We start from the raw sequence: 222,999 nt of genomic DNA, 5'->3' as shown, positions 1-222,999 counted from the left end.
CGAACGGCATCAGCACAGGTCACCGGCGCAGGTCCGACGGGAGTACTTGGCCGCCAGCACCAAACTGGCCGCCTGAGAGAAACGAATTACCTGCAACCGTGTGTCCAAGAAATCCTTGACCGCTTCACGGGTGCGCTGATCAGCGCTGGAGGAGCGCTACAGAGGCTGTTGCTTCTCCGCAAGTGAGTAGCATGTGTGGTCGAGGGGTGGCTGCCTATAGCGAGGGACTGCCGGTCCTCGGATGGTTGCGCAGCGTTTTGGGCGACTTTCGGTTCGCTCGATTCTTGATTGCGGATCGGTCGAGAACGTTCAAAGACTTGTCATGGTTCGCCCGGGCGAGCCGACGTCCGTGACGCCAAATTTGTCAGCTCGCCAAAGCTTGCCTATAAAGGACTTGTCCGGCAGGTGACTCCCAAAGGACCGAAAGACGGTTTCGTTTGCCGTAGGGGTAGTCACAACATGCGCCTGTCAAGAAAGATAAAATTCAAGGTAGATTTGGGGCAACTGCTGACAATCATTGCTTCGATCCTGTCAATCGTCGGGTCGATAGCTACTCTCGTAGCGCTGTTCTCGACCTAGGGGGAGGACCAGAGTGGACGTTTGTGGCTACCGCTTGAATCTGATTCCGATGAGGGCGTTTGAACCTGCCATTCCACAAGCGGGTCAACTTGTGGTGGAGGGCTCCTCCAATTTATGTCGGAAGACCACGGGGATCGCGCGCAGCCCAGGCCACTGAAGCTCGTCCCCATAGTGGGTTCCTGCGGCATCTTCGCCCCCTGAATGCAGAGATCAAGCGGCGCACTGACGTGGTCGGCATCTTCCCTAACGATGCATCGATCGCACGACTGGTCGGTGCGCTCTTGTCGAGCAGAACGATAAGTGGTCACTGCAGCGACGCTACATGCAGCTTGAAGGCTTGCAGGGCCTGAGTGAGAATCAAGCCGCCAGCCTGTCGGCAGTCGTCAGCTGAGCACGAGTCCAAACGAACCAGAACTCACGACTCGCGCACCACAATTGGGACGCGATATTAAGCAACTCGCGAAACTGGATCTGCTGTACATCGATGACTTCGGAATTGCGGCGCTGGCGTACCTGTCGAAGCGTGATCTGCTGGAGCCATCCTCACGATCGGCCGGAATACGCGATTGCTTCTACATTCGCCATCGCCAGGTATGTGGGCCGTAACCATGTCTGATCAACTCGGGATCGAGCTCCGCGAGAGTTCGAGGAGGAGGCGTGACCTCGTTGTCTCGAGACCGCCCGAGTTCTGGTTCGGTCGGGGATGACCCGAAGACGTGATCATTCGCCGGGAGCTTCGTTGCATGCGACCGGCCCGTGAACATCGCCCGGATCCGCATCCTCGGAACCTTGCCCGTGAGGGCGACTCCTGCAGGTCGGAAAAGCAGGATGACTCTGCGTATCCTGGATCTATAACAATACGACTGAGGCATGTCGTCGTACCTACTGGGCCGTAACTCGCGTATCACACGGCATGTGCGGCTCATTCAAACGTATCTTGCTCTCTCAGGCAAACTTGCTGGCGCGGTATCAAGTCGATGTCATTGAATCGAAAACGTCTTTTCGACGATTCCGATCGGGTGTCAGATCAGTCGCGTTTTGAATGGAGGATGCGCACGCGTCCTGCCTTTGGAGATCGAAGCGGTGTCAAGAAGAGACAGAGTGATGCGTATCTGAGAGGCCCTGTCCGCTGCGGCTCACATGGGTCCGGCGCAACAAAGAATCAGGCTTACGATGGGCGTGTGTACAGTGTATTCCGCACGTTCGGGAACAGCCGAGCGAGGCTCCTGGAAGCTGTTCACGGCAACAGCGTTACGATGCGTGAAAGGGCCTTCCGTGGTCTTGGAGATCGATCGAGAAGCGACCGCGTAATCTTGCGCGATTTCCCCGCGCAGCTGCAGTCGGGCGCCGAACGAGAGGATCGCCACGTCGAGGCTGAAGCAGCGAAGCAGCCGATGGGCCATGGCGCGGTCAACATGGGCGCTCTACTCTCTGGATTGCGGGTGGTTCAATCGGTGGCCGTTGTGAATCGGATTCCGCAGAACATGAGGCAATGGCTGCACGGTATGGAGTGGCTGGGCCTGCATGCCCATGCGGGTGCCTTCTACGAAAAATGGGGGATTCGAGTGCGCTGATCAGTGACGGATCTCGTGACCTCGCGCTAGCGCTCAGGCGGCGTGCCCTCGCTACCGATCAATGGTCGGATGCGGCCCAGATGTTCCATGGTCTTCGCCATCAGATACTCCGGCGCTATGCCGAGCCCCTCCGCGAGCGAGATCAGGGTGCCGATCGTCGCGTGTCGCTCTGCCTTGAGCAGATATTGCAGATAGGAGCGGCTGACGTTGCCGGACGCGGCGGCCTCGTCGCGCGCAAATCGATGTCGACGTATCTCCGCGAGCAATGCGTCGGCGAATGCACGCTTCACCGCACGCACAAAGGGGGTTTCCGCTGTTCGCCCCACATAAGCCTCCAGGCGGACGAGACGGCGGCTGCCATCTCGTCGCACGGCATGGTGGGGAGGGATTAGCGCGCGTGGCGCCAGAGGATTTCGGCCGGATTGGCCCCGTTTAACCGCGCGGCGGCGCGCCGGGGTAACTCTCCAGAGCAGGCGAGGGGATCCCACGTGGGCGTGGCCGCTGGCCGCGCCACATCGGGCGCGAACCCGGTAAACTTGCACTTAGCCATACATTCCTCTAGTTCAGGGTGTGTGGTCAGGCGTGTACCGGTGCTGGTAACACTGGTGCGCGCCGGTGAGTGGGAGCGGCTTGCCGCTCCTGCTCTCTTTGCAGACTCGTCGCGAGGATCTCCTCGATCCTTTGAGCATACTGTATGCTTGAACAGCCGTCTACGCGGTGGTCAAGGCACCTGCCTACGACACGGTTCTACCGTTCTGTTGCATGGCGTCCTCGTAATTTTAGCAGTGAGATCTTTCCGACCCGTCGCGGCTGACGAGGACGATCGCCTCGAGGCCTGCTCGCGTTGGATGCGTTTGAAAATCTCCTCGCGATGAATGGGAACCGTTGAAGGGGCGGCGAGGCCGAGTCGCACCTGCGTTCCCTTCACTCCGAGCACGGTGACCGTGATGTCGTCGGCGATCATCACCGCTTCGCCAATACGTCTGTTCAAGACCAACATCATTTGCTCCGTGCCTGTGCTGCACCATCATGCCTTGTGCGGGCGACGCCGGCAGCCTTGCAGGCTGGTGATCGATCAACGATCGCTGTCGATGCCGGACAGAAAAGATGTTACTAGACACGCCCGTCCCTTCAACGCATTCATCGCAGAATCCTTTGCGAAAGTCCTTTGTAGTTGGCCTTCCCGCAACATACGAAAAAGGCAGGCGCATTCCGTGACAAGCGATCCTTGGCAGACCTGTGCGAAATCGTCACGCTTTGCATGATCATTACCGCTGTGCCTGTCGTCGGTGCAGCGAGTGCGCCACGTTCATCACGAAGTACGAGGCGCGCGGGCAAATGGCGCGTCTTCCGGAACCAATGACATTGATGTCACGATCGGGAGAGCACTGGCCAAATCACGACCTTACTCACAAGTGGAATTCAATCGTGGAGCGGCGCTCTCCAGGATGGATCCCTCGACCATTGCGTATGCCCGCCAGTGCTCGTGGGAAGGACGGCGGCAGGTGGATGGCCCGGGAGGTGGGGGTGATTAGACAAAGGGTCAGCGCCGTCATCAAGCAGATGCGGGTCGATATCGCTCAGGCGAACCATCCCGCCTGGCTGGAAGGCCGACACCGTCGTGTTGCCTCTTGGCGACTGGCCTCGCGTGCGTGAGATGGAGAAGGCGGCTTGAGGCGTTTGGCATGCGGAGAGTATCGCAACAACAAAAAACAGAAGCGTCGACGGTGAACTGATTCTGCATTCGATCCGGTAATGCCTTCCGCCTGTGACAGTCGAGCGCAGGCATCTCATGTCGACGCGACCGTATGGCGATCACCGTGGCCGTGATGGGTTCTTCAGCTGCGGCCTGCACGATTCGGTGGAACATCGACGAATGCAACCTGCGGGTGTGACGCGGATCGGTAGGACACCGCCCGGCGGATCCCGGGTGGTCCTCTCTTTCGCATTTCGTTCCACCGCCAGGTGCAACTGGCGGATGTTCTGATCGCGTTGATAGGCGAACGCCCATGCCCGGATCGAGTCCGCTTGGCATGGACCTTCAAAGCACATCTCCGCGCGGACGGATGCGCTGGCACTCCTCTCGCGATATCAGCACGACCCGTGACTGGCGCACGGTGCTGGAGCGCGCCGCCTTCCTCGTTGACGCACCTCCAGCAGAGAGCGACCACTGCACGATATCGTCCTGTTTTCATTTGCACGCCGGATTCGCGTCGCCGAATGCCTCAACGGTCTTTTCCGCACTGCCGCACGACGCCTGCCCCGGTAACCTGCGCGCAGGCGGCGTCACCTGCGATCGCGTTCAGCGGACTGCGTCGCAGACGCCAGGGATGGGATTGCGTAGAAAACTGGTCAACACCAGGAAGCGCCCCCTTTTTTCGACCCGGATCAGGCTATGGATGCCGCCGTTCGCGAGCGCACCGAGAACTACATCAACGCTCGATACCACCATCCGGCGTGGCAGCTGTTGGCTGCACGGCGTGGCCCGCTCATCCTGAGTTGTCTGCAAACACTGTTCGAGCAAGCCCAAGACGGCATCGCGGTGGAGGACGCTCTGAAGTCCCTGGCCGATATGCTGGGTCAGCATGCCGCCAATAGCGATTTTGAGATCTCAGGCGATGACTACGCCGCTCAGGCTCGCAAGGAGCTACACCGCTGGATCAAACTTGCGCTTATCGTCGAGCGCGAAGGCAGGCTCCATGCGACCGATGCATTGGAGGAAGCCTTCCGCTTCGTGACCGCGCTCAGTGGCCGGGTCATGACCTCGACCGCATCAAGGCTCTCGGTGGTCCAGCGTGAGATCGAGAGCTTAGAAACCCACCTCAATCCCGACCCCAAAAGCCGCACGGCGCATTTGAAGCGCCGGATTTCGGAGCTCGAGCACGAACTGGAGGCGGTCGCGCGAGGTGAATTCAAGGTGCTGGACGGCCCCGAGGCCGCCGAGCGCATCCGCGAGGTGTATGCCCTTGCCATCAGTCTGCGGGCGGATTTCCGCCGAGTCGAAGACTCCTGGCGGCAGGCCGACCGGGAGCTGCGCCAATCGATCGTGAGCGAACAAAATCACCGGGGCGAAATCGTCGATAAGCTCCTTGATGGACATGAGAACCTGCTGGAGAGCGCCGAAGGCCGCGTGTTCCACGCCTTCCATCAACAGCTCGGACGCTCGATCGAGCTCGAGCACATGAAGCTCCGCTTGCGCACGATCCTCAAACATCCCGTGGCGCAGTCCGCATTGAGTCCTCAGCAGCAGATCGAACTGCGCTGGCTCATCATGCGCCTGGTCAAGGAGTCAGCCGCGGTCATACAAGCTCGGGCGCGCAGCGAGCGGGACGTGAAAGGCTTTCTGAAGACAGGCCTCGCCGCCGAACACCACCGCGTGGGGGCGCTGCTCAATGAAATCTTCCAAGCGGCGCTCGAGATGGACTGGGGCAGCCAGGCGCTACGACGACGCGCAAGCCCGCTGCCGCCCGTCGCGCCCGCCAATGGCGCGCTTGCGCTGATCGAACGCCTGCGGTTCAAAGCCGTCGACCACGACGAACAGCGGGATCTCAAGCTCAATCGCGAGTGTGCAGACTTGACCGAGATGGAAGAGGACTTCTGGTCGGCCTTCGATGGCCTCGACCGGCAGCAGTTGCTCGATCAGACGCTCGCGGTGATCAAACAGAGCACGGTCGCCTTGAGCGTCGCTGATTTGGCCCGGGTCCTACCGCCCACGCATGATCTTGAAACGATTGCGCTATGGCTGAGCCTTGCGCGTGAGACGAACGTGGCGATCGGGCCTGAGCGCGAGCGGGTGGACGTGGTGGGCAGCAATGGGGCGGGGCTGTGCTTCGATGTGCCGAAGATTGCGCTCGATGCGGCGGCCGTTGCTGACCTCGAATGGGAGCCCTGAGACCCATGACCAGCATCTTCGATCAGTTGACCGCAAGATCCGGAACCGCGGCGTCGGATTCGGGCGATGCGCAGACAGAGAAGAAAAGCCTGGATAGCGCAAGCGGCGAAGAGGCGGGCCGCGCCTCGGGGCAGGCTGGCGGCTATACCCCGCGTCGGGTCAAAGACGGGGTTCTCGAGTTGCTGAAATACGGGCTGCTGGAGGAGCAGCGCAAACCCAATCTCTATCGCGATCTCTTGGCGCAACGCGAGGCGATCGGCGCCATCCTCGAACCGCTCGATCTGTCTATGCGCGTCGATGAGATCCGCGGGATCGCCTTCCTCGTCGTGGCGGATCAGGCGTTTGAACGCGATGAGGATGAATGGCTGCACCCGCTGGTGCGCCGGCAGCGGCTCAATCTGGAGCAGTCGCTACTGATCGCGATCCTTCGTCAGCAGTTTGTCGCCCACGAGCAGCAGGCGGGGGTGGGTTCAAGCGAAGCGGTCGTGTCCATTGACGATTTGTTGCCGCAACTGCAGCTGTATCTGGGTGAGCTTGGAAGCGACGCCCAGGAGCAGAAGCGGCTGCGCAATCTGCTGGAGCACCTCAAAGCTCACGGTATCGTCTCGGACGTCGATGAGCACGACCGGATCCGCATCCGTCCCATCATCGCGCACGTCGCGAACCCTGAGAACCTGCAGAATCTGCTGCGGGCCTTCCGCGACGAGGCGGGACGGGGAAGACAGGCGCAGGCGCCCTCCACAGAGGAGGGCGAGCGCTGATGGACATGCCGATCAGTCAGCCGGTCTTGGCGGAATCGCTGTCGCGATCCACCTTTGTCTTGACGCAGATTGATCTGTTCAACTGGGGCGCCTTCGCCGGGCGGCATTCGGCCGCCATTGAACTTGAGGGCACGGCCATCATCGGGCCCACGGGCAGCGGCAAGACCACTTTGGTGGATGCGCTAATGACCCTGATCACGGTCAATCCGCGCTACAACCTCGCCTCCACCGGAGGACACGAGAGCGATCGTGATCTCGTTTCCTATATCCGCGGCGTGTCGGGCGCCGGCAATAACAGTGGGGACAACGAGCACATCGCAAGGCCCGGAAAAACGGTCACCGGCATTTCCGCCACGTTCAGTAACGGCGATAAATCGCTCGTCATCGCTGCCCTCTTCTGGCTCGATGACACGAGCTTCGCAGCTGCCGATCTGAAACGGCTGTGGATCTATTCGGAAGACGGGCAACAGACGCTTGATCTTTGGCTCGAGACACATCACGCGGGCGGCGCGCGCGCTTTAAAGCAACTGGGACGCGAAACGCCGGGGCTGCATGTCACGCCCAACAAGCAGGAGCATCTCGCGTACGTGCGGCGATTCTTCGAAGTCGGAGAGAATGCATTCACGTTGCTCAACCGAGCCGCGGGGTTAAAGCAGCTCAACAGCATCGATGAGGTTTTCCGGGAACTGGTGCTGGAGGATGCGTCCCGGTTCGAGCGAGCGGGCGAAGTTGCGAAGGAATTCGATGACTTGGCGGCGATCCACGGGGAGCTTGAGATCGCCCGACAGCAGCAACAGACACTGCTGCCGATCGCCGAGAGCTGGCAGGCACGACTGCGTCTTCACGAAGCGTTGGGCCTGCAGCGCGAGCTGCAGAGACTGCTGCCCACGTGGTATGCCGAGCTTGCTTACCGGCTCGGCGGGGAACGGCTCGCCGAGCTCGATGCGCTGATCGAGGCGCGAACCCTTGCGGGCGAGACCATCGCGGCGCAGATCGATGCGCTTGAGAAGCAGGCGCAGGCATTGCGCGAGGTCTATCTCCAATCCGGCGGGGCGACCATCGAGCAGCTGCGCGAGCAGATCGATCAGCAACAGGACATTGTGAAAGAGCGCAGGCGCGCCGCCGATGACTACGTTCGGCTCACGCGGCGGCTCGGGATTGCGGACGCCTTGACGAGCGATGCGCTCGCGGCCAATCAAGAAGTCGCCCAGCGGCTAAAGGCCGAGCAACAAGATGCACTACGCGATCAGAAGCAGGAAGCGTGGAATCTCGGGGTCGTGCAGCAGCGCGATCAGCAGGCGCTCGCTGCCTTGAACGAGGAACTGCAGCAGATTCAGGCGCGGCCGGACTCCAACATCCCAGGTCCGTATCAGATATTCAGAAGCGATCTGGCTGCCCATTTGGGTCTTCAAGAAGAGGCGCTGCCGTTCGTGGCCGAGCTGGTCGAGGTCAAAGCCGACGAAAGTCACTGGCGCGGGGCCATTGAACGCGCGATTGGCGGCCATCGGATGCGCGTCATGGCGCCTGCCGACGTCATGGGGCGGGCGCTCAGCTGGATCAATCATCGCGACAACCGGCTTCATGTCCGTCTGCTCGAGGTGGAGACGGACGCCCATGCGGCGGAGTTTCTCGCTGACGGATTCACGCGGAAGCTCAAGTTCAAGCGTCACGCGTACGACAGAGCTTTGAAACGTCTGCTGTCCGGGATCGACCGGCACTGCGTAGCCTCAGAGGAGGCGTTGCGCCACACGCCTCACGGAATGACCCAGCAGGGAATGATGTCCGACAAGCGAGGCCTCTTTGAGAAGCAAGACAAGCGGCGGCTCGATCAGGACTGGATGACCGGCTTCGATAACAAAGATCGCCTCGCCAGCCTTCAGCGGCAGATCAAAGAGGTGGAAGCGACGTTGCAGCACAGCCGGCGGCAATACGAACTTGCGCAGGCGAGGGCGGAGCAGACCGAAGGCACGCTGCGCCTTCTGGAGGCGCTGCTGGGCTTGGAATTCAGCGCCATCGATCTGCCCGGCGCCGAGCGCATGCTCGACTCCTTCCAGGCGCGCCTCGAGGCGTTGAGCCATCCCGATTCAGACCTCGCACGGGCCCGCGCCGACTGTGAGCAGGCGGAGAGCGAGCTCAAGCGACGGCGTACGGAAGAGCGTGACAACGCTGTGGAACACGCGATGCTTGCGGACCGCCGGAAGCTCACGCATGAAAACCGCGAGCGCGCGTTCCGCAAGATCGGCGCCGGGCTCACCGACGCGCAACGACGTCTCGCCGACCAGCATTTTTCGGCACCATCCGGGGATGTGCTGGACAGTCTTCCCGATCTCGAGCTCGATGCCTCAAAGCGGACGCAGGCGACCATCGACTCGCTGGGCGGCAAACTGCGCGACTGCGACCAGGCGCTGGTGCGACAGATGGCGAGCGCTCAGCGGGTGGATACCGGCGCGCTGTCGGAGGCCGGCGCCGAGATCCAGGACGTGCCCGTCTATCTGGAGCGCCTTCGGCAGCTCACTGAAGAGGCCCTGCCTCAGAAACTGCAGCGCTTCCTCGACTATCTGAATCAATCCTCCGGCCAGGGCGTCACTCAGTTGTTGAGCGACATCGAGAATGAGGTCTCGATGATCGAAGAGCGCATCGAGGATTTGAACCGCACGTTGCGGCGAGTGGACTTTCAGCCCGGCTGTTATCTACGCCTGGATCCGCAGCGTGTCGTCCACGAAAGCCTACGCACCCTGCAGCAGGCCCAGCGCCACCTTCGTTCCGCTGCGCTGAAGAATGATCTGGGCGAAAGTCACTTTCGCGCGCTTAAGCACATGGTGAGCCTGTTGCGTGATGCGAGCGAGCGGAAAAAGACCTTGGGTGCCCGCGCGCTGCTGGACCCTCGTTACCGCCTGCAGTTCTCCGTCGCAGTGATCGAGCGGGCCACCGGCGCCGTGATCGAGGTGCGCACCGGCTCTCAGGGCGGTAGCGGCGGGGAGAAGGAGATCATCGCAAGCTACGTCCTCACCGCCTCATTGAGCTATGCGCTCTGCCCGGAAGGCGGAAATCAGCCGCTCTTCGGTACCGTGGTGCTGGATGAGGCGTTCTCGAAGAGCTCGCAGGCGGTGGCAGGTCGCATCATTTCGGCCTTGCATGAATTTGGCCTGCATCCGCTCTTCGTCACGCCCAACAAGGAGCTGAGATTGCTTCGCGCCCATACGCGCTCGGCGATCCTCATTCATCGCAAGGGCCAGCGCGCTACGATAACCTCGCTCAGCTGGGAAGAGCTCGAGGAGCACGCAAGACAACGTAACGCCGGCCGACATGAAGTCTCCAGCTGATCTCGCGCGCCGCTGGGCGAAGCAGTGGGGTGTCGCCGACACCCGGGAGGAGCGCCTACTCGCGCCCGATGCATGGCCGGTGGCGCTCTCCATCGGCAAACCCACACCGACGCAGTTCACGCACCACACGCAGGAGGTGCGCAATCATTTGCAGCGCTGGCGCGCAGTCTCCATCGGCCACGTGCGGTGGGAGCCGGTCTCTTTTCGTAGCGGCAGCGATCCGGTGGAGGTGCCCGTGACATGGGAGTTGCGCATGCCCTCGGAGTGGATTGCCGCGTGCGCGGATTCAGGCATTCAACAGGAGTACGAACGACTGGGTCGGTTGGTGTCAGCTTCGGATTCGGCATTCCATCGGTTGCTGGTGCGACGACGACACCTGCTGCTGGATACGCCCGAAGCAGAAATCATCAAAGCCATGCAAGTCGCGATGCATTTGTTTCCTAGCTGTGCGGAGGGCAGACCGCTTCGTGCCTTGTCGATCTGCGGGAGCGACAGCAAGTTCTTCGAACGCAACCGCAGCCTGCTCATCCATCTGCTCGATGTCCGGTTCGAGGGGCAAGTGAGCGATCTTGGGCTTGAGGTATTCTTAGATGCCTTGGATGAAGGGGAGCATTGGGTGCTCGTCGCGCCGCTTGAGCCCGATCTGCTGCCCTTTGCTCAGCAACGCGTTCGCGCACGAGAACTCACCGCAAGAGCGCTTCCTGGCACCCATGTGTTGCTTGTTGAAAACGATCGCTGCCTGCATCAGCTGCCGGCGCTCTCGGGCACCGTTGCCGTGCTGGGAGCAGGGCTGAACCTCAACTGGTTGGGTGCTCCATGGCTTACGAACAAGCGCATCGGATACTGGGGCGACATCGACACGTGGGGGTTGGTGATGCTGGCCAAGGCACGCGAGCAGCAATCACATCTGGAAGCGCTGCTCATGGACCGGAAGCTTTTTGACGCGCTGGAAGTCACGCTTGCAGTCGTTGAACGCCGTCCAGCCGGCGCGCAGCCGTCACAAGGATTGACAGATGCTGAGATCGAGCTCTACAGATACCTGCAAGGACGCGAGCGAGGGCGGCTGGAACAGGAATTCGTGCCTCGTGAGCGAGTGATAGCTGCCATTGAACAGTGGCGGGCTCGCTAAGTCGCTGAGAAAGTATGTATGACCAAGGGTTAAGCTCATCCGTGACTTACGTCCGAGAATCCAGATCGCTTTGGACGGATGCTCGCGGCCATTCGGAATGAAGGATCCGTGGCAGAGGGACTGCTCGAGCACGGCGGCGGAAGCTGCTGGGGAGGGCGGCAATAAGATAACAACGAGGCAGTCGTGTCTGAGCAGATATCGGTGGCGCTGATTGGTCTTGGAGGGGTCGTCGTCGGTGCGTTCTTGACCCCGATCATCGAGGCGGTGAAGGCTTGGTATGCGTCCAGGAAGCATGCGAGGTACCTTGCCATTCGCGTCGTATGCATTCTCGATCAGTTCATCGATGCATGTGCTGATGTTGTGGCTGACCACGGAGAGGAGGACGAAGCGGGAATCTACACCTACGATCCTTTGCCTGATCCACCTTCGTTTCCAGACGATGTGGACTGGCGGTCGATTGATAGCAAGCTTATGTATGAGATCCTGAGCCTTCCAAACAAGGCAGAGTCTGCAAGGCGAGCCATCTGGAACTGTGCGAGGGTGACCGGACCACCTTACGATGAAGTGGGTACCGAAAGGTAATATGAGTTCGCCAGATTGGGGCTCGCTGCGAACGATCTGAAGAACAGGCTCAGCGAAGCGTACAGCATCTCGCCGGACTCGGCTCTGCGAGGCTGGGATGTTGTCGCGTACATCTCTGAGCAGAAGGCCAGAATCGACGAACTGAGAGAGGCACAAGCACAGCAGCATCGGCAGCTGATGGCAGATGCGCCGCTGCCGGCGTCAGGTTGACCACTGTCGACGGTGCACGATCCAAGCCGCAGCTGACTCATGACAAGCTCGGGCATTGCGCTTGCGGGCCAGCAACGAAGATGTTGCTGCAGTTGTGGCTGACGCGTTTTGATCGGGGCGAACTGCACATCGAGTATCCAATCGGCATGACCCATACGAAACCGCTGTACATCACAGAGTCTCATCACCACGTGCTCACCGGGTGGGCGCGGCTGCGACGCGATCTTGTGCAAGCGCCGCGCCTGCTGACGCTCGACTATCACACCGATACCAAGCCGGCGTACTTCGGTTACGCAACCGACAATCAAAAACCAGATCGCCCCTGGCGCGACATCGCCGATGAGCACGTGGCCGCGCTTGACTTTCGCAACGAGTGTGCCGTCACGACCGCCATTAGCAAGCTGAGATACGATGAGCATATCGATGCCGCCATCCGCGCGGGCATTCTCGATCTTGCGTTCGTCGCGGCCCACCAGGACGGCGGACATATCCAAAGCAATGAGCAGATCGCGCTGGATGCGAAGCGGGAGAAGACCTTCGTCACCCCCCAGGGTGAAGAGATCACGGTTCTCCTCCCGAGGAGGGAGATTGCGCCTCCGCCATTTACGTACTCGCTGCCGCAAAGCCGGATCGTGATCCTGCCTAAGACAGCGCTGGATTCAGCGCTCAAGGGAGATGAGCGGGACCGTGCCTACAGGGACTCGGCGATCGAGACGGACAGCCTCGATCAGCGACTGGCGCTTATCGATGAGATCGTGACCTCGGTCGCAGCGCCCGGTCTTTTTGACCAGCCGTTCATACTCGATATCGATCTCGACTATTTCAATACGCGCAAGTCGATTGCGCCGCGTGACACGAGCACGTTCTACCGGCTGATCCGGCAGGCCGCGATCATCACCATCGCGCGCGAGAGTACCTGCGTTGCGACCTGCCAGATCGAGGAAGGCGAAGGACTGGACAGTGATTTCCTTGAGAGCGCATTGCTCGAGCACATCTCGCGCGCCCTGTCATCGGCGGGTCAGTCGCCCGATGTGGTCCGGTTGGCGTGAGCCGGAGCCTGGACCGGATCATTCCAGCGCCTATAGCGATCATGGCGCGTGCGCGGCACTTCCGATAGATCATCGGCGGCCTTGCGATAAAGCCTGAGGCTCGGCCTGCGAGCGATTGATCCGCCATCTCAGGACTCATGCAGTTCCAGTCACCGGTTGCAGCCACAACGATCACTGCAACCGGTGCGCTCGCCGTCTTTGCGCTGGTGTATCTGCTGAACCCGGCCAGCGGGCGGAAGGATCTGCCCTGCCTTTAATCCTGTTAGTGCTGCTCGGTGTGCAGAATCTGTGCCGTTCCATCTGCTTCAGTATCAAGCGCGGACTAACCGAGCGGCTGGGAATGGAATGGCTCGGACACTTCTTCACCGTCACCTGTATTCAGCTGCGCAGGGCAGGCCCGGATTCTCTCGATTCGGCAGCGCGCCGAGCGGAACAGCAGGCTCAGCGAGCTCCTCGCTGAGTGCCGTGCATGCCGATGGGTCGGTGGTGCCGACCGTCCACTCCCGTCATGTTTGAGGCGATCGCCGGCGCGTGAGCTTCACCGCAGCTTGAAAAGTTAAAGACCGGTTGGCTCCCAACGATGGCCCGCCCGGCGGGGAAAACCGGACAGCGTACGCCTGTGTGCCGGTCACAGGCGGCAAGCCGGTTACCCTCAAGTCCAAGGGACCATTTCGTGGTCACATTCAGTCTCCGATATGTGATGGGTCGAGGTGGTGGATGCTGCGGCGGCGTCCAACCCCGCCACACTCGTCACGCAATCAAGCCACTTTGCGTGGGATGAGTGAAGTGCGTGTGCGATGCACCTGAGCCTGCGAATCATCAGAATGAGGGCGCGAACGTCATTGGATCAGAGGGGTGGTCCCAATAAGTGATCGAGTTTGATCACGCGGCATCGAGGCCAGAGGCAGTGCGCCATATCGCCGCCTCGCGATGCGATGGACCGGCCCGCGCAGCGGAGGATTGGCAGCAAGAGCGCATGGCTTGTGGCGCGCAATGCAAACGAAGCAAAGCTCCGCGGCACAGACTCCGGACGATGCAGACTGAGTGCGGGACCGGCTCGTTGAGGCGGCGGTCCTGCCGTGGAGCGTAGGAGTTGACTAGTGACTGGACAGCACGGCTCTGTGACCCCCAATGAACCTTACGGAATTCTGACCCTCGAGGTACTCGATGCCCATGGCATCGTGCATCTTCCGCGATACCTTCGTGATGAGTCATGGGCCAACAGCATGGGCGCGATCCAAGAAGCGATCGCCCCACAGAAGTTGGGGGGCACCGCATCTTTGAATCAGCTCACGTTCGATTTCGTCCCGTGCCGCTGGATCGACCCACTGCCGTTGATGTCCATACTCATCGAGATCAAGCACGCGGTGGCATCGGGACTGCGAGTGCGGATTGTGCTGCCCAAGGCGGATGATGGTCCCGATCCGCTCGAGGTGGGTCCATACCAAACATCGCCGAACCGATTGTTATGGTTTTTGGATCAAGAAGGCTTTCTGGATCACATCGAGCAGCTCTCCAAATCTCACGCCCTTGAGTACCCGCAGGTCGATGAACGCAACGACTATCGCGAATTGCGGATCACACCCTCATACGAGGATAGTCGTTGCATTCCGATGAGACTGTTCACGGTCCCGCGCGAGAGCGACGGTCCGGCCTTCGCGCAGCAGACAGTGGAAGATCTGCTCGTCGGCATCGACACGAGGCTCGAGGCCCGAACATCGCCGCAAACCCGAGAAAGACTCACCTACAAGCTGCGGGTGGCGCTGCAAGAGGCGATGCATAACGTCCAGGAGCATGCGTACGACGGCTTGGAGTCGCCCCGGCTTCTGGCAGTCTATGTGCGCTGTCGGACGGGCGGGCTTAGATTGGACGCCGCCAGTCGATCCACGTTCGAGGCGCACGGCAGGGAGGAGCGTGCACATTGTCCCGGTGTCGATAGCGATTGGCTCGCTGCACGGCCAGGGTGCCTCGAGATATTCATATTGGATCGGGGCATGGGCATGGTGCGCCGATTCGAGCAATCGAAGGGCCCGCTGCCTGGAAAGTACAAGTTCAATGAGGTGATGGCGGCCACCTTCGTGGATGGTCAGAGCAGTAAGCCCGAGCGCCAGACGCGCTTCGGCGGATTACATCTGCTGCACAACCTGCTCTCGGACACCGGTGATTATATCCGTGCTCTTGAGGAGGGGACCTGGTTCGCCGCCGCGGCGCCGCTCGTGCGCCGTGAAAAGCAAACGCATCGCTTGACCCAAGGCCAAGCCACCTTGAGGGGTTTGGCGATGCATCTTCGGCTGGGATGGAAGACCGAAGCCGATGACGATGAGCGATGGGCGCAGTTCGAGCAGGGCGAGCACAGCGAGGTGTGGCCCGAGCTGTGTCTGGATGAGCAGGCCTGCGCCTCCTCGATGCGTTGGTTTGGCGAGCAGGCCGTCGTTGACGAGCGATTCGGGCGGTCCGTCGAGCAAGGCGGACAAGCCGACTGGGTGCTTTGGCTGGTTCGGCCTCACCGGATGAAGTGGGACATTCTGTCGTTCCTGAAGCGTCGCTTGACATCGCATGCGCGGGAGGGTGCGACGCTCGTGATCGCAGATATCCCAAGCTATGAGGCCGAAACCTATGCCGCGGCGCTCGCCGATTTGAAGCTTGCTTGCGATGAGCAGTGGCCGAGTCGATTTTCCAGAATCATCCTTTGCACCAATCGCTGGCGATTCGCAGCAGTGGAGTACGAGCGCCGCGGCTCACGTCATGGCTACTCCGATCTGCGCCGCAATCTCGCCGAGATGCGCATCGGGGCGCCGCCGCTTGAGCCCCGGCCTGCAAACTTCAGGCTTGCCGTGGTTCGCTGGCTCAAGTGGCACGATTCACAGATCCTATGGACCGAGGTCAGCCAGCAACGCTCGATGTTCATTCCCGAGCCAATTCTGTGGGGACAGGATGCGTATGGACAGCCGCGTGTAATCTCCGGCTATCTTGATTTCAGTCAGAGCGCGCGAGACACCTTGTGCGGGGCCTTGTATCGGGCGGCGCTCGCGCGGGTGCTCGGGGTGATGCCATCGCAGATGGTGCAGATGCGTCCGCTGGATCAGCTTACGAGGACCGTGCTGCGCGATATTCATTCCATGGAGATCTACGAGCCGGCAAAGCGCGCGCCCTCAACTCAACTGACATTGGGATCGGTTTTGGTATCCGGCTCAACCCTGGATGCATCGGTCACGCAATGCCTGGATCTGCATTTCTTTGTTCATCGAAGCAGTCCATTGCGCAGCAAGAAGCCGAGCTTGCTCTTCTGGATGCCCCTTCGTGAGGTCGAGGATCGCCCGCCGAGACTCATGAGGATTGGCAAGACTGCCTCCATTGGACCTGAGGGTTGGAAGAGCTTTGAGGTGCCGCGCTTCGACGCCGAGGGCATGTGTGTTGGAGCGAGGAACCCTCAACAGACCTACCGAGATTGGCAAAGTCCCAGTCCCGTCATCGTCAAGCCGGGACATTGGTCCTACGAGGGCCATCACGATTTTCTGGCAGTGAATACCGCAGGGGCGGTGGAGGCAGCGTTTCTGGAGAAAAACGACCTCGCGAAGTTTCTTCTGAACCGAATCCTGCCGTTTCTCGGTTTGGGCGAGGTCCACGTTCAGAAGGCGTGGCATCGACTGCTGCGCCCAAGGCAAGAGCGCGATGAGCACCGAACCTGCGAGGACGGGGATTATGGGCTCTTGGTGTATCGATCTCATCCGAGCAGCGAGTTGATCATCGGTAAGGTACTCGAGGTGCTCACCGCGGAGGGGCGGGCCATCGCGCGCAAGCGGATGTTTCCCATCGTTCCCGTCCGTGTACATTGGGGCGGCTCGGCGTTGTTGATCCCTCCGCTGGATCGAAACGACATCCGCGCCGCGCTCTGCGCGGAAGATCGCACCCGCGCTGTGCTGATTTTCGATGACGCGGCCGTATCGGGGCGCACCCTCAATGACCTAAGAGCGGCGCTGAGCGCGATCGGCGCGACCGAGATCTCGAGCCTGGTCATTACGAATCGTCTACGCCAACCTGCCGATGCCGGCGGGGCGGGTGCCGTTGAATATTTCTGGCGCCTCGATCTGCCGGTGATGGGCCGGGAGGGCACTTGTCCGCTGTGTCACGCGCTCAATCTCGTACACGAGTTCTCGGCCCGACTCGCATCGGAGAATGCCAAGAACGAAATCAAGGAGTGGCTGCTGCGATGGGCTGCGGTGTCGCCGCTTGATGATTGGAGTCGGGGGTTAAGACCCCTGCCATTGAGCAACCCCCAGAGAAATAAAAGCTATTGCCATCGGCAGGATCGCTCCGGGCAGGGTCGATATCTTGCGCAGATCGACGTAGTGCGATCGACGGGGCTTGCGATCCATATCTCCGAGCTGCATGCGATGACCGGACGAGACGACTATTGTCTTAAGAAAATCGCCGAACATCGTGACCCGGAAGTGCGAATCGAAATTGGGGCGAGTCAATTATTACTATTCGGCAATGAGTTCGATGTCGACACGCGCGTCAAGCTGACGCAGGTGCTATTGCAGGAGTTGGCGCACCTGGAGAATGGCTCTGCGCATACGCAGCTTGGCTGTCTCGTGGCGATGGAGTCCTTAAGACAACTCACACCAGGGGCGAAGCGGCAAGTGGTGGCCGCCGTCGATCCTGAGACATGGGCGGCGAATCGAAACTATGCGATCAAGATCTTGCTAGCCTATCTCGTGCAGTGCGGATTGCTCGACCAAAAAACCGATGCGCACACCATGGGTGAAAGGTTGTTGTCGACGGCACCCTTGACCCATTCGGAGAAGTTCCGCGCGTTGTTCTTAGAAACCCTATCGCCAGAGGGGAATCCTCACTCAGAGGCGCTGCCGATTCTGCTTGAGGAGCTGCGAGCCAAGGGCGAGGTCAAAGAGAAGGGATTGATTCGCAATGCGTTAGACAGCCTCGATCGAATGGAAGAATTGATCAACGGCTTGGAGAAACTGCTGGTGCGCAAGGACGCAAGATTCGGATACGCCGCAAGACTTACGGATTGGAAGGAGACCTCTAGCGCGGTGAGCGGGATGCTTAGGGAGTATTCAAATGAGAAGGCGGATCGTATCGTCCGGGAGTTGGACAAGTATCTGAGGGAGACGCGATCGCTCGCGAGCGCCTATTTCCACTGCATCGCTCCGGCACAGAAGTATTGCGATCGGCGAACGTTCGAAACAGAGGTTCTATCCAAGATTATCAATGAGATCAACTGGGAACGGGCGAGCGCGGGCAAGTGGACGCAAGTCGGAAGTCCCGTCGGCAGTCAAAAGCGTGAGGTTCGCATCAGCCCGACCGGTCGGATCAAGTTCGGTCCGAAGGCCTTCGAGGTGTGGATCGCCTGGTATCAGGGCATTCCGGGCATCGTCCTCGATTTGATTCGTAACGCAGTGTATGCATCTGAAACCATCATTGACCCGTGGAACCCCACGGGCGGACAGGTCGCCGACATGTGGATCCGTGTCGATTACGAGCCACGGGAAGTGTCACTGACGTTGATCAATAAATCCGATATCAGCGAGACCGGCATGGGGTTGCACTCAAACGCCGAACGATGGTTAGTTTTGAAAGGCATCGGTGGCGCGGTCGAGCCGGTCGAGGTCGAGCGCGGCATGATTGGCATGCGAGTGCGCATCCCCTACGCGGCATATTTGAAATAGACCCAGGGGGGAACCCGAAGTGACCTACAAGCTGATGGTGATCGATGATGACATGGATCGCAAGGCGCTGTACCAGGCGGTGCTTTCGGGGGCCGACTTCGAGCCCATTTATGTCTGGACTCGTCGGGAGCTTCAGAAGCAGCGGGATATGCCGGTGGATGGCTATCTCCTCGATGTGTTCTTACAGCGCGGTGACTGGCGGGGCGCCACGGCCGCCGACTTGCTGGAGGAGGTCGTCCAGTTGGCGCCGCGCCCGGCGCCGGTGTTTTTCATCAGTCAGCGCTGGGACGATCCGCACGTGCTCAGCGTGCTGAAGCAGGCCGGCAAGTCCTCTGCGAAGGTCATCCAGTATCTTGCATGGAGCGAATTCGAGCAGGCCGTGCAGCCTGACGCCGCCGCTGCAAGCAGACTATCCGCCTTGAGAACGAAGCTGCTCTCCGAGCTCATGCTCTGGCATGGAAGAAGCAGCTTTCGTCCTGAGCCCGATGAGACGATTCGGATCCTACTGCTCGCAGACCCACAATTCGGCGACGAGCACACGAGCCAAAACGCGCTGTTCACCGAAAATTGGATCGCAAAGAAGCTCAGGCTCGATGCTCAGAACGGCACGCCTGTGCCAGATCTGATCGTGATCGCCGGGGACGTGACCCACAGTGGGCGACCGGATCAGTTTGGTCTCGCCGAGGAGCGGCTGACGCATGACTTGATGGCCCCTCTGTGGGGCGAGGACAGCATCGAGCTTCGGCGCGATCGCATCGTCGTCGTGCCTGGCAATCATGATGTGAACTTGAGGTTCTCTGCCGCCGACGGCCGTATCTTCAGCCCGAAGGAGAAGGAGTTTCGGCCGGATTCACCGATCATGAAGTCAGATGACCATGCGCCGTACCTGAGTCATCAGCCGTATGCGTTGGAGCCCTTCCGGCGATTTGCTCACCGAATCACCCGACAGCGCGAATGGCAGGATCGCTCGTCCATGTCTTGGGTCGACCGGCGCTTCATCCATTGTGGCATTCGCTTCTTCGTGCTCAATACCGTGGAGGACCTGGACGCGAACCGGCCGACGCAGGCGTGCTTCAACGAGCGCACCATGCGGCTGATCAACCGCAGCCTCGCCGATGACAACCCGGACTCCATTTTCAGCATCGCGGTCTCTCACCACGGGCTGCGTCCGGAGGGCTCGATGCAGGAGACGGAAGTCGAGAACTGGGTCGGGGTCGGGCGTCATTTCTTCTCGCAGCACAAAATCCGGCTCTGGCTGTATGGGCACTATCACGCTTTCCATCGACGAAACATCACTGGTAGCCCGTTCGAGGACACACCGCTATGGATGGTGCAAGCGCCCACGACGAGGATCTATCCGTCGACGCGCGGCTTTTGTGTTATCGAACTGAAGCGCAAGGCGGGCCACGTGATCGATGCCTACGTGCACAACTATGTGCTCGATGAGAATGGCACCACGACCAGGCGGCCTGCGCTACGCATCTATGGCGGTGGTGATGCGCCGAGTTTGCGCTGAACCGACTGAGCAAGAACTGCGGATCGGGTCAGCCGTCTCGATCATCGCTTGGAACGAAGTAAAGATTGTCGCCCCGAGGGCGCCGCCAATCTGAAAGAGCTCTGGGCCATTCGTTCTGGCCACAGCTTGGCAGCACGAGTGCGGGATCTCGCGATATCCGGTCCAAGCGTCGACAGAAAATTCTCGAGGTTGCGATCCGATGCAGCCCGTGTGCAGCTGGTCCGCCATTGCGATCGGATCGGATTGCCTCGCGCGACTGTCATGCAGCAGAAGACCAAGGGCGTACGACACCAAGTGACGGATGAACGAGAGATGCAGATGCGTCATCCGAGTTCGCACCGACCGAAAAGATCTGCCACTCGTCTTACGTGCTCGTTTCAGAGGATCAGCCCTGTGTGGTCACGAAAGCCACCATGGTCGCGGAGCGGCCCGCGCGGGGAGCCGGCGCGGGCGCTGGGAACGGCCCTGACCATCGTCTCAGACCGCACCTGTGTCTCCAGGATAGGGCGACAAACGTTGCCTATCACAGCACATGATCCTCTTGCGCAAACGAGGCTCAACTTCCTTTGCGCAAGGATGACCGGCACCTGCAATTCGGGAGCACGAGCTGGCCTGACCGTCGGTCGGATGGCCGCTTCGGCCAGTTCGCACGAGCTTGATCCCGCTCAGCAGGTTTTCCAAATCGGATGGTGTGTGAGATAGCCCGTGATCTGATCACAGACACCAAGGGTGAAAATCACCGCTGTCGAGGGAGGCGGCCAGAGGTTCTTGCGTAATGCTCATTGCACGATCGTGGCCGGTCAGGGGGCGCATGAACGTATGCCGCTGATCTATCTCATGGCTGTTGAGCGGAACCTATCGCGACGTCGCCCACGGCAGTGGAGCCGTGCACGTTCACGCTGATCCTACGTTTCGCGCTGTATTCGTCTCCCGAACCAATGGAGCGTACGCATGAGAGGCAAGCTCGATCGCGCATCGAGTCGGGGGCTGGCATTGACGAAGTCTCAAGAACGTTTGCTGGCGTTTGCCTTCGGTGTCACTTTCGTCGCGGTGATGTTGATACTCGCGGTGGTTGTCAAGAATCCAACATCTTATCAGTACACCGTGTTTCGGATCGTGCTTGCGCTCGCAACTGCTGGCGTGGCAGCCATGATCCCTGGTTTCATGGTCGCGAAAACATCGACGATCATCAGGGCTGGCGGCGCACTGGCCGTGTTCGCCATCGTCTACTTCTTCAGCCCTGCCGGGATCGTTAAATCACAGCAGGAGGTCGAGCTCGACGAGCCACTCGTGATCTCGAGGCCGGATCTCGACACTTCGCGCGAGTGGGCGGGGATGCTCCCGCAGGCGCGAGCATCCGCTCCGGATCGTGTTGAGGTGCTCAACATCACTCACGCGGATGCGCTCATCGAACCGGGCGTACTACACAGGCGCTACAACAAAGTCATCATCCACAATGTTCGTGCGGTCGTTCCCATCGGGGCTGTGCTCGTCGCCAACGACATCGAAGGCATGGGTGCCGCGGGCTTGGTGGGCACGAAGTTTTCGATTGTCGCAAGACGCCTATCCAATCTCACGGTGGACGCAAGCGGTGAACCTGCCGGCCGTGTGGATCTCTTGGTGAAGCAGGTCACCAACAGTCGGCTCTTGGCGCGCGGCAACCCTGGCGCGCCTGGGGCGAACGGTGCGGCTGGAGCGAATGGCGCTGATGGCGCTGCCGGGCAAGCAGGAAAGTGCGGTGGATTCGGGCGCTGGCGAAAGGCTCAGCCGGGTGGCGACGGTGGGAACGCAGCAAATGGGGGCGATGGTGAGTCGGGCGGGGACGGCCGCCCGGGCGGTATCATCGTTCTTACGGCGGTGGTCAGCCCCATCTCGACCGCCGTGGATGTCAGTGGCGGCATGCCCGGTCGTGGCGGCAAGGGGGGCAGTGCAGGCATGCCAGGGCGCGGCGGACCCGGTGGCGCCGGCTGCACGGGACTGGGTGGGAGCCAGAGCAGCCGTTCGAGCGGCCGAGATGGATTGCCCGGCTTACCCGGGCGGGACGGAACGGACGGGCAGCCGGGAACACCGGGTGAGTACCGACTACATCTGATCAAATCGTTCGAACCCATCAAGAAACTGCTCGCGGATACCACGAATGAGGCGTTGCCAGCAAAGCTGGCCGCTGTAAGCAAGTAGCAGTTCGGATGGACGGGCCGCGAGAGCAACTGATGTGTCCGCTACGATGCGAGCCTTGCGCAGCCACCTCGCGCCAAGCGCTCGCGGCAGATCGAGGACGAAGAATCCACGTTGATCGCCGCGGCGCCAGCATCCGTGGGCGCTCATTCGGTAAAGTCGAGGCGTGGCCGCGGTGTCACCCTCAAGCGAACGAGAGTCAAAGGATCGTGTCTTCCCCTGATCGTTCGGTGCGCATGTTTTGTACTCATCGCAAGAGCGTACGCAACCTCGTTGCATCGCTAGGGGGAAAAGCGTTCGGCAGCGCGATGAATTCAACGTGCGTGGTGGGGGGCGCTGGTCGATCTTGTTTCAAGACTCGCCCGACAGCGACCCTGCCAGCATCCGGCGATGTGCACAACGTGCCCTGTGTTCTTCATCGGCAACCCGCTCGATAACAGCATCGACAACGAAGGGAGCTTCCGAATGGCATACGCAGACATTCCACCTCCGGTGAGGCAGCGACTGGCATCCGAGCGCGTCCGGATGTATCACGCGCTGTGGCATTTTGTGCGCAATCGCCAAAGCTGGGAGGCGCTCAGCGTTGAGCAGCGGGCCGAGTTGCGGGACTGGGCGCCGCCGCGATTTGAGGGGGAAGCGCAGGGCGGAATCGATTTTCTTTTCATGCATCGCCAGATGATCCAGATGGTCAATGCGTGGGCCGCCGAAGCGGTGCCGGGCGGGCATGCCGGCCATGCACATCATCATTCGTCCTCACCGTTCGTGTCCGGATGGCTGGACATACCCTGGGATCACGCCGATCCCGTCTGGCCCATGCCCGCCGTGGATCTTTCCACGGCGGACAACCGTGCCATCTTCGGCAATTCCAAGGATCCGGCCTTAACCGCCGAGTATCGGCGTCGTTGCAGCGAACGTTTCCAGAACCGCGACTGGTTGCGAACCGTGACGCTCGATGCGTTCGGCACCGAGCTGGAGTTCAGCATTCATGGCTGGTTCCACATGCACTGGAGCGCCGAGCCGCCGCCGAACCCGAACAGCCTCGATGTGACCAACGAGTGGCTGGGCTCGCCGCTGTCCAGTCACGTGAACAAACATTTCTGGAAGCTGCACGGTTGGATCGACGATCGAATCAGAGGGTGGGAGGATGCCAATGGCGTGGAGGCGGACCTGACGAACGGCTGGGACGGCCCGCCGGACTATGTGAGCGGGGCGCCGCACAGCGCAGATCCCCGGTTATTTCGCGTGCTGGATCTCGAGCACCGGCCGCCTCTACTGATGCCATGGAAGGATCTGTTGTTGGAAGGATAGCGGCCGAAAACGCAAAGGGCGGATCGATGGTCACGCGCGAAGAGCCGCAGGTATTGGCGACCTTCTTTTCAATGTCCTGCCCATCAATGTGACCGGCGGAGTCGTGAGCGCTTTGCGCTTGGATGGCCGCTTCAGTTCCTCAATTCCTCCAACTCCTTGCGGATTTTGATCAGTTCGATTTCGCTCTTGAGATGGGCGAGCTCCGCAAGGAGGGTAGCAGTCTGCGCGGTAGTGGGTTGATTGCTCAGTGCGGACTGGGACAGGAGCAGTTGTTGTTGCGCGTTGACCAGGGTGCGCTCGAGTTCGATGATCTGCGCCTGCACCATCGCGGCATAGCCACCTTGATTGGCTTCGAGTGATGCCTGCGCCTTGATGAGGTTCAGCTGAGCGCTGGCTTGGGCAAGCTGCGCATTGATTGGCTGGAGCGTCAATGCCGATTGCGCGTTGCCAAGGGCGAGTTGCTGCTGAAGCGGAAGCAGTTGCAACTGATTCTGCGTCGTTGTCAGTGCTAGCTGCTGCTGGTAGGGCATGAGTTCGAGGGCATTGTCGGTCTCGCGGATGGATTTGACCGTGCCCAGGCTGCTTTGATATTGGCTCAGTCCTGCCGACAGGCTCTGCTGGAGAGCACCGCTCGCATCCTCAGCGGCGGAGCCATAATCTCGGCGCAGGGAAACAAGTCGGCCCTGGGGTGTGAATTGCACGGCAAAGTCGCGCTTGGTCCATGCGCTGCTGTGCAGATCGATCGCCTGCACGATCGAGCGACTGTCGATCACGTCAACCACGCGTGAGCTGATCGGCTTGAGCACATGCAGGTCGATGTCCTTGCCAGAGTCGTCTTTCGCCTTCTCGGTGCCAACGGTCCAGCCTGTAAGTCGCATGGGGCGTGCTACGCGATGGTAGATGCAAGCATCAGATTGGCTCACCTTCGTCAGCCCGCATCTGGATGGCCGCAGGGGATTGTAGGTGGCGCCCCCGCTTGGCAACTGAACATCATCCAGTGAAAGCACCACGAACGCGCGTTGAAACGCAAGATCCGCTTCATTCTCCTGGATCAGTTCCAGGACCGCCTTCTTTAAAGTGTCGAGGTCGTAGCCTTTGAGGCTCTTGAGTGCCGTGGAGCTCGGAAATCGGGACAGCTCCATCGTGTACTTCTTCGTTTCTATCGAAGCGGCGCCGCCGTACCCACGCTGCTTTGCGAGTGCCTCGGCTTCGGTACGCAACTCGCTGGCGGCCGCGTTCGCTGATGCGAGGTCCGCTTGGTACTCACTTCGCAGCAACGACACCTTGCGAGTGGCGACGTAGATCTGATCGCGTGTCGATGCTCGGGCAAGATCGGCCTGTGCTGCGCGCAGCCGGTCTTCAGATTTCCTCAACGCATCAAGACTGTTGCACACATTGGTTCGCAATCGACGGGCGACTTCCTGCGGAAGCTCTTGAAATCCGAATCGCAATACCTTCGAGTCAGTCACGTAATGCGCCATGAACTCATCATCCGCAGCTCCATCCTTCAAGTGACAGCGCGAGTCGGTCTGTGTGATCGCGGAAGGATCAAGAAGGGCGAGGGCGCGCAGCTCACGGCTCATCGTAAGCTCGGCGATCGTCGGGTCGATCGCATTCGCCGCGGCATTGATCGAGATATAGGCTTCGGGTGCAGGCTCATCGGTCGCAGGCGTCTGCCGTAGCGGTAGCTGCTTCAAGGCTGCCTCGACGCCTTCTGCCGTCTTGAGCTCCGATGTGGATGGTGTGAACGACACCGGCAGCGTCGAGGCTCCGAGGGAGGGAAGCGCAGCTGCGGTGGCCACGAACTTCATCAGATTCTGGACCACGGTACCGCTCGTGCCCTGCGTTCTGGCATTGATGCCCTGGAGCAGGCCGTGCTCGGAGACGGTAACCGTGGAGTCTGACTTGCCGAACGCTACACCATTGGTGTCAAAGAGCATCACGTGGCTCGTGTCTGCCACCGTCATGAGTTCGACACTCACATCGAGGGGCTCTACGACAGGTGGTTTCTTCTTAAGTTCCCAATCGACCTTGTAACAAGGTTCGAAGTGGCATGGGGGCTTTCGGACAATCTCGCTTTGCGGGCGTGTCTGGACCTGCACTGTCACCTGGATCAGATCCTGTGGCAGGTAGTAGCGGACGCCCGTTTTGCGATGCTTGCCGTCAAGATCGTCCATGACCGCGGCGGTGTACGTTGTGCCGCAAGCCGACAGGATTGAGGTCACTGCCAGCACCAGCAAGCGGGGAAAAAGAGCAATGCCCGTCCGGTCGAAATCACTTTCCATCTGAGATTCCCTGTGCAGTTCTGATTGTTTGCATTGTGTCTGCGACGGAGTCGCAATGCTGCGCGGATGGGGCAGGACTTGCAGATGCGTCAGCGACGCGAAGGCCAGCTGCAGACCGCCATCAATTTTTCAACCCCGATGCAGTCATCATAACACCGGATTTTCGAGCATCACCAGCTGGTGGGGGCTGTAAGAACGATCGACACTCACGCGGCGCCGGCGTGCTGATGGTCGCACGTCTCCCTGTTCACGCCTTGTCCTCGAGGAGGCAATGCCAGGCGCCTGGGTCGGGCAAGGGGTGCAGAGCCCTCAATGAACCGCCGGGTGACGAAGGACAGGTTGGCGCCCGGTATTTCGGTCACTTCTTCGGAGAGCTTCTTTGCGTGAGGCGGTGGCTGTGCTCTCAACGACTGTGGCCTCGTCGTAGATTGACTCTACGTATTCGCGCCGAAGTAAAACTGACTCACGCCTGGGCAAATTCGATCGGCGTTGACATCTACGCCGACGTTCTGTGATCTGAAGTGGCAGACGCGCTCAGGGATTGATCGCGCGAATAGTCGGCGCGACCAGGGATGACGGCGCGCACGCCGCCGCGAGGGTTCGGGCAGTCACCGCGTCGTCTCGGAATGAGGTGAATATGTGCATGGAGGATGGTTTGACCTGCAACCGTGCCGCTGTTGATCCCGACGTTGAAGCCTTCGATCAACGGATCGCTAGCCATCAGTAGCTCACGTCCCTGTTCGATCAGTTGTTGGCACGCCCGAACTTCGGCACTGCCGAGCTCAAAATAGTCCGACACGTGACGTTTTGGGATCGCAAGCAAGTGTCCGGGCACCACGGGAAAGCCATCCTTCACCAGGCGCGCGAGGCGGTTCTCCAAGACGGGCTCAGGCAACCCTGCGCAGAAGGGGCAAGTCGGCTCGCGCTGTGCGTACGCCGAGCGCACGTCGCGAAAATCCGTGTTGTCGCGATCTCGCTTCATGGCATTGCAGATGTAGCACAGGGCTTGAAGGTTCGCGATGTCATCGCCGCCGCCCTTTGCCCGTGGAACAATGTGGTCGACTTGCAATGCACGCACCTCATCGGCAATTCCACACAATTCGCATCGAGCCTTGGCGCGCTTGAGCACCTCGTAGCGCAGCGTTCCGCTGATGTAGCCGCGGCCGCCCCGGCGGTGCTGCCATATCGCCTCTCCGCGTCGGGCGATGAAATGGTCAAGCTTCTTGTCGCATGCCTCTTTTAAGCGCTCAATCTGAGAGGGTCCCAAGGCGTCGTAACCGATCAACTCGTAATACGCATCGGACTTGGCCACCACGCGACGCTCGGTCAGGACGCGGCCGACCATATTGCGGACGATCTCGGTGTAGTACTCCAATTGGCTGCGGTCCTGATTCAGCAAGGCGCGAGCGATCTGCTCTCGGCTGGCGCGCCCGCCATGATCCAACAGCATCCGGATCATGACTGGCTGATATATGTGTGCCATGCGCATGTCGCGCTCGATGAAGGTGAGGAGCTCGTCGAAATGCATGGTCGGTGCCCTGGATCGGTCAGTGCATCTTAAGCGGAAGGTGACAGCGCACTAGCGAGTCGTCTTCGAGGGATTGACGCGCGCGCGGGCACGACCTCGTTTGCGTGGGCCGTGAGCGAAGACATGTTGGCGATGATAGTGGAGGTAAGCTTGTTGTTCGGGCCGAAACGGGCCCACATTGAGCGCGCGCGGAATACCTAGCGCGGCTAGAATTTCGTCCGGACAGCGCATTGAGACGATGAACTCGCCTTCGTCTGTGAAGCTGATGAAGCCTGCGTCAAATAGGTGGTCGATGTGCGCAGCGAGGAGTAATCCGTTATTGCCATCCAGGCGCTGGCGGTTGTTCGAATCGCGCCAGGGGCGAATATGACTTGCGCGTAAGAAGCGAGGGTCGGTGATACCCGTGACTCGGCACGCGGGCTCAATCGCCTCGACGTTCTCCCGAAATCGACCTTGCCCAATCCTCGCAGCAATCAAATAGCGCTTTGTTGTGCGAGTGAGATGCTTGTCGTCTTGAATGCGCTCGAGGGCTGCCAGTTCCTTGCGTTCGCGCTGGGTCTCTTTCGCGGGCAGGGCGCCGGGCGCGTGCGGCACTTCGCGCATAAGTCGCTTAAGAGCGTCCGCCAGCGCAGGTGGTATCTCCGCCAGATAGACGCCTTGATTGCCCTTGCCATTCGCGCGAATGGGTGAGTGCTTCTCGGGAAGCAACGGCGCAAGCTCGCGCATATGCAAGGCGGGCCTCAGCGGTTTTGCGAGCACGGTAAATCGAACCGGGACTTTCCAGCCCTCATGCTTCGACCACGCTTTCCCGGCCCGCCCAAATTCGCCCGGCTGCTTGGCTGAGCGAGCCGCAGCGGCGGCGTGTCCGATGGCTCGAATGGCTCCGGAGGCATAGGAGAAGACGATTTCACCGGGCCGTACCCGGGTCATGTTGTCGTAGGTGCGATTTTGAGCGCCGTTGCGGTTTCGCTTCGGCGACCACAGATATCCGCCGTCCACCTCATGACGGAACGTTTGCTTGTGATTGACCCACCAGTATCGAGTGGCGCTCGCGTCTTGCGAACTCCGTTGTGAATCCATCTTGTGATTGATTTTGCGATCGGACACGGCGTAGATATATATAGTGGCCGAGGAGCGCTGTCACGTAGCGTACGTGGAGAGCAGTGGTGGGACGAGGAGGGCAATCGAACTCCACGCCATGCTTTGCACTCCCGTGTCCACCGGTGATCTGAGATTGGGCGGAACGAACTTACCCTCAACTGGTACGGCGCTCACGCCTGCCATTCACCGGCGCAGCGCCGATCATTATCCGCAGCGTTGACAGCACGTAAGCAGTGGCGTCTGCCTCCGCCACGCAAGCCCACGATTCGGAGTGACCTTCTATTCTTTCCGTTGAGGACGTTCTTGACGCCACCGAGCGTCGTCTCGCGGAAATCGAGGTATCTTGGAAGGCGCGAGGAGAAGCCTCGCGCGCAGAGTCGCTGCACTGGTTCCGATCACAGCCGATCCATGCGGTGCGCCGATCGGATCAACGCCCTCGTTGAGCGGGCGACGCGTATCCACGGGAGGCGGGTCTCTACACCAGAATTGTCGCAGCGAATTTCTTCGCCTCATGCCTCGTGACCCAGCGTTCCGCCGGAGCCGATGGGAAACACATGTGCGCTTTGCCGTTCAAGCTCGAGGACCGAGCGGGGGGTGGAGGCTCGTTCGAGCAGGTTTGCTCAACGGATTGAAGCTAGCAGTACATGGGTGATCCATCCGACGGATGGAGTGGCTCGTTCAACTGATCGTGACGCACCAGGGATCATCCAGTCTTGTGAGGCGATCATTATTTGAATGCGCAAGAGAATTGCGCTGCTTCCGCCGGAGCAGTGGATTAGCGGCTGCACGCTGCGCATCAGTAAGTCATCTGGTACGTTTGCTTCGCCTCGTGAGTTGAATCCAATCGCTGTGGGCGCGGACTTGATGCGACAGTCCATCGCCTTCTCGAACAAATATATGTTCTCTGTAGTGCGCGTGTTTTCATATTTCAGGGAAATCCCGATCCCCATCACCGAAAACATCCCATTACAGTCATTCAAGCAGCAGATGGACGTACCGGGTGTAGCTCAACAGGACAGAGCGCCGTGTGTCGCGAGGTTCCCTTCTTAGGTTTGCGGCCGGGAGGGAGTGCCGACACGGAGGTGCGGGTTCGAATCCCGCGACAACGGGCGTCCATCTGTCTGCCGTACGTTGATGAGTATGCACGCGTGGGCGGATGAAAAACAGTCACCCGGATCGACTCGCCTTACGCGACGCGTCTGCAACGATGGTTACCCTATCGAGGGTCGCAGTACGAGGCCAGTCGGCTGTTACTCGTTAAGGCGAGGCGTGGAAGCAATCTCCTCAGAATCTGCAGGCGGCAGCCAGGATAGGATGGTAAGTGTGGGAAACTCAAAGGAGGAAGCGGGTTGTGTCATTGGCGAATCTCACCTCGCGCGATGCCGTGCTGGCCGCCCTGGCAGAATGTGATGCGCTGGGTCGAGACGTCTTTCTAAAGCGGTACGGCTTTAAGTATTCCCGTTTGTATCCCTTGAGGTACAACGAACGGGTCTACGACTCGAAGGCGATCGCGGGTGTCGCGTACGGCAAACAGCACGGCACACCGCTGCGCGCCGGTGAATTCTCCGGCGGGCTTGCAACTGTGATCCCAGCGCTAAAGCGCCTTGGCTTTGATGCCGATGTGGCGCCCCATCCCTTATCGCGGCTAGGGATCGGTGCGACCTATGAGCGCAAGCACCTGATCGAGATGTTCGGCGGTCAGCTCCAGAGCGGGATTTGGACGCCCCGAGAGTTTCCCGTGGTGCTGCTGTTTTCAGGCAAGAGCGGAGAGCAGTACGGCTATAAGGATCAGTGGACGAGTGACGGGGTCTTTCGCTACACCGGTGAAGGACAAAGTGGCGATATGACCTTCGATAAGGGAAATAGAGCCATCAGAGATCATCGTTCGGATAAGAAGGACCTGCTCTTATTCGAAGATCTTGGCAAGGGTAAGGGGGTTCGGTTCGCGGGTGTGTTCGAGTGCATGTCCTGGAGCATTGTTGAAGGCAAGAGTAAACGCGAGACATCCCGGAAGCTCATCGTGTTTGATCTGGTCCCGGTTGCGACCGCGGCCACGGCGACTCCAAAACCGCTGCCCATCCCTGAGAGGGCGGTTTCACTGTCCGAGCTGCGGCAGAGGGCCTACGATGCGGCGACGATCCCGGCGGCGAACGGCAGTGCCCGGGCCACCCGGCAGACTTGGTATGCGCGCAGTGAGCAAGTGCGCCAATACGTGCTCGGCCGAGCGAACGGTACGTGTGAGGCGTGCGATCAGGTCGCGCCGTTCAAACGTCGGGATGGTACGCCGTACTTGGAGCCGCACCACACGACGCGGCTCGCCGATGAAGGGCTTGATCATCCAGCGAGCGTGGGCGCCATTTGTCCCACCTGTCACCGGCGCATTCATTCGGGCGAGGATGGCGTGGCTTGGAATGAGCGCTTGGTGAAGCGTATCACGGCAAAGGAGCAAAGATTCGGACCCTCAACTTCTGAGTTCTCGAATCCAGAGGCAGCCTCGCCGATGCATCGCCGCGAGTGATAACGACGTGGTCGCGGTGGATCTCATCGAGTCGAGCGCCATTGGCGAGTAACGCGCCGCGACATAGGTCTGCGGATTATCTGAAGGCAAGCTCGGCGTTGCTAGTTCCGCCGCCGTCCAAATGCGATGAGCAGGGACGCGATTAAAAATCCCGTGCCAAGACCTAAGAGAACCATGTCCATGGTCTGCAGCGTTTCACGAGACAGCTGTCCTAAGCCAAGGGGCGGCCCGAGAAAGACAATTGCGACGTAGACCGCAGTCAGAACGAGCGCCAACCCCAGTGGCACGAAGCGCAGTAGCCGGTTCGCGAATCCTGGGACAAAGCCATACAGAGCGCGCGTGAGGTTACTCGCGCCAAGCAGCAACAACGCAGGTGGGATGGCTTGGTTCAGCAGGTCCATTTGCGGGCACCTCAAGATTCCGATCTCCGACTCCAATCCGAGCGATTCTCCGTCCCTGCCACTGAAGCGCTCGATCCTTGTGGTCGGCAGGTGCGAGGCGCCAGCCCTTAGCAGTGACCGCCTGAACGGGAGACGAAATCTGCTAGGGTCGTTCCACACAGCTTCGGTGGTTCGCTCCCATCAAATCAGATCAACGATGTCGCCTATGAGATGCGAAAGTCAAGATAGAGTTCCGCCGAATAAAACGCGAATCGATCTGTCTGCGGCCGCTTTTGTTTAACACTGCAGTCAATGGGCACCTCACCTTTCATCGCTGCTCGCGTCTCGCCAGAGACAAGCGAAGTTCCGCAGCTTCGCGGAAGCTGCAGCAAATGACGGAGTCGGCGCCGCTGTTGCTCACGTCCTTCGCAGCGACTCGCTTTTCTCTCGTTAGTGCGTTCATTCTCTGCGCCGCGCTCTTCCGCGAAGCGGTTTGGCTCGCCGGCTTGATGCGCGTCCGGCTGCGGCACGCTCGGTGTGTTGGCAGGTCTCACGCTGGATCAGATGAGATAACCCGATACGCCCGAGCGCATCGGTTGAGGCTGGCGCTTGACACCTCGAGTGTTTTGATCTGCGCAAGCCTTCACTCGAGAGATCCACAGAAGCTGTGCGCAACTCTGTGGATAACCAGATGCTCCTGACATCCTGCCGCTGAAAACTCCCCCGAATCTCGCCTGGTCAAACTTTGGCCAATTCCACGGGCGGCGAGCACAGACCGCGCATTTTGAGGCCTTGCGATGGAATGCAGGGATCAGGGCTTGCGCCTTTGGTTCGACGCAGTCATGCGTCTGGCCCACGCACTCGCGATCGGCGCGTGCGATGATGGCTTCGGCTCATGCGGCCTGATCCTCGGGGTCGTCGGATCGACCAGCATCAGTTCGGGCAAGGGCGGCCACGCGTCACACCATCAAGATCGACGTGCGATCAGCCTCGCACGGCGGATGCGTATGACGCTCGGGCGGCGACCTTCATCTTCAGAACCGAGCGCGCCCTGTTTGTCGGCGGCTCAATAACTGGCCACTTCGCGAGCGCCCCGCTTCGTCTCACGCCCGGAACTTGTCGGAGCTGTCACGGCGTCTCGGATTTCTTGGACCGCAAGCGCTCGATCATCTCTCGGATGACGACGATATGGATTGTTCGTAGTACGCGAAGTTGACCTGCTCGCTGATTCTGCGGGACTGGCAGGGCCTCATATGCCTGACAGAGTTGGCTGGCGGCGCCGTCGATCGTGCGAGTGAAACGCTCGAGCAGCCTCGTACTGGCGCGTCGATTCACTCTGAGTTGTTCGGCGAATGCGAGGAAGTTCTCGGCATTGACCTCGGAAAAAGTTGAAGCGTCGCCTATGCGCATGGTGAGTTCGTGATGGGGCCAGCGTGGATCGTTATCGGCGCAGGCGTGATAGCTCTCGGTGGAGACGAGATCATAGAACGGCGCCAGCTCGATCCCGGACGGCCTGACGAGAAAGGACAGATTCTTCAGGTGCGCATCGGCATTCCCGATGAGCAGGTTGAAGAGCGTCCACTGCAAGATACTCATGCGGCTACGGGCAGGATTCGCGCACTGCTCGATGCAAGCAATGAGCGCATCGACGCCCGCCTGCTGATACTTGAACTGTCGGTTGAGACCTAGCAGCTGACACGCATCGATGGCGTGGAGGCGCTGTACCGGCTCTGCGTCATGAACGCGATCGAATCGTCGGATCAAATACACGGGATCGGGAACAAAGCGGATTGCCACTTCTGGCACGGACAGCCCGAGGTGCGCGGCAAGTCGCATCGTGAAGTATTCATTGGCCGCAGAGCTGGGCCAGTTCTCTTTGTCCTCATGATCGGGTTTCAGAAGCCAGGTCGAGGGCGTGTTGCCGACCGGGTGGTACAGCTGACCTTCGCGTATGCATACTGCAAGTTTGTGTTGGCCGCCGGCGTTCGACATGTGCTTCGGAGCGCCGACAGATAGGGACTGCTTCGGAAGCTTGGCAATGCGCTCGTGCAGTTCCTCATCGCTCAAGAACACGTAGCCAGACTGCGCCTCCGGTTCTTCTTGTGTTTGCAGGGTGATTGCGCCGGCGGATTCCCGGCCGTAGTAAGCGAGCATTCCGAAGGCGTCGCTGCCGTCAACTTTCGCCTCGCGTGCGAGCACGTCACGTGTTTTTTCCTCCGGCAGCAGGTTGTCGAAGAACCATTGCACCGGACGTTTCGAGGCGCCATCGACGATCCTGCCGGCGCTTCGCGGCAGGTGAGGGGACAGGTCGAAGGCGTGCTCGGAAGTGATCCACTGGGGTTCATATTGGAACGTCCAGAGATCGTTTTCCTCGCGCAGTCGACCCACGCGTGTTGTATTGATCAGCGCGATCAGCTCGCGGGCTGCCATCAACGGCCGCTCCGCTGCTCCACGACGGAGGGCGGACTCATGCCCGGGGGCAATTCCAGTTGCACCTTGATTCCCAACTCCCGCAGAGCCTCGAGCACTTTGCCGAGTTGCGCCGTGGGCTTGCCTCCCTCCAGCTCACCGATAAATGTGTGCGAGAAACCGCCGACCTCATCCTGGCGGAGCTTTTGCCACTTGCGAGTTGCTCGCACCACGGCGCCGAGGTCTTCCGCAGACGCGATTTGTACTTTGTGGGCCATAACGGAGCAAAAAAGTAGCCGATTAGCTATTCTTTTGCTGTTGAGCGGGCGCTGTCAAGAGCAAAGTAGCCGAATGGCTATTGTGGCGTTATTGGGCATTGGGAGGGCCCTCAAACTAGCCGACCGGCTAGTTCGAACGTAGCTCACCCGGAGCCGCTCCGACGCATTTAGCGGGCACGCGAACGATAGCCGCAGCTACACGGCCAACGGCCTGAACCACTACTCGACGGTTGGCGAAGCGCGTTGAGCCACGATAGTCGAGGCAACCTCACCTCATTCGCGGGGGCAACCTACCCTTATAGCAAGCTCAATGAATTGAAAACTGCGCCCGGTGCCGTGATGACGTATGACGGTACCGGTCGCCTGATCCCCTGATCCCTGATCCAGTACGGGGCCGCGAGCACGGCGCGGCTATATCACGCGGGCGCGAGCCTGGTCGCGGAAGTGATGCGTCGCATAAGCAATGGAACAAGAGGATAAAGAGGGGACGGCGACTCACAAATTGAAAGGTGCGAAGAATCGGACAAGGGAATGGTCTTCGAGAGGCCGCAGTAGTGAACCAAATATAATCCAGAGAGCTTTCATGTGTGCAGCCGTGTTGCTGTGACCAGCCTCACCAGCAGATGCGGACCGTCACGTTTTGCTAACAAGATTCGCCGCATGGTGTGGACTGTCCCCATCTTCAGGCGGCCAAAGAAATCAACTATGGGACCTGGCTTGCGATTGTTCTGTTGACGATACCCATTGGGTGACCGCTGACGATCGATGAGCCCAAGCGAAGGTGGCTCGAGGAGCTTGGGCGATACATCGCTGGTGACGCACATCGCGCTATCGCTGTCGATCGCACCTTTAACGAGACCGCGGCGATGAGTCCGCGGGCATAGCCAGTCTGTAACCCCGCAACGCGGCTGGCGTTTGCGACGTACCTGCGAGCGCCGCGCTCGTGGCGAGGCTTCTGAACGAATGATGTCATCGAAAGATAGGTATGCCTTGCCTTTCGAAGTTACGGCGATCAGGCGCGTGGAGTTCAGCCTCAACGCCGGTGCATCGGCTCAGATTCGCGGGTGCTGTGTTTACTGCAGCGTGCCAGGCCGGCTGCTCCAAATATCCTAATCGCGTGTCAGCGTGTAGCCTCCTAGTGATTTCCGATGGTCGCCTCGATAGTTACAGTCAGGCTATCCTTGGACATCGGATATTGAACGAAGCGGTTGAAGATAACTCACAAAGAAACGAAATCGCTTTCGCATCGGTCTATGCATGCGATCTGAATCAGTCTTGCCGGGATTTGGTTCAGCCGCTGTGAGCAGTTCCTGATGGACAACACGCTGGGAGAAAGGCTTGAAGACAAGAAGCAGTGCCTGCCTTGGGCGCAGCCAGTCGGTTGTGGCTGCGTTTGGCACCGGTCCCAAATCGGATACCACGCTGCCGCGAACGCAAGCTGTTTTGCTGGCGCGTTTCGAACCCAGTGCGGCGGAGTCCTCCACGGTCGTGATGCGGAGGGTCCAATGAGAAGGAAGGCAGATATCGGTATGGTTCCCTTGGCCCTTGTTGTCACGACGTCTGAGGCAGGGCCTAGGCGGCGAAGTTACCGGCCGAGGTCTTTCCGGTTTAGTCTTTTTGCGCTCGAATCGGGCAAGGTTCGGCATGTCAATTCGTGGCGCTCCGGGTCGAACGCATTGGAACTCGATGCCTATATCGGCTTGTTAGATTTGCTGGCGAGCATCGAGCAGATCGGGCACGAGGGTCGGAAGAAGAAAGAACGTCTGTCGTGGAGAAGGAGAACGACGCGGCCACCAAGTAGGCGGCGCTGCCGCGTTCGGCGAAGATGAGCAATGGGTGTAAGTATTTCCATCGAGGCGAGTCAGTGCGAGCGTTTGATTGCATACTGCTCGAGTGCTCCCGTGATGAGCGGACATGCGCGGGGATTTCGGATCCGAAGCTCCTATTGTTGAGGCGACATTGTGGTAGTCATAGCCGTTCGACCCGATGTAAGGTATGGCACTGGCAACTCGAAGATCGTCATGTCGAGCCACCATGCAGTGAGCGTCCGCGGCACTCTTGCTGCGGTTTCGTTGTAGTGTCTCCTTGTGCGTCATCCGATAGCTCTGCACGACGTATCCGCAGCCGCTGCGCTGCGGCCTCATTGAAGCGAGTTCCTCCTGCCTCTATGACGTTACTGATGTGACGACGATTGGATCGTGGAAGTCTGTGTATTGAGGCGTATTCATTGATGAACTAAGCCCGCAGTAGAATCTGTGGCGGATTTTGCCAATTGGGCGACCCAATCTTTCTTAGTCGTAGCGTGCTACGACGGCAGGCATGAGCGCGTACCCCAAGTGGCTGACCCTCCACGATCAGAGCGCCTTCATCTGGACAAAGGAGGAGCCCATCGATACGCCGCCGAACGCAATGAAGTGTTCCAAGCCATGTGGCGAAAGCGGCATGCTCCCGATATGAGCAGACGTGCAGTCACATCAGGACGAGCCAACGAGAGAAACAGCGCTCAGCGCTGGTCGCACGTCATACGAATCTCTGCGATATCCACCTCGACCGCCAACCTGGCGCAGTCTCAATCGCGCTACTTCAGGCAGTGATGTAACGCGCCCGATACTGCCGTCCGTGCACGGGTTGCTCCAGGACTGCTCGCTCGCGAAGCGACGCCACCGTGCTCTTAGCTGCGATTCGAGGACAGCGCGCGCGTTCGCTTGAGCTTTCTTTCGAGCCCGATTTTGAGTAAGCACGGCGGAGCGCGTCGCGTATCGAATCACCTTTTGGTGACTGGAACCAAATTGGAGCGTGGCAGGGGTAAATCCGCGGCTCTCACGCCGTCTTTTCTGATGAGAGAGCAAAGGGTTGCGGCACTGTACTGCAAGCCACACGTTTGCCCTCACAACGACCAGAGAGAAATGAGGGCACTGACGGAAACGGCATCTTCGGCGGAACATTCGAAGAACTCGAGATCCCGAAACCAAAAGATGTCTTTATTGCGCATCTGCGGGCGGCGCATGTCGCACCGGCCTCAACTCGCATTCCGGCTGAAGTACGGATGGTGATCGGTGCCGTCTCGGATCGGGCGTGTCGGAAATGAAGCGTTAGGAGAGGGCGACGGCGTGTTCGATCGGCAGTTTGAGGCGCTGACTTCATTCGTTCCGCTCTCCTGGCAGGCGCGACTGTTTCGGGACTACTTCATGCATGGAAGGGCTCCCGATGCGATTGATATACCAACGGGATTGGGAAAAACCGCGGTGATGGCTCTATGGCTCATTGCGCGTGCCAATGGTGCAGCGTTGCCCCGTCGATTGGTCTATGTGGTAGATCGCCGCGCTGTCGTGGATCAGGCCAGCGACTTCGCTTACACCCTGAGGGAGCGACTTGATGCACAAGCCGCGTATCTGAAGGCGGGTCTCAACCTCGATGAGCGTTCACTGCCGATTTCCACACTGCGTGGCCAGTACGCAGACAATAAAGAGTGGCTGGAAGACCCCAGCGTACCGGCGATTATCGTTGGCACCGTGGATATGGTGGGGTCGCGAATGCTGTTCGAGGGATATGGGGTATCTCGAAGAATGCGTCCGTATCAGGCGGCGCTGCTCGGTACTGACGCCCTGATCGTGCTCGATGAGGCTCATCTTGTTCCCCCGTTCGAGCGCTTGATAGAAGCGATAACCCGTGGTTCCGGTGAGTTTGGCCCGCGCGATCCACAAGATGCAAACATGGTCCCTGCGCTTCGGTTGATGTCGTTGTCGGCAACCGGACGTCATCGCGGCGGCACGGTATTCAAGCTGCAGGGACATCTGCGTGGCTCCCCCGGCAATCGAGGAGATGTCGAGGATGACATTGTGAGACGCAGACTCGCGGCGGAAAAGGTCCTCACGCTCATCCCCAAGGGCACCCAGTGGCTGGATGAGGCATTGGCCGCACACGCTTGGACACTGTCTGAGAAGGGCGCTGCACCGATCCGCTGCTTGGTATTCAGTAATTCGCGGGATATCGCTCAGAAAGCCAGAAAGCGGATCAAGCAGCTTGAAAGGGAAGAAAGAGCGCGCAATGCCAATCTCAGAGAGCTCGATACAGAGTTGCTCATCGGTGCGCGACGGGTCCGTGAGCGCCAAAGCGTCACGGCCGAGTGGCTCAACTCCAAGGGGTTTGTTGCGGGATCCGAGGTGGAACGGACAAGTCCTGCATTCCTGTTTGCGACCTCGGCAGGTGAAGTTGGCATCGATCTCGATGCGGATCACATCGTATGTGACCTCGTCGCATGGGAGCGGCTCGTGCAGCGCTTCGGCCGGGTCAATCGACGAGGCGGGCGCCGCGCCAAGATTCTCATCATTGATGAGGGGCCGCCGTCGCCGAAGAAGGCAGGCGCACCGACGCTGGAGGAAACCAGGCAGACAGAGCGCTACTTCGCATTGCGGCGCCTGTTGAACGAGCTGCCCGAGCACGGCAGCGACTCGCGATTCGCAAGTCCGGAAGCGCTGCGCCTGTTGAGGGCGCGTGCGGATGCAGAGCCTGCCCTCGATGCAACAATGAAAGCCGCAACGACGCCCGAGCCTCTACGACCCGCGTTGACTCGGGCCGTTCTCGATGCGTGGGCCATGACATCCCTGGAGACGCATACCGGACGCCCCGATGACGTTGCCCCCTGGTTGCGAGGATGGGTGGAGCAGGATCCGCAGACAACAATCGTTTGGCGCCGTCACCTTCCTGTAAGAAATGGGCCTCCGATCACCCCGGCCGAAATCGAATCCTACTTTGAGGCAGCGCCACCGCATCTTACCGAACACCTGAGCGCCGAAACTTTTGTTGTTGCACAGTGGCTGCAGGAGCGGCTCGCTGCATTGTTGGGTAAGCTCGCCGCGGGCCAGGAGGATGAAATTGCAGCAACCTGCGAAGAAGATCTTGATGGATCTGAGACGCTGTCGAGCAATAGCGAAATTGCATTCGCGCTTTCTCAGTCAGGGCGGCTGATCGAGCGATTCTCTCTGGGTGATTTCGCGATTCCCAAACAAGACAAGGAGCGACGAAGAGCGCTTGATCGTCGTCTAAATAAACTCGCTGATGCGATTCTGATCGTCGATGCGCGCGTTGGTGGCATCAATCAAGGGCTCCTTGATAGCGACTCATGGACTTACGCTGAAACGGCCGATGGCACTGATCCGTGGATGGCTTCCCTCAACGAGCAGGGCGTGGACCGCCAACCCCTGACTATTGGGTTTCGTGTGCGTGTGGTTGCGACAAACGGACGACGCTTGCGTCGGGCATGGGGTGAGCGCTATCGGCTGGCACTCGAATGGGATGCTGATGGCGTACCGAGTCGAATTCTGATCGTAGATAAGCGCCAAGGGGATTCGGCGAATGAAGAGGACCGCTCTACTTCCTGTAATTACCAGCGACTGAGCGAGCACCAATCCTGGACGGAGGTCAAAGCGCGCAAGCTGGGAGAGAGACTCGGCCTTTGTCCTGAACTCATCGGAGCACTTGCGCTTGCTGCGCGGCTTCATGATGAAGGCAAGAGAAGCAGGCGATGGCAGCGTGCGTTTCGCGCCCCGCCGGGCGAGGAGCTATACGCAAAAACGAAGGGGCCCATCGATTTCGCGCTGCTCGACGGATATCGGCATGAGTTCGGATCGCTGAGCTGGGTCCAGAAGGATGAGGCATTTGTCTGCCTTCCTGAGGCCTTAAAGGACCTGGTACTGCACCTGGTCGCGGCTCATCACGGGCAAGCGCGCCCGGTGATCAGCACAAGCGGTTGCGAGGACGCACCGTCATCGCTGCTTCAGGAACGAGCACGCCACGTCGCCTTGAGATTCGCTCGATTACAGAGGCGATGGGGGCCGTGGGGGTTGGCATGGCTCGAATCTCTTCTGAGGGCGGCGGATCAGCAGGCCTCGCGCGACAATGACAACGAGCAGGGCGCCGCCTGTGCCTGACAGTCGCATACCGGTCGATGTCTTCAATCCCGGCCAGGTGTTTGCCTGCCTCGGCCTTCTGGAGGCTGCGAGCATTCTGTTTGAAGATGCGCAGGGCGGATTCGATTGGAGTGAGGCCGCGCGCGTGCAGTTCTTGCTGCGAGCTTCCGGTAGTGAGGGGCCGGTCTCTGACATCCTCAACTTCCTCACCGAGGCTGAGGTCGCGACGCTTGCCCCCGTGGGTTCAGCAAATTCGACGACCAAATGGAAAGTGCCGACTCGCACCTTCGATGAAGTTGACGTATTTCCATTTCCGGATCCCGCCAGCCCCGCCACACTTCCGGCACGACTGACCGATCGGTCCGGCCGACAGATCATCATTGATCATTGGGGAGACGCGACGCGTCGGGACAATGTGAAGTTCTGGGCCGGTGCGGGGGGATATCCTGGCGCCGCGCTTGTGAGAGATGCGCTGGATCTCGTTCGTGAGCTTCCTGAGCACGCGGCCTCCGATCCATTTTCTGTGAGCGCGAACCAGAGCAGTAGTCTGCGACTGGATTGGCGGCGAGATTACGTGCCGCTTGATGCCGGCTTCTCCCCCAATGAGCACCCGGAAATGGTGATGCAGGGCTATCCACTTGTGGAGGTGTTGGCCGCGATCGGCCTGACTCACGCCCGCCCGAAGAGAATCGGCAAGCTCGAGTACCGTTACTCAGTGATTGGCATTACCGGCGAGGAGGACCTGCTCACTCCTGTGCTTCTTCGTGCAGCGCTCGGATGCAGCGCGCTGCCGTTCATCACGCGCGTCTTCTGCATGCGCTTGAATTGGCCGGGACAGGAGAATCAGGCTCGCTGCATTACAAGTGTCACAGAGGAGAGCGGTCAATGTTAGCCGTCACAGCAGAGATGATCGATGCCTGGGCCGATGATGTGCGTGGTCCAGTCGCACTGCACTTAAAGGAACGACTGCTGCCCGTCGAAGGTGAGGGCGGCGTGATCTTCCCGCCCACCTATGCCGACGTTGGATACAACATCGATGACCTATCTGATGGAACGAAGCTCGCCACGATTGATAGCGTCGGAAGTCAGGCCAATCGCATCGAGCCCATTTTTCAGCGGCGACCTTATGACACATTGGTGCCCCAGATCGATATCTCCTATGGCAATGAGAAGAAGATCTCGATTCTGGAGGCTGGGCATCGACTCGGAGATGCGCTGATCCGCTCCACCGAGTTGCATCAGGAAGCTCAGGAAGCCTTCCTGCTTTTCATAGACAAAGGTGATGCCTCGAAGCTTGCGAAGCTGGCACCCACGTCTTTGGTCTTTGGCGTATGGGATTCCAGAGGTACTCAAGCAAAGCTGCCGCGTATTGTGCAGTCGGTCATCCGCGCCTGGGACGTGCAGCCGCTCACGCGATCTGCTCAGTACACCCCGGCGTTGGATTATTCCGCGTTGGATGTCTTCTCCGAGGATGAGAAGCAGAAATCCGAGGGAAAGGCAGAAAGTCCGCTTGCGCAGCGAGGATTTGTTCACGTGCCTGCTCCTCGCGCGCCTGGTGGGGTCGTGGCGCGGGGTCCCATTGAGCGGGACGTAACAGTGAATCTGATTGCGCTCAGAAGACTTGATGGTGAGCGAGGACAGGCGCTGCGCCGATATATCTTGGGGCTGTGTCTCGTGGCGGCGATCGAGCCCGTGGACGCCTTCCTCCGCCAGGGCTGCCTGCTCGTGCCGGATAATCGATCGCCCGCTCAATGGAACTTGGTAGGACGCCAGGGGCGGCGCGATCCGCTGTCCACGGAAGACAACGTGGTGGTCAGGTATGCCGAGCGAGCCGCAGAGGAGTTTGGCGTCGGCCCTCGCAGAGCAGTCAGCTTCGATAAGGCCAGGGCAAAACAAGATGTAAAGAGCGCGGATAAGAAATCGAAGCTGGGTTGATCGCCGTCATGTCACGTGTACTGTCGATCAACGTCCACTTTCACGACGGTCGGTATCACGGCGCATCGGACGGCGCATCTGACTGGCCACCTTCACCCGGGCGGCTGTTTCAGGCGCTGGTTGCGGGAGTAGCGCGTGGCTCTAAACTGTCGGCGGAAGCTGAAGCGGCGCTCAAGTGGTTAGAAAAGCAACCGCCACCGACAATCACCGCGCCGATTGCAAGGCAGGCTCGAAAATTTATCAGCTACGTGCCGAATAATGACCTTGATACCAAGGCAGGGGATCCGGCGCGTATCGATGCGATTCGGGTAGGCAAAGTCATCCACCCACGATTGTTCGACTCAAGCATCCCGCTCGGCTACTACTGGAGCTTGGCAGAAGACGAAGCAGTCACGGCCCTCGCCGCGTCGGTTTGCCGAGTTGCAGACACGCTGTATCAGCTTGGCCGCGGCGTTGACATGGCCTGGGCTTGCTCGGAAGTGATCTCCACGACGGAGGCGGAGCGTCGGCTCTCGGCGTTTCCCGGCGCGGTGTACCGCCCGAGCGCGCAGGGCCGAGGCGAGGGGCTTGCGTGCCCGGCGCCGGGCACGCTTGAAAGCCTGAACGCTCGCTATGAAGCGTTTCGATCGCGACTTCGGCAAGTGGGTGTGGGGCGAAGAGGCCAGCAAGTATTCTCGCAGCCTCCAAAGGCCCGCTTCCAACAGGTTCATTACGCCGCGGGGGCGGCGCTGCATCTTTATGATCTCATCGCACCATGGCCATTGATCGGCAGCGCCGAACTCGTGCAGCGTGTGCGGGACATCGCTTTTGGCAGACTCGCGGGTGTATTTCCGCATCGGGTCTCAGATATCGAGCGTTTATTGATCGGACGGGGCGCGAGCGCCGCCGACAAGCAGGCGAGAGTTAAGATCCTCCCGCTGCCCTCCATCGGGCATCCGCACGCGGACCGCGTGATCCGGCGGATACTCATCGAGATCCCTCCAAGTTGCCCGATTCGCTCCGAGGACGTTGACTGGGCATTCTCGGGGCTGGTGTTCGAAAGTCATCAGACGAGCAATAACCTCTCAAATGGGCTCATCAGGTCCAGCGAGCAGAAGATGCTTGCTCACTATGGCATCGGTGAGCAGGGAGAGGCTCGACTATGGAGAACGGTCACCGCGGCCGTCCTACCCCCGCGTGTGACCGCGCACGAGGATGATTCACCTCGTGCGGGAAGCCGTCGCAAGAGTGGCTCAGACCGGCAACACATGGTTTCGCGTGCCTCCGGTGCCGTCGTGCAGGCGCTTGGTCATGCCGGCCTTCGCGGGCGAGTCCTCAGCGTCCGGGTTCAGCGCGAGCCCTTCGATATGAAGGGCGCTTTGGCGCAATCTTTTGCCACAGGTACGCGCTTTCCTCAAGATCGCGTTTCGCATGTACAAATTGAATTCGCAGAGCCGGTGTCAGGCCCGCTGATCATTGGGGATGGTCGTTATCTCGGGCTCGGGCTGATGGCGCCTGCGATCGGAGCAGGTTTAGCCAGGCTAGCGTATTGCTTCCAAATCATCGAAGGATTGAAAGAGGGTGCGGATCCGTCCGTATGTGCTAGGGCGCTGCGCAGGGCGGTCATGGCGCGTGCTCAGGCGGAAATCGGCTCGCGCAAGACATTACCGATGTTCTTCACCGGGCATGAGGAGGATGGATCTCCAGCGCGATCAGGCAATCACGCGCACTTAGCCTTTGTAGCAGACATCGGGCGGGGACGTCTGTGGATTGTCACGCCGCATGCGCTTGAGCAGCGTGATCCACTACTTGGGGAACGAGCCAATCTTAAGATCCTGGACCGAGCCGTCCAAGATTTGCAGGATCTGCGCGCCGGAAGCGCAGGGCGACTGCGATTAGTTCCGTGCGGATTGGATCTATCAGAACACCCTGTCTTTGCAAGATCCCTGACGTGGGAGAGCGTTACCGATTACGCGCCGACACGCTATGCAAAACGCCTTAGCCCACAGGATGGGATTGCTGTCGACGTTCGACTTGAGCTTCGTAGGCTCCAGCTGCCACCGCCGATGAATGTCGAAGTGACGGACATGCGCGAGGGTCCAAGAGGAGGGCTGTCAGCTCGACTGCGCTTACGGTTCAACACCGCGGTCGGCGGGCCTATCCTCATAGGCCGGACGCGTCACTCAGGCGGTGGGCTATTCGCACCAGCCAACGAATGATGCGAGCCAGCGGCCGTACGAGAGCAAACATGGTGCTTGAGCTTGATTGTTCTCACGTCACCCCTCGAGAACGTTTCGCTGAGGAAATAGGGGGGTACATGCCTATCGAAAACGATCGTCGCTCCCAGTGCGTTTCCGTTGATCATGACCGCGGATCGGACTATGGCTGGTGAGGCCCAGCCGGAGCTGCCGTTACCCTTTCCCGAGCTTTCTGGGGACCTCCCGCCATTGCCGGCGAGAATGATCAATGAGTACCAATATTGCCCGCGACTTGCCTATCTCGAATGGGTTCAAGGTGAATGGGCCGAATCCTCCGATACCGTCGAAGGCCGCTACGTGCACCGTCGAGTGGATCGACCTACCGGTGATCTGCCTGAGGCACAGGCGAGCGCGGAACAGCGGCTTCATGCACGCTCGATTACTCTCGCATCGAACCGCTTGGGGCTCATCGCACGTATGGACCTGGTCGAGGCGGAGGGCAATCGCGTGACACCGGTTGATTACAAACGTGGCAAGCGTCCGCATGTGCCGCGAGGTGCTTACGATCCTGAGCGCGTGCAGCTTTGTGTCCAGGGGCTCATTCTCGAGGAGCATGGCTATGTGTGTGAGGAAGGAGTGCTGTACTTCGCGGAGAGTCGCGAGCGTGTGCGAGTTGTCTTCGATCACGATCTGCGCGCATTGACACGCAATGCCATCGACGGATTGCGCCTGATAGCGGTCGGCGGCCGGATTCCTCCACCTCTCGAAGATAGCCCGAAGTGTCCTCGGTGCTCACTGGTGGGAATCTGTCTGCCCGATGAAGTGAATTGGCTGCACAAGCAGGACATTTCGCCACGACCGCTCACGGTTAGTCGAGATGAGGCATTGCCACTGTATGTGCAGGCCCGCGGCGCGAAGGTTGCGAAAAAGGCAGAGACGCTTGAGATCTCGGTTGAAGACAAGCCGGTACAGACAGTGCGGCTGGTCGACGTGTCCCAGCTTGCCATCTTCGGACAGGTCTACGTGACCACGCCGACCCTTCACGAGCTCATGACGCGGGACATTGCAGTGTCCTGGCATTCCTACGGCGGCTGGTTCATGGGGCACACCATCGGTACCGGACACAAGAATGTTGAACTACGCACTGCGCAATACCAGGCGAGCTTCGACGCACAAGTCTGCCTGAGGTTGGCCAAGAGTATCGTGAGCGCAAAGATTCAGAATCAACGCACGTTGCTCAGACGCAATTGGAAAGGCGGCGAGACGGAGGCGGACGTCATCGATGGCTTTCAACATGACCTGCGAGGGGTGCAACGGGTGCAGAGCCTCAGTGAGTTGCTGGGTGTCGAAGGACAGGCCGCCGCCAGGTACTTCGGTCACTTCTCGAACATGATCAGCGTCGGTGACCGCGGCTCGCTTCACTTTGATTTCGAGAAGCGTAATCGTCGCCCGCCGACCGATCCGGTCAATGCGCTGCTCTCGTATGCATATTCGCTCCTGGTCCGCGCCTGGACCGTCGCTCTTACAGCCGTCGGATTCGACGCCTATCGGGGCTTCTATCATCAACCACGCTACGGGCGTCCAGCGCTTGCGCTAGATATGATGGAACCTTTCCGTCCGCTGATTGCGGATTCAAGCGTTATCCAGGCCATCAACAACGGTGAAGTGCGTCCCTCGGACTTCATCAGCGTGGCCGGGAGTGTGGCGCTGACTGATGATGGCCGCAAACGATTCATCGGTACGTTTGAGCGGCGCATGAGCCACGAAGTGACACATCCCATCTTTGGCTACAAGATAAACTACCGCAGGTTGCTGGAGCTGCAGGCTCGATTGTTAGGTCGGCACCTGCTCGGTGAAATCGCTGAGTATCCAAACTTCACCACGCGCTGAGCATGAGGGAAGAACATCTCTACCTGGTGACGTATGACATCAGCGATCAGAAGCGCTGGCGGCGCGTCTTCAATGTCATGAATGGCTTTGGCGAATGGCTGCAGCTATCGGTGTTCCAGTGTCGTTTAAACAGAAGACGACATGCCGAATTGGTAGCGCTACTTGATGGCATGATCCATCACGACCAAGATCATGTTCTCTTCGTTGACTTGGGTCCCGCTGAGCAGGTGAATCCGAGGGTGGTAAGCTTGGGCAAGGATTTCGAGGCAGTCACCCGAAAGCCCATCGTCATCTAATTTTGCCGGCGCTGCGCGAGGGCTTCGGTGGTGACAAAATTCCTGGGAAGCGCTCGCGGTCAGAAGCTCTTTTATAATCAGGATATTAGTTCGACAGTGGGCTGCCATTTTGATGATGGTTCGTCTTTTGGCTCCGCCATGAGCGCAGCGCTCGCGAATGCCTGGAAAAATGCCAGGCAAGATATAGACTTGTGAGCGGGCGGTGTCCGCAGCCGTAACGCTGCGGCCTCGTTGAAGCATTATCTGCCGTGGCATGGCCCTCGGCGCGAATGGGTGTCCGCAGCCGTAACGCTGCGGCCTCGTTGAAGCAAAAGTGTCGCCTAGTATGGTAACCATTCCCTCCACGTGTCCGCAGCCGTAACGCTGCGGCCTCGTTGAAGCAGCAACCGGCGATCGCAGGCGGGGAGACGCGCGAGGAGTGTCCGCAGCCGTAACGCTGCGGCCTCGTTGAAGCATAAGAGACTCAGGAGTGATTTGTGCGTTGACTAGCGTGTCCGCAGCCGTAACGCTGCGGCCTCGTTGAAGCGACCCAGCCTCGCGCGACTTCTACAAGCGCGATGCGCGTGTCCGCAGCCGTAACGCTGCGGCCTCGTTGAAGCGAGTTCTGCGGGAGTGCTCAGCGGCACACCCACGGAGGTGTCCGCAGCCGTAACGCTGCGGCCTCGTTGAAGCGCACATCAAGATATTGCCCCAAGCACGGAAACTGCGTGTCCGCAGCCGTAACGCTGCGGCCTCGTTGAAGCACCGTCACAGTAAACGGCCCTGACTGCGAGGGCGGTGTCCGCAGCCGTAACGCTGCGGCCTCGTTGAAGCTTCGTGAGAGTGCTACGCGGCCGCGGCGACCCGTTCGGTGTCCGCAGCCGTAACGCTGCGGCCTCGTTGAAGCGCAGCGAGCCCGCCGGCAATCTGGTAAGGCGTCACGGAGTGTCCGCAGCCGTAACGCTGCGGCCTCGTTGAAGCACCACTACGGACACACTGTCGTCTGAGGTCAGCGCGTGTCCGCAGCCGTAACGCTGCGGCCTCGTTGAAGCCCTTTGAACACGCCTGTGCTGGTCGCGGGAAGCCGGGTGTCCGCAGCCGTAACGCTGCGGCCTCGTTGAAGCGCCGCCTTGCGCTTGGTGGTCGCCCACCATTGGTCGTGTCCGCAGCCGTAACGCTGCGGCCTCGTTGAAGCGCTCCCGCCACGATCACTACTGAGTCAGTGATGTGTGTCCGCAGCCGTAACGCTGCGGCCTCGTTGAAGCACCGAGCGGAGGGTGTAGCCATGCCGTTGGGTTGGGGTGTCCGCAGCCGTAACGCTGCGGCCTCGTTGAAGCATCAGAGGGGCCGCATACGCCTTGACCACGTTCTCCACAGTGTCCGCAGCCGTAACGCTGCGGCCTCGTTGAAGCGCCGCTTTGCTGCGTGAACGGCTGCTTACCTGCGGCCGTGTCCGCAGCCGTAACGCTGCGGCCTCGTTGAAGCGCTAGTGCCTGCGTCTTTTTGGTGTAGTCGGCTTGGTGTCCGCAGCCGTAACGCTGCGGCCTCGTTGAAGCAGGCCGAGGACGAAACACGGTTGCCCACCAATCGCAGTGTGTCCGCAGCCGTAACGCTGCGGCCTCGTTGAAGCGCGAACGCGTGGCCTTCTTCACAGCGGCGGCAATGGGCGTGTCCGCAGCCGTAACGCTGCGGCCTCGTTGAAGCGAGACAAAATTTTTCGCCCCAGGGGATCTTCCCACCTGTGTCCGCAGCCGTAACGCTGCGGCCTCGTTGAAGCTCGGTCCTAGCAGTCGTTGTCCGCGTGCCCGTGTCGTGTCCGCAGCCGTAACGCTGCGGCCTCGTTGAAGCGCTCATTGGTCGTAGCACTCCTTGATGTACAGCTGGTGTCCGCAGCCGTAACGCTGCGGCCTCGTTGAAGCTTGAGCACATGTGCGCGGGATTGCCGACGGTGGTCCCCGTGTCCGCAGCCGTAACGCTGCGGCCTCGTTGAAGCAGGCGCAAGTGTGGGAGTCGGTAAAGCGCGGCGGCGATGTGTCCGCAGCCGTAACGCTGCGGCCTCGTTGAAGCTTGAGCACATGTGCGCGGGATTGCCGACGGTGGTCCCCGTGTCCGCAGCCGTAACGCTGCGGCCTCGTTGAAGCACCGAGGTCACAGAGCTGATCAAGCAGGAATCGGCGGTGTCCGCAGCCGTAACGCTGCGGCCTCGTTGAAGCATCTCATCAACCGAGATCGCCGACATGTTGGCGAAGGTGTCCGCAGCCGTAACGCTGCGGCCTCGTTGAAGCGTCTTGCCTTCGCGCCGGAGATTCCGGCAGCGCTCCTGGTGTCCGCAGCCGTAACGCTGCGGCCTCGTTGAAGCGTCCGCTTCGGTGCGCCAGTCCTTCTCGGTCTCATCGGTGTCCGCAGCCGTAACGCTGCGGCCTCGTTGAAGCACGCCGGCCATGGCTTCTTCAATAGCATGCTTATCCGCCGTGTCCGCAGCCGTAACGCTGCGGCCTCGTTGAAGCCTCGATTCCCGATCCCAAACTGCAGCCACATATCGCGTGTCCGCAGCCGTAACGCTGCGGCCTCGTTGAAGCTGTTGCTGGAACAAACGTGGCTCGCCAGAGAAGGCGGTGTCCGCAGCCGTAACGCTGCGGCCTCGTTGAAGCAGGATGTCCGGCGTGAGCCCCGTCGCCTCTACCACGGTGTCCGCAGCCGTAACGCTGCGGCCTCGTTGAAGCCCGAAGCATCTGCCACCCTGGGATATCCCGTTGCGCCAGTGTCCGCAGCCGTAACGCTGCGGCCTCGTTGAAGCTCCGGCCGTATTTGACGTATTCACGCGACTGGCGGGTGTCCGCAGCCGTAATGCTGCGGCCTCGTTGAAGCTCCACGATCGGTCGCGTCGATGCACGGCCACTGTTAGTGTCCGCAGCCGTAATGCTGCGGCCTCGTTGAAGCATAGGACGTGTGTTTGACGTTCGCGCGAATCGAGGGGTGTCCGCAGCCGTAACGCTGCGGCCTCGTTGAAGCGCGGCAGCGGCAGATGATTACGCCGCGTTACAGATCCCGTGTCCGCAGCCGCAACGCTGCGGCCTCGTTGAAGCCAGCCGCGGAACGACTCGCAGTGCCAGCATGGTTTGGTGTCAGCAGCCGTAGCGCTGCGGTCTCGTTGAAGCGCCGTTTGTAAGTCTTGTCTTAACGTGTTTTCCCTGTGTCCGCAGTCGTAACGCTGCGGCCTCGTTGAAGCGCGGCAGCGGCAGATGATTACGCCGCGTTAGAGATCCCGTGTCCGCAGCCGCAACGCTGCGGCCTCATTGAAGTCTCAGTGTCGCAGGCGAGCCATGGAAACAACTCTGGACATGTCCGCGGGTATCGCGGTGTCGGTGCCGGAATCTACAGCTTGGCTCTGGTCGGTGGAGTTCTTAGACCACTGGCGTGCACGGGCGGCGGAGGCGCTCCAAACCTCCCGCGCTGCTATCTGCAGTTTCAGTGGAGACCGAACAATCCGCTCTGGTGTTTTGTGGCGTTGACGGTTGTTCTGTTCGAGTGAGTCGCCGCGACCATTGTTGCTCCGCCACCCTGCCGAGTTTGTCAGCTCCGGTCCAGTCTGAAGTGCTCCGCGTGCATCTGCATCCGCGAGTGCGGCGAGGTCGCAGCCGAACGTACGCTGCATGTTTCTCCACCGATGAGTCGCTGTTAGATTGTCGGTACGGCATCTTTGGATATCTGTTCGACAGGTAACGAGCGACATCCGAACAGGACAGATGCACACACCTGAACTCGTTGTAGAAACGCAGCGATTAAATGGTCTGGTAACAAGGAGGTCTCGATCGTGAGCGAACGAATCGATGAAGTAGGACCCGCGAAGCGTACCCATGGGGTGGCTGGACGTGAGGGGGCTGTACCAGCTGATGCGCTCGATCGCGAAAAGTGGCACGTGGAGCAGTCGTTCCGCGAACGTGAATTTGCTGTGAAGGAACGAGAAATATCGATTCGTCGAGCAGAGATCAAACTGAAGAGTAAGGAGCTTGCGCGCGGGTTGGAGGAGTCCGCTCGTCGTAGCAATCATGGCTGCGGCGATTGCCGCAGCGGCAATGCGGTCATCAGCATTCTGAATGGGAGGAATCAGCGCTCGCTTGAGGCACAGAAAGCGGAGCAGGCCCGGATCCTGGAGATGATTAAGACGGGCAGTGCTGACAAAGCCGCCGGGAATCGAAGTTTCTGCTGGATGCGGGGTTGATTGGGATCTAGAGAAAGCCGCAATTTGAGGATGCGCTGCTGCGTGACCATGTGCTCACGCGGACAGATCTCCTATGCGATCCTGCATGGAGGCCCTGTGCAGGGTGCGTCTTGAATGCGCAAGACGCACGGCGCAACCGCTAGGATCGCATTTGAGCGTCGGCGAGGTCAGCGTACCGCTGTGATTGACGGGAATCCTCGGTGAGATTTGGACAGTGGGTGGTGCGAGCGGCGCCAATCATGAGAGCAGAACTTGTGGCCTTGCATTGTCTGGCCATGGCCGGCTGTGCATCGTCGATCGTGCATCCAACTGCCCATTCGTCGGAGTGGCCACGGCGCAGCGCACCTGCGGATTGTCAGATGGTAGGGGTCTACCAGGATTTCAAGGAGCTGCGGTCAATCACGGTGACGGCGCCGGAGCAACGCCATGTGCATTTGAGTCGGCTGCTTCGTGACGGAAACTTGGGCTCATTCTAAGATCGAACGAATCCCGAAGTTCATCTCTGGCTGAATCGTCATGCGCCGACGATGCGTGTGGGTTCTGCGTCCTCCGCCGGGACCGAACCGCTGGGCTCTGAGAGCGGCCTCGAGTGCGACAGCGATGGCGCGCTGACTCTCCGCTTCAAGTCTAACTCCGCAAGTACTTACAGGCATGCCGTGATCACCGCGTGGAATGGCGCAGATGGATCCTTGATTGTGCGCATGGGTTTGCGCTTCACTGACAAAGGCTTGCTGGGACTGCTGCCGGACTCCTACGAAGTTTACTGGTTTCGCTTTCAGCGTATGCAGCCGGGGTCCCCTGCCGCGGGCGAGCAGCGGTAACGTTGAAAATGGGCGCACGCGATGCCCGCAGAATGAGTAGTCCCGTCATACTCAATAGCACTCGCCGTGCGGGATCTCGGCTGATCTGGCGTCCACAGATCTGGCGGTATCGCACCCGGGGCGCGGTCAGCGCCGCACCTTCTTTGATGATGGCGCGCGTCCGGTGCTGCGAGGGCGTTTCGGGAAGAGCAACGTCGCCTTCGAACGCGCAGCAACGTCGGTGCGTAAAGCCTCTGTGACGATTGTCTCGAACACCGAACACCCCCGACCGGCTGGCTTACTCGCAAACTTCGCAGCCCTGCAGCGGAAGCCGCCGTGTGTCGAGCGACCGATGCGTCGCACGGAGGGCATGCAACTTCACCGTGAGGACCTCAAGCGTCAACTGCGCTTCCTTGCAGGCCTTACCCCGTGGCGTTAGCCCCTGATCAATCGTTTCCTCGAGCGCTTCATCGATGAGGCATTCGCGCAAGGCCTCGAGACTCTCGATCGCTAGATCGATGGGTCGTGGTCATCACGGCTCCCCTGATGCGCCACTGTTGTTAAATACAGTCTTTCGCCGCCGTGCAGTGGGCGGAGGCATCGCCGTCGATGCGCGCCAATGACAGAAGGGCTGGAGCGACCGCGACCGAGATGATCGTTTTAAGTGACATTAAGACCTCTAAAGCACATTATAAAATACATGAGCGCAACGTCTTCTCATCTGGAGGGCGCGCCCGCCGAGGCGATCGAGCGTCTCGGCGCGCGCATTCGGGTCGCGCGTCTGCGACGCAAGCTGCGACAGCAAGACCTGGCGAAGAAGATCGGCCGGACGCGGGCGACGGTCATCGCGATCGAGCGGGGATCACCGAAGACCGAGATCGGCGCATCTGTCTCGGCGCTTTGGGTGCTCGGCCTGCTGCAGGAGCTCGACCTAGTTGCAGATCCCGGCCTGGATCGCGATGGTCAAGCGCTTTCCTTTTCGGTCTCGGACAAGCGCGTGCGGCTGCGTCAGCAGTTGAACAACAAATTCTGAAGCGTTTCCTGCAATGACAGACCTCGCGTACGTGTTCGTCTACCTGCCGGGGCAGGTCGTTCCAACGGTCGCCGGTCGGTTTGAGCTCAATCGCAGCCCTGCGCCTGCCGTCGGACGATTCGTCTACGGCGAGTCCTACCTCGAAAACTCCGCCGGCTTGCCTCTGGTTCCAGTGGCGCTGCCGCTGCGGGCACAACAGTTCAGCACCACGTTGAACTCGGGGCTTTCTGGCGTCATTCGCGACGCCATCCCGGATGACTGGGGCCGCCACGTCGCAAGCAAGCTCTACGGCGATGCATTCCAGCAGCCGTTTGACTTCGATGGCTGCCATCATCGGATCGCATCGGTGCTCTGGCCTTCGTTCGCAGCCCCGCGCATCCGATCGAAGAGCGACCGGTACTGCGGTGGGAGGATCTCGAGAACACTCCCTATCTAGAGGCGATTCAGAAGCTCGACCGCGGTGCCGCGTTGACCCGCGCGGAGGCCGAGGCCGCCATGGCGTTTGGCGCCGGTACGTCCGCCGGTGGTGCGCGACCGAAGTTCACCGTGTCGAGAAACCACGCGCTCTGGCTCGCCAAACTCAATCGGCACACCGACCGGTTCAACGAAGTGCGCATCGAGGCGGCGATGCTCGATCTGGCGGCGGCTTGCGGCATCAGTGTGCCGGAGCATCATGTGGCTCACCTGCACGCTCAGGATGTCCTGCTGGTCGAGCGCTTCGATCGCATCATGACGGGCGCTGGCCTCGAGCGGCGCCAGATGGTCAGTGCTAGCACCGTGTTCCTGTCCAACGAGGCGGCTGCGCAGTATTCGCATACAGGTTCTTATCCGCGCTTCGCCCGGGAGCTCAGTCGTTGGACCATCACCGGCGAGCAGGACCGCCGGCAGCTTTTCAGGCGCATCGCCTTCCATGCCCTGACGAGCTCCACCGATGATCATGAGCGCAATCACGCCCTGGTCGCCGAGGGGCACCATCTCCGTCTCGCTCCGGCGTTTGATCTCGTACCGCAGCCAGGCCATACCCGGCGGCGCTATCTCGCGCTCGTCATCGGTGAATATGGCGCGCTCGCGATCCGTGAGAACCTGCTTTCGAGTGCCGAAATCTTTGGGTTGAGCCGCGCGGAGGCGAACCGGCTCATCGATGAGGTGCAGCACATCGTGCGTAGCCAATGGCGTGCGCGCTTGGCTGCTCGGGATGTCTGTCCGAGCGATGTGGAGGCGATTGCGCATTGCTTCGATCCGCCTTCGTTCGAGGCGCCGCCCGCTTGAGTGAGTGAGTCAGGTTGGTGCACGTGAGAACCTGCTCTCGAGCGCCGAAGTCTTACAGACCGCGGCCCTTCATGAGCCGCATGCGTGGCATGCTGGATCCGGCGCGTGGGTTCTCGCGCCCGCTCGTCTCGGCTCAGCCCGGCAAGGATTCCTGATGGTTCGTTTCGTGGTTTCAATCGTGCTTTCTGTGTGGCTTGCCGCGCCGCTTGCGCTTGCCGACCGGCCGGTGCTTTCGGGCACGGTCATCCGCGTCATCGATGGCGACACGATCGACGTCGAACTTTCGAGCGGGCCCATTCGCGTGCGTTTGAATGGCATCGACACCCCGGAGCGAGGCCAGCCCGGGGGCAAGCGCGCCACCGCCGCCTTGTCTGCATGGGTGCTGTCGAAGCGCGTTGAGCTCGAGCCCTTCGAGCAGGATCGTTACGAGCGCCTCGTCGCGAATGTCTTCATCGGCGATCTCGATGTGAACGCACAACTCGTGAGAGAAGGGCACGCCTGGGCGTATCGGCAGTACCTCACATCTGAAAACCTCGAGCTTTGCGAGCTCGAGGCGCAGGCGCGCGCGGAAGGACGCGGTCTGTGGGCATTGCCGCCCCAGGAGCGATACGCGCCCTGGGATTGGAGAAAGCGACCGCGACGATTCGTGGACTACTCGCAGGAGACGGCGAGAAGCTGTATGGAGGCGGCGTCGGTGCGACGATGACGTGAGCGTTTCGGGCGTCACAGAGGCGAGATCGTGTCCGCAGCCTCGGTGCGAAGGAACGATTCACGTAATAGGAAACGAACAATCACCATGATCAAACACGAATGCATCGCGCTGGAGCAGCCATGAGAAGAGCAGGCTCAAGATCGCTCTCGCTCTTGATCGCCGTGCTTGCCCTGGGGGCCGTGCTTGCCGGGTGCGAGCGCCATGCGCTCGATCGGAAGATGGCGGCGCTCTGCGCGAAGGATGGCGGCGTGAAGGTCTATGAGACCGTCACCCTGTCCGCCTCCGACTATGAGGCGCTCGGACGATACGCAACGGCGAAGAACCGCGAAGATTACCTGGGACCGCAGTTCCGGTTCATCGACGAGTCGAGCGTGGTCATCGGCGCGGAGAATGACCCCGAGAAGGGCCGCGGTCAGATCATTCGATCCTACATCGCGATCTATCGCAAAGCCGACGGACGGCTGCTTGCCGAGTCCGTCTCGTACGGGCGTCTGGGCGGTGACGCAGTGACCTTTGGCTTGCATCCCAGCCAGAACCATTGCCCGAAGCCCAGGATCAGCCTCAAGCGGTCGGTGTTCAAAAAGGCTAAGGGAACGAGCGTCGCCGATGCTTCGGTCAAACCTACGCGCTCTCCACTTGAGCCATCGCCGCACTGAGCCATCTGTATCGTCACAGAGTGAGCGCGCGCCTGAGATCGTCATGCTCGAAAGCGCTCGCCATGCGGTGGATCTCGGCTGGTCGGGCGCCCACGGCTCTCGCGGTATCACGCCAGGTCGCGGTCACCGCCGCAACCTCTTTGATGATGGCGCGCGCCCCCGCTAGCGTGAGGCCGAAAAACTGCGAGGCGGACTCCAACAGGTCCAGCGAGCAAGTGCCTTCATCGAGATCGATGTTCGTCGTCAGCACCCGCGCCTTCAGGTCCGTCGGGACAGGATTGAGGTCATAGGCGGGGGAGAGTGTCCATCCGGCGCGGCCGTGCCAGAGCAGGCCGTGGTTGCGCAGGTGGTCGTCGACATTCGAGATGAGTACGTTGAAGACGACGCGTCGATATAGAGCATGAGCGTCCGTTCGCCCCTGCGCGCCATATTGGCAAGCGCATCGACGATTTCCGGATAGCTGCCACGCTCTCCGTCACTGGCACCCATCAATGCCATCGTTGACAGAAAAGGAATGCGGAGCATGCCGCGGCGATCGAAGCGTCGCGATAGCATGACCGCCTTACCGGCCACGCGGAGCAAAGCATGCTGCGGGGTCGCGATGCCGGCCTGTCGAGCCAGCCGCGGGGCGATCTCCTCCCATGTTTCGATGCTGTATTCGTCGATCTCTTTCGGACACTTTGCAATGGCAAGGTGGCCGTGTTGGTCGATGGCCGACGCTTTCGGGCGCGCGCCGCCCAATGAGGAGCCGGGCGCGAAAATGAGCTGCAGATCTTGGTCAGTTTCCTCATTACGGAGAATTCGCTCGGTAATCTGCAGCAGCCTGCCGAGCTCGACCAGCGCGGGCACGCCAGTGCGAGTCGGCGCCTGAAATATCTCTTCGCCGGATCTCCGGAATCAAAGCGCGCCCGATCGTGTCTCATCAGCGACGCCTAGCAGATAGTCGCTTTCTGTGAGAGTGCGAATTGCCCGGCCTTCGCGTTCAGCCAGACGGCGCTCCGCTCGTTGCATGAGGCGACGGCCCCAGGTGTCCGGTGCGGAGTCGCCAATCGAACCGAAAGTTGCCCGCCCGACAGGCGGGGCGAAGGCGCCGCGCGTCAAGGCAAGTGCGGGTTCCAATGAGAATCGGTCAGGGGCCTCGAGCCAGGTTCGGTCATATTCGAACAGGGTCGTCTCGGTGCCGCGGACGCGATTGCTTCTCGGCATTCCAACCGGGCGCGTTCGGCCGTTGAAATCGATATGCACCTCGAAGTCAGTCATCGTGAGAGCTTCCATCCGATCTCTTGAGATGGGCGTGCTTGGGCAACGCGGCGCTGGCGAGCGCCTGGCCGACTGGTTCATTGCCGATGCCGGCGGCGTTACTCAAGCCCTCGAGCAGGCCGAGGGCATGCAGGACACTCGCGTAGATGCCGAGGCTGACGCTGGTATCGCCAGCCTCGACCCTTTGCAGCGTTGATCGAGACGTGAAGGCGCGCTCTGCCACCACCGCCATCGGCAGGCGGCGCCGGCGGCGCGCGTCGTGGATGTCCGCCCCCAGCTTGCGAATTGCGCGTCGCACGCTGGCGGGAGGTTGGTGTGGAGTTGGCATTTGTAACCTTCCTGCTACATATTCTATAAATATGTAGCAGGAAGGTTACATTTTCGAAATCAAGCGAGTAATCAATTCCGCCGCTTCGTTCAGCAAGGCGGATCTCCTGCGCACCGGTCACGAGTTCCACCGTCACGACGGGCCTCAGCGACGCGAGCCGATTGGCTCACGGTCCGCACCAAAGAAGAGTCCGAGCGTCTTGAAGCCTGCGCATGCAATCAGGGCAATGTGGGAGGCCACCTCAGCTTCCTCGGCCTCGGCACAACGGGCTATCCCGGCCCGGATCGCGATGCCCAGCGCTTTCATCTTTGTCTCCGGCAAGCGCCTTGCGAGTGCGTCAGCAGTTGAATACACATTCGGGGCATCGCCGCCGGGAAGACCGATGGTGCCGTGGCACTGGAGAAAGCGGCCGCGACGATTCGTTGACTGCTCGCAAACGACAGCGAGCAACTGCACGTGGCAGTCGCCCTGCGGCACTGACATTGCGATACATCCGAGGAAGCGGGCATGAAGCTGTCAGCGTACGAGTGCGCTCCATCCCTCGAAGGCGCATGTGGGGGAAGGTGGAGGGTCTCTTTGAGGACAGGGATCGTGGTGCCGAGCGGCTCGACAATGGATTTCGGCAGTTCGATGCACGAACTCGACCAGGGGTCAAACGTTCCGCCTGCGGAAGGCGTTCTCTTCCGCGAGCAGCCGGCCGCATTCGCTCGTTCGCCCATTCTTGCGAGCTGCCTGTGCAGCCGTCTCATGAATGTTCTTGTGATTCCTGGAGATCACGTTCAGGTTGACTAAAGTGGACAATATGGCGGCACGGCCTTGTGTCCTCCACCTGAGTTGTCAAACATACATCGGTCATGCGCGTTTATGTGCGGCAGAAGCACGACTGATGCGCTTCGGATGCGCCCAGCGGTCTGTCTAGTCGAGGCTGCCGAGGGAACGTCATTCAGGTCCTGGTGAAGGCAGTTCGGATCAGAAGACATGGTGACGTCCCTTGCAGGTCCTGGAACCTTTGAACGACGCTCGGGAATGTTGAGGCGCTCGCCCCAGCACTTTAGTTTCAAAAACCGAGCCCGTGCGGTCTGTGAGCGGATGGTGGGAGCACCGGCGGAGAATCTTCAATGAACTTTGAGACTCGACGGACTCCCCAAGAGCAGCAAACGCGGGCCGTGCAGGTATTCAATTCCAAAGAAAAAGCACGTGACTGGCTGAAGAAGCAAAATCCTGCCTTGCAAGGCGAAGTCCCTCTCGAGCTCCTTGCCACTGATGCAGGGGCAGAGCTCGTGACAGACGAGCTGACCCGGATTGACTATGGCGATCTCTACTGACACCGATGGAAATGTGGAGGTTGACGTGCGGGAAGTATCCGGATCGTCGTTTGACGATTTACCGCGAGGCGACGGTCGTGGATCGTGGACGTGACCACAACTCCTGAGTGTTTTCACCAACGGCAATGCCTCGCAACGCTTGGCCGGGGCTCTCGATCTCCTTACCGGACGCAGCGATAGCGCGCGGTGCTGAACGCCATCGAAACGGTGACACACGTCGTCGTGATCTCCTCGAAGGTAACCTGTATCGATCGCATTATCCCCAGGAGGCGCTGCAGGTCGGCAACCAAGTCCCGATCACAGTGCTGTCAGCGGTGTGAATGACGACGCACACTCTGGCGGTCGTGAACTCCATTCAGCAAAGAGATACGGGTGCGATCTTCGCCTTACGCCACGCGCTCATCCGACACTGACCACATCAACGGCGTCCGCTCGCTGAGCACGCGAGGGCCTGGATCGATCCAGCTCTTCTCTGCATGTTCACAATGAAATCCCCCGCGGGTTTCGTCAAGAGACGCACCCGATAGGCGAGACACCGCAGACACAAAGGACGGCCGGCCCACGCATCGTCGTACAGTTCGGAAGTCGCTTAACCGTGCCGTACGAGTGAAGTGCTATGATGTTTATGAAGCTCGCAAATACACGGAGTAGTATATGAAGCTGACGGTGCTCGCATCTATCATCGCGGGGATCGCGATCGGCGCAACCGGCTGCTCGCACGAGCCCAAGAAGGCTCAGTACACGGTGGAGCAGTACCTCGCCGATCGGGATCTCATGAACAAGAAGGTCGAGGAGTGCGCCAACAATCCGGGTGAACTCCGCAACGATCCCGATTGCATCAACGCAAGGGCAGCTGCGTCCAAAGATAGTTGGGGATCGCTACGGGATCGGCCTCCGGTGGGATTAAATTCTCCTGCATCGACCGAAGGACCATCGAGCCAGGAATAGACCCACCGTATCTCAGGCAGGCGCAGGGTCGTCGTCCACGAGCGTGTAGATGCCATTGCGCTCGCGCAGGATCTTTCCACCGACGAGCTGAAGGCCGTAGAGGGCGAGATCGATCTCTTTCGCCTGCCGAGGTCGTCTTCCATTCGTCCGCCGAGCGTGCTCCTCGCGTCGGGCGCGCGAGCAGTGAACGCAGAGCCTCCGATTGGGACCCAGCAGATCGATCAGCAGCAGCGCATGACAACTGCGGCAACTGGCGAAGGAGATCTCTTGACCGCGAGCGAGCCCTTCACCCAGCAGGATGAGCCGATCAAACTCGAAGCGTGAACTCGGGAAGAAGGCTCGCCAGGTCTCGTAGACATCGCACAATTGCTCGCCGCGCTCGACCGCCGCCTCCCAGCCGCCATGGCGCCTGACAAATTTCGACGGGCCGAGCGCGCGATATAGGAGCGCCAACACCGCGCTCTCATTCTGCGTTCTTGCGGAGGTGAAGAAGTCTTCGAAGGACGTAGGCGCAGGTCCCCGGATGCGGCTATCGGTCGGGATGCCGGCCTGGCGCCTCAATGTGGCCTGCTGATGACGAGTGAGACCTGTGAACTCTTGGATGGTGTGCGTGCGCGCCTGATGGCGGATCAGTCTCATCGCCAGATGACGTCGACGCAGCTCGCGTTCCATGCGGCTGTCCACGGTGTCCTTGTTCATCTTCCGCGTCCTTGAGCGGCAAGTACCTCGTCGCCATCACTGCTACACCAAAATCGCAAATTAGGGAAGAGTGGATATCGCCGAACGATCGGCGAAACCCAGGAAACAAAATCAGGGTGGATGTGTCAACAATGAAGGCTTGGATGGCAACCGGTCGACTCACATGTCTAATCAGGATGGACATCGGGCAGAGCTCCGACACCTGCTCGGACTGATCCGCGCATTGAACTGCAGAGGTCTGGAACTCATGGCGCAGCTTGCAAGATCCGATGCCGCGCCAGCGCCGCCCGCCATCTCGAGGAATCTTGCGCTCTGGCGCGGTCTCGACCGCTCGGCGCGCGAGCGCGCCGCCAACCAGCCCGTCCTGCTGCTCGATGTCCGCTTCTCGGACGCCATGTGGTGGCGCTGGGCGTGCGAGCGACGACCGCTCGAACGAAAGCCAGGCGCGCAAGGCTACTTCTCGCCCAGAGTCGCCGCCGAACTGATGCGCGAGACGATCACATTGGCCTGGATCATTGCGCGCGCGGATCACGGCTTGGCCTCGATACTCTGCGGAATGGTGCCGGCGGTGACGCGCGTCGTGTCATCGCTCGATCCGGCGCAGATCGAGCAGCTGGCCGATCAACATCATCGTCACCTGAGATTGCGATTCGACGATCTTCCTTCATATTGGCGAATGCATCTGAAGATCTCGGGTAGCAAACCGATTCTGGAAGTTCCGACGGTGGAGACGCTATCGGAGATCCGACAGCAAAGCCTCTTCTAGAACCCCACCCGTTCCACTCGAACGGAACAACGGTGCGCGACGACGGGTCGCTCACACCGTCATACAGCTTCGGAACAAACCAACGTTCACGGCTGCTGCGCTCTGGTCATCCGGTGACATCTCGGGGACGTTTCCAACTCAACGAGGCGGTGTCGAACGGTGCGGCGATCAGCCGCGCTTCGCGAGCACGCGCGCAATGCGCGTTGTCGACGAGCGGTCACGGGCGCCAAGCGCGAACGCTGGTGATTTTGTACCCCGGGTTTCGCCGATCATTCGGCGAAACCCACCCTGCAAAGACATGATCGATGCTGCTGAGATGACGCACAGGACCTAAGGAAGGGGACACATCGTGCGGCAGTCACAGGCAGGCAATGCGGGCACGCGGCGGATCGCGATCGGACTCCTGGTGTTGCAAGCGGCGCCGCTCGTGGCGCACGCGCAGACCTCGCCCTTTGATACCGGCGCGGACTCACTGCTCACCTGGGCGCTCGGGATTGCGATGCCGATCGCAGCGCTCTTCATCATCGGCCTGGGCATCGCAGCGCTCGTGGGTCGGATCAGCTGGGGGCTTGCCGTCGGGTGCATCGTGGGGATCGCGCTGATCTTCGGTGCGCCCCAGCTCGTCACCTGGATGCGTGGAATCTTTGGCGTGTGAGATGAGGCAGCAATGAGCGGACGTAACGAAGGACTGGTGGCCGATGTGCTGTTCGTGGCGGTCACGCGGCCGCCCACGCGGTGGGGAGTGGCGTACGAGGCGCTTCTGATGAATCTCATCATCACCATGCAGGCCTTCATCCTCACCAAGAACCTCGTGATGCTGCTGATCGCGGCGCCAATCCATGGGCTGTGCGCACTGCTGTGCGCGCGCGATCCGCGGATCTTCTCGTTGCTCATCCTGGCGGCGAGAACACGCGTACTCGCAGCGTTCACCACGCTGCGGCACTGGTCCGCCTCGAGCTACTCGCCGCTTCGCATCGACCTTCCGAATCGCGCCGGAGTACGGCGGCGGTCGATGGAGCCGATCGTGGCGCACGGGCTGAGGAGACCGCCGCGATGAGAGACCAACATCGCTTGAGCCTTGCGAAAGTGGAGCTGCCGGCTTCCCACCACGTGCCTTACTCGCGCCATGTGTCGCCTCACATCGTGAACACCGAGGCGGGAGATTATCTGCAGGTGTTTCGTCTGCAGGGCCTTGCGTTCGAGACGGCGGACGATGATGACCTGAATAACTGGCATGAGCGCCTCAATGTGACCTGGCGGAACGTCGCGAGCGCCCACGTGAGTCTCTGGACGCACCTCGTGCGGCGGCGGGAGCGGGTGGCTTTGCCGGGCGATGCGCCGGAAGGCTTTGCGGGCGCGCTTCATCAGAAGTACATGCAACGCCTCGCCGGCCAGACGCTGATGTTGAACGAGTTGTATCTCTCGATCGTCTACCGGCCGTTCGTCGGCGCTGCCACGGGCGCGCTGGGCACGCTGTTACGAATGCAGAGGGCCGATCGAGCCGCGGTGGTCGATCTCGACGATGCGCTCGATGCGTGCGAGAAGCTCGCGCAGACGCTGATCGCCGCGCTCGAGCGGTATGAGCCGGAGCGACTCGGCATCGAGCGCCGGGGCGAGCGGGATTTCTCGGCGCCGGTCGAGTTCCTGTCGATGCTGATGAACGCGGAGCGACAGATGAGGCCGCTGCCTCGCGCGCCGATTCGCGACGTGCTCGCGACCGGCCGGCCGCTCTTCGGCTCGGAGACCATTGAGTATCGCTCGCCCACGCAGACGCGCTTCGGCGCGATGCTCGGCATCAAAGAGTATCCGACGCCGACCACCGTCGGGATGTACAACGCGCTGCTGACCGCGCCGTTTGAGTTCGTGCTCACGCAGTCCTTCACGTTCCTCACGAAGGCGACCGGCCAGGGGCTACTGCAGCGACAGTATCACCGGATGTCGAACGCGGGCGACTTCGCCATCTCACAATCCGAGGCGTTGAAGGATGCGCTCGATGCGCTGACGGCGAACGAGTTCGTGATGGGCGATCATCACCTGAGCCTGCAGGTGCTCACCGAGGCGATCCCGGCGCATGCCGGCGATGCCTCGACGGCCATGAAACAGCTGAACGATCACATTGCGCTCGCGCGTACGCTGCTTGCGGACTGCGGCATGACCGTGGCGCGGGAGGATCTGGCGCTCGAGGCGGCGTTCTGGGCGCAGCTGCCGGCGAACTTCGCCCTGCGCCCCCGAAAGGCGCCGATCACCTCGCGCAACTTCGCCGCGATGGCGCCGCTGCACAACCATCCGGTCGGACGGGCGACCGGCAATCATTGGGGGGAGGCGCTGACGCTGCTCATCACGAGCGCACGCTCGCCGTACTACTTCAATCTGCATGCCTCGGATCCGCGCGAGCCCGATGGCGGCAGCCGCAAGGACACGGGGCACACGTTCATTTGCGGGCCGACCGGCACGGGCAAGACCGTGGTCATCGGCTTTCTGGTGTCGATGCTCCACCGAAAGGGTGTCACGCAGGTGGTGTTTGATAAGGACTATGGCCTCGAGATTCTGGTGCGCGCGCTGGACGGGGAGTACCTCGCGCTTCGCAATGGCGAGCCGACGGCTTCAATCCACTGCAACTGGATCCCTCGCCTGCGAACATCGAGTTCCTGAAACGCTGGGTGTCCATGCTCGTGCGAGGCGCCACGCCGCTCGATGCCCACGAGCATACCGATCTCGAGCAGGCGCTGCGTGGCACGCTTGCGCTTGCGCCCGAGGCGCGCCGGCTGTCACGACTGATCGAGTTCACGGACTCCACGCGACGCGATGGCGTCTATGCGCGCCTGTCGCGATGGTGTCAGGCGACGCAGGGCGAGTACGCGTGGGCGTTCGACAACGAGACGGACGCGATCATCCCCCGACTGGGCCGGCATGCCATCGTGGGCTTCGACGTGACGCACTTTCTTGCGCACGAGGTGCTGCGCGGACCGGTGAACCGGTATCTCTTCCATCTGGTGGAGCGCCTGGTCGATGGACGCAGGCTCGTGTGCTGGGTGGATGAGTTCTCGAACGCGCTTGCCGATCCTGACTTTCAGAGCTTTGCGGACAACGCGCCCAAGACGTGGCGCAAGCTCAATGGAGCGCTGTGCATGGCGACCCAGACCGCACGCTCGGTGCTCGCAAGTCCCATCGCGCGCACGCTGGTCGAGCAGACCGCGACCAAGATCTTCTTCCCGAACCCGAACGCCGCCAGCGACGACTACATCGAGGGGTTCGGCCTCACCGAGCGCGAGTTCACGCTGATCAAGGAGCAGATCGAGCCGGGCTCGCGCATGTTCCTGGTGAAGCAGGGGCACGCAAGCGTGCTGTGCGAGCTCGACCTTCGCGGATTCGCCGCGGAGCTCTCGGTGATCTCGGCCCGGCGCGAAGGGATCGATCGACTGCATCGGCTGATCGAGCAGTTCGGATCGGATCCGGGCGCGTGGCTGTCCCGGTTCATGGATGGCAATGGTGGACCGTGAAACGCATGCAATGGAGTGCGACATGAAAGCGAACCGATGGACGCATTTGGCGGGTTTGGCAGCGCTTTTGATGGGCCTTGCGCCCATGGCGAACGCGCAGTGGGCGGTGGTGGATGTGGGCGCCATCACCCAGCTGATGCAGCAGGTCAGAACGATGCAGGAGCAGCTCTCGACCGCGCGCGATCAACTCGCGCAGGCCGAGGCGGAGTATCGATCCATCTCCGGACGCAGGGGCATGGAGCGATTGCTCTCCGATGTGCCTCGAAACTATCTGCCGGGGCAATGGCGTGAGCTTGCCGAGCTGCTGAGTCAGACGAGCGTGAGCTACGGCGCGATCGCGCGCGAGATGCAGCGGGTGATCGCGGACAACGCGGTGCTCACTCCCGCTCAGCTTCACTCGCTGTCAGAGACCGATCGGCAGCTGCTCGAGTCGTCCCGTCGCTCCAAAGCGATGCTGCAGGTGATGACGAGAGAGGCCCTGAATCGATCGGGTGATCGGTTCGGATCCATCCAGCAGCTCATCGATGCGATCGGACGCGCCGATGATCAGAAGGCGGTACTCGATCTGCAGGCGCGCATCCAGGCCGAGAGCACCATGCTGATGAATGAGAATACGAAGCTGCAGGTGCTGTATCAGCTGGCGCAGGCAGAGGAGGCGGCACGCGAGCAGCGAATGCGAGAGGAGGCGATCAATGCGTTCGGATCGCTGCGAGATCTGCCGCCGATCGGGCTGTGACAAGGCATTGGATGTGAATGATCGCCATGTCGCATCAGATCATCGGATGTCAACCAAAGGATAGGTGAGGGCCATGGGATTCTTTGCGGAGTTCTCCGCCTGGCTGAATCGAATCCTCGAGGATTACGTCAGTAGTACCACCGCGACAATCGCTGGAGTCCTGGAGCCTGTGATCGTGACTCTGGCGACCCTTTACATCGTAGTCTGGGGATACCTGCATCTGATGGGCCAAATCGAGGAGCCATTTGTTACCGGCGTCAAGAGGATATTCTTGTTAGCGATCATTCTCGGTATCTCACTCTCATTGTGGTACTACAACGAGATCATCGTTGATACTTTCTTCTTCGCACCCTCCGTCCTAGCCGCTCACGTGATCGGTCATCATGATTCTGTTGTCGTGGTGGATGGAGTACTCGCTGCGGGTAACGACGTAGCGGCGGCTCTCAGTCAGCGCGCGAGCCTTCTTGAGTTTGACCTATCTGTTTACTTCGCCGCCTTTGGTGTGCAGATCATCGTCGGCGTGACAGCTGTGTACACGATGTTTCTTCTGGTGCTCTCACGCATCGCATTGTCGGTGTTGTTGGCTCTAGGGCCATTTTTCATCGCACTGCTCATGTTCGATACCACCAAGAGGTTCTTTGAGAGCTGGATTGCGCAGCTCGCGAACTACGCATTCATCACGATCCTCGTCGGTCTCGTTGCAGCCCTCATGTTGACCGTAGTGACGCGCACTGCTGACCATGTGCTTGCGACCGGAGGGAACGTGCAGGTGGCTGACGCAATCAGATTGTGTGTCGCGGCGGGGCTCACCTTGCTCGTGATGCGCCAGGTGATGCCCATCGCTGCGGGTCTTGCGAGCGGGCTTGCGCTGAGTTCTTTTGGCGTGGTGAGCGCGGCGGTGTCGTGGGGACTCGATACGGCATCGAGCGGCGCGCGTGACTTCGGTCGGGGGCTCATGGACCGCGAAACCGGCCGGCTCGATTCGCTCACGCGCAAGGCGGGTTACTACTCGCGACAGGGATTATCAAGGACGGCGCGTGCGCTGTGGAGCGCGGCGCGCCGGCCCAATTCGGTTGGATCCGCGTAAGAGACAGGGAGTCACATTCATGAGGATCGTGGATCTGGTTGTTCGGTGCTGTCGCGCGCCCGCGGGCGAAGGACGATGGCGGCGCATGCTCATCGGCGTGTCCGCGCTCGCGCTGCTGCAGGGGTGCGCCATGAACGCGCCCTCCTGCGATGGCCGTCTCGAGCCCATCAATGTTCTTTCATCCGTGGGAATGGAGGCGGACACAGCGGGCGACAGAGATAGAGATGCTGGCGCCGACGTCGGTCAAGACATGGAGGACCGCTCCTCGCAGCGGCAAGCGCATGAGTGAGGTCGACGCGTATCTCGCGGAGGCGGCGTCCTGGGATGCGGATCGGGAGGCGCACCGGCAGGCGACGCTGCGCACGACGCGCTGGGTTGCCTGCGCGGGCTGGGCGTGTGCGATGGCGGCGACCGCGGCCATCGTCGTGATGAGTCCGCTGAAACAGACGCAGCCCTTTCTGATCCGGGTCGATTCCGCGACGGGCGTCGTCGATACGGTGCCGGTGTTCGCGGGAAGCGAGGACTTGCCACAAGCACTCACGCGACACCTGCTGACGCTCTATGTCACCACCTGCGAGCGGTTCAACTTCGCCACCGCCGAAAGCGATTACGCCCAGTGCGGATCGTTTCATTCGGCCGAGCGCAACCAGGCGTGGGCGGCGGCGTGGGCGCGCTCCAATCCGTCCTCACCGCTCAATCTCTACAAGGATGGCACCACGGTGCGCGCCCAGGTGCGCTCGGTGAGCTTCTTCGAGCGCGGGGGCGGGCAGAGCGATCTTGCGCAGGTGCGCTACATGAAGGTGCGGCGTGTCGGCGGCAACGGCGTCGATCACGTGAGCTACTGGGTCGCCACCATCCGCTACGCGTATGCAAGCTCCGCCGAACTCACCGGCAGGCGCGAGTGGAGCGAGCAGGCGCGACAGCAGCGCGCCTGGAATCCGCTCGGATTTCGCATTCTCGACTTCAAGCCGGAGCCGGAGGTGCTGGGGCAGGACGCCGCCACGGGCACGGCGGCCACACATCCGACGAGCACACATCCGACGGCCATGGAGGCGAGCGCCCGATGAGCACGAGAAACCTGATGCGCCTCTGTCGTCACCTCGTCGTCGCGATGTTTGTTTCGGGCGCGCTCCTCGGCGCGGCACAGGCGGAGACGGTGCCGGCAGCGGGGGTCACCGATGCGCGGGTGCGCACGGTCACCTACGATCCCGATGAGATCTATCGGCTCTACGGGTTCGTCGGTTACAGCATCGAGCTCGTGTTCGAGCCCGGGGAAGTCTTCGAAGGTCATGGCGGCGGGGATCTGGAAGGCATCACGTTCGGCGCGCACCAACACCAGCTCATCGTGAAGCCGCGCGCGGCGAACGTGGGCACGAACTTCGTCGTGTACACCGACCGGCGTGCCTATCGCTTTCATTACACCGTCTCGCGCGGCGCGCCCGATGCGCACGGCGCGCAGGCGATGTATGTCGTGCGATTCGTCTATCCGCCCTCACCCGAGGAGGGCGACCCGGCACGGCGCCGGATCGACCAGGCGCTGGCAAGCGCGCGCAACGAGCGGGCCCAGAACCGCGATTACTGGTATCGCGGGCCCGCGTCGTTGAAGCCGCTTGCCGCGTTCGATGATGGCGTGCATACGCGGCTCACCTTCGGCGCGAAGAGCGAGTGGCCGGCCGTGTTCGTGCGCAATGAGGATGGCAGCGAGAGTCTGCTCAACTTCAGCATCGAGCAGGGCGATCTCATCATCCATCGGGTGGCGCGCTCGTTCATCCTGCGTCGGGGCCGGCTCGCCGCGTGCATCGTCAACCAGGCGTTCGAAGGCCAGGCCGAGCGCCTGTCCTCCGGGACGCTTGCGCCGTCGGTGGTGCGTGAGTCGAAGGGAGAGCGACCGTGAGCTTCGTCTCTCACCTGCGCGCGTGGCTGGGGTCGCTTGGCCATGAAGCCTCCGGCATGACCGCGGATCCGTCAGAGGCGGGTGTTCCCTTCGAACGGGGCGTCGCCGCGACCTTCCGCGCCGGATCGCTGCAGACGCGGCTCACGAGCCTTGCGGCGTTTGCGCTGGGCGTGATCGTCATGACGACCTTCCTCATCTGGTACTACCAGCATGCGCTGGCGCAGGACGGACGCGCGGCGCGCGAGGAGCCGATGCAGGAGGCGCGTGTGGATCCGTCGATGGCGCTGCCGCCTTTGGGAAGGATCGATCCGCCGCTCCTCGAGCGCATGCTGGGGCCGGCGCCGTCACTCCCTGAAGAAACATTCTCCGAGCCTTCGATGTCCTGGCGCGAGACGCGCAAGCTCGAGTCCACCGCGTCCTTCGCGCCTGAGCGCGGCGAGCGCGCCGATCGGCGTCTCGCCGGTGAAGCGTTCGTGTCGGCGACGCGCCTTGGACAGGCATCAGGCGGGGAGGCGCGCGGGCGCACGGCCGCATCATTCGACGCATCCGACGCATTCGACGGCGAGGCGCCGGCGGGCGCCACGCCTGGGAGTGAAAGGCCCGGCGGGCCAAGCGAGCTCACCGAACGGCTCGAGCCCACGGTGCTTGCCGCCGCGCGGGCGCAGCGCTTGCCGACGCGCCAGCTGCTGCTGCCCAAGGGCGCGCATCTCGACTGCACGCTCGAGACCGCGATCAACTCGGCACTTCCGGGCATGACGACCTGTGTCACGGCGACGGACACCTTCGGCGCCGATGGCTCGGTCGTGCTGCTCGAGCGCGGCAGCAAACTGATCGGTGAGACGCGCGGGCAGGTGCGCGCCGGCTCCAACCGCGTGTTCGTGCTGTGGACCGAGGCGCGCACGCCCAGCGGGGTGGTGGTGCCGCTCGCCTCGCCGGGCACCGATGCGCTCGGACGCGCCGGACTGCCCGGGGAGGTCGATCGTCATTTCTGGGATCGCTTCGGGGCGGCGATTTTGATCTCGGTGATCGACGGGGCGGTGCAGGCCGGCGTGCAACGGCAGAACGACGGCGATGCCGTGATCGTAAACCCGGCCGGCTCGCGCGATGTGATGACCGAGGTGCTGAAGAGCACGCTGCACATTCCGCCCACGGTCACCAAGCGTCACGGCGATCGCATCTCGGTGCTGGTGGCGCGGGATCTGGACTTCAGGAGCGTCTATGAGCTGCGCGCCGCCACCGATCGATAGCGCATCGCCTGCGTGCGCGCACGTGCTGACGCCGGCGGTGGCGGAGCCTCCGGTGCTTGCCGCCGGGCGCTCGGCGCTTGCGCTCACGCTGGCGCCGCTGCGGCCGTATCTCGAAGATCCTGCCATCACCGAGGTGTGCATCAACCGCCCCGGCGAGCTGTTCCTGGAAACCGCGCGCGGCTGGCGGCGCGAGGCGCTGCCGGCGGCGGATTTCTCCTGGTGCCTGCGGCTTTCCAAACTGATCGCGCATGCCACGCGGCAGCGCGTGGATGAGGAGTCGCCGCTGCTGTCGGCATCGCTGCCCGGTGGTGCGCGCGTGCAGCTCGTGCTGCCGCCGGCGACGACGCCGCAGACGGTGGCGATCGCGATCCGGCGCCCGGCGAGTGAGGTGTGGTCGGTGGCCGAGCTCGCCGCGCGCGGATTGTTTCGGGCGACGCGCGCTTCGGGCGAGGCGGCGGATGCGACACCGCGCGAGCTTGCACGCCTGCTCGGGCAGCGCCGGTACGTCGAGTTCATGCAGCTTGCGGTGGCGAGCCGACAGAACATCCTCGTCTCGGGGCCCACCGGCGCCGGCAAGACCACCTTCACCAAGGCGCTCATTCGTGAGATCCCGGCCGATGAGCGGCTGATCACGATCGAGGATGCGAAGGAGCTGGCGCTCGAGTCGCATCCCAACCACGTGCGGCTCTTCTACAGCAAGGATGATCAGGGCGTCGCGCGCGTGAGCCCGAAGCAGCTGCTCGAGGCCTGCCTGCGCATGCGCCCCGATCGGATCCTGCTCGCGGAGCTGCGGGCCGAGGAGGCCTTTGATTACCTGCGCAACGTGAACTCCGGGCATCCGGGCTCCATCACGAGCGTGCACGCGGGCAGTTGCGAGCTCGCCTTCGAGCAGCTGGTGCTGCTCATCAAACAAAGCGCCGGCGGCCGGGCGCTGTCGCGCGCCGACATCAAACAACTGCTGTACCTCGTGATCGATGTGGTGGTGCAGTTCGGCGTTCGTGATCACGAGCGCTTCATCCAGGAGATCTGGTATCGGCCCGCCCGCAGGCAGGCAGGCGCGCATGGACGCTGATCGCACGCAGGTGACACCCGGGGCATCGATGCGTGCGCGCGTGCCCATGGCGAAGCTCATCGGCGGGCTTCTGATCGCCCTCATCGCGGCCCAGTATGTGGCCGGCTGCCTGCTGCTGCTGTCGCTCGGCGTCCCGGTGAGCGAGGCCTCACCGCTCACCATCGCCCGCTATGGTTACTGGTACGGTGATGTGCCGCGGATCGGACAGTACCTGTGGTGGTGCTCCGGGGTGGGGCTTGCGGCGGTGGCGGGCGCCGGTGCGCTCGCGCTCGTGCCGCGCCGCGCGCCGTTGCACGGGCAGGCGCGCTTTGCGCGGACGCACGAGATCCGGCAGGCGGGGCTGCTCACCGGGAAAGGACTGATCTTAGGGGAACTGCGCGGGGGGTGGCCCTGGTCACATCGCTTCATCACGTTGCCGGGACAACAGGGCGTGGCGCTCTCGGCGCAGCCGCGCTCGGGCAAGGGCGTCGGCGTCGTCATCCCGAACCTCCTCACCTGGGAGGATTCGGTGGTGTGCGTGGACATCAAGAAGGAGAACTGGACGCTCACCGCCGGCTGGCGCCAGGCGGCCGGCAACGAGGTGTTTCTGTTCGATCCGCTCGCCGCCGACGGCCGCACCCATCGATGGAACATGCTCGACTACGTGGGTGAGTCCTTGAGTGAGCAGATCGATGATCTGCAGCTGATCGCCAACATGCTCTTTCCCGATCCGGTGAGTGGCGATCCGTTCTGGATGGCCTCGGCGCGCTCGCTCTTTCTGGGGGTCGGGTTGTATGTGTTCGCAACCCCCTCGCTGCCGCGCACGGTGGGGGAGATCCTGCGTCAGGGCATGGCCGATGATGAAGAGGGCTTCTCGGCGCACTGGCGGCGGGTGATCCAGGGGCGGATGAAAGGGGCGCATCCGCTGCCGGAGCAGTGCGTGCGGGCGCTGTCGGATGTGATCGATCTTGCGCCCCAGACGGCCTCGAGCATCCGCAAGACCTTCACCTCGCGCCTCGAGCTCTGGGCGAACCCGCGGCTCGATGCCGCCACCGCCGCGAGCGACTTCGACCTGCGGCAGTTCCGGCGCAGGCGCATGTCGCTCTACATCGCGGTGCGCCCGAAGGATCTGCATCGGCTGCAGCCGCTGCTCGCGCTGCTGTTCCAGCAGACCATCGCCCTTCAAACCGATGAGCTGCCCGAGCACAACCCGGAGCTTCGCCATCAGCTGGCGCTGCTCATGGATGAGGGACCGGCGCTCGGGCGCATTCCCATCATCGCGCAGGCGAGCGGCTTCACCCCCGGATTCAACCTGCGCACCTTGTTCGTGATGCAGACGCCCTCGCAGCTGCGCGAGGTCTATGGCGAGCACGGCAGCCGCACGCTGCTGAAGACCCTCGCCGGGCGCATCTACTTCGCGCCCAAGGACATCGAGGAGGCCGAGGAGCTCTCGCGCGAGCTCGGTTCCACCACCGTGAAGGTGACCTCGCACTCGAAGCCTGCGTTCTTCGCAAGCAGCACGCGCCGGCATCACAACCTGAGCGTGAGCGAACAGCGCCGGGCGCTGATGCTGCCGCAGGAGGTGCGAGACATGGGCACCGACAAGGCGCTCATCTTCATGGAAGGCATCCGTCCGATCCTCGCCCGCAAGATCCGCTACTACGAGATCCCCTGGCTCGCCGCGCGCGTGATGCCGCCGCCTGCGGTTGCGCCCATCGAACCGGTGCTCGCCGCGACCACGCCGGCGGGCGACCCGGACGCGCCGCCGCCGGCATCCGCCGCCACCGCTCACCGCCGGCTGCGGCGGGCGACGCCCGAGGACATCGAACGCATCGATGCGCTCACGCTCGAGGACTTCGATCTCGATCTGTCTCAGGTGGTGTTTCCGGACACCGCGCCCGGTGAGCGCGTGAGCGATCAGGATCTTCAGGTGGCGGCCGATCGCTTCATCGCCGCGTTGAAAGGTGAGCACGTCGGAGGCTCAGGAGGACGATCATGAGTCAGCAGCAGCGCGCGCAGGCGCGCAAGGCGGCGGGCGAGCGCAAGCCCACGGCCCGCTCCACATCAACGTCCAGGTCCGGATCGAGCTCGATGCCGGATCTCGATGCCAGCCGCGCGCCCGAGAATGCGATTTCGCCGGTCGCCTCTGCCGTGCGCGCACGCAGGCCGGAGGCATCCCGTGCACGTGCGCAGGCACGTGCCGAAGCGTCCGAGGCCGAGGTGGCACGCGCACCGGCGCGAACCCTGCCGGTGCCCGAGGACATCCGCGGGCGCTTCGTGATCAAACGCAACACGTACTACTTTCCGGGCGGCGAGCCCGCGTTCGTCGATCGCGGCGATCGGCTCATCACCCGCGGCGAACACCCGGAGGTGATCGCAAGCCTCGCCGCGATCGCGCAGGCCCGTGGCTGGCGTGAGATCACGATCAGCGGCAGCGAGGCCTTCCGGCAGCAGATGGCGCTCGCTGCCCGGCGCGCCGGACTCTGCGTGCGCGGTGAAGCGCTTGCATTCGAGAAGAGCGCGCAGGCGCCGCCCGGTACGGCGCGCGCGCCGCGCGCTACGGATGCGCCGGCGCGTGAGCCTGCGTCCACCGCACCGGCAGCCGCGCAAGCCACGCCACCGCAGCCTGCGCCGCGAGTGCCACGCCGGCGTGCAGCGATGCCTGAGCTGCCCGCCGGGGCGAAGGTCACGACCACGCCCCGGCAGTGGCGCGGGCGGCTCATCGATCATGGCGCCGCGCCGTACCGGCGCCAGGCGGGCCGCGAGATGTCCTATTTCGTGAGGCTGCGCACCCACGAGGGCGAGCGAACGCTCTGGGGAGCGGATCTGAAGCGCGCCTTGCAGGCTGCCTTGTCCCGTCCGCAGCCCGGCGATGAGGTGGTGCTTCGTCGCGTGGAGGCCGGACGCAGCACGTCGCGGCGCAAGGATCGGCAGGCGCCCGGGGAGCGCGCCGCCGCGGCCGCCCATCGCTACGCGATCGAGACGCGCGACTTCTTCGATGAGCGCGAGCGGCTCTCACGCGTGGTGCGCGATGCCTCCCTCTCACCGAAGCTTGCGACCCACCACCATCCGCAGCTTGCCGGCACCTACCTGCAGCTGCGTCTTGCGGAGCTCATCGCACAGCGCCTGAAACATCCGCAGGATCAGCGCCGGTTCGTGCACCTCGTGAGAAACGCGATGGCCGATGCGATTGCACGCGGCGAGCCGATGAAGATCCTGGAACTGCGCGCGCGGGGCGGCGCACGCACCGCCACGCAGGCCTCGCCGGCACGTACGGCGGCGCCGCTGCGTGAGTGAGGCGGTCGGATCGTGGATCGGGATCGACGCAAGGACGTGTCTGTCGGGCGTGATCGCGCACTCGGCTCGCGCAGCGAGCGCAGCCTCGGCGCCGCGCAGGCGCCCATCGTGGGCCGGCTGCAGCGACATGGCGCCGCACCCTATCAGTTCCGGCGCGGCGAGGAGATGTCCTACTACGTCGAGCTCATCGCGCTCGGCCGACAGAAGCGGCTGTGGGGCAAGGATCTGAAGCGCGCGATCGAGCAGGCGCACACCCGCCCGCAGATCGGCGATGTGGTCGGCGTGCAGCTCATGGCGCGCCGCGCGTTCACGGTGACCCACCGCGAGCGCGACGCACAGGGACGGGTCATCTCACAGACGCACCAGGAGGCCCATCGCAATGAATGGAAGGTGGAGAAGGTGCAGTACTACTCGACGCGGGCGCGTGCGGCGCGCCTCGCGCGTGATGATCAGCAGGATCGCGCCAGAGCGATCGCCGAGCATCCGGAGCTCGCCGCCACGTTCCTGAGCCTGCGCGCGGCGCAGGCGCTCGCCGAGCAGCGCCTGCCGGACGCCGCCGATCGCGAACGTTTCCTCAAGTTGATCCGCGAGGCGATCGAGCGATCCACGGCGAAGGGCGAGCCCTTGCCCGAGTTGCGCCTGCGCGAGCGCGCAGATCACAAGCGCGCGCCCGGCCGCGCGCGCAGGCGCGACGATCCGGTCCGCTAGAGGCGCAACGCCAGGCGCCTGCGCTTCGATACAAACATCCTCCTGTCAACGATCGCGGCACGCTTGTTCACTATAGTAAACAAACGTGCAGCACGCGCTTGATGCGTCGCCCTCGTTGCATCACATTGGCGCCCCCACGCGAGACACCTCGAAGACGGGCACGGCTCCCATGCGAACGATCGACATCCACGAAGCGAGAGCGCGCCTTCCTGAACTGGTGGAGCAGGCCGCGCGGGGTGAGTCGTTTCTCATCACGGTGTCCGGCACGCCGCGCGTGAAGGTGCTCCCGCTCGATGCCCTGCGGAGCGCACCCGTGAGCGGACGGCCCGAGCGATGTCGGCTCGCGGCCGACGCGCTCGATCCGCACGACAGAGCGCACATCGAACGGCGCGTGGCTCACCTCAGGTGATGATGGCGATGGGAATGAAATCTCTCGAGGCGCCGGTCGCTTGCATCCCCCGCACCCGCGGACACGAGGCGAGCTCGCGCGAGCGCATCGCACGTGATCTGCGGGCGCAGCTCACGAGCCTGGAAACACACGCGGAGTGATGAAAGCCAAGAAGACAAGAAAGAGAGGAAAGAAAAAAAAAGAAAAGAAAGAAAGTAAAGAAAGAGAAGAAAGAAAAGAATGAAAAGTATGGGAACGAAGCAGGAACGACGAACACGAGACCGAAGGAACAAGAAAAGAATCCAGCAAAGCGGGGCGGGTTGCTGATCGTTCCATGCTAATCCCGGGCCGCCCACCGTCAAGGACGAGCGCGGAGGCGCTCGCCGCCGCAAGCGGCGGTCTTCGATCCCTGACCGCGTGCGTCCCGGGATTTCAGTGCCCTTCGGGCAATCCCGCCCGATCAGACTTCGAGGCATCCTCATGAAGACCGTGAACGAGCTTCTCGGCGCCGAAGTATCTTACGCCGATGCGTTTGAAACGGAGGTGAGTGCGCAGCAGCTGCGAACGTTGACCCCGGCGGTGTATGCGAGCGCCGCCCACCAGAAGATGAGCGCACGTTACACGTTCGTGCCCACCGCCCAGGTGATCGCTACCCTGGATCGCGCCGGTTTCTGCGTGGTGCAGGCGCGGCAGTCTCACAGCCGCACACGTGAGCCTTCATACGCGGCGCATGCGCTTCGCTTCCGAGCGCGTCGTGCGCACCTCATCGTCGATGAGGTGATTCCGGAGATCCTGCTGCTCAACTCACACGATGGCTCCACCTCCTATCACCTGAGAGTCGCGCTGTATCGTGCGATCTGCGCCAACGGCCTGATCGTGGGCGACAGCGTGTTTCCGGTGTGGAAGGTGCCCCATCGCGGCACGACGACGGGGCAGCTGCTGGAGGCGGCACTCGCGGTGGCTGAGCGCTTCAGCGCGCTGGGTGAGACCATCCAGCGCATGCAGCGCCGCGAGCTTGCGCCCGCCGCACGCATGGCCTTTGCGAGCGATGCGTTACGGCTGCGCTATCCGCAGGAGGCGCCCGGTGTCGCCGTGGCGCCGGCGGATCTGCTGCGCCCGAAGCGTGCGTCGGATGAAGGCTGCGATCTGTGGCGCACCTTCAACGTGGTGCAGGAGCACCTCTTGCGCGGCGGGCTCACACGCCGCACGGCCGGCGATCGCATCGTGAAGACCAAAGGCATCCGCGCCATCCGCGAGGACGTGCGGCTCAACGTCGGCCTGTGGGATCGGGCCATGCTCGAGATCGCATGATCCTCGTGAGCTTTCGGGAAGGGCGCCCTGCGTCCTTCCTTTCCCTTTCGCCGGATGCATCCTCCCGAGCCCTCGGACCCGTCGCATCACGCCTGCATGAGGCGGCAGAACGGAGCCGAGGATGGCCTGTCGGCTTCAGCGTGCCAGATGTTCCTCCTGAAGTGCCAGGCCGAGTCTGCGGACAGACTCGCCGGGCGCAAGCGGCCTGGCACTTCACGAGAAACATCCGGCGCGCACGCTGCGCAGGCAATCCGCCTGAGGTTCCACGGAGTGTGTGTCATGAGCCGTCACATTTTCGATGCGAAGCTCGAGGAGCATCCGATACGCGTCACGGTCGGTCACGATCGCCCCTCGGGCTCGTTCTATCTGCACATCGGCTGGGTGGATCCACGCACCGGCTCAGTGTTCGCCTACGCCTCGGATCTGAACGTGACCTATGACCCGACGGACTGGCGCTCGATCCGCCGCGTTCTCGAGCGGCTGCACATCGTCGCGCCGGCCTCGGTGTGGAGCGAGCTCGCCTATGACGCGCTGGCCAAGAGCGGCAATCGCGTCGTGAAGCATCTGGGCGATGGCCGGATGAATGAGCTCATCGCCTGGTAGCGCCCGGTGCGCCCGATGGGGACATCCCGCGCGCTTCGGGATGTTCCTGTCATCCGATGCGCGGCGCGTGGGGCGCAAGCGCGGATGAAGCCGCCTGCGAAGCGAACAGAAGATGAAGAAAGAAAGATGAAGAGAAGGCGGTGTGATTGCAAGGTCGCTTCAGCGTATCACCTCGTGCGCAGCCTCGAGCACGCGGCGGCGACTTTCGCGGCATAAACGGCCGCCGCCCCGCGAAGACGCGGGTCCCCTCCATTTATTCCACGATCCACCACCGCGTGCTCGACCCTGCGCCCGACGTGATGGAGCCGCTCGGGCAATCCCGCCCCGACGAATCGGAGAGAGACCATGAGCAACAAGATCTACCTTCCCCTCGAGCGTGGCGCCTGTGTGGTGTGCGGACAGTCCTTTGAGGCCGGCACGCTCGTCGTCGAAAGAGATCTGATCGCCGGCCGCTCCGTGGCCGGCTGGGAACTGTGCGCGACGGACGCCCGGATGCACCGGCAGGGCTTCGTGGCGCTGGTCGAGTGTGATCTCGACATGAGCGTGCACCGCTCCGGCGATCCGCTGCCGCTGCAGGAGGTGCAACGAACCGGCCCCGTCATGCACCTGACCCGTGAGACGTTCGTCTCGATCTTCAAGACCGACACGCGACCCGCGCTGCCGTGCGCCTACGTGCCGCGGGGAACGCTGCAGAAGGTGGCCGAGATCCTGCAGCGGGATCTGAACTGACCCCGCGTGCTTCGAGGCGGAGAGGACAGATCTTTCTGTCCTCTCTTTTTCTTGAGGTGCGCATGGAACCGGGCCGGCGAGAAGGGGGATCGCCGGTGGCTTCAGCGTATCACGCGGCGCGCGCCGTCGACGTGAATGCCGGGCGGGCTTTCGCGGCATCAACGGCCGCCGCTCCGCGAAGACGCGGGTCCCCTCCATGTATTCCCCGATACGCCGCCGTTCACTCCGACGGCACGCCCCCCGTGAGGGGACCGCTCGGCCAATCCCGACCCGAATGCACCGGAGAAGACCATGAGCGAGAAATCACATGTCTCGATGGAACAACGCGTGTGTCTGGTGTGCGCAAAGCCCTTTGAGACGGGCGCACGGCTGCTCGAGCTGCGGCTTGCGCCATCGATGGCGCCTCACACGATCACTGGATGGGATCTGTGTCCGAAGCACAGCGGTCCTGCGAGGCCGGTGACAGGCGCTCGCCGGCACAGGTGTATCGGACGGGGCGACTTGCGCACTTGAAGAGAAAGACCTTCGCGGCGCTCTTTCAGGTCGCGGTCGAGCCGCAGACGCCCTGCGTCTTCGTGGATCCTGAAGTCATCCCGATGTTGCAGAAGATGCAGTCACCCTCGTAACGCACGCGCCCGGAGTCGGATGGGAGGCGGCGCTTCGCCTCTCATCTGTTCTGTTCTGTTCTGTTCTGTTCTGTTCTGTTCTCTTCGCTTCGCGCCCCCTCTCGATGCCTCTGCACGCGCGGCCATGCCGTGACGGTCACGATGGCGCGTCCTGCCGCGCCGGAGCGCACGTGCGAAGGATCTCAAGCGCCGTCGCGTCCTATCACAAAACGCCTGATCCTGCGCAACCCGAAACGAGCCGATCGCCCGATCATTGACGTGCCGCGTCCCGCCCCCGGGGCGATAGCCTCTTTCCACGCACGGATCCGGCGTCACGGATCGATCCCTTTGGAGAAACGCGACATGCTCGTTCTGACGCGCCGCATCGGCGAAGTGATTCGGGTCCATCGGCAGATCGAGGTGACGGTGCTCGAGGTCCGCCACGGCGTGGTGCGGCTCGGGTGGCGCGCGCCCTCACACGTGGAGATTGTGCGGGCAGAACTGTGCCGCGGATCGATGCGCCCTGCGTCACGGGCGGCCCGGCGGCGAGGGCGATCAACTCGTCCTCCGGATGATCTTGGTCCCCGCAGCCAAGGGCAGTGGCGTTGATCCCTCCCGCCAGGCGATCCGCCGGAAGCGAACGGGCAGCGGCGTCCTTGGTGCTTTCGGCGTCGAGTCACTCCGCACATCGGTCAGTCAGTGCCCCGGTCGTGGGAGCAAAGATCGCCGACACAGTCAAGGGAGGGTATCGGCCGAAAAAAGCGCGAAACGCAGGATAGTTTCGCGGCAGGTAATGGGCCACAAATGTCGCCATGCGCGACGCAAACTTCCTGAAGACACGAGTGTCATGCGAGATGAAGCGGCTGATTGGAACCGCCGCGGCCGAAGCATACCTGACGGAGGCGGCCTGGCTCAGGCGTGCCATCGAACAGGCGCTGGAGGCGTCCGGCGCCGGCCGTGGAAGGCAGGCGACATTTCGCGATGGTCGAAGTTGCCGCGAGCCTCATCGAAAGAACACGCGGGTGTTCGTTCGCCTGAAGCCCGATGACAGGCTCATCCTGCGCGAACGAGCAGCGGCGCGAGGCCTGCCGGCGGCAACGTATGTTTCGGTGCTCCTGCGCGCACACTTGCGTCACCTCGCGCCCCTGCCCGCCGCGGAGTTGACGGCACTCAAAGATTCGGTCGCTGAACTGGGCGCCATCGGCCGCAACCTCAACCAGATCGCACGCGCCGTCAATGGGGGCGCCCGGCCCGCGGGCCTCTCCCGAGGCGATCTGCACGCGCTGCTTCGCGTGTGTGACTCCTTGCGTGCCCACGTGAAGGGACTACTCAATGCCAATCTGCGCAGCTGGGTGATCGGATATGCCGACGATCAAGATTGATGTCCCGGGCGGTCAGCCGCTCTTCGACATTGCAAGCCACGGCCGACGCGGGCCCGGGCGACGGGATCGCTTGTCTCCCGCAGAAATCGCGTTGATCGCCCGCACCGTGCATCGCTCCCCCGAGGTGATGGTGAAGGTGCTTCCCAAAGGCAGCGCCGAGATGAGCGCGGTGCGCAGGCACGTCGACTATATCGGCCGCGGCGGGCAGCTTGCGCTCGAGTCCGACGAAGGGGAGCGGCTGGAAGGCAGGCGGCTGGCAGAAGGATTGCTCGAGCAATGGAATCTGGATCTTGATGAGCATCGGCGCAGTGTGCAGCTGATTGCAAGCAGAGGCAGGAAACCTGCCCGACTCGTGCACAAACTGATGCTCTCGATGCCAGCAGGCACCTCACCGGAGCGTGTGCGACGAGCCGCGCGGAGTTTCCTCGCGAAGGAATTCGGCGCCATCCATCGCTATGCGTTCGTGCTTCACACCGACGCGCCACATCCTCACGTGCATGTACTGCTCAAAGCAGTGAGTGAGCGAGGCATCCGGCTTCGCGTCAACAAACGCACCCTGCATCGCTGGCGCGAATCCTTCGCAGAGCAATTGCGCGCGCAGGGCGTCGAAGCAAACGCCACGAGCCGTGCAGTCAGGGGGCAAAGCCGCCAGAGCAAACATGATTCGATCTTCCGGGCGGCGAGGCGAGGTGAGTCGACTCACGTCAACCGACGACTGCAGGCCATCGCCGAAGAATTGTCCAGTGGCAGGTTGCGTGTGGAGTCCGGGCGGCAGCAGTTGCTCAGCACGAGGAGGAAGGTCGAGGCCGGCTGGCATGCACTGGCGCACAGGGTGTCGAAGGAGGGCTGGCCGGATCTGGCCGATGACATCCGTCGATACGTGGAGCAGATGCCACTTCCGAGAACGGAAAAAGAATACCTGGCTCATGAATGGCTCGCGAAAAGGCGCTCAGCGCAGTCGATCGTAACCCGATCATCCCGAGAGGCTGACCTGGAACGCCACAGATAGCTCGGCCGCCCGGGCTCCATCGGACTGAGACGCACCCGTCACCTTCCGGCACCTCATCATCGTGGCAGTCGAATGTCCACTTGGTGGCTTGTCGGCCTCGGTCCACGAACTTCGCCGGGTTCATGTTCATCACGTCAGCAGGGCTCAACGATCGCAGGCGTGTGGTCGAACGTCCTGACAAGAATGAGCGGGGCAGCCTCGAGTTCATGAGCCTCGGGGGCATCACCACAACCGCGGGGGTATTCATCGGGGCACGGCATCGAACCCGCGCTTTCATGTGATCCGATGTCCGCTGACTTCCTCCTATCCGGAAGGGAGCTTCCATATTTCTGTTTGTTTCTCGGTTGAGGGGAATGAGCGCGAAATCACTTTACAAACTCTCGTTCGTTCGATCGCTGAGATGTTTTGGGAACGTCGACTACAGTGGACAATCTATATGCATTCATCGTTTCTCATGTTGAAGACGTCCCTGACTTGAGTAGCATCGATGTCAATCGCGCAGACGAGCACCGCATTTTGAGGGGTGAACGTTCTTTGCGAGGCGTGCCCGGTCGAACGCTACGATCGAGGTTTGAATTCTCAAGTCGTGATTCAAATCTCGTCAGCGTGGAATCGGACGCAACGGTCCGTGGCTCGTTCGCAATCAAGGAGCCATTCAACATGGCGCACGATTCCAGAATTTCATCTGCGGATGTTTGTAATGCACCTGGCGCAGAGCGAGCCGGCGAACCCGGCGACAATGGACGTACGCGGCTGGTTCATTGGTTCCGATGCTGGCGCAAACCGATTCGGCACTGGATCGGCGCAAACAAGGCGGTGTCATCCGCGGAGGTCGACGATCTGGTGCAAGAAGTATTCATGAGGCTCCTGCGCTATAGCGATGATGTGGTGGTGAAGGATCCGCAAGCCTACCTGTTTCGGATCGCTGCCAATGTCGTGCATGAATGGCGCACGCGCTGTCGAGTTCGCATGCAACATGACGACGTATGGTTGGATGAGTTGGCCGGCGAGTCGGCGGATGAGCCCCAAAATGACTGTGCCCGCGCAAAAGCGAGTCAGTGCGTGCTGGCAGCGCTCGATCGACTGCCCGCGCGTCAGCGCGAGATCCTGCTGATGCACGTGCACGAAGACATGACCTACAAACAGATTGCCGAGAGGCGAGGTCTGACATACAGGATCGTGCTGCGGGATCTCACCCGGGCTTACGCCACCCTGCGCATGCAGTTGCCATCGCCGGACCAACTGTCGGCGGAATGAAGCCAAGGCGGAGGTCGGCAATCGTCGACGGCAGATCGCGTGACCCTGCTCAGCCAACGCGACAATTCGAAGGTCTTCCGAAACAGCGAATGAATCTACGCCCAGCCTCGGATCACTTGCGGAAAAGGATCAGCCGGAGCACGGATTGGATGCCCGGAATGCGCGACCGTTGCTGCTCAGCAAAGTGCAGTGTAGACTTTACGGTTCAACGTCGGGACGTGGCGCAGCCTGGTAGCGCACTTGCATGGGGTGCAAGGGGTCGCGAGTTCGAATCTCGCCGTCCCGACCAATCAACCGCGCCCAAACCCCTACCTCCGAACTCATCGAGGCGCTTGATCTGCGGGCCTCGAAGAGCGCCACCGACCACCGCTGTCGGGGTTGGATCGGGTCTCAGCCAGCCAGCGCGCCAGTTTGCCGTCTTCGTCATTCTCGACGAGGTGTCCTGGCGATGCGGCGTCTCGCCGGTGCATGCTGCCCGTTCTTGCCTGGCAAGCCGCTCCGCCTCAGCCACAAACGTCGACGTCGATCGTCGCCGTGACGACATCGCAAACGTGGTGTTCACCGCGTTCGTCTGTGCCTCCATGGCATGGTCCGTGGCTAAGGTTCAGTGGTTCGATGCAGTCGATTCAGGTAGATCCGCATGAGCGTTGGCAGGTCACTCGCGCGGGCGAGGCGAACGAGAGGCGAATCGCAGATCCTCGAGTCACACAAGCAGCAGAGCGCGCTGACTCGGGTTGAAATCGTCCGGTTGCATGAAGCGCACCCGCTACTGATCGCCCTCCAGTTTGCAACCGATCATGATGCCGGATTCGACGTGAGCGGGGCGCTCGCCATCATCCGGGCTCGGGTCAAGGAATCCATCGAGCGGCTCGATGAGGCGACGGTCGCGTCATGAGCATCAGGCACGAAGCCTCGATCAGGGAAGTCTCGCGGGATTATTACCAGAAGCTGGGTGCACATATCGCTCTATTGCGAAAGACGTGTGGAATCACGCAGGCGGAACTGGCGCGAGCGATCGGCGTCTCACAACAGGCGATATTTGCGTACGAGTTAGGTGAACGGCGAGTCTCCGTCCTGGTTCTGACCAGGATCTCTCGATTCTTCTCGATTCCGGTTCAGGAGCTGCTCGCCATGGCTCAACCCGTGCGCGAGATCAAGAGCAAGGTGTCGCCTGGAGCGCTACATCGCGCCGCGCAGCTGCAGACATTGTCCAAAACCGAGCAGCGATTCGTGGGCCGCATCATCGACACGTTGGAAGCGGCGGCCAACCGACGCTAGTACCGCTCCTTGCCATTCATCTGGCTCGGGGGACGATTGGCTGCCGGCGTCATGTCGTCGGGGAATCTGCTGCTGCAGCGATTCGCAATCGGATCGTCCGACCCGCGCTGCCTCGAGGATCCGCGTGCGATCGCCCGGATGGATGTACGCACTGAGTCAGTCGGCAGTGGGTCAGGCGGGTCGGCAATCCGTCCTGCGCCGCGTAGCTGCCACATCTGCGATCTATCCGGGCTCATGCGATAGACAAAATCTGCATTGGACATGACGAATGCGGCCAAGCGGTGTTCGTTGTCTCTCATCGCCAGCTCTGCGCTGATGCGCGCGGTGATGTCCGTGAAAGTGACCGCCACGCTTAGTGCGAATTGGAACTGCATAGAGAAGGGCAGAATGCACCAGGCGTACCAAAGTCCTTCAGCACTGCAAACCTCCCTCGCACGGGTCACGCCCGTGCGCATCACCTTCCGGGACATCGTCGATGAAATGGAGATCTCGGAAGTCTGGCGATAGATCGGTGATCGGGTGCCCACGTCGGCAGGCATCAACGGAAACAGCGCGGTCGCGGCGGATGTAAACCAGCGGACGAGACACTGATCGTCCAGACGAACGGACGTGACGTTTCCCTTGCTGGGCGCGTCGCTCGGCGTCTACAGTTCCTCGACTTCGCCACGCAGCGGCGCGCTTACCACGCTCAGCTCTTCGTCGCCGAGATTCAGTTGATGATTCGCCGAGGGCAACTCCTCGTTGACCGCTTCCAGCTCTTGCGGACGAGCGCTGAAGAGGACTGATGGCGTGTTCAATGTCTTCCTTCACCATCACCCGGCGCCTGCTTCAGCAGACCGCCGCGATCCTCATCCCCCAGGCGCGCCGCATAATAGAGCCATCCGAACTTCGCCCGATCTCGGTCCGGATTTACAGGCGGCGTCCGAAGCGCCACCGACGCCGTCTCTCCATACATCGCCTTGTAGTTCCGCGCGAACAACGAAAAGTCTGAAACGCCATACTCCGCTGCGATGTGCGTGACCTTATCGCGATCCGGATCGGCGCGAAGCAACGCCACGCGGATATTCTGCAGCTGAAGCGCTTTGAGCAGCCGCATCGGCCCAACGCCGAAGTACTCGTGAAAGATATTTCGCAACGTTCGTTCACTGACGCCGGCAGCGCCACACAGGTCGCTGATGAAAAGCGGCTCGCCCTGGCGCGCATCGATCAGCGACAAGGTGCGAGCAATCACACTGCTGCGCGGAACTGGCGGTCGGGTCAGGCGACGAGACATCGAAGGCATGGTGCTGTGCTCCAGGAGGTGGGTGAGGCAAAGCGCGAGCTCTTGTTCGAGGGCAAAGGTCGCGGCGCCTGGCTCCGACGAATCGACGCTCTCGAGATGGGCGAGGGTGCGAGTGATGATGCGACGCAGGCACTCGAGCTGCGCTGGCGGCGTGCGGATTCTCGGTCCGTGCGCTGCGCGCGTCGAGAACACCTCGGGCGGGATCAGGCGTGCGAGCTTTCGCAGGCAGAGCGCGGCCCAGCACACCACATCATGGCTTACAAACGTGAAGGGTTGGCCTTCACGCAGCAGGACGAGCTCGTCCGGCCCGAGCGCGTGTCCATTTACCCGAAGCGCACCCTCCGCGGTGAGTGGGGCAGCGACGATCACGGCATCCGACCGGGCTTGTCCGGCAAAGGTGGCGGGGCTGCCGGTCTGGAACACTTGAATCCAGTGGCACCGGGCAGTCGCCCGCTGGATCCACCAATCGGCTTTCTGGCGGGCGGTGGGAACGAAGTGGCCTTCGAGGCCATCGAGGCACCGGGCGAACTCATCTAAGTCCCTATAAATGAGCTTCCTCACGGTAGGTCACAACTAATAAGGCGCGGCACCCGTTGTCTGATTCTCGCGTGACAGGCGGCCATCCCTAGCTGAGTGCCGCCCGTCCTTATGGTGTAAGACAGGGTTGGCGATCAAGAGTCGCCTGCGGGGAACCCCGTAGTCGGCCGCGCCGGTCACTTCGCCGTGTAAGTGACCGCCTCGATCTTGTTCCCATCCGGATCCAGCACGAACGCACCATAGTAGTGGGCATCGTATTCCGGGCGGATTCCCGGCGCGCCGTCACTGCGGCCGCCGTGCTTCAGGGCGATCGCATGGAAATCATCGACCATCTTCCGGTCGCGGGCCTGGAAGGCGATGTGGGCGCCATTGCCGGCACTGGCCGGCTGCTTGTCGGTCGGCACGACCAGGCTGAAGAGTATATCGCCGGTCCCATAGTGCACGCCGGTGTCATCGCACTTCAACATCCGAAAGCCGAGCAGGGCGAAGATCGGGTCATAGAATCGACGAGCCCGAAGCACATCGTTGGTCCCCAACGAAACGTGGTGGATCATGGTTCAGCGCCGTTGCGGTGAAAAACACACAATCGGAGCCGGCGAGGTGAAGTTCCGCGAGCGCTATTTCGGCGCCTGCAAGGCCGGTGAGGATTTCATGACCTCGACGAAGCGCCTCGGATCCGTCAGGTCGAACTCGCCAAACACTTTGTAGTCGGGGTGGTACACGCGGGGAAGGGTAATCGGCTGCTGATGGCGCCGGTTGAATTCGGCGATGGCCTGCTCGATGGGCTCGCCGGTAAAGACGATGCGACCGCGCTCCCAGGCCAGCGCCACATCGACATCGACGGGCCGCGGCGTGAGGGGCGTCCACCGATTCACCTGCACCTGCTGGCCGGCATCTGCACGCACGTAGTCGACGGAAGGCTCCTGGCCGGAGCGAGCCAGGCCGCGAGCCACCGAGACGGTGCCCTCGACGACGACGACGTTCACATCATCGCCATCGCATCGGACGGCGAACTTCGTCCCGAGTGCCAGCACGGTGGTCTCGCCACACTCGACGACGAAGGGGCGATACACATCCCGGATGACATCGTAGGTGGCTTCGCCGGAGGACTGCGTCACGAGACGGCGCTCACGATCGAATCTTGCCTTGATCTGTGTCCGAGGGCCGAGGCGGGCGATCGAGCCGTCATCGAGACTCACGGTGCGCCATTCGCTCGCCGCCGTCTGATAGGTGCCCTGAAAGTACAACCACGGCCCTGCAATCATGACTGTGGCGAGGAAGGTCACCGAAGCGATCGTCGTCGCATGCTTGCGCAGAAACCGGCTTCGTTTGAGGAGCGTGCTCGAGACCAACAAAACCAGTCGCCACAGAATGGAATGTTCAGACATGAATCGCGTGATCGGAGAAGCGCAATGGATCCCCAGTGCGGAAAATGATGTGGAGGAGTCAGGGTGCTTGCTTCCGGCGAATGGCCGGTGGCCTCGGGCTGCCTCTGTGATCTATTCCGTGAGGCGTTGCAATGTAGACCGCACGATGCGCGATGGTGGACCCAACCACAAAACAATGCGGGCGGCGGAATCAGGGAATGACTGAGGAGTGCGACGCCCGAAAAGCAAAACGCCGCGACCAGCGCGGCGTTTGCAAAGTAACGAAACGACGGATGTTTACTGAGCAGCAATCACCCGGATCTCCACCGTCCACTGCGGCTGCGCGAGTTTCGCTTCGACGCAGGCGCGCACCGGCGTATTGCCCGGGCTGACCCATTTGTCCCAGACCGAATTCATCTCCGCGAAGGCGCTCATGTCCGCAAGCCAGATGGTGGCTTGAAGCAGCTTGCTCTTGTCGCTGCCGACCGAGGCGAGCGCCTCATCGATCTGCTGGAGGATGTCTGTTGTCTGTGCGGCGACCGATTGGCCGGCGGCCTTTTCGGCGACGACACCGGAGAGATACACGGTGCCGTTATGGACGACGATGCCGCTCATGCGAGGGCCTACGTCGTAGCGTTCGATCTTGCTCATGGGCAGCTCCTGAAAAGTTGGATCCCCTCCCATCGGAGGGTCGCGTAGTGTCCACGCCCGCCTCGTGCGCGGCAACCTTTACTTCCCAGGCGCAGGCTCGTTCGCAGGCTTCACGGCGCGATTGAGGACCGACTCGGACTGCGCATCGAGGCTGAAGACCAGCAGCGATCGGCCCGTGACGCCATAGGTTTCACCGGGCGTGAAGATGGCTTTGCGCCCCGTCGGCAGATCGGGGAGGTTGGTGTCGATCAAGAGCGTCCAGCGCGCCTCGGGCGTATCGCCCGGCAAGGTGAACTCGACCAGGTCGTGATACGCATTGAGCACGATCAGCAAGGTGGCGTCCTGTCCGCGTTGGCGCAGACCCGTGGGCTGAGCGCGCCCATCGAGCAGCATGCCGAAGCACTGCATGCCCTCATCGTTCCAGTGCTCATCGTCCATTTCCTGACCGGTCGCGTTGATCCAGGTGATCTCCTTGAGTCCGATGCGCGGATTCTCCTCCGCCGAGAGGAACCGGTTGCGCCGAAGAATCGGAAACTTCGCGCGCAGCGCCGTCAGTTGCTGTACGAAGCGCACGAGCGTCTCGTTCTTCTCAGCCAGCGACCAGTCGACCCAGCTGATGTCGTTATCCTGACAGTAGGCGTTGTTGTTGCCCTGCTGGGTGCGCGCGAACTCATCGCCTGCAAGCAGCATCGGCGTGCCTTGAGAGAGCAGCAGGGTTGCGAGGAAGTTGCGCATCTGCCGGCCGCGCAGCGTGTTGATCCCTTCATCGTCCGTTGGCCCTTCGGCCCCGCAGTTCCAGGAGCGGTTGTGCTCGTGGCCGTCCTTGTTGTCCTCCTGGTTGGCTTCGTTGTGCCGCTCGTTGTAGCTCACGAGATCGTTCAACGTGAAGCCGTCATGTGCGGTGATGAAGTTGATGCTGGCGTAGGGCCTGCGACCGAACTTGTTGAAGATATCGGCCGAGCCGTACAGGCGCGGCGAGACTTTGGCGGCCGAGGCCTCACCGCGCCAGAAGTCACGAACAGTGTCGCGATACTGATCGTTCCATTCCGCCCAGCCCGGCGGAAACTCGCCGACCTGATAGCCGCCGGGGCCGCAATCCCAGGGCTCGGCGATGAGCTTGAGGCGACTGAGCACCGGATCCTGCGAGCAGGCCTTGAGGAAGCCGCTGCGGTTGTCGAAGCCGTTGGGCTCGCGCGCGAGAATGGTGCCGAGATCGAATCGGAAGCCATCGACGTGCATCTCCTGCGCCCAGAAGCGCAGACTGTCAGTGACCATCTGGATCACTCGCGGGTGACTCATGTCGAGCGTATTGCCGGTGCCGGTGTCGTTGATGTAATAGCGCTTCTGGTCCGGCATCAGACGGTAGTAGGAGAAGTTGTCCACGCCCCTGAAACAAAGCGTCGGACCGCGCTCGTTGCCTTCAGCGGTGTGGTTGTAGACCACATCGAGAATGACCTCCAGTCCCGCATCATGGAAGCGCGCGACCATCTCCTTGAACTCCTGCACGCCCTGACGCGGATCGATCAGGTAGCGCGGGTCCGGCGCGAAGAAGCCGAGGGAGTTGTAGCCCCAGTAGTTCGTGAGACCCTTCTCGAGCAGGTGACTGTCGTACGCGAACGCGTGTATGGGCAGCAACTCGACGGAGGTGACGCCAAGCGACTTGATGTACTTGATCACCTCGGGGGCGGCGAGCCCCAGAAACGTGCCGCGCTGATCCTCGGGCACGGCCGGATGTTTCATGGTGTAGCCGCGCACGTGCGTCTCATAGATGATCGTGCGATCCCAGGGCACGAGCGGGCTCACCGACTGCTTCCAATCGAAGTTTGAATCGGCGACCACGCACTTGGGCATGAAGGGCGCGCTGTCGCGCTCATCGAAAGTGAGATCATCGCCTTCGGCGCCGATCGTGTAGCCGAACAGAGCAGGGTCCCACTGCAGCTTGCCGACGAATTCGCGCGCGTAGGGATCGATCAGCAGTTTGTTCGGATTGAAGCGATGGCCGTTCTCGGGCTCGTACGGGCCGTGCACGCGATAGCCATAGACGGTGCCCGGGCCCACATCGACCAGGTAGCCGTGCCAGATCTCGTCGGTGTATTCCGGCAGCTCGATCCGCTCAATCTCGGTCTGGCCGTCGTTATCGAACAGGCACAGCTCGACCTTGGTGGCGTGGGCGGAGAACAGTGAAAAGTTCGTGCCCTGGCCATCCCAAAATGCGCCACGGGGATGGGGCAGGCCCTCACGCAATTGCGATGCGAAGCTACGGCGGCTCAAGGTGGGTACCCGATCGAGGTGAGATGAAGACCGCAGGTGCAACGCGCCGCGCCTGGGAACGTTCCCCGGATCGCACGGCCGGCTGGGGCTATTTCTGCGTGCGGGCGCCGTTGGTCTTGCGCCGCGGACGTCGGGCGATAGTTTTCCGTCGCGCCCTCGCGGATGTCGGGGCGGTGGCGTTGCGGCGTGCCTTCGAGGATGTCCGGCGGGTGGTCGTTTTTCCGCGTGCCTTTGAGGATGTCCGGTGGGCGCCGGTTCTACGGCGCGCTTTGGAGGATGCCTGTCGGGCGGATGTTGAGGATGCTTTGGCCGAGGATGTCTGGGCCGAGGACTTTCCGTAGAGGTTGCGCAATTCCTCCTTGGCGGCCTCGAGCTTGCGCCGGCTGGAAGCGGGTAATGTTTTACCGGCGCGGTTCTCGTAGAAGGTCAGCATGGACATCGCGGACCGATACGGACTCGACTTGCGCTTGTGGCTTCGCTCGGCGGAGCGCATCAAGGAGGCAGCGATGCTGCGTGCGCTGCTGCGGGTGAAGACGCCTTTCTCCAGGGTGAGCGCGTCGCTCGTTTCGGTGACCCGTTGCGACCAGCGATGTTTGCGAGCGGTGGCCATCTTCGCTTGTCCATCGTTCGATGTGCTCACTGAATGATTCAGCGCGGGCATCGTTCCAGGAACAGTGCCGGCGCGCCGGCTTACTTTAGAGGCAGAGTCCAGGTCTCGCCCACGAGGGATTGACCGAAGCTCACGTGCGGCTCGCTATGCTCCAGTTTGAAGCCTGCGGATAGGTAAAGTTTGCGGGCGGCAGAAAGATTGCTTTGTGTCCAGAGTGTGATGGCGTCGTAGCCGGCCTCACGGGCGAATTGGATGCACGCCTGCACGAGCATGCGCCCGACGCCCAGGCCTCTTGCGCTGTCCTCGACCAGCAGCAATCGCAATTTCGCGACGCCCTCGGCCCCACGGACCAGCATGATGGTGCCGACCGGCGCATCGCCGAGCTCTGCGATCCAGCACCGCTCCTTGGTCGCATCGAATTCCCGCAGAAACTTTGCGCAGATCTCGGCCACGAGCGCTTCGAAATCGGCATTGAAGCCATATTCCTTTTCATACAGCGCGCCGTGCCGCTGGATGATCCATCCCATGTCGCCGGCCCGATGTGTCCGTAGCTTCACCTGCGTGCTTCGTTCCGCGGGGTCGAGCAGGGATTGCACCTGGCGCAGATTCGCTTGCAACTGCAATTGTTGATGGGTGGCAAGCGGCTCGAGGAGCTTTGCGATCTCATCGCGAGCCTGCTGGTTCAGCGCCTCGAACGCTTTGCGGCCTCGGGTCGTGAGTATCAGAAGAGATTTGCGGGCGTCGGTGTCGGAGCGCTGGCGTTTCAGGAAACCGCGCTTCTCGAACAGCGCGAGAATCCGGCTCACATAGCCGAAATCCATCCCTAACGTTCGCACCAGGTCCGCGGCCATGACGTTTTCGCCATTGGCGATCTCGTACAGCACACGAACCTCGCTCAGCGAGTAGCCGCAACCGAGCATGCCCTCGCCAAGCACGCCGATGGTTTTGGTGTAGAAGCGATTGAACTGGCGGACATCGGAGATGATGGAGTCGATGGCTGCACTCATGATGCTGATCCTGTCCACGGCGTGACGCGCCGGCTCCCTCGTGCCTCTCAACGTTATCCGTGCGGAAGGCGGGTTCGATTCCCGCCGCCTCCGTCCTGCTCATCGAAGGATAGCCGTGCGGGCGCGAGCCCGATTTCCGCTTCCTCAGCCATGCTTTCGATGCACTCGTCGGCGGAATTCTTTGTTCGAACAAAACATCGCGCAATTACTTGACGATGTCAAGTATCGGGTGCGCTCACAGTTCTGGCAGGTTTTCTCCCCGCAACAGCGGGATGAAAGGCTGGCCAGTTGCACTCGCAGCGAGGCCTCACTTAGCGCACAATTCGCCCGTGCTCAAGCTCCGCGGTTTCATTCTTCAAGCCAGTTATCGCATCGTCTCCGGCCCGGCCGGGTCGAGGACGCCTGTCATTCATATTTATGGGCGGCTGGAGGACGGCGGGACCTTTCTGGTGCGCGACGACCGGCAGCGTCCACACTTCTATATCCGCACTGCCGACCTCGAGCGGGCGAGCCATCTTACTTCGCAGCGGCCAATCCCTTTGGAGAAGCGCACGTTCCTTGGCGAGCCGGTCTCGCGCTTCGACATGGAAACGCCCGGCGATGTGCCGGGCTTGCGAGATCGATTGCACGATGCGGGCATCGATACCTACGAGGCCGACGTGCGATTCGCCATTCGCTACCTGATCGAGCGCGGCATCAAGGGCGGCTGTGAGATCGAAGGCGAGGCGACGCCGGGCGAGTCCATCACCTGGACCTTCGATAATCCCGTGATGACGCCGGCGGACGTGCGGATCGAGCCGCGCGTGCTGTCATTCGATATCGAAACCGACGGCAAGGGCGAGCGGCTGCTCGCGATCTCGATGTATTCGAATGAGATCGACGAGGTGCTCATCGTCGATGGCAGCGACCGGCCCATGCCGGAGAAGGCAACGCGCTGCCTCGATGAGTACTCCGCGCTCAATGCCTTCTGCGAGAGGATCCAGCGGCTGGATCCGGATGTCATCACCGGCTGGAACATCATCGACTTCGACCTGACGATGCTTCAGCGACTCGCCCAGCGTCTGCGACATCCGTTCAACCTGGGGCGCGATGCCGGCGCGATCCGGATCCGCAAGGCCGAGGGTTATTTCGGCAGCGGGCAGGCGAGCATTCCGGGCCGACTGGTCATGGACGGCATCGATCTGCTGCGCGGCGCATTCGTGCGCATGGAGGATTACTCGCTCGATGCCGTCGCTCGTGAAGTGCTGGGCGAGGGCAAGGCGGTCCACGGCGATGTCCGCGATCGGCTTGCGGAGATCCTGCACAACTATCGCAACGATCTGCCGGCGTTTGCACTGTACGCACGCACGGACGCACGCCTCGCGTATGAGATCGTCGCGAAGCTCAACGTGATTCAGCTCGCGGTGGCGCGCAGTCAGCTGACCGGCATGACGCCCGATCGGGTTGCCGCCAGCATCGCCTCCTTCGACTTCCTGTATCTGTCGGAACTCGAAAAGCGCGGGATCGTCGCGCCGACGGTGCGATCCAGCGACGCGCGCGTCTACGAGGCTCAGCAGGGCGGTCACGTGCTCGAACCGCTCACGGGACTGCACAAGCACGTCTGGGTATTCGACTTCAAGAGTCTGTATCCGAGCATCATTCGCACGTTCAACATCGATCCGTTGTCGTATGTGGCGCGGCCCGAGCCGGATGATGACTTGATCGAGACGCCCGGGGGCGCATTCCGCCGGGAGCCGGCGATCCTGCCCAGGTTGCTCGATGATCTGTTTCCACGGCGCGATGTGGCGAAGAAGAACGGCGATGAGGTGGCGTCGGGCGCCATCAAGATCCTGATGAACTCCTGCTACGGCGTGCTTGGCACGCCGGCCTGCCGGTTCTACAACCCGGCGCTCGCGAATTCGATCACGGGCACCGGTCGTGAGATTCTGCTGTGGTCGAAGCAGTGGTTCGAAAGCGCAGGCTACACGGTCCTCTATGGCGACACCGACAGCTTGTTCGTACGCTCTGGCATGCAGGACGCGGAGGAGGCGCGCGCGCAGGGCAAGGCGCTTGCGGCCAGGTTGAATCAGGACATCGCGCGCTACATCGACGGGGCGTGGCGCGTCACCAGCAAGCTCGAGCTCAAGTTCGAGAAACTCTATTTGCGACTGTTCCTGCCGCGCGCGAGAGGCAGTACCAGAGGCGCGAGCAAACGCTATGCGGGCCTGCTCAACGCGAACGACATCGATGGCGTGCAGTTCGTCGGCATGGAAGTCGTGCGACGTGACTGGACCGCGCTCGCCAAGCAGGTTCAGCGCGAGCTCTACCATCGCCTGTTCACCGATCAGCCGGTCGATATCTATCTTGCGGGCATCGTGGGCAAAGTGCGTGATGGCAAGCTGGACGATGCGCTCGTCTACAAGAAGAGCCTGCGGAAGGACACCGAGGAGTACACGGCGACCACGCCGCCGCACGTCGTTGCGGCTCGCAAGTCGACGCAGCCGCTGGGCCGATTGATCAGCTACGTCATCACGACCGGCGGCCCCGAGCCCATCGACAACATCAAACATCCGCTCGACCGCGAGCACTACGTGATCAAGCAGATCAAACCGGTGGCCGAGCCGGTGCTCGCGACCCTAGGCCTCGATTTCGAGCAGGTCATCGGCGACAGCCGCCAGATGGACCTGTATTCCCTGTTGGATGTTCACTGACTCGCGAGGAAGTGCTTGCCTCGAGCGACGGAGGCGATGCGAGATGCAATGACTCATGCTGAGCAGGTCAGTCTCGGCGCTCTTCTGCTCATCACGTCGACCGTTTCCCCTTGGGTCGCAGCATGTTGGGGATTGTTCGCGTATTGGGTTCGTTCCAAATGACGCCAGTTCCGCGACGCCGCCGCCTTCGTCACGCGCACTCGCACCCATCAGATCTCTGTCCCGAATGATGGACGCAGCCTGCAGCATGGGCTGGCCCACCGGGTACGGGCCCGGCGCGAAGAGGTCCCGGCATTTGCCGTGCTGAGGCGGTGTCCGGCAGGACGGCGACGGGCGATGGCCGCGCTTGACGGCTATCAGGATCGGAGCACGCACACGCAGAAGCACTCGTCGCGCCTCTGGCGCACCCATCTGGCCGAACGGCGGAACCTGAAGATGCAAGGACTTACCGCCACGCTCCGCATTTGATGCAGGTGCATCAGATGCATAAAATCCGATCATGCGTACCACACTGGACATTGATGACGACGTGCTGGAGGCTGCCAAAAGCCTCGCGCGACAATCGGACCGCACAGCGGGGGCCGTGTTATCTGAATTGGCTCGTCGTGCGCTGACTCGGACATCCACCACGCCCACGAGTACTGGAGTCGGCGGCTTCGTGCCGTTCGAAAGTCGTGGTGGTGTGGTCACAAATGACCAAATCGATCGGCTCCGTGAACAGGACGTCTACTGAATGCGGACGCTGTTCGACATCAATGTACTGATTGCGCTGCTCGATAGAGATTACATTGGCCATTCCAGCGCCACCAGCTGGTTCTCCACCCACATCGAACATGGCTGGGCATCCTGTCCTATCACTGAGAACGGCACCGCTCGCATCATGGCCAGTGCTGGATATCCGAATCCCTTACCGATAGCTGCAATCTTGCAGCGCCTCGCGAGCGCCAAGTCAGCAGAGCATCATCGCTTCTGGCCTGATGATGTCACCCTCGCCGATACCGAGATCTTCAAACATTCCGAGTTGCTCGCACCGAAGCAGATCACTGATCGATATCTCCTGGCGCTGGCCGTCAGGAACAATGGCAGATTTGTGACATTTGATCAAGCAATTCGGCCGACTGGAGTCAACGGAGCATCTGCCGAACATCTCGTTCAACTCGCGGGCTGAATCGACCTTTCGAATGCACGCGGCGACGTAGACCTGGATCGGGCGGCAGAACCCCAGGAGGAACGCAACCGATCGCTGGCAGCCGGCACGAGCGACAGCGTCGATGCGAGATGCGAGCGTTGGCTTGCTGGGCTGACCGAGGCCACAGCGCGGCCCGGGCGGTATCGACGAGCGCTGAGCTCAGCTCGCCCGGCGGCGAGCGCTGCCGTTGCGACTGCCGGAAGCGGCGCGAGGCGCAGCAGTGGTGGCGCCGCGCGATGCGGCGGCCTTATTGTTCTTGCGTCGCGCGGTCTGGATCAAATCGAGCACCTCGGTGACGATATCTTCCATGATCGACCGTGCCTTCTTCGCATCGCCGGCTTCAATCGCATCCAACACTTTCTTGTGAAGGGCAACGTCCGCCTGCGGCACGCCTTTGACCGAGTTGGTGAGGCGAATGGAGATGCGCAGGGCGGCGTTGATCACATCTTCGAGCTGCGCGTAGAAACGATTGCCGGTGGCGTGCAACACGGCCACATGAAATGCGATATCCGATTCGAGCGGGTCGTCTTCCCCTTGACTCGCAAGCTTCATCCGCTCGATCGCACGATGGATTCGGGCAAGGCCTTCAGGCGTCGCGCTGCGGGCGGCGAGCGCGGCCGCCGACGGTTCGATGGCGAAGCGCACTTCGGTGAACTCGGCGAGCAGATCCAGCGAGAACTTCCGCTCCAAGAGCCAGCGAAGCACATCCGGATCGAGCAGATTCCAATTCTTCTCCGGCTCCACCCAGGTGCCCTGCCGCGGACGAGCGCTGAGCAGCCCCTTGGCGGTCAGCATCTTCACCGCCTCGCGCAACACCGTTCGGCTGGCGCCAAACTGCTTGCACAGCTCCGCTTCGATCGGAAACGGCACAGCATCGCCATAGGCCTGGGTGACAACGGCGTGCCCCAGTTCTTCGACGATGGCGTAGGTCAGGTTTTGTCCGCTGGGTCTGCGCATGCTGCCTGGTTCAAAACTTTAGGCCGTGACAACGAGCAACATAGCATGCTCAGACGCTGATGGAGCCCCGCGTCTCGCGCCAGGCGCTCACGATGGCCGCGGCGCGTGCGCCCACATCGGCGGCGGGCCGACCCGGCGCATAGAGATCCGAGGCGAAACCGACGCCGTCGATGCCTGCGTCTTTCCATTCGGCCAACGTCTTGGCGCCGACGCCACCGACCGCGAATATTTTGATGGGCGGCAGCACGGCCCGCAGCGCTTTCAAGTGCTGCACGCCATAGGTGGAGGCGGGGAACAGCTTCAATGCGGTCGCGCCGGCATCGATCGCCTCGAACGCTTCGGTGGCGGTCGCAAATCCCGGCACCGAGACCAGACCCAATTCGGCGGCTCGGGCGATCACGGCGTGACTCACGTTCGGTGTGACGATGAGTTTGCCGCCGGCCTGCGCCACGGCATCGACCTGCGCGGGCTTCAGCACCGTGCCGGCGCCGCACAGGCATTGCTCCCCATACCGCTCGGTCAAGCGGCGGATGCTCATCAATGGCTCGGGTGAGTTCAGCGGCACTTCAATGCCGTAGATGCCCGCGTCCACGAGCGCTGAAGCGACCTCCAGGATTTCATCGGGACGGATGCCACGGAGGATCGCGATCAGAGGCGGCAAATCATTGATCGAAGGCACGAGGCTTACTCCGTCGAATGGGCAAGGGCATTGAGACCGGCAACCGTCAGCTCGGTCGCATCCAGCGACAGCGACTGGATACCATGGGCCGCCAGCGCCGCGCTGTAGAAGGCGGCAAGCTTCGGCGCGCCGATGATCGGCACCGCCGGGACAGCGCGCAACGTGCCATCAAACAAGGGCAGTGCGCCGAGCACGTCCTGACCGATGATGAGCCCGGACAGAAACGCCGACGCTTCGGCATGCGTCATTCCTAAAATGAGCTGGCGGGAACGCACTTCAAACAACAGATGACTCAAGGGAACCGTTCGCAGCTCGCGGCTACGTTGCAGTCCCGCCTCAAAGCCGCGGCGCTCCGCGTCGTCGTTCATTTCGGCGACCGAGGAGGCTTTCAGCAAGGTGCTACGATCTCGAAGCAGTGCGTACAGCTCGCCCGACAAGCTCGTTTGGAAAGACTGCAATTTGCCGTCTTGTACTAGCGCCCACTTGGTGTGGGTGCCGGGCAGGGCAATGATGTTTCTGCCGCGGCCGAACTCGGGGTGCGTGGCGATCGCGCCTAAGATCTGCGTTTCCTCACCGCGCATCACATCGGGCGCGCCTTGCGGATTCGTGCAGGACACGCCGGCGCCGATCGCGATATCGTGGCCCCGCGCGTTGAAGCGCAACATTGCCTGGTGGAGCTCAGTCACCCCGGCCGGGCAGGATGCGTACGGCACTTCGCGCCAGCCATTGCGGGATCCGACCATGCCGGCAAGCCAGATGGGAAGGGCGCCATGCTCGCGGGCCCAGGGAGCAACGGCGTCAAACAACGTGGTCTCGGGGCTCGTGGTCAGCGCGCCGATGCCGGCGCCCTCGACCTTATCGAGCACGGTCGCGCCATGGCATAGATGCAGCCGCAGGTGGGTCGTGCCCCAGTCGCCGGCGATGTGGGTTGCAGTGTCGATCATGCACGGGATTCCATGATGGCCTTTTATATGATTAATATTCTCCGACGTAAAGCCCGGGATCGAAAATCGTCTCGGGCGCCTGGACACGGTGCAGTTTGACAGCGGAATGCCATGCAAGGGAAAGGACGATTCGCGCTGGCATACGCTGGGGAGTCTTGCTCTGCGCGGTCGCCTTCACGGCACGGGCGGAGCTGCCGCGCGGTTACTACTTGGGTGCGGATCTGTAGGGTCTGCGGAACACCGCGGTGTTCGATCTGTGGTACAGCTAGGGCTCGATCGAGGCGGGGTTGGGTTACAAGCGCCATAGCCGGTTCACGGTCATACGGGTAGAACGGGGCGGACCTGCAGGCTCTGGAATCCGAATCGGTGCTGGATCTGAACATTTGATATCAGCTGCGCTCCGGAGTGCAGTTGCGGTGCCAGGTGAATCACCTGACCGATGAACCGCTGCGCATGTATCGCGACAACGAGCTTGACGTCTTCATTGCGTTGCAGCTGACTACTTAGCTCGCCGAAACTCGAAACAGCGCGACCTGCGCCTCGACTGCGGGACAAAACGTCGAACGGGCGAACCGCATCGGTCGCTACGACGAGTACGGGCGGCGTACCTCATCGATGTCACCATGAAGTCCCAGACGCCGGCGGTGTTCCATCTGCAACGCTCCGAGCGCCGATGTCATCACGGCCGGGGACAGTGCTGTGGTGTACTTGAATCCTTTAAGAAGCTCACTTGCGCTGTCGCGAGTGAGTGCTCTTCATTGGGGGTTCCATGTACGACTGCAGGCGCTTCTTCATCAATGGCGAGTGGGTGACTCCGGCCGGCCGCAAGGAATCGCTGGTCATCAACCCTGCGACCGAGGAGCCGATCGGGAAGATCCTGTTGGGAACGGCCGATGACGTCGACGCCGCGGTCCGCGCGGCGCGCGCTGCCTTCGAGACGTATTCGCAGACCAGCCGGGAAGAGCGCATTGCGCTGTTCGAGCGCATCGCCAAGGTGTACGAGGCGAACATCGAGCGGCTGGCGCGTGCGGTGTCGGATGAGATGGGCGCGCCCATGCAGTTGGCGGTGCAGGCGCAGGCGGGCAGCGGCTTTCGTCACCTGTCGACGGCGCTGACCATTCTCAAGGACTTCGAGTTCGAGGAGCGCCTCGGCACGACGCAGATCCTGCGTGAGCCCATCGGCGTGTGTGGTTTGATCACGCCCTGGAACTGGCCGCTGAATCAGATCAGCTGCAAGGTGGCGCCGGCACTTGCGGTAGGTTGTACCGTCGTCTTGAAGCCGAGCGAGGTTGCGCCCGTCACGGCCCACATCTTCGCTGAGATTCTGGCGGAGGCGGGCGTGCCGAAGGGTGTCTTCAATCTCGTGGATGGCGATGGTTCTGGCGTGGGCGAGGCCATGTCGCGTCATCCTGACATCGACATGATGTCCTTCACGGGCTCGACTCGCGCCGGTGTGCTCGTCGCCAAGGCCGCAGCCGATACCGTCAAGCGCGTGTCTCAGGAGCTCGGCGGCAAGTCCGCGAACATCATTCTGGAGGACGCCGACCTCGCATCGTCCGTGGCGCATGGCGTGAACTGGATGATGACCAACAGCGGTCAGTCCTGTAACGCGCCCTCACGCATGCTGGTGCCGGCGAAGCGATACGACGAAGCCGTCGAGATCGCTCGGAAGGCTGCCGAACAACTCGTCGTTGGCGATCCGAAAGCCCCGGGTGTGACGATCGGTCCTCTTGCGAACAAACTGCAGTTCGTTCGCGTGCAGGCCCTGATTGCGAAAGGCATCGAGGAAGGCGCGCGAGTCGTCACCGGTGGTGTCGGGCGGCCCGAGCGCATCATCAAGGGCTACTTCGTGAAGCCAACCATCTTCGCGGGCGTGAACAACAACATGACCATCGCTCGCGAAGAGATCTTCGGGCCTGTGATGGTGCTCATTCCATACAACGACGAAGAAGACGCCATCCGTATCTGCAACGACTCTGTGTACGGCCTTTCCGGCCACGTTCACTCCGGCAACCTCGACAACGCACGCCGCGTAGCCTCAAAGATGCGCACCGGCATGATCCACGTGAACGGCGCCGCACGCGACCTGTTCGCGCCGTTCGGTGGCTACAAGCAGTCCGGCAATGGTCGCGAGTGGGGACGGGAAGGGTTCATCGAGTTTTTGGAGACCAAGGCGGTGATGGGCTGGTTCATGCCTGTTGAACCCTGACCAACGAAGATCCTGGCGCTCGGCAACCAGCAGATCCATCAGGGCGAGGTGAAGCCTCTTGCCGAAGACGCAAGGCGATTGCGAGTCCTGGATGTCAGCGAGTGATGCGGTATGACGTGCTCCTCAGGAAGCCGCGGAGCACGACTCTGAAGATCCGAATACCAACATCGATGAAAGTCGATTCGCCGCAAAACCACTTGGTTCAAGTGAGCGCCTGACGCTCATCACATTTAGGAATATATGTGAGCATTCAACGACTCGCTCCAGGGTGAGATTCTTGTCGTCGATGCTGCGGCGTCGAGGCTATCATCCCATTCGGTGAAACCCTGAATTCGCTTTCTGCTCGCGCGAAATCTGTTGACAGAAACTCACGAGCGATTCAAAACTCAATCAGAACGAAAGCCGACGGTGCTTTGTACCAAGGAGGGAAGCACATGAAGAAGTTTGCGAAGGGATTCGTCGCGGCCGGGCTGCTTTGTTTTGGCAGCGCTCACGCCACCATCAGATACACGGAGGCGCAGATCATCGAGATTGAGACCGGCGAGACGCAGATCTCCCTGTTTCTGCAGGTCCTGAGTGGCGACGCCCCGCCGCTGGGGAATGGCGGCACCAACAGCCCTCCCAACCGACACTATCTGACGCTCGCAAGTACGGCGATCGAAGTCGAAAGCCGCAAGCACATGTTGGCTGCCGCGCTCATGGCGCAGACAACTGGAGCAGTGGTTCGCTTCCGGTGGGATGACGCGAGCGCCACACCGGACAGAGTGGAATACATGCTGGTCCGCGAATAGCCGATCAGCCGATGACAAACGCAAGAAAGCTAATCTTGATCGGCGCGTTGGTCGTCGCCGCAGCCGCCCTCTACGGGTTCAATTCCTGGGAACACGGCCCATCGACGTCCAAAGCGAAGACAGTCGCTCGCAGCTCCACAACGGATAACGAGTCAAAGACTGATTGCGTCCAAGCGCGACGCATCGATGAAACGTTCCAGCCGCAACTCGTCACAGAAATGGCTGCTGGCCCCACGGCTGGCTACGCCCAGTTCAATCCACCCGATACAAGCGATGCCTCGCTAACGGATCACGGGCGCTGTGATCAGCGCCAAGAGGCGTCAGATCAGGACTGACGGAAATCGATAGGGAGTGTCGAATGATTCGCATGCTGATTCTTTTGAAGAACCGGCTATGGCTTGGGTGGGCCGCGGCCTTGATGCTCATCGTGGCGCCCGCGCAGGGCGCCGGCTTCGATGAGCACTACGTCGCATACTACGGCGATGCCAATGCCGACGGCCGCACAGATCTCTATCTGAAATGGGAGCCGGAAATCACGCTCATACCGATGGATGAGCTGAGCATCCCCATCCCGCTGTCGCGTCGCGACGTACCCAACACGCTGTTGACGCAAACCGCCAGCGGCGGATTCGTCGTCAGCACGAGCGCTCCTCCGACCGGCCAATGGCCGATGCTGCCGGCGCCCGCCTTTGTTGCGGTCGTCGATTTCAACATGGATGGCTACATGGATCTCGGACTGCGCAATCTCAGCGCCCTGTCAGGTATCTTCCCCAGCACCTTGCGCGATCAGATCGTGTATGCATCCCAGGTAAGGGGGCAGGGACCGACCATGGTGAGGATCATCGATGCGGCCGCCCAGAAATTCTTCACGGAGCTCTACGGCTGGCTCACCAACGCGAATCATTTCAGGGACAATGCGCCTCAGATCCCATCGAGCCCGGGCAAATACGCCACCTACATCGGCTACATTCTGAAGCCCTATCCGCCTTATCACGCGGCGCTCTGCGCCCTGTATGACACGTGCGAGTATCGCTTCGGAAATATTGACGACCCGTTCGCCGATCCCAACAACACTGATGCCACGCAGAACGTGTGGCACTGGTGGGGCATTTGGAACGTCACCGGGTCGTCCCGGCCCGACTACTCGGTCTTCGACCGCAGGGCTATGGAGGTGGCCTCGCTGCTGCGTAATGTGGTGATCGGTAACGAGACCATCACGCCCGGCAGCGATCTCGAGTCGGCACTGGAAATCCTGATCGGCGATGTTCTGGACGTGATCGTGTACGGCGGTGTCTTCGACGAAGGCGTTCCCGATTATGAGGACGATGAGGGCTGGGTGATCGATGAATACCGGGCGCTCATCGAGCTGGCCGCGCAACTCACCACGACAGGATGGAGCAATCTCGACTACTACAATCCGCTGGCCAACGCGTACATCAACAAGAAGAACGGGTGCACCGCGGACGGGCGCTTCGGCTGGGTGAGAAATGGCGGGAAGAAGGCGCACGACGGGGTTGACCTCGGTACGTCTCCGCTGACTCCGGTCGAGGTCGGTACTCCGGTCTATGCCGTGTGGGATGGCCTCGCGAAACCGTACACGCAGCGGAGAAATGGCCAGGTGACTGGCTGGGGCGTGACAACCAAGTTGTTCCTGAAGAACTCCCGGCGTTACTTCATCTATGCGCATCTGTCGTCTTCGATTCCAGAGGGCCGAATCTCGCGGGCCTCCGTTGCGGGATACGTGGGAAGAACGGGTAACATCACCTGTGAGAAGACGCACCTGCATTTCGAGGTGAAAGACCTTGCCGATGCCAACAAGATGATTGATCCAGCAGCCGAATCTTCGGTGTTTCAATGGTTGGTCGAGCCTTGACGCCACTGAGCTTGCTGCCCTTGCTGGCCGGCGCCGTCGTCAATGGCGCTCAGGCCTGCCAGGAATTGCATTTGCAGGCGACCGAAACTGCTGACGGGGCACGCTACGCGTTGGCGAAGGATGTCGAGTTGGTCTTCGGGCGGGATGAGTCTCTCGACAGCGAGACGGACTATGGCCAACGAGCAATGCTATACAGGTCCGAAGGCGGCGCTGTGCGACGAACGTACTTCTCTGCGGGGGCTGAGGACAGCTCCGCCATGACGCCGAGCTTCTTTACGCGATGTGGCCCGCACGAATTGCTGATCCTTGCCGACATCGGAAATGAATCCGCCTGGGGATTTCGGGTGTTCGCCTACGATGGCAAGGCATTGCGTGATCTGGGCATCGTGCCGATCGCAGTCAGGGGCGAAGGAAATATGGAGTCCGCAATCCCGTTCGTGGATCTGACTCCGCGGGGGGAAGTGATCGATCTCACGTTTACCACGGATGTGATCAAGGATCCGGAATCCAAACAACAACGACCAGTGGCTGGGGAGGATGTTCTTTACCAGATCGATGCGACATCGGTGCGAGCGAAGTAGCCGGTAGGCTCGTCAGCCGAGGGTCTTGTCCGGCTGGAACTGCAAGGAGGATTCAGATGTTACGGAGCGCGGAAGGGATGCGTAGGTTGGCGGAAGGCCTGACCTTCGCTGCGATGCTGTTGGTCATGAATGCCGCATCGGCGTGGGACGGCGCGGTCACGGGAGTGATCGCGGGCGCTGACGCGACGGACGGTCCGGGCTACGAGTTTCGAATCGATTTGCAAGGCTCACCTCAGTTGTGTGGCAGTGGCAGCGTCTCTTGGGCCTACGTAAATCGCGAGAGCCCGAACTATCAGGTCTACGTCGCGACACTACTCGCCGCAAAGATGGCGGGGGCTCAAGTGACGGTTTATACGACCAGGGATGCGGGCACGGGTTACTGCCGGATCGGATACGTGCGCGTGACCTGAAAGTTCAGGATCCGCTAGAGCTTGCAACCAAGGAGGGAACGTATGAAAGCGATGTTGTCTGTGTTTGTGGCTGCAATTTGCGTGGGCGCGAGCACGCCGGCGCTGTGTGGAGACCTGGTCATCGGCGGCCGGGTCGTGCGAGTGGCGAACACCGGAAACAACGCCTCGGTGTTCAGCGTCGAGATCGCCGGCGGTTCGCCGAACCTGTGCGCAAACGGCTGGATCACATTCCCGGTATCGGCGTCTTCCGATCCAGAGATACACAAGCGAGCATACGCCGCAGCGCTCCTTGCATTGACGACCGGCATGCCCGTTCGCGTTCACAACTATCACAGCAACAGCTGTGATGCCGCTTCATACATCGAGGTGGAGGCCTCGTAGTCGCGCTATTCAGTCTGACCGTACTCCCAGTCTTCAACAGAGTGGCCGTAGAGCTCGCAGGTCCCGGTGCCGTAGGCAGTCACAAGAGATCCTGGGCAACTACGCCTTCAGCGAGTTATCAAGAATGACAGGCAGCGCGGGCGCCGGCGGTATCCCCAGGTCAGTTCCATTCACTGGCGCTCCCATGCCCATGCAGGCTAAACGCTAGTGGTAGAAGCGAAGTTGGACACATCGGCAAGGTACACAACGAGGACAGAATGGAATCTACAATGCGCGTGCGTCGGATCAGAAGAGCGTTCATCGCGAGCCTTACGCTGACGATGCTCGCGCCGCCGTTATATGCCGGCGACATACTTGATGCCACAGTGATCAGAATCGCCAGCAACAAAGCCTATGGTGAGATGGTGTTCATCAAGACCGACAAGACGAAGTCCACCGTGCCGGGGTGCCAGACGAATCTGTCCTGGGACTTCGTGATGCCTCTCACCACCGAGCATGACAAGAAGCTCTATGCGATCTTGCTCGCGGCCCGTGCGGGCGCAACACCGATCTCCATCAACGGTTCGGGCAATTGCGACACCTTTGGGAGCATCGAAACAGTCTCAGGCCTCACCTGGTGAGGCCGATGCGCTTCGGCGCGGGCTCATGGCGAAGGATTCGCCGGGAACTGTCACTTGGTGGCGCAGCGCCACTGAAAACGACCGAATGACCTGACCGCATAGATTGGTGGTTCGCCCGCCGATCACGCCTCGTGCAACCTTTTCGGCCCTTGCATGCGTCAATGCCGGAATAGGCTGCACCAGGACCGCTGCATGAAGTTCCTGCCGCTGATTTGGTCAGGTATATGGCGCAAACCTGGACGAACGATTCTCACGCTCATGCAGGTGATCGTGGCCTTCGCCTTGTTCGGCGTCCTGCAGGGCATGAAAACGGGCGTGGAGGAGGCCATCGAGGGAGCGCGAGCCGATGTGCTCTTCGTGGCGCCGGCTGCTTTTGGCGGTGCGCCGCTGCGGCGAGCGGATATCGAGCGTCTCAAGGCGGTTCGCGGCGTGAAGACGGTGGCGTTCGCCGACGGCTTCCTCGGAACCTACCAGAAGCCTACACAGCACGTTTACGTGTTGGCGATCGACAGCAGCGATGACGTGTGGTTGAGCTTGATCCCTGAGGTGTTCCAGGTCAGTCCGAAGGACCTCCAAGCGCTGCGAAGAACACGAACCGGCGTCCTGATCAACGCCGACATCGCCAAGAAGTACGGATGGCGTCTGGGAGATCGGATCCCACTTACGTCGGCCACGTTGCAGACCGACGGCTCCGGCGCCTGGGTGTTCGACATCGTGGGGACGTTCAGTGCGCGCGAGATGAGCCAGGGCAGCTACATCGTAGCAAACTATGCTTATCTCGATGAGGCACGCGCGCTCAACAAGGGTACGGTGCGTAACTACTACGCCGTCGCCGCAGATCCAAAGCAGGCGGCGCCGCTGGCCGATGCGATCGACAGCGCCTTCGCGAACTCGCCCAACGAGACGAGAACGGCGTCGTTCAAGGAACTGGCACAACAGGAGATGCAGTCGATCGGCGATCTCGACTTTGCGATCCGGTCGATTGTGAGCGCAGTGCTCGTGGCGCTGCTGTTCTCACTCGCCACCATGATGATGCAAACGACTCGAGAGCGAACCGCGGAGTTGGCGGTTCTCAAGGCGTTGGGCTTCTCGAACGGCACCGTGTTCCTCTTGCTGGTCGGCGAAGCCATAACGGCATGCATCGCCGGCGCAATCATGGGTCTGGCGCTTGCGACGGTCGTGTTTCCCTATGCCGCGAAGTTCGTGCCCGGACTGTCGATGCCGACGATCGTGATTGTTGTGGGCGTGATTGGAGCGGTGCTGGTTGCCTTGATCAGCGCCTCCGTGCCTGCCTTCCGGGCATCGAAACTCGCAGTTGTCGACGCATTGGCGGGTCGCTAGCTCATGAACCTCACACGACAGTTTTCGGCATTGCTGAGCATGAATCTACGCGCCGCGCCCCAGCGCCTCGGACTGGTGTTCACGATTGTGATCGGCGTTGCGTGCGCCGTCGGGGTACTGGTGTCGATGTTGGCCATGGGCGCCGGGTCGAGCCGGGAGGAATGCGGAATGTGCGTTCCGATCGAATCATTCTGATGAGCACGGGCGCCGCGAGCGCGGTACAGAGCAGCATCGCAAAGGACGGTCTGCCGTTGATCTATGACTTGCCGGGGATCCGTCGCAACCCAGATGGCAGCGCGGTGGCCGCGGCACAAGCCATGGTCTTCATGCAGGCCCGCAACAAGGTCACGGGCCGTCCCATGGGCTTTTCGATGATCGGTGTGACTAGCGGACACGCGGGCGTTCGACCGGAGTTGCGTCTCACGTCAGGGCGCATGTTTCAATCAGGGCTTCATGAGCTCATCGCCAGCAACCGATGCGCTCATCAGTTTCCAGACTTCGCGGTGGGCGAGAAGCGAGTGATGCGAGGCACCGAGTGGGTAGTCGTGGGGAACTTCAATCTGGGCGACCGCGAGGGCATGTGTGTTGCCTTCGCAGATGCCGACACCGTTCTTTCGGCGTTTCGCATCAACACATACAACCAGGTCATGGTGTTGCTCGAGTCTCCAGGCACGTTTGCCCAGATCACTGATGCCCTCAAAGCGAATCCGACGCTTCGAGTCGAAGCCAGGCGTGAAGCGGAAGTCGCGGAGCAGAGCATGAAACACTTCAACGGCATGCTCAACTTCGTCACCTGGTTCATCGGCGCCATCATGGGCGTGGCGGCGACGATCGGCGCTGCAAACTCGCTCTACGCCATCGTCGATAGCCGCCGCCGTGAGTTGGCGACGTTGTGCGCCCTGGGATTCACGCCGGGACCGATCGTCACATCCATCTTGGCCGAAGCCATTCTCCTGTCATTGCCTGGCGCCTTGATCGGTGTGGGCCTCGCCTGGCTGTTCTTCAACGGGTTCACCGCAAGTCCGTTTGGTTTCAGCTTTCAACTCGCCGTCACCGCGCCGATTGCCGGGCTCGGCATTGCATGGGCCCTCGGCATGGGCGTCGTGGGTGGCTTGCTACCGGCCGTGAAGGCAGCTCGCCTGCCGGTGACGACCGCGCTTCGCGCAACTTGAGACGCTTCCTATGGGGTAGCTCCACTCTTTTTAGCGTCGCCGCGAGCACTTCCCAACTTGCTTCGGGGAAATCCTGATTTGGCATTCAAATCCCATTTCACCGTTGACAGCTTCAAACCTTGAACGGCAATGTAATGACATAATCGCAATCACAAACCACAGCACATAAGCCCTCTAAAGGGCGGACCGCGAAGCGAGGGAGTGCGGAAACGTGAATCAAGGGAGAGTTGGGGAAGTGACGAACGGTCCATGTAGCAGCGATTTCAGGAAACCACCACGAGGGCTGTCCACGAGTCGGCTCGTTGTTGCCACGAAGATCGACGCACGCTAGTCCCTAGGATGCGTTCGAAATCTAAGCAAAGCGAGCAGGTGCAGCCGGCGCACGCCTTATGGCTGCTGTCGACCTTCTGCACGCTACATCAGAGGCCGATTGATTCTCAGTCCGTCGCTCGCGAGTGCATTCCGCCAATGACGATCGGGGATCTCTCCCGTATCGCGGGTCGGCTAGGCCTGGAGGTCGAGCTCACTGAGGTTCACGCATCGAGCGGCAGCCAACGATGGCCGCTGATCGTTCAAGCCGCCAATTTGACTTCGGGCGATGAGCAGGCGCTCGAATGCGAGTGGCTCGTGCTTCTACAAGTGGATGGGGCGGATGTCACCTTCTCGCGGTTCGGACACAAGACGCTACAACGTCAGAGGCTGGCAGACCTGCAACCCAAGCTAACTGGGCTTGCACTTCTTGTGAGCGCCGCGCCTCCGACGGTCATCGATCCCGATTCGGCCGCCACACAGAAGCGAACTTTCGGTTTCTCCTGGTTCGTTCCCGAACTCCTCAAGCATCGCCCGATCTGGCGCGATGTGCTGCTCGCGTCGCTGGTGCTCCAGCTGATCGCTCTGGCGTTTCCGCTATTCACCCAAGCTATCATCGACAAGGTCGTTGTCCATCGGACGCAGAGCACGCTCATCGCGCTCACTGTCGGCATGGGAGTATTCGTCGTGTTCACGACGATACTGACCTGGGTGCGCCAGTACCTGATTCTGCATACCGGCAACCGCGTCGACGCCGTTCTGGGCAGTACTGTCTTCGAGCACTTGTTCAAACTACCACCGCTGTATTTTCAGCACCGCCCCACGGGCGTAGTCGCGGCGAGATTGCAGGGGGTCGAGACCATTCGGGAATTTGTGAGTTCGGCCGCCGTAACACTGGTGCTCGATCTGCCTTTTCTGCTGATCTTCGTCGCCATCATGTTCTGGTACAGCGTCATGCTGACCCTGATCGTGATGGCAATCCTTGCGCTGATCGTTGCGGCGAGTTTGTTGGTGGCACCTCTATTCCAGCAGCGCTTGAACGAGCAGTTCTTGCGCGGCGCGGCCAGTCAGGCGTTCGTGACTGAATACGTCGCGGGCGTGGAGACAGTGAAGTCCTTGCAGCTGGAGCCTCAACTGAATCGGCGCTATCGCGATCTGCTCGCCGCGTTCTTGCAAGCGTCGTTTCGCACTCGGCAACTGGGCAATTCCTACGGCGTGCTATCGAACGGACTCGAACAGATCATGTCACTGCTCGTCCTGGTGTGCGGCGCTTGGCTGGTGATGAACGAAGTCGCCTTTACAGTCGGAATGCTGGTCGCTTTTCAAATGTTCGCCTCTCGGCTATCCCAGCCCATGCTGCGGCTGGTCGGGCTGTGGCAGCAATTCCAGCAGGCGAAGGTTGCCGTAGTCCGACTGGGCGACGTCATGAATGCACCGGTCGAGCCCTATTCTTTGTCGCAGAGTCGCACGCAAGCTGGTAAAGGCGCTGTCCACATCGAGGGCTTGGCATTTCGCTATTCAGAGAATCTCCCGCTCCTCTATCACGGCTTCTGCGTCAGTCTTGCACCCGGACAGCTCGCGGTCGTCATGGGGCCGTCGGGGGCGGGCAAGAGCACGCTCGCCAAGCTTCTGCAAGGTTTCTATCAGCCGACCAGCGGGTCGATCCGCATCGACAACGTCGACATACGCCACTTCTCGGCCAACGAGCTCAGGAGTCATTTTGGCGTTGTGCCCCAGGAAACCACTCTGTTCTCTGGCACCATTCTCGACAACTTGCGCATGGCCAATCCGTTTGCTTCCTTCGAGCAGGTGGTGGCCGCTTGTCGGATGGCGGAGATCCACAGTGTGATCGAATCGCTTCCGAACGGCTACCAGACGGAAATAGGTGAGCGCGGCGCCGGGCTCTCGGGCGGACAACGCCAGCGGCTCGCCATCGCGCGAGCGCTGCTCAAGGGACCCAAGATTCTCATCTTCGATGAGGCCACCAGCAGTCTCGATCAGCACACTGCGGAGCAGATCGGGCGCACGATCAACGCGCTCAAAGGCAAGGTCACCATTCTGTTCATCGCGCACGCCTTGCCGAAGACGCTGCAACCCGATCAGATCGTCCGCATCGGAGAGCGGCTGAGCGTCGTTCCGGTCGCTCGCCCGGAGGCGCAGGAGGGCGCAAGTGTCCACGACGAGTAGCTCCGAACCGGCAAATTTGCCTGCACCGATCCGAATCGCATCGGCTCTATTCGAGATCGAAGCGGGCGAACCAACCTCCAGCTCCAGAATCATCCTCCGCTGCTTGAGCGCACTGTTCGTGGCGCTGCTGCTGTGGGCCGTACTGGCTCGGCTCGACATCGTAGCTGTGGCGCAGGGACGGCTGGTACCGCAGACCTATGTGAAGGTCGTCCAACCAGCCGAAGCCGGCATCATCCGTGAAATCCTGGTCGAACAGGGTCAGACCGTAGAGCAGGGCGAGGTGCTTGTACGTCTCGATGCCACGGTAAACGCGGCGGAGAGCTCTGCCGTCACTCGTGAGATTGCGCTTCAGGAACTACAACTGCGCCGGATCGAGGCCCAGCTGGCAGGCGAGCCGATGCAGACTAGGGCCGGTGACGATGCGACATTGTTCGCACAAGTCGAAGCGCAGCGTGTGAGTCATCAGCAGAGCCTGCTTGACTCCGTCGCGCAGGAGTCGGCAGCGCGGGAACGTTCGAAGATGGAACTGAACGCGGCGCAGGAACTGCTGCAGAAAATTGAGTCGACACTGCCGAGTTACCAGCGCACGGCGCTCGCGTTTGAAAAGCTCGCCCGTCAGAGTCTGGTCAGCGCCCTACAAGCAGAAGAGAAATCGCGTGAGGCGGTAGAGAAGGAGCGGGATCTTGAGGCGCAGCGCGCGACAGTCTCATCCCTCAAGGCGGCGATCTCCGCGCACGACAAACGCATCGCGCAGATTGAAAGTACGTATTCGAGCGATCTCAATCAAGAACGCCTGGAGATTGTCGCTCGGCTTAACAGCCTGAAGCAGCAGGAATCGAAGCTCACTTTCCAGAGTGGCCTGCTCGAGCTGCGTGCGCCGCAGGCCGGAGTCGTCAAGGACTTGGCAACGACGACAGTGGGTGCCGTGGTGGAGCCGGGCACGGTCATTGTCACCTTGGTGCCCAAGGACGAGCCGCTGCTCGCCGAAGTGATGATCGAGAACAAGGACGTGGGTTTCGTTGCCGTGGATCAGCCGGTGAGATTGAAACTGGCGGCGTACCAATTTCAGAAGTACGGGTTCCTCGAAGGCACAGTGAAGACGGTCAGCGCCGATTCATCGGGCCCGGGCAATCGCGGCGAGTCTGCGCTCGCAGCTGACGGACAGGAGCTTGCGTTCAAGGCACTCATCGAACTCGATACTCAGCGTCTCGAAATGCATCCCAGTCTGCCGATTGCAGCCGGCATGCAGGTTTCCGCTGAGATAGTGCAAGGCGAGAGAACTGTCCTCGAGTATTTGCTGTCGCCGGTGCAGCGCGTGGCGGCAGAGGCGGGAATGGAAAGGTAATGAGATCGCACATGAGAGCTAACCTGTGGCGAGCATTGCTCGCGTCGTCTGTATACGCGTGGGCATCATCATTGATGGCCGCCGGCTGGCCTCCAGAGTATGCCGATAAGCCTCTGCCCGCCTACGCGGCCAAGCCCGGTGAATGTTACGTGCTGCTGAAACCCCTCGGAGAGTATGTCTTTAGTAGCAAGTCCCCAGTCTGCATGGCGGCGCTAGAGAACTTGAACCGGTTCTGTGGAGAGCCGGCTCAGTACGATCGCAGGAAGGTCCATGAGAGCGCTAGCGTAAGCGAGCCGAACTGGATGCCGCTCGATCCTCAAAGCAATCCCGAGTTGGTCAAGCAGACGTTCTTGGCCAGGCTCCCACCGCGTTATCGCGACCAGACATGGCAAATGGAGGAGGCTCGCCTGCAGAAGCTGGCGCGGGACGGTGTCTTGCGCCTTAGCAGGGCCGACCTCCGTGGTCTTGGTCAGGAACTACGCGGGGGCGTGCAGCTAGTGTATCGCCTGGAGCATGCAGGCGATCCGAGCGAAGCCGGCCAGGACCAACCGCGATTGATGTTTATTCCAGCAGAGAGCACTGCACCGGAGCTTCTGAGTTCTTTGGCCAACGACTCGGTGGGCGACATTTGGGTTTTCGATGACGAACTCTTCTTGGTCCGGTACGCCCCAGCCCGAAAGCACATTCATCGCGTGTTCGTGGTTTCAGAGTTGACTCGGCCGAGATTGGGACCCGGTGCGCCCATCGGCGCGACGGAGCGCTGCACGCTTCAGTACAAGAACGATCGCCAGCAGAGGAAGTGACATGACACTTCAGGTTCAGGGATTAGATTCTGCGGTCTACACACAGCTTCGCTATTACTTCGTCAGACAAGTCGAGGAGAGTGGCAATCCTCATCTCGCGCCCTATCTCGATACGAAGAAAATTCCAACCATCGGGATCGGATTCAATCTGCTCGTCCACTCCGAGCGCATCATGCAGAAGTTCGGAATCGATTCGTTCAGCACCAATCGAATCGAGCGTGAGTATGCGGAGCGCATCAAAGCGGCCATCAATGGCGACTATGACAATGACGCTGCGCTGAACAGCGCATTGAACTCTATCATGCAGGAGCGGTTCAACGACGATAGAGTTCCAGGTGTCAAGCGCCCAGGCTTCGCCTTCGCCAACGAGGCCGAGGTCAAGGAGGTTTTCGCCGAGATCGCAGAAGAGATCTACGAGCCGTTGCTCAAAAAACGCGGGCTCACGATAGCAGATTCTCGCGAGCGCGCGGTCCTGTTTTCGCTAGCCTACAACGCACCTGGCCTGATCGGAAAGGGCCTGATTGACGCCATTCAATCTGGCAATCGGGCCGAAGCCTGGTATCAGATCCGCTACGGGAGCAATGCGGGGTGGGATGGCGGGGTTGCCAAGCGGCGCTTCGAAGAAGCCACCTTGTTCGGTCTTTACGACGACGAGCTTTCGAGGGATGAGGCTTGTCAGGTTTTCCAGATGCTTCAGCTGCATCGTGCCCGAATTCAGAGCGTCGAGACGCAGTTCGGCGACCGCATTGACGATGCTCAGGCGGATCTGGACGCTGCGTTCGAAGCCTACAACGGCGCGCCGGACACTCCCGATATGGAGCCGCCGACGGTGCGCGATTTCGCCGCTGAGCTGGAAATCGCTCGCGAGCGCTTCCTCGACGATGTGGCAAGCGAGTATGGCGTGGATGCCAGCGTTTTCGATGCGATCGACACATCGCGCATTTTCCTGGATCCAGGCCGGTCCAATCATGCGCGGAGCATCGTTGCCGACCATGCGGGTCTGCTGGATTCGCGACTCTTCCAACAGAACCATCAGATTGCCAGCAATGACTTGCTCATCGGCGAAGGTGGGCATGACAGGTTAATCGCCGGTGCGGGCGATGACATACTCATCGGCGGAAAGGGCGATGACATACTCGATGGCAGTACGGGCGATGACCTTTATGTATTCGCCGGAGTCTCAGCGCCGCCCGCCCTTATCAGCGAGGGACACGACAGGATTCGCGATTCGGATGGGCTGGGGCGCATTCAGGTAGCGGGCCTGGTGTTGACGGCCGAGACAGCTCAGGCCTTCGAGCATCCTATCTTTCCCCATCGGCCAGCCTGGCGCCTGACGGTTGGCGATCAAACGTTCGACTTCATTCTGGTCGACGGCGACCTGGTGGGGGGCGGCACGCTTTGGATCGAAGGACCCGCCGTTGGACCGGGAGGTCGCATCACGATCGAGAATTTCCATCAAGGCGATCTGGGGCTTTCCTTCGCGGAGAGCTTGCAGATGCAGTTGCTGCCCGATGCCCCACCCAATCCGTTTGCGGACGCAGACTTCGTGCCGCACACCTCGAGCACTACGTTGCAAGAAGGGCAGGCGCGCGCCGTAACGCTTGCACTCAGCCTGCCGGCGCTGGCGGGCCAGTTGATTCGGCTGTCCGTCGATCAGCTTGGGGACGCGCTGGCGATCCTCGTCAACGGAGCGACGCTGTCCCTCAGCAATGGCTTTGTCGATGTCGCGCTGGAGGCTGGCCAGCGTTCGCTGACGTTCTCACTGCTCTCACGAGGTAACGCAAACGCCGACATTGCGGTCACTCTCAACGCTGCTGTGCTGGACGATCAGGCCTCGCGAAGTCTCGCCGCGCAATCGAGCGCGCAAGCGAGCTTGATCGTCGATTTCGACGCGGTCGAGGAAACCTCCAGCACGGTCGCCGACACGATCTACTTGATCGATGCGACACAGCCCGGCGGCGGCACGGCGACAGGGCGATACGGCAGCCTGTATGGGGGCATCACCGGGGCAAGTCACTTCCGCAGCTGGAACGTCTATGACGTGCCCACGTCCCCGGATTTATATCTATCCGAAGTCATCGACATGACGTTCGGTGCGCCGGAGGAAGGTGACGACTATCTGACGGTGGAGGCGGGGCTCGGGGACAGTTACATCATTGGCAGCGACTATCGAGATGCGCTCATCGACGGAGTCAATCTCTTTCAGCTGCCCGTCCTCTACGGCAACGACAACGATGTTCTGCTCGGCGGAGGTGGCGATGACTATCTCGAGACGCACGGCGGCGACGACCAGTCCTATGGCGGGGATGGGAACGATTTTCTGGTGGACAGCCCATTCGCCTCGAGTGCCGCGAGCTACGATGATGTGAGCTGGGTGAACGCTCCCGGGCACTCCAACCGCGACCGACTGTATGGCGAGTCAGGCAACGACATCATCATCGCCGGCGCCGGCGATGCATTGCTCGATGGCGGCACGGGCAACGACGAGCTCTACGGCGGCGCGGGCAACGACACGCTACTGGGCGGGGCCGGCAACGACGTGCTGAGCGGCGACAGCCGTCAAACCGGCAATTTCATGACTTATTTCCCGGGCGTCCTCGCGGTCGGATTCAGCCCGTCGGCGTACCTCGTGGAAGATGTCGTCGCGCCCGGCAACGATTTCCTCGACGGCGGCGATGGCAACGATCACCTGCTCGGCGGTGGTGGCGACGATGTGCTCATGGGTGGCGAGGGCGACGATACCTTGCAGGGAGACACGTGGGAAATCCCAATCGATGCGCAAGGAATGTTCTCCAATCATGGCAGGACGCCGTTGGCATTGCATGGCGACGATCGTCTGTACGGAGAAGGCGGGGCGGACAATTTGCGCGGCGGCGCCGGTTCTGACCTGCTGGATGGCGGCACCGGCGATGATTATTTGGTGGGCGATGAAGTCGATGAACTGGCCGGCGCTGATTATCTGATCGGTGGAGAGGGCAATGACACGCTGTTTGGTGAGGGCGGCGCGGACACTCTGATCGGCGGGTCAGGAAACGACGCGTTGTATGGTGAATCCAGCGGTGTCGGCGCGGCCGCGCATGGCGATGACTATCTCGACGGGGGTAGTGGCGATGACATTCTCATGGGCAACGGCGGCTCCGATACGTTGCTCGGCGGCGATGACAACGATCAGCTGTACGGGGATCAAGGGAGCACGCCTGCGCTGCAGGGAGCAGACTACCTCGATGGCGGCGCGGGCGATGACATACTGTACGGCGGCGGAGGCGCCGATACACTCATCGGCGGCAGCGGCAACGACTTCCTGGTGGGAGATTTCAACGACACGCCATTGGCACTGCAGCTGAATGACCTGTTGGATGGCGGTGACGGAGATGATGAGCTGCAGGGCTGGGGCGGCGATGACACGCTCATCGGTGGCGCTGGCAACGATCTGCTGTTCGGAGACGCAGGCAACGACGTTCTCGACGGCGGCGACGGCGAGGACCAACTGCAAGGCGGAGATGGCGACGACGTATTGATCGGCGGGCTGGGGGACACGCTCTTCGGCGATGCGGGTAACGATACATTCGTCGTCAGCGACGGTGCTGTCATCATCGATAACGAAGGCGAGAACACCATCATCGCCCAACTCGATCCGTCCGCGGATACGTGGCTGACGGCACTGGCGAACGGCGATGTCATGATCGTCAATACGGCAGGCCAGTCGATCACCCTGACGCTGGCGACTCTACATGCGGCCGCCGCCCTCGACTTGGGTGGAGGGGGAACGTACGACTCCAGCACGGCCGCCATCGCTGCGCTCTACCGGCCAAGGATTCTGGGCAATCCTGAGACTGATCCAAATTTCAACGCAGTGCGCCTTGGCGCTGGTGTTCGCGCAGCGGATATCGGCCTGCTCGCGTTCAATCAGGATTTGGTTCTCACCTATTCAGGCACGCAACCCAGCTGGATCAACATCGCCGACCTTCGCTCTCGCGGCGCATTGGTGACCGTTGCGGATGGGGCCGCGTACGGGCTCGCTCCAGGCACGCAGGCGCTAGTGCTGCACAATTGGTATGAGTCGCAGCGATATAGCTATCTGGGTGTATTCAGGGACAATGCTGGCACGCTCACCAGTTTCGCAGCTCAAGCCGTGGATCTGCCGCGTCATTACTCCGGCACGGAACTATCGGAGATTCTTTCGGGTACAGCGGCGAACGATTTCATCAACGCGGGCGATGGTGACGACGTCGTATCCGCCATGGAGGGAGCCGACGAACTGAGCGGGGGGCTGGGCGATGACAGCCTCTTTGGCGGTAGCGGCGACGACACCTATATCTATGCCGTCGGCGACGGCCAGGATGTCATCTACGAGGAGTCCGGCTCGCGCGATGTGCTGCGCTTCGCCGCGGGGATTGCGCCTGCGGATGTACTGGTTCTGCAGGAGGGCGAAGATCTCATACTTCAGGTTGGAGATATTGCCGCCGACGACAGCATCCGTATCGTCGGCTGGCACGCGGCTGAAGGGCGCAATATCGAGCGGATCGAATTCGCCGACGGCACCGTATGGTCGCCGCTCGATGTGGATGCCCAGTTACCCGGCAACCATCGCCCTCGGCTCGCGCTGCCGATCGCAGATCAACTGGCGCCACCCGATGAGTCGTTCTCGTTCACGATCCCGAGCGGTGCGTTCGCTGACCCGAACCCAGGCGATCAGCTCACCTACTCGGCAAGTCTTGCAGATGGCAGCGCGCTGCCCGCCTGGCTCACCTTCGATCCTGCCACGCTCACATTTTCCGGCACACCCTCCGACGCTCATGGAGGCATTAGTCGAATTGCCATCACCGTGACGGATCAGGCGGGCCTGTCGACCACGACCGAAGTGAATGTTCGTGTGCCCGTGCCGGTCGAGCTGATTGGAACGAACGGTGACGATACGTTGACGGCAGCGACCCCCGACATTCATAGCATCCATGGTCTGGACGGCGATGACATATTGCGTGGAAGCAACGGCGAGGACGTGCTGGAGGGCGGAAGCGGCAGCGATAGGCTGGTGGGTGGCGGCGGGAGCGATACCTATGTTTTTGAGGCGGCCGACTTCGACCAGCCCAACATGGACGTGATCCTCGGTGAGCGTGACTCCGCAGCTGAATCGATCGATGTCATTCGATTCGGCGCGGGTATTCGGCCGGAGGATGTCCGCGTCAGCGCTGTGCATGACTCGGCTGGTGTCGATCTGGTGCTGTCGTTGTCGACACAGGCTTCGCGTTACTTTCAAGAAATCACTGTGCGAAACGGTTTCTCGACGCAATTCGGCCATGAGATTCTCGATCAGGTGCGGTTCGCCGATGGCACCATTTGGGATCGCGAGTATCTGTACCAAGTGGCCGTGCTCGGCTCGGAACGAGACGATTGGATCACCGGCTTCGATCGCGACGACGTGATTCGTGGCTATGGCGGTGTCGATGAGCTTAATGGTGGCGGCGGTAACGACGATATCGCAGGAGGCGCCGGCCACGACTTGATCAATGGTCAGGCGGGTGACGACACCTATCGTTTCGGCCGCGGCCAAGGTGTCGACCAGATCACCGACGTATCGGGTACCAACAGAATCGTGCTCGATGCAGGCATCACACCGGCCGATGTCACGCTCTACAGGACTTCCAGCCGCACAAGCATCGCATCGCCCTGGTCTGCGTCAACGTCGGACAGCGTCGTTGTGATGCTGGACGGGGGGCAGGAACAGCTCTGGCTCATGAATTTCTTCGGCGGCGCGACGCGCCCGATCAGCGAGATCGTCTTTGCAGATGGGACCATCTGGACGAGCAGTGACATCGACGCGCATCTCATCGATGTACGAGGTGTGTCAAATGTCGCGACGGGAACCACCGGGAACGATGAGTACACAGTCGATCATCCCAGCGACGGCGTCGTTAATGAAACCATGGCCGGCGGTCTCGACACCCTGCACAGCTCGGTCAGCTATCAGCTGGGCAACTACTTCATCGAAAATCTGACATTGACCGGCATACTCGATATCAACGGTATCGGCAACGAAAATCAGAACACCATCGTCGGCAACGCCGGCGATAACTTTCTATCCGGCAGCTACCTCTCGGCGGACGCGGCTGCCGACACGCTGATCGGCGGCGCAGGTGATGACGTGTATCGGGTGGATTGGCATGGGTCGCTCACCGATAACTTCAATGACATCGTGATCGAAGCTGCCGGCGAGGGCTACGATACGATCATTGCTCACTCGTATGTGGCGATCATGCCGGCTCACGTGGAAAGCTTGGTTCTCAAAGATAACCGCAACTACTTTTACTACGTGGAGTATCGGTCGGTTACGGGCAACGACCTGGACAATGTCATCGACGCCTCGTCGGCGACCAACTTCGGAGAGGGTTTCCTCATCGATGGCGGCCTCGGCGCTGATGTGATGATCGGGGCTTACAGCGCTGCGCAAGGGGCGCCCGTTCGAGACGTTCGATTCGTCGTCGATAATGTGGGCGATGTGGTCGTCGGCAACAGCGACGCCGATGTGGTCCAGAGCTCCGTGAGCTATGTGTTGGCGGAGGGCCTGGAACATCTCGAGCTCACGGGCTCAGGGGCAATCAACGGTACCGGAAACTCAGGCAACAACCGCCTGGAGGGTGCCAGCAACTCTGCTGCCAATGTTCTGACCGGCGGCCAGGGCAATGATACGTACCGGCTCGGTGCAGGCGACAGCCTAGTAGAGCTCGCGGGTGAGGGACGCGACACCGTGATCCTCACGGTGGCCGTTGGCTCGGGATCGATCATCAATCTGGCGTCCTTCGCAAACGTGGAGAACCTCACGATCGAGAGCAACCTGCTAGCCGCGACTCTGATCGGAACCGACGAAGCCAATGACCTCATCGGCAATTTCTGGTCGAACTCACTGGTTGGCGGCGGTGGTAATGACCTGCTGGATGGTGGCTGGGGCTCAGATTCGATGACCGGCGGTACAGGCAACGACACGTACATTGTCGATGCAGCCGGGGATGTCGTGACGGAACTGACGGATGAAGGGACGGATCGTGTGTCCTCATCGATCAGCTATACGCTCGGCAGCGCGTTGGAGGATTTGACGCTGACGGGCGACGCGCTCGATGGCACAGGCAACGCGCTTGCCAATGTCATAGTCGGCAATGCGCAGGTGAACACGCTGACTGGGTTGGCTGGCAACGACGTGCTCGATGGCCGTGGCGGAGCGGATATTCTAATCGGCGGAACCGGGGACGATATTTACTTCGTTTCCGAAACGACAGAAACCGTCATCGAGGATGCAGGAGGCGGTATCGACCTGGTGCAATCGCAGGCGTCGTTTGCCTTGGGCGACCATGTAGAAAACCTCACGCTGCTGGGTTATGCGTCCCATGGCACGGGCAACGCACTCGCTAACGTGATTGTTGGTAACGACTCTTCCAACAGGCTGGATGGCGGCGCGGGTGCCGATACATTGAGCGGCGGCAGAGGCCATGATACGTACGTCGTCGACCACGCACTGGACGTTGTCATCGAGGCGGCTGACCAAGGTATCGACACGGTCCAGGCGAGCGTGAGCTTCGTGCTCTCGGCGGGCCTGGAGAATCTGACGTTGGTGGGCGGCGCCGACATCAATGGCACCGGCAACGATGCGGATAATGTGATCATTGGTAACACCGGCGCCAACACGCTAGCCGGAGGAGTGGGCAACGATACATATGTGATCGACCGCAGCGACGATCTCGTGGTTGAAGCCGAGAACGCCGGAACGGACACGGTTCAGTCTTATGTTTCTTACACTCTCGGTGCCACGCTAGAGAACCTGACTCTGCTGGGAACCGCTGAGTTGAGCGCTACCGGCAACGCCGGAAACAACCTGCTGATCGGAAACAGCGCAAACAATCTGCTCGCCGGTGGCGCAGGTGATGATACCTACGAGGTTCAGAATACCGGCGACGTGATCGTGGAGGATGCCGGTGAGGGTAACGATACTGTCCGCTCCTCAGCCACCTATGCTCTGAGCGAACACATTGAGAGTCTGCTCTTGACCGGTACGGAGAGTATCGACGGCACCGGCAATGCACTCGGCAACCTGATCGTCGGCAATGACGGGGCCAACCTGCTCGACGGCGGCGCCGGAAACGACCGATTGATCGGCGGCGAGGGAAACGACACGTACGTCATCGATTCCGTCCTGGATGTGATCGTGGAGCTGTCCGGTGAGGGCACCGACACCGTTCGATCTAGTGTTTCGTACACGTTGGACAGTGCGCTGGAGCATCTCGTCCTCTCGGGCAGCGATGACCTCCAGGGCACGGGCAACACCCGCAACAATCAGATCACTGGCAATAGCGGCAACAACGTCATCGACGGTGGGGCGAGCAGCGATCAGATGGCCGGAGCAGACGGTGACGATCTGTACCTGGTCGACAGCACTGGGGATGCAATCGTCGAGGCCGAGGGCGAAGGTGTCGACTCCGTGCGGTCCAGCGTTTCCTATACGCTCTCCGCCAACGTGGAGAATCTGACGCTGGTCGGCTTTGCGGCCGCTACGGCGATCGGTAATGCGCTCGATAATGTTCTTATCGGCAATGACAGCGATAACCAGCTACGCGGTGATGCGGGAAACGATGTCTTGGACGGAGGTGGCGGACGCGACACGTTCGCCGGCGGCCTGGGAGACGATATCTACATCGTCAACCTGACGACCGAGACCATCACCGAAGCGGTCGACGAGGGAATCGACCTCGTGCAGTCCTCTGCAACGTTCACCTTGTCGGAGAACATTGAGAACTTGGTGTTGACGGGCTCGGGAGCCATCAATGGCACGGGCAACGCACTGGAAAATCTCATCACTGGCAACGCTGCGAACAACGTACTCAATGGTGGCGCGGGCAACGATGTCATGCGAGGCGGCGCCGGCAACGACACATACGTGGTCGAAAGTACGGCCGACGTTGTCGTCGAGAACACCGACGAAGGCGTCGACACCGTTCAGTCGTCGATTACTTATGGTCTGACTGACACCGTCGAGAACCTGATGCTCACCGGCACTGCGAACATCGACGCTATCGGCAACGCGTTAGACAATGTGTTGACGGGCAACACCGGCGTCAACGTGCTTTCAGGAGGCGCAGGAAACGATCTCTATCGTGTGAACAACGCCACGGATGCTGTCGTTGAGCATTTCGGAGAGGGTATCGACACGGTTGAAGCCTCCGTGAATTACACCCTAGCAGACAACGTGGAGAATCTCACGTTGACAGGTAGCGGGAGCCTCAGCGGCACGGGTAACGCGCTCAACAATATGTTGCTGGGTAATAGTGGCGCCAACATCCTCACCGGTGGCGAGGGTAACGATGTCCTGAACGGTGGCGGCGGCTCGGATCAGATGTACGGCGGCCAGGGCGATGACCTGTATATCGTCGCCCAAACGAACGACACCGTGAACGAGCTTGTCGGTCAAGGCGTGGACACTGTGGAATCGAGCGTAACCTACACGCTCGCCAACCATGTGGAGAATCTGACGCTCACAGGATCCAACGCCATCAATGGCACCGGCAACTCAGGCGCGAATACACTTACAGGCAACTCAGCGGCAAACACGCTGAACGGCAGTGCCGGCGCCGACGTGATGATCGGTGGCGGCGGCAACGACACGTTCATCGTGGACGATGTGAACGACCTTGTCGTTGAACTGGTGGAAGAAGGAACTGACACCGTACAGTCTGCCGTCACTTATGCCTTGGCCGATCACGTGGAGAATCTAACACTGACCGGCAGCGCTGCAGCCCACGGTACTGGCAACGCTTTGAACAACGTTCTGATCGGCAACTCGGGGATCAATAATCTTTATGGCGGCGACGGCGCCGATTCATTGAATGGCGGTGCCGGAGCGGACGTTCTGGTCGGTGGTTCCGGCGACGATACGTACTTCGTGGACAATGTCGGCGACGCGGTCACGGAGAATGTTGACCAAGGCGTGGACACCGTGCAGTCCACCGTGAGCCACAGACTGAGCAGCAATGTCGAGAATCTGATCCTTGCCAGCTCCAGCTCCATCAACGGCACCGGCAATGAGTTGAACAACTCCATTACCGGCAACAACGGCGCCAATGTGCTGGACGGTGGTGCAGGGGCCGACGTGCTGTCCGGCGGTGGGGGCAACGATACATACATCGTTGACCACGCAGACGATCTCGTCGTCGAAGCGGCATCTGCTGGCACCGATACGGTGCGATCGTCGGTCTCGTTCGTACTGGCGGCGAATGTTGAGCACGTGATTCTCACCGGCAGTGCGGATATCGACGGCACAGGAAACGATCTGGCGAACACACTCACTGGCAACAGTGGCGCGAACTTGCTTGCAGGCCGCGGCGGCAACGACACATACATTATTACCGATACGATGGATGTCGTCGTCGAGGAGGTGGATGACGGCATCGATGTGGTGCAATCCAGTGTGAGCTTTACGTTGGGCAGCAACGTCGAGACGTTGACTCTGACGGGGAGTGCAGCCGTCGACGGCACTGGCAATGAACTGGCGAACGTACTCACCGGCAACAGTGCCGCGAACGTGCTCGTCGGCGGCGCGGGGAACGATACCTTGAACGGCGGCGCTGGCGCAGACAGCATGAGCGGGGGACTCGGCGACGACGTGTACGTGCTCGACAATGCAGGCGATGCCGTGACCGAAGGTGTGGACGAAGGACTCGATACAGTTCAGTCCTCCGTAACCCATGCGCTCGCGCAGAATGTGGAAAACCTCACGTTAACTGGTTCCTCTTCGATCAATGCAACAGGAAACGCGGCTGCCAATACGCTGATCGGTAACAACGGCGCGAACGTCCTGGACGGGCGGGCGGGTGCAGACTCGATGGTCGGCGGCATGGGCAACGACACCTATATCCTGGATGACGTCGGAGACATCGTGGTCGAGAATGCGGCAGCGGGTATCGATACCGTGCAGGTTTCGTTCTCGTATGTCTTGGGTGCGGACATCGAGAACCTGATGCTCACAGGCACTGCCGACATCGACGCGACGGGCAACGAATTGGCCAACGTTCTCACTGGCAACAGCGGAATCAACACGCTGATCGGCGGCGCTGGCGACGACACCTATGTCATCCAGAACGCTGGCGACCTGGTCATTGAACTTGCCGAGGCCGGTACGGACACTGTGCAATCCTCGTTGTCGTACTCACTCGGAAACAATGTCGAGAACCTGACTCTGACGGGCGCCGGCGCCCTCAATGGCACGGGGAACGAGCTCGACAATCATCTCGTGGGCAACTCCGGGGCCAACACTTTGATCGGTGGCGCAGGCGACGACGTCCTCGATGGGGGGACCGGCACGGATCAACTCATCGGCAGCAGCGGCAACGACATTTATGTCGTGAACACGGCGTCCGATGTGGTGACCGAGATTGCCGATGAAGGCATCGATCTGGTGCAAGCCTCGGCAAGCTACACGTTGGGCAGCAATGTCGAGAACCTCACCTTGATCGGTTCCAGCTCGATCAGTGCCACCGGCAATGAGTTGAGTAACACGTTGACGGGCAACAACGGTGCGAACACGTTGAACGGGGGCGCGGGCGCCGACACGATGTTCGGCGCAGGCGGCAACGATACCTACGTTGTGGACGACGCAGGCGACGTCGTCGTCGAGAGCACGAATGGCGGCACCGATACGGTGCAGGCTTGGCTGACATATGCACTAGGCGACAACATCGAGAATCTTACGTTGATGGGCAACGCGAATCTCGACGCCACCGGCAATGACCTTGGGAACGTGCTCACCGGTAACGGCGGGATCAACGTGCTCTCGGGCGGGCTCGGTAATGACACTTACGCAATCGACAATCTGGTTGACACGATCATCGAGCACGAGGATGCGGGTATCGACCTCATCCAGGCGACAATCAGCTACTCGCTCGGCGAGCACGTCGAGAATCTGACCCTCATGGGTTCGAGCAGTCTCTCCGCCACCGGCAACGGGCTGGACAACGTGCTGACCGGAAACTCCGGCGCGAATGTTCTCCTGGGAGCACTCGGCAACGATACGTTGAATGGCGCGGGTGGCGCCGATTCAATGCAGGGAGGCATGGGCGATGACACGTACATCGTCGACAACGCCGCTGACCAAGTCATCGAAGGTGCGGAGGAGGGCATCGACCTGGTGCAATCTTCGATCGCGTATACGCTCGGCAGTCACCTCGAGAACTTGACGCTTACCGGCTCGAGGGCAATCAGCGGGACCGGCAACGATCTGGACAATACGTTGATCGGTAATAGCGGTGCGAACGAGCTGACTGGAGGTGCCGGCGACGATGTCTTGAACGGCGGATCCGGTGCGGACGCCATGACGGGCGGCACCGGAAACGATTCGTACACCGTCGATAATGCCAACGATACGATCATCGAGCTGGCCGACGAGGGCATCGATTCGATGACCTCGTCTCTTGCTAGGACGCTTGCAGAGAACATCGAGATCCTATTCCTCAGTGGCTCGTCTCACATTGCTGGAAACGGCAATGATCTGGCGAATCTGTTGCGCGGCAACAGCGGAAATAACATGCTCACCGGTCTTGGCGGCGCCGATATTCTCGAAGGCGCAGCTGGCAACGACATCCTGGTGGGTGGCGAAGGCAACACGCTGTTCAACGGCGGCAGCGGCACCGATACCTTGACGGGCGGGCTTGGCAACGAGCTGTTCATCGGAGGCGCTGGCAACGACACAATCACAACGGACGGCGGCGCGGACATCATTCTCTTCAACAAGGGGGATGGTCAGGACACCATCGCTGCCAGCACGACGCGCGACAACACCATCTCCATCGGCGGTGGAGCGCTCTACGCCGATCTGCTCTTCACGAAGAACGGCGACGACCTCGTTCTTAGGATCGGTGCGACCGATCAGATCACGCTTGCGGGCTACTATGCCAGCGAGAGCAATCGTAGCGTGGGCACGCTCCAGATGATCATCGAAGGCACGAGCGATTACGATGCAGGGTCCGCCGATCCGACCAGGAATGGGAGGATCGAGAGCTTCGACTTCGACGGCTTGGTGGCGGCGTTCGATGCGGCACGTACGGCTGACCCGTCGCTGACCAGCTGGTCTTTGACCAACGCACTACTTGCACAGCATCTCTCCGGCAGCGATTCGGAGGCTATGGGAGGAGACTTTGCGTACCGCTATGGCGTGGTGGGCAGCCTGGCGGACATTTCATTCACTCCCGCGCTGGCCATCTTGCAGAACCCAGGCTTCGGCACCACTGCACAGTCCTTGCACGCTATCGAGGCATTACAGGACTCAACCCCGAGGCTGATTGCGTGAGGCGAGAGTCTCCCTAGATCAAGATCCCTAAGAGGCGCACTTCTTTCAGGGTTCCGACAAAAATCTTGTGCACATCTGCCCAAGCCAGCCGGCGCGCGGGCTTGGATGTCGGCTGTAAATCGTGATAATGCCGCCTCCGCCGGGTGAATCGGGCTCGCGCCCGGTTCGGCAGCTGCCTCGAATCAGGATCGACGGGGATGTCGGAGCGACAACACACAAACAATATTGTGCGGCCGTTGTTCGGCCGCAAGCCCGATCGAGCGCCCGACCGCCACGCGACCGACTGGCGCAAACGATTCATCGACGATCTGTACCGAAGCCATCGGCGAGATCTGTGCGGCTTGCTGCGCCGGATGTTCGGCAGTGGGCCGCCGGAGCCCGAAGACCTGGTGCAGGGCGCATTTCAGAAGTTCAGCGAGCTGGACAACATCGACCACATCGAGAACCCGCGGGCGTTCCTGGCGAAGATCGCCGTCAACATCGGCCTCAAGAGCATTCATCGGGTCCGCCACGCCCGCAAATACACCTCCGAACAACTGGGCGATGCCGAGGCGGAGCTGGAAGAACTCGACCCCGAAAGGATCTATCAGGGAAGACAACAGTTGAGAGCGCTCGATCAGGCCATGGCGAAGCTGACGGTCAAGCAACGCGAGATCGTGGTGCGGACCCGGCTCAAGGGCGAGACCTACGCCTACATCTCGCAGGCGTGCGGATGGAGCGAGGCAGACATCTGCCGCCAGCTCAATCGCGCGCTCGAGATTCTGGCAGACGCCGTCGACCCGATCGAACGCGGCGACAAGTCAGACCAGGGAGTGGATCGATGATTTCGGAAACACGTCATGACGAGGACACCTCGCATCGCGAGGCTCGCGAATGGCTCGGGCGCATCCAGGCGAGCGAGCTCAGCGATGAGGCGCGCGCGGAATTCGAGCAATGGCTGCAGGCCTCGCCGGCCCATCGTTCGGCGTTCGAGCGGGCGCACACGGTGTGGTCGCTCATCGGGCAGTCGGATCAGATCGAGAACTGGGTCAACGATTCAGAGCGCTCCGATGCAGCCGTGCGTAGTTCCCGCTCAGCGCCGCTTTTCACCACACGACGTATCGCCATAGGCGCTGCCTTCGCCGCAAGCGTCGCGCTCGTTCTTTCGATGCTCCGGTTCTATCCCGCGCCTTCGGAGCCGCAACTATTTGCATCAGCGATCGCGCAGACAAAGACGGTGCCACTCGAGGACGGCAGCGTTTTGACGTTGGCAGGCTCCTCGGAAATCAAAGTCGCGTTCACGAAGGACAGACGCAGTATCGAGTTGCTGAAGGGAAGCGTGTTCTTCGACGTGGTGCGCAATGCAGATCGGCCCATGACGGTGACCGCGGCGGATACGCAAGTGCATGTGGTGGGAACGGCGTTCGGCATACGCTACGGATCGCGCGACGTGCGAGTTGCTGTGACAAAAGGCAAAGTCCTCGTAACAGGAGCTGCAGACGCCGCGAGCACGCCAGTGGCGCTCATCGCCGGCGAGCAGGCGACGGCGGATCTCAGAGGCCATATCGTTTCGCAGGGGCGTGCGGACATCGAGGCAGAACTTGCCTGGATCAAAGGCCGCTTCGTCTACGATGGCGCTCGATTGGTCGACGTCATCGACGACATCAACCGCTACCGCCTGAAGAAGATCGAACTGGACGGCGAGCGCGTCATGGACATCCGGATCACGACCAGCTTCGACGCCAACCAGATCGACCAGTTTGTTGCCAGCCTGCCGCTGGCCTATCCGGTGCAGGTGTCCGAGAGTCTGGATAGAACGGTGGTCAGCGCGCCGCGCTAGCAGCGCTGCATGACATCCAGATGAAAGCGCGTTTGTGAATCTTTCGTGAAACGGTCGCTTCGGCTGAAAGATATCGCGGGGCAGGGGATCTTCTGGTTGATATCAACGGCAACAGCGAACGCGAATTCGCGCGGCGCTCGTTGCTCACCAGGAGAGGACTTGCATGTTGTTGCGTTCATCCAGACTGGGGCGGCTGGCTGCAGCGAGCGTCGTATCGATTTCCGTGGGGGCGGCGGGCTTGTTCCCGCTCGAGGTACGAGCGGAGGCTGAAGCGATCAGCATCGCAAGCCAGCCGCTGGGCGCCGCGCTGAACGATCTGGCGAAGCAAGCTGGGATCCTCATCATCGCGCCTACCGAACTCGTGGCGGGCATCAGCGCGCCCGAGATTCGGGACGCAACGAGCTACGAAGACGCGCTCCATCAACTGCTCAAAGGCACCGGACTGCGCGTGATCCGCGGTGCGAACGGCTCGTTCGTGATCGCCTCCGGAGCCGCCGCGAGCGAGCCCAACGTCCCAACGACATCGCCTGATCGGGAGCCCACGGCCACCGTCCTCGATGCGGTGCTCGTGACCGGCTCGCGCATCGCCCGACCGGAAGTGGCATCGGCGATGCCAGTGCGCACGGTGAGCACTGAGAGTATGGAGGACTTTGCGCTAATCGATCTGAGCGAGACTCTCGCGCGCGATCCTGCGGTGAGCACCGGTCTGGGTCTGACCACGACACATGCCTGGGACAATGGCGCCTCGTTCATCAATCTCAGAAACATGGGGTATGGCCGCAGCCTGACCTTGCTCAACGGCAAGCGTCGAGTGTCCGGCTCCGGTCAATCATCCTCGGTGGATGTCAGCACGATCCCGGTGGGAATGATCGAGCGCACGGAAATCCTCACAGGCGGCGCCGCGGCGGTGTACGGCGCGGATGCAGTGTCCGGCGCCGTGAACATCATCACCAAGAAGAACATTCAATCCACCACATTCTCCGCCTCGGTTGGCCTTCCGGAGCACGGCGGCGCGGAGCGATCCTCATTTTCCTTCAGCTCAGGCCTGGGCTTCGCGGACGGGCGTGGCCGCTTCAGCGCAGGCGGCACGTTCAGCGACAGCAAGCCGCTCTATACCTACGAACGCGACTTCGGCAAGAAGCGCATGGGCACCGCGCCGAACCCGGCCAACACCGGTCCCGACGACGGCATCGTCGACAACGTCACGCTCGATGACATGCTGGTGCTGTATTTCGGCTATGACCCGCATTTCGTCATCGGCAACCAGGACTACATCTACGAAGCCAGCAACGATGCCTCTCGTCAGGCCGGCTACGATGTTCTTTTTACGCCGACACCGCTGAGCTGGGGCAACGGCGGCGATGGCCGCAACTTGAACGATGTGACCCTGCTGCGCGGTCCGCTACGCCAGGCGGCCTTGATGGGCAATGTCGAGTTCGACTTCACGCCTGATGTGATGGCGGGCCTTGACTGGGACTACTCGGAGAACAAGTTCGAGGGCACGAACAGTTACTACCGCAGCGACTACCGGGCGGCGTCCCTGAATGGCGCGGGCGGTCCGAGAGCGCGTCTGGACAACCCGTTTCTTCCCGACTCGATCCGTCAGCTGATGGTCGCCAACAACCTGACGGTGCTGCCCATCAACAAGGCCTATCGCGAGCTGGGCCTGTTGACCGAGGAGCACAATCGCAAGACCTGGAGCGTCAGCCCGCACCTCGAGGGCCGCCTTGGCGAGAACCTCAACTGGAATGTTTTCTATCAGTACGGGAAGTTCAACGACAACGTCTATGGCGCCAACAAGCCGATCGCATCGCGCATGGTGGCCGCGACCGATGTCACCACGGACGCCAATGGCAACCCCGTGTGCCGTAGCGAGGCGGCGCGGGCGATTGGCTGCATTCCCTTCGATATCTTCAGCGGAACGGCGAGCGACGAGCTGAAGGACTGGTTGTTACATACGCGGCATGAATACCGTGAGCAAACGCAGGCGATCTATGGCGGCGGCCTGGACGGCAAGCTCATTTCGCTGCCCTATGGCGATGCGCGCTTTGCGTTGGGCGCTGAATATCGCAAGGAGACATTGACCACGCGCGATGATCCTCTGGGGCTGAACGGCGAGGTGTCCCACGCGGCGGTCGGCGGCGGCCCGCATCCGAATCTGGATGCGAGCCAAAGCGTGAGCGAGGTCTATGCCGAAGTCGTGACGCCGCTGCTGAGCGATGTGCCTTTTGCTTATCGCCTGGAGCTCGAAGGCGCCTATCGTATCTCCGATTACGACAGCTTCGGCAATACCGACACCTGGAAGTTCGGTGGCCGCTGGGCCCCGATGCGAGGCTTGACCTTCCGTGGCGTGGTGAGCTCGAGCGTGCGCGCGCCGAACTTCGCCGAGCTGTATGCAGATCGAATCTTCACTCAGCCGTCCTACAACGATCCTTGCGAGACGCGCTACATCACCCGGGGTGCTCTTCGTGCCGCCAACTGCGCGGCGCTCGGCATCACCACGCCACTGCCGATCACCACGGGACGAACGATCGAGGCGTGGAGCGGCGGCAACCCCAACCTGCAGCCTGAGACCTCGCGCAGCTGGACAGCGGGCATCATTCTCGAGCCCACCTCGATTCCGCGCCTGGCCGTGACGGCCGATTTCTGGAGCATCGAGCTGGATGACGCGATTGCCACCTGGGGATACGCCACGGTCCTCAACCTGTGCGTCGATCTGCCCAGCATCGACAATCCCTATTGCCGCTCCATCACGCGAGGCGCAGACGGAAACGTGATCAGCGTGGATGCCTCGCAGATCAACGCTGGCATGCGCACGGTGCGCGGCCTGGACATGGGCATCAATTATTCCCATGCCCTGGGCAATGGCCGGCTCTCGTACAACTTTGTCGCCACCTGGCTGGACAAGTACGAAACGCAGTCCATTCCGGATCAATCGACCAGCATCGTGAATGCGCTCGACACGTTCTCCAATCCGAAATGGGTGGGACGCCTGAGCCTGAACTATCGGCTGGACCGGTTCTCGGTCGGCCTGGACTCGCGCTACCGCGACAAGAGCAAGGTGTCCACCACGTGGTCACCGGAGATGTACGATCGTCCGTACGCGAAGGCGGTGCTGTACAACGACCTGAACGTGGGCTACGCGTTCGAGAAGACCTGGACGATCGGCGCTGGCGTCAACAACCTGTTCGATGTCGAACCGCCGGCCACGGCGCAGACCTACCTCGAGGGCGGCATCTACGACGTCGTGGGACGTACGTTCTTTCTGCGCACCAAGGCTGAGTTCTGAGCATGAAGATCCGCCAGGCTTTGATTGGTCTTTCGATTGCGTTGGGTCTTGCCACGGGAGCGCGAGGCGCCGAGCTCTACCCGGGACTTCAGTACGAGCAGCGTGAGGTGGCCGCCACCGAGCCTGCGCGAGCGCATATCGTCGCCATCGATCTGCGTCAGTCGGGTCTGCACTTCGGGGTGACGTTCGCAGATACCTCCAAGGGCATGGAACACGTGGCGTGGACCACGAGTGCGTACATGACGAAGCGCCATGCACAGCTGGCCATCAACGGCGGCTTCTTCTCGCCATGGAAACCGGGCAGCACCGGACAGGGCGACTACTATCCGCAGGAGGGCGATCCGGTGAATGCCTCAGGAGCGCTCATCTCTGCGGGCAATATGGTGTCGCCGGTCGAGTCGATCAAACCGGAGCGCATCAATGCCATGCTTTGCTTCGATCGAGCGAACGTCGCCATCGTCGATGGGCAGACGTGTCCCCAGGGGTTCACCGACGGGATCGCCGCCGGGCCGCGGCTTCTGAATAGCGGCAAGACGCCGCCGCTCACAGGCGATTTCTCGACCACGCTTCATCCGCGCACCGCCTTTGGCATCTCCGCAAATCGCGAGCGAGCGTGGATCGTCACGATCGACGGCCGTCAGGCCAACAGCAAGGGCATGAGCCTGCCGGATCTGGCCGCGTTGTTTGCAAGCCTCGGCGCGTCGGATGCGATCAACCTCGATGGCGGCGGCTCGACCACGCTCGTGACGGAGGGCGATGACGGCAGGGCCAAGGTCCTGAACAGCCCCATCCAGACCGGCGTGCTCGGTAAGGAACGCCCCGTGGCCAATCATGTATTGCTGTTCGTCCCGCACGAGCATGCCAGTCCAGCGGCATCGTCTCGGGAAAAGGAGCCTGAGCTCGTCTGGCATGCCGCCGGCCACGATGACTGGGCGCCCGAGGGCCGGGCCTGGGCTGATGAAGCCCGTCTTCGTTATTTCGACCGGTTTCCCGCTGCCGCCGAGGCCAGCGTGCCGGAGAAGGTCTGGAATCTCAGCCGTCAAACGGCGGGCATGATGTTTCGTTTCAAGACGGATGCTGCCACCATCTGGGTGGACTATGAGCTGATGGATGGCAAGAAGATCTCCATGCCGCACATGCCCGCCACGGGCGTGAGTGGTGTGGATCTGTACGCCCGTGATGAGCAGGAGGGCGGCAAGTGGAAGTGGGTCGGCGTCACCAAGCCCACCGCTGCGAAAGTGCGCATGGCCTTGATTGAAGGGCTCCGTCCCGGCATGCGTGAGTATGCCGCTTACCTTCCACTCTACAACGGTGTTGAAAGGATCTCGTTCGGCGTCAATCGAGACGCGAGCTTTCAGTCGCTGGCGCCGCGCTCCCTCAAACCCATTTTGTTTTACGGCACCTCGATCACGCAGGGCGCCTCAGCCTCGCGTCCCGGCATGGCGCATGCGGCCATCCTCGGCCGTCGTCTCGATCGCCCCGTGATCAACCTTGGCTTCTCGGGCAACGGCAAGATGGACCAGAGCGTGGGCGCGCTGATCGGTCGTGTGGATGCGGCGGCGATCGTGATCGATTGCGCGCCAAACATGAATGCCGAACTGATCCGCGAGCGGGCCGTGCCGCTCGTCGAACAAATCCGAGCCGCGCATCGTGACACGCCGATTGTGCTCGTCGAAGACCGTCGGTTCACCAACGCATGGATCACACCGGCAAAGCGTGCCTACCACGACGCCAACCACGCCGCGTTGAAAGAAGCTTATGCCAGCTTGCAACGCGAAGGCATCGAGCGGCTGTACTTCATTCCGGGCGACGAGCTCTACGGCGCCGACACTGAAGGCGCCACCGACGCCTCGCACGCGAGCGACCTTGGATTCATGCGTCAGGCGGATGCCTTCGAGCCCGTGCTCAGAAAGGCCCTCGATCATGCTACGCCGATGCAGCTCAAGTCGCAGATTTCACCGCGCGGCGCAAACTCGTCTGCCCAATAGGCGGTGCGCCGCTTTCAGCAAGTTACGTCGTCTTCTTTGCCGGCCGAATGACCTGGCCCGGATGGACGCCCGTGCTCCGACGCTCCTGAAACACGAGCCTGCCGTTCACCCATACTTTCTCGATGCCGAGCGAGGTGGCCGTCGGATTCTGCAGCGTCGCGCGATCGACCACTTCCTCCGGATCGAAGAGCACGAGATCGGCGCTGTTGCCCGCCGCAATGACGCCACGGTCGGTGAGGCCAAGATGCTTCGCGGCGAGGCCGGTCATCTTGTGAACGGCTTGCTCCAGCGTCATCAACTTCTTCTCGCGGACGTAATGGCCGAGCACGCGAGAGAAGGCGCCGTGGCCGCGAGGGTGCCCCATCGAGTAGCCATCGGAGCAGATGTTTGTATGCTCCCAGGTGAGGAAACGTTCGACGTCTTTGTCGCTCATGCTGGCCCCGATGACGGATTCGACGGCCTTGTCTTCGGGATGCGCCTTCTCGTACTCGATCGCTTTCTTCATCAGATCCAGGTAGACATCGACCGGATTGCCGCCGCGCTCCTTGGCCACTTGAGCGAGCGTCTTGCCGACGATCTGCGGGTCGGGGGCGTAGCGGGCGAAATGCAGTTTGTCGGCAGGTGTGGACTCTTTGAGCGTGAAGGCGAGGTCTTCGCGGCTCGTGTAATCCTTATTGGGGAACATCACGCGCATGGTCGATTGCCAGTACGTGTAAGGGTAGGCATCCGCGGTGATATCGACGCCGGCGGCGCGGGCGTCGTTCAACAGTTGCAGCACTTTGTCGGAGGCGCCCCAGAGTTTCTTCGCGCCGATCTTCAGGTGTGAGATCTGCACCGGCGCGCCGGTCGCCTTGCCCACGTCGATGACTTCTTGCAGCGCCGGCATCAGATCGAACTCTTCATCGCGGATGTGGCTCATGTAACGGCCGCCCAAGCCTGCCGCGACTTTCGCCAGTGCGATCACCTCGGCGGGTGTGGAGAAATTACCGGTTTCGTATTCCAGGCCGGTGGACAGGCCGAAGGCGCCGGCCGCCATGTCCTGTTCGAGCAGCTTGCTCATGCTCGCGATCTCTGCATCGGTCGCGGCGCGACGGACTGCGCCCATGCCTTGCTCACGCAGCGTGTTGTGGCCGGCGTAGGATCCGATGTTCACGGCGAGCGGGGACTTCTGCAGCTCGGTGAAAAAATCTTTCAAAGGGCTTTGTGAGAAGCCGTCCTGACCGACGATGATGGTCGTGACGCCCTGACTGGTCACGGCGACCAGGTCGCGGGACTTAGCGATGTTCTGGGCGATGTCCTGGTCGTGATGACTGTGGGTGTCGATGAACCCGGGCGCGAGCGTCTTGCCACCGCCGTCGATGACGACCTCGTTCTTCTCGGGAATCACATCGCCCACGGCGAGGATCTCCGCCCCGGAGATGCGTACCGCGCCTTTGCGCGCCGGTGCGCCGGTGCCGTCGACGATGACCACGTTGGAGATGACCGCGCTGGCTTGCGGCGGGGGCTCCGCGGCGAAACTCCATCCCGGCGCAATGGCGAGCAGCAGAGCGAACAGCTGTTTCATGGTCCTTCTCCTGGCGGGAAGGCGGAGCATTATGCACCCGAGGCTCTCTCAATTCACTCGATCAGCCGCATCTGCCGGGCCCGAGCGATGGCGCCGGTGCGGGTACTGACATCGAGCTTCGCGAATACGTTCTTCAAATGCCACTTCGCGGTGGACAGCGCGATCTGTGAGCGAGCGCTGATCTCGTGGTTGCTCAGGCCCTGGGCGAGCAGACGGAGCATGTCCACCTCACGCTCGGTGAGCGGCTCGAGCGGCAAGGCGGGCTTGCGAGGCGAGGGCGTCGCGACCGGGGCCGTATGCGAAAATACGTTCTGAAACTTGCAGAAGTAATGCGTGGGCAGAGCGCCGTGCAAACGCCCTTGCTCGAGAGCAGCGGCAATGATTTGGGTCATGGCCGGGACTTCGTCGAAGATGCCGCGAGTGAAGCCATGGCCCTGGGTGAGCGAGAAACCGCGGTTGAGACAGTCGAACGCGCCTTCGACGTCCCCTGCGTGCCAGTAGCAACTCGCCAGCGCCGCTTCGAGCGGCGCCTCGCGATAGATGTATCCCACTTCGCGAGCGCTGTGTCTGAGCACCTGCAGGATGGCGCGAGCTTCATCGTACTGCCGCTGCTTGACGAGCAGGGCGGCGTAGCCGGAGCCGAAACGCTCCCAGGCCTCGTCATAGCCGCGCGCCCGGCGCCACTCGCCAGATCGAGCGCGGCGCTGCAGGCCGAACTCTAATGCCACCGCACGTGCGCGCTGCAGATTTTCCTGCGATAAGAACAGACGAATCTTCTCCGCACAAACCTGCGCAAGAAAGCGCACGTGCGAGCCGCTTTCCAGCAGGCTGTGCAGGTAGTCGAGCAGTTGAAAGGCCTCGCCATGCCGGCCATGGATCGCTTTGATGCGCGAGAAAGTCACATAAGCGGTGGAAACATTCTCGACCGTGGACTGAACGCACAGCAGCGGCAGCACCTCGGAGCACAAGGCTTCGGCCTCATCGAGCCGGTTCTCTTCATAACGTACATACGCCAACGCATTGGCCGCATTCACCCACGCGGGGCTGCGATGTCCGCCACGGACCAGGGCAAACATCCGCTCACAGCGATCGGCTGCGGCCTTCATATCGCCTTGCGCCCGCTCGGCCAGGCACGCGACCACTTCGGCGAAGCCCAGGCTGTACACGCTCATCGAATCGAACGTGTCACGCGCGCGCATGGCGAGCCTCCATGCTTTGTCGAAATGATTCAGGCGCAGCATGGTGTATGCCTGCAAGGTCAGCAGCGTGCCGATCAGGAAGCTGTCCGCGCCGCGCTCACGCAGCGCCTCGGGCGAGGAGATGCCGATCTGGCCGCTGCTGTCGGCGAGCACGGTCAGCATCGCGTGCAACAACCGCAAGTGAGCGGCGCCGATGCCGCGTTCGAGCGCGACATTGCTTTCGATCTCGCGCAGCGTGGCGGCGGCCTCGCTGAAGCGTCGCGACAGAATCAGACTGGCGACATACACCGTACAGATGCCCGCATGAGCGAGCATGACATTTCGTGGCAGCTTGCTGGTCCAATGGATCACGCAGACGATCTCACCTGCGCGCAGCCACGTGGTCGCGCATCGATCCAGCAGTTCGAGCTTCCATGCTTCATTGCTCGCAGCGAAGGCGTGGGCAAGCGCCTCTTCATGGAGCTGATGCTCGGCGTACCAGCGGCTCGCCAGCTCATGCAACTGCGCCAGGCGCGCCATGTCATGGCGCAGACAACTGCGCAGGAAATCCAGGAATAACGTGTGATATCTGTACCAATGCCCGTGACTGTCGAGCGGTTGCATGAACAGCTGCGCGCGCTCGAGCTGCTCGAGCAGCGACTGGCTGTGAGTGATCCCGAGCAACTGGTTGCACAGCTCGGCGGTCATCCGGTCGACGACGCTGCTCGCCAGCAAGAACTCGCGCATCTCGATGGGCAGCTCCTGCAGAACGGAGGCACCCAGGTAACGGGCGACCTCGTAGTGCGAGCCATCGAAATCACCGATGCCATCGCGTGATTCGGCGGCGGCGAGGAGGGCGAGTTTCACGCCGGCCACCCAACCTTCCGTGCTGCGCTGAATATTGAGCGCTTCATCGTCGGTCAGCGTGCGAGAACAGAGCGTCTCGCCGAGCTGCACGATGGCGGCGGCATCGAAGTTGAGCTCCGCCGGGCCGAGCGTATCGAGTTGATCATTCAAGCGCAGCCGACTCAGGGCCGAATGCAACGCGGGCAAGCCGCGGCCTGAAAGGATCCAGCGAACGCCAGGCGGAGAGTGCAGCAATAACGAATCGATCGCCCGCAGCAGCGCGGGCGAGCTCAACATTTGTAGATCATCCAAAACGATGCAGACGGGCCGGTTCAGCCGGCCAAGACTTGCGAGGAGCACCGTGATCGTGGGCTCGAGCGATTCAGCCAGTCGCCGCTGATGAGGCACATACGCATCGAACGCCGGGCAGACCGCTTTCATCGCCGCGATCAGATAGGAAAAGAAGCGCACCGGCTCATTGTCGTGTTCGTCCAATGACAGCCAGGCGATGGCTTGCTCCTGTGCGGCTCGCCGATGCCACTGCGCAAGCAGCGTGGTCTTGCCTGAGCCGATCGGCGCGGTCAGCAAGGCGAGCTTTTTCCGGGCCGCGGCGTCCAGACGTGACAACAACGCGAGTCGCGCGATGCACGTCCCCGCCGTTTGCGGAGGGTGCAGCTTGCCTTGCATCAGGTGGTGAGGGCCCACCTCGTCAATGGGCTCGATCATCGTCGGCGCCGAGCGAGGCGCCGCGCCTTCGGCTCGATCCCTGCCGCGTCTGGTGAGCTGGTGTGTCACGCGCGCGTTCCCTGAATGATCCGTTTCGGAGACTGTCGGCGATATCGGCGGCAAAACATCCGCGTCGCCCCTCCTATCGAAGGGGGCGCGGCGATTATGCAGGCCCCTAGCATGCTCGTCATCCGCTGAACCACAGCGGGACAGCAAATCACGATTCATTCGAAGGGGAGTCACCAGCCATGTGCAGCAAAGCCATGTGCTCCCACCACGGTCGATCCGTGAGGGAGCGTGCGTTCGCCCGGCTTTTTGGGTCTGTAGTTCTGTTGTGCGCAACGCTCGGCATGAGCGCAGCCCTGGCGCAGGCGCCCAACTTCATCGCATTCGAATCCGGGCACGTGCGCCCGATCGCCATATCGCCCGATCGCACGCGGCTGTTCGTCACCAACACGCCGGACAACACGCTGGAAGTGTTCGATATCACCTTGGCGGGTCTCGCCCTGCGCGCGCGAGTGCCGGTGGGGCTGGAGCCCGTAGCGGTCGCGGTCCGCAATGACGCCGAAGTGTGGGTCGTCAATCATCTCTCGGACAGCGTGAGCGTGGTGACCTTGAGTGGCACGCCGCGAGTGACGCGCACGTTGCTGGTCGGCGATGAGCCGCGTGACATCGTGTTCGCAGGCTCCCCGGCCAGAGCATTCATCACCACCGCGCATCGCGGCCAGCATCGCACTGACGCCTCGATTTCAGGCGTGCCGGGCGCTGGCGATCCGCAGTTGACCACGCCGAGCATCGGCCGCTCGGATGTATGGGTGTTCGATCCCACCAACCTTGGCGCGACTGTAGGCGGCACGCCTACTCGGATTCTGAACTTCTTCAGCGACACGCCGCGCGCGCTGGCCGTCAGCCCCGATCGCAACACCGTTTACGTCGCGGCGTTCAAGTCGGGCAATCAAACCACGACCATCCTGGAGCCCATGGTGTGCGACGGTTTCCGACCCAACATTCCGTGCCTGGTCGACAATCTCTCCATCATGCCCGGCGGCCTTCCCGGACCCGGCACCAACTTCGAAGGCAAGCGCGCGCCTGAAACCGGCCTGATCGTGAAATTCAACAACGCCACCGGGCGTTGGGAAGATGAGCTCGGCCGCAACTGGAACAACGCCGTGCGATTCCGCCTGCCGGATCTCGACGTGTTCGCAGTCGACGCGCGCACCCTGTCACAAACGGCAAGCTACGCGCATGTCGGCACGACCTTGTTCAACATGGTTGCGAACCCGGTCACCGGCAAGCTGTATGTCTCGAACACGGAGGCCAACAACTTGCAGCGCTTCGAAGGCCCCGGACAGTTCGGGGGGCAGACGGTGCAAGGCCATCTCGCCGAAACGCGCATCACCGTGATCTCGGGATCCACCGTCACGCCGCGTCACCTGAACAAACATCTGGATTACACCAGGCTCGCCGGTGAGTCGGGGTTCGATCCGACCGCGCGCAATCACAGCTTGTCGACGCCGCTGGAGATGGCGGTCACGAGCAATGGCCAGACGTTGTATGTCGCCGCGTTCGGCTCCAGTCGTATCGGTGTTTTCAGTACTGCCGCGCTGGAGTCGGATTCCTTCAATCCGCGAACGGCGAGCGCAAATTACATCAATGTCACCGGCGGCGGTCCGAGCGGGCTGGTGCTCGATGAGCCACGCGGCCGGCTCTATGTGACGACCCGCTTCGACAATGCAGTGAAGGTCATCGACCTTGCGACCAGGGCGCAGGTCGCCGCGGTGACGTTGCCGAACCCGGAGCCGGCCGCGATCGTGCAGGGCCGCCCGATGCTCTATGACGCGACCGTGCTGTCGGCGAACGGCGAGGCCTCGTGCGCCAGCTGTCACATCTTCGGTGACATGGACGATCTCGCGTGGGATCTGGGCAATCCCGACGATCCGGTCACGCACAATCCGTTGCCGAAGAATCTGACCAGCGATCTCGAGATCTTCATCGGTAAGACATTATTTGGCGTGCGCACACCGATCAACGGCAGCGACGATGTGGAGGAATTCCACCCGATGAAGGGCCCGATGACCACCCAAACGCTGCGCGGTCTGCGTAACGCGGGCGCCATGCACTGGCGAGGCGACCGGGCCACGGGACATTTCGGAAGCGATCCGCTCGACACCAATCTGTCGTTCAACAACTTCATCGTGGCGTTCGAGGGCCTGCTGGGTCGCGACGGTCTGCCGAGCACGGCCGACATGCAGCGCTTCACCGATTTCCAGCTGAAGGTGCAGCTGCCGCCCAATCCGGTGCGCGCGTTGAACAACTCGCTCAACGCAGCGCAGACCCGCGGCCGCAACTTCTATTTCGGCCCGCGGCCTTCGGATGGCATCGAGATCCCCATCATCGGTGGACTGATTCCAGGTGAGACCGCCTTCACGTGTGAAGGCTGTCATCGCCTCGATCCCGCGCAGGGCTTCTTCGGCACCGGCGGTGCGGCGAGCTTCGAAGGCATCACGCAGATCGTGAAGATCCCACACCTGCGGAACATGTATCAGAAGGTCGGCATGTTCGGGGCGCCAAGGGTGAACTTCTTTGGTGCACCCGACACCGGCAACATGGGCAATCAGATCCGCGGCTTCGGCTTCGTGAACGATGGCTCGGTGGACACGTTGTTCCGGTTCTTCACCGCAGTGGTGTTCAACCCGCAGTTGAACGCGGGCTTCCCGATCATCAATCCGGACGCCACCCGCCGCGACGTGGTGGAATTCATGCTCGCCTTCGACAGCGACCTGGCGCCCATCGTGGGTCAGCAAGTCACGCTCACGAGCAGTAACGCGAGCGCCGTCAATCCGCGTATCAATCTGCTGATCCAGCGGGCCAAGGCGAATTTCACTTCCAAGGAACTGGGCGGCGCGACCAAGGAATGCGACCTGGTGGCCAAGGTGGCGATCGGCGGCAGTCTCAAAGGCTATCTGCTCGACCCCGCAACGGGGGACTTCGTGGCGGCCGATGGCACCCGGCGGACCGACGCCTCGTTGCGAGCCCTGGCCGCGACCACCGGGCAGGAGGTGACATATACCTGTGTGCCGCCAGGGTCCGGCCGGCGCATCGGCTTGGGACAGTGACCTAATACTTTTGGCAGCCCCGTGCGCCCCAAGCCGGCGCACGGGGCTTTTCTTTGCGCTGAAGCGAACGCCTGCTATGCCGCCGGCGCTGGATTTCCGATACCATCCAGCCTCGCCTCATAGACTATTCGACGAATACACGGGCTTGCGATTTCACACCCTCACCCGAACGGCGTGCCTGTTGTTGGCCGCCGCACTGTTAGCTGTGACAGGGACGGCGCGGGCGGCTGAGTCGCACCCGAAACCTTCGCATCCTGCCCAACAGTTGATCGATCGGGCCGCCGCCGCGGTTCGCAGCCGTCCGGCCGACATGGTTCGGGACGCGCAAGCCGCCCTGAAAATTCTGGCCGACCAGCCCAACGCCGATCTGGAGATCCGGGCCCGGCTGATGTTGTGTGATCACTTGTCCGAGCAGGACCGCCGTGCGGCCGAAGCGGAGGTGGCCAAGGCGCGTGCGCTGCTGCCGCAGGCCACCCGTCCGGGATTGGAAGCCGGTGTGCTCGGCTGCGAAGGCACCATCCTGGAGACGGGCAGCGAGACGGGCCGCGCACGCGAGCTGTACGAGCAGGCGGTTGCCCTCGCAACCCGGGAGCAGGACACCGAGATGCTCGCCCAATCTTTGTACTCGCGCGGCTACCTGTTGGGTTTGCAAGGGCAGTACGCCACGGGTCTTGCCGATCTGAAGCGCGCACAGGGATTATATGAAGACATCAATCTGCCGGATCATTCGCTCACCGCGTTGAACGGCATCGCCATTCTTTATAACCGCATGGGCGACTATGCCCAGGCGCGCTACATGTACGATCGTGCGCTCAAGGCGCAGCGTGACGCCGGAATGTATCGTGAGCAGAGCGTCACCTTGCACAACCTGGGGCGTGCGCACGAGAACCTGCACGAGTGGGATGCGGCGCAGGCGGCGTTTCAGGAGTCGTACACCATCAGCCGGCAATTGAACTACCCGCGCGGCGAGGCGTACGCGCTGCGCGGTCTTGCGGCCGTCAAGAACGCCAAAGGCGATCCGAAAGGCGCCCTGCAGATTCTGGATCAGGCACAGGCGTTACAAAGGCAAACGCCGGATGCGCGACTCGAGGCGCAGATCAATCTGGCCCGTGGCGTGGCCCTGCATCGTCTGCGTCAGTTGCCGGCCAGCGCCGAAGCGTTGAAGGCCGCGCTAGTGGTGTTCCAGAAGGCCGACTCGCTCAACGAGCTGCGAGCGACTTACGGCGAGCTCGCCGCCGTGCTCTCGGACATGGGGAACTGGCGCGAAGGCTACGCGTACCTCGCGAGCGCCCAGGAAACCTCCGAGCGAATGTTTCGCAATCAAGTCGACCAGCGCTTCGCCACCCTGAAGGTGGAGTTCGATACGGCCGCGAAAGAAAAAGAGAATGCGCTGCTGGTGCGTGAGAACAACGCCAATCAGCTCGCCCTGGCGCAAGGCCAGCGAGCGCGCAATCTGCAAAGAGTGGTGATCGCGCTCACCGTGGCGCTCGCGTTGCTGCTGGCGACGTTGGCGATTCATCAATGGCGCTCGAAGCGCCGCATGCGCACGCTCGCCATGACTGATGAGCTCACCGGCGTGCCGAATCGTCGCGCCGTGCTGTCGCGGCTCGCGCCCTTGTTACAGCAGCCCAATCCGCCGAACTGCGCGATGCTCATCATCGATATCGATCATTTCAAGAGCATCAACGATCAGCACGGCCATGCCGAAGGCGATGAGGCTTTGAAGCTGGTGGCGAGGGAACTGCGCGAGGACGTGCATGAGCCTGCGTTCATCGGCCGACTGGGCGGTGAGGAGTTCGTGGTCGTGATTCCCGGGGCGGACTTCGACAAGGCCTATCGCCTGGCGGAGCGCTTCCGTGAAGGCGTCATGAGCATCGATACTCGTCGCTGGCTGTCGGACAGACGCATCACCGTCAGCATCGGCTTGACCATGTCCAGGTCCTCGGGCGATACACCCAGCACCATGCTTCAGCGGGCCGATTCGGCGCTGTACGATGCCAAGCGCGCCGGACGGAACTGCGTCAAAGCGCAGCTGCCCGCGCCCGAGGCCGAGATGCCCGCGGCGCCGTTGCAGCCGGCGCGAGTGGAATTCGCCTGATCTCAAACCACAGGGGATACGATGACGATACTGCGAAGGACTGTGCTGGTCGCGTGCGGGATGCTTGCATTCGCGGCGGTGAATACGGTAGCTCATGCCGATGAGGACAAGGCGCTGACCCATGCGCGTCAGCTGCTGAAGAAAGTCATCCTGGTCGACGGTCACAACGATCTGCCCTGGGCCATTCGCACCGACAAGCAGGCGCCCGGCGATGTCGCAGCGTATGACCTGAATGGCGCAGTGCCGGGCCAGACCGATTTGAAGCGCCTGGAGCAGGGCAGTGTCGGCGCGCAGTTCTGGTCGGTCTACATTCCCGGTGAGATCGGCACGGGCTTCGCACGTACGCAGCTCGAGCAGATCGATATCGCGCGCCGGATGATCGAGCGCTATCCGAAATTTCGATTCGCCACCACGGTTGAAGAGGTGCGTGCGGCTCATCGCGAAGGGCGCATCGCCTCGCTGCTGGGCATGGAAGGCGGTCACGCGATCGAGAATTCCCTGGGCGCATTGCGCGCTTATTACGATCTGGGCGTGCGCTACATGACGCTCACTCACAACGTGAATCTCGACTGGGCCGACTCGGCGGCTCAGCCGGCTCGGCACGGCGGGCTCACCAGATTCGGCGAGGAGGTCGTGCTGGAGATGAACCGTCTCGGCATGCTGATCGATCTGTCGCACGTCTCCGATGGCACGATGGATGATGCCTTGCGTGTATCGAAGGCGCCGGTGATCTTCTCGCACTCCTCGGCTCGCGCGCTGTGCGACGTGCCCCGTAACGTGCCGGACAGCATCTTGAAGCGTCTGCCTGAGAATGGCGGGGTGGTGATGGTCACGTTCGTCGCCGGCTTCATCGATCCTGAGGTCGCCAAGATTCAGGTGCCTGCCATGGCGGAGATCGGTCGTCGCGCGCAGGGCAAGTCCGTGGAAGAGGCGAATAGGATCGCCGAAGAAGTCATGGGCAAACTGAAGCTGCCCAAGACCAGCATCGCCAAGGTCGCCGATCACATCGAACACATCCGCAAGGTCGCCGGCGTGAAGCACATTGGCTTGGGCGGCGATTACGACGGCAATTCCGACTGGCCGGTCGGCATGGAAGACGTGTCCAGCTATCCGTTGTTGTTCGCCGAGCTGATTCGCCGCGGCTGGAGCGATGAGGACCTGACGCTGCTCGCCGGCGAGAACGTGCTTCGCGCCCTGGCGCAGGCCGAGGACGTGTCGCGCCGGCTCAACAAGAAATAACGTGAGCGTCCCAGCGGAGCGCTGGCAGTTCTGGATCGATCGTGGCGGCACGTTCACGGATGTGATCGGCCGCCGTCCTGACGGCTCGCTCGCCACCCTCAAACTGCTGTCCGAGAATCCGCAGCGTTATCGAGACGCTGCGGTTCAAGGCATTCGCGAGTTGTTGCAGCTCGCGCCCGAGGCGCCCATTCCTGGCGAGCGCATCGATGCGGTGAAGATGGGCACCACGGTTGCGACCAATGCGCTGCTCGAGCGCAAGGGCGATCGCACGGTGCTGCTCATCACGCGCGGGTTTGCCGATGCGTTGCGCATCGCTTATCAGCATCGGCCCAAGTTGTTCGTTCGGCACATCGAGTTGCCATCGCTCCTCTATGAAGAGGTCGTGGAGATCGATGAGCGTATCGGGGCCGATGGCGCCGTCGTTCGGGAGCTCGATCTCATCGGAGCGGAGCGGGCGCTGCGATCGGTGTTTGATCGTGGGATTCGAAGCTGCGCGGTGGTGTTGATGCACGGCTATCGGTATCCGGCGCATGAGCGAGCGCTCGGTGAGCTTGCGAGGCGCGTTGGATTTACCCAGGTTTCGATTTCTCACGAAGTCAGCCCGTTGATGAAGCTGGTCTCGCGTGGGGACACCACCGTCGTGGATGCTTATCTCTCGCCGGTGTTGCGGCGATATGTGGAGCAGGTGGCCTCCCAGTTGCCGGGCGTGCGATTGCAGTTCATGCAGTCCTCCGGTGGGCTGACGGATGCACGTCAGTTTCAGGGCAAGGATGCGATCCTGTCGGGGCCGGCGGGCGGCATCGTCGGCGCCGTGCGCGCAGCAGGTGAGGCAGGGTTCGAGAAGATCATCGGATTCGACATGGGCGGCACGTCGACCGACGTTGCTCACTACGACGGTGAGTACGAGCGTGCGTTCGATACTGAAGTGGCGGGCGTGCGCATGCGTGCGCCGATCATGCAGATTCACACTGTCGCCGCCGGTGGTGGCTCGATCTGTCGCTTCGATGGCGTGCGACTTCGCGTTGGACCGGAGTCGGCCGGCGCGGATCCAGGGCCCGCGGCGTATCGTCGCGGTGGGCCGCTGACGGTGACGGATTGCAACGTGTTGCTCGGGCGGATTCAGCCGGAGTTCTTCCCAGCGGTGTTTGGCAGCGGGGGCGATGAGCCGCTCGATGCTGGTGTGGTGAAGGCGAGATTTGCTTCGCTGGCTGCGGAGGTTGCGGCGTCCTCACCTGGGACCTCGGCACACACCGAGGAGAGCATTGCCGCCGGATGTATTCGCGTGGCCGTGGAGAACATGGCCAACGCCATCAAGAAGATCTCCGTGCAACGTGGGCATGACGTCACGGAGTACACGCTCGTGTGCTTCGGCGGGGCCGCGGGCCAGCATGCCTGTCTGGTGGCGGACGCGTTGGGCATGCAGACGGTCTACATCCATCCCTTGGCCGGATTGTTATCTGCGTACGGCATCGGGCTTGCTGATGTGACGACCATGAAGCAGCAGGCTGTGGAAGCCGAGCTGCGCGACGAGACGCTCAACGATCTCACTGCCGCCTTTGCCGCCCTCGAATCCTCCGCCCGCGACGCGCTGCTCGCCCAAGGCGTCGCCAGCGACCGCGTCCGCATCGCGCGCAAGCTCGCGATCAAGTACGCCGGCACGGACAGCACGCTGCTTCTGTCGCCCGATCAGACGCAAGGCGCCGCCGCCCCTGACAAAGCGACGGCTGAAAGTGCGACGGGGCTTTCGGATCGGGCAGGGCAGGATCAGAAAAGAAAATATGCGGCGGAGGAAACAAGCCTGGGGTCGGCATCGCAGCTGGCGGCGAAATTCTACGAAGAATATCGCCAGCGTTATGGCTTTTTGATGTCCGGTCGGGCGCTCGTCATCGAGTCGATCAGCGTGGAGGCGATCGGGGCGTCCTATGAGTCCGTGCATCCGGCGACGGAAGTTACATCGGAGCAGACGCCGTCGGCACGCCTCGATACGCGGCCGGTGTATTTTGCCGATCGCTGGCAAGTGACGCCGTTTTACCAGCGAAGCACGTTATTGCCCGGTGTGAAGCTGCGCGGCCCTGCCGTCATTCGCGAGCGCAATACCACCGTTGTGATCGAACCGGGCTGGCAGGCTGAGGTGACGCCGCTCAATCATCTGGTGCTGCGACGAATCGAGCCATTGCGTCGTGAGCACGCCATCGGCACGCAGGCCGATCCGGTGCTGCTCGAGGTCTTCAACAATCTGTTCATGGCCATCGCCGAGCAGATGGGCGTGACGCTTGCGAACACGGCGACCTCCGTCAACATCAAAGAGCGCCTGGACTTCTCCTGTGCGTTGTTCGACGAGGCCGGCCACCTCATCGCCAATGCGCCGCACATGCCGGTGCATCTGGGCTCGATGGGCGAGTCCGTCCAGGAAATCCTCCGACGACGCGCGAACACAATGCGCCGTGGCGACGTCTACGTTCTCAACGCGCCGTATGCCGGCGGAACGCATCTTCCAGACGTGACCGTGGTCATGCCCGTCTTCATCGACGCCGCCGAGCACGGCGAATCGAAGCAGTCCGGCACGGCTTCCGTAGCCTCGCACGAACGCGATGCCGATCACTCGAAGGACCGCCGTGATGTCAAACAGGCGTGCGATGTCTCCAAGCCCACCTTCTTCGTCGCGGCGCGAGGCCACCACGCGGACATTGGCGGCTCGACGCCGGGATCGATGCCGGCAAGCTCGACGCACATCGATGAAGAAGGCGTGCTGCTCGACAACGTGCAGGTGGTTGCAGACGGCGTGTTTCTCGAAGAAAACATGCGCACGCTGCTGACCTCTGGCAAATACCCAGCGCGTAACGTCGAGCAGAACCTCGCCGACCTTCGGGCGCAGGTTGCCGCCTGCCAGAAAGGCGCGGCCGAGCTCGAAGCGATGGTGGATCACTTCAGCCTGCCGGTGGTGCAGGCCTACATGCACCACGTTCAGAACAACGCCGAGGAAGCCGTACGACGCGTGATCGACGCGCTCCACGACGGCGAGTTCACCTATGCCATGGACAACGGCGCGACGGTGAAGGTCACCATCCGCATCGATAGCGAAACACGCTCTGCAACCATCGACTTCACCGGCACGAGCGAACAGCAGCCAAACAACTTCAACGCGCCGGTCTCCGTGACCAGAGCGGCGGTGCTGTATGTATTCAGAACGCTGGTGGACGATGAGATCCCAATGAACGCCGGTTGCCTGAAGCCGCTGCAGATCATCGTGCCGCCTGGCTCCATGCTCAACCCGAAACATCCCGCCGCCGTCGTCGCCGGCAACGTCGAGACGTCACAGGTGGTCACCGACTGCCTGTACGGCGCGCTCGGCGTGCTCGCCGCAAGCCAGGGCACGATGAACAACTTCACCTTCGGTGACGGCAGTCACCAGTACTATGAGACCATCGCAGGTGGCTCCGGCGCCGGTCCCGATTTCGACGGCACGGACGCGGTTCAAACGCATATGACCAACTCGCGCCTCACCGACCCGGAGGTGCTCGAGTGGCGCTTCCCCGTGAGGCTCGACGCTTTCAGCATCCGCCGAGGCTCGGGTGGCGCGGGCCGACACAAGGGCGGCGACGGCGTGGAACGACGCGTTCGCTTCTTGAAGCCGATGACGGCGGTGCTGCTTGCGAACCATCGACAAGTTGCACCCTTCGGCGTCGCAGGTGGCCACGCTGCGCAAACGGGCAAGAACTGGATCGAGCGCGCCAACGGCGTCGTCGAGCACTTCGGCGCCACTCACACCGCACAAGTGGCCCGGGAGGACGTCTTCGTGATTCAAACGCCAGGAGGCGGCGGCTTTGGCTGAGCGGCCGGCGACAGGCCGACTGGCGACCGCGAGCATCGTCGGCACGACGCTCGAATACTATGACTTCGCGGTCTACAACATGCTGGCCGCGCTGGTCTTCAACCAACTGTTCTTCCCATCGTTCGATCCGCTCTCAGGCACGCTGCTCGCGTTTTCGACATTCGCGGTCGGTTATCTGTCTCGCCCCGTCGGTGGCCTGATCTTCGGCCACTTGGGCGATCGTTATGGCCGACGCTTCGTGTTGGTGGCAACGCTGCTGTTGATGGGAATCACGACGGCATTGATGGGCCTGCTGCCCACCTACGCGAGTGCGGGCGTGGCAAGCCCCATCATGCTGGTGGTGCTGCGTTTCGTGCAGGGCGCGGCGCTGGGTGGCGAGTGGGCCGGCGCAGTGCTGCTCAGCGTCGAGCACGGCGATCCACGACGACGCGGCCGCAACGCTTCATGGGCCCAGATGGGACCTTCGCTTGGAACATTGCTCGCCACTGGGACGCTCGGTTTGATCACCTGGGCCTTGTCGCCCGATGACTTCATCGCGTGGGGCTGGCGGCTGCCGTTCTTCGCCAGCGTCGCGCTCGTCGCGTTCGGTCTGTGGATACGAGTGGGCGTGGAGGAGACGCCGCTCTTCAAACACATCGAGCAGCAGGACTCCAAAGCGCAGGCGCCGATCAGCGAAGTCCTGCGATCGCACTGGCGCAGCCTGCTGGTGGGCGGCGGCGTTCGCATCGGTCCCGACGTGTTGTATTCGCTCTCGGTCGCCTTCGCCTTGAGCTACATCACCACTGTGTTGGGTGAGTCGCGCACGCTGGCGCTGATTGCGCTCTCCATCGGCGGCGCCATCAACGCATTCACGATTCCGCTGTTCGGAGCGCTCTCGGATCGCTACGGCCGACGCATCGTGTACGGCGCGGGCGCCGTGCTGGGTCTGATCTGGATGTTTGCATTCTTTCCATTGCTGGAGACGAAACAACCGACGCTCATCATCCTCGCGGTCGTGGTCGCCTTGACCGTGCACGCGATGATGTATGGTCCGCAGGCCGCCTTCATCGCTGAACAGTTTCCGACGCGGGTTCGCTACGCCGGTGCATCGCTTGCTTATACATTGGCCGGCATCGTCGGCGGCGGCATCGCGCCGATGGTGTCGACCGCGCTGCTACAAAGGTTTGGGTCAGCCATTGCGGTTTCTTCCTACGCAGCGATCGCCTCGTTGATCACCTGCCTGGTGCTGTTCATGGTGCGAGAGCGAGCGCGCGAACAGCTCGATTGAATTTCCTGCCTGCTGCGAATTCGACGCAGCCGCCGCGGGCTCCAGCGCTCCCGCATATACCGGGCGTTGCACTCCGACAACATGCCGGAACTCCTTTGGCGCAGGATCGTTACAGGAGATTCCTGACATAAGGACGCATTGCCATGAAAACGCTGCGATGGGGGATTCTTCAGGCGCTCGGGCTCTCGATCGTCGTCGTGGGCGCGACCATCACACCCACGGTGGTTGAGGCGCAAGTCACGAGCGCCGTGGTGCGCGGTCGAGTTCTGGCCAACGGCAATCCGGTGCCCGCGGGCGTGCAGGTGACCGCGACCAATTCGGCAACGGGCTTCACCAAACAAGCTACGACGCAGGAGGGCGGCACGTACGCCTTGATTGGTCTCGTGCCTGGAACGTATCAATTGAGGATTCAAGGCGAAGGCTTTCAGGAGACCGCACGCGCGGTGCGCGTCTCGATCGGTCAAACCATCGACCTCGATCTGAACGCCGTGCCGCAGGCCGCGACGGTGGCGGTTGAGGATGAAGTCGTCGTGACCGCCGAGCGTCTGGTCGACATGCGCACCTCCGAAGTGGCGACCAACATCAGCGTCGAACAGATCGAGTCGCTGCCGCAAGGCAATCGCAACTTCCTGAACTTCGCCGCGCTCGCGCCGGGTGTGCGCATCAACGATCGCGACACCGAGAAAACTTTTCAGGCCGGCGCGCTCAGCGCCAACGCCGTGAATGTCTATATCGACGGCGTGAGCTACAAGAACCAGGTGATCAACGGCGGCGTGGTCGGCCAGGACTCGAGCCGCGGCAATCCCTTCCCGCAGAACGCCGTGCAGGAGTTCCGCGTCATCACGCAGAACTTCAAGGCCGAATATGAGCAGGCCTCGAGCGCCATCATCACCGCGCGAACGAAATCCGGCACCAACGAGTTTCACGGCGATACGTTCATCTACTGGCAGGACAAGGGCCTGGTGGCGCGCGATGACTTCGCGCGACCCGGCGAGCCGCGGGCGGCGTATGAGCGCAAGCAGTACGGCCTGTCGTTCGGCGGCCCGATCATCAGGGACAAGCTGCATTTCTTTGTGGCCTACGAGGGCAACGATCAGGATCGCGCCGAGCGCGTGACCTTGGGCAACCCCTCGGCCGAGCCCATCTTCGGACAGTATGAGGGCTCGTTCGTGCAACCCTTCCGCGAGGACCTGGTGTTCGCCAAGCTCGACTTCCAGCCCACTTACAACCAGACCATGGATCTGTCATTCAGCCTGCGCGATGAGTCGGACATCAAGGATTTTCAGGGCCAGAACAGCTACGAGGCGGCCAACGACATCCAGAACGAGGTGCGCACCGTCAAGTTCGGTCACACCTACGACACGGCCAGGTTCACCAATGAAGCCACGCTGATGTACATGAAATACGAGTGGCATCCGACGCCGATCAACTACGACCTCATCGGGCGCGAGTACGTGGGCATCATCCGGATCGGCGGCGGCTCGACCAAGCAGAACATCGGCCAGGAAGTGGTGACCTTCAAGGACGATCTGACGTTCACCGAGTTCGAGTGGTTCGGCGGCCACTCGGTCAAGACCGGCATCCGCATCAGTCAGGTCGACTATGAAGTGCAGAAGTTCCAGAACTCCAATCCGATCTTCCGCTTCCGTCCAGAGATCGGCGGTTTCGCATTCCCCGCCGAAGCGGAGTACGGCACGGGCAATCCTGACCTCTCGGGCGAGACCACTCAATACGGTCTGTACATCCAGGACGACTGGTCGGTGACGCCACGGCTCACGTTGAATCTCGGCGTGCGGTGGGATTACGACACCGATCTGCTCGGCAAAGACTATGTGACGCCGGACGCCATTCGGGCCGCAGCTTCGCAGTATGTGCCCGATCGCTACTTCACCGACGGCAACGATCGTGACAGCCCGACCGATTTGATCCAGCCGCGTCTGGGCTTCTCGTTCGATCTGTTCGACGATCAGCGCACGGTGATCTTCGGCGGCGTGGGCCGTTACTTCGATCGCGTCCTGTACAACGAGATTCTGGACGAGCGTTTCCGCCTGCAATGGCAGACACGCAGATTCCAGTTCTCCGCCGACGGCTTGCCGCGTAACGGACAGCCCACCATCGTTTGGAACGATGCGTACCTGAGCGTCGAAGGCTTGAATCAGTTGATCGCCTCGGGCGTGGCGCCGAATCCGGAGATCTTCCTGATCGATAAAGACACGCGCATTCCCGAGACCATCCAGGCGAGCCTCGGCGTGCGCCAGCGCTTCGGCGAGGACTGGCTCGCATCGCTCACGTTCGCGCGCAATCGCAGTCGCCATGGCTTCACGTACATCTACGGCAATCGCAATCCGGACGGCTTGATCGGTCCGGAGCCCGACCTGGACTGCTGCGCCCCCGTGAGCGGCGGCTTCGGCAACATCCTGGTCTCGAGCGATGACAAGCAGAGCTGGTACAACGGCGTGTATGTGACACTGGAAAAGGCTTACACGCAGGCCTCCAACTGGGGCATGACCTTCGCATACACGTACAGCGAAGCGGAAGAAACGGGTGGCGACCTGTTCAGTCTGGACTATCCTCTGGTGTCGGATTACCCGCGTCATCCCACCAACGCCGACGAGCGGCATCGCATCGTGATGACGGGCATCGTCGGCCTGCCGTGGGACATCAAGCTCTCCAGCACGCTGACCTTGGGCTCCGGCACGGGTTACACCATCACCGATCAATCGCAGGGCACCGGCCCCGGCGAGATTCAATATCGCTACTACACCGGCCGGCCGGAGAAGCACTCGTTCATCTTCCCGGACGCGTTCGCGTATCGCAGCCTCGATTTCCGGCTGGAGAAGCGCTTCGAGTTCGGCCAGTCGCAGGCTTTCAGCCTGATCGGCGAGGTGTTCAACGTGTTCGACTACGAGAACTACGACCCACGCTCCTACAACGGCACCATCCCATTCGGCGGCGCGCCGAATGAAGCCTTCGGCCAACCCACCGATCTGATTGAACCGGGACGTCGCTTCCAGGTCGGTATGACGTATAGTTTCTAGGTAAGAATGAAACGGGTATTCGGGACTACCATGGCATACGTACACGATGAGGTTGCATGACTCCTTCGCCTGGCGAGGCCTGCTGTGGCTGATCGCCGCAACGCTGTGGGTGGGGGCGGCCGGCGCGGCGGAGCAGCGGCCCACTAAAAAGGTGCCGGGCGTCGTGGTGGAGCGTTCGCGAGTGTTCGATCCGGAGAAGGATGGCGATCCGGTGCTCAACAATCTGCAGCGCCGCACCTTCCGGTTCTTCTGGGACACCACCAACAAACAGAACGGGATGGCGCCGGATCGCTTCCCATCCCCCTCGTTCGCCAGCATCGCGGCCGTGGGCTTTGCGCTCACCGCATATGTGATCGGGGCCGAGCGTGGCTACGTGTCGCGCTCGCAGGCGCGTTTGCGAACGTTGCGGACGTTGCGATTCCTCGAGTCCATGCCGCAAGGGCCCGATGAGAGCGGGATGGGGGGCTACAAAGGCTTCTACTATCATTTCGTCCACATGCATAACGGGCAGCGCTTCGGCACCTCGGAGCTGTCGACTGTGGACACCGCGTTGCTGCTCGGTGGCGTGCTGCTGTCGCAGAGCTATTACGATCAGGACACGCGCTCGGAGCGCGAGATCCGCGCGCTTGCGGAGAAGATCTACTCGCGGGTGGATTGGAAGTGGGCGCAAAGTCGCCCGCCGGTCCTCTCGCATGGCTGGCGGCCGGAGAGCGGCTTTTTGCGCTTCGACTGGCGTGGCTACAACGAAGCCATGCTCATGTACATCCTGGCGCTCGGTTCACCGACCCATCCCATCGAGCCGGAAGCATGGACGGAGTGGATGAGCACGTACAAGAAGTCGTACGGCGAGTTCATGGGCCAGGAGTTCCTCTCCTTCGGTCCTCACTTCGGACATCAGTACTCGCACGTGTGGATCGATTTTCGCGGCATCATGGATGCGTTCAATCGCGAAAAGGGCTTCGACTATTTCGAGAACAGCCGTCGAGCCTCGTATGCGCAGCGCGAGTATGCGCGGCAGAATCCGATGCGATGGCGAGGCTATGACAGCGAGATCTGGGGTCTGACCGCCTGCGACGGCCCGGCCGACACAGTGCAGATCTATAACAACGAAGAGCGCGGCTTTTTCACGTATGCGGCCCGAAGCACCGCCTCGATCCACGTGCTGGACGACGGCACGATCGCACCGACCGCCTCGGTCGCCTCGATTGCGTTCGCTCCGGAGATCGCCATCCCGGCGGTGCGCGCGTTCCGCGCTCGCTTCGGCGAACATCTGTATCAGAAGTACGGATTCCTGGACTCGGTGAATCCGAGCTTCACGTTCACCGACGTGCCTCTGCGCCATGGCCGGGTCATCGAGGGCATCGGCTGGATCGCGGATGATTATCTGGGCATCGATCAAGGTCCCATCGTGGCCATGATCGAGAACTATCGCAGCGGATTGATCTGGAGCGTCATGCGCACCAATCCGCACATCCGGCGGGGGCTGCAGCGGGCGGGCTTCACTGGTGGCTGGCTCGACCAACCCGCGCCCGCACAACCCAGCTCCTGAGACGCCATGGCCTCGACGCCATTCGTCGCAGGGATGAGTCGTCGCGAGGCGATCGCGACGCTCTCCGGCGCAGCATTGGCGCTTGCCGGCTGCGGCCGCTCGTCGGACCAGAAGGAGCTCACCTTCTGGGGCGCCGGGCGGGAAGGGGATGTCGCAGCCGAGTTGATTCGCGGGTTCGAACAGGAGTATCCGAAGATCCGCGTGAACGTGCAGAAGATGCCGTTCACGGTGGCGCACGAGAAACTGCTCACCGCTTATGCGGGCGAGACGTTGCCCGATCTGTGTCAGCTGGGAAATACCTGGATTCCAGAGTTTGCCGCGCTCGATGCGTTGGAGCCGCTCGATGGCTACGTCGCGGGCTCCCAAGAGATTCCGCTCGAGGATTATTTCGAAGGCATCCTGGCCTCCAATCGCGTCGATGACATTCTGTTCGGCATTCCCTGGTACGTCGATACGCGACTGCTGTACTACCGGCGCGACTTGCTGCGGCAGGCGGGCTACGAGGATCCGCCACAGACCTGGGATCAGTGGAGCGAGATGCTCGGCGCCATCAAACAAATGGTCGGGCAGGATCGATATTCGGTGCTGCTGCCGTTGAACGAGTTCGAGCCGCTGCTTGTGCTCGCCTTGCAGTTGCCCTCCGAGCTGCTGCGCGATGGCGGGCGCTATGGAAACTTTCGCGGCCAGGACTTTCGTCGCGCGCTGTCGTTCTACGACAGCCTGTTCGATCGCGGCTTTGCGCCGCGCATGACCAACACTCAGATCTCCAATGTATGGGATGAGTTCGGGCGCGGATTCTTCTCGTTCTATATCTCGGGACCCTGGAACATCGCGGAGTTCAAGAAGCGGCTGCCCGCGTCGCTGCAGGATGACTGGATGACGGCGACCATGCCGGGGCCGGATGGGCCGGGGTTGTCGAGCGCGGGCGGCTCGAGCCTCGTCGTGTTCAAGACATCGCAAGCCAAACCCGAGGCGTGGCTGCTGGCGGAGTATCTATCACGGCCGCCGGTGCAGCAGCGCTTCTATGAGCTGACGGGCGACATGCCGTCGCGACGCAGTTCCTGGCAGATGCCGGCGCTGATCGAGTCGCCCTATGCGCGAGCCTTTCTTGCGCAGCTGGACCGGGTGCGCTCACCGCCGAAGGTGCCGGAGTGGGAGCGCATCGCCACCGAGATGAGATTGACGGGCGAGCGCGTGGTGCAGGGCGTGCAGACCGTCGACGAAGCGGTGGTCGCACTCGATCGCAGAACCGATGAGATTCTCGCCAAGCGTCGATGGATGCTGGACAGAAATACCTCGCCGGGCACGTCATGAAACATTCATTTCAGGCGGATCCCTGCAAGCGCCCGCGTGCCCGCCTGGGCCGCGGCCGGGAAACGTGCGTCGTGGCGGGGCTGCGATGAAGCGTTCCATGGCGGCGTGGTGGTTCGTCGGGCCGGCGCTGATGGTGATGGGCGTCTTCTTCTTCGTGCCAGTGCTCGGTGCGCTCCTGATGAGCCTGACGGACTTCGATCTGTATGCGCTCAGCGACTGGCGAAATCTGCGCTTCATCGGTTTTCACAACTACGTGACCTTGCTGCAGGATCCGCTGTTCTGGAAGTCGCTCTGGAACACTTTGTACTTCGTGGTGTTGGGCGTGCCGCTGTCCATCGGCGCATCGCTCGGGGCGGCGTTGCTGGTCAATTCCAAGCTCGGGCGGTTTCGCAGCTTCTTCCGCACCGTCTACTTCGCGCCGGTGGTCACCACGCTGGTCGCAGTGGCCGTGGTGTGGCGCTACATCTTCCATACGCGCTATGGATTTTTGAACTATGGACTCAGCAGCGTCGGCATCGATCCCATCGATTGGATGGGCGATCCGCAATGGGCGATGCCCGCCATCGTCGTCATGGCGGTGTGGAAGAACTTCGGTTACAACATGATCATCCTGCTGGCGGCGCTGCAGAACATCCCCGAGGATCTCTACGAGGCCGCGCGTATCGACGGCGCCTCGGGGTGGCAGGTGTTTCGTCACATCACCATTCCGGGCATCGCACCGGTGCTGCTGCTGGTGAGCATTCTCACGATGACCGGCTATTTCCAGCTGTTCGCCGAGCCGTATGTGATGACGGAGGGAGGGCCGCTGCAGAGCACGTTGAGCGTGCTGTATTTCATGTACGAGGAGGGCTTCAAGTGGTGGAGCCTCGGTCGCGCCTCGGCGGTCGCATTTCTCCTGTTCGTGCTGATGTTCCTGGTCACGGCGTTCCAGTTGCGGCTCGGCCGGCAGAGGGGTGAGCGATGAAGCGCAAGGGACCGGCCATCATCGTCAATCTGTTGCTGATCGTGGGCGCCGTGCTCACGGCGTTCCCCTTGCTGTGGATGTTATCGGTCTCCTTCATGCCCACAGGCGCGGCGAGCACGTATCCTCCGCCGCTGCTGCCGGCGGAGCCGACATTGGAGAACTATCGGCAATTGTTTGCGAACCACAATGCGGGTCGCTACATGCTGAACAGCGCGATCGTGGCTTCGTTGGGCACGTTGATCGCGCTGGTGCTCAACACGATGGCGGGATACGCGTTCGCCAAGCTGAGGTTCAAGGGGCGCGAGCGGATCTTTCAGATCCTGCTGGGGGCGCTGGTGATTCCGGCGCAGGTGACGATGATTCCGTTGTTCGCGCTGGTGAAGGAGATGGGACTGATCAGCACCTATGGCGGGGTGATCGTCCCGGTGATGGCGAGCGTGTTCGGCATCTTCCTGATCCGGCAGTACGCGCTTTCGTTGCCGGATGAGTTGCTCGAAGCGGCGAGGATCGACGGGGCGAGCGAGGCGAAGATCTTCTGGTCGCTGGTGGTGCCGCTGCTGCAGCCCATCCTGGTCACCTTGGCGATTCTCACGTTTCTGGCCACCTGGAATGATTTCATGTGGCCGCTCATCGTGCTCACCGACCAGAAGCTGCACACACTTCCCGTGGCGCTCGCCGGGCTGTCGCGCGAGCACGTGCAAGACAACGAGCTGATGATGGCCGGGGCGGTCATCACCGTCGTGCCGGTGCTGGTCTTGTTCCTCGCTCTGCAGCGTTACTACATCGCGGGGATTCTGGCGGGGAGCGTGAAGGGATGAAGAGGTTCGCCTGCGCACTGGCGCTGTTGCCGCTGCTCACGCTGGGAGCGGAGCGGGGGCTGGAGCTTGAGATGCGATATCTCGATGAGATGGAGAACGTGGCCGAGTGGAATTCGCTCGCCTCCGATGGAGTGGACGCGTCCGTGCGCGCGGAGAAGGGCGTGGATGGCAACGCGCTGGTGCTCGAGTACAACCTCAACAACACGGCCGGCTATGCGGCAGCCACGCGGAAGTTGCCGGTGACCCTGCCGGAGGACTACGAGATCTCCTTCTGGATGCGCGGTGAGGCGGGGCGCAATCACTTCGAGATGAAGTTCGTCGATGCGTCGGGCGATAACGTCTGGTGGTTCCGGCGAGCGAACTTTCAGGTAACGGGCGACTGGCAGCCAATCCGCATCAAGCGCCGGCAGATCGAGTTCGCCTGGGGCCCCACCAACGATCGCACGCTCAAATCGTTCGCGGGCCTCGAGTTCGTCATTGCGGCCGGTGAGGACGGGGGCCAGGGCAATCTCTGGTTCGATCGTCTGGCGATCAAGCCGGTCGAACGGCCCTCGCAGGTTGCGAAGCCGACCTTGTCAGCGACCTCGGAAGCGCAAGGCCATGCCGCCGCGAACGCCATCGATGGTCAGCAAAGAACGCGCTGGCAAAGCGACGCCAGCGGCAAGGATCAAATCCTCACGTTGGATCTGCAGGCGGTGCAGGAATTCGGTGGCCTTGAAATCGATTGGGCGCCGAAGCTGCACGCGCAGCGTTACAGCATCGAGCTATCGACCGACGGCAAGACCTGGAACAAAGTCCGTACCGTCGATGCCGGCAACGGTGGGCGAGACTCGCATCTGTTGCCCGAATCGGAGGCGCGCTACATCCGAGTGAGCATGCCGCAACCCGGCCGCGCGGTCGGCATTGGCGAGCTTCACGTGCGGGATCTGCAATTCGGCGCATCGCCGAACGCTTTCATCGAATCCCTCGCCAGGAACGCGCGCAAAGGTTGTTATCCCCGTGCATATCTGAATGAGCAAACCTACTGGACCATCATCGGCGTCGACGGCGACAGCGAGGAGAGCATGCTCTCCGAAGACGGCGCGCTTGAAATCCGCAAAGGCAGCTTCTCCATCGAGCCGTTCATTCGCGTGCGTGACAGGTGGCTGACCTGGGCGGACGTGTCCATTCAACATTCGCTCGCGGAGAACTACCTGCCGATTCCAACGGTGGCGTGGAAACATTCGGACGTGATGTTGTCCACGACCGCCTATGGCTTGGGTGAGCCTGGCAACGCACGCACCGAAGCCCTGTACACGGTTCGCAATCCGACCAGAAGTCGCCGTCACTACACCCTGGCTTTGGCAGTGCGTCCGTTCCAGGTAAATCCGCCGGCGCAGTTTCTCAACACGCCAGGCGGCGTTAGCCCGATTCAGGACCTGGCATTCGAAAACGGCGTGGTCCATGTCGATAAAGTGCCGAGTGTGTTTCCAAAGACACCGCCGCAATCCTTTCGCGCGGTGACGCTGGCGGCCGATACCCCTTGCGAATGGTTGAGCGCGACGGATGCGCCAACCAAGGTCACCGATGAGAGCGGATTTGCCTCCGGCGCCTTGCTCTACACGCTGGACCTCGCCCCCGGCGAAAGCCGCGACATCATATTGGACCTGCCGCAGCACGCCGGCCGCGACGGCGCCCGGCGCGAAGGCAAGAGGGTCGAACAACAACGACAGCTCGCAGTCAGCAAGCAGGTGGCGCAAACAAAGGCTGAAGTCGAGCAGCAATGGCGCGACAAGCTCAATCGCGTCGAACTCATCCTGCCCAAGGCCGACCAGGCGCTGTACGACACGCTTCGCACCTCGCTTGCGCACGTGCTCATCAATCGCGATGGCCCGGCGATCCAGCCTGGCTCGCGTTCCTATGAGCGCTCGTGGATCCGCGACGGCGCAATGACATCCGAGATGCTCCTGCGCATGGGGCATGCGGAGGTGGCGAAGGAGTTCCTCGCCTGGTACGCGCCGTATCAGTTCGCCAACGGCAAAGTGCCTTGCTGCGTGGATCGTCGCGGCGCCGATCCGGTGCCGGAGAACGACAGCATGGGCGAGTTCCTGTTCCTGATCGATGAGATCTATCGCTACACCGGGGACGAGCCGCTGCTGCGCTCCATGTGGCCGGCGGTGATCAAGACGGTCGACTATATGGACAAGCTGCGACTGTCCGAGCGCACGCCGGAGAATCAGCAGGGAGAACGCGCAGCATTCTATGGGCTGATGCCGGCCTCGATCAGCCATGAAGGTTACTCTGCCAAGCCCATGCACTCGTATTGGGATAACTTCTGGGCGCTGGGTGGCTACGAGGCCTCGATCCGCATCGCTCGGGCACTCAACGAAAAGAAACAGATGGCGAAGTTCATCGAGTCACGCGATCAGTTCCGCACGGACCTGTACCGCTCGCTCAACACGGCCATGCGCGCGCACAAGATCGACTATCTGCCGGGCGCGGCGGAACTGGGCGATTTCGATGCGACCTCGACGACCATTGCACTTACCCCCGTGGGCGAAACGCAGATGCTGCCGCCGAACGAGCTCAACGCCACATTCGAGCGCTACTGGAAGCATTTCACCGCGCGCCGCACGAGCACCAGCTGGGATGCGTACACGCCGTATGAGTGGCGCAATCTCGGCGCCTTCATCCGTTTGGGCTGGCGCGATCGCGGCGAGGAACTGATCCAGTTCTTCATGGACGATCGCCGCCCGGCGGCCTGGAATCAGTGGGGCGAGGTCGTGGGGCGCGTTGAGCGAGAGAGCCGCTTCATCGGTGACATGCCGCATGGCTGGGTCGCTTCCGACTACGGCCGCTCGCTGCTCGACATGTTTGCCTTCGAGCGCCAGGCGGATGAGACGTTGGTGCTGATGGCGGGCGTGCCCGAGGCATGGACCAGGAAGGAAGGTTTCGAGGTCCGCAACCTGCGCACGCCCTTCGGGCCGCTCAGCTACTCATTGAAGGTCGAAGACGACAAGACCACTTTGCACGTCGAGCCGCTCCAGCAGATGCCCGTCGGCGGCATCGCGGTGTCCTGGCCAGGCGAGGCGCCTCCTGAAGATCATTCGATACAGCGCGGCTTTGCGCGCTGGCTCGGAACCGATCTGCGCATCAACGAGCTGCCGTTTACCATCGTGTTTCCACGATGAGACGGTCACTCTGTGAGCGCCGCGCCCCGGCTGGCAATCACCTTCGCATAGAAATGCGCGCTCGCCTTCAGAGTTCGCTGCAAGGTTTCATAGTTCATGTGCACCAGGCCGAAGCGCTTGGAAAAGCCGAACGCCCATTCGAAGTTGTCGAACAGCGACCAGGCGAAGTAGCCGCGGATGTCGGCGCCGCGTTGCATGGCGTTGTAGACCGCGGTGATGTGTTTGCGCAGATAGTCGATGCGCAGCGGATCTTCGAGCAATGGACCTTCGACCTGCGGCGGATCGAAAAAGCACGCGCCGTTCTCGGTGATGTAGACGGGCGGATTGCCGTAGTTGTCCTTGATCCACAGCAGCGTATCGGTGAGGCCCTGCGGAAACACCTCCCAGCCGGTCTCCATGTGCGTGTGCTGCTTTTGTTTCACCGTGCTGGCGCCGAGCGGCCACGCGTTCGGGTCGGCTCGCACGACGGCGCGCGTGTAATAGTTCACGCCGACGTAGTCGATGGGTTGGCGAATGATTTTCAGGTCCGCATCCGGCCAGTGCGGCCAGGCCTCTCCATAGATGTCCATGAGCTCTTTGGGATACGAACCGAGCAGCGCAGGCTCGAGATATTGCCGGTTCATATAAGCTTCAGCACGGCGAGTCGCTGCAAGGTCCGCCTCGGATTGCGACGCCGGATACTTGGGCTCGATGTTGACGACCAGTCCGATCTTGTTGCGTCCGCTCGCGCGATAGGCCTGTACCGCCGCGCCGTGCGCCAACATGAGATGATGCGCGGCCCGCGGAGCTTCGAACAGATTGCGATGACCCGGCGCCAACACGCCATGCATATAACCGCCGTCCACCACCACCCACGGCTCATTCAAGGTCGTCCAATATTTGACGCGGTCGTCGAGCCTGCGAAACACGATGTCCGCGTACTCCGCGAACCATTGCGCGATGTCACGATTCAACCAGCCGCCGCGATCGTCCAGCGCCGCCGGCAGATCCCAATGAAACAACGTCACCATTGGCTGGATGCCGCGCGCCAGCAGCCTGTCGACCAGGCGTTCGTAGAAGTCGAGACCTGCGGCGTTGATGCGGCCGACGCCTTCGGGCAGCACGCGGCCCCAGGCGATACTGAAACGATACGAGTTCATGCCCAGCGACTGAATCAGATCGACATCGCTTTCCCAGCGCCGGTAGTGATCGCAGGTCACATCCGCGGTGTCTCCGTCCTGCACGCGCCCCGGTGTATGCGAGAAGCGATGCCATATGCTCGGCCCGGCGCCGTCAGCGAGCGGCGAGCCTTCGATCTGATACGCGGAGGTGGCGCAGCCCCAGAGGAAATCGCTGGGGAACTGAATGGGTGGGGTCATGCGGACAGTGTAGAGGAGCTTGCGCACGCGTGGCAGCAGTAAAACTCAAAGCCGTACGTAAGGTTTACAGCAACGGTCACGTCGGCGTCGAGGGCGCCTCGTTCGATATCGCCGATGGCGAGCTGCTGGTGCTGGTGGGCCCATCGGGTTGCGGCAAGAGCACGCTGCTGCGTTTGATCGCGGGGCTGGAAGAGGCGACCAGCGGCTCCATTCACATCGGCGATCGCGATGTCACGTACCTGGAGCCACGCGATCGGGATATCGCGATGGTGTTCCAGAGCTATGCCCTGTATCCGCACATGACAGTACGGGAGAACCTCGGCTTCGGGTTGAAGCTGCGTGGGCATTCAGAAGCTGAAGTGGCGGATCGGGTGAGAGATGCGGCGGAGCGGCTCGAGCTCGGCTCCATGCTGGACCGACTGCCCAAACAATTGTCGGGCGGTCAGCGTCAGCGCGTTGCGCTCGGACGCGCGCTGGTCCGGCACCCTCAGGTGTTCCTGCTCGATGAGCCGCTCTCCAACTTGGATGCCAAGCTGCGCTCGGCGATGCGCACAGAGATCGCGCGGTTGCATCGCTCGCTCAAGACCACGATGGTGTATGTGACGCATGACCAGGTCGAAGCGATGACGTTAGGTCAACGTATCGTCGTGCTCGATCGCGGGATCGTGCAGCAGATCGATACCCCCATGGCCATCTATGAGCGGCCGGTGAATCTGTTCGTGGCCGGGTTCCTGGGCAACCCGGCGATGAACTTCTTCCGCGGGGTGCTGCATGCCGCGCCGATGGGGCAGGCGATACTGAAAGGCGAGGGCGCCGAGCTTCCCGTCCCCGGCGGACTTCCCACCGGCCGGGCTGTCGTCGTCGGCGTTCGCCCCGAAGATCTACATCGCGTGGACGGTGCGACGCCGCCCGGAAACATTCGGTTGAGCGTGCTGGTGGATCTGATCGAGACCGTCGGCAATGAGGCGTTCATTCACGCGAGCGTGGGCGCGTGGCGCGTCATCGTTCGTTCCTCGCCCTATCACTTGCCGCCGCTGGGCTCGACCATCACGCTGCAGGTGGCGCCGGATCGATTGCATTTTTTCGATGCGCAGAGCGAGGAGAGGCTCGCGCATTCTTAGTTACTGTGCCCACGGCGGCTCCAGGACGTTAGCGAACCAGGCAGGGACGCTTGTGGTCGTAGCACCAGCTGGGAATAAGAAACTGCATGGGCGATCCGTCGTCGCGCCCGCCCAATCCTTCTCGAAGGTACACTTCGTTCGCCCGAGTCAACTGCTGCTCGTCGAGCTCCACGCCGAGGCCTGGCCGCTTGGGAAGCTGCACGAAACCGTCGACGATCTGCAGCGGGTTGCGCGTCAGACGCTGGCCGTCTTGCCAGATCCAGTGCGTATCGATGGCGGCGATCTCACCAGGCGCTGCGGCGGCCACCTGGGTGAACATGGCCAGTGAAATATCGAAATGATTGTTCGAATGCGAGCCCCACGTGAGGCCCCAGTCCCGGCACAGCTGCGCGACACGCACCGAGCCGTGCAGCGTCCAGAAATGGGGATCGGCCAGTGGAATGTCGATCGATTGCAGCTGGATGGCGTGCGCCATCTCCCGCCAGTCGGTTGCGACCATATTGGTAGCGGTCGGCAGACCGGTGGCGAGGCGAAATTCAGCCATCACCTCGCGCCCGGAGTATCCATTCTCGGCCCCACACGGATCCTCAACATATGAAAGCACTTCGCGCTTGTCCCGGCACAGGGCGATGGCCTCCTTCAGCGACCAGGCGCCATTGGGATCGATAGTGATGCGCGCCTCAGGGAACCTGTCGGCGAGCGCACTCACCGCCTCCATCTCTTCTTCGCCACGCAGCACACCGCCTTTGAGCTTGAAGTCGGTGAATCCGTAACGCTGCTGGGCTGCTTCGGCCAGGCGGACGATGGCGTCGGCAGTGAGCGCGGGCTCGTGGCGCAGGCGGAACCACTCATTGTCCGCCTCGGGCTCGCTGCGGTAGGGCAGGTCGGTACGTGTGCGATCGGCAATGTAGAAGAGATACCCGAGCATCTTCACCGCATCCCGCTGCTGCCCTTCACCGAGCAGCGCGGCCATCGGTACGTTCAAATGTTGGCCGAGCAGATCGAGCAGCGCACATTCGATCGCTGTCACTGCGTGCACGGCCATGCGCAGATCGAAGGTCTGCAGCCCCCGGCCAGCGGCATCTCGGGTGCCGAAAGTGTTTCGCATGGCGTTGAGCACGCGTTGGTAATGGGCAATCGGCTGTCCGACGACGAGGCCACGAGCATCTTCCAGAGTCTGGCGAATGCTTTCTCCGCCGGGTACTTCACCGAGGCCGGTATTGCCTGCGTTGTCGCGAAGGACGACTACGTTGCGTGTGAAATATGGCCCGTGCGCGCCGCTTAAGTTGAGCAGCATGCTGTCGTGGCCGGCGACCGGGATCACACGCATCTGCGCAACGAGGGGTGTGCTCATCGACGCTGCCCGACTTACTGCGGACCCAGCCTGCGGATCAACGCGTCGAGTTGCTCCAATTCCGCAGGCAGCAGATCGGTCAGCGGCGCCCGCACCGGACCTGCGTCATGACCCACCAGTTTTGCACCGGCCTTGATGATGCTGACTCCGTATCCTTCGCGGCGGTTGCGGATGGCAAGGAATGGCAGGAAGAACTCGTCCAGCAGGCGATTGACCGTTGCGCGGTCGTCGCTGGCGAGCGCCTTGTAGAACGTCATGGCCGTTCGAGGAATGAAGTTGAACACTGCGGAGGAGTACACCGGCACACCGATTGCGCGGTAAGCCGCGGCATACACCTCCGCTGTCGGCAGACCACCGAGATAGGTCAGGCGCTCGCCCAGGCGGCGCCGAATGGTGACCATCAGCTCGATGTCACCAATACCGTCCTTGAAGCCGATCAGATTCGAACACCGTTCGGCGAGCTGTTCGAGACTGTCGGCGTTCAGGCGGCAGACATTCCGGTTGTAGACAACCACCCCGAGTCGAACCTCTTTGCAGACCGCCTCCACGTGAGCGATCAGGCCAGCCTGAGTGGCCTCGATCAGATAATGCGGAAGCAGCAGAATGCCGGCGGCGCCCAGGCGTTCGGCCTCTCGGGCATAAGCAATAGCCTGGCGAGTCGGGCCGCCGGCGCCAGCGACGATAGGCACGTGGCCGCGGCAAGTGTCGACCGCCGTCCTGACGACTTCGGAAAACTCGCCTGGCTCGAGTGAGAAGAACTCACCAGTGCCGCCAGCCGCGAACAGTGCGCTTGCGCCATAGAGCCCCAGCCATTCGAGCCGCTTTGCGTAGCTGGGGGCATCGAAATCCCCATTGGCTGCGAAGTCGGTGACCGGAAAGGACAGAAGCCCCGAGCCGAGAATGGCTTTGAGATCTTGCGGATTCATGCGATTTGGCCCAGAGCCGGCAAGCTGCGCGGGCGTCTCTCAGTAGCGTGCGGCTGATTCAGTCTCAATGTCTTAGCGCGGCCATTTGTTCACAAATGATCCCCCAATCGGGGTGCTATGGATCGAGGCCCGGCACGGGGAAGCGGGCGCAGAGCGCACGAACCTCATCATGAAGGGCTCGTAGCTTCGTCTCATCCGCCGGCGAGCGAAGCGCAGCGACCATCCACGCCGCGACCTGTTGCATCTCCGACTCCTTCATCCCGCGTGTGGTCAGCGCCGGCGTGCCCAAGCGGATTCCGCTGGGCTTCAACGGCGGGCGAGGGTCATCGGGGATCACTTGTTTGTTCACGGTGAGGCCGGCGAGATCGAGCGCCGTTTCCGCCACGCGGCCATCGATGTCGAACGAGCGAATGGTGTCGATGACGATGAGATGATTCTCCGTGCCGCCGGTGATCAGCGTGCAGCCGTGCTTCAGCAACTCATCGGCCAGCGCGCGAGCGTTGCGAACAACTTGCGCGGCATACGCTTTGAAGGCGGGTTCGGCAGCAAGCTTCAGGGTCACGGCGATGCCAGCCACCGCGTTCATGTGCGGGCCGCCTTGCATGCCCGGGAAGACTGCCGAATCGACCTTCTGCGCCAGAGATGACTTGCAAAGAATCATTCCACCGCGCGGGCCGCGCAGGGATTTGTGAGTCGTCGTCGTGACGACGTCGAAGCCCGCATCGAGCGGATTCGCCAACGCCCCGCCTGCGATCAAGCCTCCGACGTGAGAGACATCCGCCATGCACAGCGCGCCCACATCGTCCGCGATAGCCCGAAAGCGCGCGTAGTCCACCTCGCGCGGATACGAGGAATGACCGCAGAGCACGATCTTCGGCCGCACCTGCCGTGCGGTCGCGAGCACCGCGTCGTAATCGATCGAGCCGTCAGGCGGTGAAGTCTTGTAACGAACGAAGTTGAAGATGCGACCCATGCAAGACACCGGCGCGCCATGCGTGAGATGTCCGCCATGCGACAGATCCATGGCCAGCACCGTATCGCCTGGCTCGAGGCACGCAAAATAGACCGCCTGATTCATGGGCGAGCCGCTGAGCGGTTGCACGTTGGCGTGCTCGGCGCGAAACAGGCGCTTGGCGCGCTCGATGGCGAGCGACTCGATGCGATCGGTGAACTGCTGGCCACCGTAGTAGCGGCGGCTGACGTAACCTTCGGCGTACTTGTTGGCGAACACCGAGCCGTTGGTGGCGTAAACCTCGGGGAAAGCATAGTTCTCGGACGGAATCAGCTCGAGCCCTTCGCGCTGACGGCGTTCCTCGCCAAGCACGGCATCGAATACATCGGGGTCGGACGAGCGAAGCAAGTCGAATGAGATCTGCATAGCGGCGCTCCAGTGACAAAGGAGGGTGGACTTGGAGCCCAGGCGAGCGGCCGCGGCAGGGGAGACCCTGCGCGCATGCTTCCCGATGGTTATTCCATCTGACGCCAGTCACATGCGCGGAGTGGATGCTACGCCAGACATTTCGAGATCTGCAAGCTGGCACCCAAAAGTTGTGTGAGGGACGCTTCGCCGTCATGGCGCGCCGGGAATGATTCAGTGACAATCCTCGCAGCGCCTTGCATCTCACTCATGGAGCGACCATGCCGATCGACTACGCCAAGCTGAAGAGCATGCAGTTCGAACCCATCCGCCACACCTACACGCGGCGCGACACCATGCTCTACGCACTGGGTCTGGGCGTGGGCGCAAGCGATCCTACCGACGCTGGCGATCTCAAATACGTTTATGAGAAGTCGCTCGTCGCGCTGCCCACGCAGGCCGTCACGCTGGGGGTTGCGCCGATGCTGCTCGCGCAACCTGAGCTCGGCATCAACTTCAAGCTGCTGCTGCATGCGGAGCAAACGTTGCAGATTCACAAGCCGCTGCCGATCGAGGGTACGGTCATTGGCGAGTCCTCGATCGATGAGATCTACGACAAGGGCGCGGCGAAGGGGGCCATCCTGTACATGACGCGCAAACTGTTCGATGCCGGCTCGGGCGATCTGTTATCGACCTTGGGCAACGTGGCGTTCCTGCGTGGCGACGGCGGCTTCGGAGGCAAGAGCGAAGGCGCACCCAAACCTCGCGCGGTGCCGGCCGATCACGACGCCGATCAGGCAGTGCCGCTCACCAACATGCCAAACCAGGCGCTGATCTATCGCTTGTCGGGCGACTACAATCCGCTACACAGCGACCCCGAGATCGCGGCGGTGGCGGGGTTCGAGCGGCCGATCCTGCATGGCCTGTGTCATTACGGCATGGCGGGCCGGGCGTTGATCAGGGCGCTGTGTGGAGACGATCCTTCGCGCTTGCTGCGACTGGACACGCGCTTCACCAGCCCGGTCTATCCGGGCGAGCCGCTGCAGGTAGAGATCTGGAACATCGCCGCCGGTGACGCGTCATTCCGGGTGGTCGCAAGCGAGCGCAATGCCATCGTTCAGGACTTCGGTCGCTGCGAGTACCGGCTCTGAATTCACGAGTCTGAATCCTCAAGTCTCCATCCTTCAAGTCTTAGCTGGGCTCATTCATCCCCATGTTCTCCGCCTGCGGCGTCATCACCCTCACCACCGATTTCGGTCCCCAAGGCCCGTTCGTTGCGACCATGAAGGGTCGCATCCTGGCGCGCCTGCCCGAAGCGCGAATCATCGACGTGACTCACGACGTACCGGTGTATTGGCCGGCGGAGGCGGGGTTCTGGCTGGCGCGGGCTTATAGCTACTTCCCGGAAGGCTCGGTGCATGTCGCCGTGGTCGATCCGGGGGTAGGCACCAAGCGCGACATCATCGCGGTGGTCGCGAACGGTCATGCGTTTCTCGCCCCGGACAACGGGCTGCTGGCGCCGATCGTGAGCACGACGCCCTCGGCCAAGATCTACCGCTTCGATCCCGCCCACGCGGGCGCCCGATTCAAGCTGCCGCCGGCCAGCGCCACCTTTCATGGGCGGGACATTTTCGCCCCGCTGGCCGCGGATATTGCCGGGCGGCGCGCGAGTCCGACCGACCTGGGGCCTGAGACTCACGACATCGTGCCGTCCTGGGTGGACGAGCCGAGCGTCGCGGCCGACCAGGTGGCCGGAGTGGTCATGACGACCGACCATTTCGGCAATCTGATCACGAACATCGACGGCGCCCTGATCCAGTCGTTCAGCCGGCCCATGGTCAAGACCGGCGGCCACACCTTCGCCCTCAGGCGCACTTATGGCGACGTAAGCCCGGGGGAGTTTCTGGCCCTCGTCAACTCCTTCGGCGTGGTCGAAATCGCCCGGGCGGAGCAAAGCGCGGCCGAGGCCTTGGGGTTGGGTCGGGGGGCGCCGGTGGTGGTCAGTAATGCTCCCTGAATATCCCGGCCCGGTTCGGGCCAAAGGTGGGCCCCGTCGAACTATTTGAACCGCCTGTCCTCCAAGCCATTGAAAACCGCCGCGCATCGTATATAGTCCGCAGGCTTCCGGCCGCGCCGGTTACCGATGTAGTTGATTTGGCTGGATTTTTCAGGAACGCCCAATGGAGAGAGACGACGATCACTTCGATCTCGACGATGACTTCGTCGCCGAAAGCGACGAGGACCAGAATTACGAGAAGTTCATCGACGCTGGCGCTCGACGCGCCCGTCCCAACGCCGCCCAAGCGGCGAAAAAAGGCAAAGCGGCCTGGAGCAAACTCGAGGATGTATTGGCCGACCGGCGCCTGAAGAAAGAACTGAACGATTTCGACGAAGAATAGTAAGGTGCCGCGCGGACCAAGCAGGTTTCGCGCCACTACAGCTGTCGCTCTCCGGCAAAGCTCTAGAAGGCCGGAGCCAGGATGGTGCGCGCTGGGCCGCGAACCCGATCCTTTTCCTCACAAACGAAGAGCTCACAAATGACGATGGCTGATTCCACGCCCGCGGCGTCGCCGTGGGTAGTGCTCAAGTTCGGTGGCACCAGCGTTTCCTCGGTCGCCAACTGGAAAAACATCGCGGCGGTGGTCCGCGAGCGGCTGGCCGAAGGTCTGCGTCCGGTCATCATTCATTCCGCGTTGTCCGGCATCACCGATCGTCTCGAACAACTGCTCGCGCTGTCGCTCGATACGCAAAGCAATGAAGCACAGGCGGTGATGAACCAGATCGAGCAGCGTCATCGTGACCTGGCGCGCGATCTTGGCGTCACGCCCAGCCAGGATCTGGAAGAGCAATTCAAACGTTTGCGACAGATCGCCGCCGGCATCGCGCTCGTGGGCGAGGTGAGCGAGCGGCTGCGTGCTCGCGTGATGGCGCAAGGCGAGTTGATGGCGACGCGCCTTGGCGCCGCGTTCCTGTCCTCACAAGGATTGGATACGCAGTGGGTCGACGCTCGCACCGTGTTGAAAGCCGAGCAGCGGCGCAATGCGAATCTGCGCTCGAGCTATCTGTCCGCCACTTGTAACTATGAGCCGGATCTCGAGCTGCAGCGTCGCTGGTCCAGCCAAGGCATCGTGTTCATTTCTCAGGGCTTCATCGCAAGCGATGAGCACGGCGACACGGTGTTGCTGGGCCGGGGCGGCTCGGACACCTCGGGCAGCTATTTCGCCGCCAAGCTGCAGGCGCGTCGTCTGGAGATCTGGACCGACGTGCCCGGCATGTTCAGCGCCAATCCCCGCTCGGTGCCGACCGCACGTTTGCTACGTGCGCTCGAATATGACGAGGCGCAGGAGATCGCCAGCAGCGGCGCGAAGGTGCTGCATCCCCGCTGCATCATGCCGGTGAAGCAGTACGGCATCCCGCTGTACGTGTACGCGACGCAAACGCCGAAGCTCGAAGGCACCGTCATCACCACCCACGGCGGCAACGTCGCCGCGCAGGTGAAAGCCGTCACCATCAAGAAGAACATCACGCTGGTGTCGATGGAGACCGTCGGCATGTGGCACTCGGTGGGCTTCCTCGCCGATGCATTCCAGGTGTTCAAGGATCACGGCCTGTCGATCGATCTGGTCTCGACGTCCGAGACCAGCGTGACCGTGTCGCTCGACCCGGCGGCCAATACGCTGGATAAAGCAACGCTCGAGGCGCTGGTCGTCGATTTGGGCAAGCTGTGCCGCGTGGAAGTCATCGGGCCGTGCGCCGCGGTGAGCCTGGTCGGAAGAAACATTCGCGCCATCCTGCACCGCCTGGGCGATGCGCTCGAGCTGTTCGAGGAGCAGAAGATCTATCTGGTGACGCAGGCGGCCAACGATCTGAACATCACGTTCGTGATCGACGAGACGCAGGGCGACCGTCTGGTGTCGCGTCTGCACGATATCGCCATCCAGAAAATGACCGCCGATCGCGTGCTCGGTCCGACCTGGGAGGAGCTGTACGGGCCGAAGGACAAGGCCGCGCTCGAGCTGAAGCAGTGGTGGCACGATCGCCGCAATGACTTGATCGCGCTGGGACGCGAGCATGGCGCCGCGTACGTCTACGATCGCGCCACGCTAACCGCGAAGGCCAAGGCGCTGCGGGCGCTGCCCGGCATCGAAGGCGTGTTCTATGCGCTGAAGGCCAACTGGCATCCTGAGATCATCAAGCTGTTCGCCGAGCTGGGTCTGGGCTTCGAGTGCGTCTCACGCTTCGAGGTCGAGCACGTGATGAAAACCGTGCCGTCGCTCAGCAAGCAGAAGATTCTGTTCACACCCAACTTCGCCCCGCGGGCCGAGTATGAGTGGGCGGTGGAGCAGGGCATCTGGGTAACGCTCGATAACTTGCATCCGCTCAAGGCCTGGCCGGAGCTGTTCAAGGGACGCGATGTCTTCATTCGCATCGACACCGGTTATGGCCGCGGTCATCACGACAAGGTGCGCACCGCGGGCGTGCACTCGAAGTTCGGTGTGCCGTTGTTCGAAATGGATGAGCTCGAGCGCCTGGTGAAGGCGGCCGGCGCGAAGGTCGTCGGTCTGCATGCGCATACCGGCAGCGGTGTGTTCAGCGTCGATAACTGGAAGTCGGTGGGCGACACGCTCACCGCGCTCACCGCGCGGTTCAAAGATGTGCGAATCGTGGATCTCGGCGGCGGTCTCGGCGTGCCGGAGCGCTTGGGGCAGCAGGGCGTGGTGCTCTCGGAGTTTGGCGAGACGCTCGCTGCGCTCAAGGCGGCGCATCCGAAGCTCACGCTGTGGATCGAGCCGGGCCGTTATCTCGTGGCCGAGGCCGGCGTGCTGCTGGCGCAGGTGACGCAGTTGAAGGGCAAGGGCGAGGTCCACTATGTCGGCGTGGCGACGGGCATGAACTCGCTGATTCGCCCGGCACTGTACGGCGCGCATCACGAAATCGTGAATCTCACTCGCCTGGATGATCTGCCTACCGAAGTGGTCAATGTCGTGGGGCCGATTTGCGAGTCGGGCGACACGCTGGGCACGGATCGGTTGCTGCCGCCGACCCAGGAAGGCGATGTGCTGTTGTTTGCCACCGCAGGCGCATACGGTCGGGCGATGAGCTCGACCTATAACTTGCGTGAGCCTGCTATCGAAGTGCTGGTGTAAGTCGCATTGAGCCGCGCGATCATGCGCGGCTCACCTGAAAGCGGGCCCCCTAGGGCCCGCTTCGTTCCCATCCGGCTGGGATCGCCTCCTGCGGCCGATCGATTACTCGGTGTCGCTGGCGGTCATCTCCTTGCGATGACCTTCCTTCCACTCCTGCGCCGTCAATGAGCCGTCACCGTCCGCATCCATCTTGCTGAACATTTGCTTGGTGCCGGCGGCATGCTCCGCCTCGCTCAGCTTGCCGTCATTGTTGGTGTCCATGGCGGCAATCTTCTGCTGGGACGACATGCCCTTGGGCAGGGACTTGCCCTTGCCGGCCGGATCGTAGGCCTTCTTGTCTTCCATCCGTTCCCGATCCGGCGTGCCCTCGGTGCGCGCCGTCGAGTGACCTTCCTGGTGCATCGAGCCGTGCGAAGAATCCATCTCCTGCGCGGTCACGCTGCCATCCCTGTTCGTGTCCATCTTGCTGAACATCATCTTGGCGCCTTGCGTATGTTCAGCTTGTGTCACTTTGCCGTCGCCGTTCTTGTCCATCATCGACAACTTGTCGTCCTTGCCACCGCCGGCCACAGCCACGCCGCACAGAATGCTGGCGATCGCGACGGGAATCAGTCTTGGAGCCAAAGATTTCATGGTGAAACCCCCAACAGGTTTGAGTTCCCATTGAACGTGGCGCCGAGGCTCAAGTTCCTGCGCGGTCACCGACGTCTCCATTCGCCGCATCGTGGCAGGAATCGCCTTCAGGGCCCCGCCGACCGTGTGTCGGCGGATGGCTCGTCACAAACCTTGCCACGGGGTAATTTGCGCGATGCGGTGGGGAACGCTACTCTCACGCCGTGCGCAAATTCTGCTGGCAACGCTGGGCTCTGATGATCTTGCTCGTGACCCGCTTGGTCATGGGCGAGCTCGGGCACGCCATGCCAGTCGAGGGTGCTCTCACTGCTCCTGGGCATGCGATGGCTACGGGCGTGAACGATCCTGCTCAATGCCACGACGCCAACGAGAGTGGGAATGCGTCGGCCCAGGCGCACCATGGCGAGCACAGCCAGAATTACGCGGGGCACTCAGCGGGGGAGCAGGACTGCTGCGAGACCGGTGAGTGCGAGTGTCCCTGTCTGCACGTGCCCTGCGCGGCGCTCGAAGCCATGGCTGTAGGCTCGATTGGCGCCACCGTGCCGAGAATCTTGCACGGCGCCGATGGCGTAATCTCACAACGCCCTTCTAGTTTGTTCAGACCTCCCGCCTGATCTCTTGATTCACGTTTGCCGAGCGAGGCTTGCAGCTTCGGCTGCATGCCCGCATGTCGACGCTTTGTTTCAAGAGGCTTTCATGTCTTCGATGCCATCATCGCGAGCGCGCCTGCCGCAGCTCTCGCGCAGGAGTTTTCTACAAGCGGCTGGCGCCGGGCTGTTCGTCCTCGGCGCACCCCGCGGCGCCGGTTGGGCGCAAAGTCATGCGCAGACCGTGCTCACCGGCTCGCATTTCGATTTGCAGATCGGTGAGGCGCCCTTCAACTTCACCGGCAACAAACGTGTCGGCACGGTGGTGAACGGGCAGATCCCCGGGCCGCTGCTTCGCTGGCGCGAGGGCGACACGGTCACATTGCGAGTGGCCAATCGACTCGCCGCTCGCAGCTCCATTCACTGGCACGGCATGATCCTGCCGGCCGACATGGATGGGGTGCCGGGCTTGAGCTTCGAGGGGATTCCGAGCCTCGGCGAATATCTGTATCGCTTCAAAGTGAACCAGGCGGGCACTTACTGGTACCACGCGCACTCGCGCTTCCAGGAACAAACCGGACTCTATGGGCCCATTGTGATCGAGCGCCGCGGCGGCGAGCGTTTCCCGACGGAACGCGACTACGTGGTGATGTTGTCCGACTGGACGGACATCGATCCCGAACGCATCTTCGCGGTGTTGAAGAAGCACAGCGACTATTACAACTTCCGTCGCCGCACGGTGGGCGAGTTCTTTGCCGATGTTCGAAAGAACGGCTGGAGCGAAACCGTCGCGGATCGCCGCATGTGGGGCGAAATGCGCATGAACCCCACCGACATGCTCGATGTGTCCGGCTACGCGTACACCTATCTCATGAACGGCGTGACACCGACGGGCAATTGGACGGGATTGTTCTCTCGCGGCGAGAAGGTGCGGCTGCGGTTCATCAACGGTTCGTCGATGACGTTTTTCGACGTGCGTATTCCAGGACTGAAGCTGACCGTCGTTGCGACCGATGGACAGGACGTGGAGCCGGTCTCGGTCGATGAGTTTCGTATCGGCGCGGCGGAGACGTACGACGTGATCGTCGAGCCCAAGGATGATCGGGCCTACACGATCTTTGCGCAGGCGATGGATCGCTCCGGCTATGCACGCGGGACGTTGTCACCGAGTCCGGGCCTGGAGGCAGAGATTCCGCCGCTCGATCCCAGGCCGCTGCTGACGATGGGCGACATGGGAATGTCACATGGCGCCCACGCCGCCGGCTCGATGAAGCCAATGGATCACAGCCAAATGGATCATGGCCAGATGAACCATGGTCAGAGGAATCATGGCCAGAGGAGTCATGGACAGAGGAGTTCTGGCGAGACGGACCCGCACGCGGCGCATGGCTCCTCCGCTCAGCGTGGCGCGGTTGATCACGCCGCGATGGGGCACGGCGCGTCCGCCCTGCATCATCCATCGACCGAACGCACGCCGTTGCAGGACATGCAGGCCGAGCAGCCGAATATCGGCTTGAACGATCCCGGCGTGGGCTTGAGAAACAACGGCCGTCGTGTGCTGACCTATGCCGATCTGCACACCATCGGTGGTCCGATCGATCGACGCGAGCCCGCGCGCGAGATCGAGCTGCATCTGACCGGCCACATGGAGCGCTTCGTGTGGTCCTTCAACGGCCAGAAGTTCTCCGAAGCCAAACCGCTGAAGTTCCGGCTCGGCGAGCGCCTGCGGATCACGCTGGTGAACGACTCGATGATGACGCATCCCATCCATCTGCACGGCATGTGGAGCGAGATTGAAGATGCTTCCGGCCACTTCCAGGTGCGCAAGCATACGGTCAACGTGAATCCCGCGCAGAAGTTGAGCTACGCCGTGACGGCGGATGCGCCCGGGCGCTGGGCGTATCACTGTCATCTGCTGTATCACATGGAAGCGGGCATGTTCCGGGAGGTGCATGTCGAGTCCGGCGATGAGGGCGGCGCAGGCGGGCCTGGCGCCGGCCATGGAGCGCACTCATGAGCGCGCGAATCAGGGTTCACATGGCTTTGGCGCTGACGATGTCCGCCGCTGCAGCTGGCGCTCAGGAAGAACATCAGCATCATGAGCACGCTCAGCATCAAGCCCATCACGCATCTCATGGAGATCAGCGTACGGAGAGCGAGCGGGCGCATGTGCCGCCGCCACCGCCCAAGTACGTCATGCGCGACATGTCCGAAGAGGAAATGGCCGAGATGATGGGCATGGACGATACGGCGCCTTTCGGCATGGTGCTGTTCGATCAGTTCGAATGGCGCGACGCCGATGCAGGCGACACATTGGGTTGGGACGGCCGCCTTTGGTATGGCAACGACTACGACAAGGCGCTGCTCAAGACGGAAGGCGAGCGAACTGACAGTGAATACGAAGGGTCCGCTGAGTTGCTGTGGGATCATGTGATTTCACGGTGGTGGAGTGTGCAGGCGGGGGTCGCGCACGACTTCGGCGAAGGTCCTTCTCGAACCTGGGCTGCTTTTGGCGTGCAAGGACTGGCGCCTTACTGGTTCGAGGTCGAGGCGTTGATGTACGCAGGCGAGGAGGGTCGTACTGCGGCGAACTTCTCCGCGGAATATGAAATGTTTCTGACGCAGCGGCTGGTGCTGCAGCCCAAAGTCGAACTCAGCGCGTATGGCAAGGACGACGCCGCGAACGGGGTCGGCTCGGGCTTCAGCGATGCGGAGCTCGCGTTACGCCTGCGTTATGAGATTCGCCGCGAGTTCGCGCCGTACATCGGCGTGTTGTGGTCGCGGAAGTTTGGGGAGACCGCTGACCTTGCGCGCGCTGAAGGCAATGACGCCGACGACGTTCAGTTTGTCGCCGGCCTGCGAGTCTGGTTCTAGCACTTGCCAACTATTTGAGAATCGTTATCATCTCTGGCGCTCGTCGGCGAACTCCGACGAGCCGCCAGCTTTCCGGCCAGCCAACAACAGTCCATGACGGACGGCTGAGCCTGGCCTTTCGCTCCCGTCGTTGTGGCTCCGTGCGTCCGACAACTTGGGAGTCTCGCCATGTTTGTTTTTTCTCGCGCATCAGCACTGCTGATGGTTCGCCATGCCTTAGGCATTTGTGGCGCGGCGTTGGTGATTTCAGCAACCCTGGGCATGGCCCACGGCGCAGAAAGGGCGAACGGCGCGGAATCGCTTCCAACCGGCGGCCATGCCGGCAACGCTTTCATCGGCGCGTGGGACGACGACGGCGACGGCAAGGTCTCGCGCGCCGAGTACGACGCCACGCGCAAGTTGCGCTTTACTGCGACGGATCTTGATCGCGACGGCTCGCTCACCCTTGATGAGTACGTGAATGAATATGCCGTCCGCCTGGATCGCGACATCGCGGACGAGCGTAACGCGTCGCTGAAGCAAACCGACACTCGCTTCAAGGCGCTCGATAAGGACGAGGACGAGTTCATCAGCCGCGCCGAATATGATGCCTCGGGCGAGCGCGCTTTCGTCCATCTCGATCGCAACAAAGATGGCCGGATCACTCAGGATGACGCCGAGCCCCGATCAAAAGAAATACAGAGCGAAGAAACACCGCGACGGCGCTCCATCATCGCCATGCCGACGAGTCACAACCTGGCTGGCATGCTCGAGATCTATGACGACGATGGCGATGACGTGCTGAGTCGTGAGCAATACGACGCCCAGCGCGCCAAGGTCTTCGCCGCCACCGATGTCAACAAGGACGGCAAGCTTGATCATGCTGAGTATGTGAACGAATTCGATGCTCGCCTGAGCGAGCGGATCGCCGATCGTCGCCAGTCGCAGCTGAAGCAGGGGCGCGTGCGCTTCAAAGCCATCGATTCGGATGAGAATGGCGGGATCAGCCGTGCTGAATACTTCGCGATGAGCGCGCGCATGTTCGAACGCGCCGACACGAACAAGGATGGCCTCATTTCTCAAGCCGATCCGCCGCCCGTGCGGGTGCGCCGCACGGAAGGGGAGCGCGCCGTCACGAGTCAGGCGCAAACGCCTTAGGGCGCACAGTCGTCGAGAACAAATCGAACATTCGCCCAGTCAGCACGACGCCAACCAGGCATTGGTATCCACGGATTCTGTCTGGAGCTTGTCATGCGTACCTCGAGTGCTGTCCTGTCCCTGGCGGTCGTCGCCACCTTGCTGTCGGCGCAGCCGATTCATGCCGCCGAAGCGGATATACAGTCCCGACAGCTGAAGAAGATCCAAGTCACGGCCGAGGAGGAGGGCCGCTCCATCGTGGGCAATCGCACGGTGGTCGGAGTTACCGAGCTGGAAGAAGAACAGGCGCAGAACTTCGAGGATGCGATTCGCTATATCCCCGGCGTGAGCATCGTGGATCTGGGCCGCTTCGGCGACAACGGCTTCAACATTCGCGGTCTGGAAGGCGACCGCGTTGCGCTGACGGTAGACGGCCTCGCGTTCGCCGAAACCGTCGAGACGACGCCGGCTTATGAGTTTTTCCGCGCCGGGCGTGGCAGCGTGGATATCGATTCGGTGAAGAGCATCGAGGTAGTGAAAGGCGCCGACTCCATTGTCGCCGGCAGCGGCGCGCTGGGTGGGGCGGTGATGTTGGTCACCAAGGATGCGTATGACTATCTCGATGCGACCGGCAACGACACCTACTTCCGGATCAAGAGCGGCTACACGAGCAGCAGCGATGAGCTGATGACCACGGCCACGTTCGCGAATCGGACCGGGCCGGTGGAGGCCTTGGCCCTCTACACTCGGCGCCGCGGGCACGAGACGGAGTCCTGGTTTGATTCATCGCCGATTCCGACGGGTTCGGGGCGTCGCTCGCCGGATCCCATGGATCGCGAGAGCGATGAAGTGCTGGCCAAGCTCGACTTCCTGATCGGCGACTCGCAGCGATTCGGGCTGATCGGCGAATACAGCCGCGCCACCAACGAGATCGACAACTTATCGCGTGTCGGCGGGCTCGGCTATCTCACACGACGCGCCGATGACGACAGCGATCGCGATCGCTTTGGCCTGCGCTATTCGTGGGATGACGCCGGCACCATCTTCGACACGCTCGACTGGACGGCAGATCGCGTTGAAACCAAGTCTCGCGCCTTGACCACCATTCTTGCCGGCTCGGGTTGCGCGCAGAACATCACGCCCTGTGTGCGGAGCGAGGATCGCGCGACTGAGCAGGTGCTTGATCGCATGGCATTGGATTTCACCAAGGCCTGGCGAGGCGAGGGCGTGAGCCACGCACTCATCTATGGGCTGGCCTGGCAGCAGCGCGAGGTCGACTTCTGGGCGGTGGATACTCGCTACATTGGAACGACCGATGCGACCAGCTCGGTGACCATCGATCCGGACCAGATCCCCAAAACGGATGTGACAACCTACAGCGTGTATCTGCGCGATAGTCTTTATCTGCTGGATGATCGCTTGACCCTGCATGCAGGCATTCGCTACGACCGCACGGAGTATTCACCGGAGCTGGATGCGCAGTTTGTGGATGAGACTGGTTCCGTTCGCGACGTGGAGTTCTCCGCGCCCACCTGGCAGACAGGCGTTGATTTCAAGCTCACTTCCGAACACTCGGTGTGGGCGCAGGTCGGGCGAGGCTTCCGGGCGCCCACGGTTCGTGAGCTGTATGCGCCGACGTCTACGAGCACGGCGACGGAGGTGGCGACCGGCAATGAGGTGACGGTCTGGGATTCCGCTGCCAATCCCAATCTCAAAGCCGAGAAGAGCCTGAATACGGAGCTCGGCTATCGTTGGCAAACCGATCGCCACCTGCTGGGCGTCTCGGTATATCGAGACAAGTACACGGACTTCGTTGAAACAGTCGCGCGCATCCAGAATCCGGATACGCAGTATCAGACCTGCATAGGCACGGACTGCACCGTCAGCAATGGCGTTCGATATCTCACGCCGGCGAACGTGGGTGATGTGGTGGTCAAGGGCGTGGAGGTGGAAGGTCGCTGGCTGATCAATCGGCAATGGTCGGCGCGCCTCGCCTGGGCGTACAGCGAAGGCGAAAAGCAGAACGGCGATCCGCTGCCGAGCATCCTCCCCGCGACGGGCGTCGTCGGCTTGCGCTACGACTCGCCGACGCAGCGTTGGTCGTTGACCGGCAATGTGTCGCATGCCGAGGCGAAGAAGATGAAAGACGCGGCGCTCACGCAGACGCCGCCCGACGATTTCTTCACCTCGCTCGTGCCTGACTACTTGAGCGACGCATACACGGTGCTGGATTTGTTTGGCGAGCTCCATCTCACTGAGGATCTGCGCTTGAACGCCGGCGTCTACAACGTGTTCGATGAGAAGTACTACCTGTGGCCTCGCGTACGGTTCGTCAACGAAGGCACGACGACGTTGTATGGCTACGTCACCGGCGACGGCATTGGCCGTTATAGCGAGCCGGGGCGCAATTTCCGCGTCTCCTTGTCCTGGCAGTTTTGATCATTGAGGTTGGAGATCGTTGGCATGACGAACATTTGCAACGCGCGGGCGCTTCCCCTGGGCGCTTTGTTATTGTGTTTTGGCAGCGCGCAGGCTCACTCGCCGTACCTGCTGCCGAACCTGTTCGATCTCGGCAAGCGAGATCATGTGACGGTGCAGGGCAGCTTCACCGAAGAGTTTTTCGAGCCCGACGTGGCGATGAAGTCCGATGATTATCACGTGCTCACGCCCGGTGGCGCGAAGCTGGCGCTGACGCCCGTGTACGTGCGAGACCTGGCTGTCGTCGAAGCAGACACGAAAGAGCAGGGCACCTATCGCATCTCTACCGGCAAACGCAGCGGCCGCACGTCCAAGGCCGCCTGGGTCGACGGCGACTGGAAGTTTCTCAGCCCGAAAGCATCGGCGCCTCCCGGCGCCAAGGTGTACGACGTGACCAGCGTCACCCTCGCCGATGTTTACGTCACTCGCGGCAAGCCTTCGGATCCTGCGCTCGCGCCCCGCAACGCTGGGCTGGAGTATCGCGCGCTGTCACACCCGAACTCGCTGTTCGTCGGCTCGCAGATGAAGTTCGAAGTCCTCTTCGAGGGCCAGCCCCTGGCAGGCCACGCGGTCTCCGTGTATAGCGGCGGGCAGCGTTATTCGGATAAGAAGGCGTTCGCCGAAGTGGTGACCGACGAGGCAGGCCGCTTCAGCTTCACACCGGATAAGCCCGGTGTCTACCTCGCCATGTCCCGCCACCGCCCGGCGCCTGCGCCGGAGAGTCCGCAGGGTGTGAGTTACACCTACTCGGTCGTGCTCGAGGCGACGGAGTGAATGCGGGCGCATCCAATCACAACACCACCACGACTTCGGCCGCGCCGCTGCGGCTGGAGACGTTGACGGCCACGCCCTCGCCGCGCCGGCGCACCATCATATCGATGCGATCCTCACCGACATGCAGGTTGGCGATGCGCAGTTGATCGATGCTGTCCGGCAGGCATGGATGGTTCAATCGAACCAGGCGTTGTTGTGCATCGATCTCGAGCCCTAGACACGCTTGCAACAAAGCGAACGGGGCGGCAGCCGCCCATGCTTGAGGCGCGCACGCGACGGGGTAGAGCACCGGCCCTTTGTCACGTCGGCGCGGCATGCCGCAGAAGAGCTCCGGCAATCGCCGCAGATCCATCTGCATGGCTGCATCCAGAATGGCCGCGGTGACGCGCGCCGCCTGTCGCGAATGACCATAGCGCGCGAGCCCCAGCGCGATGAGCGCATTGTCATGGGGCCAGATGGATCCGTTGTGATAGGAGGTCGGGTTGTATCTGCGCTCTCTGGAGCTGATAGTGCGAATGCCCCATTCGCTGAACAGGTCGCGCCCCGCCAGCACCTGCGCCGTGCGCGCCGCCCGTTCGGGCGATGCAATCCCGGTGAACAATACTTGTCCGGCGTTGGAGCTGCGCACGCGGCACGGTCGCTTGTGCCCATCAAGCGCGAGAACGTAAGTGCCCAATGTTTCGTCCCAGAAGCTCGCTTCGAACTTCTCCTTGAGCTCATTCGCCTGCTGCAGCAAGCGGGCGGCCAGTGCGCTTTCGCCCAGCGCTTGCGCCATCTGCGCCCCGAGCGACCGCGCCATATAGGCGTACCCTTGCACCTCGCACAAGGCGATGGCGGGCTCCGCGAGCGCGCCGTCCGCATGAAACACCGCGTCGTTGGAATCCTTCCAGCCCTGATTCGCGAGCCCCCCATCGCTGCGCCGACGATATTCCAGGAAGCCGTCGCCGTCGGGGTCGCCGTAGTGATCCATCCAGGCGAACGCGGCCTTGATGTTGGGCCAGATCTGTTCCAGCGTCTGCCGATCGCCCGTGGTTCGCCAGTACATGCCGGCGAGCGCGACGAACAGCGGCGTCGAATCGATCGAGCCGTAGTAGCGCGCAAACGGCACCTCTCCCAACCGGGCAAGCTCGCACTGGCGAGTTTCGTGGAGGATCTTGCCCGGCTCGGCGTCACTGACAGCATCCACGGTCTGCGCCTGGTTCGCCGCGAGATATCTCAGCACCCCGCGAGCCAAGGAGGGATACAGCCACAGCATCTGCATGGCGGTGATCAGGCCGTCCCGGCCGAACGCCGTGGAAAACCACGGCACACCGGCATAGGGGTAGGGACCACGATCGGTGTCGGTGACGAGCATGCAGAGGTCGGCCATGGACCGGCACAGCACCTCGTTGACGGAGCTGCTGGATGTCTCGAGCGCCGCAGCCCGATGGGTCGCATCTCGAAGGGAGCGCTGAGCGGCGCGCATTGCCGGCCAGAACCGCTCCTCGAGAGGCTGATCGTCCCCCCGGCATAGCACTGTCACGACGATGGCTCGCCGTTGCTTGGGGCCCAGCTCCAGATCGAAGGTGGCGCGACGTTCCGTCAGCAACGTGGGCGCGGGATGAAACACGACCTCGGTGGCGCGAGGCACTTTGTCGAGCGACGCGTACTCGAAGCGCACGCGTCCCACACCCGACACTCGTTCGGAAACCCGCCCTCGAGTGTGGCGGACGAAACCTCGCACTTCGAACACATCGACGAAATCCGCAGCGAAGTCCAGCGCGATCCGGATGCGAGTCGGCGCGTCAGCGAAGTTCCGCACCGACAGCAGCTCGTAGCAGCCCCCGTTCCACAGGAATTTGCTGCGCGAGATGTGCACCGTGTCTTTCGGCAGCACCAATGTGTCGCCACGCCTTACGTCGGCATTCGTCAGATCGACGTCCAGCATGGCGTTGTTGCTGCGAACGGTGGAGCTGAGCAGCAACGGCGCTTCATCCTCGATGGTGAGTCGAAGCTGCGAGAGGAACCGCATGTCTCCGTGATACAGACCTTGCGGGCCGTGCGGCGTCGACAAATCGCCCAAAGGATCGAACAGCGCAAAGGTGTCTCCGTGCTTCAGCGTTCTCGGCCGCAGCTCGGCCAGGGAGGAATGCGCGGAGATATAGAAATGAGAGACGGGTTCTGCGCCAGCAGCGGGCGCGGCGGAAGCGGTCATCATACGAGCACCATCAGGCAGCGATCCGGTTCGGCTGGGACGCCAGCAGGCGGCGATAGATCTGCACGTAATCGGCGGCCATTCGCGCGGCCGAAAACCGCTGCTCGAATTTTTCGCGCACCGTGCTGCGTTTCAACATCCCGACATGCCGCAGCCGTTCGGCCGCCGCATCGATCGAGTCGACGATGTAACCGGTGACGCCCTCCTCGATGATCTCCGGCACCGAGCCTGCTCGCCACGCGATGCAGGGCGTGCCGCACGACATGGCTTCGATCATCACCAAACCGAACGGCTCGGGCCAATCGATAGGAAACAGCAAAGCGGCCGCGTTTCCGAGAAACTCCGACTTCTGGTGCTCGCCAATCTCACCGATGAACTCCACATGCGGTTGCGACAGCAGCGGCTCGATGCGCTCGTGGAAGTAGGCGCGATCCGCGTCATCCACCTTCGCCGCGATCTTGATGCGCATTCCGGCCTGGCGGGCAATCTCGATGGCTCGATCCGGTCGCTTCTCGGGCGAGATTCGGCCGAGGAAAGCCACATAGTCGCCTCGTGGTTGCTCGGTGAAGGCGCAGACCTCGGCCGGCAGGCCGTGATACACAGTGCCGACCCAGCAGGCGCTGGGTAGTGGCAGGCGTTGATGATCGGAGATAGACACCAGCGGCGCGTCGTCGAATTCGGCGAACAAAGTCTGATAGTCCGGCAGGTCCAATCGGCCGTGCATGGTCGTGACGATGCCCTTCATGCCAAGGCTGCGCGCCACCGGCAGATGCACGTAGTCGCCATGAAAATGAATGATGTCGAATGTGTGCGCGTACTGACGTAGCTGCTCCAGCTGCAACACCGTGTAGGGAAGATAGTCCCTGACGTTCGGATCGAGTCGCAAGGCCTTCGGGACGGTCGCGATCAGTCTCGCGCTGGTGCGCGAGTCGCCGCTTGCGAACAGCGATACCTCGTGACCCTGTCGGATCAGTTCCTCAGTCAGATAGGAGACGATGCGTTCAGTGCCGCCGTACAGGCGGGGCGGCACGCTCTCGATCAAAGGAGCAACTTGTGCAATTTTCATTGGCGGTGTCCCTCTGTCATGCGATTGGCGCGTCACCTCGATTGCGGGAGGTCCCGCGGTGGGGTACTGGGGTGGTGGCAGGCTGCGCTCGACCTGCGCCCATGCTCGGCAGGGACGAGCGGTTCAGGTTCTTTGATATGAGGCTCGAGGGCACAGCCTGCATCTGCCATGACCTATTTACACAAAGGCAAGCGAACTCCCATCGTCGGGCGACGCGCCGGCGCTTTTGGGGTCGGGTCCAAACAATTTCAATAGGTGCTCGATCGTTCCCTCCGAAACGACACCCCTTGAATCTGCGCTGGGAGTTTCTATGTTGCCGACCGATCCTGGTTGGAACACGCATCAGAGGAGTGACATGTTACGCAGCACGTGCGTCGCATATCTTGGGGTTGTGGTCCTGTTGATGCTCGGGTGCAGTCGCTCAGCGGCAGCAAGCGTCGAGATTTCGCGCGGCGCCGCCATGCCGGCGCATGCGCATCCTTCGGTGTTCGGGGACGGATGGGAGTGCGATCGGGGTTATGTGCGGCAAGGTGATGCCTGTGTCGAGATCCAGGTGCCCGCTCACGCCTATCTGGATACGTACGGCAGCAGTTGGAGATGCGAACGTGGGTACCGACAGCAAGGCAATGAGTGCGTGCCCATCCAGCTGCCGGCGCACGGATACTTCACCGATTTGCCCTACGGTCGCGGTTGGGATTGTGAGCCTGGCTATCGAGCCGTGGACGACACCTGTGTAGAAGTGAAGCTTCCACAGAATGCCCGTCTGAGTCTCCGCTCCGACGACCCCGGTTGGGAATGCATCCCCGGATATGAGCGTCGCGGCGAGGGTTGCGTAGCGATCCAACCGCCTGCGAATGCACACCGCACCTATCGTCTGTATGGGCGCGGGTGGGAATGTGATCCCGGCTATCGAGAGGTCGGTGGTGAGTGTCGCCGTGTTCAAGTGCCTGCGAACGCCTACGAAACCTATGAGCCATTCGGCCCTGGGTGGGAATGCAAGCGCGGCTATCGAGCGCAGGGCGACGCATGCGTTGCAGTGGTGGTCCCGCAGAACGCATTCCTGGACTCATCCGGCCGGCGCTGGCAATGCGAGCGCGGCTTCCGAAGAGAAGGGGATGGGTGCGAGAGGATCGAGCTGCCGGAGAACGCCCACCTCGCATATTCGGGAAACGAGTGGCGATGCGATCGTGGCTATCAACGCCAGGGCAATACCTGCATCGCTGCAGACCCCCGGCCTCGCGTTCGGGCGGCCACGGAATCGCTTGCTGCGGCTGATCGGTAGTATCGCGAAAGCGCGAGGATCAGCACGCCTGCCGTGACGGCGGTCGCGCTGATCAAATAGGGGACCGTCGACCATCCAGCGGCCGATGCCAATGCTCCCACGGCAGTGCGACGGGCATCTTGCCGAATGGTCATCGGACCTGATGGGCGATCTTGGAACCGGCGCATCGCTCAGTGTCAGCGAGCTCGCAGTGGGTGCGCATGCCATCTCAGCGTCCGTCAGCGACAGCAACGGACGGCAAGCGACGCAGACCGTCACGATTACAGTCACCGAGCCTACGACGGACGCGGATCTCGGCACGGAGGGGCAACAATGAGCGCCATGTCCAAAATGTTTTGGCAGTCGGTCGCAATTGCGCTGTCCGCGGTCGTTGCGCTGATCACCCTTGCAGCCCCCGCAGAGGCCGCGCGCGAGACCACGTACTACCACACTGACGGACTCGGCTCGGTTGTCGCAGCATCCAACCCGTCCGGCGAGCTGCTCTGGCGCAAGGAGTACGCGCCATTCGGCGATCAGATCGATCAGACTCCGGATACCGAAAAACTCGGCTACACGGGCAAGCCTCACGATACGGTGCTGGGGCTTACCAACCTCGGCGCGCGTTACTACGACCCACACCTGGGTCGCTTCATGTCACCCGATCCCGTTGGGTCCGTCGAATCGAACCCGGTGAGCTTCAACCGCTACGCATACGTCAACAACAACCCCTACAAGTACGTCGACCCGGATGGGGAGCTCCTGAACTTCGCGGCGAAGTTCGTGCTCGATGTCGGCGTCAACATCGCAATCAACTACGTCACCACGGGTGAGATGAATGTTGGCGGCGCGCTGAAGGAGTCGGCCGAAGCCGACGCATGCGTCCCCGTCGGTTCCCGCGGAACGCCTTGCTGGATTCTTCCGGCAACGCGTGCATCGCGGTTTCCGGAGAGGAGCGTCGTTTCTCGCATGTGGTCGCCCGGCAGGAGATGAATGTGGGCCATTGATGCGCATGAGCAACCCACATTACAATGTTGGCCCTGCCTTGTCATAGTTGGAGCCGAGCATGCCCCCCGCCACCCGTGCCCAGGCGAAAACCGCCACGAACGTCAGCATCCGCCGGGAGTTGCTGGAAGCTGCACGCGCCTCGAAGATCAACCTGTCTGCCACCCTCGAACAGGCTTTGATCGAGAAGTTGCAGGAGGCGCAGCAGCAACAATGGCGAGACGACAACCTTGAAGCGATCGCCGCCTATAACCAACATGTGGAGAAACATGGAGTCTTTTCTGACGACAGCCGGAGCTTCTGATGGCTCAGTTCCGGGTGTACAAGAACAAGAATCCGCGAAGTAGGGCGACGTATCCGCTGCTGTTGGATGTTCAGGCAGAGCTTCTCGATGGGCTCCAGACGCGAGTTGTCATTCCGCTGACGAAGGCGACTACCCTGCTGAAACGGCCTATTACTCGCCTGACGCCACCCATGGAAGTCAATGGCGAACGCTATCTGCTGATGACGCCCCAGCTCGCGGGTATTTCACGATCGGAGCTGGGGGTTGAGGTTGGCGATCTGGCCGAGCAACGAACAGTGATTGTCTCTGCGCTCGATCTGCTGATTACGGGTGCGTAGGGCGCTATCGAGCGCCGCCGACTTCTGAAACGGCGGCTGGAATCGCTTCGGAATAATGATGGAGCCCACGAGAGCTGCCGGCTCTATCTCGCAGGAATGATGTCGTTGGGATATCCGGAAGCGCCGGCTTATGAGAACGCTCATGGCAGTCGATGTTGCGGATTGGCGTTACGACGCGATGGCTGGATACGCTATTTTACATTCGGCGTTCCCGCAGAAACGTCATCCGCCACGAAAACTGTTCGCACGCAGTCTCGATGACTTCAATAAGCGGCGAAGGCGGGCGGAGCCAGAACCTGAGAGGCACTGGTGGCATCGCGGTCTATCAGATGAAAAGATTGTGACTGAGTTGCTGTAATGGCTCTTAAGGCCGCTAATCATCGTAGCGGGGAGCAACCCGGCAAACCTTACTTCTTAGCCGCGTGCCGCCGCTCCAACTCAGCCACCACGTGAGCCAACGACAGCTGCCGACTCTTCAGCAGCAGCGTCAGATGAAACAGCAAATCCGCGGCTTCGCCGACGAGCTTGTCATCTGCCTGCGTGACGGCGGCCAACGCTACCTCGACGCCTTCTTCGCCGACCTTCTGAGCCATCCGAGTCTTGCCTTCGGCCCAGAGGCGGGCGGTGTAGCTGCCTTCGGGGCGCTCGGCGACGCGCTTTTCGATGACGGTCTCCAGGCGAGAGAGGAAGGCGAGGTGAGAGGCGGTGGCGCCAATGGCATCGCCGAAGCAGCTGTCGGTGCCGTTGTGGCACGTGGGACCATCGGGACGCGCGGTGATGAGAAGCGTGTCGTTGTCACAATCGATGGCGGCATCGACCAAGTGCAGGAAGTGACCCGAGGTCTCACCTTTGGTCCAGAGTCGCTGTTTGCTGCGGCTGTAGAAGGTCACACGTTTCTCACCAAGCGTCTTGCGCAGCGACTCCCGGTTCATGTAGCCGAGCATGAGCACCTTGCCGGTGCTCGCCTCTTGAACCACGGCGGGAAGCAGGCCGTCGCCCTTGTTCCAGTCGAACGATTCGATCTGATCGAGTTTCATGGTCGGACCTCGATCGCAGACTCTCGCAGGTAACTCTTCAAATCAGGAATCGGCAACGCGCCGGTGTGGAAGACACTCGCCGCGAGCGCCCCATCGACCCTCGCCTCATTGAACACGCTCGCGAAATGTTCCTTGGCCCCAGCGCCGCCAGAGGCAATCAAGGGCACGCGACACTGCGCACGGACGGCGGCCAGTTGAGCGATGTCATAACCTTTACGAACGCCGTCACTCGCCATGCAGTTGAGCACGATCTCGCCCGCGCCGCGCTCCTGCACCTCGCGCACCCAATCGAGCGTCTTGCGAGCGGTGTTACGGGTGCGCGTGGGATCGCCGGTGAACTGATACACCTGATATTCGCCATCGACAGTTTGACTGTCGATGCCAACGACCACGCATTGCGCGCCAAAGCGAGCGCTCAACCGGCTGATCAGCTCCGGATCCGCAAGGGCAGGCGAGTTGATGGAGACTTTCTCGGCGCCTTCGCCAAGAACTTCCTCCGCGTCGGAGACGCTGCGAATACCGCCGGCCACGCAAAAAGGAATATCCAGGATGCGCGCGATCCGGCTGATCCAGCTGCGATCCACGGTGCGCCCATCGGGGCTCGCGGTGATGTCGTAGAACACCAGCTCGTCCGCACCCTCGTCGCGATAGCGCGTCGCGAGCTGCAGGATGTCGCCCACGACCACGTGATCGCGGAAGCGCACGCCCTTGACGACCTGCCCGTCTCTTACATCGAGACAGGGGATGATGCGTTTGGCAAGAATGGCCGCAACTCCTGAGAAGAAATCTTGTTTTCCAGTAGCGCCTTGCCGCTGATCACGGCAGCGACGCCGCAATCGCGCAGGGCAATCAGATCGCGCGCGGTAGCGACACCGCCCGACGCCTGCCACTGCAGCTCTGGAAACCGACGCACCGCTTCGGCATACAGCTCGAAGTTCGGACCGGTGAGAGCGCCATCTCTCGCCACATCCGTGCAGAGCACATGAGACAAGCCGACGCGCACGAAGCGCTCGACCGCCGTCCACAGCAACACACCGCTGGTTTGCTGCCAGCCGTGGGTCGTGAGCATCGGCAGGCCCGAGTCATCCAGACGAACATCGAGCGCCAGCACGACACGCGTCGGATCGACTTCCGAAAGCCACGACACAACCACCTCGGGCGAATTGATCGCGACGCTGCCGATCACAGCGCGCTCCACGCCTGCCTCCAGCAATGCCTTCACTCGATCGAGCGAGCGCAGCCCGCCGCCGACCTGCAGCTTGACGGAAGGATCGCTTGCGAACTTCATGATCACATCGCGATTCGCCTGCGTGCCGTCTTTCGCGCCGTCGAGATCGACGACGTGAACGCGCCGGGCGCCAAAGCCGCGATAGCGCGCGAGAATCTCGGCCGGATCGTTGGAATACACCGTCTCGGCGGAGAAATCGCCCTTCAACAGCCGCACGCAGCGGCCGTCTTTCAAATCGATGGCGGGAATCAGCTCCATGGATGCTCAGTGAGTCGGTTGCAGTTGCAGGAAGTTACGCAGCAGCAGCGAGCCGATGCGGGCCGAACGTTCCGGGTGGAACTGCGCGCCAAACACATTGCCGCTTTGAACCAGTGCGGAGAATTGCTCGCCGTAGGTGGCGGTGGCCAGGGTCAGCGGACCGACCGGCGCCGAATAGCTGTGCACGAAATAAACGTGATCGCCGGGCTGAATGTCCCTGAGCAGCGGCGAGGTCGCATCGAACTCGAGTTGATTCCAGCCCATGTGCGGCACGGGCAGATCGTCGCGATCGGCGAAGCGTCGCACGCGGCCGGGCAGCAGCCCCAGACACGGCACTTCGCCTTCTTCGGACGATTCGAAGAGCAGCTGCATGCCGACGCAGATGCCGAGCATCGGCTGACGCAGTTTGCGAATCGTGTCGACCAGACCGGGGATCTTCTCCAGCCGACCCATGCAGTCCGCCGCGGCGCCCACGCCGGGCAGAATCACGTGCGAGGCTGCGCGGACCTTGTTCGGGTCGGTGGTCAGCTCCGAGGCCACGCCGAGGCGGTCGATCGCATAGCGCAACGATGCGATGTTGGCGCCGCCACTGTCGATGATCACGAGTTGCATTACAGCGTGCCCTTGGTGCTCGGCAGCTCGGTGTCGGTGATCCGAAATGCCTGGCGCAATGTGCGACCGACGCCTTTGAAACAAGCTTCGATCATGTGATGGGTGTTGTCACCCTGAACCTTCAGATTGATGGCCGCGCCCAGCGTTTCGGCCAGCGAGCGGAAGAAATGCGGCACGAGCTCGGTAGGCAACTGTCCGACCTGATCGCGGCCGAACTGGCCTTCGAACACGAAGTAGGGTCGGCCCGAGAGATCGATGGCCACCTGCGCGAGCGCCTCATCCATCGGCAGCAGAAATCCATAGCGATGGATCCCGCGCTTGTCGCCGAGCGCCTGCTTCAACGCCTGCCCGAGCGCGAGCGCGCAATCCTCCACCGTGTGATGCTCATCGATGTGCAGGTCGCCCTGGCAGGAGAGCTGCAGCGAGAAGCCGCCGTGCTTGGCGATCTGCTCGAGCATGTGATCGAAAAAACCCAGGCCCGTGCTGATGTGGATCGGTGACTCGCGATCGAGATTCACTTCGACCTTGATGTCGGTTTCCTTGGTTTTTCGGACCACCGAGGCAACGCGAGTCTGCGATGTGAGGCGGGCCACGATCTCGGGCCACGTCTCGCCCGGTGTTTCTTCGGTGCGCACGCGTATGCCTTGGATGCCGAGATTGCGGGCAAGCTCCAGATCGGTCTCACGATCGCCGATGACATAGCTGTGCTCGCGATCGATGGGATGCTCGCGCAAGTAATCATCGAGCAGCCCGGTCTTGGGCTTGCGGCAGTGACAGTTGTCCGCAGGCTTGTGCGGGCAGATGAACTCTTCGGCGAAGCGAATTCCTTGCGAGGCCAGCAACTCGCGCAGGAATTCGTGCGGCTCGCGGAAGGTGGGCTCGGGGAAGCTCTCGGTGCCCAGGCCATCCTGATTGCTCACCATGACGAGCGTATAGCCTGCATCGCGCAGCCGCTGCAGACCGGCGATCACATCGGGGACCAGGCGCAACTTCTGCAAGCTGTCGATCTGCTTGTCCGCCGGCTCGACGATGATCGTGCCGTCGCGATCGATGAACAAAACGCGCTGGCCGCTCATGCCGCAACTCCCGAAGCTCGAGCCACACCGCGCACCAATCGATCGTTCTGTTCCGGTGTGCCGATGGAAATGCGCAGACTGTCGCCAAGGCCGAGCTGTGAACGAGGATCACGAATGATCAAGCCGGCAGCGAGCGCCGCGCGCAGCACCGCGTCCGCATCGTTGCAATCTACGAGAATGAAGTTGGCGTCGCTCGACCACACCTTCTTGATCAATGGCAGAGGCGCGAGGCGCTCGATGAGCCGGGCGCGCTCACACAGGATCAGGTCGATACGCTGCTTCGACTCGGCGACGTGCGCGTCGTTGGTGAACTCGAGCACCGCATCGATCGTGTGCGTCGGCAGCGCGTAAGGCGTGATGACACGCGCCAGGAGACTCACGATGTCCTCGTGTGCGATCAGAGCGCCGCAGCGAGCGCCGGCCAGCGCATACGCTTTGGAAAGTGTGCGCAGAATGACGAGATTGGGAAAGCGCTCGAGCTGCGCTGCCATGCTGGGGACGCCAGCGAATTCGATATAAGCCTCATCCACCACGACGAGCGCCTTGTCGCTCAGTTCTTTGCAAAGCCGTTCAACAGATGCGCGATCGAGCAGATTGCCCGTGGGGTTGTTGGGCGTGCAGACGAACACGAGCTTGACGGTCTCGCGCCAGGCGGCGAGCACCGACTCGGTGTCCAGCGCAAAGCCGCGCTCTTTGATGAGGGGCACTTCGATAACGCCTGCGCCTTGAATGCGAGCCGACACTTTGTACATGCCAAAGGTAGGCGGGCAGATCAGCACGTCATCGACGCCCGCGCGACAGAAGGCGCGCACCAGCAGATCGATGCCTTCGTCACTGCCGCGTCCAGCGATCACATTCTTCGCCGCGACCCCATACAACTTCGCCAGATGCTCGATGAGCGCATCGGGCTGCGGTTCCGGATAACGATTGAGCCCGGCGCCCGAGCGATCTCCATCCGCGCGCCAGGGCATTTCGTTGGCGTGCATGCGCTCGAGCGTCGGCTCCCACGCCGCGTGCTGATAAGGTTGCAGCGACAGGATGTCGGGCCGGGCCAGTTTGAGAATGGGGTTCATGAGGGATTCGAGAGTTGGCGCAGGCGCACTTGCACTGCATTGGCGTGCGCATCGAGGCCTTCGAGGCCCGCGATGGTGACGGCGGTCGGACCGAGATCGCGCAGACCCTCGGCCGTGAGCTCCTGCACCGTCATCCGTTTCTGGAAGTCGACCAGCGACAGGCCACTGTAGGCCCGGGCGAAGCCGTAGGTGGGCAGCACATGGTTGGTGCCGCTGCAGTAATCGCCCATGGTTTCGGGCGTCCAGGCGCCGAGGAACACGGAGCCGGCATTACGGATGCTTGGCAGCCAATCGCGCGCATTGCCTACTTGCACGATCAGATGCTCCGGCGCATAGGCGTTGCTCAGCTCGAAGGCGCAGGGCAACGAGTCGACCAGAAACAATCGGGCGTGATCGATGGACTCTCGCAACGTGCTTTCGCGTCCGAGCCTTCGCATCTGCGCTTCGAGCTGCTCGATAGCGGCCTCGGCGAGCGCACGGGAAGTTGTGACAAGAATCGCTTGCGCATCGGCGCTGTGCTCGGCTTGCGCCAGAAGGTCAGCGGCGACGAATTCGGCGTTCGCACGCTCATCGGCGATCACCAGCACTTCAGAGGGACCGGCCGGCAGATCGAGGGCCGCGCCTTCTGGATCATTCGCAGCAAGAATCTTCGCAGCCGTAACCCAAGCACTGCCGGGACCGAATACTTTATCGACCTTCGGAACGCTCTGCGTGCCATAGGCCATCGCGGCGATCGCTTGTGCGCCACCGGCCTTGAACACGCGATCGACGCCGCACAGCTTCGCGACTACGAGCACCGCAGGATCGGCGGTGCCGTCTTTGCGCGGTGGCGTGCACATGATTCGAGTGGGACAGCCGGCGATGCTTGCGGGCACGGCAGACATGATGGCCGCGGAGGGCAGGGGAGCGACGCCCGCGGGAACATACAAGCCGACGGCATCAATTGCGCGGAAGTGGCGCTCGCAGACCACGCCGGGCGATGTTTCTACTCGCAGCGTGCTGCCGAGCTGCGCTTCATGGAAGCGTCTTACGTTGGCGATGGCGCGCTCGAGCGCCGCGCGCTGCTCGGTGCTCAATGCGGTTTCAGCGGCGGCGAATTCAGCGGCGCTCACTTCCAGGGAAGGGAGCTTCACACCGTCGAAGCGCTCGGTGAGCTCGAGCACCGCCTGATCGCCGCGACTGCGGACATCCTTGATGATCTCGCTGACGCGTCGATGCAAGCCCTCGGCATCCGCCTGCGCCGGCCGCCGCAAAGCAGCCTGCCGTTGATCCGCGGAGAGAGCCGACCAATCAAGCAACGCGAGAGTCACAATCGACCTCTTTCGATGATCCGGCGGGTCTGCGGCCCGCCAAGAGAATTTGCTGAGAAGAACGTCACGCCAGCATCTTCTCGACGGGCAACACCAGGATGGCGCTCGCGCCGGCGGATTGCAGGCTCTCGAGCGTCTCCCAGAAGACGTTCTCACGACACACCGCATGCACCGCGACTTTATCGCCAGTGCCATCGAGCGGCACGATGGTGGGCGACTCGCTGCCCGGCAGGAGCTTGCGAATGTCAGCAAGCTTGGAGCGCGGCGCGTGCAGCATGATGTATTTGCTTTCCTTCACCTGCTGCACGCCGTCGATGCGCAGCCGGATGCGGCGGATCCAGTCCTGCTTCTCCGCCGACACCGGCACCGGCGTGGAGATGATCGCCGCCTGGCTTTCCAGGATGGTCTCGGCCTCCCACAAATGGTTCGCGAGCAGCGTCGAGCCGGTCGACACGAGATCACAAATGAAGTCAGCGCGACCGAGCCGGGGCGCGATCTCCACTGCGCCAGACAAAGTCACGATCTCCGCCTGCACATCGCGCTGACGAAGATAGCGCGCGAGGATGTTTGGATACGTGGTTGCGATGCGCTTGCCGTGCAGCGAGCGGGCGTCCTTGTATTCGACGCCATCGGGCACGGCGATCGACAGGCGACACCTGCCGTAGTCGAGCATCATCAATTGCTCGAACAGCGGCTGCACGCCCTTGGCCTGGAAGGCGAGGCGCTTCTCTTCGATCACATTCAGGCCGACGATGCCCAGATCGCAAACATCCTGCTGCACCAGATCCGGAATGTCGTCATCGCGCACGAACAGCAGGTCGAGCGGCATGTTCTCGCCGTAGCACATCAGCTGGTCCTTGCCGCGGCTGTACTTCAGACCGCAGCGGACCATCAGGTCCAGCGAGTTTTCGGTGAGGCGCCCGGACTTCTGCAGGGCTACTTTGAGGCGGGTAGCTTTGTCGATCATGGTCGGGCGCGCCCTGTATCAGGTGAACGGGAATCGGAAGAGCCTTTCATTCGTTCGGCGGCCAGCGTGTAGCCGCCATTGCCATTGAGCAGATAGCGGGCCACGCGACCGATGGTGGTCACACTGACGCCGGTCTGCTTGTGTATTTCCCGATAGGGCACTCCCTGCTGCAGCAGGGCGACCACGGCCCAGCGATCCGCCAGCGCCTGCAACTCGGCCGGCGTGCACAGGTCGCGGAAGAACGCGCGGCATTCTTCCACGCTGCGTAACGTCAGGATGGCGCCGAACAGCGCCCGTTCCGCCAACGCCTCCTGGCGCGGCGTCAATGCCCGATGCTCTTTCATGGGATCCCGTGGCTGGTTCTGCTGCAGGTGTGGTGTATCAGCGTATTAGCACGTTAATACATTAGCGCAGGTTTCGGCAACCCGACCTTGGGGCAGGAGCAGCCAAGGCGAAGAAATCGCAGCGATTTTTCATGCCGCGTTCACGCTCCGCGCAAGGCTTTTCTTGACCGGATCTGGCCGCGACCCTAGACTTTGGCATGCTCATCGAGACCGGCTGAGGGTCAGGCCCTTTGAAGCCGGGGCAACCGTCGAGATTAACCACCTCGAAAAGGTGCCAACTCCTGCGGGAAAAGCCGCGTGCCATGTGCACGCCCGGCTGACACACCCGACAGATGAGTTGCTGTGAAGCTGCCCAAGGCTCGGCCTTGAGCGGTCGGTCACGGCGACCTGCCTCTACGGACCTCCGTGGGGTTTCTGCGATGCGCGAAACCTGTCCAGCCCCGGCCGTCGGCCGCGGTGCTGGTGCCGATACGGAGTGTTCAATTCATGAATGCTGTGCCCGAGCCCACTCGCGTGGCTGTCCACGAGGGCGTGCTGGAGCTTGAAGAAGGCTTGTCGCTGCACTTTGGCGGCCGCCTGGAGTCCGTTCGAGTCGCATGGCGACTGGTCGGAGATCCGGACGCGCCCGTCATCGCGGCGCTCGGCGGTATTTCTGCCGGGCGCAGCGTGGTCGATGCGGGCGATGAGAAAGGCTGGTGGAGTGACATCGTCGGTCCCGGCCGAGCGCTCGACACGACGGGTTACCGCGTACTCGGCATCGACTTCCTGGGCGGCAGCGGCGGCACCACCGGCCCGCGTGCCGGACAGAGTGATTTCCCGTCGATCGCCTCCCAGGATCAGGCCGAGATTCTCCGACGCGTGATCGCGCACCTGAAACTTCCGCCGTTGGAAGCCATCGTCGGCGCGTCCTATGGCGGCATGGTCGCGCTCGCGTTCGCCGAGCGTTGGCCGGAGCTCGCCAAGCGCATCGTCGTCATCAGCGCGGCGCATCGGCCGCATCCCATGGCGACCGCCTGGCGCAGCGTGCAACGTGCAGTCGTTCGATTCGCAACTCAGAGCGGGCAGGGCGCGGAAGGCTTGCGTCTCGCGCGTGCGCTCGCGATGGCGACCTATCGCAGCCCCGCTGAATTCGAGCAGCGTTTCGCAGGCCGCGCGACGCGGGTCGACGGGCGCTTTCAGTTCCCGGTCGAGTCTTATCTGCTCTCGCGGGGCGATGCTTATGCCGCGGCTTACATCCCCGAAGCGTTCGTGTGCCTGTCGGAGTCCATCGATCTGCATCAGGTCGATCCGGCCAGGATCCGTGTGCCGACCTGGCTCGTCGCGGTAGCGGAGGATCAGCTGGTGCCGCTGTCAGATATGCGCGCCCTCAAGCGCTCGCTCGGTGGCCCGGCGCACCTGGCCGAGCTCACCTCGCTCTACGGCCACGATGCGTTCCTGAAAGAGACACAAGCCTTGCGCGAAGTGTTCACTCGCGCGCTATCGCCTGCTGGAGATGTCAAATGACCTGGCGCCCTTCGGCAGCGACTCGCGCAGTCCGTGCCGCGCTCGATTCGGATCCCCAGCACGGCGCGGTGGTGCCTCCGCTGCATCTCACATCGACGTTCTCTTTCAAGTGCTTTGGCGAGAAGCGCGCCTACGATTACACGCGCTCCGGCAATCCGACGCGCGATGCCTTGGGCGAGGCGATCGCTTCGCTCGAGGGCGGGGCAGGCGCAGTAGTCACCGCCTCCGGCATGGCGGCGGTTCACCTGGCATGTCAGCTGCTGTCGCATGATGATCTGCTGATTGCTCCGCATGATTGTTACGGCGGCAGCTATCGATTGTTCAGCAACCTTGCGCGCCGCGGTCAGTTGCGCGTGGAGTTCATCGATCAGACCGATGAAGCCGCGGTGTCCGCAGCGCTTGCGCGCAAGCCGAAGCTCGTGTGGGTGGAGACACCGAGCAATCCGTTGCTTCGCGTGGTGGACATTCAGAAGCTCGCCGACAAGGCGCATGCCGTGGGCGCCTGGCTGCTCGCAGACAACACGTTCTTATCGCCTGTGTGGCAGCAGCCGCTGTCGCTCGGCGCGGACTTCGTCCTGCATTCGACCACCAAATATCTCAACGGCCACAGCGATGTGGTGGGCGGAGCGATCGTGTCCGCAACGCGCGAACTGCACGAGCGCATCGTGTGGTGGGCGAACTGCATCGGCGTCACCGGCGCACCCTTTGATAGCTTCATGACATTGCGAGGCATCCGCACCCTGCATGCTCGCCTGCGCGTGCACGGCGATAATGCGCTTCAGATCGCGCAGGTTCTGAACGATCACCCCGCGGTGAAGAAGGTGTACTACCCGGGCCTGCCATCGCATCCTCAGCACGAGCTGGCGAAGCGACAGCAATCGGGTTTCGGCGCGATGGTGAGCTTTGAACTGCGTGGCGGGATTCCGAACGTCTGTGCGTTCCTGGAAGGACTGCGAACATTCTCCCTGGCGGAATCGTTGGGCGGCGTCGAAAGTCTGGTCGCACATCCGGCCTCGATGACACACGCCGCGATGGATGCCGAAGCGCAGCGCGCCGCCGGTATCGGTGAGACGCTGCTGCGACTGTCGATCGGCATCGAAGCGATCGAGGATCTGCTGGAAGATGTGCGTGCCGGTTTGGATCGCGCGCTCGCCGTGAAATAAACATCCGACCTCGGTACTCTTGGCCCTTTCTGTCGGAAGGGCCAACGACCGCATGAGAACCAGAGTCACCGAGCTGCTCGGCACGCGTTATCCGATCATTCAGGGCGGCATGCAGTGGGTCGGCACGGCCGAGCTTGCCTCCGCGGTCTCCAACGCCGGCGCGCTGGGCATTCTCACGGCGCTCACACAGCCCACGCCCGAGGATCTGCGCAAGGAGATCGAGCGCTGCCGGACCATGACCGATCAGCCGTTCGGCGTGAATCTCACGATTCTGCCGGCGATCACGCCACCGCCGTACGCCGAGTATCTGCAGGCGATCATCGAGAGTGGCGTGAAGATTCTCGAAACCGCCGGCAACAACCCCAGGGATTTCATCGGCAGGGTGAAGGAGCGCGGCATCAAGGTCGTCCACAAATGCACCTCGGTGCGGCATGCGCTTTCTGCAGAGCGCGCCGGCGTGGACGCCGTGAGCATCGATGGTTTCGAATGCGCAGGTCACCCGGGCGAGGATGACATTCCGAATCTGATATTGATTCCTGCAGCAGTCCGCGCGCTCAAGATCCCAGTGATCGCCTCTGGCGGCATCGGTGACGGTCGCGGCATGGCCGCCGCGTTCGCACTCGGCGCCCACGGCATCAACATGGGCACGCGCTTCATGACCACCAAGGAAGCGCCCATTCACGACAACATCAAACAAGCGCTCATCAATGCCGGCGAACGCGATACGAATCTGATCTTCCGGACCATGCACAACACGGCGCGCGTGTTCAAGAACGCCATCTCCGACGAAGTGGTGTCGATGGAGCGCAAGGGCGCGAAGTTCGAAGAGGTGCGGCCACTCGTCGCAGGCGCCCGCGGCAGGCAGGCGCTCAAGGAAGGAAACGTCGATGGCGGCATCGTCAGCGCCGGCATGGTCATCGGCCTGATCGAGGATGTGCCCAGCTGCGCCGAGCTCATCGAGCGCATGGTCGCCGACTGCCGGGCGCACCTGCGGGCGGCGGTCGAACTGGTGGGCTGAAGCACCCGTCCCCCGGATCGACCTTGATTAGGCAAAATCGGCAGCACCCCGGACGGTCCCTGGTCCACCGCCGTTCGCCAGTCCAGCGGTCCCTTGGAATGGGTCTACCTAGCACCTGCCGCAGCGCAGTGAATGCCCGCAGATGCGCGGCCGGCCTGGGGCGAAGATGTACAAGAATTACGCTCAAGCCCGGCGTGGGTGGCGACAGGAGGGCCGGGCGAAAAGCTGCAGACAAAAACAGGCCGGCGCAAGGCCGGCCTGGGATGTGGCAACTTAAGACTTGCTGTCGTGGCGGCGCCGGTTTGAGCCGACGCCGACCTTGGGGACTAACCCGACACGAGTCCCGTTTCCACCAAAGACACCTCGACCGTAGCGGTCGAGACATGGAGATTTGCCCGAAGGCGGAAGCGCCGGAAGAGATCGAATCCGACGCTTGGGACAGATCATAACCGGTTCGGCCGGATTGTGGTCAAGATTATTCTGCGGTCGGATAAATTCTTTATCGAACCAATAAAATCAGAGACTTACCGAATCAGCCCAGGATCTTGGCCAGGACCGCATCGCCCGCTTCGGCGGTGCTTGCAGGCTTGCCGCTGGCGGCGATATCGGCCGTCCGAACCCCCTCGGCGATGGCCTGCTGGACCGCCTTTTCGACCGTCTGCGCCTCTTCGTTCAGTTCGAGCGAGTGCCTCAACAGCATCGCGACACTCAGGATGGTGCCGTAGGGATTGGCGATGCCTTTGCCGGCAATGTCAGGCGCCGAGCCGTGGATCGGCTCATATAAACCGAGCTTGGTCGCGCCAAGGGAAGCGGAGGGCAGCAGCCCGAGCGAGCCTGCGAGCATGGAAGCTTCGTCAGTGAGAATGTCACCAAACATATTTTCGGTGAGGATCACATCGAAGCTTGCGGGCTTGCGGATCAGCAGCATGGCGGCCGAGTCGACCAGCTGATGTTCGAGCTTCACGTCGGGAAATTCTTCGCTCAGCACCTTCTCCACCGTGCTGCGCCACAGACGCGATGTTTCCAACACGTTCGCTTTGTCCACCGACGTGATGGATTTTCGGCGGGCGCGGGCGAGGTTGCCCGCTACACGCGTCACGCGGGCGATCTCTTCCACGGTGTAAGTGCACAGATCGCTCGCCGAATCTTCGGTGCGTTTCTTCTCACCGAAGTAGATGCCGCCGGTCAGCTCGCGCACCACCACGATGTCGGTGCCCTGGAGCACTTCGGGTTTCAACGGAGAAGCATCGAGCAGTTCAGCATGCAGCGACACCGGACGCAGGTTCGCGAACAAACCGAGCGCTTTGCGTAGCGCCAGCAGCCCTTGCTCGGGGCGAACCTTGGCATTCGGATCGGACCATTTCGGACCGCCGACCGCGCCGAGCAGCACCGCGTCGGCCGTGCCGCACGCAGAGGTGGTTTGAGCGGGCAGAGCGCTCTGCGTCTCGTCGATCGCCGCGCCGCCGATCAGGTGCGATTCAAACTTGAATTCGTGTCCGAAACGGCTGGCAACGGCTTCCAGCACGCGCACGCCCTGTTGGGTGACTTCGGGACCGATGCCGTCGCCGCCCAGAACCACGATGCTTGCTTTCATGAGGATTATAAGTAATGGATGATCAGAACATGCGAGCCGCTTCGTAACGCTCGATGGCCGGCGCTTGTTGCAGCAGGAAGCCGAGCTCATCGACGCCGTTCAACAGACACACGCGTGCGAAGCCTTCGATCGGAAACTTGGCCGTGGCGCCGGTAGGCAACGTCAGCGTGGTCGTTTCCAGGTCGATGTTCACCCGAGCGCCGGGATTGTCCAGCAGCCAGTGGTGCGTCTGCTCATCGACGACGATGGGCAGCAGGCCGTTCTTCAACGAGTTGTTGCGGAAGATGTCTGCGATCTCGGTGCTGATGACGGCGCGAAAGCCGAAGTCGAGCAGGGCCCAGGGCGCATGCTCGCGCGATGAGCCGCAGCCGAAGTTGCGGCCGGCCACCAGCACGGTGGCCCCTGTGACTTCCGGCTTGTTCAAAATGAAATCGCTCTTCACCGCGCCGTTGGCGTCGTAGCGCCAGTCGGCGAACGCCTGCTTGCCCAGACCTTCACGCGTGGTGGTCGTGAGAAAACGGGCGGGAATGATCTGGTCGGTGTCGATGTTCGTCACCGGAATGACGACGGTGCGAGACTCGATCGTGCGGATGGGTTGCATGGTCGGGCACTCAATGAGGAAGGAAGGCGCGGGGATCGGCGATCTTGCCAGCGATCGCGGCGGCTGCGGCGGTCGCAGGGCTTGCGAGCAACGTGCGAGCACCCGCGCCCTGGCGGCCTTCGAAATTGCGATTGCTGGTGCTCACCGCATACTGGCCACGGCCCGCGGTGTCGCCATTCATGCCGATGCACATGGAACATCCGGACTCGCGCCACTCGGCGCCCGCTTCGGTGAAGATCTTATCGAGACCAAGCCGCTCGGCCTCGCGCTTGACCTGTTGCGAGCCCGGCACGACGAGCATGCGGACGCCGCCTGCCACCTTGTGGCCCTTGAGCACGCCAGCGGCGAGCTCGAGATCCGACAGACGACCGTTGGTGCAGCTGCCAATGAACACCACCTGGATGGGCTTGCCGACCATCGCCTCGCCACCCTGCAGGCCCATGTAGTTGAGCGCTTTGGCGTGCACCGGATCGTTGGCGATGTCCGGCACGGTGCCGGTGATCGGCACGACCATGCCGGGATGCGTGCCGTAGCTGATCATGGGCTCGAGCTTGTCGGCGTCGATGGTGACGACGCGATCGAACTTCGCGCCCGGATCGGTCTTCAACTCGCGCCAACGCGCGACGGCTTCGTCCCATGCTTTGCCCTGTGGAGCGAAGCGACGGCCTCTGAGGTACGCGAAGGTAGTTTCGTCCGGTGCGATCATGCCGGCGCGCGCACCGGCCTCGATGGACATGTTGCACACAGTCATGCGCTCTTCCATCGAGAGCGCTTCGATCGCGGAGCCGCGATATTCGATCACGTAGCCGGTGCCGCCGGACACGCCGATCTCACCGATGATGGCGAGAATCAAATCCTTCGCCGTGACGCCAGGACGCAGCTTGCCAGTGACTTCGATAGCAAGCGTTTTAGGCCGACGCTGGAGCAAACATTGGGTCGCGAGCACGTGACCGACTTCGGTGGTGCCGATGCCGAAGGCGAGGGCGCCGAACGCGCCGTGCGTTGCGGTGTGGCTGTCGCCGCAGACGATGGTCTTGCCCGGCTGCGTCGCACCAAGCTCAGGCCCGATCACGTGCACGATGCCGCGATATTCGCTGCCCAGGCCCATGAGCTCGATGCCGAACTCCTTGCAGTTCTTCTCGAACTCTTTCACCTGTCGGGCGGCGGACTCGACCTTGATCGGCACGCGACCGAAGACTTCATCGGGATCGGTCGGCGTCGAGTGATCCATGGTCGCGAGCACCCGCTCGGGGCGCCGGACTTTGAGGTTCTGCGAACGCAGAACGGAGAAGGCCTGCGGAGAAGTGACTTCGTGAACCAGATGCAGATCGATATAAAGCACCGCCGGCGTGTCGGCGCTTTCCGGCACGACCTGGTGCTGTTCCCAGACTTTTTCGAACAGGGTCTTGGCGGACATGGAGCTAGACCAGTGGCTGGCGAGGCTCCAAAGGATGCCAGGGCGGTCGATTTGCCGGGTTGACGATTGCCGAAGGGGGCATCGTCGGAAGAGATGGAGCGCCGCCCTTGCAGCGGCGCCCCCGTTCGATCACAAGCCGGGCGCTCAGCCCGTCGCAACCTGCTTCGCGCCGCCGTCCTCGCAGGGCTCGAGCCAGCCCCACTTGTCCGCGGTCTTGCCCGTGAACAATCCGAAGAACGCCGTCTGAATGGCCTCAGTAATCGGCCCGCGCTTGCCGGCGCCGATGGTGACCTTGTCCACCGAGCGCACCGGCGTGACTTCCGCTGCGGTGCCGGTCATGAACATTTCATCGGCGAGGTACAGGAATTCCCGCGGAATCGCCTGCTCACGCACCTCGAAGCCGTGAGCACGGGCGAGGGTGATGACCGTGTCGCGTGTGATGCCCTGGAGAATCGAATTCGCCAGGCCCGGCGTATAGATCACGCCGTCGCGAATCACGAACAGATTCTCGCCGGCGCCCTCGCTGACCGAACCGTCTACCCCCAGGCCAATGCCTTCGGCAAAGCCGAGCCGCTTGGCTTCCATGCTGATGAGCTGGCTCGACAGATAATTGCCCGCGGCCTTGCCCATCGCAGGGATGGTGTTGGGTGCGAGGCGTTGCCACGAAGACACCATCACATCGATGCCGTTCTCCAGGCCCTCGGCGCCCAGGTACGCGCCCCATTCGAACGCGGCGATCACCGTTTCGATGGGCGGAGAAATCTTCGGCGCAACGCCGATCTCGCCATAGCCACGGAACGCGAAGGGCCGCAGATAGGCGCCCTTGGTGAGGCCGTTGACATTGATGATCTCCTTGCACGCGGCGCTGATTTCATCCGGCGTGTAAGGAATCTCCATGTGATAGATCTTGGCGGAGTCGAACAGACGCCGGGTGTGATCCTTCAAACGAAAAATGATCGGGCCATGCGGCGTCGGATAGGCGCGCTCGCCTTCGAATACCGTGGAGCCATAGTGCAGCGCGTGGGCCAGTACGTGCACTTGGGCTTTGTCCCAGGGCACGAGCTTGCCGTTGTACCAGATATGTTTCGCGGCATTGATGGGCATGTGAGGCTCCTGTTCGATGATTCCGCCGCCGCCCGATCGGCCCCGGAAGATCGTCCCGGGGCCGACTCGCGTGGCTCGAAGAAAGATTACGCGCGCTCTTCCTGCAACCAGGGCATGCGCTCGCGCAGCTTCAGGCCGACCTTTTCGATCTTGTGCTTCAGATCCGCGTTCATCAGCTTGTTGTACTTCTTGCGGCCGCTCTTGTTCTCCGCAATCCACTGACGGGCGAACTTGCCGTCCTGGATCTCCTTGAGCACCTTCTTCATTTCCTTCTTGGTGTTCTTGTTCACGATGCGCGGGCCGCGGGTGAGATCGCCGTACTTGGCGGTCTCGCTGATGAACTGATGCATCTTGGTCATGCCGCCTTCGTGCAGCAGATCGACGATCAGCTTCAGCTCGTGCAAGCACTCGTAGTAGGCGACTTCAGGCTGATAGCCGGCTTCCACCAGCGTCTCGAAGCCTTTCACGACCAGCTCGGTCGCGCCACCGCACAACACCGCCTGCTCGCCGAACAGGTCGGTCTCGGTCTCCTCGGCGAAGGTCGTGGTCAGCACGCCGCCCCGAGTGCCGCCGATGCCATCGGCGTAGGCGAGGGCGATCTCCTTGGCTTTCTTGCCGCCCTGGAACACGGCCAGCAGCGACGGCACGCCGCGACCCTGCTGATACTGACGACGCACCAGGTCGCCCGGGCCCTTCGGCGCGATCAGCACCACGTCCAGGTCCTTGCGCGGCTTGATCTGTTTGAAGTGGATGTTGAAGCCGTGCGCGAACAGGATGGTCGCGCCCTGTTTGATGTTGCCGATGACTTCAGCGTACAGATCTTTCTGCGTCAGATCGGGGGTGAGAAAGGCGATCAGATCGGCGTTCTTCACCGCCTCGGTGGGCTCGGCGACTTCCAAGCCGTCCTTCTTCGCCTTGGCGAAGCTGGCGCCGGACTTGCGCACGCCGACCACGACGTCATAGCCGCTGTCCTTCAGGTTCAGCGCATGGGCGCGGCCCTGGCTGCCATAGCCGAGGATGGCAATGCGGGCGTTGGCCAACGCCTTCTTGTTGACGTCCTTCTGCGAGTAGATCTGCGGCATTTCGCTCTCTCCGAATTTAAGCTTGATGAGCTTGTGTACAAAACGAGTGTGACAAAAACGAACGAACCCCGCCTCGGGCTGGCCGGTGCGGGGTTCGTATGGCGAATCTCTATCCTGTGGTGATCAGACGCCGGTCCCGCACCCAGCCCGCCGCAGCAGGCCGGAGACGACTACACGCTCTACTACAATGATCGCGGCGATCATCGTGTGGCCGAGGGATTCGGCGGAAGCGAGCGTGGCTGCAGGCATGACCTGGTTTCTAACAACGGGGCTTAACAAACGGTGCGTGCGTCGGATTGTGTGCAATAAAGCCCGCGAATGGCACCATAGGGCTGCGCTGCTTGTCAAGCTGCGCTACTCTTATGAGCGCTGCGTCACGATCGTGACACGTGAACCATCGAGCCCACACGATCCACCAGGGGCTCACTTGCGGCCATGACTGTCTCCAACGCCAATCACTCGTCGATCCCGTTACAGCTGCTGCACGAAGATGAGTTCGAGCAGTGGCGGGCCGCTCAAGACGAGCCGGTGCGCAACTGGGCCGCAACGCACGGCTTCAAGGCCGAACGAAACAAAACGCTGCTGCTGCCAGGGCCGCAGGGCCGACCGGAGCGCGTGATCGTCGGTGCAGGCAAGCACAATCCGCGCGAGGAGATGAGCTTCTGGCTCGGCGCGGCGCTCGCCGATCGGCTGCCCGATGGTCAGTACCATCTCGCTCATGCATTGCCCGCCAATGCCGCGACTCGATTCGCCGCAGGGTGGGGCTACGGACAATATCGCTTCGAACGCTACCGGCGCGGCGGTCCACAGCGCTCGGTGCAGTTGCAACTGCCGGAAGGCGCCGATGCCTCGGAGGTGGAAAGATTGCGTTCGGCCAGCACGCTTGCGCGCGATCTGGTCAACACGCCCGCCAACGACATGTCGCCCGAGGCGCTGGCGCAAGCGGCCGTCGAAGTCGCGCGTCGTTACGGCGCAAGGCACCGCGTCGTCATCGGTGACGATCTGTTGAAGGAGCGCCTGCCTGCCATTCACGCGGTGGGCCGCGCCGCCGCGGTGGCGCCAAGACTCGTTGATATCGAATGGGGCGATTCATCCCATCCGAAAGTGACATTGGTGGGCAAGGGCGTGTGCTTCGACACCGGCGGGCTGGACATCAAGCCCGGCGCCTCCATGCTGCTCATGAAAAAAGACATGGGTGGCGCCGCCGTGGCGCTGGCGTTGGCGCAGACCGTCATGGACGCGAAGCTGCCGGTGCGTTTGCGTGTGTTGCTGCCGATGGTCGAGAACTCGATCGCGGGCAACGCGTTTCGTCCTGGCGACGTGCTCGGCACGCGTAAAGGGCTCACGGTGGAGGTGGGCAACACCGACGCTGAAGGCCGACTGATTCTTTGCGATGCGCTGGCGCTCGCCGACGAAGAACAACCGGACCTGCTCATCGATACCGCAACGCTCACCGGCGCCGCACGCGTGGCCCTGGGGCCGGAGCTGCCGGCGCTGTACAGCACCGATGATGATGTCGCCGACGAAGTGCTGCGCGCTGGCGGGGCCGAGGCCGATCCGATGTGGCGCATGCCCTTATGGACCGGGTACGACGATGAGCTGTCGAGCAAAATCGCCGACATGAACAATGTATCGGCTTCAGGCTTCTCCGGCTCCATCATCGCCGCCTTGTTCTTACGGCGCTTCGTGAGCCACGCCCGCGCCTGGCTGCACCTGGATCTGTACGCCTGGAATGGCAAAGAGCGTCCGGGTCGCCCGGTCGGTGCGGAACCGCAGACGGTTCGTGCGTTATATGCGTTCCTCAAGCAGCGATATGTGCGTTGATTGATGGTCGCAAGCTCACCTCCCGTGGCGGACGCCACATCGATCGCCCCCAAGCATCTCATCGTACTGGTGCTGATGAACCTCATCTGGGGGTTGAACCTGATCGCCTCCAAGATCGGGGTCGGTCAGTTTCCGCCGATTTTTTTCACGGCGCTGCGCTTCGGCTCGGTGGCGCTGTTCCTGCTGCCGCTGCTGAAGATCCATCGCGGCCAGATGGGCAATTTGTTCCTGGCGGCGATGCTCACCGGCCCGGCGGCGTTCTCGTTGCTGTTTCTGGGCCTGTCGTACGCGGAGGATGCGGCGACGGTCGCCATCGCAAGCCAGATGGGCGTGCCGATGTCCACGCTGCTGTCCATCTGGCTGCTGGGCGAGACCATTCGCTGGCGACGCACGCTAGGCATCACGTTGGCGTTCGGCGGCATGGTCATCATCAGCTTCGATCCGCGCGTGTTCGCGTACTGGGAAGGCATGGCGCTGGTGGTCGCGTCCACGTTCTTTGCGTCGCTCGGCACCATCTTCGTCAAGCGTTTGAAGAACATTCGTCCCCTGGAGTTGCAGGCCTGGATCGCGCTCGCCGGCGGCTCGGTGCTGCTGCTGTTCAGCTTGCTGTTCGAGACGGGACAGTGGCAGGCGGCGCAGAACGCCGACTGGAAAGGTTGGGTGGCGCTGGCCTTCACGGCGGTGATGTCGAGCCTGGTCGCGCACACCGCGTGGTATTACATGATCAGCAAGTACCCGGTGACCAGCCTGTCGCCGATCACGCTGCTCTCGCCCTTGTTCGGTATCTTCTTCGGCGTGACGTTGCTGAACGATCAGCTGACGACGCGCATGTTGCTCGGGGGCGCCGTGACCCTGATCGGCGTGTTCATCGTCGTGTTGCGCGAGAAGAAGCTGGTCGATACCGGGACGTAATCTGCTTCAGGAAGTTCTGCACGTCGCGGGCCTCCACGGCTCGCGATTGTCCCGGCGCAAGACCTTCGAGCGTCCAGGGCCCGACCGACCAGCGAATCAAACGCAGCGTCGGCAAGTTCACGGCCGCGGTCATGCGCCGGACCTGACGATTGCGGCCTTCGCGAATGGTGAGCTCGAGCCAGCTCGCAGGAATGGCCTTCCGAAACCGAATCGGCGGATCGCGCGGCCACAACCAGGCGGGCTCATCGATGCGCTCGGCGTCGGCCGGCAGCGTCATGCCATCGTTCAGGTTCACGCCGCGACGCAAGCGCTCGAGCGCCTGGTCGTCAATCTCACCTTCGACCTGCACCAGATAGCTTTTTTCCTGTTTCCAGCGCGGATCGGCGAGTCGGGTTTGTAGAGAGCCCGAGTCGGTCAACAACACCAGCCCTTCACTGTCGTAGTCCAGCCGTCCCGCGGGGCGCATGCCGGGCGCGTGCACGTAATCGCGCAGCGTCGCCTTGCCATCCTGGCTCGTGAACTGGGTGAGGACGCGATAGGGCTTGTTCAGCAGCAGCAGGGCGGGAGCGTTCATCGAATCAAATGTTGTCGGCGGCGCTGCGCACGAGATCGAGAAAGCGTTGCACGGCCGCGGCGTTTTCGCCATGGCGACACGCCAGGATCAGAGGCGCGGTGAGCTGCGGCATGTCCTCGAGCTTGCGATACACGATGCCGTCCATCTGCAAGCGCTGCAGCGATGCGGGAACGATCGACACGCCGATGCCGGCGGCCACCAGATTCAATGTCGAGATGATACGCGGCGCTTCCTGTCCAACCCGGGGACTGAAGCCGGAGGTCTTGCAGGCCGCGATGATGGTGTCGTACAGACCGGGGCCGCCCGGGCGCTTGTAGAGCACGAATGTTTCTTTGGCGAGCTCCGACAAGGGCAGCAGCACGCTGCGGCTGAAGCTGCTGCGTCGAGCGAAGATGTGACCGGTAGGCAAGGCCACCAGCATCTTCTCCTCCAGCAGTGGCTGCACGGTGAGACCGACCACGTCGGCCACCGGCGAGCGAATGAACGCCGCATCGATCTCTTCGTTGTGCAGACCTTGCACCAACTCGCTGCTGCCACTTTCCTCGAGCACCAGCGAGACCAGCGGCGCCGCTTCACGAAACGCGCGTAACACACGGGGCACGAAAGGATGAAAGGGGGCAGAGCTGGTGAAGCCCACCACCACGCGGCCTTCTTCACCGCGCGCCGTCCTGCGGGTGGTCGCGACCGCCCGGTCGACCTGATCGAGGATGACCCGGGCGCGATCCAGGAACGCGAGGCCCGCCTCGGTCAACTCAACCCCGCGCGGCTGGCGGCGGAATAGCTGGACATCGAGCTCCTGTTCGAGGGCTCGAATCTGCATGCTGAGCGGCGGCTGCTGAATGCCGAGTCGCTCGGCCGCTCGCGTCATGTGCTTTTCTTCAGCAACAGCAACGAAGTAGCGCAGATGCCTGAGTTCCATGATGAGATATTTATCAGATATCGATTTCTAACTCACCATATATTTTACCCACAGGCGGGAAATCGCTAAGGTTCGGAGCAGTTCTGGCCGGCTGGTGATGGGGGAGAGACGGTGGCGACCAATCCTGCGGAGACTTCGAGCATCAGGGTGGAGATTCGGGGCGCGATGCGTCCAGGTTACGAGGGCATCCTGACTCCGGCCGCGCTCGAATTCGTCGCCGATCTCTGCCGTCGTTTTGGCGATCGTGTCACCGGGTTGCTCGATGCGCGCGCAACCCGCCAGAAGCAACTCGATGCCGGCGCATTACCCGACTTCCTCGCCGAGACACGTCACGTTCGTGAAGGGCAATGGCGCGTCACCACGGTGCCCGCGGATCTGCAGGATCGCCGCGTCGAGATCACCGGACCGACCGATCGCAAGATGATCATCAACGCGCTGAACTCGGGCGCGAAGGTGTTCATGGCGGACTGCGAAGACTCGCTCACGCCGACCTGGGACAACGTGGTGCAAGGGCAGATCAATCTGCGCGATGCGGTCGATCGCAGCATTTCGTTCGCCAACCCCGACGGCAAGCAGTACCGGCTCAATCCGCAGATCGCCACTTTGATGGTGCGGCCGCGCGGCTGGCACCTGTTCGAGAAACATATCTATGTGGACGGACGCCGTGCGCCGGGCGCCTTCGTCGATTTCGGTCTTTATTTGTTTCACAACCACGCCGAGCTCAAAGCGCGGGGCACCGGGCCTTATTTCTATCTGCCGAAGTTGGAAAGTCACCTCGAAGCGCGGCTGTGGGCCGATGTCTTCCGCCACGCCGAGCAGACGCTGGGTCTTGCGCCACAGACCATCAAGGTCACGGTGTTGATCGAGACCATCCTGGCGGCGTTCGAAATGGATGAGATCCTGTTCGAGCTCAAGGACTACATCGTCGGGCTCAACTGCGGCCGCTGGGACTACATCTTCAGCTTCATCAAGAAGTTCAGCCGCCGAGCGGATTTCGTGTTGCCAGACCGCCAGCAGGTCACCATGACCACGCATTTTCTTCGGTCCTACTCGAAGCTGCTGATCCGCACGTGTCATCGACGGGGCGCGTTCGCGATGGGCGGCATGGCGCCGCAGATCCCGATCAAGAGCGATCCCAAAGCCAATGAAGAGGCCTTGGCGAAGGTGCGCGCGGACAAGGAGCGCGAGGCGGGCGACGGGCACGATGGAACCTGGGTGGCGCATCCGGGACTCGTGCCGGTGGCGATGGAGGTGTTCGATCGCTTGATGCCTGGCCCGAATCAGTTGAGCAAGACGCCTGGGGACGAAGTGACCGCGAAGGATCTGCTGCAGATTCCGCAGGGCACGATCACCGAGGCGGGCCTGCGCAGCAACGTCAGCGTATCGATTCAGTATCTCGCCGCCTGGCTCGGGGGGCTCGGCTGCGTGCCGATCAACAACCTGATGGAAGACGCCGCCACCGCGGAAATCTCACGAGCGCAGATCTGGCAGTGGATCAAACATCCCGCCGGCGTGCTCGAGGACGGTCGGAAAGTCACCAGCGAGCTGTTCCGGGCCGTCATGCGTGAGGAGTTGGGCAAGTTGCGCGCCGCGGTCGGTGAAAAGGCCTTTCTCAGCGGCAACTTCGAGCGCGCCGCTGCGTTGATCGATGAGATCACCACGGCGCCCGAGTTCGAGACATTTATCACTTTGCCAGCCTACCGGGTCATTCACTGAATCCTATTTCGACTCATGGGTCAGATTCCAATCGAGGTTTTTATGACGCAACCTTCCGCCGAACAACTCCGCAAAGACTGGCAAACCAACCCGCGTTGGCGGGGCGTGGAGCGCCCCTACAAGGCCGAGGATGTGGTGCGCCTGCGCGGCTCCGTCCACGTCGAACATTCGCTTGCGCGCCTGGGCGCCGAGAAGCTGTGGAAATACGTGAATGAAAAGCCGTTCGTGAATGCGCTCGGCGCATTGACCGGCAACCAGGCCATGCAACAGGTGAAGGCCGGGCTGGATGCAATCTACCTGTCGGGCTGGCAGGTCGCGGGCGATGCCAACCTCGCCGGTGAGATGTACCCCGATCAATCGCTGTATCCGGCGAACTCGGTGCCGACGGTGGTCCGTCGCATCAACAACACACTGTTGCGCGCCGATCAGATCACGACGGCCGAAGGCGACACCTCGATCGATTGGTTGAAGCCGATCGTCGCCGACGCGGAAGCCGGTTTCGGTGGCGTGCTGAATGCGTTCGAGCTGATGAAGAGCATGATCGAGGCGGGCGCCGCTGGCGTGCACTTCGAAGATCAGCTGTCATCCGCCAAGAAATGCGGCCACATGGGCGGCAAGGTGCTGGTGCCCACCTCCGAGGCGATCAGCAAGCTGGTCGCGGCGCGCCTGGCTGCCGACACCGCCGGCGTGCCGACCGTGCTCGTCGCGCGCACCGATGCGGAGTCGGCGAATCTGCTGACGGCCGATGTGGATGAGCGCGATCGGCCTTTCATCAAGTCCAAGGAGCGCACCAGCGAAGGCTTCTTCTATGTGAACGCGGGCCTCGATCAGGCCATCGCTCGCGGCCTGGCTTACGCGCCTTACGCCGACATGATCTGGTGCGAGACCGGCAAGCCCGATCTGCACGAAGCCAAGCTGTTCGCCGAAGGCATCCACAAAAAATATCCGGGCAAGCTGCTGGCGTACAACTGCTCGCCCTCCTTCAATTGGAAGAAGAAGCTCGACGACGCGACCATCGCCAAGTTCCAGCGCGAGCTCGGCGCCATGGGCTACAAGTTCCAGTTCATCACGCTGGCTGGCTTCCACGCGCTCAACTACTCGATGTTCCAGCTCGCCAAGGGCTACAAGGCCACGCAGATGGCGGCCTACGTTCAATTGCAGGAGCAGGAGTTCGCCTCGGAGAAGGACGGCTACACCGCCACCAAGCATCAGCGCGAAGTGGGCGCAGGCTACTTCGACGATGTGACTCAGACCGTCACCGCCGGCCAGTCGTCCGTCACGGCGATGAAAGGCTCGACCGAAGAAGAGCAGTTCCACAAGGCATCATGATCGGCGCATGATCGACATGCAGGCTTCCCGTCCGCTCTAACGCCACAGCATGAGCAGGAAGTGACGGGAAGCCTGCAGACCTCTCGCAGGTTGTATCTGAAACGCCGATGCCTTCTGGAGTGTCGGCGTGCTTTACAAACAAACGCACCTTCCATTCTTATTGTCTGGTTTGACGCCAGACCATCCTGCGCGTGGATAGACTGTGCGCCTTCGACTACGGATAGGAGCGATGGATGATGCGAACGAAGATCGCGACAGCGCGCGCAATGATGATTGCGGCCCTCAGCATGGTGGCGGGCGCGGCGCATGCGGTGCCCATCGTGTTCGACTTCACGGGCACGGTGACCGAGTCCTACGATCTTGATTTCGGCGGCATCAATACGCCTCATCCGCACATGTCGGGTCAAACGGTGATCGGACGCATCACGGTAGAAACCGACCAGCTGCTGGCACGTACCGATATGTATCCGGTTCAGCGCAGGACCACGCTCAGCGAAACGGGCGAGGCGATTACCAGCGAACTGACCATCGGCGGCGTAACCTACGATGCCGCGGCGTTTGCTGGTGCCACAGGCTTTGTCGACGGAATGGAATTTCACTCCGGTCCGAATCTCGGGCCCGACATCGTACGCGTCGGTGATGCCTCCACCCAATACTGGGTAGCGCCCGGCGAAGCGCCGCTCCCGGACGGCACGTATCTGTTCCGCGAACTCGCGCTGTATTGGTCGGATGCCGACCGGGGTCTGATCGATCTGCTGAACGGCTTTGATCCGCTGAGTCTCATCCCCGTGCTCGCCGCGACAACACCGATCGGCTACTACCAGGAGGTGACGGGCCACTGTTTTGCGGCGGCGAATGACTGCGTGACAGGCCTGGGCACCTACACGTATTTCTCTATCGACTCGCTCAGCATCTCCACTGCACGCGTGCCGGAGCCAGGCGCGCTCGCACTGTTCGCAATGGGCGTACTCGGCGTCGCGCTGGGCCGTCGCCGTCGTCAGGCGTAATCGATGACGTGGCGGCCGCGGGCAGCGGTCGCCGCTACAATGGGCGGATGAGCAAGTCATCCGCCCGCAAGGCCTTCGCCAAGCCAGCAAAGTCCGGCGTCGCCGATCCCATCTCGATTCCTCGCAGCACCAAACGCAGCTCCGTTCAACAGGTCGCGCTGGGGGAGGAGAAAACCGCGAACGGTTTGTGGCCCTCAGACGGCGTGGTCTTCGATCGCACGTGCACGGATTGTCCGCGGCTGGCGGCGTTTTTGGAGGAGGGCCGCAAGCAATATCCCGACTACTACTGCGCGCCAGTGGCTCCCTTTGGCGACCGCAAAGCGAAGCTCATCATCGTCGGACTCGCGCCGGGCTTTCATGGCGCCAACGCGACGGGCCGGCCGTTCACAGGCGACTACGCCGGCGTGCTGCTCTATCAAACCCTTCACAAGTTCGGCTTCGCCAACAAACCCGAGTCCATTCATCGCAATGACGGCCTGAAGCTCACCGGTGCTCGTATCACCAACGCGGTGAAGTGCGTGCCACCCGAGAACAAGCCGTTGCCCGTCGAGATCACGACCTGCAATCACTATCTGCAAGCCGAGCTCGCCGCCGCACCGAAGAACGTGGTGCTGCTGGCGTTAGGCTCCATCGGACACAACGCCTGCCTGCGCACCCTGGGCCTGAAAGTCGGCGACTACAAATTCGGCCACGGCGCGGAGTTCAAGCTCCCCGGCGGCCAGTGGCTGATCGACTCCTACCACTGCAGCCGATACAACACCAACACCGGCCGCCTGACGACGGACATGTTCGAAGCCGTCTTTGCTCGCGCGAAGGCTCTGATGGCGGACTGATCTCAACTGGAGCGGTCTGGCGATCCGCGCCGCTGGCTATTTCCAAGGATCTACAATGGCTCTGGCGGCTTCCGCGAAGTCCGCGGCATTTCTTGTTACAAGCGTGAGCGAATGCACTTCGGCTGTGGCGGCGATCAGAGCGTCCATTGCATGGATGGGCCGACCCTTCGACTCGCGGCGCGCAACCAAGTGACCCCATCGATCCGCGACGGCTGCATCGACAGGAAGAATGCGGTGCTCGAAGCGCAGGGGCAGATCGGCACGCAGCCACTCATCCAGTCGAGTTCGACGTTTGCCGCCCGCCAATCGCTCGATCCCATAGCGCAGCTCCGCCAGCGTGACCACGCTGAGATACACCGAATCCTCGTCGACGTTCGCGAGCCAGTCGATGACGCCAGGATTCGGCCGAGGCTTGGTCCACTCCGAGACCACGTTGGTGTCGAGTAGAAAGCTCACAGCCCCGTCGGCCGCAGACGGTCCTTGGATCGACGCACTTTCAAGCCGGAACCACGAAGTGGGGATGCCGAGAAAAACTCCGCAAGATTCCCGCTGCGCCTGGTTCTGCGCTCCCATTCTTCGATATCAACGACCACAACGGCTCGCCGGCCATTCCGGGTGATGGTTTGTGGCCCTTCATTCTGAGCGTGGTCGATCACCTCGCTCAGCTTCGCCTTGGCTTCTGCGACAGTCCACTGATCGGCGGCCATGGGAGGCACCCCAAAATGACTACGATGGTCATTATAGTCATGCCGGGCCGCGTCTCAACAGTCCGGACGGTCACAGGCCCCGGCCGCCAAGGCTGACCAGCATTGACCGGGTACATCCACTAAAATGCGCGTGCAATGAGCGCCGCCTTCGATTCCAAGCTGTTCCTCGCCAATGTCAGCCAGCGCCCGGGTGTCTATCGGATGATAGGCGCGGACGGCGAGGTGCTGTACGTCGGCAAGGCGCGCAATCTGAAGAATCGCCTGACCAGCTACTTCGTGGGCAAGGCGCAGGCCGCCAAGACCATGGCGATGGTCTCGCAGGTGGCGAACGTGGAAGTGACGGTGACGGCCTCGGAGACCGAGGCGCTGCTGCTCGAGTACAACTTGATCAAGCGGCATCGGCCGCGCTTCAACGTCACGCTCCGGGACGATAAGAGCTTTCCCTACCTGTACGTGACCACTCAGGACGAGTATCCGCGCATCAGCTTCTACCGGGGCAGTCGCAAACTGCCGGGGCGATTTTTCGGTCCGTATCCGAATGCAAGAGCGACGCGCGAAACCATTCTGCTGCTGCAGAAGTTGTTCCTGCTGCGTCCATGCAGCGACACCTTCTTCGCCAATCGCTCGCGGCCGTGCCTGCAACACCAGATCAAACGGTGCTCCGGACCGTGCGTGCGACTGATTTCGCCGCAGGAGTATCGGCAGGATGTGAACGACGCGATCAAAGTGCTGGAAGGCAAGGGCGCCGAGCTGATCGACGATCTGGCCCAGCGCATGGAGCACGCCTCCCAGGAGCTGGAGTTCGAGAAGGCTGCGCGCCTGCGCGATCAGATCAACGGCATCAAGGCAATTCACTCGACACAATCGGTCACGCGCAACGCCACCGAGGACATCGATGCGGTCGCACTGGTCTCCCATGGCAGCGATCACTGCGTGTCGATCGTGTTCGTGCGTGGCGGCCGCAATCTCGGCAGCAACAACTTCTTCCCGAAGCCGGGCATCGCGGAGGCGGGCGAGTTGCTCTCCGGGTTCCTCACGCAGTACTACCTGGGTCGCGAGGCGCCGGGTGAGATCCTGATCAACGAACAGATCGAAGACGCCGACACCCTGGAGCAGGCGTTGAGCGAGCGCATGGAGCGCTCGGTCAAGATTCGCAGCAACGTGCGAGGCGTGCGAGCTCGCTGGCTCGAAATGGCGCGCACCAATGCCGAGCTCGGCGTGAAGATGCGTCGGGCGACCGAGGCGACCGGCGTCGAACAGCTCCAAGCCATGCAGGAAGTGTTCAATCTCCCCAACCCACCGGCTCGGATAGAATGCTTCGACATCAGCCACACCATGGGCGAGCGCACCGTCGCTTCCTGCGTGGTGTTCGGCCCCGAAGGTCCGCTCAAGAGCGACTATCGCCGCTTCAACATCGAGGGCATCGCGCCCGGCGACGATTACGGGGCCATGCGGCAGGCGTTGTCGCGTCGCTACGCCCGGATCAAGAAGGGCGAGGCGCCGACGCCCGATGTGCTGCTGATCGACGGCGGACCGGGGCAGCTGGCGCAGGCCAGCGAAGTGTTGAAGGAGTACGACATCGACAATGTGTTGATCGCGGGCGTCGCCAAGGGCGCGGACCGTCGGCCCGGACAGGAGCGCCTGTTCCTGCCCGGTCACGAGCTGCCGACGTTATTGCCGCCGGATTCGCCGGCGCTGCACCTCATCCAGCGCGTGCGCGACGAGGCGCATCGCTTCGCCATCACCGGCCATCGCCAGCGCAGGGCCAAGGCGCGCACCCAATCGGTGCTCGAAACCGTGCCCGGCCTCGGTCCACGCAAACGCAGGGAACTGCTGCGCCAGTTCGGGGGTCTGCAAGGGGTCAGTCGTGCAGGCATCGATGATTTAGCCAAAGTGCACGGCATCAGTCGTAAACTGGCGCAATCGATCTATGACACTCTCCACGCGAACGGCTGAAAAGTCCTTACAATTCTCCCCAGTGACTTTTCCCATCGCGAACATCCTGACCGTGGCGCGGATCATCATGATTCCGCTGGTGGTCGTCCTCTTCTACATGCCTCAGTCCTGGGCCATGGCGGCCACCGGGTGGGTCTTCATCCTGGCTGCGGTCACCGATTCGCTCGATGGCTATCTGGCGCGCAAGCTCGGGCAGACCTCGGCGCTCGGCGCGTTCCTCGATCCCGTCGCGGATAAGCTGATGGTCGCGGTCGCGCTGATCCTGCTGGTGAGCTACGACCCGCCGATGCTGGAGTTCATCAAGTTCGATCCGCACACCATCATCGCGTTGACGGCGACGGTGATCGTCGGCCGGGAGATCACCATCTCGGCGCTGCGCGAGTGGATGGCGGAGGTGGGCGCGCGGGCCAAGGTCGCTGTATCCAACATCGGCAAGCTCAAGACCATCTTCCAGATGACCGGCCTGTCGATGATGCTGTTCCGGGACGACGTGTGGTTCATCCCCGCATTCGAGCTCGGCTTCTACTGCCTGGTGGCGGCCGCGGCGCTGACCCTGTGGTCCATGGTGGTTTACCTACGGGCCGCCTGGCCGGACCTGATGCGTTCGAGCACAAGATAATGTTGTGCGAAATGCACAACTTGTATTGACAGTTTCGAAGCTGACCCTAGAATAGCGGCCTCTCCGGTGGCCACGCCCGCCGGACTCGAAGCGGGAATAGCTCAGTTGGTAGAGCGTAACCTTGCCAAGGTTAAGGTCGCGAGTTCGAGCCTCGTTTCCCGCTCCAATTTCTCTCGTGCCGCCAGCAACTTAGAAGCCGAATAAAGTTTCGGCGGCACGCGCAGGAGCTGGGGTTCACCACTCCTACCCACTCCTACGGCTCGGTAGCAAAGTGGTTATGCAGCGGCCTGCAAAGCCGTCTACGCCGGTTCGATTCCGGCCCGAGCCTCCAGATCGATCCAATCATCCAGCGCCGCTCTACTGCGCGGCCACGCCTGCGAACACGCCCGCTACGTCGCGCGACCGAAAATCTTCTCCAGCCACGCGAGCATCACGCTGACCGCAGGCTCGGGATTCACTTGGCCGTCCTTCTCGGCGAAGGCCGCGGTCGCGTTCGGGAATTGCGAGAAGTGATGGTTCATGCGAGGGATCTCGGCGAAGGTGCCGCGACCGGCGGATGCTGAGTTCGCGATGCGCGTGATGAGAGTGGTGGCGTCGCGAGATTCGAACCAGTCGTATTCCCCATACAGGGCGAGAACGGGCGCGTTCACTTGGGACCACGCGGCGGCCCAGTCGGCTTTCTGTGCCTGTTGATGGAAGGCGAACGGTCGACCGTACTGGCCTTGGGCGCTCGTGCCCACGATGCGTGACCATACCGCGCCCACCTTCGGATCGGCCTTCATGATCTCGGCAGGCGTTTGGTCACGGACCAGATACCTCTCCATGAACTGCAGACGCAGCGTCATCTCCTGCGCAAGTTGCGAGGGCGGCGAGCCGCCAAGCTCCAAGGCGTTGCGCTCGAACTTCAGCATGCGCTCGGCCCACGTCGTCGCGCCGGCACCCCAGATCATCACACCGGCGACGCGCTCGTCCGCTGCGAGCAGCGGTGCATAGGTGCCACCGATGCTGCCGCCGAAGATGACGATGCGATTGGGGTCGACGTCATCGCGCGCTCGCAGCTGCGCGAGCGCTTCGCGATGATCCGCAAGCTCCGTGTCGTAATCCATCGTGGCGCAGTTGCCTTTGCTGGCGCCGACGCCGCGCTTTTCCGTTCGCCACACCAGCGCATTCGAACGTCGCACGATGTCCCTCAACATCGCCGACCAGCCATCGCGCGGGTTGTCCGAGATGGCGATCGTGTCGCACGACAACCATTGCACGAACTGAATGGCGGGTAGCCGGCCGTTGACCGCCGCCGGTTTGGTGACGACAGTCTGCAGCTCGACGCCATCCGGCAGCGTCAAGGTTCCATAGGAGGTCTCGATGTCTGGATGGCTCTCGGGAGCTCGCGCGGCCATCGCATTGGTTTGAGCGAGCGAAAGGGCAAGGACGGTCAGCGCCGTGATCGCTTGAAGCGTGCACTTCATCGTCGTCTCCTGATCTAGATGGACGTAACGGGCGCCTGCAACTCGGTGACGAATTCGACACTGTTCCTGGTCAGCACTGCCGCGGGCAGCGAGTAGCCGATCTGATCGGCGCCATAGCGGTGATACACCTCGCGCAGCGGCCCGGAGAGTCGCATGCCGCTGCGACTCATCCAGTTCAGCAGCGCCGCATAAGCGATCGGCGTCTGTTCGTATGGGCCTTGATAGGTGATGGAGGCGGTCGCCGCACATCGGGGCAGCAAATGAATCTCGAGCCCGGCACCGTGCTTTACTGGAATACAAACTTCGACGTCGGCGTCCTGCTCGCGGTAGTCCAGATCATGAAAGATGGTGAAGGGACTTGCAGGACTGCGCGCCTGCGCGGCCGCGACAGTAGCTTCGGCCGCTTCGAAGAGCGCCTGCATCGGCGCGCCGAAGTGAGGAACGCGCTTGCGAATGGAGTAAACCTCGACCGCCGGCGACTCTCGCAACAGGACCGTTGGCTGACTCGCATCGCTGCGCTCATCGACCGCGAGTTGCAGCGCTTCGAGTCGACGAAGGCGGGACTGATCGGCGGCGATGCTTGCCGCGAGCTCTTCACGACGCCTGGCCAACACGGATGCGAGCGACGCCGCGTCTGCGTTCAACAAGTCGCGGATCTGATCGAGCGCGAAGCCCAGATCCTTCAGCAGCAGGATCCGGTGCAACGTCTGCAGCTGGCGCGCGTCGTAATAACGATAGCCGGTGTGTCGATCCACATGCAGCGGCTGCAGCAGACCGGCTTCATCGTAGTGATGCAGCGTCTTGATGGTGACCCGAGCCAGCCGCGAAAAATCGCCGATCCGGAACATGCCGACCTCGCCGTTGCGAGATCGTAGCTTGCACCCTCACGTAGCAGGAGAGTCAAGCCGGGCCGGCCAGTCCCCCATCAAACGTAGCGCTTACTCCTGGCCGGTGGGCGCCGCGACCGCCCCCGTCGCGGCAGGCGGCAGCTTTGTGGACGCGCGCCCCTTGCCCCAGAGCTCTTCGTAGCGCCAACCCGACAGGTCCTCGACGATGCGACGGCTTTCGGGGTCGGGCACCGTGTCGGGCCTTTCCTTGAAGCGCTGGATCTCGCGCATCAGCACTGCATGAGTGTCGCGATCAAGACGGAAGCGCAGCGAGACGAGCCACCCGAAGGCGAGCAGGGTGAGCGTGCCGAACGTCATCACCAGCACGATGGTCCGCACGGCCTCGGGCGACTGCGTCGACTGGTCGGAGAGGAAGCCGCCGGCCTTCAACAACACGCCGACGCCCATCACGGCGGCCGCTTGAGACGTCTTGCGGATGAAAGTCATGACCCCGGCAAACGCGCCTTCGCGACGCCGGCCCGTGACGATCTCATCGACGTCCGCCATGTAGTTGTAGGTGCTCCAGGGAATGTAGTTGAGCCCGCCGCGGCCGAGACCTGCGATCAGCACGGGCACATAGATCCACCACGCGGGCACCGGGTGCGATTGATACAACCCCAGGAACAGCAGCACGGCCGCGCCATACAGGCTGACCGCGATCCGATACGAAGGGGCAGGGTGCAGGCGCAGGCACAACGGAATGAACACCGCCACAGCGACCAGCTGCGCAAACGCCATCGTGCCCAACAGATTCGATGCGGTCACGACGGTGCTGCCGAGGGCGAACACGATGAAGTATGTGAACACCGCGTTGAAGATGTCCTGACTGATATAGCCGCCCAGATACATGCCCAGGTGCAGCCGGAAGGCGCGGATTCGCAGCGTGGCGATCAGATCCGAATACAGCTGCGTCAAGCGCCGCCACGCCGCCTGATCGCTGCGATCGACAGCGATGCTCTCGATCTCCTCGCGGGGCCGCTCCCAGCTGAAAGTAAACACGGCGAGCGCCACCAGCATGAAAATCACCGAGAAGATCACGCCCAGATAGAAGAACGTCTCGGCCGAGCTTTTGCCGAAGGCCTCGATGATGCGCCCCGGCAGCACGCCCGCCAGAATCGCCGACACCTGGCCAAACAGGATGCGCGCGCCGGCGAACTTCGCCTTCACCTTGTAGTCGGGCGACATCTCCGCGGCCAACGTCTCGTACGGAATGAGCTCCATCGCATAGACGACCTCGAAGAACACGTAGGTGACCAGGTAGTACCAGAAGCTCATGCCGTCGATCCACATGAGCGAGAAGCTCGGCAACAGCGGCACCGCGAGCAGAATGAAAAACCGCCGGCGCCCGAAGCGTCGGCCGGCGGCGGTGCGATGGAAATGATCGGACAGATAACCGATCAACGGACTCGCGACGGCATCGAACAGCCGCGCGATCGCGAAGATCGCAGCGGCCTGCGTGACGGTCAGACCACAGAACGTGGTGTAGAAGAACAGGATCCAGCCGCTGATGACGGCCATCGCGCCGGCGCCCAGAAAGTCATTGCTGCCGTACGCGAGATAGTGGCCGAATCGAACCGTGCGAGTGCTCATGACGCTTCAGATGCGCGTGCGCAGATATTCACCCAGGCACAGCATCGCCATCGCCTGACCATAGGGCATGGGCGTCAACGGAATCTGGCGATAGAACTCCAGGTCCGAGCCCATGGCGGTGCCGAAGGAAACATTGCGCAGCTCGCCATTGTCGGCGATGTTCGCAAGCACCCCCTGCACGGCGCGCAGGCCGGTCTCGGCATAGCGCTGCGGCAGATAGCGTCGGCGCACGGCCTTCAGAATGCCGTAGCCGAAGCCCGCTGCCGCCGAGGCCTCGAGATAAGACGACTCATCATCGATCAGCGTATGCCACAGGCCGCTTGCGTCCTGATACTTCTCGAGCGCTCGCACCTGCGCCTCCAGCGTGTCGATCAGGAACTCACGCAACGCATCGCCCGGCTGCAGATTGAGCATCTCGATGAACTCCGGGATCGCAATGGTCACCCAGCAGTTGCCGCGAGCCCAACGCGCCTCGGCGAAGTTGTGTCGGCCGTCGAAGGTCCAGCCATGGAACCACAAGCCGGTGCGGCGATCGTGCAGATATTTGATGTGCAGCAGGAACTGACGCCGCGCCTCTTCGAGATACTGGGGGCGGCCGAGCACCTGGCCGATGCGCGCAAGCGGCAGCACGCACATCATCAGCGTGTCGTCCCACAGCTGCTGCGGATTCTCCGAGTTGAAGACGATGTGTTGCAGGCCGCCTTCCTCGGTGCGCGGCATGTCGTTCATCACCCATTCGGCCCACACGTCGAGATAGGGCAGGTAGGTGGGCTCGCCGCTCGCCTCGTACAGATTGGCGAGGGTGAGAAACGGCGCCATGGTGTTGACGTTCTTGGTCGGCGTGCCGGCCGCGAAACGATTGCTGAACCAGTCCTTGATGATCTCCAGGCAGCGCGGGTTGCCGCTCAGCTGATAGTACTGATGGATGCCGTACAGGCCGATGCCGTGGGTCCACTCCCAGTCGTTCCAGCCTTTGGTGTCGATGACGCGACCGTCGTCCAGCCGCAGCAGAAACTCGCCGGAGGTGTCCTTCAGGTCGACCAGATTGGAAATCAGCAGCTGAACCGTGCGATGCAGACGCGGCGTATCGTAGTCACGAAGCGAAACGGACATGAATCTTCCTTCAATCCAGATGAAACATAGGCTCGAGCGGCCATTCGCGCGGGCGCAGATCGGGCTCGGTCTCCATCAGCTCCGCCATGTACAGCCACCAGCGCTTCATGACGGGATGATCGGGCAACTCCTCGCGGCGATGATCGGGCGTGAGCTTGAGCACCGCGAACAGCTGCAGCGTGGCCGGCTCGAGGAAAATCGAGTAATCGTAGATGCCCGCATCGCGCAGCGTCTCGACCAGCTCGGGCCAGATCTCGTCGTGGCGGCGCCGATATTCCTCGACTCTGCCAGGCTTGAGCTGCATGCGGAAGGCGATGGTGGTCGCGGTGCTCACGGCGTGTCACTCACTGCAGGGGCTGAACGAACAGGGCATCATAGCGGGCTTTTCCAGGCGGTGAAATCGGTTACAAGGCGGCGCGCGACATGAAAGGGGGCTGTCATGCCTCGCGCCGCCTCGAACCGCACTCACAGTCGCGCTCGCACTCCGAGGAAGTAGCGCGATCCGTAAGTCTCGTTGGCAATGCGCCGTAACGGATGATTGTGCTCGATGCGCACATCGTCGAGGATGTTGATGGCCTCGAGGAACACCGTGACATCCGGCACGATGGTGAAGTTGAGCGAGCCATCGAGCGAGCCGAAGTCTTCATTGAACTCCGCCAGCGCGCCGCGCCCCGAAGGCGTCGTCAGCCACTTCTCGCGCCAGTTGTACGAGCCACGGATGCTGAAGCGCTGGTTCTCGTAGTAGAGCGAGTAGTTGTAGCTGAGTCGCGACAGCCCCGGAAACGGCAGCGCCTCCCCGGTGATCACGTTGACGCCCTTGTAGCCGTCGTCGTTCTGATACGTCACGTTGGCGAGTGCGCCGAAGCCGTTGAAGGGCTGCGGCAGAAAGTCGAAGGCGTACTGCACGCCAGCCTCGATGCCGTTGATGGTCACTTCCTCCTCGCCGTTGACCGGCACCGTCAGCGTGAACTCATCGCCCGAGTTGTCGCTCGGACTGCCGTCAGCTTCCTCTCTGACCGTGGTGTTGATCACGAAGTTCGAGATCTCCTTGCGGAACGCCGTGGCGGAGACGAAACCATCCGGTGAGAAATACCACTCCAGACCGAGATCGTACTGGTTGGCCTCATAGGGCTTCAGGTCCGGATTGCCGCGCGAGCCGGTGCTGCCGACCGACGTGTCCAGCGTCCTGCGGAACGCCATCTGGCTCGGGTTGGGACGGGCGAGCACCTTGCCCGCGGTCATGCGCGCCACCAGCTGATCGCTCAACTCGAAGCGCATGTTCAACGAGGGCAGCCACTTGCTGTAGCCGCCATCGCGCGAGGCCCGCCCGAAAGTGAAGACGCCACCCTGGTTGGTGCGCGTGAAACCGGTGGACAGCGTCTCGGTATCGACATACCGCGCACCCAGGGTGCCGGAAATCGGGATCGGCAGCGAGTCGAAGTTGAACGAGCCCTGCAGATAGGCAGCGCGCGTTTTCTCTTCGACGTCCCAGGTGTCCAGGTAATTCTGGAAGCTGTTGTTGGTGCCGGTGTTGGGGTTGAATGCGTACGGATCGATGTTCCCTAGGCCGCTGGCGGCGATGGTGGCGTTGTAGGTGGCGTCGCCATTGTCGTTCCAATGCCGCACGCCGCCGCCGAAGCCGATGTCGCCCGTGGCGAAGAAGCGCACGTCGTTGATGCCGGAATGAGTGTCCACGATGTCCTGGATCACCGACTGCGCCACGGGCACGGTGATCGTGGCGCCGCTGCTCGCAGGCGGCGAGGTGCGGCTGGTGATCTGAATCGTGCGCGAGAACAGCAGGCTGTCCATGGTGAGCTCTCGCAGGTCGAAGCCCGTCTTGATGGAGGTAAGCCAGCTGCTCTCGGGCTGATATTCGACGTTGAACTGCGCGCTGGTCTCCTCCTGAGCGTTGGTCCTGGGATTGAACACGGCCGCAAGGTTGTTCACGCCCTGCGCGGTGGTGGTGTCCAGTCCGGGGAATGTGAAGTTTGGCGCGCGCTGGCCGTTGTTGTAATCGATGATGGCGCGAGGCACGCCGAACACGGTCGCCGTTGAGTTCTTTTCATCATTTTGCACTTCGGCCGAGGCGTAGGTCAGCCGACCGTCGAGCTTGAACTGCCCGAGATCCCATTCGCCGCCGAGGGCGGTCGTGTACTGCTCACGCTCGAGCGAGCCATTGATGTTGCGATAGGCGAGCTCGATGGGAAAGCCAGATGAAGAAACGACCTCCAGGTGCGTCACCGTGTTGTCGGGGCCGACCACGCTGTTGGCGTAGTCGATCAGTCCAGTGGCGGCGCCCAACTGCATGTACATGCTGCTCACTTCTTCCTTGGCGTGCGCGTAGGTGCCCTCGGCGAACAATTTCACCGCATCGGTCGGCTGCCATTCGACGATGCCCAGAAACGCCGGCCGGCGCGTTTCGCGTCGATCCAGCCCATAGCGCGGAATCTCTGGAATCCAATCGAGCGTGCCATCGCCATTCACGTCGGTGCCGCGACCCGGCGTGGCGCCCGCGCCGGTGGCGGTGGGCGCGCGACGCAGCCAGCCGGTCGTGCGGGCATTGTGACTGTCGAGATGTCGCTCTTCATACGAGACGGCGCCGAGCAGACCCACGGTGTTGTTCAGGAAAGTACGGCTGCCGATCAACGCGAACTTCGGGTCGTACTCTTTGGCGAGGGTGCTGTAGACCATTTGCGTGGAACCGGCGAGATAGGGCTCGGCGCTATCCAGAGGCCGACGCGTGATCACGCGCACTGTGCCGCCGATGCCGCCTTCGGTCATGTCGGGCGTAGCGGACTTGACCACTTCCAGACGCGAGACGAACTCGACCGGCAGATCGCGGAAGTCGACATCGCGGCCGCCGGTGACGGTGAGCGACAGGGCGGTGATGCCGTTGATTTCGACTCGATTGAGACCGGGCTCGGCGCCGCGGATGCTGACGCCACGACCTTCGCCATCCTGGCGACTGATCTGCACGCCAGTGATGCGCTGGAGCGCTTCACTCAGATTCTTGTCGGGAAAGTCGCCGATGTCCTCGGCGGAAATCGCGTCGACGACCTGAAGGGCCTCGCGCTTGACCTCCATCGAGGAGCGCAGGCCGGCGCGAATGCCGGTCACCACGACTTCTTCGAGCTGCTCGCCCCGATCGTCCTGCTCGGCGCCGTTGGCGATCGACGTCCATCCCTGCAGCAATAACATGGAGGCGGCCGTCGCCGCCAAAGACCCGCCCGTTCCATGGTGCGAGCCGCGATGGTTACGAATAGTCGGCATGCAATCCCCCGGATCTCGTTCGCTGTTCTGGTTAGCGCGCGGCCGCTGACACCGGTAACAACCCGGCACGACGGCCCGCGCGCCGTTGCTAATATTTGCGCTTCTTTGATCGAATTTGCAATGATTTGTCTGCGCAATTGTCTTTGCGGCGCAAAATAAGGGCCCAAATGATCAATTTCAATCGCCAACGACCTGAACCCGACCGAGGCAACGCGTGACTCAGGGCATCTCGCGCCGGCGCTTCATCGCCGCGAGCGCCTTGGCCTCGGCCGCGCTCGGCGGTGCTGCGAAATCCTCATCTGCGGCTACGCCGGCGCGGCCGCTGGAGCACGGATTTCCGGAAGGTGCGTGGTGTCATTGGCTCGACCAGCGCGCGCCGGACATTGGGGTGGGCGTCACCTGGGGCATGCCCTGGCCGCGGAGCAAACATTCGCCGAAGACCACGTTTTCTTTACGCGACCGCGATGGCCAACGCTTGCCGATGCAGACGTGGCCGCTCGCCTTTTGGCCCGACGGCTCGCTCAAATGGACGGCGCATGCGCTGGCACCGAATGTGACTTCCGCAAGCAGCGCCTTCGAGGTCGTGCCCGGTGAAAAGTCGCCGGCGCCTGCAGTGGCCATCAAGCTGAAGCAGGATGCCACCGCCATCGATATCGACACGGGCACGATTGTCTGCCGGGTGCTGCGCCAGGGTCCGGTATGTATCGAATCCATTCGACGTGGCGATAAAGAGCTGCTTCGCGCCGGCCGACTGGTGGTGCTCAGGCAAGATGCGCCGGCGGAGCGAGAAGACGGCGTCATCAACCAGGAAACATTCGAATGTGAGATCGAGCAGGCGATCGTGGAGCATGAAGGCCCGCTGCGTGCGGTCGTGAAGATCACAGGGCGACACGCCCATGCGAACGGCCGCCGCTGGTTGCCCTTTACGCTGCGGCTGTACTTCTATGCCGGCGGCCACGATGTCCGCGTCCTGCATACATTTGTTTTCGACGGCAATGAGTCGCGGGACTTCATTCGGGGCATTGGCGTGCGCTTCGAGGCGCCACTCACCGACCCGCTCCATGATCGGCACGTTCGCTTCGTTGGTGAGGGCGACGGATTGT

170 protein-coding genes, 4 tRNA genes, 6 pseudogenes, 1 CRISPR repeat array and 2 riboswitches (1 of these 183 running past the window's edge) are annotated in these 222,999 nt (G+C 61.9%); of the genes and pseudogenes, 120 read left to right on the top strand and 60 right to left on the bottom strand.

Going from position 1 to position 222,999, the window contains the following annotated elements:
* The 3 genes and pseudogenes from JM946_RS30010 to JM946_RS13960 all read left to right on the top strand — a co-directional run.
* Positions 1-186 (top strand): hypothetical protein (locus JM946_RS30010; protein WP_218042809.1); only part of this gene is annotated, 186 nt, incomplete at its 5' end.
* A 581-nt stretch (positions 187-767) separates the two neighbouring features.
* Positions 768-970 (top strand): annotated as a pseudogene (locus JM946_RS13965) (transposase); the annotation flags it as partial.
* A 922-nt stretch (positions 971-1,892) separates the two neighbouring features.
* A complete protein-coding gene (locus tag JM946_RS13960; protein ID WP_203167861.1) occupies positions 1,893-2,153 on the top strand; it encodes a hypothetical protein in 261 nt (86 codons plus the stop codon).
* A gap of 26 nt (positions 2,154-2,179) precedes the next feature.
* Here the strand turns inward: JM946_RS13960 and JM946_RS13955 are convergent, their stop codons facing one another.
* Positions 2,180-2,524 carry a helix-turn-helix domain-containing protein gene (locus tag JM946_RS13955; RefSeq protein ID WP_218042808.1) on the bottom strand — a complete coding sequence of 115 codons (345 nt, stop codon included), beginning with the start codon at positions 2,522-2,524 and terminating at the stop codon, positions 2,180-2,182.
* Positions 2,525-2,874: 350 nt separating this feature from the next.
* The gene (csrA, locus tag JM946_RS31655) at positions 2,875-3,153 is read right to left on the bottom strand and encodes a carbon storage regulator CsrA (RefSeq protein WP_203167859.1); all 279 of its coding nucleotides are present in this window, start codon (positions 3,151-3,153) and stop codon (positions 2,875-2,877) included.
* 1,395 nt (positions 3,154-4,548) lie between these two features.
* On the opposite strand from csrA, the gene JM946_RS13945 reads away from it, so the two are divergent.
* The 10 genes from JM946_RS13945 to JM946_RS13900 all read left to right on the top strand — a co-directional run bounded on the left by JM946_RS13945 (position 4,549) and on the right by JM946_RS13900 (position 23,788).
* A complete protein-coding gene (locus JM946_RS13945; protein ID WP_203167858.1) occupies positions 4,549-6,045 on the top strand; it encodes a DUF3375 domain-containing protein in 1,497 nt (498 codons plus the stop codon).
* A gap of 5 nt (positions 6,046-6,050) precedes the next feature.
* On the top strand, positions 6,051-6,806 hold the full coding sequence (locus JM946_RS13940) for a DUF4194 domain-containing protein (protein ID WP_203167857.1): 756 nt from the start codon (positions 6,051-6,053) through the stop codon (positions 6,804-6,806).
* Entirely contained in the window at positions 6,806-10,129 is a 3,324-nt protein-coding gene (locus JM946_RS13935; protein WP_203167856.1) for an ATP-binding protein, read from the top strand. The genes JM946_RS13940 and JM946_RS13935 overlap by 1 nt, the downstream gene beginning before the upstream one ends.
* Positions 10,113-11,258 carry a Wadjet anti-phage system protein JetD domain-containing protein gene (locus tag JM946_RS13930; protein WP_203167855.1) on the top strand — a complete coding sequence of 382 codons (1,146 nt, stop codon included), beginning with the start codon at positions 10,113-10,115 and terminating at the stop codon, positions 11,256-11,258. The genes JM946_RS13935 and JM946_RS13930 overlap by 17 nt, the downstream gene beginning before the upstream one ends.
* Positions 11,259-11,441: 183 nt before the next feature.
* Positions 11,442-11,840: a hypothetical protein gene (locus JM946_RS13925; RefSeq protein ID WP_203167854.1), complete on the top strand. Its 399-nt coding sequence runs from the start codon at positions 11,442-11,444 to the stop codon at positions 11,838-11,840.
* A 290-nt stretch (positions 11,841-12,130) separates the two neighbouring features.
* Complete coding sequence (locus tag JM946_RS13920; protein WP_203167853.1) at positions 12,131-13,099, top strand: peptide arginase family protein; 969 nt, start codon at positions 12,131-12,133, stop codon at positions 13,097-13,099.
* Positions 13,100-14,220: 1,121 nt separating this feature from the next.
* Positions 14,221-18,789 carry a hypothetical protein gene (locus JM946_RS13915; protein ID WP_203167852.1) on the top strand — a complete coding sequence of 1,523 codons (4,569 nt, stop codon included), beginning with the start codon at positions 14,221-14,223 and terminating at the stop codon, positions 18,787-18,789.
* A gap of 19 nt (positions 18,790-18,808) precedes the next feature.
* Entirely contained in the window at positions 18,809-20,305 is a 1,497-nt protein-coding gene (locus JM946_RS13910; RefSeq protein WP_203167851.1) for a metallophosphoesterase family protein, read from the top strand.
* Positions 20,306-21,256: 951 nt separating this feature from the next.
* Positions 21,257-22,483, top strand: a complete 1,227-nt coding sequence (locus JM946_RS13905; protein ID WP_203167850.1) for a hypothetical protein — start codon at positions 21,257-21,259, stop codon at positions 22,481-22,483.
* 462 nt (positions 22,484-22,945) lie between these two features.
* Entirely contained in the window at positions 22,946-23,788 is an 843-nt protein-coding gene (locus JM946_RS13900; protein ID WP_203167849.1) for a hypothetical protein, read from the top strand.
* 131 nt (positions 23,789-23,919) lie between these two features.
* Here the strand turns inward: JM946_RS13900 and JM946_RS13895 are convergent, their stop codons facing one another.
* The 3 genes from JM946_RS13895 to JM946_RS31260 form a co-directional block, all read right to left on the bottom strand.
* Positions 23,920-26,073 carry a hypothetical protein gene (locus tag JM946_RS13895; RefSeq protein ID WP_203167848.1) on the bottom strand — a complete coding sequence of 718 codons (2,154 nt, stop codon included), beginning with the start codon at positions 26,071-26,073 and terminating at the stop codon, positions 23,920-23,922.
* A gap of 496 nt (positions 26,074-26,569) precedes the next feature.
* Entirely contained in the window at positions 26,570-27,601 is a 1,032-nt protein-coding gene (locus JM946_RS13890) for an HNH endonuclease (RefSeq protein ID WP_203167847.1), read from the bottom strand.
* Between the two features lie 51 nt (positions 27,602-27,652).
* Positions 27,653-28,708, bottom strand: a complete 1,056-nt coding sequence (locus tag JM946_RS31260) for an HNH endonuclease (protein WP_203167846.1) — start codon at positions 28,706-28,708, stop codon at positions 27,653-27,655.
* A 729-nt stretch (positions 28,709-29,437) separates the two neighbouring features.
* On the opposite strand from JM946_RS31260, the gene JM946_RS13880 reads away from it, so the two are divergent.
* The 3 genes from JM946_RS13880 (at position 29,438) to JM946_RS13870 (ending at position 31,220) form a co-directional block, all read left to right on the top strand.
* The gene (locus tag JM946_RS13880) at positions 29,438-29,752 is read left to right on the top strand and encodes a hypothetical protein (protein ID WP_203167845.1); all 315 of its coding nucleotides are present in this window, start codon (positions 29,438-29,440) and stop codon (positions 29,750-29,752) included.
* Positions 29,703-29,818 (top strand) — tRNA-OTHER (locus JM946_RS13875). The genes JM946_RS13880 and JM946_RS13875 overlap by 50 nt, the downstream gene beginning before the upstream one ends.
* 241 nt (positions 29,819-30,059) lie before the next feature.
* Complete coding sequence (locus JM946_RS13870) at positions 30,060-31,220, top strand: HNH endonuclease (RefSeq protein ID WP_218042807.1); 1,161 nt, start codon at positions 30,060-30,062, stop codon at positions 31,218-31,220.
* A gap of 101 nt (positions 31,221-31,321) precedes the next feature.
* Here JM946_RS13870 and JM946_RS13865 read toward each other — a convergent pair whose 3' ends face one another.
* The 3 genes from JM946_RS13865 to JM946_RS13855 form a co-directional block, all read right to left on the bottom strand.
* Positions 31,322-31,621, bottom strand: coding sequence for a hypothetical protein (locus JM946_RS13865; protein ID WP_203167843.1), 300 nt, complete (start codon positions 31,619-31,621; stop codon positions 31,322-31,324).
* 1,107 nt (positions 31,622-32,728) lie between these two features.
* A complete protein-coding gene (locus JM946_RS13860) occupies positions 32,729-34,030 on the bottom strand; it encodes a HipA domain-containing protein (protein ID WP_203167842.1) in 1,302 nt (433 codons plus the stop codon).
* Positions 34,030-34,287, bottom strand: a complete 258-nt coding sequence (locus JM946_RS13855) for a helix-turn-helix domain-containing protein (RefSeq protein ID WP_203167841.1) — start codon at positions 34,285-34,287, stop codon at positions 34,030-34,032. The genes JM946_RS13860 and JM946_RS13855 overlap by 1 nt, the downstream gene beginning before the upstream one ends.
* Positions 34,288-37,397: 3,110 nt before the next feature.
* Between JM946_RS13855 and cas3g the strand changes: the two genes are divergently transcribed.
* The 12 genes from cas3g to JM946_RS13795 all read left to right on the top strand — a co-directional run bounded on the left by cas3g (position 37,398) and on the right by JM946_RS13795 (position 55,165).
* Positions 37,398-40,217, top strand: a complete 2,820-nt coding sequence (gene cas3g, locus JM946_RS13850; protein ID WP_203167840.1) for a type I-G CRISPR-associated helicase/endonuclease Cas3g — start codon at positions 37,398-37,400, stop codon at positions 40,215-40,217.
* On the top strand, positions 40,210-41,088 hold the full coding sequence (cas8g2, locus tag JM946_RS13845; protein WP_203167839.1) for a type I-G CRISPR-associated protein Cas8g2: 879 nt from the start codon (positions 40,210-40,212) through the stop codon (positions 41,086-41,088). The genes cas3g and cas8g2 overlap by 8 nt, the downstream gene beginning before the upstream one ends.
* Positions 41,082-42,131 carry a type I-G CRISPR-associated RAMP protein Csb1/Cas7g gene (cas7g, locus tag JM946_RS13840; protein ID WP_203167838.1) on the top strand — a complete coding sequence of 350 codons (1,050 nt, stop codon included), beginning with the start codon at positions 41,082-41,084 and terminating at the stop codon, positions 42,129-42,131. Before cas8g2 ends, cas7g begins: the two co-directional genes overlap by 7 nt.
* Before the next feature lie 8 nt (positions 42,132-42,139).
* A complete protein-coding gene (gene csb2 / locus JM946_RS13835; protein ID WP_203167837.1) occupies positions 42,140-44,329 on the top strand; it encodes a type I-G CRISPR-associated protein Csb2 in 2,190 nt (729 codons plus the stop codon).
* Between the two features lie 162 nt (positions 44,330-44,491).
* On the top strand, positions 44,492-46,198 hold the full coding sequence (gene cas4g/cas1g / locus JM946_RS13830) for a CRISPR-associated endonuclease Cas4g/Cas1g (protein WP_203167836.1): 1,707 nt from the start codon (positions 44,492-44,494) through the stop codon (positions 46,196-46,198).
* A gap of 2 nt (positions 46,199-46,200) precedes the next feature.
* Entirely contained in the window at positions 46,201-46,494 is a 294-nt protein-coding gene (gene cas2 / locus JM946_RS13825; RefSeq protein WP_203167835.1) for a CRISPR-associated endonuclease Cas2, read from the top strand.
* 202 nt (positions 46,495-46,696) lie between these two features.
* Positions 46,697-49,776: direct repeats of the CRISPR family, unit length 36 nt; unit sequence GTGTCCGCAGCCGTAACGCTGCGGCCTCGTTGAAGC.
* 511 nt (positions 49,777-50,287) lie between these two features.
* Positions 50,288-50,695 (top strand): hypothetical protein, encoded by a 408-nt coding sequence (locus JM946_RS13820; protein WP_203167834.1) that lies wholly within the window; start codon positions 50,288-50,290, stop codon positions 50,693-50,695.
* A 1,500-nt stretch (positions 50,696-52,195) separates the two neighbouring features.
* Entirely contained in the window at positions 52,196-52,528 is a 333-nt protein-coding gene (locus JM946_RS13815) for a helix-turn-helix transcriptional regulator (RefSeq protein WP_203167833.1), read from the top strand.
* A 13-nt stretch (positions 52,529-52,541) separates the two neighbouring features.
* A complete protein-coding gene (locus JM946_RS13810; RefSeq protein ID WP_203167832.1) occupies positions 52,542-52,964 on the top strand; it encodes a HipA N-terminal domain-containing protein in 423 nt (140 codons plus the stop codon).
* A 59-nt stretch (positions 52,965-53,023) separates the two neighbouring features.
* On the top strand, positions 53,024-53,797 hold the full coding sequence (locus JM946_RS31650; RefSeq protein ID WP_407700547.1) for a type II toxin-antitoxin system HipA family toxin: 774 nt from the start codon (positions 53,024-53,026) through the stop codon (positions 53,795-53,797).
* A gap of 154 nt (positions 53,798-53,951) precedes the next feature.
* The gene (locus JM946_RS13800) at positions 53,952-54,503 is read left to right on the top strand and encodes a thermonuclease family protein (RefSeq protein WP_203167830.1); all 552 of its coding nucleotides are present in this window, start codon (positions 53,952-53,954) and stop codon (positions 54,501-54,503) included.
* 158 nt (positions 54,504-54,661) lie between these two features.
* Positions 54,662-55,165, top strand: coding sequence for a hypothetical protein (locus JM946_RS13795; protein ID WP_203167829.1), 504 nt, complete (start codon positions 54,662-54,664; stop codon positions 55,163-55,165).
* A 13-nt stretch (positions 55,166-55,178) separates the two neighbouring features.
* Here the strand turns inward: JM946_RS13795 and JM946_RS30370 are convergent.
* The 3 genes and pseudogenes from JM946_RS30370 to JM946_RS13770 all read right to left on the bottom strand — a co-directional run bounded on the left by JM946_RS30370 (position 55,179) and on the right by JM946_RS13770 (position 57,236).
* A pseudogene (locus JM946_RS30370) lies at positions 55,179-56,425 on the bottom strand (type II toxin-antitoxin system HipA family toxin).
* Positions 56,418-56,753 (bottom strand): helix-turn-helix domain-containing protein, encoded by a 336-nt coding sequence (locus JM946_RS13775; RefSeq protein WP_203167826.1) that lies wholly within the window; start codon positions 56,751-56,753, stop codon positions 56,418-56,420. Before JM946_RS13775 ends, JM946_RS30370 begins: the two are co-directional and overlap by 8 nt.
* 144 nt (positions 56,754-56,897) lie before the next feature.
* Positions 56,898-57,236: a hypothetical protein gene (locus tag JM946_RS13770; RefSeq protein ID WP_203167825.1), complete on the bottom strand. Its 339-nt coding sequence runs from the start codon at positions 57,234-57,236 to the stop codon at positions 56,898-56,900.
* A 635-nt stretch (positions 57,237-57,871) separates the two neighbouring features.
* Between JM946_RS13770 and JM946_RS13765 the strand changes: the two genes are divergently transcribed.
* Both JM946_RS13765 and JM946_RS13760 read left to right on the top strand, forming a co-directional pair.
* Positions 57,872-58,078 carry an MbcA/ParS/Xre antitoxin family protein gene (locus JM946_RS13765; protein WP_203167824.1) on the top strand — a complete coding sequence of 69 codons (207 nt, stop codon included), beginning with the start codon at positions 57,872-57,874 and terminating at the stop codon, positions 58,076-58,078.
* Between the two features lie 654 nt (positions 58,079-58,732).
* On the top strand, positions 58,733-59,026 hold the full coding sequence (locus JM946_RS13760; RefSeq protein WP_203167823.1) for an EexN family lipoprotein: 294 nt from the start codon (positions 58,733-58,735) through the stop codon (positions 59,024-59,026).
* A 12-nt stretch (positions 59,027-59,038) separates the two neighbouring features.
* Here JM946_RS13760 and JM946_RS13755 read toward each other — a convergent pair whose 3' ends face one another.
* On the bottom strand, positions 59,039-59,725 hold the full coding sequence (locus JM946_RS13755; protein WP_203167822.1) for a hypothetical protein: 687 nt from the start codon (positions 59,723-59,725) through the stop codon (positions 59,039-59,041).
* A gap of 247 nt (positions 59,726-59,972) precedes the next feature.
* On the opposite strand from JM946_RS13755, the gene JM946_RS13750 reads away from it, so the two are divergent.
* The 27 genes and pseudogenes from JM946_RS13750 to JM946_RS13630 all read left to right on the top strand — a co-directional run bounded on the left by JM946_RS13750 (position 59,973) and on the right by JM946_RS13630 (position 82,573).
* Positions 59,973-60,491: a hypothetical protein gene (locus tag JM946_RS13750; RefSeq protein ID WP_218042805.1), complete on the top strand. Its 519-nt coding sequence runs from the start codon at positions 59,973-59,975 to the stop codon at positions 60,489-60,491.
* A 349-nt stretch (positions 60,492-60,840) separates the two neighbouring features.
* Positions 60,841-61,146 carry a TrbC/VirB2 family protein gene (locus tag JM946_RS13745; RefSeq protein ID WP_203167820.1) on the top strand — a complete coding sequence of 102 codons (306 nt, stop codon included), beginning with the start codon at positions 60,841-60,843 and terminating at the stop codon, positions 61,144-61,146.
* Between the two features lie 12 nt (positions 61,147-61,158).
* Positions 61,159-61,548, top strand: coding sequence for a type IV secretion system protein VirB3 (locus JM946_RS13740; protein WP_203167819.1), 390 nt, complete (start codon positions 61,159-61,161; stop codon positions 61,546-61,548).
* Complete coding sequence (locus JM946_RS13735) at positions 61,545-63,143, top strand: VirB4 family type IV secretion/conjugal transfer ATPase (protein WP_203167818.1); 1,599 nt, start codon at positions 61,545-61,547, stop codon at positions 63,141-63,143. Before JM946_RS13740 ends, JM946_RS13735 begins: the two co-directional genes overlap by 4 nt.
* An 8-nt stretch (positions 63,144-63,151) precedes the next feature.
* Complete coding sequence (locus JM946_RS13730) at positions 63,152-63,991, top strand: hypothetical protein (RefSeq protein ID WP_203167817.1); 840 nt, start codon at positions 63,152-63,154, stop codon at positions 63,989-63,991.
* A 22-nt stretch (positions 63,992-64,013) separates the two neighbouring features.
* On the top strand, positions 64,014-64,727 hold the full coding sequence (locus JM946_RS13725) for a type IV secretion system protein (protein WP_203167816.1): 714 nt from the start codon (positions 64,014-64,016) through the stop codon (positions 64,725-64,727).
* Between the two features lie 73 nt (positions 64,728-64,800).
* Positions 64,801-65,814 (top strand): type IV secretion system protein, encoded by a 1,014-nt coding sequence (locus JM946_RS13720; RefSeq protein ID WP_203167815.1) that lies wholly within the window; start codon positions 64,801-64,803, stop codon positions 65,812-65,814.
* Between the two features lie 19 nt (positions 65,815-65,833).
* Positions 65,834-66,103, top strand: coding sequence for a hypothetical protein (locus tag JM946_RS13715; RefSeq protein WP_203167814.1), 270 nt, complete (start codon positions 65,834-65,836; stop codon positions 66,101-66,103).
* Positions 66,096-66,881 carry a virB8 family protein gene (locus JM946_RS13710; RefSeq protein WP_203167813.1) on the top strand — a complete coding sequence of 262 codons (786 nt, stop codon included), beginning with the start codon at positions 66,096-66,098 and terminating at the stop codon, positions 66,879-66,881. Before JM946_RS13715 ends, JM946_RS13710 begins: the two co-directional genes overlap by 8 nt.
* Complete coding sequence (locus tag JM946_RS13705; protein ID WP_203167812.1) at positions 66,878-67,708, top strand: TrbG/VirB9 family P-type conjugative transfer protein; 831 nt, start codon at positions 66,878-66,880, stop codon at positions 67,706-67,708. Before JM946_RS13710 ends, JM946_RS13705 begins: the two co-directional genes overlap by 4 nt.
* Positions 67,705-68,955 carry a type IV secretion system protein VirB10 gene (gene virB10, locus JM946_RS13700; protein ID WP_203167811.1) on the top strand — a complete coding sequence of 417 codons (1,251 nt, stop codon included), beginning with the start codon at positions 67,705-67,707 and terminating at the stop codon, positions 68,953-68,955. The genes JM946_RS13705 and virB10 overlap by 4 nt, the downstream gene beginning before the upstream one ends.
* Positions 68,927-70,027 carry a P-type DNA transfer ATPase VirB11 gene (gene virB11 / locus JM946_RS13695; protein WP_203167810.1) on the top strand — a complete coding sequence of 367 codons (1,101 nt, stop codon included), beginning with the start codon at positions 68,927-68,929 and terminating at the stop codon, positions 70,025-70,027. Before virB10 ends, virB11 begins: the two co-directional genes overlap by 29 nt.
* On the top strand, positions 70,017-72,005 hold the full coding sequence (locus JM946_RS13690; protein WP_203167809.1) for a type IV secretory system conjugative DNA transfer family protein: 1,989 nt from the start codon (positions 70,017-70,019) through the stop codon (positions 72,003-72,005). The genes virB11 and JM946_RS13690 overlap by 11 nt, the downstream gene beginning before the upstream one ends.
* Positions 72,002-73,303, top strand: a complete 1,302-nt coding sequence (locus JM946_RS13685) for an LPD7 domain-containing protein (protein ID WP_203167808.1) — start codon at positions 72,002-72,004, stop codon at positions 73,301-73,303. The genes JM946_RS13690 and JM946_RS13685 overlap by 4 nt, the downstream gene beginning before the upstream one ends.
* A 12-nt stretch (positions 73,304-73,315) precedes the next feature.
* Positions 73,316-74,011, top strand: coding sequence for a hypothetical protein (locus JM946_RS13680; RefSeq protein ID WP_203167807.1), 696 nt, complete (start codon positions 73,316-73,318; stop codon positions 74,009-74,011).
* A gap of 85 nt (positions 74,012-74,096) precedes the next feature.
* The gene (locus JM946_RS13675; RefSeq protein WP_218042804.1) at positions 74,097-74,420 is read left to right on the top strand and encodes a type II toxin-antitoxin system Phd/YefM family antitoxin; all 324 of its coding nucleotides are present in this window, start codon (positions 74,097-74,099) and stop codon (positions 74,418-74,420) included.
* 14 nt (positions 74,421-74,434) lie between these two features.
* The gene (locus JM946_RS30985) at positions 74,435-74,560 is read left to right on the top strand and encodes a hypothetical protein (RefSeq protein ID WP_269140972.1); all 126 of its coding nucleotides are present in this window, start codon (positions 74,435-74,437) and stop codon (positions 74,558-74,560) included.
* Positions 74,561-74,879: 319 nt separating this feature from the next.
* Positions 74,880-75,710: a DUF932 domain-containing protein gene (locus tag JM946_RS13670; protein WP_203167805.1), complete on the top strand. Its 831-nt coding sequence runs from the start codon at positions 74,880-74,882 to the stop codon at positions 75,708-75,710.
* Positions 75,711-75,989: 279 nt separating this feature from the next.
* On the top strand, positions 75,990-76,313 hold the full coding sequence (locus JM946_RS13665) for a hypothetical protein (RefSeq protein ID WP_203167804.1): 324 nt from the start codon (positions 75,990-75,992) through the stop codon (positions 76,311-76,313).
* A 345-nt stretch (positions 76,314-76,658) separates the two neighbouring features.
* On the top strand, positions 76,659-77,042 hold the full coding sequence (locus JM946_RS13660) for a hypothetical protein (protein WP_203167803.1): 384 nt from the start codon (positions 76,659-76,661) through the stop codon (positions 77,040-77,042).
* A 291-nt stretch (positions 77,043-77,333) separates the two neighbouring features.
* Positions 77,334-77,668: pseudogene (locus JM946_RS31645) on the top strand (ATPase).
* Positions 77,669-77,809: 141 nt separating this feature from the next.
* Positions 77,810-78,256: a carbon storage regulator gene (locus JM946_RS31640; RefSeq protein ID WP_407700546.1), complete on the top strand. Its 447-nt coding sequence runs from the start codon at positions 77,810-77,812 to the stop codon at positions 78,254-78,256.
* Positions 78,257-78,459: 203 nt separating this feature from the next.
* A complete protein-coding gene (locus JM946_RS13650; protein ID WP_218042802.1) occupies positions 78,460-79,029 on the top strand; it encodes a plasmid mobilization protein in 570 nt (189 codons plus the stop codon).
* 70 nt (positions 79,030-79,099) lie between these two features.
* Complete coding sequence (locus tag JM946_RS13645) at positions 79,100-80,038, top strand: relaxase/mobilization nuclease domain-containing protein (protein WP_203167800.1); 939 nt, start codon at positions 79,100-79,102, stop codon at positions 80,036-80,038.
* A gap of 660 nt (positions 80,039-80,698) precedes the next feature.
* A complete protein-coding gene (locus JM946_RS13640; protein WP_203167799.1) occupies positions 80,699-81,295 on the top strand; it encodes an RNA polymerase sigma factor in 597 nt (198 codons plus the stop codon).
* 212 nt (positions 81,296-81,507) lie between these two features.
* A tRNA-Pro gene (locus JM946_RS13635) sits at positions 81,508-81,584 on the top strand.
* Between the two features lie 602 nt (positions 81,585-82,186).
* Complete coding sequence (locus JM946_RS13630) at positions 82,187-82,573, top strand: helix-turn-helix transcriptional regulator (RefSeq protein WP_203167798.1); 387 nt, start codon at positions 82,187-82,189, stop codon at positions 82,571-82,573.
* Here JM946_RS13630 and JM946_RS31635 read toward each other — a convergent pair.
* From JM946_RS31635 to JM946_RS13615, 3 genes are read right to left on the bottom strand one after another with little or no spacing between them, the layout of a single operon-like run.
* On the bottom strand, positions 82,570-83,172 hold the full coding sequence (locus tag JM946_RS31635; protein ID WP_203167916.1) for a PAS domain-containing protein: 603 nt from the start codon (positions 83,170-83,172) through the stop codon (positions 82,570-82,572). The two genes, JM946_RS13630 and JM946_RS31635, sit on opposite strands and share 4 nt — an antisense overlap.
* Positions 83,173-83,217: 45 nt before the next feature.
* A complete protein-coding gene (locus JM946_RS13620) occupies positions 83,218-83,370 on the bottom strand; it encodes a hypothetical protein (protein WP_203167797.1) in 153 nt (50 codons plus the stop codon).
* A complete protein-coding gene (locus JM946_RS13615) occupies positions 83,367-84,104 on the bottom strand; it encodes a helix-turn-helix transcriptional regulator (RefSeq protein WP_203167796.1) in 738 nt (245 codons plus the stop codon). The genes JM946_RS13620 and JM946_RS13615 overlap by 4 nt, the downstream gene beginning before the upstream one ends.
* Before the next feature lie 3 nt (positions 84,105-84,107).
* Here JM946_RS13615 and JM946_RS13610 point away from each other — a divergent pair, with 3 nt between their 5' ends.
* Positions 84,108-84,392, top strand: a complete 285-nt coding sequence (locus tag JM946_RS13610; RefSeq protein ID WP_203167795.1) for a hypothetical protein — start codon at positions 84,108-84,110, stop codon at positions 84,390-84,392.
* A gap of 176 nt (positions 84,393-84,568) precedes the next feature.
* Here JM946_RS13610 and JM946_RS13605 read toward each other — a convergent pair whose 3' ends face one another.
* The 6 genes from JM946_RS13605 to JM946_RS13580 form a co-directional block, all read right to left on the bottom strand.
* Positions 84,569-84,946 (bottom strand): VOC family protein, encoded by a 378-nt coding sequence (locus tag JM946_RS13605; RefSeq protein WP_203167794.1) that lies wholly within the window; start codon positions 84,944-84,946, stop codon positions 84,569-84,571.
* A 63-nt stretch (positions 84,947-85,009) separates the two neighbouring features.
* Positions 85,010-85,780, bottom strand: coding sequence for a FecR family protein (locus JM946_RS13600; protein WP_203167793.1), 771 nt, complete (start codon positions 85,778-85,780; stop codon positions 85,010-85,012).
* Positions 85,781-86,056: 276 nt separating this feature from the next.
* Positions 86,057-86,410, bottom strand: a complete 354-nt coding sequence (locus JM946_RS13595; RefSeq protein ID WP_203167792.1) for a RidA family protein — start codon at positions 86,408-86,410, stop codon at positions 86,057-86,059.
* 78 nt (positions 86,411-86,488) lie between these two features.
* Complete coding sequence (gene glgX / locus JM946_RS13590; protein WP_203167791.1) at positions 86,489-88,681, bottom strand: glycogen debranching protein GlgX; 2,193 nt, start codon at positions 88,679-88,681, stop codon at positions 86,489-86,491.
* Positions 88,682-88,769: 88 nt separating this feature from the next.
* Positions 88,770-89,321 (bottom strand): DUF3175 domain-containing protein, encoded by a 552-nt coding sequence (locus JM946_RS13585; protein WP_322110933.1) that lies wholly within the window; start codon positions 89,319-89,321, stop codon positions 88,770-88,772.
* A gap of 50 nt (positions 89,322-89,371) precedes the next feature.
* Positions 89,372-90,298: a bifunctional helix-turn-helix transcriptional regulator/GNAT family N-acetyltransferase gene (locus JM946_RS13580; RefSeq protein ID WP_203167789.1), complete on the bottom strand. Its 927-nt coding sequence runs from the start codon at positions 90,296-90,298 to the stop codon at positions 89,372-89,374.
* A 329-nt stretch (positions 90,299-90,627) separates the two neighbouring features.
* Between JM946_RS13580 and JM946_RS13575 the strand changes: the two genes are divergently transcribed.
* The 3 genes from JM946_RS13575 (at position 90,628) to JM946_RS13565 (ending at position 94,156) form a co-directional block, all read left to right on the top strand.
* Complete coding sequence (locus JM946_RS13575; RefSeq protein ID WP_203167788.1) at positions 90,628-92,988, top strand: DNA polymerase II; 2,361 nt, start codon at positions 90,628-90,630, stop codon at positions 92,986-92,988.
* 499 nt (positions 92,989-93,487) lie between these two features.
* The gene (locus JM946_RS13570) at positions 93,488-93,721 is read left to right on the top strand and encodes a ribbon-helix-helix domain-containing protein (protein WP_203167787.1); all 234 of its coding nucleotides are present in this window, start codon (positions 93,488-93,490) and stop codon (positions 93,719-93,721) included.
* Positions 93,722-94,156 (top strand): TA system VapC family ribonuclease toxin, encoded by a 435-nt coding sequence (locus tag JM946_RS13565; protein WP_203167786.1) that lies wholly within the window; start codon positions 93,722-93,724, stop codon positions 94,154-94,156. It begins immediately after the preceding gene.
* Positions 94,157-94,336: 180 nt separating this feature from the next.
* Here JM946_RS13565 and JM946_RS13560 read toward each other — a convergent pair whose 3' ends face one another.
* The 3 genes from JM946_RS13560 to JM946_RS13550 are packed head-to-tail and all read right to left on the bottom strand — an operon-like array spanning position 94,337 to position 96,874.
* Positions 94,337-95,134, bottom strand: a complete 798-nt coding sequence (locus JM946_RS13560) for a FadR/GntR family transcriptional regulator (protein WP_203167785.1) — start codon at positions 95,132-95,134, stop codon at positions 94,337-94,339.
* A 49-nt stretch (positions 95,135-95,183) separates the two neighbouring features.
* On the bottom strand, positions 95,184-95,804 hold the full coding sequence (locus JM946_RS13555) for a 2-dehydro-3-deoxy-6-phosphogalactonate aldolase (RefSeq protein WP_203167915.1): 621 nt from the start codon (positions 95,802-95,804) through the stop codon (positions 95,184-95,186).
* A gap of 14 nt (positions 95,805-95,818) precedes the next feature.
* Entirely contained in the window at positions 95,819-96,874 is a 1,056-nt protein-coding gene (locus JM946_RS13550; protein WP_203167784.1) for a 2-dehydro-3-deoxygalactonokinase, read from the bottom strand.
* Positions 96,875-97,526: 652 nt separating this feature from the next.
* Between JM946_RS13550 and JM946_RS13545 the strand changes: the two genes are divergently transcribed.
* The 12 genes from JM946_RS13545 to JM946_RS30005 all read left to right on the top strand — a co-directional run bounded on the left by JM946_RS13545 (position 97,527) and on the right by JM946_RS30005 (position 110,779).
* On the top strand, positions 97,527-98,966 hold the full coding sequence (locus tag JM946_RS13545) for an aldehyde dehydrogenase family protein (RefSeq protein WP_203167783.1): 1,440 nt from the start codon (positions 97,527-97,529) through the stop codon (positions 98,964-98,966).
* A 434-nt stretch (positions 98,967-99,400) separates the two neighbouring features.
* Positions 99,401-99,757, top strand: coding sequence for a hypothetical protein (locus JM946_RS13540; RefSeq protein ID WP_203167782.1), 357 nt, complete (start codon positions 99,401-99,403; stop codon positions 99,755-99,757).
* Between the two features lie 418 nt (positions 99,758-100,175).
* On the top strand, positions 100,176-101,630 hold the full coding sequence (locus tag JM946_RS13535) for a M23 family metallopeptidase (protein WP_203167781.1): 1,455 nt from the start codon (positions 100,176-100,178) through the stop codon (positions 101,628-101,630).
* Between the two features lie 11 nt (positions 101,631-101,641).
* Positions 101,642-102,211 carry a hypothetical protein gene (locus tag JM946_RS13530; protein ID WP_203167780.1) on the top strand — a complete coding sequence of 190 codons (570 nt, stop codon included), beginning with the start codon at positions 101,642-101,644 and terminating at the stop codon, positions 102,209-102,211.
* Positions 102,212-102,267: 56 nt separating this feature from the next.
* Positions 102,268-102,621 (top strand): hypothetical protein, encoded by a 354-nt coding sequence (locus tag JM946_RS13525; protein ID WP_218042800.1) that lies wholly within the window; start codon positions 102,268-102,270, stop codon positions 102,619-102,621.
* A gap of 42 nt (positions 102,622-102,663) precedes the next feature.
* The gene (locus JM946_RS13520; protein ID WP_203167778.1) at positions 102,664-103,002 is read left to right on the top strand and encodes a DUF5992 family protein; all 339 of its coding nucleotides are present in this window, start codon (positions 102,664-102,666) and stop codon (positions 103,000-103,002) included.
* 269 nt (positions 103,003-103,271) lie between these two features.
* Positions 103,272-103,622, top strand: coding sequence for a hypothetical protein (locus JM946_RS13515; protein WP_203167777.1), 351 nt, complete (start codon positions 103,272-103,274; stop codon positions 103,620-103,622).
* A 192-nt stretch (positions 103,623-103,814) separates the two neighbouring features.
* A complete protein-coding gene (locus tag JM946_RS13510) occupies positions 103,815-104,963 on the top strand; it encodes an ABC transporter permease (RefSeq protein WP_203167776.1) in 1,149 nt (382 codons plus the stop codon).
* A 170-nt stretch (positions 104,964-105,133) separates the two neighbouring features.
* A complete protein-coding gene (locus JM946_RS31255; protein WP_203167775.1) occupies positions 105,134-106,135 on the top strand; it encodes an ABC transporter permease in 1,002 nt (333 codons plus the stop codon).
* Positions 106,136-106,474: 339 nt separating this feature from the next.
* Positions 106,475-108,631 (top strand): peptidase domain-containing ABC transporter, encoded by a 2,157-nt coding sequence (locus JM946_RS13500; protein WP_407700522.1) that lies wholly within the window; start codon positions 106,475-106,477, stop codon positions 108,629-108,631.
* Positions 108,615-109,976, top strand: a complete 1,362-nt coding sequence (locus JM946_RS13495) for an HlyD family type I secretion periplasmic adaptor subunit (protein ID WP_203167773.1) — start codon at positions 108,615-108,617, stop codon at positions 109,974-109,976. The genes JM946_RS13500 and JM946_RS13495 overlap by 17 nt, the downstream gene beginning before the upstream one ends.
* A 302-nt stretch (positions 109,977-110,278) precedes the next feature.
* Positions 110,279-110,779: a hypothetical protein gene (locus JM946_RS30005; protein ID WP_218042796.1), complete on the top strand. Its 501-nt coding sequence runs from the start codon at positions 110,279-110,281 to the stop codon at positions 110,777-110,779.
* 481 nt (positions 110,780-111,260) lie between these two features.
* Here JM946_RS30005 and JM946_RS30350 read toward each other — a convergent pair whose 3' ends face one another.
* Positions 111,261-111,854: a hypothetical protein gene (locus JM946_RS30350; protein WP_230979723.1), complete on the bottom strand. Its 594-nt coding sequence runs from the start codon at positions 111,852-111,854 to the stop codon at positions 111,261-111,263.
* On the opposite strand from JM946_RS30350, the pseudogene JM946_RS31630 reads away from it, so the two are divergent.
* A pseudogene (locus JM946_RS31630) lies at positions 111,831-111,893 on the top strand (hypothetical protein); the annotation flags it as partial. The gene JM946_RS30350 and the pseudogene JM946_RS31630 sit on opposite strands and share 24 nt — an antisense overlap.
* A 66-nt stretch (positions 111,894-111,959) precedes the next feature.
* Here JM946_RS31630 and JM946_RS13480 read toward each other — a convergent pair.
* Entirely contained in the window at positions 111,960-112,334 is a 375-nt protein-coding gene (locus JM946_RS13480; protein ID WP_218042846.1) for a hypothetical protein, read from the bottom strand.
* Between JM946_RS13480 and JM946_RS31625 the strand changes: the two are divergent.
* Positions 112,275-113,291, top strand: a pseudogene (locus tag JM946_RS31625) (calcium-binding protein); the annotation flags it as partial. The gene JM946_RS13480 and the pseudogene JM946_RS31625 sit on opposite strands and share 60 nt — an antisense overlap.
* A 3-nt stretch (positions 113,292-113,294) precedes the next feature.
* Here JM946_RS31625 and JM946_RS30345 read toward each other — a convergent pair.
* Positions 113,295-113,561: a hypothetical protein gene (locus JM946_RS30345; protein ID WP_230979722.1), complete on the bottom strand. Its 267-nt coding sequence runs from the start codon at positions 113,559-113,561 to the stop codon at positions 113,295-113,297.
* Here JM946_RS30345 and JM946_RS31620 point away from each other — a divergent pair.
* From JM946_RS31620 to JM946_RS13340, 6 genes and pseudogenes are all read left to right on the top strand, one after another.
* A pseudogene (locus JM946_RS31620) lies at positions 113,469-114,269 on the top strand (calcium-binding protein); the annotation flags it as partial. The gene JM946_RS30345 and the pseudogene JM946_RS31620 sit on opposite strands and share 93 nt — an antisense overlap.
* A gap of 24 nt (positions 114,270-114,293) precedes the next feature.
* Positions 114,294-124,103, top strand: a complete 9,810-nt coding sequence (locus JM946_RS30325) for a calcium-binding protein (RefSeq protein ID WP_269141006.1) — start codon at positions 114,294-114,296, stop codon at positions 124,101-124,103.
* A 197-nt stretch (positions 124,104-124,300) separates the two neighbouring features.
* Entirely contained in the window at positions 124,301-124,927 is a 627-nt protein-coding gene (locus tag JM946_RS13355) for an RNA polymerase sigma factor (RefSeq protein WP_203167771.1), read from the top strand.
* Positions 124,924-125,922: a FecR family protein gene (locus tag JM946_RS13350; protein ID WP_203167770.1), complete on the top strand. Its 999-nt coding sequence runs from the start codon at positions 124,924-124,926 to the stop codon at positions 125,920-125,922. Before JM946_RS13355 ends, JM946_RS13350 begins: the two co-directional genes overlap by 4 nt.
* 163 nt (positions 125,923-126,085) lie before the next feature.
* Positions 126,086-129,211 (top strand): TonB-dependent receptor, encoded by a 3,126-nt coding sequence (locus JM946_RS13345; RefSeq protein WP_203167769.1) that lies wholly within the window; start codon positions 126,086-126,088, stop codon positions 129,209-129,211.
* Positions 129,212-129,213: 2 nt separating this feature from the next.
* The gene (locus JM946_RS13340; RefSeq protein WP_203167768.1) at positions 129,214-131,199 is read left to right on the top strand and encodes an SGNH/GDSL hydrolase family protein; all 1,986 of its coding nucleotides are present in this window, start codon (positions 129,214-129,216) and stop codon (positions 131,197-131,199) included.
* Between the two features lie 22 nt (positions 131,200-131,221).
* On the opposite strand, the gene JM946_RS13335 is transcribed toward JM946_RS13340, so the two are convergent.
* Both JM946_RS13335 and JM946_RS13330 read right to left on the bottom strand, forming a co-directional pair.
* Positions 131,222-132,763, bottom strand: coding sequence for an N-acyl-D-amino-acid deacylase family protein (locus tag JM946_RS13335; protein WP_203167767.1), 1,542 nt, complete (start codon positions 132,761-132,763; stop codon positions 131,222-131,224).
* A 53-nt stretch (positions 132,764-132,816) separates the two neighbouring features.
* Positions 132,817-135,513: a LuxR C-terminal-related transcriptional regulator gene (locus tag JM946_RS13330; protein ID WP_203167766.1), complete on the bottom strand. Its 2,697-nt coding sequence runs from the start codon at positions 135,511-135,513 to the stop codon at positions 132,817-132,819.
* 350 nt (positions 135,514-135,863) lie between these two features.
* Between JM946_RS13330 and JM946_RS13325 the strand changes: the two genes are divergently transcribed.
* From JM946_RS13325 to JM946_RS13275, 11 genes are all read left to right on the top strand, one after another.
* A complete protein-coding gene (locus JM946_RS13325; protein ID WP_203167765.1) occupies positions 135,864-138,629 on the top strand; it encodes a hypothetical protein in 2,766 nt (921 codons plus the stop codon).
* A gap of 265 nt (positions 138,630-138,894) precedes the next feature.
* Positions 138,895-140,727 carry a diguanylate cyclase gene (locus JM946_RS13320; protein WP_218042794.1) on the top strand — a complete coding sequence of 611 codons (1,833 nt, stop codon included), beginning with the start codon at positions 138,895-138,897 and terminating at the stop codon, positions 140,725-140,727.
* Positions 140,728-140,748: 21 nt separating this feature from the next.
* Entirely contained in the window at positions 140,749-141,966 is a 1,218-nt protein-coding gene (locus JM946_RS13315; RefSeq protein ID WP_218042792.1) for a dipeptidase, read from the top strand.
* Position 141,967: 1 nt separating this feature from the next.
* On the top strand, positions 141,968-145,798 hold the full coding sequence (locus tag JM946_RS13310) for a hydantoinase B/oxoprolinase family protein (RefSeq protein ID WP_203167763.1): 3,831 nt from the start codon (positions 141,968-141,970) through the stop codon (positions 145,796-145,798).
* Positions 145,791-147,065 (top strand): MFS transporter, encoded by a 1,275-nt coding sequence (locus JM946_RS13305; RefSeq protein ID WP_203167762.1) that lies wholly within the window; start codon positions 145,791-145,793, stop codon positions 147,063-147,065. The genes JM946_RS13310 and JM946_RS13305 overlap by 8 nt, the downstream gene beginning before the upstream one ends.
* Positions 147,066-147,208: 143 nt before the next feature.
* Positions 147,209-150,103 (top strand): TonB-dependent receptor, encoded by a 2,895-nt coding sequence (locus JM946_RS13300; RefSeq protein WP_203167761.1) that lies wholly within the window; start codon positions 147,209-147,211, stop codon positions 150,101-150,103.
* A 46-nt stretch (positions 150,104-150,149) separates the two neighbouring features.
* Positions 150,150-151,652: a glucoamylase family protein gene (locus JM946_RS13295; RefSeq protein WP_203167760.1), complete on the top strand. Its 1,503-nt coding sequence runs from the start codon at positions 150,150-150,152 to the stop codon at positions 151,650-151,652.
* Between the two features lie 6 nt (positions 151,653-151,658).
* Positions 151,659-152,966 (top strand): sugar ABC transporter substrate-binding protein, encoded by a 1,308-nt coding sequence (locus JM946_RS13290; RefSeq protein WP_203167759.1) that lies wholly within the window; start codon positions 151,659-151,661, stop codon positions 152,964-152,966.
* Between the two features lie 85 nt (positions 152,967-153,051).
* Positions 153,052-153,930, top strand: a complete 879-nt coding sequence (locus tag JM946_RS13285) for a carbohydrate ABC transporter permease (protein WP_203167758.1) — start codon at positions 153,052-153,054, stop codon at positions 153,928-153,930.
* Positions 153,927-154,748: a carbohydrate ABC transporter permease gene (locus JM946_RS13280; RefSeq protein WP_203167757.1), complete on the top strand. Its 822-nt coding sequence runs from the start codon at positions 153,927-153,929 to the stop codon at positions 154,746-154,748. The genes JM946_RS13285 and JM946_RS13280 overlap by 4 nt, the downstream gene beginning before the upstream one ends.
* Entirely contained in the window at positions 154,745-157,918 is a 3,174-nt protein-coding gene (locus JM946_RS13275) for a discoidin domain-containing protein (RefSeq protein WP_203167756.1), read from the top strand. The genes JM946_RS13280 and JM946_RS13275 overlap by 4 nt, the downstream gene beginning before the upstream one ends.
* 5 nt (positions 157,919-157,923) lie before the next feature.
* On the opposite strand, the gene JM946_RS13270 is transcribed toward JM946_RS13275, so the two are convergent.
* Positions 157,924-159,276, bottom strand: a complete 1,353-nt coding sequence (locus JM946_RS13270; RefSeq protein WP_203167755.1) for a GH1 family beta-glucosidase — start codon at positions 159,274-159,276, stop codon at positions 157,924-157,926.
* Between the two features lie 29 nt (positions 159,277-159,305).
* Here JM946_RS13270 and JM946_RS13265 point away from each other — a divergent pair, with 29 nt between their 5' ends.
* Positions 159,306-160,397 carry an ABC transporter ATP-binding protein gene (locus JM946_RS13265; protein ID WP_203167754.1) on the top strand — a complete coding sequence of 364 codons (1,092 nt, stop codon included), beginning with the start codon at positions 159,306-159,308 and terminating at the stop codon, positions 160,395-160,397.
* Positions 160,398-160,425: 28 nt separating this feature from the next.
* On the opposite strand, the gene gudD is transcribed toward JM946_RS13265, so the two are convergent.
* The 3 genes from gudD to JM946_RS13250 all read right to left on the bottom strand — a co-directional run bounded on the left by gudD (position 160,426) and on the right by JM946_RS13250 (position 164,055).
* Entirely contained in the window at positions 160,426-161,751 is a 1,326-nt protein-coding gene (gene gudD / locus JM946_RS13260) for a glucarate dehydratase (RefSeq protein WP_203167753.1), read from the bottom strand.
* A 14-nt stretch (positions 161,752-161,765) separates the two neighbouring features.
* Positions 161,766-162,677 carry a 5-dehydro-4-deoxyglucarate dehydratase gene (gene kdgD / locus JM946_RS13255; RefSeq protein WP_203167752.1) on the bottom strand — a complete coding sequence of 304 codons (912 nt, stop codon included), beginning with the start codon at positions 162,675-162,677 and terminating at the stop codon, positions 161,766-161,768.
* Positions 162,678-162,792: 115 nt separating this feature from the next.
* A complete protein-coding gene (locus tag JM946_RS13250) occupies positions 162,793-164,055 on the bottom strand; it encodes a serine hydroxymethyltransferase (protein ID WP_203167751.1) in 1,263 nt (420 codons plus the stop codon).
* Between the two features lie 29 nt (positions 164,056-164,084).
* Positions 164,085-164,177, bottom strand: a riboswitch (ZMP/ZTP riboswitch).
* A 138-nt stretch (positions 164,178-164,315) separates the two neighbouring features.
* On the opposite strand from JM946_RS13250, the gene JM946_RS13245 reads away from it, so the two are divergent.
* The 4 genes from JM946_RS13245 to JM946_RS13230 all read left to right on the top strand — a co-directional run bounded on the left by JM946_RS13245 (position 164,316) and on the right by JM946_RS13230 (position 169,181).
* Entirely contained in the window at positions 164,316-165,185 is an 870-nt protein-coding gene (locus JM946_RS13245) for a MaoC/PaaZ C-terminal domain-containing protein (RefSeq protein WP_203167750.1), read from the top strand.
* Between the two features lie 62 nt (positions 165,186-165,247).
* Complete coding sequence (locus JM946_RS13240; protein WP_203167749.1) at positions 165,248-166,051, top strand: SAM hydrolase/SAM-dependent halogenase family protein; 804 nt, start codon at positions 165,248-165,250, stop codon at positions 166,049-166,051.
* Between the two features lie 163 nt (positions 166,052-166,214).
* Positions 166,215-166,433 carry a hypothetical protein gene (locus tag JM946_RS13235; protein ID WP_203167748.1) on the top strand — a complete coding sequence of 73 codons (219 nt, stop codon included), beginning with the start codon at positions 166,215-166,217 and terminating at the stop codon, positions 166,431-166,433.
* A gap of 138 nt (positions 166,434-166,571) precedes the next feature.
* Entirely contained in the window at positions 166,572-169,181 is a 2,610-nt protein-coding gene (locus JM946_RS13230; protein ID WP_203167747.1) for a bifunctional aspartate kinase/diaminopimelate decarboxylase, read from the top strand.
* Positions 169,182-169,283: 102 nt separating this feature from the next.
* Here the strand turns inward: JM946_RS13230 and JM946_RS13225 are convergent, their stop codons facing one another.
* Positions 169,284-169,814: an EF-hand domain-containing protein gene (locus JM946_RS13225; protein WP_203167746.1), complete on the bottom strand. Its 531-nt coding sequence runs from the start codon at positions 169,812-169,814 to the stop codon at positions 169,284-169,286.
* Positions 169,815-170,050: 236 nt separating this feature from the next.
* Here JM946_RS13225 and JM946_RS31615 point away from each other — a divergent pair, with 236 nt between their 5' ends.
* From JM946_RS31615 to JM946_RS13195, 6 genes are all read left to right on the top strand, one after another.
* The gene (locus JM946_RS31615) at positions 170,051-170,428 is read left to right on the top strand and encodes a CopL family metal-binding regulatory protein (RefSeq protein WP_407700521.1); all 378 of its coding nucleotides are present in this window, start codon (positions 170,051-170,053) and stop codon (positions 170,426-170,428) included.
* A gap of 82 nt (positions 170,429-170,510) precedes the next feature.
* The gene (locus JM946_RS13215) at positions 170,511-172,418 is read left to right on the top strand and encodes a copper resistance system multicopper oxidase (protein WP_407700520.1); all 1,908 of its coding nucleotides are present in this window, start codon (positions 170,511-170,513) and stop codon (positions 172,416-172,418) included.
* A complete protein-coding gene (locus JM946_RS13210) occupies positions 172,415-173,275 on the top strand; it encodes a copper resistance protein B (RefSeq protein WP_203167744.1) in 861 nt (286 codons plus the stop codon). The genes JM946_RS13215 and JM946_RS13210 overlap by 4 nt, the downstream gene beginning before the upstream one ends.
* 168 nt (positions 173,276-173,443) lie before the next feature.
* Positions 173,444-174,412 carry an EF-hand domain-containing protein gene (locus JM946_RS13205; protein ID WP_203167743.1) on the top strand — a complete coding sequence of 323 codons (969 nt, stop codon included), beginning with the start codon at positions 173,444-173,446 and terminating at the stop codon, positions 174,410-174,412.
* 93 nt (positions 174,413-174,505) lie between these two features.
* Positions 174,506-176,830 (top strand): TonB-dependent hemoglobin/transferrin/lactoferrin family receptor, encoded by a 2,325-nt coding sequence (locus JM946_RS13200; RefSeq protein ID WP_203167742.1) that lies wholly within the window; start codon positions 174,506-174,508, stop codon positions 176,828-176,830.
* Positions 176,831-176,854: 24 nt separating this feature from the next.
* Positions 176,855-177,643, top strand: a complete 789-nt coding sequence (locus JM946_RS13195) for a DUF4198 domain-containing protein (RefSeq protein ID WP_203167741.1) — start codon at positions 176,855-176,857, stop codon at positions 177,641-177,643.
* Between the two features lie 16 nt (positions 177,644-177,659).
* Here JM946_RS13195 and JM946_RS13190 read toward each other — a convergent pair whose 3' ends face one another.
* Positions 177,660-179,840, bottom strand: coding sequence for an amylo-alpha-1,6-glucosidase (locus tag JM946_RS13190; RefSeq protein WP_203167740.1), 2,181 nt, complete (start codon positions 179,838-179,840; stop codon positions 177,660-177,662).
* A gap of 10 nt (positions 179,841-179,850) precedes the next feature.
* Positions 179,851-180,903, bottom strand: coding sequence for a glycosyltransferase family 4 protein (locus tag JM946_RS13185; protein WP_203167739.1), 1,053 nt, complete (start codon positions 180,901-180,903; stop codon positions 179,851-179,853).
* Between the two features lie 1,594 nt (positions 180,904-182,497).
* Between JM946_RS13185 and JM946_RS13180 the strand changes: the two genes are divergently transcribed.
* The 3 genes from JM946_RS13180 to JM946_RS13170 all read left to right on the top strand — a co-directional run bounded on the left by JM946_RS13180 (position 182,498) and on the right by JM946_RS13170 (position 183,787).
* Complete coding sequence (locus JM946_RS13180; RefSeq protein WP_218042790.1) at positions 182,498-183,154, top strand: RHS repeat domain-containing protein; 657 nt, start codon at positions 182,498-182,500, stop codon at positions 183,152-183,154.
* Positions 183,155-183,227: 73 nt separating this feature from the next.
* On the top strand, positions 183,228-183,470 hold the full coding sequence (locus JM946_RS13175) for a type II toxin-antitoxin system CcdA family antitoxin (protein WP_203167737.1): 243 nt from the start codon (positions 183,228-183,230) through the stop codon (positions 183,468-183,470).
* On the top strand, positions 183,470-183,787 hold the full coding sequence (locus tag JM946_RS13170; RefSeq protein ID WP_203167736.1) for a CcdB family protein: 318 nt from the start codon (positions 183,470-183,472) through the stop codon (positions 183,785-183,787). Before JM946_RS13175 ends, JM946_RS13170 begins: the two co-directional genes overlap by 1 nt.
* A gap of 407 nt (positions 183,788-184,194) precedes the next feature.
* On the opposite strand, the gene hisIE is transcribed toward JM946_RS13170, so the two are convergent.
* The 9 genes from hisIE to JM946_RS13125 form a co-directional block, all read right to left on the bottom strand.
* Positions 184,195-184,824: a bifunctional phosphoribosyl-AMP cyclohydrolase/phosphoribosyl-ATP diphosphatase HisIE gene (gene hisIE, locus JM946_RS13165; protein ID WP_203167735.1), complete on the bottom strand. Its 630-nt coding sequence runs from the start codon at positions 184,822-184,824 to the stop codon at positions 184,195-184,197.
* Entirely contained in the window at positions 184,821-185,588 is a 768-nt protein-coding gene (hisF, locus tag JM946_RS13160) for an imidazole glycerol phosphate synthase subunit HisF (protein ID WP_203167911.1), read from the bottom strand. Before hisF ends, hisIE begins: the two co-directional genes overlap by 4 nt.
* On the bottom strand, positions 185,552-186,310 hold the full coding sequence (hisA, locus tag JM946_RS13155) for a 1-(5-phosphoribosyl)-5-[(5-phosphoribosylamino)methylideneamino]imidazole-4-carboxamide isomerase (protein WP_203167734.1): 759 nt from the start codon (positions 186,308-186,310) through the stop codon (positions 185,552-185,554). The genes hisF and hisA overlap by 37 nt, the downstream gene beginning before the upstream one ends.
* A 6-nt stretch (positions 186,311-186,316) precedes the next feature.
* Complete coding sequence (gene hisH / locus JM946_RS13150) at positions 186,317-186,922, bottom strand: imidazole glycerol phosphate synthase subunit HisH (RefSeq protein ID WP_203167733.1); 606 nt, start codon at positions 186,920-186,922, stop codon at positions 186,317-186,319.
* Positions 186,922-187,998, bottom strand: coding sequence for a bifunctional histidinol-phosphatase/imidazoleglycerol-phosphate dehydratase HisB (hisB, locus tag JM946_RS13145; RefSeq protein ID WP_203167732.1), 1,077 nt, complete (start codon positions 187,996-187,998; stop codon positions 186,922-186,924). Before hisB ends, hisH begins: the two co-directional genes overlap by 1 nt.
* Positions 187,995-189,071, bottom strand: a complete 1,077-nt coding sequence (gene hisC / locus JM946_RS13140; RefSeq protein WP_203167731.1) for a histidinol-phosphate transaminase — start codon at positions 189,069-189,071, stop codon at positions 187,995-187,997. The genes hisB and hisC overlap by 4 nt, the downstream gene beginning before the upstream one ends.
* Positions 189,068-190,369 (bottom strand): histidinol dehydrogenase, encoded by a 1,302-nt coding sequence (hisD, locus tag JM946_RS13135; protein WP_407700545.1) that lies wholly within the window; start codon positions 190,367-190,369, stop codon positions 189,068-189,070. The genes hisC and hisD overlap by 4 nt, the downstream gene beginning before the upstream one ends.
* A 76-nt stretch (positions 190,370-190,445) precedes the next feature.
* Complete coding sequence (gene hisG / locus JM946_RS13130; RefSeq protein WP_407700544.1) at positions 190,446-191,345, bottom strand: ATP phosphoribosyltransferase; 900 nt, start codon at positions 191,343-191,345, stop codon at positions 190,446-190,448.
* Complete coding sequence (locus JM946_RS13125) at positions 191,345-191,692, bottom strand: YerC/YecD family TrpR-related protein (protein ID WP_203167728.1); 348 nt, start codon at positions 191,690-191,692, stop codon at positions 191,345-191,347. The genes hisG and JM946_RS13125 overlap by 1 nt, the downstream gene beginning before the upstream one ends.
* 198 nt (positions 191,693-191,890) lie before the next feature.
* Positions 191,891-192,031, top strand: a riboswitch (SAM riboswitch).
* A gap of 147 nt (positions 192,032-192,178) precedes the next feature.
* On the opposite strand from JM946_RS13125, the gene metX reads away from it, so the two are divergent.
* From metX to JM946_RS13110, 3 genes are read left to right on the top strand one after another with little or no spacing between them, the layout of a single operon-like run.
* On the top strand, positions 192,179-193,195 hold the full coding sequence (gene metX, locus JM946_RS13120) for a homoserine O-succinyltransferase MetX (protein ID WP_203167727.1): 1,017 nt from the start codon (positions 192,179-192,181) through the stop codon (positions 193,193-193,195).
* Positions 193,192-194,358, top strand: coding sequence for a cystathionine gamma-synthase (gene metB, locus JM946_RS13115; RefSeq protein WP_203167726.1), 1,167 nt, complete (start codon positions 193,192-193,194; stop codon positions 194,356-194,358). Before metX ends, metB begins: the two co-directional genes overlap by 4 nt.
* Positions 194,359-194,410: 52 nt before the next feature.
* Entirely contained in the window at positions 194,411-195,376 is a 966-nt protein-coding gene (locus tag JM946_RS13110) for an NAD(P)H-dependent flavin oxidoreductase (protein ID WP_203167725.1), read from the top strand.
* A gap of 532 nt (positions 195,377-195,908) precedes the next feature.
* Here the strand turns inward: JM946_RS13110 and leuB are convergent.
* The 5 genes from leuB to ilvC all read right to left on the bottom strand — a co-directional run bounded on the left by leuB (position 195,909) and on the right by ilvC (position 201,174).
* Positions 195,909-196,970 (bottom strand): 3-isopropylmalate dehydrogenase, encoded by a 1,062-nt coding sequence (gene leuB, locus JM946_RS13105; RefSeq protein WP_203167724.1) that lies wholly within the window; start codon positions 196,968-196,970, stop codon positions 195,909-195,911.
* 22 nt (positions 196,971-196,992) lie between these two features.
* Entirely contained in the window at positions 196,993-197,571 is a 579-nt protein-coding gene (leuD, locus tag JM946_RS13100; RefSeq protein WP_203167723.1) for a 3-isopropylmalate dehydratase small subunit, read from the bottom strand.
* 10 nt (positions 197,572-197,581) lie between these two features.
* Positions 197,582-198,988 carry a 3-isopropylmalate dehydratase large subunit gene (leuC, locus tag JM946_RS13095; protein WP_203167722.1) on the bottom strand — a complete coding sequence of 469 codons (1,407 nt, stop codon included), beginning with the start codon at positions 198,986-198,988 and terminating at the stop codon, positions 197,582-197,584.
* A gap of 144 nt (positions 198,989-199,132) precedes the next feature.
* The gene (locus tag JM946_RS13090) at positions 199,133-200,092 is read right to left on the bottom strand and encodes a branched-chain amino acid transaminase (protein WP_203167721.1); all 960 of its coding nucleotides are present in this window, start codon (positions 200,090-200,092) and stop codon (positions 199,133-199,135) included.
* Positions 200,093-200,178: 86 nt separating this feature from the next.
* Complete coding sequence (gene ilvC / locus JM946_RS13085; RefSeq protein WP_203167720.1) at positions 200,179-201,174, bottom strand: ketol-acid reductoisomerase; 996 nt, start codon at positions 201,172-201,174, stop codon at positions 200,179-200,181.
* Positions 201,175-201,609: 435 nt separating this feature from the next.
* Between ilvC and JM946_RS13080 the strand changes: the two genes are divergently transcribed.
* The gene (locus JM946_RS13080) at positions 201,610-202,998 is read left to right on the top strand and encodes a leucyl aminopeptidase family protein (RefSeq protein WP_203167719.1); all 1,389 of its coding nucleotides are present in this window, start codon (positions 201,610-201,612) and stop codon (positions 202,996-202,998) included.
* A 24-nt stretch (positions 202,999-203,022) separates the two neighbouring features.
* On the top strand, positions 203,023-203,910 hold the full coding sequence (locus JM946_RS13075; protein ID WP_203167718.1) for a DMT family transporter: 888 nt from the start codon (positions 203,023-203,025) through the stop codon (positions 203,908-203,910).
* On the opposite strand, the gene JM946_RS13070 is transcribed toward JM946_RS13075, so the two are convergent.
* Both JM946_RS13070 and JM946_RS13065 read right to left on the bottom strand, forming a co-directional pair.
* Entirely contained in the window at positions 203,864-204,556 is a 693-nt protein-coding gene (locus tag JM946_RS13070; RefSeq protein WP_407700519.1) for a pseudouridine synthase, read from the bottom strand. The genes JM946_RS13075 and JM946_RS13070 overlap by 47 nt on opposite strands.
* Positions 204,489-205,403, bottom strand: a complete 915-nt coding sequence (locus JM946_RS13065; RefSeq protein ID WP_203167716.1) for a LysR family transcriptional regulator — start codon at positions 205,401-205,403, stop codon at positions 204,489-204,491. Before JM946_RS13065 ends, JM946_RS13070 begins: the two co-directional genes overlap by 68 nt.
* 111 nt (positions 205,404-205,514) lie before the next feature.
* Here JM946_RS13065 and aceB point away from each other — a divergent pair, with 111 nt between their 5' ends.
* The 4 genes from aceB to JM946_RS13045 all read left to right on the top strand — a co-directional run bounded on the left by aceB (position 205,515) and on the right by JM946_RS13045 (position 210,288).
* Positions 205,515-207,119, top strand: a complete 1,605-nt coding sequence (gene aceB, locus JM946_RS13060; RefSeq protein WP_322110931.1) for a malate synthase A — start codon at positions 205,515-205,517, stop codon at positions 207,117-207,119.
* Between the two features lie 42 nt (positions 207,120-207,161).
* Entirely contained in the window at positions 207,162-208,448 is a 1,287-nt protein-coding gene (gene aceA, locus JM946_RS13055; protein ID WP_203167715.1) for an isocitrate lyase, read from the top strand.
* Between the two features lie 236 nt (positions 208,449-208,684).
* Positions 208,685-209,455 carry a PEP-CTERM sorting domain-containing protein gene (locus tag JM946_RS13050; protein ID WP_203167714.1) on the top strand — a complete coding sequence of 257 codons (771 nt, stop codon included), beginning with the start codon at positions 208,685-208,687 and terminating at the stop codon, positions 209,453-209,455.
* Positions 209,456-209,502: 47 nt separating this feature from the next.
* Positions 209,503-210,288: a uracil-DNA glycosylase gene (locus JM946_RS13045; RefSeq protein ID WP_203167713.1), complete on the top strand. Its 786-nt coding sequence runs from the start codon at positions 209,503-209,505 to the stop codon at positions 210,286-210,288.
* A 36-nt stretch (positions 210,289-210,324) separates the two neighbouring features.
* Here JM946_RS13045 and JM946_RS13040 read toward each other — a convergent pair whose 3' ends face one another.
* Positions 210,325-210,744: a type II toxin-antitoxin system VapC family toxin gene (locus JM946_RS13040; RefSeq protein WP_203167712.1), complete on the bottom strand. Its 420-nt coding sequence runs from the start codon at positions 210,742-210,744 to the stop codon at positions 210,325-210,327.
* The gene (locus JM946_RS13035; RefSeq protein ID WP_203167711.1) at positions 210,741-210,995 is read right to left on the bottom strand and encodes a type II toxin-antitoxin system Phd/YefM family antitoxin; all 255 of its coding nucleotides are present in this window, start codon (positions 210,993-210,995) and stop codon (positions 210,741-210,743) included. Before JM946_RS13035 ends, JM946_RS13040 begins: the two co-directional genes overlap by 4 nt.
* A gap of 135 nt (positions 210,996-211,130) precedes the next feature.
* Between JM946_RS13035 and uvrC the strand changes: the two genes are divergently transcribed.
* The 4 genes from uvrC to JM946_RS13015 all read left to right on the top strand — a co-directional run bounded on the left by uvrC (position 211,131) and on the right by JM946_RS13015 (position 213,901).
* Positions 211,131-212,951 carry an excinuclease ABC subunit UvrC gene (gene uvrC, locus JM946_RS13030; RefSeq protein WP_203167710.1) on the top strand — a complete coding sequence of 607 codons (1,821 nt, stop codon included), beginning with the start codon at positions 211,131-211,133 and terminating at the stop codon, positions 212,949-212,951.
* On the top strand, positions 212,926-213,570 hold the full coding sequence (gene pgsA / locus JM946_RS13025) for a CDP-diacylglycerol--glycerol-3-phosphate 3-phosphatidyltransferase (protein ID WP_203167709.1): 645 nt from the start codon (positions 212,926-212,928) through the stop codon (positions 213,568-213,570). Before uvrC ends, pgsA begins: the two co-directional genes overlap by 26 nt.
* A 90-nt stretch (positions 213,571-213,660) precedes the next feature.
* Positions 213,661-213,736, top strand: a tRNA-Gly gene (locus JM946_RS13020).
* A 91-nt stretch (positions 213,737-213,827) separates the two neighbouring features.
* A tRNA-Cys gene (locus tag JM946_RS13015) sits at positions 213,828-213,901 on the top strand.
* Positions 213,902-213,959: 58 nt separating this feature from the next.
* Here JM946_RS13015 and JM946_RS13010 read toward each other — a convergent pair.
* The 6 genes from JM946_RS13010 to JM946_RS12985 form a co-directional block, all read right to left on the bottom strand.
* Positions 213,960-215,036 (bottom strand): alpha/beta hydrolase family protein, encoded by a 1,077-nt coding sequence (locus JM946_RS13010; RefSeq protein ID WP_203167708.1) that lies wholly within the window; start codon positions 215,034-215,036, stop codon positions 213,960-213,962.
* Between the two features lie 14 nt (positions 215,037-215,050).
* Positions 215,051-215,884 carry a MerR family transcriptional regulator gene (locus JM946_RS13005; protein ID WP_203167707.1) on the bottom strand — a complete coding sequence of 278 codons (834 nt, stop codon included), beginning with the start codon at positions 215,882-215,884 and terminating at the stop codon, positions 215,051-215,053.
* A 90-nt stretch (positions 215,885-215,974) separates the two neighbouring features.
* Positions 215,975-217,513, bottom strand: coding sequence for an MFS transporter (locus JM946_RS13000; RefSeq protein ID WP_203167706.1), 1,539 nt, complete (start codon positions 217,511-217,513; stop codon positions 215,975-215,977).
* Between the two features lie 6 nt (positions 217,514-217,519).
* On the bottom strand, positions 217,520-218,626 hold the full coding sequence (bglB, locus tag JM946_RS12995) for a beta-galactosidase BglB (RefSeq protein WP_203167705.1): 1,107 nt from the start codon (positions 218,624-218,626) through the stop codon (positions 217,520-217,522).
* A 10-nt stretch (positions 218,627-218,636) separates the two neighbouring features.
* On the bottom strand, positions 218,637-218,930 hold the full coding sequence (locus JM946_RS12990) for an L-rhamnose mutarotase (protein WP_230979707.1): 294 nt from the start codon (positions 218,928-218,930) through the stop codon (positions 218,637-218,639).
* A 161-nt stretch (positions 218,931-219,091) separates the two neighbouring features.
* A complete protein-coding gene (locus tag JM946_RS12985) occupies positions 219,092-221,824 on the bottom strand; it encodes a TonB-dependent receptor (protein WP_218042788.1) in 2,733 nt (910 codons plus the stop codon).
* Between the two features lie 286 nt (positions 221,825-222,110).
* Here JM946_RS12985 and JM946_RS12980 point away from each other — a divergent pair, with 286 nt between their 5' ends.
* Positions 222,111-222,999 carry the 5' portion of an exo-rhamnogalacturonan lyase family protein gene (locus JM946_RS12980; protein WP_203167702.1) on the top strand. Its footprint extends 1,850 nt past the window's final position, so only the first 889 of its 2,739 coding nucleotides appear in the window; its start codon is at positions 222,111-222,113; the stop codon falls past the right edge of the window.

Source organism: Steroidobacter gossypii, from assembly GCF_016801985.1.
GTDB lineage: Bacteria > Pseudomonadota > Gammaproteobacteria > Steroidobacterales > Steroidobacteraceae > Steroidobacter > Steroidobacter gossypii.
Note: the sequence above shows the minus strand (reverse complement) of the source record. Positions and strands in the feature narration are given on the sequence as shown.

What these genes read in the sequence shown, in the direction of transcription:
- JM946_RS13290 (WP_203167759.1), top strand. Translation starts at nt 151,659, where the DNA reads ATGGCCTCGACGCCATTCGTCGCAGGGATGAGTCGTCGCGAGGCGATC.
- JM946_RS13895 (WP_203167848.1), bottom strand. Translation starts at nt 26,073, where the DNA reads ATGGAAAGTGATTTCGACCGGACGGGCATTGCTCTTTTTCCCCGCTTG.
- JM946_RS13755 (WP_203167822.1), bottom strand. Translation starts at nt 59,725, where the DNA reads ATGAACAAGGACACCGTGGACAGCCGCATGGAACGCGAGCTGCGTCGA.
- JM946_RS13735 (WP_203167818.1), top strand. Translation starts at nt 61,545, where the DNA reads ATGAGAGACCAACATCGCTTGAGCCTTGCGAAAGTGGAGCTGCCGGCT.
- JM946_RS13605 (WP_203167794.1), bottom strand. Translation starts at nt 84,946, where the DNA reads ATGATCCACCACGTTTCGTTGGGGACCAACGATGTGCTTCGGGCTCGT.
- JM946_RS13690 (WP_203167809.1), top strand. Translation starts at nt 70,017, where the DNA reads ATGGACGCTGATCGCACGCAGGTGACACCCGGGGCATCGATGCGTGCG.
- JM946_RS13065 (WP_203167716.1), bottom strand. Translation starts at nt 205,403, where the DNA reads ATGGAACTCAGGCATCTGCGCTACTTCGTTGCTGTTGCTGAAGAAAAG.
- JM946_RS13750 (WP_218042805.1), top strand. Translation starts at nt 59,973, where the DNA reads ATGGCGCAGCTTGCAAGATCCGATGCCGCGCCAGCGCCGCCCGCCATC.
- JM946_RS13665 (WP_203167804.1), top strand. Translation starts at nt 75,990, where the DNA reads ATGAGCCGTCACATTTTCGATGCGAAGCTCGAGGAGCATCCGATACGC.
- JM946_RS13280 (WP_203167757.1), top strand. Translation starts at nt 153,927, where the DNA reads ATGAAGCGCAAGGGACCGGCCATCATCGTCAATCTGTTGCTGATCGTG.
- JM946_RS13770 (WP_203167825.1), bottom strand. Translation starts at nt 57,236, where the DNA reads ATGTCAGTGCCGCAGGGCGACTGCCACGTGCAGTTGCTCGCTGTCGTT.
- JM946_RS13600 (WP_203167793.1), bottom strand. Translation starts at nt 85,780, where the DNA reads ATGTCTGAACATTCCATTCTGTGGCGACTGGTTTTGTTGGTCTCGAGC.
- hisH (WP_203167733.1), bottom strand. Translation starts at nt 186,922, where the DNA reads ATGCAACTCGTGATCATCGACAGTGGCGGCGCCAACATCGCATCGTTG.
- JM946_RS13890 (WP_203167847.1), bottom strand. Translation starts at nt 27,601, where the DNA reads ATGCATTTCGACGAGCTCCTCACCTTCATCGAGCGCGACATGCGCATG.
- JM946_RS13935 (WP_203167856.1), top strand. Translation starts at nt 6,806, where the DNA reads ATGGACATGCCGATCAGTCAGCCGGTCTTGGCGGAATCGCTGTCGCGA.
- JM946_RS13545 (WP_203167783.1), top strand. Translation starts at nt 97,527, where the DNA reads ATGTACGACTGCAGGCGCTTCTTCATCAATGGCGAGTGGGTGACTCCG.
- JM946_RS13560 (WP_203167785.1), bottom strand. Translation starts at nt 95,134, where the DNA reads ATGCGCAGACCCAGCGGACAAAACCTGACCTACGCCATCGTCGAAGAA.
- JM946_RS13185 (WP_203167739.1), bottom strand. Translation starts at nt 180,903, where the DNA reads ATGAAAATTGCACAAGTTGCTCCTTTGATCGAGAGCGTGCCGCCCCGC.
- JM946_RS13815 (WP_203167833.1), top strand. Translation starts at nt 52,196, where the DNA reads ATGAGCGCAACGTCTTCTCATCTGGAGGGCGCGCCCGCCGAGGCGATC.
- JM946_RS13760 (WP_203167823.1), top strand. Translation starts at nt 58,733, where the DNA reads ATGAAGCTGACGGTGCTCGCATCTATCATCGCGGGGATCGCGATCGGC.
- JM946_RS13800 (WP_203167830.1), top strand. Translation starts at nt 53,952, where the DNA reads ATGGTTCGTTTCGTGGTTTCAATCGTGCTTTCTGTGTGGCTTGCCGCG.
- JM946_RS13725 (WP_203167816.1), top strand. Translation starts at nt 64,014, where the DNA reads ATGAAAGCGAACCGATGGACGCATTTGGCGGGTTTGGCAGCGCTTTTG.
- aceA (WP_203167715.1), top strand. Translation starts at nt 207,162, where the DNA reads ATGACGCAACCTTCCGCCGAACAACTCCGCAAAGACTGGCAAACCAAC.
- JM946_RS13565 (WP_203167786.1), top strand. Translation starts at nt 93,722, where the DNA reads ATGCGGACGCTGTTCGACATCAATGTACTGATTGCGCTGCTCGATAGA.
- csb2 (WP_203167837.1), top strand. Translation starts at nt 42,140, where the DNA reads ATGTCACGTGTACTGTCGATCAACGTCCACTTTCACGACGGTCGGTAT.
- JM946_RS13640 (WP_203167799.1), top strand. Translation starts at nt 80,699, where the DNA reads ATGGCGCACGATTCCAGAATTTCATCTGCGGATGTTTGTAATGCACCT.
- JM946_RS13330 (WP_203167766.1), bottom strand. Translation starts at nt 135,513, where the DNA reads ATGATCGAGCCCATTGACGAGGTGGGCCCTCACCACCTGATGCAAGGC.
- JM946_RS13595 (WP_203167792.1), bottom strand. Translation starts at nt 86,410, where the DNA reads ATGAGCAAGATCGAACGCTACGACGTAGGCCCTCGCATGAGCGGCATC.
- JM946_RS13535 (WP_203167781.1), top strand. Translation starts at nt 100,176, where the DNA reads ATGCTCATCGTGGCGCCCGCGCAGGGCGCCGGCTTCGATGAGCACTAC.
- JM946_RS13240 (WP_203167749.1), top strand. Translation starts at nt 165,248, where the DNA reads ATGTTCTCCGCCTGCGGCGTCATCACCCTCACCACCGATTTCGGTCCC.
- JM946_RS13355 (WP_203167771.1), top strand. Translation starts at nt 124,301, where the DNA reads ATGTCGGAGCGACAACACACAAACAATATTGTGCGGCCGTTGTTCGGC.
- JM946_RS13720 (WP_203167815.1), top strand. Translation starts at nt 64,801, where the DNA reads ATGGGATTCTTTGCGGAGTTCTCCGCCTGGCTGAATCGAATCCTCGAG.
- JM946_RS13110 (WP_203167725.1), top strand. Translation starts at nt 194,411, where the DNA reads ATGAGAACCAGAGTCACCGAGCTGCTCGGCACGCGTTATCCGATCATT.
- JM946_RS31615 (WP_407700521.1), top strand. Translation starts at nt 170,051, where the DNA reads ATGATCTTGCTCGTGACCCGCTTGGTCATGGGCGAGCTCGGGCACGCC.
- JM946_RS13225 (WP_203167746.1), bottom strand. Translation starts at nt 169,814, where the DNA reads ATGAAATCTTTGGCTCCAAGACTGATTCCCGTCGCGATCGCCAGCATT.
- JM946_RS13855 (WP_203167841.1), bottom strand. Translation starts at nt 34,287, where the DNA reads ATGGCCCACAAAGTACAAATCGCGTCTGCGGAAGACCTCGGCGCCGTG.
- JM946_RS13705 (WP_203167812.1), top strand. Translation starts at nt 66,878, where the DNA reads ATGAGCACGAGAAACCTGATGCGCCTCTGTCGTCACCTCGTCGTCGCG.
- JM946_RS13235 (WP_203167748.1), top strand. Translation starts at nt 166,215, where the DNA reads ATGGAGAGAGACGACGATCACTTCGATCTCGACGATGACTTCGTCGCC.
- bglB (WP_203167705.1), bottom strand. Translation starts at nt 218,626, where the DNA reads ATGTCCGTTTCGCTTCGTGACTACGATACGCCGCGTCTGCATCGCACG.
- JM946_RS13315 (WP_218042792.1), top strand. Translation starts at nt 140,749, where the DNA reads ATGACGATACTGCGAAGGACTGTGCTGGTCGCGTGCGGGATGCTTGCA.
- cas2 (WP_203167835.1), top strand. Translation starts at nt 46,201, where the DNA reads ATGAGGGAAGAACATCTCTACCTGGTGACGTATGACATCAGCGATCAG.
- leuD (WP_203167723.1), bottom strand. Translation starts at nt 197,571, where the DNA reads ATGCAACCCATCCGCACGATCGAGTCTCGCACCGTCGTCATTCCGGTG.
- JM946_RS31650 (WP_407700547.1), top strand. Translation starts at nt 53,024, where the DNA reads ATGGCGTTTGGCGCCGGTACGTCCGCCGGTGGTGCGCGACCGAAGTTC.
- kdgD (WP_203167752.1), bottom strand. Translation starts at nt 162,677, where the DNA reads ATGAATCCGCAAGATCTCAAAGCCATTCTCGGCTCGGGGCTTCTGTCC.
- JM946_RS13215 (WP_407700520.1), top strand. Translation starts at nt 170,511, where the DNA reads ATGTCTTCGATGCCATCATCGCGAGCGCGCCTGCCGCAGCTCTCGCGC.
- JM946_RS13520 (WP_203167778.1), top strand. Translation starts at nt 102,664, where the DNA reads ATGAAAGCGATGTTGTCTGTGTTTGTGGCTGCAATTTGCGTGGGCGCG.
- JM946_RS13000 (WP_203167706.1), bottom strand. Translation starts at nt 217,513, where the DNA reads ATGAGCACTCGCACGGTTCGATTCGGCCACTATCTCGCGTACGGCAGC.
- JM946_RS13900 (WP_203167849.1), top strand. Translation starts at nt 22,946, where the DNA reads ATGGCATACGCAGACATTCCACCTCCGGTGAGGCAGCGACTGGCATCC.
- JM946_RS12985 (WP_218042788.1), bottom strand. Translation starts at nt 221,824, where the DNA reads ATGTTATTGCTGCAGGGATGGACGTCGATCGCCAACGGCGCCGAGCAG.
- hisA (WP_203167734.1), bottom strand. Translation starts at nt 186,310, where the DNA reads ATGGAGCTGATTCCCGCCATCGATTTGAAAGACGGCCGCTGCGTGCGG.
- JM946_RS13865 (WP_203167843.1), bottom strand. Translation starts at nt 31,621, where the DNA reads ATGGACCTGCTGAACCAAGCCATCCCACCTGCGTTGTTGCTGCTTGGC.
- JM946_RS13090 (WP_203167721.1), bottom strand. Translation starts at nt 200,092, where the DNA reads ATGCCCATCAATGCCGCGAAACATATCTGGTACAACGGCAAGCTCGTG.
- pgsA (WP_203167709.1), top strand. Translation starts at nt 212,926, where the DNA reads ATGACACTCTCCACGCGAACGGCTGAAAAGTCCTTACAATTCTCCCCA.
- JM946_RS13810 (WP_203167832.1), top strand. Translation starts at nt 52,542, where the DNA reads ATGACAGACCTCGCGTACGTGTTCGTCTACCTGCCGGGGCAGGTCGTT.
- JM946_RS13190 (WP_203167740.1), bottom strand. Translation starts at nt 179,840, where the DNA reads ATGATGACCGCTTCCGCCGCGCCCGCTGCTGGCGCAGAACCCGTCTCT.
- JM946_RS13345 (WP_203167769.1), top strand. Translation starts at nt 126,086, where the DNA reads ATGTTGTTGCGTTCATCCAGACTGGGGCGGCTGGCTGCAGCGAGCGTC.
- JM946_RS30985 (WP_269140972.1), top strand. Translation starts at nt 74,435, where the DNA reads ATGAAATCTCTCGAGGCGCCGGTCGCTTGCATCCCCCGCACCCGCGGA.
- JM946_RS13580 (WP_203167789.1), bottom strand. Translation starts at nt 90,298, where the DNA reads ATGAGTGCAGCCATCGACTCCATCATCTCCGATGTCCGCCAGTTCAAT.
- JM946_RS13500 (WP_407700522.1), top strand. Translation starts at nt 106,475, where the DNA reads ATGCGTTCGAAATCTAAGCAAAGCGAGCAGGTGCAGCCGGCGCACGCC.
- JM946_RS13650 (WP_218042802.1), top strand. Translation starts at nt 78,460, where the DNA reads ATGCGCGACGCAAACTTCCTGAAGACACGAGTGTCATGCGAGATGAAG.
- JM946_RS13930 (WP_203167855.1), top strand. Translation starts at nt 10,113, where the DNA reads ATGAAGTCTCCAGCTGATCTCGCGCGCCGCTGGGCGAAGCAGTGGGGT.
- JM946_RS13325 (WP_203167765.1), top strand. Translation starts at nt 135,864, where the DNA reads ATGAGCGCAGCCCTGGCGCAGGCGCCCAACTTCATCGCATTCGAATCC.
- JM946_RS13270 (WP_203167755.1), bottom strand. Translation starts at nt 159,276, where the DNA reads ATGACCCCACCCATTCAGTTCCCCAGCGATTTCCTCTGGGGCTGCGCC.
- JM946_RS13285 (WP_203167758.1), top strand. Translation starts at nt 153,052, where the DNA reads ATGAAGCGTTCCATGGCGGCGTGGTGGTTCGTCGGGCCGGCGCTGATG.
- hisC (WP_203167731.1), bottom strand. Translation starts at nt 189,071, where the DNA reads ATGAACCCCATTCTCAAACTGGCCCGGCCCGACATCCTGTCGCTGCAA.
- JM946_RS13175 (WP_203167737.1), top strand. Translation starts at nt 183,228, where the DNA reads ATGCCCCCCGCCACCCGTGCCCAGGCGAAAACCGCCACGAACGTCAGC.
- JM946_RS13250 (WP_203167751.1), bottom strand. Translation starts at nt 164,055, where the DNA reads ATGCAGATCTCATTCGACTTGCTTCGCTCGTCCGACCCCGATGTATTC.
- JM946_RS13080 (WP_203167719.1), top strand. Translation starts at nt 201,610, where the DNA reads ATGACTGTCTCCAACGCCAATCACTCGTCGATCCCGTTACAGCTGCTG.
- JM946_RS13860 (WP_203167842.1), bottom strand. Translation starts at nt 34,030, where the DNA reads ATGGCAGCCCGCGAGCTGATCGCGCTGATCAATACAACACGCGTGGGT.
- JM946_RS13350 (WP_203167770.1), top strand. Translation starts at nt 124,924, where the DNA reads ATGATTTCGGAAACACGTCATGACGAGGACACCTCGCATCGCGAGGCT.
- virB11 (WP_203167810.1), top strand. Translation starts at nt 68,927, where the DNA reads ATGAGCTGCGCGCCGCCACCGATCGATAGCGCATCGCCTGCGTGCGCG.
- JM946_RS13610 (WP_203167795.1), top strand. Translation starts at nt 84,108, where the DNA reads ATGGCTTACAAACGTGAAGGGTTGGCCTTCACGCAGCAGGACGAGCTC.
- hisB (WP_203167732.1), bottom strand. Translation starts at nt 187,998, where the DNA reads ATGAGCGGCCAGCGCGTTTTGTTCATCGATCGCGACGGCACGATCATC.
- JM946_RS13715 (WP_203167814.1), top strand. Translation starts at nt 65,834, where the DNA reads ATGAGGATCGTGGATCTGGTTGTTCGGTGCTGTCGCGCGCCCGCGGGC.
- cas4g/cas1g (WP_203167836.1), top strand. Translation starts at nt 44,492, where the DNA reads ATGGCTGGTGAGGCCCAGCCGGAGCTGCCGTTACCCTTTCCCGAGCTT.
- JM946_RS13920 (WP_203167853.1), top strand. Translation starts at nt 12,131, where the DNA reads ATGTTGCTGCAGTTGTGGCTGACGCGTTTTGATCGGGGCGAACTGCAC.
- JM946_RS13765 (WP_203167824.1), top strand. Translation starts at nt 57,872, where the DNA reads ATGAACTTTGAGACTCGACGGACTCCCCAAGAGCAGCAAACGCGGGCC.
- JM946_RS13295 (WP_203167760.1), top strand. Translation starts at nt 150,150, where the DNA reads ATGAGGTTGCATGACTCCTTCGCCTGGCGAGGCCTGCTGTGGCTGATC.
- JM946_RS13210 (WP_203167744.1), top strand. Translation starts at nt 172,415, where the DNA reads ATGAGCGCGCGAATCAGGGTTCACATGGCTTTGGCGCTGACGATGTCC.
- JM946_RS13010 (WP_203167708.1), bottom strand. Translation starts at nt 215,036, where the DNA reads ATGAAGTGCACGCTTCAAGCGATCACGGCGCTGACCGTCCTTGCCCTT.
- JM946_RS13245 (WP_203167750.1), top strand. Translation starts at nt 164,316, where the DNA reads ATGCCGATCGACTACGCCAAGCTGAAGAGCATGCAGTTCGAACCCATC.
- JM946_RS13685 (WP_203167808.1), top strand. Translation starts at nt 72,002, where the DNA reads ATGAGTCAGCAGCAGCGCGCGCAGGCGCGCAAGGCGGCGGGCGAGCGC.
- JM946_RS12990 (WP_230979707.1), bottom strand. Translation starts at nt 218,930, where the DNA reads ATGCAGCTCAAGCCTGGCAGAGTCGAGGAATATCGGCGCCGCCACGAC.
- JM946_RS13660 (WP_203167803.1), top strand. Translation starts at nt 76,659, where the DNA reads ATGAGCAACAAGATCTACCTTCCCCTCGAGCGTGGCGCCTGTGTGGTG.
- cas7g (WP_203167838.1), top strand. Translation starts at nt 41,082, where the DNA reads ATGTTAGCCGTCACAGCAGAGATGATCGATGCCTGGGCCGATGATGTG.
- JM946_RS13515 (WP_203167777.1), top strand. Translation starts at nt 103,272, where the DNA reads ATGCGCGTGCGTCGGATCAGAAGAGCGTTCATCGCGAGCCTTACGCTG.
- JM946_RS13905 (WP_203167850.1), top strand. Translation starts at nt 21,257, where the DNA reads ATGAGAGGCAAGCTCGATCGCGCATCGAGTCGGGGGCTGGCATTGACG.
- JM946_RS31640 (WP_407700546.1), top strand. Translation starts at nt 77,810, where the DNA reads ATGGCGCGTCCTGCCGCGCCGGAGCGCACGTGCGAAGGATCTCAAGCG.
- leuC (WP_203167722.1), bottom strand. Translation starts at nt 198,988, where the DNA reads ATGTCCGCCAAGACCCTGTTCGAAAAAGTCTGGGAACAGCACCAGGTC.
- JM946_RS30350 (WP_230979723.1), bottom strand. Translation starts at nt 111,854, where the DNA reads ATGCCCACCTTCGCCGATGAGCAAGTCATTGCTGGCAATCTGATGGTT.
- JM946_RS13630 (WP_203167798.1), top strand. Translation starts at nt 82,187, where the DNA reads ATGAGCATCAGGCACGAAGCCTCGATCAGGGAAGTCTCGCGGGATTAT.
- JM946_RS30005 (WP_218042796.1), top strand. Translation starts at nt 110,279, where the DNA reads ATGCCGCTCGATCCTCAAAGCAATCCCGAGTTGGTCAAGCAGACGTTC.
- JM946_RS13940 (WP_203167857.1), top strand. Translation starts at nt 6,051, where the DNA reads ATGACCAGCATCTTCGATCAGTTGACCGCAAGATCCGGAACCGCGGCG.
- JM946_RS13230 (WP_203167747.1), top strand. Translation starts at nt 166,572, where the DNA reads ATGACGATGGCTGATTCCACGCCCGCGGCGTCGCCGTGGGTAGTGCTC.
- leuB (WP_203167724.1), bottom strand. Translation starts at nt 196,970, where the DNA reads ATGAAAGCAAGCATCGTGGTTCTGGGCGGCGACGGCATCGGTCCCGAA.
- ilvC (WP_203167720.1), bottom strand. Translation starts at nt 201,174, where the DNA reads ATGCCGCAGATCTACTCGCAGAAGGACGTCAACAAGAAGGCGTTGGCC.
- csrA (WP_203167859.1), bottom strand. Translation starts at nt 3,153, where the DNA reads ATGTTGGTCTTGAACAGACGTATTGGCGAAGCGGTGATGATCGCCGAC.
- JM946_RS13740 (WP_203167819.1), top strand. Translation starts at nt 61,159, where the DNA reads ATGAGCGGACGTAACGAAGGACTGGTGGCCGATGTGCTGTTCGTGGCG.
- uvrC (WP_203167710.1), top strand. Translation starts at nt 211,131, where the DNA reads ATGAGCGCCGCCTTCGATTCCAAGCTGTTCCTCGCCAATGTCAGCCAG.
- JM946_RS13945 (WP_203167858.1), top strand. Translation starts at nt 4,549, where the DNA reads ATGGATGCCGCCGTTCGCGAGCGCACCGAGAACTACATCAACGCTCGA.
- JM946_RS13570 (WP_203167787.1), top strand. Translation starts at nt 93,488, where the DNA reads ATGCGTACCACACTGGACATTGATGACGACGTGCTGGAGGCTGCCAAA.
- JM946_RS13125 (WP_203167728.1), bottom strand. Translation starts at nt 191,692, where the DNA reads ATGAAAGAGCATCGGGCATTGACGCCGCGCCAGGAGGCGTTGGCGGAA.
- JM946_RS13300 (WP_203167761.1), top strand. Translation starts at nt 147,209, where the DNA reads ATGAAAACGCTGCGATGGGGGATTCTTCAGGCGCTCGGGCTCTCGATC.
- JM946_RS13180 (WP_218042790.1), top strand. Translation starts at nt 182,498, where the DNA reads ATGAGCGCCATGTCCAAAATGTTTTGGCAGTCGGTCGCAATTGCGCTG.
- JM946_RS13200 (WP_203167742.1), top strand. Translation starts at nt 174,506, where the DNA reads ATGCGTACCTCGAGTGCTGTCCTGTCCCTGGCGGTCGTCGCCACCTTG.
- JM946_RS13170 (WP_203167736.1), top strand. Translation starts at nt 183,470, where the DNA reads ATGGCTCAGTTCCGGGTGTACAAGAACAAGAATCCGCGAAGTAGGGCG.
- JM946_RS13050 (WP_203167714.1), top strand. Translation starts at nt 208,685, where the DNA reads ATGCGAACGAAGATCGCGACAGCGCGCGCAATGATGATTGCGGCCCTC.
- JM946_RS13195 (WP_203167741.1), top strand. Translation starts at nt 176,855, where the DNA reads ATGACGAACATTTGCAACGCGCGGGCGCTTCCCCTGGGCGCTTTGTTA.
- JM946_RS13035 (WP_203167711.1), bottom strand. Translation starts at nt 210,995, where the DNA reads ATGGCCGCCGATCAGTGGACTGTCGCAGAAGCCAAGGCGAAGCTGAGC.
- JM946_RS13510 (WP_203167776.1), top strand. Translation starts at nt 103,815, where the DNA reads ATGAAGTTCCTGCCGCTGATTTGGTCAGGTATATGGCGCAAACCTGGA.
- JM946_RS13710 (WP_203167813.1), top strand. Translation starts at nt 66,096, where the DNA reads ATGAGTGAGGTCGACGCGTATCTCGCGGAGGCGGCGTCCTGGGATGCG.
- metX (WP_203167727.1), top strand. Translation starts at nt 192,179, where the DNA reads ATGAATGCTGTGCCCGAGCCCACTCGCGTGGCTGTCCACGAGGGCGTG.
- JM946_RS13275 (WP_203167756.1), top strand. Translation starts at nt 154,745, where the DNA reads ATGAAGAGGTTCGCCTGCGCACTGGCGCTGTTGCCGCTGCTCACGCTG.
- JM946_RS13540 (WP_203167782.1), top strand. Translation starts at nt 99,401, where the DNA reads ATGAAGAAGTTTGCGAAGGGATTCGTCGCGGCCGGGCTGCTTTGTTTT.
- JM946_RS13070 (WP_407700519.1), bottom strand. Translation starts at nt 204,556, where the DNA reads ATGGCGAAAACGCCGCGGCCGTGCAACGCTTTCTCGATCTCGTGCGCA.
- JM946_RS13880 (WP_203167845.1), top strand. Translation starts at nt 29,438, where the DNA reads ATGCGCAAGAGAATTGCGCTGCTTCCGCCGGAGCAGTGGATTAGCGGC.
- metB (WP_203167726.1), top strand. Translation starts at nt 193,192, where the DNA reads ATGACCTGGCGCCCTTCGGCAGCGACTCGCGCAGTCCGTGCCGCGCTC.
- JM946_RS13335 (WP_203167767.1), bottom strand. Translation starts at nt 132,763, where the DNA reads ATGAAACAGCTGTTCGCTCTGCTGCTCGCCATTGCGCCGGGATGGAGT.
- JM946_RS13205 (WP_203167743.1), top strand. Translation starts at nt 173,444, where the DNA reads ATGTTTGTTTTTTCTCGCGCATCAGCACTGCTGATGGTTCGCCATGCC.
- hisIE (WP_203167735.1), bottom strand. Translation starts at nt 184,824, where the DNA reads ATGAAACTCGATCAGATCGAATCGTTCGACTGGAACAAGGGCGACGGC.
- JM946_RS13045 (WP_203167713.1), top strand. Translation starts at nt 209,503, where the DNA reads ATGAGCAAGTCATCCGCCCGCAAGGCCTTCGCCAAGCCAGCAAAGTCC.
- JM946_RS13340 (WP_203167768.1), top strand. Translation starts at nt 129,214, where the DNA reads ATGAAGATCCGCCAGGCTTTGATTGGTCTTTCGATTGCGTTGGGTCTT.
- JM946_RS13005 (WP_203167707.1), bottom strand. Translation starts at nt 215,884, where the DNA reads ATGTTCCGGATCGGCGATTTTTCGCGGCTGGCTCGGGTCACCATCAAG.
- JM946_RS13775 (WP_203167826.1), bottom strand. Translation starts at nt 56,753, where the DNA reads ATGCCAACTCCACACCAACCTCCCGCCAGCGTGCGACGCGCAATTCGC.
- JM946_RS13670 (WP_203167805.1), top strand. Translation starts at nt 74,880, where the DNA reads ATGAAGACCGTGAACGAGCTTCTCGGCGCCGAAGTATCTTACGCCGAT.
- JM946_RS13525 (WP_218042800.1), top strand. Translation starts at nt 102,268, where the DNA reads ATGTTACGGAGCGCGGAAGGGATGCGTAGGTTGGCGGAAGGCCTGACC.
- gudD (WP_203167753.1), bottom strand. Translation starts at nt 161,751, where the DNA reads ATGAGCACACCCCTCGTTGCGCAGATGCGTGTGATCCCGGTCGCCGGC.